The organism is Cupriavidus sp. CPT47-8839-RL05A, assembly GCF_058792255.1.
The window spans coordinates 1-226,250 of the sequence record NZ_JBYTEG010000004.1 but is presented as its reverse complement, the minus strand read 5'-3'; the positions used below and the strand labels follow the sequence as shown (position 1 = coordinate 226,250).

General features: G+C 66.6%; 198 protein-coding genes and 1 pseudogene (1 of these 199 running past the window's edge). 103 read left to right on the top strand and 96 right to left on the bottom strand.

The genetic code is table 11. From position 1 onward, the window contains the following. Both dapD and dapC read right to left on the bottom strand, forming a co-directional pair. Positions 1 to 47, bottom strand: the start of a protein-coding gene (gene dapD / locus AC3WVS_RS06285; RefSeq protein WP_492317846.1) for a 2,3,4,5-tetrahydropyridine-2,6-dicarboxylate N-succinyltransferase. It extends 781 nt beyond the left edge of the window; the window shows 47 of its 828 coding nt (coding positions 1-47); the start codon lies at positions 45 to 47; its stop codon lies off the left edge, out of view. Positions 48 to 249: 202 nt separating this feature from the next. Then, a complete protein-coding gene (gene dapC / locus AC3WVS_RS06280) occupies positions 250 to 1,449 on the bottom strand; it encodes a succinyldiaminopimelate transaminase (protein WP_492317845.1) in 1,200 nt (399 codons plus the stop codon). Positions 1,450 to 1,643: 194 nt separating this feature from the next. On the opposite strand from dapC, the gene AC3WVS_RS06275 reads away from it, so the two are divergent. Further along, on the top strand, positions 1,644 to 2,612 hold the full coding sequence (locus tag AC3WVS_RS06275) for a DMT family transporter (RefSeq protein WP_492317844.1): 969 nt from the start codon (positions 1,644 to 1,646) through the stop codon (positions 2,610 to 2,612). A gap of 17 nt (positions 2,613 to 2,629) precedes the next feature. On the opposite strand, the gene AC3WVS_RS06270 is transcribed toward AC3WVS_RS06275, so the two are convergent. After that, positions 2,630 to 3,457 carry a ferritin-like domain-containing protein gene (locus AC3WVS_RS06270; protein ID WP_492317843.1) on the bottom strand — a complete coding sequence of 276 codons (828 nt, stop codon included), beginning with the start codon at positions 3,455 to 3,457 and terminating at the stop codon, positions 2,630 to 2,632. Positions 3,458 to 3,889: 432 nt separating this feature from the next. Here AC3WVS_RS06270 and smc point away from each other — a divergent pair, with 432 nt between their 5' ends. From smc to def, 4 genes are read left to right on the top strand one after another with little or no spacing between them, the layout of a single operon-like run. Further along, complete coding sequence (gene smc / locus AC3WVS_RS06265) at positions 3,890 to 7,405, top strand: chromosome segregation protein SMC (protein ID WP_492317842.1); 3,516 nt, start codon at positions 3,890 to 3,892, stop codon at positions 7,403 to 7,405. Beyond that, positions 7,402 to 8,736 carry a cell division protein ZipA C-terminal FtsZ-binding domain-containing protein gene (locus AC3WVS_RS06260; RefSeq protein WP_492317841.1) on the top strand — a complete coding sequence of 445 codons (1,335 nt, stop codon included), beginning with the start codon at positions 7,402 to 7,404 and terminating at the stop codon, positions 8,734 to 8,736. The genes smc and AC3WVS_RS06260 overlap by 4 nt, the downstream gene beginning before the upstream one ends. Positions 8,737 to 8,748: 12 nt before the next feature. Further along, positions 8,749 to 10,878 carry an NAD-dependent DNA ligase LigA gene (ligA, locus tag AC3WVS_RS06255; RefSeq protein ID WP_492317840.1) on the top strand — a complete coding sequence of 710 codons (2,130 nt, stop codon included), beginning with the start codon at positions 8,749 to 8,751 and terminating at the stop codon, positions 10,876 to 10,878. A 14-nt stretch (positions 10,879 to 10,892) separates the two neighbouring features. Then, positions 10,893 to 11,426, top strand: a complete 534-nt coding sequence (gene def, locus AC3WVS_RS06250) for a peptide deformylase (protein ID WP_492317839.1) — start codon at positions 10,893 to 10,895, stop codon at positions 11,424 to 11,426. A gap of 89 nt (positions 11,427 to 11,515) precedes the next feature. On the opposite strand, the gene AC3WVS_RS06245 is transcribed toward def, so the two are convergent. The 3 genes from AC3WVS_RS06245 to map form a co-directional block, all read right to left on the bottom strand. Further along, positions 11,516 to 13,231, bottom strand: a complete 1,716-nt coding sequence (locus tag AC3WVS_RS06245) for a pseudouridine synthase (RefSeq protein WP_492317838.1) — start codon at positions 13,229 to 13,231, stop codon at positions 11,516 to 11,518. 22 nt (positions 13,232 to 13,253) lie between these two features. Continuing rightward, entirely contained in the window at positions 13,254 to 15,836 is a 2,583-nt protein-coding gene (locus tag AC3WVS_RS06240; protein ID WP_492317945.1) for a [protein-PII] uridylyltransferase, read from the bottom strand. Between the two features lie 87 nt (positions 15,837 to 15,923). Next, positions 15,924 to 16,742: a type I methionyl aminopeptidase gene (map, locus tag AC3WVS_RS06235; protein ID WP_013956962.1), complete on the bottom strand. Its 819-nt coding sequence runs from the start codon at positions 16,740 to 16,742 to the stop codon at positions 15,924 to 15,926. Positions 16,743 to 17,077: 335 nt separating this feature from the next. Here map and rpsB point away from each other — a divergent pair, with 335 nt between their 5' ends. The 16 genes from rpsB (at position 17,078) to AC3WVS_RS06155 (ending at position 33,322) form a co-directional block, all read left to right on the top strand. Continuing rightward, positions 17,078 to 17,824, top strand: a complete 747-nt coding sequence (gene rpsB / locus AC3WVS_RS06230; protein WP_492317837.1) for a 30S ribosomal protein S2 — start codon at positions 17,078 to 17,080, stop codon at positions 17,822 to 17,824. Between the two features lie 296 nt (positions 17,825 to 18,120). Then, complete coding sequence (tsf, locus tag AC3WVS_RS06225) at positions 18,121 to 18,999, top strand: translation elongation factor Ts (RefSeq protein ID WP_010809600.1); 879 nt, start codon at positions 18,121 to 18,123, stop codon at positions 18,997 to 18,999. A gap of 271 nt (positions 19,000 to 19,270) precedes the next feature. Then, entirely contained in the window at positions 19,271 to 19,981 is a 711-nt protein-coding gene (pyrH, locus tag AC3WVS_RS06220; protein ID WP_010809599.1) for a UMP kinase, read from the top strand. Positions 19,982 to 20,091: 110 nt separating this feature from the next. Continuing rightward, positions 20,092 to 20,652, top strand: coding sequence for a ribosome recycling factor (gene frr / locus AC3WVS_RS06215; RefSeq protein WP_010809598.1), 561 nt, complete (start codon positions 20,092 to 20,094; stop codon positions 20,650 to 20,652). 44 nt (positions 20,653 to 20,696) lie between these two features. Further along, positions 20,697 to 21,467 carry a polyprenyl diphosphate synthase gene (uppS, locus tag AC3WVS_RS06210; RefSeq protein WP_035815510.1) on the top strand — a complete coding sequence of 257 codons (771 nt, stop codon included), beginning with the start codon at positions 20,697 to 20,699 and terminating at the stop codon, positions 21,465 to 21,467. Between the two features lie 36 nt (positions 21,468 to 21,503). Beyond that, a complete protein-coding gene (locus tag AC3WVS_RS06205; RefSeq protein WP_492317836.1) occupies positions 21,504 to 22,325 on the top strand; it encodes a phosphatidate cytidylyltransferase in 822 nt (273 codons plus the stop codon). 11 nt (positions 22,326 to 22,336) lie between these two features. After that, positions 22,337 to 23,518, top strand: coding sequence for a 1-deoxy-D-xylulose-5-phosphate reductoisomerase (gene ispC / locus AC3WVS_RS06200; RefSeq protein WP_492317835.1), 1,182 nt, complete (start codon positions 22,337 to 22,339; stop codon positions 23,516 to 23,518). 107 nt (positions 23,519 to 23,625) lie between these two features. After that, complete coding sequence (gene rseP / locus AC3WVS_RS06195; RefSeq protein ID WP_010809594.1) at positions 23,626 to 25,029, top strand: RIP metalloprotease RseP; 1,404 nt, start codon at positions 23,626 to 23,628, stop codon at positions 25,027 to 25,029. A 100-nt stretch (positions 25,030 to 25,129) separates the two neighbouring features. After that, positions 25,130 to 27,463 (top strand): outer membrane protein assembly factor BamA, encoded by a 2,334-nt coding sequence (gene bamA / locus AC3WVS_RS06190; protein ID WP_231881344.1) that lies wholly within the window; start codon positions 25,130 to 25,132, stop codon positions 27,461 to 27,463. Positions 27,464 to 27,486: 23 nt separating this feature from the next. Next, entirely contained in the window at positions 27,487 to 28,014 is a 528-nt protein-coding gene (locus tag AC3WVS_RS06185) for an OmpH/Skp family outer membrane protein (protein WP_492317834.1), read from the top strand. 53 nt (positions 28,015 to 28,067) lie between these two features. Beyond that, entirely contained in the window at positions 28,068 to 29,159 is a 1,092-nt protein-coding gene (gene lpxD, locus AC3WVS_RS06180; protein WP_492317833.1) for a UDP-3-O-(3-hydroxymyristoyl)glucosamine N-acyltransferase, read from the top strand. A gap of 12 nt (positions 29,160 to 29,171) precedes the next feature. Then, positions 29,172 to 29,621, top strand: a complete 450-nt coding sequence (fabZ, locus tag AC3WVS_RS06175; RefSeq protein WP_010809590.1) for a 3-hydroxyacyl-ACP dehydratase FabZ — start codon at positions 29,172 to 29,174, stop codon at positions 29,619 to 29,621. 134 nt (positions 29,622 to 29,755) lie between these two features. Then, positions 29,756 to 30,559 (top strand): acyl-ACP--UDP-N-acetylglucosamine O-acyltransferase, encoded by an 804-nt coding sequence (gene lpxA, locus AC3WVS_RS06170; RefSeq protein WP_340530707.1) that lies wholly within the window; start codon positions 29,756 to 29,758, stop codon positions 30,557 to 30,559. Positions 30,560 to 30,646: 87 nt separating this feature from the next. Beyond that, positions 30,647 to 31,780 carry a lipid-A-disaccharide synthase gene (gene lpxB / locus AC3WVS_RS06165; protein WP_492317944.1) on the top strand — a complete coding sequence of 378 codons (1,134 nt, stop codon included), beginning with the start codon at positions 30,647 to 30,649 and terminating at the stop codon, positions 31,778 to 31,780. Next, the gene (gene rnhB, locus AC3WVS_RS06160; RefSeq protein ID WP_492317832.1) at positions 31,780 to 32,505 is read left to right on the top strand and encodes a ribonuclease HII; all 726 of its coding nucleotides are present in this window, start codon (positions 31,780 to 31,782) and stop codon (positions 32,503 to 32,505) included. The genes lpxB and rnhB overlap by 1 nt, the downstream gene beginning before the upstream one ends. Positions 32,506 to 32,539: 34 nt before the next feature. Then, entirely contained in the window at positions 32,540 to 33,322 is a 783-nt protein-coding gene (locus AC3WVS_RS06155; RefSeq protein WP_492317831.1) for a TrmH family RNA methyltransferase, read from the top strand. 48 nt (positions 33,323 to 33,370) lie between these two features. Here the strand turns inward: AC3WVS_RS06155 and ppsR are convergent, their stop codons facing one another. Next, the gene (gene ppsR, locus AC3WVS_RS06150) at positions 33,371 to 34,174 is read right to left on the bottom strand and encodes a posphoenolpyruvate synthetase regulatory kinase/phosphorylase PpsR (protein ID WP_010809585.1); all 804 of its coding nucleotides are present in this window, start codon (positions 34,172 to 34,174) and stop codon (positions 33,371 to 33,373) included. Between the two features lie 397 nt (positions 34,175 to 34,571). On the opposite strand from ppsR, the gene ppsA reads away from it, so the two are divergent. From ppsA to AC3WVS_RS06135, 3 genes are all read left to right on the top strand, one after another. After that, positions 34,572 to 36,956 (top strand): phosphoenolpyruvate synthase, encoded by a 2,385-nt coding sequence (gene ppsA, locus AC3WVS_RS06145; protein WP_492317830.1) that lies wholly within the window; start codon positions 34,572 to 34,574, stop codon positions 36,954 to 36,956. A 152-nt stretch (positions 36,957 to 37,108) separates the two neighbouring features. Next, a complete protein-coding gene (locus AC3WVS_RS06140; protein ID WP_010809583.1) occupies positions 37,109 to 37,531 on the top strand; it encodes an NfeD family protein in 423 nt (140 codons plus the stop codon). Positions 37,532 to 37,631: 100 nt separating this feature from the next. Further along, positions 37,632 to 38,564, top strand: coding sequence for an SPFH domain-containing protein (locus tag AC3WVS_RS06135; RefSeq protein WP_010809582.1), 933 nt, complete (start codon positions 37,632 to 37,634; stop codon positions 38,562 to 38,564). A 40-nt stretch (positions 38,565 to 38,604) separates the two neighbouring features. Here the strand turns inward: AC3WVS_RS06135 and smpB are convergent, their stop codons facing one another. Then, positions 38,605 to 39,057: an SsrA-binding protein SmpB gene (gene smpB, locus AC3WVS_RS06130; protein ID WP_013956942.1), complete on the bottom strand. Its 453-nt coding sequence runs from the start codon at positions 39,055 to 39,057 to the stop codon at positions 38,605 to 38,607. Between the two features lie 177 nt (positions 39,058 to 39,234). Here smpB and AC3WVS_RS06125 point away from each other — a divergent pair, with 177 nt between their 5' ends. Both AC3WVS_RS06125 and AC3WVS_RS06120 read left to right on the top strand, forming a co-directional pair. Next, complete coding sequence (locus tag AC3WVS_RS06125; protein ID WP_010809580.1) at positions 39,235 to 39,672, top strand: type II toxin-antitoxin system RatA family toxin; 438 nt, start codon at positions 39,235 to 39,237, stop codon at positions 39,670 to 39,672. After that, complete coding sequence (locus tag AC3WVS_RS06120) at positions 39,659 to 40,006, top strand: RnfH family protein (protein WP_492317829.1); 348 nt, start codon at positions 39,659 to 39,661, stop codon at positions 40,004 to 40,006. The genes AC3WVS_RS06125 and AC3WVS_RS06120 overlap by 14 nt, the downstream gene beginning before the upstream one ends. A gap of 54 nt (positions 40,007 to 40,060) precedes the next feature. Here the strand turns inward: AC3WVS_RS06120 and AC3WVS_RS06115 are convergent, their stop codons facing one another. Together AC3WVS_RS06115 and AC3WVS_RS06110 are read right to left on the bottom strand one after the other, a co-directional pair. Next, on the bottom strand, positions 40,061 to 40,570 hold the full coding sequence (locus tag AC3WVS_RS06115; protein WP_492317828.1) for a DUF4124 domain-containing protein: 510 nt from the start codon (positions 40,568 to 40,570) through the stop codon (positions 40,061 to 40,063). Between the two features lie 203 nt (positions 40,571 to 40,773). Continuing rightward, positions 40,774 to 41,733 (bottom strand): DMT family transporter, encoded by a 960-nt coding sequence (locus AC3WVS_RS06110; RefSeq protein WP_492317827.1) that lies wholly within the window; start codon positions 41,731 to 41,733, stop codon positions 40,774 to 40,776. A gap of 124 nt (positions 41,734 to 41,857) precedes the next feature. Here AC3WVS_RS06110 and guaB point away from each other — a divergent pair, with 124 nt between their 5' ends. The 3 genes from guaB to guaA all read left to right on the top strand — a co-directional run bounded on the left by guaB (position 41,858) and on the right by guaA (position 45,735). Then, positions 41,858 to 43,321 (top strand): IMP dehydrogenase, encoded by a 1,464-nt coding sequence (gene guaB / locus AC3WVS_RS06105; protein ID WP_010809576.1) that lies wholly within the window; start codon positions 41,858 to 41,860, stop codon positions 43,319 to 43,321. A 196-nt stretch (positions 43,322 to 43,517) separates the two neighbouring features. After that, positions 43,518 to 44,141, top strand: a complete 624-nt coding sequence (locus tag AC3WVS_RS06100; protein WP_010809575.1) for a membrane protein — start codon at positions 43,518 to 43,520, stop codon at positions 44,139 to 44,141. Beyond that, positions 44,116 to 45,735 (top strand): glutamine-hydrolyzing GMP synthase, encoded by a 1,620-nt coding sequence (guaA, locus tag AC3WVS_RS06095; protein ID WP_492317826.1) that lies wholly within the window; start codon positions 44,116 to 44,118, stop codon positions 45,733 to 45,735. Before AC3WVS_RS06100 ends, guaA begins: the two co-directional genes overlap by 26 nt. A 122-nt stretch (positions 45,736 to 45,857) precedes the next feature. Here the strand turns inward: guaA and AC3WVS_RS06090 are convergent, their stop codons facing one another. From AC3WVS_RS06090 to AC3WVS_RS06050, 9 genes are all read right to left on the bottom strand, one after another. Continuing rightward, on the bottom strand, positions 45,858 to 46,874 hold the full coding sequence (locus AC3WVS_RS06090; RefSeq protein ID WP_492317825.1) for a D-cysteine desulfhydrase: 1,017 nt from the start codon (positions 46,872 to 46,874) through the stop codon (positions 45,858 to 45,860). 107 nt (positions 46,875 to 46,981) lie between these two features. Then, the gene (locus AC3WVS_RS06085) at positions 46,982 to 47,707 is read right to left on the bottom strand and encodes an amino acid ABC transporter ATP-binding protein (RefSeq protein ID WP_492317824.1); all 726 of its coding nucleotides are present in this window, start codon (positions 47,705 to 47,707) and stop codon (positions 46,982 to 46,984) included. 52 nt (positions 47,708 to 47,759) lie between these two features. Continuing rightward, positions 47,760 to 48,419: an amino acid ABC transporter permease gene (locus AC3WVS_RS06080; RefSeq protein WP_492317823.1), complete on the bottom strand. Its 660-nt coding sequence runs from the start codon at positions 48,417 to 48,419 to the stop codon at positions 47,760 to 47,762. Positions 48,420 to 48,500: 81 nt separating this feature from the next. Beyond that, complete coding sequence (locus tag AC3WVS_RS06075; RefSeq protein ID WP_316149854.1) at positions 48,501 to 49,301, bottom strand: transporter substrate-binding domain-containing protein; 801 nt, start codon at positions 49,299 to 49,301, stop codon at positions 48,501 to 48,503. Between the two features lie 44 nt (positions 49,302 to 49,345). Continuing rightward, entirely contained in the window at positions 49,346 to 50,524 is a 1,179-nt protein-coding gene (gene metC, locus AC3WVS_RS06070; protein WP_492317822.1) for a cystathionine beta-lyase, read from the bottom strand. Positions 50,525 to 50,529: 5 nt separating this feature from the next. Then, positions 50,530 to 51,756: a pyridoxal phosphate-dependent aminotransferase gene (locus tag AC3WVS_RS06065; RefSeq protein WP_492317821.1), complete on the bottom strand. Its 1,227-nt coding sequence runs from the start codon at positions 51,754 to 51,756 to the stop codon at positions 50,530 to 50,532. A gap of 68 nt (positions 51,757 to 51,824) precedes the next feature. Then, positions 51,825 to 52,139, bottom strand: a complete 315-nt coding sequence (locus AC3WVS_RS06060) for a DUF6356 family protein (RefSeq protein ID WP_492317820.1) — start codon at positions 52,137 to 52,139, stop codon at positions 51,825 to 51,827. A 49-nt stretch (positions 52,140 to 52,188) separates the two neighbouring features. Next, on the bottom strand, positions 52,189 to 53,190 hold the full coding sequence (trxB, locus tag AC3WVS_RS06055) for a thioredoxin-disulfide reductase (RefSeq protein WP_492317819.1): 1,002 nt from the start codon (positions 53,188 to 53,190) through the stop codon (positions 52,189 to 52,191). Positions 53,191 to 53,384: 194 nt separating this feature from the next. After that, positions 53,385 to 53,732 (bottom strand): DUF3088 domain-containing protein, encoded by a 348-nt coding sequence (locus tag AC3WVS_RS06050; protein WP_492317943.1) that lies wholly within the window; start codon positions 53,730 to 53,732, stop codon positions 53,385 to 53,387. 244 nt (positions 53,733 to 53,976) lie between these two features. On the opposite strand from AC3WVS_RS06050, the gene ftrA reads away from it, so the two are divergent. Further along, positions 53,977 to 54,987, top strand: coding sequence for a transcriptional regulator FtrA (gene ftrA / locus AC3WVS_RS06045; protein ID WP_492317818.1), 1,011 nt, complete (start codon positions 53,977 to 53,979; stop codon positions 54,985 to 54,987). Positions 54,988 to 55,239: 252 nt separating this feature from the next. On the opposite strand, the gene AC3WVS_RS06040 is transcribed toward ftrA, so the two are convergent. The 5 genes from AC3WVS_RS06040 to AC3WVS_RS06020 all read right to left on the bottom strand — a co-directional run bounded on the left by AC3WVS_RS06040 (position 55,240) and on the right by AC3WVS_RS06020 (position 59,435). After that, positions 55,240 to 56,112 (bottom strand): 3-oxoadipate:acetyl-CoA acetyltransferase, encoded by an 873-nt coding sequence (locus tag AC3WVS_RS06040; protein WP_492317817.1) that lies wholly within the window; start codon positions 56,110 to 56,112, stop codon positions 55,240 to 55,242. Positions 56,113 to 56,138: 26 nt separating this feature from the next. Then, on the bottom strand, positions 56,139 to 56,921 hold the full coding sequence (gene pcaD / locus AC3WVS_RS06035) for a 3-oxoadipate enol-lactonase (protein ID WP_492317816.1): 783 nt from the start codon (positions 56,919 to 56,921) through the stop codon (positions 56,139 to 56,141). A 13-nt stretch (positions 56,922 to 56,934) separates the two neighbouring features. After that, entirely contained in the window at positions 56,935 to 57,213 is a 279-nt protein-coding gene (catC, locus tag AC3WVS_RS06030) for a muconolactone Delta-isomerase (RefSeq protein WP_492317815.1), read from the bottom strand. A gap of 45 nt (positions 57,214 to 57,258) precedes the next feature. Then, positions 57,259 to 58,404, bottom strand: coding sequence for a muconate/chloromuconate family cycloisomerase (locus AC3WVS_RS06025; protein ID WP_492317814.1), 1,146 nt, complete (start codon positions 58,402 to 58,404; stop codon positions 57,259 to 57,261). Between the two features lie 113 nt (positions 58,405 to 58,517). After that, positions 58,518 to 59,435: a LysR family transcriptional regulator gene (locus AC3WVS_RS06020; RefSeq protein WP_492317813.1), complete on the bottom strand. Its 918-nt coding sequence runs from the start codon at positions 59,433 to 59,435 to the stop codon at positions 58,518 to 58,520. Positions 59,436 to 59,581: 146 nt separating this feature from the next. Between AC3WVS_RS06020 and catA the strand changes: the two genes are divergently transcribed. From catA to AC3WVS_RS05990, 6 genes are all read left to right on the top strand, one after another. Then, the gene (gene catA, locus AC3WVS_RS06015; RefSeq protein ID WP_492317812.1) at positions 59,582 to 60,505 is read left to right on the top strand and encodes a catechol 1,2-dioxygenase; all 924 of its coding nucleotides are present in this window, start codon (positions 59,582 to 59,584) and stop codon (positions 60,503 to 60,505) included. A 104-nt stretch (positions 60,506 to 60,609) separates the two neighbouring features. Further along, positions 60,610 to 62,034 (top strand): benzoate 1,2-dioxygenase large subunit, encoded by a 1,425-nt coding sequence (benA, locus tag AC3WVS_RS06010; protein WP_492317811.1) that lies wholly within the window; start codon positions 60,610 to 60,612, stop codon positions 62,032 to 62,034. Further along, positions 62,031 to 62,546 (top strand): benzoate 1,2-dioxygenase small subunit, encoded by a 516-nt coding sequence (gene benB / locus AC3WVS_RS06005; RefSeq protein ID WP_492317810.1) that lies wholly within the window; start codon positions 62,031 to 62,033, stop codon positions 62,544 to 62,546. Before benA ends, benB begins: the two co-directional genes overlap by 4 nt. A 21-nt stretch (positions 62,547 to 62,567) precedes the next feature. Next, on the top strand, positions 62,568 to 63,587 hold the full coding sequence (gene benC, locus AC3WVS_RS06000) for a benzoate 1,2-dioxygenase electron transfer component BenC (RefSeq protein WP_492317809.1): 1,020 nt from the start codon (positions 62,568 to 62,570) through the stop codon (positions 63,585 to 63,587). Between the two features lie 17 nt (positions 63,588 to 63,604). Beyond that, positions 63,605 to 64,390, top strand: a complete 786-nt coding sequence (locus AC3WVS_RS05995; protein ID WP_492317808.1) for a 1,6-dihydroxycyclohexa-2,4-diene-1-carboxylate dehydrogenase — start codon at positions 63,605 to 63,607, stop codon at positions 64,388 to 64,390. A gap of 96 nt (positions 64,391 to 64,486) precedes the next feature. Continuing rightward, positions 64,487 to 65,182: an alpha/beta hydrolase gene (locus tag AC3WVS_RS05990; RefSeq protein WP_492317807.1), complete on the top strand. Its 696-nt coding sequence runs from the start codon at positions 64,487 to 64,489 to the stop codon at positions 65,180 to 65,182. 87 nt (positions 65,183 to 65,269) lie between these two features. Here AC3WVS_RS05990 and AC3WVS_RS05985 read toward each other — a convergent pair whose 3' ends face one another. Then, a complete protein-coding gene (locus AC3WVS_RS05985; protein WP_492317942.1) occupies positions 65,270 to 66,661 on the bottom strand; it encodes an aminotransferase-like domain-containing protein in 1,392 nt (463 codons plus the stop codon). Between the two features lie 415 nt (positions 66,662 to 67,076). On the opposite strand from AC3WVS_RS05985, the gene AC3WVS_RS05980 reads away from it, so the two are divergent. Genes AC3WVS_RS05980 through scpA form a run of 9 tightly spaced genes read left to right on the top strand, consistent with a single transcriptional unit; the run spans position 67,077 to position 75,877 of the window. Next, positions 67,077 to 67,559 carry an MSMEG_0572/Sll0783 family nitrogen starvation response protein gene (locus AC3WVS_RS05980; RefSeq protein WP_456806965.1) on the top strand — a complete coding sequence of 161 codons (483 nt, stop codon included), beginning with the start codon at positions 67,077 to 67,079 and terminating at the stop codon, positions 67,557 to 67,559. 20 nt (positions 67,560 to 67,579) lie between these two features. Beyond that, entirely contained in the window at positions 67,580 to 68,596 is a 1,017-nt protein-coding gene (locus AC3WVS_RS05975) for a Nit6803 family nitrilase (RefSeq protein ID WP_492317806.1), read from the top strand. Further along, the gene (locus AC3WVS_RS05970) at positions 68,589 to 69,692 is read left to right on the top strand and encodes an MSMEG_0568 family radical SAM protein (protein ID WP_492317805.1); all 1,104 of its coding nucleotides are present in this window, start codon (positions 68,589 to 68,591) and stop codon (positions 69,690 to 69,692) included. The genes AC3WVS_RS05975 and AC3WVS_RS05970 overlap by 8 nt, the downstream gene beginning before the upstream one ends. Next, entirely contained in the window at positions 69,689 to 70,243 is a 555-nt protein-coding gene (locus AC3WVS_RS05965; RefSeq protein ID WP_492317804.1) for an MSMEG_0567/Sll0786 family nitrogen starvation N-acetyltransferase, read from the top strand. The genes AC3WVS_RS05970 and AC3WVS_RS05965 overlap by 4 nt, the downstream gene beginning before the upstream one ends. Next, positions 70,240 to 71,235, top strand: coding sequence for a sll0787 family AIR synthase-like protein (locus AC3WVS_RS05960; protein WP_492317803.1), 996 nt, complete (start codon positions 70,240 to 70,242; stop codon positions 71,233 to 71,235). Before AC3WVS_RS05965 ends, AC3WVS_RS05960 begins: the two co-directional genes overlap by 4 nt. Before the next feature lie 8 nt (positions 71,236 to 71,243). Continuing rightward, a complete protein-coding gene (locus tag AC3WVS_RS05955) occupies positions 71,244 to 71,531 on the top strand; it encodes an MSMEG_0570 family nitrogen starvation response protein (RefSeq protein WP_492317802.1) in 288 nt (95 codons plus the stop codon). Positions 71,532 to 71,566: 35 nt separating this feature from the next. Beyond that, on the top strand, positions 71,567 to 72,853 hold the full coding sequence (locus tag AC3WVS_RS05950) for an MSMEG_0569 family flavin-dependent oxidoreductase (RefSeq protein ID WP_492317801.1): 1,287 nt from the start codon (positions 71,567 to 71,569) through the stop codon (positions 72,851 to 72,853). Between the two features lies 1 nt (position 72,854). Beyond that, positions 72,855 to 73,691 carry a Pnap_2097 family protein gene (locus AC3WVS_RS05945; RefSeq protein ID WP_492317800.1) on the top strand — a complete coding sequence of 279 codons (837 nt, stop codon included), beginning with the start codon at positions 72,855 to 72,857 and terminating at the stop codon, positions 73,689 to 73,691. After that, positions 73,688 to 75,877, top strand: a complete 2,190-nt coding sequence (gene scpA, locus AC3WVS_RS05940; protein WP_492317799.1) for a methylmalonyl-CoA mutase — start codon at positions 73,688 to 73,690, stop codon at positions 75,875 to 75,877. The genes AC3WVS_RS05945 and scpA overlap by 4 nt, the downstream gene beginning before the upstream one ends. A gap of 74 nt (positions 75,878 to 75,951) precedes the next feature. On the opposite strand, the gene AC3WVS_RS05935 is transcribed toward scpA, so the two are convergent. The 8 genes from AC3WVS_RS05935 to AC3WVS_RS05900 all read right to left on the bottom strand — a co-directional run bounded on the left by AC3WVS_RS05935 (position 75,952) and on the right by AC3WVS_RS05900 (position 83,406). Further along, a complete protein-coding gene (locus tag AC3WVS_RS05935) occupies positions 75,952 to 76,761 on the bottom strand; it encodes a putative hydro-lyase (protein ID WP_492317798.1) in 810 nt (269 codons plus the stop codon). Between the two features lie 27 nt (positions 76,762 to 76,788). Then, positions 76,789 to 78,132 carry an MFS transporter gene (locus tag AC3WVS_RS05930; RefSeq protein ID WP_492317797.1) on the bottom strand — a complete coding sequence of 448 codons (1,344 nt, stop codon included), beginning with the start codon at positions 78,130 to 78,132 and terminating at the stop codon, positions 76,789 to 76,791. A gap of 505 nt (positions 78,133 to 78,637) precedes the next feature. Further along, positions 78,638 to 78,877 (bottom strand): acyl-CoA carboxylase biotin carboxyl carrier protein subunit, encoded by a 240-nt coding sequence (locus AC3WVS_RS05925; RefSeq protein ID WP_492317796.1) that lies wholly within the window; start codon positions 78,875 to 78,877, stop codon positions 78,638 to 78,640. Between the two features lie 42 nt (positions 78,878 to 78,919). Continuing rightward, entirely contained in the window at positions 78,920 to 79,693 is a 774-nt protein-coding gene (locus AC3WVS_RS05920; protein ID WP_492317795.1) for a LamB/YcsF family protein, read from the bottom strand. Continuing rightward, a complete protein-coding gene (locus tag AC3WVS_RS05915) occupies positions 79,686 to 80,660 on the bottom strand; it encodes a 5-oxoprolinase subunit C family protein (RefSeq protein ID WP_492317794.1) in 975 nt (324 codons plus the stop codon). The genes AC3WVS_RS05920 and AC3WVS_RS05915 overlap by 8 nt, the downstream gene beginning before the upstream one ends. Beyond that, positions 80,657 to 81,445 carry a 5-oxoprolinase subunit PxpB gene (pxpB, locus tag AC3WVS_RS05910; RefSeq protein ID WP_492317793.1) on the bottom strand — a complete coding sequence of 263 codons (789 nt, stop codon included), beginning with the start codon at positions 81,443 to 81,445 and terminating at the stop codon, positions 80,657 to 80,659. The genes AC3WVS_RS05915 and pxpB overlap by 4 nt, the downstream gene beginning before the upstream one ends. Continuing rightward, the gene (locus AC3WVS_RS05905) at positions 81,442 to 82,863 is read right to left on the bottom strand and encodes an acetyl-CoA carboxylase biotin carboxylase subunit (protein ID WP_492317792.1); all 1,422 of its coding nucleotides are present in this window, start codon (positions 82,861 to 82,863) and stop codon (positions 81,442 to 81,444) included. Before AC3WVS_RS05905 ends, pxpB begins: the two co-directional genes overlap by 4 nt. Before the next feature lie 108 nt (positions 82,864 to 82,971). Next, a complete protein-coding gene (locus AC3WVS_RS05900) occupies positions 82,972 to 83,406 on the bottom strand; it encodes a VOC family protein (RefSeq protein ID WP_492317791.1) in 435 nt (144 codons plus the stop codon). A 147-nt stretch (positions 83,407 to 83,553) separates the two neighbouring features. On the opposite strand from AC3WVS_RS05900, the gene AC3WVS_RS05895 reads away from it, so the two are divergent. Continuing rightward, positions 83,554 to 84,453, top strand: coding sequence for a LysR family transcriptional regulator (locus AC3WVS_RS05895; RefSeq protein ID WP_492317790.1), 900 nt, complete (start codon positions 83,554 to 83,556; stop codon positions 84,451 to 84,453). Positions 84,454 to 84,569: 116 nt separating this feature from the next. Here AC3WVS_RS05895 and aspA read toward each other — a convergent pair whose 3' ends face one another. From aspA to AC3WVS_RS05850, 9 genes are all read right to left on the bottom strand, one after another. Then, positions 84,570 to 85,997, bottom strand: a complete 1,428-nt coding sequence (gene aspA, locus AC3WVS_RS05890) for an aspartate ammonia-lyase (RefSeq protein ID WP_492317941.1) — start codon at positions 85,995 to 85,997, stop codon at positions 84,570 to 84,572. A gap of 386 nt (positions 85,998 to 86,383) precedes the next feature. Continuing rightward, a complete protein-coding gene (locus AC3WVS_RS05885; RefSeq protein ID WP_492317789.1) occupies positions 86,384 to 87,439 on the bottom strand; it encodes a DUF4438 domain-containing protein in 1,056 nt (351 codons plus the stop codon). Positions 87,440 to 87,451: 12 nt separating this feature from the next. Further along, complete coding sequence (locus AC3WVS_RS05880; protein WP_492317788.1) at positions 87,452 to 88,126, bottom strand: hypothetical protein; 675 nt, start codon at positions 88,124 to 88,126, stop codon at positions 87,452 to 87,454. Next, entirely contained in the window at positions 88,123 to 88,989 is an 867-nt protein-coding gene (locus AC3WVS_RS05875; protein ID WP_492317787.1) for a hypothetical protein, read from the bottom strand. The genes AC3WVS_RS05880 and AC3WVS_RS05875 overlap by 4 nt, the downstream gene beginning before the upstream one ends. Before the next feature lie 59 nt (positions 88,990 to 89,048). Then, positions 89,049 to 90,134 (bottom strand): hypothetical protein, encoded by a 1,086-nt coding sequence (locus AC3WVS_RS05870; protein WP_010811754.1) that lies wholly within the window; start codon positions 90,132 to 90,134, stop codon positions 89,049 to 89,051. 21 nt (positions 90,135 to 90,155) lie between these two features. Beyond that, positions 90,156 to 92,234 (bottom strand): hypothetical protein, encoded by a 2,079-nt coding sequence (locus AC3WVS_RS05865; RefSeq protein WP_492317786.1) that lies wholly within the window; start codon positions 92,232 to 92,234, stop codon positions 90,156 to 90,158. A 49-nt stretch (positions 92,235 to 92,283) separates the two neighbouring features. After that, a complete protein-coding gene (locus AC3WVS_RS05860; RefSeq protein ID WP_492317785.1) occupies positions 92,284 to 93,582 on the bottom strand; it encodes a hypothetical protein in 1,299 nt (432 codons plus the stop codon). A 38-nt stretch (positions 93,583 to 93,620) separates the two neighbouring features. Further along, entirely contained in the window at positions 93,621 to 94,697 is a 1,077-nt protein-coding gene (locus AC3WVS_RS05855) for a serine/threonine-protein kinase (RefSeq protein ID WP_136227771.1), read from the bottom strand. A gap of 36 nt (positions 94,698 to 94,733) precedes the next feature. Continuing rightward, complete coding sequence (locus AC3WVS_RS05850; RefSeq protein WP_492317784.1) at positions 94,734 to 95,876, bottom strand: hypothetical protein; 1,143 nt, start codon at positions 95,874 to 95,876, stop codon at positions 94,734 to 94,736. A gap of 453 nt (positions 95,877 to 96,329) precedes the next feature. Here AC3WVS_RS05850 and AC3WVS_RS05845 point away from each other — a divergent pair, with 453 nt between their 5' ends. Further along, the gene (locus AC3WVS_RS05845) at positions 96,330 to 96,866 is read left to right on the top strand and encodes a response regulator transcription factor (RefSeq protein ID WP_492317783.1); all 537 of its coding nucleotides are present in this window, start codon (positions 96,330 to 96,332) and stop codon (positions 96,864 to 96,866) included. 79 nt (positions 96,867 to 96,945) lie between these two features. Here AC3WVS_RS05845 and AC3WVS_RS05840 read toward each other — a convergent pair whose 3' ends face one another. From AC3WVS_RS05840 to AC3WVS_RS05830, 3 genes are all read right to left on the bottom strand, one after another. Continuing rightward, a complete protein-coding gene (locus AC3WVS_RS05840) occupies positions 96,946 to 98,814 on the bottom strand; it encodes a TRAP transporter large permease (protein WP_492317782.1) in 1,869 nt (622 codons plus the stop codon). 62 nt (positions 98,815 to 98,876) lie between these two features. Further along, a complete protein-coding gene (locus AC3WVS_RS05835) occupies positions 98,877 to 99,896 on the bottom strand; it encodes a TRAP transporter substrate-binding protein (RefSeq protein ID WP_492317781.1) in 1,020 nt (339 codons plus the stop codon). A 36-nt stretch (positions 99,897 to 99,932) separates the two neighbouring features. Continuing rightward, positions 99,933 to 101,429: a mannitol dehydrogenase family protein gene (locus AC3WVS_RS05830; RefSeq protein ID WP_492317780.1), complete on the bottom strand. Its 1,497-nt coding sequence runs from the start codon at positions 101,427 to 101,429 to the stop codon at positions 99,933 to 99,935. Positions 101,430 to 101,590: 161 nt separating this feature from the next. Here AC3WVS_RS05830 and AC3WVS_RS05825 point away from each other — a divergent pair, with 161 nt between their 5' ends. The 6 genes from AC3WVS_RS05825 (at position 101,591) to AC3WVS_RS05800 (ending at position 109,233) form a co-directional block, all read left to right on the top strand. Continuing rightward, positions 101,591 to 102,355 (top strand): GntR family transcriptional regulator, encoded by a 765-nt coding sequence (locus AC3WVS_RS05825; protein ID WP_492317779.1) that lies wholly within the window; start codon positions 101,591 to 101,593, stop codon positions 102,353 to 102,355. Between the two features lie 19 nt (positions 102,356 to 102,374). Then, entirely contained in the window at positions 102,375 to 103,583 is a 1,209-nt protein-coding gene (gene manD, locus AC3WVS_RS05820) for a D-mannonate dehydratase ManD (protein ID WP_492317778.1), read from the top strand. Positions 103,584 to 103,595: 12 nt separating this feature from the next. Further along, complete coding sequence (locus AC3WVS_RS05815; RefSeq protein WP_492317777.1) at positions 103,596 to 104,630, top strand: Zn-dependent oxidoreductase; 1,035 nt, start codon at positions 103,596 to 103,598, stop codon at positions 104,628 to 104,630. A gap of 327 nt (positions 104,631 to 104,957) precedes the next feature. Beyond that, a complete protein-coding gene (locus tag AC3WVS_RS05810; RefSeq protein WP_492317940.1) occupies positions 104,958 to 106,736 on the top strand; it encodes an alkaline phosphatase D family protein in 1,779 nt (592 codons plus the stop codon). Positions 106,737 to 106,917: 181 nt separating this feature from the next. Then, positions 106,918 to 108,531 (top strand): ABC-F family ATP-binding cassette domain-containing protein, encoded by a 1,614-nt coding sequence (locus AC3WVS_RS05805; RefSeq protein WP_492317776.1) that lies wholly within the window; start codon positions 106,918 to 106,920, stop codon positions 108,529 to 108,531. Between the two features lie 81 nt (positions 108,532 to 108,612). Beyond that, complete coding sequence (locus AC3WVS_RS05800) at positions 108,613 to 109,233, top strand: DUF2239 family protein (protein ID WP_492317775.1); 621 nt, start codon at positions 108,613 to 108,615, stop codon at positions 109,231 to 109,233. Positions 109,234 to 109,251: 18 nt separating this feature from the next. On the opposite strand, the gene AC3WVS_RS05795 is transcribed toward AC3WVS_RS05800, so the two are convergent. Beyond that, complete coding sequence (locus AC3WVS_RS05795) at positions 109,252 to 109,653, bottom strand: hypothetical protein (protein ID WP_340527417.1); 402 nt, start codon at positions 109,651 to 109,653, stop codon at positions 109,252 to 109,254. Positions 109,654 to 110,159: 506 nt separating this feature from the next. Between AC3WVS_RS05795 and AC3WVS_RS05790 the strand changes: the two genes are divergently transcribed. The 6 genes from AC3WVS_RS05790 (at position 110,160) to AC3WVS_RS05765 (ending at position 115,861) form a co-directional block, all read left to right on the top strand. Next, a complete protein-coding gene (locus AC3WVS_RS05790; RefSeq protein ID WP_492317774.1) occupies positions 110,160 to 110,666 on the top strand; it encodes a DUF1993 domain-containing protein in 507 nt (168 codons plus the stop codon). Between the two features lie 495 nt (positions 110,667 to 111,161). After that, a complete protein-coding gene (queE, locus tag AC3WVS_RS05785) occupies positions 111,162 to 111,797 on the top strand; it encodes a 7-carboxy-7-deazaguanine synthase (protein ID WP_492317773.1) in 636 nt (211 codons plus the stop codon). Between the two features lie 123 nt (positions 111,798 to 111,920). Then, the gene (locus AC3WVS_RS05780) at positions 111,921 to 112,397 is read left to right on the top strand and encodes a 6-pyruvoyl trahydropterin synthase family protein (protein ID WP_010809539.1); all 477 of its coding nucleotides are present in this window, start codon (positions 111,921 to 111,923) and stop codon (positions 112,395 to 112,397) included. A 9-nt stretch (positions 112,398 to 112,406) separates the two neighbouring features. Next, complete coding sequence (gene tadA / locus AC3WVS_RS05775; RefSeq protein ID WP_010809538.1) at positions 112,407 to 113,009, top strand: tRNA adenosine(34) deaminase TadA; 603 nt, start codon at positions 112,407 to 112,409, stop codon at positions 113,007 to 113,009. After that, entirely contained in the window at positions 113,006 to 113,965 is a 960-nt protein-coding gene (gene ldcA, locus AC3WVS_RS05770; RefSeq protein WP_492317772.1) for a muramoyltetrapeptide carboxypeptidase, read from the top strand. The genes tadA and ldcA overlap by 4 nt, the downstream gene beginning before the upstream one ends. A 273-nt stretch (positions 113,966 to 114,238) precedes the next feature. Then, on the top strand, positions 114,239 to 115,861 hold the full coding sequence (locus tag AC3WVS_RS05765) for an ABC-F family ATPase (protein ID WP_010809536.1): 1,623 nt from the start codon (positions 114,239 to 114,241) through the stop codon (positions 115,859 to 115,861). Between the two features lie 68 nt (positions 115,862 to 115,929). On the opposite strand, the gene AC3WVS_RS05760 is transcribed toward AC3WVS_RS05765, so the two are convergent. Further along, a complete protein-coding gene (locus AC3WVS_RS05760) occupies positions 115,930 to 116,538 on the bottom strand; it encodes a hypothetical protein (RefSeq protein WP_492317771.1) in 609 nt (202 codons plus the stop codon). Between the two features lie 207 nt (positions 116,539 to 116,745). On the opposite strand from AC3WVS_RS05760, the gene AC3WVS_RS05755 reads away from it, so the two are divergent. From AC3WVS_RS05755 to AC3WVS_RS05740, 4 genes are all read left to right on the top strand, one after another. Continuing rightward, the gene (locus AC3WVS_RS05755; RefSeq protein ID WP_492317770.1) at positions 116,746 to 118,179 is read left to right on the top strand and encodes an aldehyde dehydrogenase family protein; all 1,434 of its coding nucleotides are present in this window, start codon (positions 116,746 to 116,748) and stop codon (positions 118,177 to 118,179) included. Between the two features lie 119 nt (positions 118,180 to 118,298). Beyond that, the gene (locus tag AC3WVS_RS05750) at positions 118,299 to 120,761 is read left to right on the top strand and encodes a penicillin acylase family protein (protein ID WP_492317769.1); all 2,463 of its coding nucleotides are present in this window, start codon (positions 118,299 to 118,301) and stop codon (positions 120,759 to 120,761) included. A gap of 121 nt (positions 120,762 to 120,882) precedes the next feature. Further along, positions 120,883 to 121,590, top strand: coding sequence for a glutamine amidotransferase (locus tag AC3WVS_RS05745; RefSeq protein ID WP_492317768.1), 708 nt, complete (start codon positions 120,883 to 120,885; stop codon positions 121,588 to 121,590). Next, a complete protein-coding gene (locus tag AC3WVS_RS05740; RefSeq protein ID WP_492317767.1) occupies positions 121,587 to 122,306 on the top strand; it encodes an MOSC domain-containing protein in 720 nt (239 codons plus the stop codon). Before AC3WVS_RS05745 ends, AC3WVS_RS05740 begins: the two co-directional genes overlap by 4 nt. An 11-nt stretch (positions 122,307 to 122,317) precedes the next feature. Here AC3WVS_RS05740 and AC3WVS_RS05735 read toward each other — a convergent pair whose 3' ends face one another. Then, positions 122,318 to 122,569: a DUF1289 domain-containing protein gene (locus AC3WVS_RS05735; protein WP_492317766.1), complete on the bottom strand. Its 252-nt coding sequence runs from the start codon at positions 122,567 to 122,569 to the stop codon at positions 122,318 to 122,320. Positions 122,570 to 122,737: 168 nt separating this feature from the next. Between AC3WVS_RS05735 and AC3WVS_RS05730 the strand changes: the two genes are divergently transcribed. Both AC3WVS_RS05730 and AC3WVS_RS05725 read left to right on the top strand, forming a co-directional pair. Further along, complete coding sequence (locus tag AC3WVS_RS05730) at positions 122,738 to 123,208, top strand: PaaI family thioesterase (RefSeq protein WP_492317765.1); 471 nt, start codon at positions 122,738 to 122,740, stop codon at positions 123,206 to 123,208. A gap of 182 nt (positions 123,209 to 123,390) precedes the next feature. Further along, a pseudogene (locus AC3WVS_RS05725) lies at positions 123,391 to 123,600 on the top strand (cation efflux transmembrane domain-containing protein); the annotation flags it as partial. A 154-nt stretch (positions 123,601 to 123,754) separates the two neighbouring features. Here the strand turns inward: AC3WVS_RS05725 and AC3WVS_RS05720 are convergent. From AC3WVS_RS05720 to prpB, 6 genes are all read right to left on the bottom strand, one after another. Further along, the gene (locus AC3WVS_RS05720; protein WP_492317764.1) at positions 123,755 to 124,879 is read right to left on the bottom strand and encodes an asparaginase; all 1,125 of its coding nucleotides are present in this window, start codon (positions 124,877 to 124,879) and stop codon (positions 123,755 to 123,757) included. Positions 124,880 to 125,106: 227 nt separating this feature from the next. Continuing rightward, entirely contained in the window at positions 125,107 to 126,561 is a 1,455-nt protein-coding gene (locus AC3WVS_RS05715; protein ID WP_492317763.1) for a bifunctional 2-methylcitrate dehydratase/aconitate hydratase, read from the bottom strand. A gap of 26 nt (positions 126,562 to 126,587) precedes the next feature. Further along, positions 126,588 to 127,778: a 2-methylaconitate cis-trans isomerase PrpF gene (prpF, locus tag AC3WVS_RS05710; protein WP_492317762.1), complete on the bottom strand. Its 1,191-nt coding sequence runs from the start codon at positions 127,776 to 127,778 to the stop codon at positions 126,588 to 126,590. Positions 127,779 to 127,872: 94 nt separating this feature from the next. After that, positions 127,873 to 130,485 carry a Fe/S-dependent 2-methylisocitrate dehydratase AcnD gene (gene acnD / locus AC3WVS_RS05705; RefSeq protein ID WP_492317761.1) on the bottom strand — a complete coding sequence of 871 codons (2,613 nt, stop codon included), beginning with the start codon at positions 130,483 to 130,485 and terminating at the stop codon, positions 127,873 to 127,875. A gap of 122 nt (positions 130,486 to 130,607) precedes the next feature. Beyond that, entirely contained in the window at positions 130,608 to 131,765 is a 1,158-nt protein-coding gene (prpC, locus tag AC3WVS_RS05700; protein WP_492317760.1) for a bifunctional 2-methylcitrate synthase/citrate synthase, read from the bottom strand. 87 nt (positions 131,766 to 131,852) lie between these two features. Next, the gene (prpB, locus tag AC3WVS_RS05695; RefSeq protein WP_035816536.1) at positions 131,853 to 132,761 is read right to left on the bottom strand and encodes a methylisocitrate lyase; all 909 of its coding nucleotides are present in this window, start codon (positions 132,759 to 132,761) and stop codon (positions 131,853 to 131,855) included. A gap of 281 nt (positions 132,762 to 133,042) precedes the next feature. Between prpB and prpR the strand changes: the two genes are divergently transcribed. Continuing rightward, positions 133,043 to 135,007, top strand: a complete 1,965-nt coding sequence (prpR, locus tag AC3WVS_RS05690) for a propionate catabolism operon regulatory protein PrpR (protein ID WP_492317759.1) — start codon at positions 133,043 to 133,045, stop codon at positions 135,005 to 135,007. A gap of 13 nt (positions 135,008 to 135,020) precedes the next feature. Here the strand turns inward: prpR and AC3WVS_RS05685 are convergent, their stop codons facing one another. Together AC3WVS_RS05685 and AC3WVS_RS05680 are read right to left on the bottom strand one after the other, a co-directional pair. Beyond that, positions 135,021 to 136,022 carry a cysteine synthase A gene (locus AC3WVS_RS05685; RefSeq protein WP_492317758.1) on the bottom strand — a complete coding sequence of 334 codons (1,002 nt, stop codon included), beginning with the start codon at positions 136,020 to 136,022 and terminating at the stop codon, positions 135,021 to 135,023. Between the two features lie 115 nt (positions 136,023 to 136,137). Further along, a complete protein-coding gene (locus AC3WVS_RS05680; protein WP_010812104.1) occupies positions 136,138 to 136,431 on the bottom strand; it encodes a putative quinol monooxygenase in 294 nt (97 codons plus the stop codon). 225 nt (positions 136,432 to 136,656) lie between these two features. Between AC3WVS_RS05680 and AC3WVS_RS05675 the strand changes: the two genes are divergently transcribed. After that, positions 136,657 to 137,874, top strand: a complete 1,218-nt coding sequence (locus tag AC3WVS_RS05675) for an HD-GYP domain-containing protein (RefSeq protein WP_492317757.1) — start codon at positions 136,657 to 136,659, stop codon at positions 137,872 to 137,874. A 15-nt stretch (positions 137,875 to 137,889) separates the two neighbouring features. Here the strand turns inward: AC3WVS_RS05675 and AC3WVS_RS05670 are convergent, their stop codons facing one another. Beyond that, positions 137,890 to 138,798, bottom strand: a complete 909-nt coding sequence (locus tag AC3WVS_RS05670) for a LysR family transcriptional regulator (protein ID WP_492317756.1) — start codon at positions 138,796 to 138,798, stop codon at positions 137,890 to 137,892. Between the two features lie 117 nt (positions 138,799 to 138,915). On the opposite strand from AC3WVS_RS05670, the gene AC3WVS_RS05665 reads away from it, so the two are divergent. Together AC3WVS_RS05665 and AC3WVS_RS05660 are read left to right on the top strand one after the other, a co-directional pair. After that, positions 138,916 to 139,233, top strand: a complete 318-nt coding sequence (locus AC3WVS_RS05665; RefSeq protein ID WP_018313582.1) for a DMT family transporter — start codon at positions 138,916 to 138,918, stop codon at positions 139,231 to 139,233. 92 nt (positions 139,234 to 139,325) lie between these two features. Next, the gene (locus AC3WVS_RS05660; RefSeq protein WP_492317755.1) at positions 139,326 to 140,657 is read left to right on the top strand and encodes a mechanosensitive ion channel family protein; all 1,332 of its coding nucleotides are present in this window, start codon (positions 139,326 to 139,328) and stop codon (positions 140,655 to 140,657) included. Between the two features lie 14 nt (positions 140,658 to 140,671). Here AC3WVS_RS05660 and purT read toward each other — a convergent pair whose 3' ends face one another. From purT to AC3WVS_RS05630, 6 genes are all read right to left on the bottom strand, one after another. Further along, positions 140,672 to 141,877, bottom strand: a complete 1,206-nt coding sequence (purT, locus tag AC3WVS_RS05655) for a formate-dependent phosphoribosylglycinamide formyltransferase (protein WP_492317754.1) — start codon at positions 141,875 to 141,877, stop codon at positions 140,672 to 140,674. Between the two features lie 262 nt (positions 141,878 to 142,139). Next, positions 142,140 to 143,384, bottom strand: coding sequence for an MFS transporter (locus AC3WVS_RS05650; RefSeq protein ID WP_492317753.1), 1,245 nt, complete (start codon positions 143,382 to 143,384; stop codon positions 142,140 to 142,142). A 181-nt stretch (positions 143,385 to 143,565) separates the two neighbouring features. Further along, entirely contained in the window at positions 143,566 to 144,558 is a 993-nt protein-coding gene (locus tag AC3WVS_RS05645; RefSeq protein ID WP_492317752.1) for a Bug family tripartite tricarboxylate transporter substrate binding protein, read from the bottom strand. Positions 144,559 to 144,676: 118 nt separating this feature from the next. Further along, positions 144,677 to 145,441: a crotonase/enoyl-CoA hydratase family protein gene (locus tag AC3WVS_RS05640; RefSeq protein WP_456807027.1), complete on the bottom strand. Its 765-nt coding sequence runs from the start codon at positions 145,439 to 145,441 to the stop codon at positions 144,677 to 144,679. A 29-nt stretch (positions 145,442 to 145,470) separates the two neighbouring features. After that, complete coding sequence (locus AC3WVS_RS05635) at positions 145,471 to 146,235, bottom strand: SDR family NAD(P)-dependent oxidoreductase (protein ID WP_492317751.1); 765 nt, start codon at positions 146,233 to 146,235, stop codon at positions 145,471 to 145,473. 39 nt (positions 146,236 to 146,274) lie between these two features. Further along, positions 146,275 to 147,453 (bottom strand): thiolase family protein, encoded by a 1,179-nt coding sequence (locus tag AC3WVS_RS05630; RefSeq protein ID WP_492317750.1) that lies wholly within the window; start codon positions 147,451 to 147,453, stop codon positions 146,275 to 146,277. Positions 147,454 to 147,669: 216 nt separating this feature from the next. Here AC3WVS_RS05630 and AC3WVS_RS05625 point away from each other — a divergent pair, with 216 nt between their 5' ends. From AC3WVS_RS05625 to AC3WVS_RS05615, 3 genes are all read left to right on the top strand, one after another. After that, positions 147,670 to 148,485, top strand: coding sequence for an IclR family transcriptional regulator (locus AC3WVS_RS05625; RefSeq protein WP_492317749.1), 816 nt, complete (start codon positions 147,670 to 147,672; stop codon positions 148,483 to 148,485). Between the two features lie 88 nt (positions 148,486 to 148,573). Beyond that, the gene (locus AC3WVS_RS05620; RefSeq protein WP_492317748.1) at positions 148,574 to 149,851 is read left to right on the top strand and encodes an MASE1 domain-containing protein; all 1,278 of its coding nucleotides are present in this window, start codon (positions 148,574 to 148,576) and stop codon (positions 149,849 to 149,851) included. Continuing rightward, positions 149,844 to 151,322: an acyl-CoA-binding protein gene (locus AC3WVS_RS05615; RefSeq protein WP_492317747.1), complete on the top strand. Its 1,479-nt coding sequence runs from the start codon at positions 149,844 to 149,846 to the stop codon at positions 151,320 to 151,322. Before AC3WVS_RS05620 ends, AC3WVS_RS05615 begins: the two co-directional genes overlap by 8 nt. Before the next feature lie 14 nt (positions 151,323 to 151,336). Here the strand turns inward: AC3WVS_RS05615 and AC3WVS_RS05610 are convergent, their stop codons facing one another. After that, entirely contained in the window at positions 151,337 to 152,134 is a 798-nt protein-coding gene (locus AC3WVS_RS05610; RefSeq protein WP_010812087.1) for a crotonase/enoyl-CoA hydratase family protein, read from the bottom strand. Between the two features lie 299 nt (positions 152,135 to 152,433). Here AC3WVS_RS05610 and AC3WVS_RS05605 point away from each other — a divergent pair, with 299 nt between their 5' ends. Continuing rightward, the gene (locus tag AC3WVS_RS05605) at positions 152,434 to 154,593 is read left to right on the top strand and encodes a PQQ-dependent dehydrogenase, methanol/ethanol family (protein WP_492317746.1); all 2,160 of its coding nucleotides are present in this window, start codon (positions 152,434 to 152,436) and stop codon (positions 154,591 to 154,593) included. Positions 154,594 to 154,613: 20 nt separating this feature from the next. On the opposite strand, the gene AC3WVS_RS05600 is transcribed toward AC3WVS_RS05605, so the two are convergent. The 3 genes from AC3WVS_RS05600 to AC3WVS_RS05590 all read right to left on the bottom strand — a co-directional run bounded on the left by AC3WVS_RS05600 (position 154,614) and on the right by AC3WVS_RS05590 (position 158,161). Next, positions 154,614 to 155,567 carry a Bug family tripartite tricarboxylate transporter substrate binding protein gene (locus AC3WVS_RS05600; protein ID WP_492317939.1) on the bottom strand — a complete coding sequence of 318 codons (954 nt, stop codon included), beginning with the start codon at positions 155,565 to 155,567 and terminating at the stop codon, positions 154,614 to 154,616. Between the two features lie 68 nt (positions 155,568 to 155,635). Then, positions 155,636 to 157,063: an amidase gene (locus AC3WVS_RS05595; RefSeq protein WP_492317745.1), complete on the bottom strand. Its 1,428-nt coding sequence runs from the start codon at positions 157,061 to 157,063 to the stop codon at positions 155,636 to 155,638. A 150-nt stretch (positions 157,064 to 157,213) separates the two neighbouring features. After that, complete coding sequence (locus tag AC3WVS_RS05590; protein WP_492317744.1) at positions 157,214 to 158,161, bottom strand: LysR family transcriptional regulator; 948 nt, start codon at positions 158,159 to 158,161, stop codon at positions 157,214 to 157,216. 148 nt (positions 158,162 to 158,309) lie between these two features. Here AC3WVS_RS05590 and AC3WVS_RS05585 point away from each other — a divergent pair, with 148 nt between their 5' ends. Genes AC3WVS_RS05585 through AC3WVS_RS05575 form a run of 3 tightly spaced genes read left to right on the top strand, consistent with a single transcriptional unit; the run spans position 158,310 to position 161,740 of the window. Beyond that, positions 158,310 to 159,539 (top strand): acyl-CoA dehydrogenase family protein, encoded by a 1,230-nt coding sequence (locus tag AC3WVS_RS05585; RefSeq protein WP_492317743.1) that lies wholly within the window; start codon positions 158,310 to 158,312, stop codon positions 159,537 to 159,539. Then, complete coding sequence (locus AC3WVS_RS05580) at positions 159,536 to 160,684, top strand: NAD(P)H-dependent flavin oxidoreductase (protein ID WP_492317742.1); 1,149 nt, start codon at positions 159,536 to 159,538, stop codon at positions 160,682 to 160,684. Before AC3WVS_RS05585 ends, AC3WVS_RS05580 begins: the two co-directional genes overlap by 4 nt. Positions 160,685 to 160,735: 51 nt before the next feature. After that, positions 160,736 to 161,740 carry a Bug family tripartite tricarboxylate transporter substrate binding protein gene (locus tag AC3WVS_RS05575; RefSeq protein ID WP_492317741.1) on the top strand — a complete coding sequence of 335 codons (1,005 nt, stop codon included), beginning with the start codon at positions 160,736 to 160,738 and terminating at the stop codon, positions 161,738 to 161,740. A gap of 21 nt (positions 161,741 to 161,761) precedes the next feature. On the opposite strand, the gene AC3WVS_RS05570 is transcribed toward AC3WVS_RS05575, so the two are convergent. Then, complete coding sequence (locus AC3WVS_RS05570) at positions 161,762 to 163,330, bottom strand: EAL domain-containing protein (protein ID WP_492317740.1); 1,569 nt, start codon at positions 163,328 to 163,330, stop codon at positions 161,762 to 161,764. Positions 163,331 to 163,646: 316 nt separating this feature from the next. On the opposite strand from AC3WVS_RS05570, the gene AC3WVS_RS05565 reads away from it, so the two are divergent. The 8 genes from AC3WVS_RS05565 (at position 163,647) to AC3WVS_RS05530 (ending at position 172,191) form a co-directional block, all read left to right on the top strand. Beyond that, the gene (locus tag AC3WVS_RS05565) at positions 163,647 to 166,451 is read left to right on the top strand and encodes a monovalent cation/H+ antiporter subunit A (protein WP_492317739.1); all 2,805 of its coding nucleotides are present in this window, start codon (positions 163,647 to 163,649) and stop codon (positions 166,449 to 166,451) included. Further along, a complete protein-coding gene (locus tag AC3WVS_RS05560; protein WP_492317738.1) occupies positions 166,451 to 166,819 on the top strand; it encodes a Na+/H+ antiporter subunit C in 369 nt (122 codons plus the stop codon). The genes AC3WVS_RS05565 and AC3WVS_RS05560 overlap by 1 nt, the downstream gene beginning before the upstream one ends. Beyond that, entirely contained in the window at positions 166,816 to 168,357 is a 1,542-nt protein-coding gene (locus tag AC3WVS_RS05555; protein WP_492317737.1) for a monovalent cation/H+ antiporter subunit D, read from the top strand. Before AC3WVS_RS05560 ends, AC3WVS_RS05555 begins: the two co-directional genes overlap by 4 nt. Before the next feature lie 3 nt (positions 168,358 to 168,360). Then, positions 168,361 to 168,864 carry a Na+/H+ antiporter subunit E gene (locus AC3WVS_RS05550; protein WP_010812079.1) on the top strand — a complete coding sequence of 168 codons (504 nt, stop codon included), beginning with the start codon at positions 168,361 to 168,363 and terminating at the stop codon, positions 168,862 to 168,864. Further along, a complete protein-coding gene (locus AC3WVS_RS05545; RefSeq protein ID WP_013956829.1) occupies positions 168,849 to 169,121 on the top strand; it encodes a K+/H+ antiporter subunit F in 273 nt (90 codons plus the stop codon). Before AC3WVS_RS05550 ends, AC3WVS_RS05545 begins: the two co-directional genes overlap by 16 nt. Positions 169,122 to 169,131: 10 nt before the next feature. Continuing rightward, entirely contained in the window at positions 169,132 to 169,476 is a 345-nt protein-coding gene (locus AC3WVS_RS05540; protein ID WP_013956828.1) for a Na+/H+ antiporter subunit G, read from the top strand. Positions 169,477 to 169,565: 89 nt separating this feature from the next. Beyond that, complete coding sequence (locus AC3WVS_RS05535; protein WP_492317736.1) at positions 169,566 to 170,393, top strand: class I SAM-dependent methyltransferase; 828 nt, start codon at positions 169,566 to 169,568, stop codon at positions 170,391 to 170,393. A gap of 154 nt (positions 170,394 to 170,547) precedes the next feature. Next, positions 170,548 to 172,191, top strand: coding sequence for a c-type cytochrome (locus AC3WVS_RS05530; RefSeq protein WP_492317735.1), 1,644 nt, complete (start codon positions 170,548 to 170,550; stop codon positions 172,189 to 172,191). A 6-nt stretch (positions 172,192 to 172,197) separates the two neighbouring features. Here AC3WVS_RS05530 and AC3WVS_RS05525 read toward each other — a convergent pair whose 3' ends face one another. From AC3WVS_RS05525 to AC3WVS_RS05505, 5 genes are read right to left on the bottom strand one after another with little or no spacing between them, the layout of a single operon-like run. Further along, the gene (locus tag AC3WVS_RS05525) at positions 172,198 to 173,205 is read right to left on the bottom strand and encodes a nitroreductase family protein (protein WP_492317734.1); all 1,008 of its coding nucleotides are present in this window, start codon (positions 173,203 to 173,205) and stop codon (positions 172,198 to 172,200) included. 4 nt (positions 173,206 to 173,209) lie between these two features. Continuing rightward, on the bottom strand, positions 173,210 to 174,319 hold the full coding sequence (locus tag AC3WVS_RS05520; RefSeq protein ID WP_492317733.1) for a GNAT family N-acetyltransferase: 1,110 nt from the start codon (positions 174,317 to 174,319) through the stop codon (positions 173,210 to 173,212). Continuing rightward, entirely contained in the window at positions 174,316 to 175,539 is a 1,224-nt protein-coding gene (locus tag AC3WVS_RS05515; protein ID WP_492317732.1) for a hypothetical protein, read from the bottom strand. The genes AC3WVS_RS05520 and AC3WVS_RS05515 overlap by 4 nt, the downstream gene beginning before the upstream one ends. A 3-nt stretch (positions 175,540 to 175,542) precedes the next feature. Continuing rightward, the gene (locus AC3WVS_RS05510; protein WP_492317731.1) at positions 175,543 to 176,427 is read right to left on the bottom strand and encodes a HesA/MoeB/ThiF family protein; all 885 of its coding nucleotides are present in this window, start codon (positions 176,425 to 176,427) and stop codon (positions 175,543 to 175,545) included. After that, a complete protein-coding gene (locus AC3WVS_RS05505) occupies positions 176,424 to 177,377 on the bottom strand; it encodes a hypothetical protein (RefSeq protein WP_492317730.1) in 954 nt (317 codons plus the stop codon). Before AC3WVS_RS05505 ends, AC3WVS_RS05510 begins: the two co-directional genes overlap by 4 nt. A gap of 403 nt (positions 177,378 to 177,780) precedes the next feature. Here AC3WVS_RS05505 and AC3WVS_RS05500 point away from each other — a divergent pair, with 403 nt between their 5' ends. Both AC3WVS_RS05500 and AC3WVS_RS05495 read left to right on the top strand, forming a co-directional pair. Continuing rightward, on the top strand, positions 177,781 to 178,446 hold the full coding sequence (locus AC3WVS_RS05500) for a helix-turn-helix transcriptional regulator (protein ID WP_492317729.1): 666 nt from the start codon (positions 177,781 to 177,783) through the stop codon (positions 178,444 to 178,446). Next, entirely contained in the window at positions 178,443 to 179,009 is a 567-nt protein-coding gene (locus AC3WVS_RS05495; protein WP_492317728.1) for a DUF6036 family nucleotidyltransferase, read from the top strand. The genes AC3WVS_RS05500 and AC3WVS_RS05495 overlap by 4 nt, the downstream gene beginning before the upstream one ends. On the opposite strand, the gene AC3WVS_RS05490 is transcribed toward AC3WVS_RS05495, so the two are convergent. Continuing rightward, positions 178,948 to 179,196, bottom strand: coding sequence for a diguanylate cyclase domain-containing protein (locus AC3WVS_RS05490; RefSeq protein WP_492317938.1), 249 nt, complete (start codon positions 179,194 to 179,196; stop codon positions 178,948 to 178,950). The two genes, AC3WVS_RS05495 and AC3WVS_RS05490, sit on opposite strands and share 62 nt — an antisense overlap. A gap of 226 nt (positions 179,197 to 179,422) precedes the next feature. On the opposite strand from AC3WVS_RS05490, the gene AC3WVS_RS05485 reads away from it, so the two are divergent. Next, the gene (locus AC3WVS_RS05485; protein WP_492317727.1) at positions 179,423 to 179,794 is read left to right on the top strand and encodes a PHA-granule associated protein 4; all 372 of its coding nucleotides are present in this window, start codon (positions 179,423 to 179,425) and stop codon (positions 179,792 to 179,794) included. A gap of 242 nt (positions 179,795 to 180,036) precedes the next feature. Continuing rightward, positions 180,037 to 180,480 (top strand): GNAT family N-acetyltransferase, encoded by a 444-nt coding sequence (locus tag AC3WVS_RS05480; protein ID WP_492317726.1) that lies wholly within the window; start codon positions 180,037 to 180,039, stop codon positions 180,478 to 180,480. A 264-nt stretch (positions 180,481 to 180,744) separates the two neighbouring features. On the opposite strand, the gene AC3WVS_RS05475 is transcribed toward AC3WVS_RS05480, so the two are convergent. Continuing rightward, entirely contained in the window at positions 180,745 to 181,740 is a 996-nt protein-coding gene (locus AC3WVS_RS05475; protein ID WP_492317725.1) for a 2-hydroxyacid dehydrogenase, read from the bottom strand. A 52-nt stretch (positions 181,741 to 181,792) separates the two neighbouring features. After that, entirely contained in the window at positions 181,793 to 183,385 is a 1,593-nt protein-coding gene (locus AC3WVS_RS05470; RefSeq protein WP_492317724.1) for an aspartate:alanine exchanger family transporter, read from the bottom strand. Between the two features lie 619 nt (positions 183,386 to 184,004). Between AC3WVS_RS05470 and AC3WVS_RS05465 the strand changes: the two genes are divergently transcribed. After that, entirely contained in the window at positions 184,005 to 185,546 is a 1,542-nt protein-coding gene (locus AC3WVS_RS05465; RefSeq protein WP_492317723.1) for a cryptochrome/photolyase family protein, read from the top strand. Between the two features lie 91 nt (positions 185,547 to 185,637). Here the strand turns inward: AC3WVS_RS05465 and AC3WVS_RS05460 are convergent, their stop codons facing one another. Beyond that, entirely contained in the window at positions 185,638 to 187,338 is a 1,701-nt protein-coding gene (locus AC3WVS_RS05460) for a site-specific integrase (RefSeq protein ID WP_492317722.1), read from the bottom strand. 118 nt (positions 187,339 to 187,456) lie between these two features. Further along, positions 187,457 to 187,687, bottom strand: a complete 231-nt coding sequence (locus AC3WVS_RS05455; RefSeq protein WP_492317721.1) for a helix-turn-helix domain-containing protein — start codon at positions 187,685 to 187,687, stop codon at positions 187,457 to 187,459. A 120-nt stretch (positions 187,688 to 187,807) separates the two neighbouring features. Between AC3WVS_RS05455 and AC3WVS_RS05450 the strand changes: the two genes are divergently transcribed. Beyond that, entirely contained in the window at positions 187,808 to 187,936 is a 129-nt protein-coding gene (locus AC3WVS_RS05450) for a hypothetical protein (RefSeq protein WP_492317720.1), read from the top strand. Between the two features lie 150 nt (positions 187,937 to 188,086). Continuing rightward, complete coding sequence (locus AC3WVS_RS05445; protein ID WP_492317719.1) at positions 188,087 to 189,049, top strand: LysR family transcriptional regulator; 963 nt, start codon at positions 188,087 to 188,089, stop codon at positions 189,047 to 189,049. A gap of 9 nt (positions 189,050 to 189,058) precedes the next feature. On the opposite strand, the gene aceE is transcribed toward AC3WVS_RS05445, so the two are convergent. From aceE to AC3WVS_RS05415, 6 genes are all read right to left on the bottom strand, one after another. Next, the gene (gene aceE, locus AC3WVS_RS05440) at positions 189,059 to 191,740 is read right to left on the bottom strand and encodes a pyruvate dehydrogenase (acetyl-transferring), homodimeric type (protein WP_492317718.1); all 2,682 of its coding nucleotides are present in this window, start codon (positions 191,738 to 191,740) and stop codon (positions 189,059 to 189,061) included. Positions 191,741 to 191,934: 194 nt separating this feature from the next. Beyond that, positions 191,935 to 192,726 (bottom strand): GntR family transcriptional regulator, encoded by a 792-nt coding sequence (locus AC3WVS_RS05435; RefSeq protein WP_235205969.1) that lies wholly within the window; start codon positions 192,724 to 192,726, stop codon positions 191,935 to 191,937. Positions 192,727 to 192,806: 80 nt separating this feature from the next. Continuing rightward, positions 192,807 to 194,585, bottom strand: a complete 1,779-nt coding sequence (locus AC3WVS_RS05430) for an FAD-dependent oxidoreductase (RefSeq protein ID WP_492317717.1) — start codon at positions 194,583 to 194,585, stop codon at positions 192,807 to 192,809. Between the two features lie 31 nt (positions 194,586 to 194,616). Continuing rightward, a complete protein-coding gene (locus AC3WVS_RS05425; protein ID WP_492317716.1) occupies positions 194,617 to 195,480 on the bottom strand; it encodes a fumarylacetoacetate hydrolase family protein in 864 nt (287 codons plus the stop codon). Between the two features lie 107 nt (positions 195,481 to 195,587). Next, positions 195,588 to 196,538, bottom strand: a complete 951-nt coding sequence (locus tag AC3WVS_RS05420; protein ID WP_492317715.1) for a VOC family protein — start codon at positions 196,536 to 196,538, stop codon at positions 195,588 to 195,590. Between the two features lie 266 nt (positions 196,539 to 196,804). Continuing rightward, entirely contained in the window at positions 196,805 to 197,764 is a 960-nt protein-coding gene (locus tag AC3WVS_RS05415; RefSeq protein ID WP_492317714.1) for a pirin family protein, read from the bottom strand. A gap of 256 nt (positions 197,765 to 198,020) precedes the next feature. On the opposite strand from AC3WVS_RS05415, the gene AC3WVS_RS05410 reads away from it, so the two are divergent. Genes AC3WVS_RS05410 through AC3WVS_RS05395 form a run of 4 tightly spaced genes read left to right on the top strand, consistent with a single transcriptional unit; the run spans position 198,021 to position 202,742 of the window. Further along, positions 198,021 to 200,156 (top strand): FUSC family protein, encoded by a 2,136-nt coding sequence (locus AC3WVS_RS05410; RefSeq protein WP_492317713.1) that lies wholly within the window; start codon positions 198,021 to 198,023, stop codon positions 200,154 to 200,156. After that, positions 200,146 to 201,618 carry an efflux transporter outer membrane subunit gene (locus tag AC3WVS_RS05405; protein WP_492317712.1) on the top strand — a complete coding sequence of 491 codons (1,473 nt, stop codon included), beginning with the start codon at positions 200,146 to 200,148 and terminating at the stop codon, positions 201,616 to 201,618. Before AC3WVS_RS05410 ends, AC3WVS_RS05405 begins: the two co-directional genes overlap by 11 nt. Positions 201,619 to 201,636: 18 nt before the next feature. Further along, the gene (locus tag AC3WVS_RS05400; RefSeq protein WP_492317711.1) at positions 201,637 to 201,837 is read left to right on the top strand and encodes a DUF1656 domain-containing protein; all 201 of its coding nucleotides are present in this window, start codon (positions 201,637 to 201,639) and stop codon (positions 201,835 to 201,837) included. Between the two features lie 29 nt (positions 201,838 to 201,866). After that, positions 201,867 to 202,742, top strand: coding sequence for an efflux RND transporter periplasmic adaptor subunit (locus AC3WVS_RS05395; RefSeq protein ID WP_492317710.1), 876 nt, complete (start codon positions 201,867 to 201,869; stop codon positions 202,740 to 202,742). 22 nt (positions 202,743 to 202,764) lie between these two features. On the opposite strand, the gene AC3WVS_RS05390 is transcribed toward AC3WVS_RS05395, so the two are convergent. Continuing rightward, positions 202,765 to 203,061 (bottom strand): putative quinol monooxygenase, encoded by a 297-nt coding sequence (locus tag AC3WVS_RS05390; RefSeq protein WP_492317709.1) that lies wholly within the window; start codon positions 203,059 to 203,061, stop codon positions 202,765 to 202,767. Positions 203,062 to 203,394: 333 nt separating this feature from the next. Between AC3WVS_RS05390 and AC3WVS_RS05385 the strand changes: the two genes are divergently transcribed. From AC3WVS_RS05385 to AC3WVS_RS05375, 3 genes are all read left to right on the top strand, one after another. Continuing rightward, positions 203,395 to 204,033 (top strand): hydrolase, encoded by a 639-nt coding sequence (locus AC3WVS_RS05385; protein WP_035827404.1) that lies wholly within the window; start codon positions 203,395 to 203,397, stop codon positions 204,031 to 204,033. A 105-nt stretch (positions 204,034 to 204,138) separates the two neighbouring features. Beyond that, complete coding sequence (locus tag AC3WVS_RS05380) at positions 204,139 to 204,528, top strand: DoxX family protein (protein ID WP_492317708.1); 390 nt, start codon at positions 204,139 to 204,141, stop codon at positions 204,526 to 204,528. Between the two features lie 155 nt (positions 204,529 to 204,683). Further along, positions 204,684 to 205,520, top strand: coding sequence for a SphA family protein (locus AC3WVS_RS05375; protein ID WP_492317707.1), 837 nt, complete (start codon positions 204,684 to 204,686; stop codon positions 205,518 to 205,520). A 64-nt stretch (positions 205,521 to 205,584) separates the two neighbouring features. Here AC3WVS_RS05375 and AC3WVS_RS05370 read toward each other — a convergent pair whose 3' ends face one another. Continuing rightward, entirely contained in the window at positions 205,585 to 206,148 is a 564-nt protein-coding gene (locus AC3WVS_RS05370; protein WP_492317706.1) for an NADPH-dependent FMN reductase, read from the bottom strand. A gap of 117 nt (positions 206,149 to 206,265) precedes the next feature. Between AC3WVS_RS05370 and AC3WVS_RS05365 the strand changes: the two genes are divergently transcribed. Beyond that, positions 206,266 to 207,090: a hypothetical protein gene (locus tag AC3WVS_RS05365; protein ID WP_492317705.1), complete on the top strand. Its 825-nt coding sequence runs from the start codon at positions 206,266 to 206,268 to the stop codon at positions 207,088 to 207,090. 222 nt (positions 207,091 to 207,312) lie between these two features. Here the strand turns inward: AC3WVS_RS05365 and AC3WVS_RS05360 are convergent, their stop codons facing one another. After that, positions 207,313 to 208,299 (bottom strand): tripartite tricarboxylate transporter substrate binding protein, encoded by a 987-nt coding sequence (locus AC3WVS_RS05360; protein WP_492317704.1) that lies wholly within the window; start codon positions 208,297 to 208,299, stop codon positions 207,313 to 207,315. Next, positions 208,296 to 208,475: a hypothetical protein gene (locus AC3WVS_RS05355; RefSeq protein WP_492317703.1), complete on the bottom strand. Its 180-nt coding sequence runs from the start codon at positions 208,473 to 208,475 to the stop codon at positions 208,296 to 208,298. The genes AC3WVS_RS05360 and AC3WVS_RS05355 overlap by 4 nt, the downstream gene beginning before the upstream one ends. A 217-nt stretch (positions 208,476 to 208,692) precedes the next feature. Here AC3WVS_RS05355 and AC3WVS_RS05350 point away from each other — a divergent pair, with 217 nt between their 5' ends. From AC3WVS_RS05350 to tolA, 3 genes are all read left to right on the top strand, one after another. Beyond that, the gene (locus tag AC3WVS_RS05350; protein WP_492317702.1) at positions 208,693 to 209,061 is read left to right on the top strand and encodes a VOC family protein; all 369 of its coding nucleotides are present in this window, start codon (positions 208,693 to 208,695) and stop codon (positions 209,059 to 209,061) included. A gap of 158 nt (positions 209,062 to 209,219) precedes the next feature. Beyond that, positions 209,220 to 209,744 (top strand): hypothetical protein, encoded by a 525-nt coding sequence (locus AC3WVS_RS05345; protein ID WP_492317701.1) that lies wholly within the window; start codon positions 209,220 to 209,222, stop codon positions 209,742 to 209,744. Between the two features lie 41 nt (positions 209,745 to 209,785). Further along, a complete protein-coding gene (gene tolA / locus AC3WVS_RS05340; protein ID WP_492317700.1) occupies positions 209,786 to 210,538 on the top strand; it encodes a cell envelope integrity protein TolA in 753 nt (250 codons plus the stop codon). Between the two features lie 30 nt (positions 210,539 to 210,568). Here the strand turns inward: tolA and AC3WVS_RS05335 are convergent, their stop codons facing one another. Together AC3WVS_RS05335 and AC3WVS_RS05330 are read right to left on the bottom strand one after the other, a co-directional pair. Then, entirely contained in the window at positions 210,569 to 216,091 is a 5,523-nt protein-coding gene (locus AC3WVS_RS05335) for an AAA domain-containing protein (RefSeq protein WP_492317699.1), read from the bottom strand. After that, the gene (locus AC3WVS_RS05330; protein WP_492317698.1) at positions 216,088 to 217,293 is read right to left on the bottom strand and encodes a M48 family metalloprotease; all 1,206 of its coding nucleotides are present in this window, start codon (positions 217,291 to 217,293) and stop codon (positions 216,088 to 216,090) included. The genes AC3WVS_RS05335 and AC3WVS_RS05330 overlap by 4 nt, the downstream gene beginning before the upstream one ends. Before the next feature lie 360 nt (positions 217,294 to 217,653). Between AC3WVS_RS05330 and AC3WVS_RS05325 the strand changes: the two genes are divergently transcribed. After that, on the top strand, positions 217,654 to 218,037 hold the full coding sequence (locus AC3WVS_RS05325; RefSeq protein ID WP_492317697.1) for a hypothetical protein: 384 nt from the start codon (positions 217,654 to 217,656) through the stop codon (positions 218,035 to 218,037). 154 nt (positions 218,038 to 218,191) lie between these two features. Here the strand turns inward: AC3WVS_RS05325 and AC3WVS_RS05320 are convergent, their stop codons facing one another. From AC3WVS_RS05320 to AC3WVS_RS05295, 6 genes are all read right to left on the bottom strand, one after another. Next, positions 218,192 to 219,301 carry an alkene reductase gene (locus tag AC3WVS_RS05320; protein ID WP_492317696.1) on the bottom strand — a complete coding sequence of 370 codons (1,110 nt, stop codon included), beginning with the start codon at positions 219,299 to 219,301 and terminating at the stop codon, positions 218,192 to 218,194. Between the two features lie 7 nt (positions 219,302 to 219,308). After that, entirely contained in the window at positions 219,309 to 219,953 is a 645-nt protein-coding gene (locus AC3WVS_RS05315) for a TetR/AcrR family transcriptional regulator (RefSeq protein WP_492317695.1), read from the bottom strand. 101 nt (positions 219,954 to 220,054) lie between these two features. Next, positions 220,055 to 220,201, bottom strand: coding sequence for a hypothetical protein (locus AC3WVS_RS05310; RefSeq protein ID WP_492317694.1), 147 nt, complete (start codon positions 220,199 to 220,201; stop codon positions 220,055 to 220,057). Continuing rightward, the gene (locus AC3WVS_RS05305; protein ID WP_492317693.1) at positions 220,198 to 221,412 is read right to left on the bottom strand and encodes a T6SS immunity protein Tli4 family protein; all 1,215 of its coding nucleotides are present in this window, start codon (positions 221,410 to 221,412) and stop codon (positions 220,198 to 220,200) included. The genes AC3WVS_RS05310 and AC3WVS_RS05305 overlap by 4 nt, the downstream gene beginning before the upstream one ends. Then, positions 221,409 to 223,235, bottom strand: coding sequence for an esterase/lipase family protein (locus AC3WVS_RS05300; protein WP_492317692.1), 1,827 nt, complete (start codon positions 223,233 to 223,235; stop codon positions 221,409 to 221,411). Before AC3WVS_RS05300 ends, AC3WVS_RS05305 begins: the two co-directional genes overlap by 4 nt. Next, positions 223,225 to 225,834: a type VI secretion system Vgr family protein gene (locus tag AC3WVS_RS05295; protein WP_492317691.1), complete on the bottom strand. Its 2,610-nt coding sequence runs from the start codon at positions 225,832 to 225,834 to the stop codon at positions 223,225 to 223,227. Before AC3WVS_RS05295 ends, AC3WVS_RS05300 begins: the two co-directional genes overlap by 11 nt. Positions 225,835 to 226,250 lie beyond the last annotated feature (416 nt).

Genomic DNA, 226,250 nt, shown 5'->3' with positions numbered 1-226,250 from the left:
CGGTCTTCCCAGGCCTGGTCGATCAGGGCTTGCAGAGCTTGCGTCATGTTTGGCTTCTCAGGGTTGATGTTGATGTTCGGTCGTCGAGTCTCAGCCTCGACCTCTTGTTTGCTCCCCTCTCCCGCTTGCGGGAGAGGGGCAGGGGGTGAGGGTGGGCGGTTCTACGGGCGTGGTGCCTTGCTAAACCACCCCTCACCCCGACCCTCTCCCCTTGAGGGGAGAGGGAGAACACAATTGGACAATCAGGCCTCAGGCCAGCGATTTGCAGAATTCCACGATCCGGCGCGCGCCTTCCAGGCATTCCTCCGGCGTCGCCACCAGCGCCATGCGCACGCGGTTCGCCCCCGGGTTGATGCCGTCGGCTTCGCGCGCCAGGTAGCTGCCGGGCAGCACGGTCACATTCTGCTCGGCCAGCAGGCGCGCGGCGAATTCGGTATCGGTGAGGCCGGTGCGCCAGACATCGGCCCACAGGTAGAAGCCGGCATCGGGCAGCGCGACGTCCAGCACCTCGGCCAGCATCGGCGTGACTTCGCTGAACTTGCGCACGTAGGCGGCGCGGTTCTCGCGCACATGCGATTCATCGTTCCAGGCGGCGATGCTGGCGCTCTGCACCGCGGGGTTCATGGCGCCGCCGTGGTAGGTACGGTATAGCAGGAATTTCTTCAGCAGCGCGGCGTCGCCGGCGACGAAGCCCGAGCGCAGGCCCGGCACGTTGGAGCGCTTGGACAGGCTCGAGAACATCACCAGCCGGTCAAGGCCGCGGCCCAGTTTGTGCGCGGCTTCCAGCGCACCCAGCGGGGCGCGCCCCTCGTCGAAATAGATTTCCGAGTAGCACTCGTCCGAGGCGATCACAAAGCCGTAGCGGTCCGACAGCGCAAACAGCTGCTTCCAGTCTTCCAGCGACAGCACCGCGCCGGTCGGGTTGCCGGGCGTGCACACAAACAGCAGTTGCACCTTCTGCCAGACCTCGCCGGCGATGCGGTCGAAGGCCGGGGCGAAGTTGCGCGCCGGGTCGCTGTTGGCGAATACCGGGGTGGCGCCGGCCAGCAGCGCCGCGCCTTCGTAGATCTGGTAGAACGGGTTGGGGCACAGCACCAGCGCGCCCGGGCGGGTGCCGTCGACCACGGTCTGGGCAAAGGCGAACAGCGCCTCGCGCGAGCCGGTCACCGGCAGCACTTCGGTGGCGGCGTTGACCTTGGGCAGGCCGTAGCGGCGTTCCAGCCAGCTGGCGATGCACTGCCGTAGTGCCTCGGAACCTGCCGTTGTGGGATAATTCGCCAGCCCCGCGAGCGACTCTGCCAGCGCTTGCTTGATGAATTCAGGCGTCGGATGCTTGGGCTCACCGATGCCAAAGCTGATGGCCGGCTTGTCGGCAGGCTTTACCTGCGCAAAGAGCACCCGCAGTTTCTCGAACGGGTAGGGCTGGAGCAGGTCGAGGCGCGGATTCACAGTGTCAGTCGGGGCCGGTTAAAACGACGCATTATAGAGGAACGGCGCGGGTTTCCGTGCGCCGGCCCGGCCCGCGCGGCCGGCCACGAGCACGGATGGCGGGCATCACGCCCTGGTGATGCCGCCGGCGCCGTCCGGACGCCGCCTGCCTGTCACCGGCCAGCGGCCCGGCTCGCCTCGCACTGATTCCCTTTATGAGCACAAATACTGTTGCGGCGCAGCATGCGCCGGCCGACCGCCATGCGGTCAAGGCATCGCTTTCCATCCTGATCGGCGCCTCGGTCTGGGGCATCGCCTGGTTCCCGTATCGCATGCTGGCGGGCTGGGGCCTGGGCGGCATGCACGCCGCGGCGCTGGTCAGCTCGGTCGCGGCGGTGCTGTCGCTGCTGGCCTTCCGCCGGCACCTGGCCGGCCTGCGCCCGCACTGGCTGTTCGTCGCGATCGGGCTGGCGGCGGGCGTGACCAACGCCGGCTTCGTCTGGGGCAGCGTCAACGGCCATGTGATGCGCGTGCTGCTGCTGTTCTACCTGACCCCGGTCTGGACCGCGCTGTTTGCCCGGCTGTTCCTGGGCGAGCGGCTGTCGGCGGCGGGGCTGTCGCTGGTGGCGCTGGCCCTGTTCGGCGCCGGGCTGATGCTGTGGACGCCCGAGGTCGGCGTGCCGCTGCCGGGTTCCGCCGCCGAATGGTCGGGCCTGATCGGCGGCATGGGCTTTGCCGTCAACAATGTGCTGTCGCGCCGCGCCGGCCAGCGCTTCCCGGACATGGACGCACGCGTGCGCACGGTGGTGGTCTACCTGGGCTGCACGGTGGTGGGCGTGCCGGCCGCGCTGCTGCTCGATGGCCCGTCGGTGACCATCGTCGCGGGCGCGCAGGTCAGCGTGGGCATGCTGGTGCTGGGCCTGGCGGCGGTGCTGGTGGTCAGCAACTCGGTGGTGCAATACGGGCTGCAGCGGCTGCCGGCCAACCGCGTGTCGCTGCTGATGCTGTTCGAAATCGTCATCGCAGCGCTGTCTTCGTGGTGGCTGGCGACCGAGGTGCTGAGCTGGAAGGAAGCGGCCGGCGGCCTCTGCATCATCGCCGCCGGCGCCTTGTCGGGACTGGTGCACCGCAGCCGCGCGCCGGCGCCGGCCGCAGCGGGCGCCGAGGCAGCGGCATGTCACTGACTGGGCCGGCGGGTGTTTCAGTGCAGCATGACCCGCGACACCACTGCCACCAATGGCGTCCGCACCGCGCGCTCCACGCCGCGATGCAGGTGCAGCGGCCGCAGCAGCATCTTCACGGTCATTTCGATGGGGAGGTTGCGCCGGATCACCCCGGACACGCGCGCATTGAGCGCGCGCACCTCGGCTTCTGACACCGCTTCCACACCGCGCTCCATGCGCAGCACATTGCGCAGCGCGATCGCGGCGTCCTCGTTCTTGATCTCCAGCAGCCGGCGCGCCAGCGCACCCAGCACGCGCAGCCGGCCCAGCCGCTCGGATGCCGCAAAGCGGTTGAAGTACTGGTAGAAGTGCTTGTAGTGCCGCACCTCGTCGTTGGAGATGCGGCGCGTCAGGTCGCGCAGCACCGGTTCGTCGCTGGCCTGTTCCAGCGCGCGGTAGTAGGCGGCGGTGCCGGTTTCCACCACGCAGCGGGCCGCCATTTCCAGGCCCTCGGTCGGCTCGAACTGGTCGATCGAGCAGGTCTTGCTGTACTCGTCGAAGAAGCGTGCATAGCCGCGCTCCCAGTCGAATTCCGGCCAGACATGCTCGACATAGCGCCGCAGCGCCAGCCCGTGCTGCAGTTCCTCGGCTTCCCAGTGCTCGGCAAGCCAGTCGGCCGCGTCGGGCACACGGGCGTAATAGGTGGCAAGGTTGCCTGCATAGGTGTCGGATCCGCTCTCGATAAACGAGGCTGACACCAGCAGGTAGAACAGATCGCGGTCGCCGCGTACGCGTTCCACGTCGATCGCCTGGTAGTTGATGTCGCTGACAGACCACGGCCGGGCGGCCGTTGACGGTTCACTCATGCTCTGTCCTCCTGGTTGGCCAAAGGCTGCGAGGGGCGTTCATGGGCGTGTGGCCCGGAGCGCATCCGGAGTCACGCCGACAGATCAGAGACTAGCATTTACCCTAATTAGTTTCCCGGCGATTGGCCGGCAACGATGGCTGACAGCGGCCCGCGGCGCCTGCCAAAGTGCTTGCGGAAACGCTTGTAAAGGGCGGAATAGCAAGGGAAATCGGCCATGGGATAGGACGCCGGGGCGACTGCCAAACGGGCCGGCGAAGGCATCTGCGATGGTATGATTAGCCCCAATTCTCGGGCCCGAGGGGTATTTTGAGGTGCTGGCGTCACGCCGCGCCGGCTCCCGCGCAGCCCGGCTTTCTGAACAGTGCAATAGCCCCGATACCAGGCCGACCCCGGGTTCCATGCCGGAGTGGCCGATACCACACGAGAAACCGTGCGACTATCCTCGATCAAGCTGGCGGGCTTCAAGTCATTTGTCGATCCCACCAATTTTCAAGTGCCCGGCCAACTGGTCGGCATCGTAGGGCCCAACGGCTGCGGCAAATCGAACATCATCGATGCGGTGCGCTGGGTGCTGGGTGAGTCACGTGCGTCAGAGCTGCGTGGCGAATCCATGCAGGACGTCATCTTCAACGGCTCGACCGCGCGCAAGCAGGCCGGCCGGGCGAGTGTCGAACTGGTGTTCGACAACGCCGAGGGCCGCGCCGCCGGCCAGTGGAGCCAGTACGCCGAAGTCGCGGTCAAGCGCGTGCTGACCCGCGACGGCACTTCGTCCTATTACATCAACAACCAGCCGGTGCGCCGGCGCGACATCCAGGACATCTTCCTGGGCACAGGCCTGGGGCCCCGCGCCTACGCCATCATCGGGCAGGGCATGATCTCGCGCATCATCGAGGCCAAGCCCGATGACATGCGCATCTTCCTGGAGGAAGCCGCGGGCGTGTCCAAGTACAAGGAACGCCGCCGCGAGACCGAAAACCGCCTGTCCGACACGCGCGAAAACCTGACCCGCGTCGAAGACATCCTGCGCGAACTCGGCAGCAACCTCGAGAAACTGGAAGGCCAGGCCGAGGTGGCGCAGCGCTTCAAGACGCTGCATGCCGATGGCGAAGAGAAGCAGCACCTGCTGTGGCTGCTGCGCAAGCGCGAGGCCCAGCAAGAGCAGGAACGCCACCAGCGCGCCATCGAGCAGGCCCAGATCGACCTGGAAGCGCAGACTGCGCAGCTGCGCCATGTCGAGGCAGAACTCGAAACCATGCGCGCCGCGCATTATGGGGCGTCCGATGGCATGCACGCCGCGCAAGGCGCGCTGTATGAGGCCAATGCCGAAGTCAGCAAGCTCGAAGCCGAGATCCGCTACGTGGTGGAATCGCGCAACCGCGTGCAGGCCCAGATCGCCGCGCTGACCGGGCAGCGCGAGCAGTGGCAGGGCAAGGCCGAGCAGGCCACCGACGAGCTGGCGCAGGCCGAGGAAAACCTGGCCGTGGCCGAAGGCCGCACGGTCGAGGCGCAGGAAGCCGTCGCCCACAAGAACGACGAACTGCCGACGCTGGAAGCGCAATGGCGCGACGCGCAGCAACTGCTCAACGAGCAGCGCGCAGGCATCATGCAGGCCGAGCAGGCCCTGAAGCTCGAAGCCGCGCAGCAGCGCAGCGCCGACCAGATGCTGCAGCAGCTGGAACAGCGCCGCGAACGCCTGTCGGCGGAAGAAAAGGGCCTGGACCGCCCCGACGAGACCCGCCTGGAGCAGGCCCGCGCCGAACTGGCCGAGCAGGAAGCGCTGGTCGAGGAAGCCCAGGCCGTGCTGGCCGATGCGGAAGAGAGCGTGCCGCGCCTGGATGAAGCGCGCCGCGCCGCGCAGGCGAGCGTGCACAGCGAAGCCTCCGCCATCGCCACGCTGGAGGCGCGCCTGTCGGCGCTGCGCCAGCTGCAGGAGAATGTGCAGACCGACGGCAAGGTGCAGCCGTGGCTGGCCAAGCATGAGCTGGCCGAGCTGCCGCGCCTGTGGAAGAAGGTCCATATCGAGCCGGGCTGGGAAAACGCGCTCGAATCCGTGCTGCGCGAGAAGCTGGCCGCGCTGGAAGTGTCGAACCTGGACTGGGTCAAGGCCTTCCTGTCCGACGCGCCGCCGGCCAAGCTGGCGTTCTACTCGCCGCCGGCCGCCGCCCGCCCGCTGGAAACGCCTGCCGGCCTGCGCCCGCTGATGTCGCTGGTGCAGATCACCGAGCCCGGCATCCGCGCCGTGATGCAGGACTGGCTCGCCGATATCTATGTCGCCACCGACATGGCGCAGGCGCTGGCCGCGCGCAACACGCTGCCTGACGGTGCGTCGCTCGTCGTGGCCGAGGGCCACCTGGTGGGCCGCAACGCCATCCAGATCTACGCCGCCGATTCCGAGCAGGCCGGCATGCTGGCGCGCGAGCAGGAAATCGAAAACCTGCAGAAGCAGGCGCGCGCGCAGCTGCTGCTGTCCGACGAAGCCAAGACCCAGGCGGTGCGTGCCGAAGCGGCCTACACCCAGGCCAGCCAGGGACTGGGCGATGCCCGCGCGCGCGCCGAGCAGGCTACCCGCCGCGTGCACGCGTTGCAGATGGACGTGCTCAAGCTGTCGCAGGCGATGGAGCGCTACTCCGCCCGCAGCGGCCAGATCCGCGAGGAGCTGGACGAAATCAACGCGCAGACCGAGGAGCAGCGCGCCATCCGCGCCGAATCCGAAGCCAGCTTCGAGCAGCACGACGCCGCGCTGGCAGAGATGCAGGCCACCCACGAAGACCAGCAGATGGCCTTCGAGGCGCTGGACAGCAAGCTCTCGGGCGCGCGCCACCAGCTGCGTGACTTCGAGCGCGCCGCGCAGGAAGCCCTCTTTGCCGAGCGCAACCTGGCCAGCCGCATCGACGAGCTGCGCCGCAATATCCAGGTGGCCGCCGACCAGGCCGAACGCATCGCCGAGTCGCTGGAAAACGCCCGCGCCGAGCTGGAAACCATCAACGAGCAGACCGCGCACACCGGCCTGCAGGAAGCGCTGGAGCGCCGCGCCGAGAAGGAAGAAAAGCTCACCATCGCGCGCACCGAACTCGATGCGCTGTCGGCACAGCTGCGCCAGCACGACGAGCAGCGCCTGGCCGCCGAGCGCAGCCTGCAGCCGCTGCGCGACCGCATCACTGAACTGCAGCTCAAGGAACAGGCCGCGCGCCTGAACCAGGAGCAGTTCAGCGAGCAACTGACCGCGGCCGAGGTGGATGAGGCCGCGCTGGCCGACAAGCTGACCGGTGACCTGAAGCCGTCGTACCTGCAGGGCGAAGTCACGCGCATCAACAACGCCATCAACGCGCTGGGCCCGGTCAACATGGCCGCGCTCGACGAACTGGCGGCGGCGCGCGAACGCAAGACCTTCCTCGATGCGCAGTCGGCCGACCTGAATGACGCCATCAATACGCTGGAAGACGCGATCGCCAAGATCGACCAGGAGACCCGCGCGCTGCTGCAGGGCACCTTCGACCAGGTCAACCATCATTTCGGCGAGCTGTTCCCGTCGCTGTTCGGTGGCGGCCAGGCGCGCCTGATCATGACCGGCGAGGAAATCCTCGACGCCGGCGTGCAGGTGATGGCGCAGCCCCCGGGCAAGAAGAACTCGACCATCCACCTGCTGTCGGGCGGCGAGAAGGCGCTGACCGCGATTGCGCTGGTGTTTGCCATGTTCCAGCTCAACCCGGCGCCGTTCTGCCTGCTGGACGAGGTGGACGCGCCGCTGGACGACGCCAACACCGAACGCTACGCCAATATGGTGGCGCGCATGTCGGACAAGACTCAATTCGTTTTCATCTCACATAACAAGATTGCCATGGAAATGGCTCATCAACTCATTGGCGTGACCATGCAGGAGCAGGGCGTTTCGCGTATCGTGGCCGTGGATATGGACGCGGCGGTTTCGATGGCGGAGGCAGCATGAAACTGAACATGGACCTGCAGACCGCGCTGATCGTCGCGGGCCTGGTTTTCGTGGTACTGGTGTTCGGCTACAACCAGTGGCAGATCCGCAAGGCGCGCCGACCGCGCGAGCTCAGCCCTGAAGACGACCTGCCGCCGATGCGCGAGCCGGTGGTCGGGCCGGGCACCGCGCCGGAAACCGCCGCGCGCCTGCACGAAGCCGCTGCCGAACAGGCACCGCGGCGTGAGCCGACGCTATCTCCGGCGCAGGCCACGGCCGGTGCCGCGGTGGCGACGGACAGCAACCATGCGGCTGCCGCCGCTGCGGCCGCCGCAAGCACCGCGGACGCCGACGAAGTCGTCGCCGAGGAAGTGTCCGTCGCGGCCGCCGCGACGCATGCCGAGGCCGCCGAGGCCGCCGAGGACGAGGCTGAAGCCGAGGCCACTCCGGCCCCGGTTCCCGCGCCTGCACCCGCCCCGGCCGCGGCTCCGGTGGCCGCCGTGCCCGATGGCCAGCCCACGCCGGCCCTGATCGATCCGCTGATCGACTGCATCGTGCCCCTGCACCTGGAGCGCAAGGCCTCCGGTGACCGCATCCTGCCGCTGACCGGCCGGCTGCGCCGCGCCGGCACCAAGCAGGTCCATATCGAGGGCCTCCGCACCGAAGCCAATGCATGGGAGCCGGTCACCGCCGGCCACCAGTACGAAGACCTGCAGGTCGGCGTGCAGCTGGCCAACCGCGGCGGCCCGCTCAACGCGCTGGAATTCTCGGAGTTCATCACCGCGGTGGAGTCGCTGGCCGAGTCGCTCGATGCTTCGGCCGACCTGCCGGACATGAGCGAGACCGTCGCCAACGCGCGCGAGCTCGACGGCTTTGCCGCCGGCTGCGACGTGCAGCTGGGCGTCAACGTGATCTCGGATGGCGCGCCGTGGTCGGCGGCGTACGTGCAGAACGTGGCCACGCAGGACGGGCTGGTGCTGTCGCGCGACGGCACGCGTTTTATCCGCTACCAGGCCAATGCCGAGGGCGTGCAGCGTCCGCTGTTCACGCTGCAGTTCGGCGACACCAACTTCCTGCGCGACGACCTGACCGTCAAGGCCGGCCGCCAGATCACGCTGCTGCTCGACGTGCCGGTGGCCGACCAGGCCGCCAAGCCGTTCAAGACCGTGTGCGAATACGGTCACACGCTGGCCCAGCGCATGGGCGCGCAGCTGGTCGACGACAATATGCGGCCGCTGACCGAGGCCTCGTTCGTCGCGATCTTCAGCCAGCTTGAAACGCTCTACAACAAGCTGGAAGCGCGCGGCATGCCGGCCGGTTCGTTGGTGGCGCAGCGCCTGTTCAGCATCTAGCCGGAGCCTGCCATGACCGCAACACACCGCGGCGCGCAGGCAGATGCCTCCGCGCCCGCCGGCCCCTTGCCGCCCGAAGCCGCCGCCAAGCGCGTGGCCTGGCTGCGCGACGAGCTGGATCGCCACAACTACCAGTACTACGTGCTGGACGCGCCTACCATTCCCGACGCCGAGTACGACGCGCTGTTCAGCGAGCTGCAGGCGCTGGAGCTTGAGCATCCCGAACTGCAGACGCCGGACTCGCCCACCCAGCGCGTGGGCGGCGAGCCGCTGTCGGCCTTCGACTCGGTGCGCCACCGCGTGCCGATGCTGTCGCTCAACAACGGCTTCGCCGACGACGACGTGCTGAACTTCGACCGCCGTTGCGCGCAGGGCCTGGGCCGCACCGCGCCCGCAGCCGGCGAGCAGGACCTGTTCAGTGCCGCCGACGCAGTCGAATACGCCTGCGAGCTGAAGTTCGACGGCCTGGCCATGTCGCTGCGCTATGAGGACGGCCGCCTGGTGCAGGCCGCCACCCGCGGCGACGGCGAGACCGGCGAAGATGTCACGGTCAACGTGCGCACCATCAAGGCGATTCCGCTGAAGCTGCGCGGCCAGGCTCCCGCCGTGCTTGAAGTGCGGGGCGAAGTCTTCATGTACCGCGGCGACTTCGACAAGCTCAACGAACGCCAGGCCGAGGCCGGCGAGAAGACCTTCGTCAACCCGCGCAACGCCGCCGCGGGCAGCCTGCGCCAGCTCGATCCGCGCATCACCGCCAAGCGGCCGCTGTCGTTCTTCGCCTACGGGCTGGGCGAGCTGCAGGGCGTGGACCGTCCGCCCACCCACAGCGCCATGCTCGACGGCTTTGCCGCGCTGGGCCTGCCGGTGTGCAAGGACCGCGCGGTGGTGAAGGGCGCGCAGGGGCTGCTGGATTTCTACCGCGATATCGGCCAGCGCCGCGACGCGCTGCCGTATGACATCGACGGCGTGGTCTACAAGGTCAACGCACTGGCCGAGCAGGAGCGCCTGGGCTTTGTCTCGCGCGCGCCGCGCTTTGCGTTGGCGCACAAGTTCCCGGCGCAGGAAATGACCACCATCGTCGAGGACATCGAAGTCCAGGTCGGCCGCACCGGCGCGATCACGCCGGTGGCGCGGCTCAAGCCCGTCTTCGTCGGCGGCGTGACCGTGACCAATGCCACGCTGCATAACGAGGACGAGATCCGCCGCAAGGATGTGCATATCGGCGACACCGTGATCGTGCGCCGCGCCGGCGACGTGATCCCGGAAGTGGTCGCCGTGGTGACCGAACGCCGCCCCGACGATGCGCGCGCGTTCGTGATGCCGACTGCCTGCCCGGTGTGCGGCTCGCATATCGAGAAGCTCGAGGACGAAGCCATCGCCCGCTGCACCGGCGGCCTGATCTGCGCCGCGCAGCGCAAGCAGGCGCTGCTGCATTTCGCGCAGCGGCGCGCCATGGATATCGAAGGCCTGGGCGACAAGCTGGTCGAGCAGCTGGTCGACCAGGGCATCGTGCGCACGCCGGCGGATCTGTTCAAGCTGGGCGTGGCCAAGCTGGCCGCGCTGGAGCGCATGGCCGACAAATCGGCGGCCAACCTGGTGGCGGCGATCGACGCGTCGCGCGAGACCACCATGAACCGCTTTATCTTCGCGCTGGGCATCCGCCATGTGGGCGAAGCGACCGCCAAGGACCTGGCCCGGCACTTCGGCAAGCTGGATGCGCTGATGGCAGCCGACGAAGCGGCGCTGCTGGAAGTGAACGATGTCGGCCCGGTGGTGGCGCAGTCGATCGCGCACTTCTTTGCCGAGCCGCACAACGTCGAGGTCATCGAACAACTGCGCGCCGCAGGCGTACACTGGGCGGAATGCGAGCCGGTGGCCAAGGCCCCGGCGCCGCTGTCGGGCAAGACCTTCGTGCTGACCGGCACGCTGCCCACCATGTCGCGCGAGGACGCCAAGGAACTGCTGGAAACCGCCGGCGCCAAGGTGGCGGGTTCGGTATCGAAGAAGACCGACTACGTGGTCGCGGGCGCCGAGGCAGGCAGCAAGCTCGACAAGGCCGAGGCGCTGGGCGTGCCGGTGCTGGACGAGGCCGGCATGCTGGCGCTGCTGGCTGAAGCCGGCGCCGCGCCGGCACAGGAATAACCGGGGAAGCAACCATGATCCGTGAGATTCTCAAGATGGGCGATCCGCGCCTGCTGCAGGTGGCGCGGCCGGTGGAGCGCTTCAATACGCCGGAGCTGCGCACGCTGATCGAAGACATGTTCGACACCATGGACCACGCCAACGGCGCCGGCCTGGCCGCGCCGCAGATCGGCGTGGACCTGCAGGTGGTGATCTTCGGCTTCGACCGCAACCCGCGCTACCCGGACGCGCCGACCGTGCCCAAGACCGTGCTGGTCAACCCGGCGCTGGAAATGGGGTCCGACGAGATGGAGGACGGCTGGGAAGGCTGCCTGTCAGTCCCCGGCCTGCGCGGCGTGGTGCCGCGCCACCTGCGGCTGAAGTACAGCGGCTACGACCTGATGGGCAACCGCATCGAGCGCGTGGCCGAAGGCTTCCATGCGCGGGTGGTGCAGCACGAGTGCGACCACCTGCAGGGCATTCTGTATCCGATGCGGATCAAGGACTTCAGGCAGTTTGGGTTTACGGAGGTGTTGTTTCCGGATCTGCCGCCAAATAGCGACGATTGACGAGCTGTGCGGCGTGGTATCGAACCCGCGCAAGGCGCAAAAAAACCGGTCCCCAAGGACCGGTTTTTTTGTGTCGGCAAATTCCGGAATCAGAACTTCTCAAACTGCCCCAGGAACCGCCACTTGCCCGGCGGCAGGTCCCCCAGCACCACGCGCCCCATGCGCACGCGCTTGAGGCCGACCACCTGCAGCCCGACCTGTTCGCACATGCGGCGGATCTGGCGCTTGCGGCCTTCGCGCAGCACGAAGCGCAGCTGCTCCTCGTTCTGCCAGCTCACCTTGGCCGGCTTGAGCGGCACGCCATCCAGCGACAGCCCGTGGCGCAGCAGTTCGAGATCATCGGCCGGGAATTCCGCGCTGATATTGCGCTCGACCACGCCCTGCGGCGAGTGCCAGACCACGCGCACCAGGTATTCCTTCTCGACGGTCGAATCCTCGCCGATCAGCGCGCGCGCGACGCGGCCGTCCTGCGTCAGCACCAGCAGGCCGGTTGAGTCGATATCGAGGCGGCCCGCCGGGGCCAGGCTCTTGCGTTGCCACGGGGCAAAGCGCTTGCGCGTGGGGTCGCCTTCCCACTGGTTCTCGGGGGTGAACAGCACCGCGGCCGGCTCGTAGCCGTCTTCGGCCTGGCCGGAGACGTAGCCCACCGGCTTGTTCAGCAGCACCGTGACGCGCTCGCCCTGTTCGGAGCGCGCTTCCTGCATGATCTCGATCTCGGCGTCGGGGCGGATGCGGCTGCCCAGTTCGGTCACGGGCTTGCCGTCGACCAGCACCCAGCCGTGCGGGATCCATTCGTCGGCTTCGCGGCGCGAGCACAGGCCCAGTTCGGACATGCGCTTGGACAGGCGCACCAGGCCGTCGTCGTGGCTGGACTCGGCGCGGGCGGGCTTTTCCTGGCGCGCGGCCGGTGCCTGCTGGCGTGCCGGGCCGGCGGTGCGGATGCGGTCGGCGGCGTCGCTGAAGCGGCGTGCCGGCGCGGTGCCTTCACGGCGGCGCTCGCCCGACGGCGCGCGACGCGGGCGCTGGTCGCCATCGCCATCGCCATAACGGCGCGGACGCGAGTCGGCGCCTTCGAAGCGGCGGGGACGGTTGTCGTCGTCGCCATAGCGGCGCGGGCGCGAGTCGGTGCCTTCGAAGCGGCGGGGACGGTTCTCGTCATCGCCAACGCGGCGCGGACGCGATTCGGCGCCTTCGAAACGGCGGGGACGGTTGTTGTCCTCGCCAGCACGGCGCGGCGGACGCGAATCACCGCCCTCGAAACGGCGCGGCGGGCGCGCTTCGCCGCCTTCGAAACGGCGCGGACGTGCCTCGCCCCGGTCATCGCCCGTGCGGCGCGGCCGGTTGTCGTCGTCGCCAAAACGGCGCGGCGGGCGCGCTTCGCCGCCTTCGAAGCGGCGCGGGCGTGCCTCACCCCGGTCATCGCCCGTGCGGCGCGGGCGATTGTCGTCGTCGCCAAAACGGCGTGGCGGGCGCGCTTCGCCGCCTTCGAAGCGGCGCGGACGCGCCTCGCCACCTTCCGGGCGGCGCGGGCGCGCCTGGCGTTCGCCGTCAGCGGGACGCGGCGCGCGGGGCGCGGCGCGCTGGGCTGCGCCGGCCTGCGCTTCGCCCTGGGCCGGACGGCCGCCGGTCTTGCCGCCGGCGCGCTCCTGGGCGCGCTTGATGCCTTCGGAGACGGCTTGCACGCGCTTGCGGTTCAGGTCGGACACGCGCACGGGGCGGGTGCCGGTCTTGCGCGCGGCCGTGCCGGTGTCGCTGGCGGCCTTGATACCTAGCGTCTTGCGCTTCGGCGAATTGCTGTCGGTCATATGTTGATGCTGCCCGCCCGCCTCAGATGGCGAGGGCGGCGAGCAAGTCCTGTTCAAGCTGAATCTGCAATCGGTTGTCGGCAGCCAGGCGGCTGCCGTCGACCAGGAACACGTCTTCGACGCGTTCGCCCAGGGTGTTGATGCGTGCCGTGTGGACGGATACGCGATGCCGTGCCAGTACGCGGGCGATGGCGTACAGCAGGCCGGTGCGGTCGTTGGCGGACAGCGACAGCAGGTAATACTGGCCGCGCTCGTCGGGGCGCAGGTCCACGCGCGGCTTGATCGGGAAGCTGCGCGACTGGCGCGACAGCCGCCCCTGCGTGGGTTCGGGCAGTGCGCCTTGCAGGCGCAGCCGCTCGCACAGTTCGTGCTCGACCAGCGCGATGATGTCGCGGTAGCTGCCGCCGTCGCCGGCCATGCCGGGGTCGGTGACCTGGAACGTGTCCAGCGCGTAGCCGTGGCGCGTGGTGTGGATCTTGGCGTCCTGGATCGAGAACGCCTTGCGCTCGAAGTAGCCGCAGATGCGCGCGAACAGGTCGGGCTGGTCCTTGACATAGACCGCCACCTGCAGGCCTTCGCCGGCGGGGGAAACGCGTGCCTTGACCACCGGCGTGGGGCTGTCCACCTTGTTGTACAGGTGGCGCGTGAGCCAGGCGATATCGTGCGAATCGTGGCGCAGGAAGAAGGCCACGTCGAGCTGCGCCCACAGGGACTTGCCCAGCGCCGGGTCGAAGGCCTTCAGGCGCAGCTCGGAGATGGTGTCCTCCTTGCGCTGCGACCACAGCGAATGCGAATCCACGCGCGCGCCGCCGAGCACGCGCAGCGTGATGTGGTACAGGTCTTCCAGCAGCTTGCCCTTCCACGCGTTCCATACCTTGGGGCTGGTGCCGCGGATGTCGGCCACGGTCAGCAGGTAGAGCGCGGTCAGGTAGCGTTCGCTGCCGACCACGCGGGCAAAGGCGTGGATCACGTCGGGATCGGTCAGATCCTGCTTCTGCGCCACGTGGCTCATGGTCAGGTGGTGCTCGACCAGCCAGCAGACCAGGTCGGCGTCTTCGCGCGCAATGCCGTGCTGCTTGCAGAAGCGGCGCGCATCCACGGTGCCAAGCTTCGAGTGGTCGCCGCCGCGGCCCTTGGCGATGTCGTGGAACAGCGCTGCGACCCACAGCACCCACGGCTTGTCGAAGCTGGCCATCAGCTGGCTGCAGAACGGGAACTCGTGGGTGTGCTCGACGATGGCGAAGCGGCGCATGTTGCGCACCACCATCAGGATGTGCTGGTCCACGGTGTAGACGTGGAACAGGTCGTGCTGCATCTGGCCGACGATGCGCCGGAAGTTGATCAGGTAACGGCCCAGCACGCTGGTCTGGTTCATCAGGCGCAGCGCATGCGTGATGCCCTGCGGCTCCTGCATGATGGCCAGGAACAGGCGGCGGTTTTCCGGATCGTTGCGCCAGCCCGCGTTCATCACGGTGCGCGCGTTGTACAGCCCGCGCAGCGTGCGCGGCGACAGGCCTTTCACGCCGGGCGTGCGCTGGTACAGCAGGAAGGTTTCCAGGATCGCGTGCGGGTCGCGTTCATAGATGTCGTCGCTGGTGATCTCCAGCATGCCCTGGCGCTCGACAAAGCGCTCGTTGAGCACGCGCGTCACCTGAGACTCGCTCGGGAACAGCATCGCCTCGATGTTCAGCAGCAGCACGCTGTTGAGCTGCGTGACCGCCTTGGCCGCCCAGTAGTAGCGGCGCATCAGTTGTTCGCTGGCGCGCTTGTTGGTGGTCTGGCGATAGCCGAAGGACTCCGCCAGCGCGGTCTGCAGGTCGAATACCAGCACGTCCTGGCGCCGGCCGGCCACCAGGTGCAGGCGCGCGCGGATGGTCTTGAGCAGGCGCTCGTTGCGCGCCAGCTCCTGCGCTTCGCGCTGCGTCAGCAGGCCGCGCTCGAACAGTTCTTTCCAGCTGTCGCCCAGGCCCGCCGCCTTGGTCATCCACAGGATCACCTGCAGGTCGCGCAGGCCGCCGGGGCTTTCCTTGCAGTTGGGCTCGAGCGAGTAGGGAGTGTCCTGGTACTTGGCGTGGCGCTGGCGCATTTCCAGCAGCTTGGCCTGGAAGAACGCGGCCGGGTCCAGGTCGGCGAGGTAGCGCGTACGCATCGACTCGAACAGCTTGCGGCTGCCGGTCAGCAGCCGCGCTTCCAGTAGCGAGGTCTGGATGGTGACGTCCTGGCGCGACTCGCGGGTGCAATCGTCCACGGTGCGCACCGAAGAGCCGATCTCCAGCCCGAGGTCCCAGCACAGGCCGATAAAGCGCTCCAGGCGCCCGGTGGTGTCCTGGTCGGGCTCGGCGGGCAGCAACAGCAGCACGTCGACGTCGGAGTACGGCAGCAGCTCGCCGCGGCCATAGCCGCCCACCGCCACCAGCGCCGCGCCCGCGGGCATCCCCAGGCCGCGCCAGGCTTCCACCAGCCCGGCGTCGACGGCGCGGCGCAGCCGCGTGATCAGCGTGCCGACATTGGCGCTGATGTTGAAGTCGGCAAACAGCGCCTGCTTGTCGGCTTTGAGCTGGTCGCGCACGCGCGCGGCAAGCAGCAGTTCCGGCGTGGTGTCCATGGTGGTGGCGGGCTCGGCGAGCGGATTGGTGGGCACGGCTGGAAAAAGAAAGGCGCCCGGTCAGGCGCCCCTGGCTTCAGTGCGACCTCAGGCCGCGACGGAATCGGTGATAAAGGCCGGCGGCGCCGGGCTCCCGGCCGATACCGTGAGGACCTCGTAGCCGGTTTCCGTGACCAGCACGGTGTGCTCCCACTGCGCCGACAGGCTGCGGTCGCGGGTCTTGACCGTCCACTGGTCGGGCATGGTGCGGATATCGCGCTTGCCGGCGTTGATCATCGGCTCAATGGTGAAGATCATGCCGGCCTTGATCTCGGCGCCGGTGCCCGGGCGGCCGTAGTGCAGGATCTGCGGGTCTTCGTGGAAGTTCTTGCCGATGCCGTGGCCGCAGTACTCGCGCACCACGCTGTAGCCGGCGGCTTCGGCGTGTACCTGGATGGCGTGGCCGATGTCGCCCAGACGGGCGCCGTGGCGAACCTGCGCGATACCCTTCCACATGCATTCATAGGTCACCTGCGACAGGCGCTTGGCCAGGATCGAGCCCTCGCCGACGATGAACATGCGGCTGTTGTCGCCGTAGTAGCCTTCCTTGGTGATGACCGTGATGTCCAGGTTGATCGCGTCACCGTTCTTCAGCACGCGGTCGCCTGGAATGCCATGGCAGATCACGTCGTTGACCGAGGTGCAGATCGCGCCGGGGAAGGGCGGATAGCCGGGGGGAGCATAGTTCAGGCACGCCGACACAGTGCCTTGCACTTCACGCATGTAGGCGTGGCACAGGCGGTCGATTTCGCCGGTGGTGATACCTGGCTGGACGAAGGGCGTGATGTAGTCGAGGACCTCGGACCCAAGGCGGCAAGCCACGCGCATCTGGGCGATGTCTTCGGCGGTGTTCAGGTGAATGCTCATGCTACGTCGCCAAAAAGTGAAGGCGAGGCCACTGGCCGCGCCGAAATCGAAAGGTCAATGTAGGATTATCGCACCATCGGGGCCAGATCGCAGCCTGTGTGCGCCCGTCCCGGGCTGAGTCCGCAGGGCGCCAGGAAGCCGGGCGGCTTGAGCGGGCCGCACTTTTGTTGCTACAATAGCGGGCTGACTTGGTTGCGGCGCAGCATTGCGTGCGCCAGGCCGGTATTTTGCAGGATTATTCCTGCTGTCGTTTGAAATCGCTGGCCCGCCTATCCGGGGTGTTCCTTTTCAGGAATGTCGGGGCGGGCTTCAGACCTAACCCTCTGGAGTTTTACATGTCCGTTACCATGCGCGAAATGCTGGAAGCTGGTTGCCACTTCGGCCACCAGACCCGCTTCTGGAACCCGAAGATGGCCCCCTTCATCTTCGGCCATCGCAACAAGATCCACATCATCAACCTCGAAAAGACGTTGCCGATGTTCCAGGACGCAATGAAGTACGTGCGTCAGCTGGCAGCCAATCGCGGCACCATCCTTTTCGTGGGCACCAAGCGCCAGTCGCGCGAAATCCTGGCTGAAGAAGCAGGCCGTGCCGGCATGCCCTACGTCGACGCCCGCTGGCTCGGCGGCATGCTGACCAACTTCAAGACGGTCAAGATCTCGATCAAGCGCCTGAAGGACATGGAAGCCGCCAAGGAAGCCGGCGCGCTGGAAACCATGAGCAAGAAGGAAGCGCTGATGTTCGAGCGCGAAATGCTCAAGCTGGAAAAGTCGATCGGCGGCATCAAGGACATGGGCGGCGTTCCGGACGCGATCTTCGTGGTCGACGTCGGCTACCACAAGATTGCCGTGACCGAAGCCAACAAGCTGGGCGTGCCCGTGATCGGCGTGGTTGATACCAACCACTCGCCGGAAGGCATCGACTACGTGATCCCGGGCAACGACGACTCGAGCAAGGCCGTGGCCCTGTACGTGCGCGGCGTGGCTGACGCGATCCTGGAAGGCCGTGCCAACGCGGTGCAGGAAGTGGTTGAAGCCGCTCGCGGCGGCGACGACGAATTCGTCGAAGTGCAGGAAGGCTGATTGCCCGCCGCCTGATTGCCGCAAAGGAACCCGCTAGCGCGCATCGTCACCGCACGACAGACAAGCAACGCTTGCCGCCCGTCACCACGGGCTGCGCGCAAGGCGAAAGCCGGGGTACGCCGGCAACCGGGCAAGAAGGGCAATAAAAAGGGGGCACATCTGGCGCCCCCTTTTTTTGAATTTGAATTGTTGTCATCCGCCGCAGGCAGTATCTGCCGCGGGTGTGCTGTAGACCCACCGACCGGGTGCCGCAGGCGACTGCCGGCAGCCGGCGTGAACCATTCAAGGAGTGACAAATGGCGGCAATTACCGCAAGCATGGTTGCAGAACTGCGCGCGAAGACCGACGCGCCGATGATGGAATGCAAGAAGGCCCTGACCGAGGCCGACGGCGACCTGGACAAGGCCGAAGAGCTGCTGCGCGTCAAGCTGGGCAACAAGGCCAGCAAGGCCGCCTCGCGCGTGACCGCCGAAGGCGTGGTCGCATCGTTCATCGACGGCACCACCGGCGTGCTGGTCGAACTGAACTGCGAGACCGATTTCGTCTCCAAGAATGACGACTTCCTGGCGTTCTCGGCCAAGGTCGCCGAACTGATCGCCAAGCAGAACCCGGCCGACGTGGCCGCCCTGTCGGCGCTGGAAATCGACGGCGTGAGCGTTGAAGCCACCCGCACGGCCCTGATCGGCAAGATCGGCGAGAACCTGACGATCCGCCGCTTTGCCCGCTACGCCAACGGCGGCAAGCTGGTTTCGTACCTGCACGGCACCCGCATCGGCGTGATGGTCGAGTTCGATGGCGACGAAGCCGCCGCCAAGGACGTGGCCATGCACGTGGCCGCCATGAAGCCGGTGTCGCTGTCGGCCGAGCAGGTCCCCGCCGACCTGATCGCCAAGGAGCGCAGCATTGCCGAGCAGAAGGCTGCCGAGTCGGGCAAGCCGGCCGAGATCGTCGCCAAGATGGTCGAGGGTTCGGTGCAGAAGTACCTGAAGGAAGTCTCGCTGTTCAACCAGCCGTTCGTGAAGAACGACAAGCAGACGGTTGAGCAGATGCTGAAGGCCGCCAACACGACCGTGAAGGGCTTCACCCTGTTCGTGGTCGGCGAAGGCATCGAGAAGAAGCAGGACGACTTCGCCGCTGAAGTGGCCGCCCAGGTGGCCGCTGCCCAGAAGGGCTGATGTCCGGGGCGCTGCGGACTGCCCGTTCGGGCTGGTCCGGGCGCCTATAATGCCGCAGGGGCGCCGTAAGGTGCCCCTCTGCATAAGTAGTGCGACGCTGCGCATGCCGCGTTGCACTGCAGCAGCCAGTTTCCGTGGTGGTCCGGCAGTCCGGGGCACCCCGAAAACCGGCTTTCTTCCGCCGGCGGCACGAGGATCCGTGCCGCCGGTGCCAAAACATACGTCTCAAGATCGTCTCAACCGAGCGATTTGCTCCTGTCCGAGGGTGAACATGCCAGCCTACAAGCGCGTCCTTCTGAAACTGTCCGGTGAAGCCCTGATGGGCGACGATGCCTTCGGCATCAACCGCTCCACCATCGAGGCGATGGTGAACGACATTGCCGAGATCGTGAAGCTCGGCGTGCAGGTCGCGGTGGTCATCGGCGGCGGCAACATCTTCCGCGGCGTCGCCGGCGGCGCCGCTGGCATGGACCGCGCCACTGCCGACTACATGGGCATGCTGGCCACCATGATGAACGCACTGGCGCTGCAGGACGCGATGCGCCACGCCAATATCGAAGGCCGCGTGCAGTCCGCGCTGCGCATGGACCAGGTGGTCGAGCCCTATATCCGCCCGCGCGCGATCCGCCAGCTGGAAGAGGGCAAGGTGGTGATCTTCGCCGCCGGCACCGGCAACCCGTTCTTCACCACCGACACCGCCGCCGCGCTGCGTGGCTCGGAAATCGGTGCCGAGGTCGTGCTCAAGGCGACCAAGGTGGACGGCGTGTACACCGCCGACCCCAAGAAGGACCCGAGCGCGACGCGCTACACCACCATCAGCTTCGACGAGGCCATCTCGCGCAATCTGCAAGTGATGGACGCCACCGCCTTCGCCCTGTGCCGCGACCAGAAGCTGCCGATCAGGGTGTTCTCGATCGTCAAGCCGGGCGCGCTCAAGCGCATCATCCTGGGCGAGGACGAAGGTACGCTGGTGCACGTCTGAGGCAGGGCGCCAGACGCCGGGCTGCTGGTATCCGGCCGGGCAAAGGGTAGAATGATTCATTTTCGATCCCCGCCAGGGGGATCATGGTTGGCTGATTTCCGGAGGTAAAAATGAGCGTCGCCGACACAAAGAAGAGCGTCGAGCAGAAAATGCAGAAGTCGATCGAAGCCTTCAAGGCCGATCTGGCGAAGATCCGCACTGGCCGTGCCCACACCGGCCTGCTCGACCACGTTCAGGTGGACTACTACGGCTCGATGGTTCCCATCAGCCAGGTCGCGGCAGTCGGCCTGGCCGATGCGCGTACCATTACGGTGCAGCCCTGGGAAAAGAAAATGGTGGGCGCGGTCGAGAAGGCCATCCGCGACTGCGACCTGGGCCTGAACCCGGCCACCATGGGTGAAGTGATCCGCGTGCCGATGCCCGCACTGACCGAAGAGCGCCGCAAGGAGCTGACCAAGGTCGTCAAGGGCGAGGCCGAGGGCGCCAAGGTTGCCGTGCGCAACCTGCGCCGCGATGCCAACGAGCAGTTCAAGAAGCTGGTCAAGGACAAGACCATCTCCGAGGACGACGAGCGCCGCGGCCAGGACGAAGTGCAGAAGCTGACCGACAAGTACGTGGCCGAGATCGACAAGATGGTCGCCGAGAAAGAGAAGGAGATCATGACGGTCTGACCCCGTCCCGGCATGGCCGGGGCAGTCAACGACCGTCTGCCATCATGCAGCACATCAGTTCAACGCTCGACGTACCCGATACCTCCTACGTCCCCCGCCACGTTGCCATCATCATGGACGGCAACGGCCGCTGGGCGACCCAGCGGCACCTGCCGCGCGTTGCCGGGCACACCCGGGGGCTGGACGCGGTGCGCGCGGTGGTGGAAGCCAGCGCCGCCCGCGGCGTGCAGTTCCTGACGCTGTTCGCCTTCAGTTCCGAGAACTGGCGGCGCCCGGCGGACGAGGTCTCGTTCCTGATGCGGCTGTTCATGATGGCCCTGCGGCGCGAAGTGGTGAAGATGCACGCCAACAACATCCGGCTGCGGGTGGTGGGCGACCTGGACCGCTTCAGCCCCCGCATCCAGCAGCTGATCCGCGATGCCGAGGCGCGCACGGCCGGCAACACCGGCCTGACCGTGACCATCGCCGCCAACTACGGCGGCCGCTGGGACCTGCTGCAGGCCATGCGCAAGATGCTGGCGCGCTCGCCCATGCTCGACCCGGCCTCGATCGACGAATCGGTGCTGGCGCCGCACCTGGCGATGGCCTATGCGCCGGAGCCGGATCTGTTCATCCGCACCGGCGGCGAACAGCGCATCAGCAACTTCCTGCTGTGGCAGCTGGCGTATTCCGAGTTGTATTTCACCGACGTTTTCTGGCCGGATTTCGACGCCGCGGAACTGGACAAGGCCTTCGCCTCGTACCGCCAGCGCGAACGCCGTTTCGGCCGCACCAGCGCACAGCTGGTCGCCCCGGGACTATCGGGTACGGCCTGAGCCTGGCTACTCCAACCTCTCACGGGACTGCAGCGCATGCTCCTCACCCGCGTCATCACCGCCCTGTGCCTGTTGCTGCTGATCCTGCCAATCCTGTTCCTGGCGCCGCCCGCGGCTCTGGCCGGGCTGGTGGCCGTGATCGTGCTGCTGGCCGGCTGGGAATTCGGCCGCCTGATCGGGCTGCGCGGGCCGTGGCCCTATGTCTATGCGCTGGCGTGCCTGATCGCGGCCATTGCCTGGCATGACCTGCCGCTGCGCCACGCCACCACCTGGCTGCTCGAAGCCGCGGTAGTCTGCTGGGGCGTTGCAGTGCTGCTGCTGGCGCGCGGTGTGCGCACCGCGACGCCGTCGTTTACCGCCCTGGGCGCGGTGCTGGGACTGGTGATGCTGCCCGCGTTCGCCCATGCCACCATGATCCTGCGCGGCGCCGGCATCGGCGTGCTGCTGACCGCGGCCGTGCTGGTGTGGGCGGCCGACATCGGCGCGTATTTCACCGGCAAGGCCATCGGCCGGCGCAAGCTGGCGCCTGGCATCAGCCCGGGCAAGTCGTGGGAGGGCGCCATCGGCGGCTGGCTGCTGGCGCTGGTGATCGGCCTGGCGCTCGCCGCCACCCATGCCTTTGCCCCGACCTGGTTCTCCGCGATGGGCGATCGCGGCGGGCTGGCCTACGTGGCGGTGCTGACCACGCTGCTGGTCGCCGCGAGCGTGGTCGGCGACCTGTTCGAATCGCTGCTCAAGCGCCAGGTCGGCAAGAAGGACAGCAGCCGGCTGCTGCCCGGCCATGGCGGCGTGCTGGACCGCATCGACGCCTTGCTGCCGGTGTTCCCGCTGGCGGCCCTGATGCTGATTTTTCTCTGAAGCCGTCTGCTATGCATCGGATTACCATCCTGGGCGCCACCGGCTCCATTGGCGAAAGCACGCTCGACGTCGTCAGGCGCCATGCCGACCGCTATGCGGTGCATGCGCTGACCGCCCACCGGCAGGTGCGCAAGCTGGCTGACCAGTGCGTTGAATTCCGCCCGGCCCGCGCCGTGGTGGGGACCGCCGAGGCAGCGCGCGAACTGGAAACCCTGCTGCGCGATGCCGGCGTGAAGACCGAGGTCAGCCACGGCGAAGCCGCGCTGGAATCCGTGGCCGCCGATGCGCAGACCGATTCGGTGATGGCCGCCATCGTCGGCGCCGCCGGCCTGCGCCCGACGCTGGCGGCAGCACGTGCCGGCAAGCGCGTGCTGCTGGCCAACAAGGAAGCGCTGGTGATGTCCGGGCGCATCTTCATGGATGCGGTGCGCGAGCACGGCGCCACCTTGCTGCCGATCGACAGCGAGCACAACGCCATCTTCCAGTGCCTGCCGGCCGACGATCCGCGCTACGGCAGGGGCGTTGCCAGGGTGCTGCTGACCGCGTCGGGCGGGCCGTTCCGCACGCGCGACCCGGCCACGCTGCACGATATCTCCCCCGACCAGGCCTGCGCCCATCCCAACTGGGTCATGGGCCGCAAGATCTCGGTCGATTCCGCCACCATGATGAACAAGGGCCTCGAAGTTATCGAGGCGCACTGGCTGTTCGGCGCCCCCGCCGAGCGCATCGAGGTACTGATCCATCCGCAGAGCATCGTGCATTCGATGGTGGCCTACACCGACGGCTCGGTGCTGGCGCAACTGGGCAACCCGGACATGCGCACGCCGATCGCCTATGGCCTGGCGTATCCGGAACGGATCGATGCGGGGGTCACGCCGCTGGACCTGACCGTGGCAGGAGGCTTGCATTTCGAGAAGCCGGACCTGGTGCGCTTCCCCTGCCTGGGTCTGGCTTTCGATGCATTGCGCGCTGGCGGTGTGGCGCCGGCGGCCCTCAATGCAGCCAACGAGGTGGCGGTCGAGGCATTCCTGGGCGGCAAAGTGCGCTTCACGGACATTGCCGATATCGTCCGGCAGGTGCTTGAAGCGACACTTCAGGGGCCTGCCGATACGCTCGAAGCGGTGCTGTCAGCCGACGCGCTGGCGCGCGAGGCGGCACGCGCGGGCGTGGCCGCCCTGGCTGCAAAGCGCTGATCCGGCGGGTCGGCTTGCCGCATCTGCGACAATAGCGGCTGCGGCGCCCCCGGATCCCCCGGGGCCCGGCGCGCCAGTCCAGCCATCGTTACCGACGTCCCGACTCCATGCAAACCGTACTCGCTTTCATCGTTGCCCTGTGCGTGCTGATCTATGTGCACGAAATGGGGCACTACCTCGCCGCGCGTGCCTGCGGCGTGAAGGTGCTGCGTTTCTCGATCGGCTTCGGGCGGCCCTTGCTGCGCTGGATTTCAAAAAGCCGCGACCGGACCGAATGGACGGTGGCGGCGATCCCGCTGGGCGGCTACGTCAAGATGCTGGACGAGCGCGAGGTCGATCCCGAGCGCGACACGCCGATCGACCCGGCCGACCTGCCGCGGGCTTTCAACCGCCAGCCGGTCGGCAAGCGCTTCGTGATCGTGGCGGCCGGCCCGCTGGCCAATTTTGCACTGGCAATCGTGCTGTATTTCGCGCTCTTTGCCGGCGGCATGCGCGAGCCCGTGCCGGTGGTGGCGGCGCCCGCGGCCGGCACCATGGCGGCGCAGGCCGGCGTGCGCGAAGGCGACCGGGTGCTGTCGCTGACCGCCAATGACCATACCGAAGCGGTGCGCTCCTGGAATGACCTGCGCATGGCCGTATTCGCCGAGGGCTTTGGCGATGCGCGCGCCGTGCTGCGCGTGCGCGGCGCCGACGGGGCCGAGCGCGACGTAACGCTGCCGCGCCTGCCCAATACCGGCGGCAATCCCGAGCAGGATCCGCTGGCCACGCTGGGCCTGAACCTGAAGGGCGGGCCGGTGACGATTACCGAGGTGCTGCCGGACTCGGCCGCAGAGCGCGCCGGACTGAAAAAGGACGACCGCATCGTTGCCTGGCAGGGCAGCCCGCTCACGCAGGCCAGCGCGCTGATCAAGGCGGTGCGCAGCCAGCCCGGCCAGACCGTGACCCTGGGCATCGAGCGCGACGGCAAGCGCCTGGACGTGCCGGTGACGCTGGACACCGCCGTGGCGCGCGATGGCGCCAAGGACGCGAGCGGCGCCACCGCGGCGCCGGCGGGCAAGCTCGGCGCGGCGCTCAGCCAGGCGGTGCAGATGGAAACCGTGCGCTACCGGCCGGACCAGGCGCTGGCGCGTGCGGCCGGCCAGGTCTGGGACACCAGCGCGCTCTCGCTCAAGCTGCTGGGCAAGATGCTGGTGGGGCAGGCTTCGCTGCAGAACCTGAGCGGCCCGCTGACCGTGGCGGACTACGCGGGGCGTGCCGCAAACCTGGGCCTGCAGGCCTTTGTCAGCTTCCTGGCACTGGTCAGCGTAAGCCTTGGTGTACTCAATTTGTTACCCATTCCGGTTCTGGATGGGGGGCATTTGCTGTATTATTGCGTGGAATTTTTGACTGGCCGGCCCGTCCCAGACCACTGGCAGGCAATGCTGCAGAAGGTTGGCATCGCCTGCATCTTGCTCCTGACTTCGCTCGCTTTGTTCAATGACGTCAGCCGAATGTTTCTGGCGAACGGCTAGAAACGTGTATCGGCAAGGGGGCGGTGGTGTCGTCGGGCACCGTCGCCAGGGACGCCATTTGCCAGGCGCAGTCCAATAAGGCATCGGAGCGCAATCCTGGATGGAATCAAAGAGGGGATCAACATTGATCAGACATAAGCGCATTTCGCTGGGCTTGCTGGCGAGTGCCGTTATTGCAGCCTGGAGCCCGGCGGGCTGGGCTGCCGATCCGTTCGTCGTCAGGGACATCCGCGTTGAGGGCCTGCAACGCGTCGAGCCGGGTACCGTGTTTGGCTACCTGCCGGTGCGCGTCGGTGAGACCTTCACCGATGACAAGGGCGCCGACGCCATCCGTGCCCTCTACAATACCGGCTTCTTCAAGGACGTGCAGATCCGCGCCGAGGAAGGCGTGCTGGTGGTCCAGGTCGAAGAGCGGCCGGCGATCTCGCAGCTCGAATTCGTCGGCATCAAGGAATTCGACAAGGACACGCTGCGCCGTTCGCTGCGTGCCGTTGGCGTGGCCGAAGCCCGTTACTACGACAAGGCACTGATCGACAAGGCCGAGCAGGAGCTCAAGCGCCAGTACGTCGCGCGCGGCTACTATGCCGCCGACGTGCAGACCACGATCACGCCGGTGGACCGCAACCGCGTCTCGGTCGTGTTCAACGTGGATGAAGGCCCGGTCGCCAAGATCCGCCAGATCAATATCGTCGGCAACAAGGCCTTCAAGGAAGGCACGCTGCGCGACGAAATGCAGCTGTCCACGCCGAACTGGCTGTCCTGGTACACCAAGAACGACCTGTATTCCAAGCAGAAGCTGACCGCCGACCTGGAAGCGCTGCGCTCGTTCTACCTGAACCGCGGCTACCTGGAGTTCGCGATCGAGTCGACCCAGGTGTCGATCACCCCGGACAAGAAGGACATCTTCCTGACGCTGAACATCAAGGAAGGCGACCAGTACAAGGTGTCCGATGTGCGCCTGGCGGGCGAGCTGCTCGGCAAGCAGGAGGAAATGGAAAAACTGCTGCAGCTGAAGAAGGGCGATATTTTCTCGTCCGAGAAGCTGACGCAGAGCACCAAGGCCATCACCGACCTGCTGGGCACCTACGGCTACGCGTTCACCACCATCAACCCGCAACCGCAGATCGACAAGGAAAAGCGTGAAGTCGCGCTGACCCTGATGGTCGACCCGGGCCGCCGCGTCTACGTGCGCCGCGTCAACGTGGTGGGCAACAGCAAGACCCGCGACGAAGTGGTGCGCCGCGAGATGCGCCAGATGGAAAGCTCGTGGTTCGACAGCGAGAAGCTCACGCAGTCGCAAGCCCGTATCAACCGTACCGGCTACTTCACCGACACCAACATCACCACCGAAGACGTGCCGGGCGCGCCCGACCAGGTCGATGTGAACGTCAACGTGACTGAAAAGCCGACCGGCCAGATCAGCCTGGGCGTGGGCTTCTCGTCCACCGACAAGCTGGTGCTGCAGGCCGGCCTGCGCCAGGACAACGTGTTCGGCTCCGGCACCAGCCTGGGCCTGGACGTGAACACCGCCAAGTCGTTCCGTACCATCGCGCTGACGCAGTACGACCCGTATTTCACGGTGGACGGCATCAGCCGCTCGACCGACATCTACTACCGTACTTCGCGCCCGCTGTACTACACCGGCGACCAGGACTACAAGATCGTGTCCGCCGGCGGTGGCTTCAAGTTCGGCGTGCCGTTCTCGGAAGTCGATACGGTGTTCTTCGGCATCGGCTATGAACGGACCCAGGTGTATACGTCGGTCAACACGCCGAGCCAGTACACCGACTGGCTGAACAAGATCGGCAAGAGCTCCGGCGACGGCATCAACAACTTCCCGTTCACCATCGGCTGGGCACGTGACCGCCGCGACAGCGCGCTGGTGCCGACCAAGGGACCGTACACCCAGGCCAACCTGGAAGTCGGGCTGCCGGGCGGCGATACGCAGTACTACCGCGCCAGCGTGCAGCAGCAGTACTTCTATCCGATCTCGAAGTCCTTCACGCTGGCACTGAACGGCGAAGTCGCTTACGGCCACGGCTACGGCAACACGCCGTTCCCGGTGTTCAAGTACTTCTACGCCGGTGGTATCGGCTCGGTGCGCGGCTACCAGACCAGCACGCTGGGCCCGAAGGACCAGAATGGCAACCCGGTGGGTGGTGCCTCGAAGATGATCGGCAACGTCGAGTTCATCTTCCCGCTGCCGGGCTCGGGCGTGGACCGCACGCTGCGCCTGTTCACGTTCTTTGACTTCGGTAATGTCTACCAGGAAGGTCAGCCGCTGAGCTTCAGCGAGCTGAAGTACTCGACCGGCTTCGGCATGTCGTGGTTGTCGCCGATTGGCCCGCTGAAGATCAGCATGGGCTTCCCGCTCAATCGCGACACCAACGACAAGGTCCAGCGCTTCCAGTTCCAGATCGGCACGGCATTCTGATTCTGATAAAGGATCTGTTTCAAATGATTACAACATCCAAGCTGGTCAAATCCCTGGGCGCCGCCGCGCTCGCCACGGCTGCCCTCTGCGCAGCGGCGCCGGCCTCGGCCCAGGAGGCGCGCATTGCGGCCGTGAACTCCGAACGCATCCTGCGCGACTCGCAGCCGGCCAAGGCTGCCCAGGTCAAGCTGGAGCAGGAATTCTCCAAGCGCGACCGCGAACTGCAGGACATGGCCCAGAAGATCAAGGGCATGGCCGACAAGCTCGACAAGGACACGGCCGTGCTGGCCGACTCCGACCGCCAGCGCCGCCAGCGCGAAGTGGCCGACCTTGACCGCGAGTTCCAGCGCAAGCAGCGCGAGTTCCGCGAGGACCTGAACCAGCGCCGCAATGAAGAGCTGGCACAGGTGCTGGAGCGCGCCAACCGCGTGATCCGCCAGCTGGCCGAGCAGCGCAAGTACGACCTGATCGTGCAGGAAGCGGTGTACGTGAACCCGCGCATCGACATCACCGACGACGTGATGAAGGCGCTGAACGCCGGCGCCCGCTAAGCCGCACCGGTTCTCACGTTCTTTCGTCTTTCGTTTTTTTAGGAAGTACCGCCATGCAGACACCCACACTGGGTCAGCTCGCCACCGAGAACGGCGCGCAGGTTGTGGGTGACCCCGACCTGGCGATCGTCGGCCTGGCCCCCCTGGACCAGGCCGGACCGGGCGAGCTCTCGTTCCTGTCCAATCCGCTCTACCTGCAGCAGGCGCTGGATTCGCAGGCCGGCGCCGTGATTGTCTCGGCAGCCGACCTCGAGCGCGTTCGCGCCGAGGGCAGGGCCGACGGCCGCAACTGGCTGGTGGCGCGCAATCCCTACGTATGCTTTGCCCGCGTGGCGCAGCGTTTTGACCGCGCCGCCAACACCGATACCCGCACCGGCATCGATCCGCGCGCGACCGTGGCGCCTGACGCGGTGGTGCCGGCTTCGTGCTACATCGGCCCCAACGTGGTGATCGAGCGCGGCGCGCGCCTGGGCGAGCGCGTGCGCATCCTGGCCAACGGCTATGTCGGCGCGCAGGCGGAGATCGGTGACGATTCGCTGCTCCATGCCAACGTTTCGGTCTACCACGGTTGCGTGGTCGGCGCCCGCGCCATCCTGCACAGCGGCGTGGTGATCGGCGCGGACGGCTTTGGCTTTGCGCCGGACATCAGTGCAACCGGCGTGGAATACGTAAAGATCCCGCAAACGGGACGCGCGGTGCTGGGCAATGACGTGGAGGTCGGCGCCAATACGGCAATCGACCGCGGCGCCATGGCCGACACCGTGATCGAGGACGGCTGCAAGATCGACAACCAGGTCCAGATCGCGCATAACGTGCGCGTCGGGGCCCATACGGTCATCGCTGGCTGCGCCGCGGTATCGGGCAGCACGCGCATCGGGCGCTTCTGCGTGATCGGCGGGGCGGCCAATTTTTCCGGCCACCTGAATATTGCCGACCGCACCACGGTGTCGGGCGGCACCTCGATCACCAAATCCATTACCAAGCCCGGGGGGCATTTCACCAGCGTCTTCCCGTTCCTGCCGCACGGCGAGTGGGAGCGCAATGCAGCCATCGTGCGCGGCCTGACCAGGCTGCGCGAACGGGTGGTGGCGCTGGAACGCCGCCTGCGCGGCCAGGCCGCCGGGTCCCAACCCTCACAAGACTAAAGAGAAATCATCATGAGCGCGGCCGAAATCGATATCCGCAAGATCCTCAAACTGCTGCCGCACCGGTACCCGTTCCTGCTGGTGGACCGCGTGCTGGAGTTCGAGGCGCAGAAGCGGATCAAGACGCTGAAGAATGTCACCATCAACGAACCGTACTTCCAGGGTCATTTCCCGGAACAGCCGGTGATGCCGGGCGTGATGATCCTGGAGGCGCTGGCGCAGTCGGCCGGCCTGCTGACCTTCGGCGCCGACATGGAGCGCAAGGAAGGCGCGCTGTACTACTTTGTCGGCATCGACGGGGCCCGCTTCAAGCAGGTGGTGTACCCGGGCGACCAGCTGCACATGAACGTGACAGTCGAACGCTATATCCGCGGCATCTGGAAGTTCAAGGCGTTCGCCACGGTGGACGACAAGGTGGCCTGCGAGGCGGAGCTGATGTGCACCGTGAAGCAGGCCGAGTGAGGCCGCCCGCGGCCGGCGGCAGCGCCGCCGGCTGACTGCCGCGCCCCCGTGCAGCGGGGGCAAGCGGCCCGGACGGGAACCATTGCCCCGCGCATTGGCCCATCCTTCACCAGACACACCAAAGGACAGGACGTATGACGCAAATCCACCCCACCGCGCTGGTCGACCCGAAAGCAGAGCTGGCATCCGACGTGACCGTCGGCCCGTTCTCCATCGTCGGCCCCAACGTGCGGATCGGCAGCGGCACCCGGGTCGGCTCGCATACGACGGTCGAGGGTTACACCACGATCGGCGAGGGCAACACGATCGGTCCTTACGCATCGGTCGGCGGCGTGCCGCAGGACATGAAGTACCGCAACGAGCCGACCCGGCTCGAGATCGGCGACCGCAACACCATCCGCGAATTCACCACGATCCACACCGGCACGGTGCAGGACCGCGGCCTGACCAGCCTCGGCAACGACAACTGGATCATGGCCTACGTGCATATCGCGCATGACTGCACGGTCGGCAACCACACCGTGTTTTCCAGCAACGCGCAGATCGCCGGCCACGTTGAAGTGGGCGACTGGGCGATCCTGGGCGGCATGAGCGGCGTGCACCAGTACGTGCGCATCGGCGCCCATGCGATGCTGGGCGGCGCCTCGGCGCTGGTGCAGGACGTGCCGCCGTTCGTGATCGCCGCCAGCGACAAGAGCGGCAACAAGGCCACGCCGCACGGCGTCAACGTCGAGGGGCTGCGCCGCCGCGGCTTCGACGCGGGCCAGATCGCCGCGCTGCGCCAGGCTTACAAGCTGCTTTACAAGTCCGACCTCAGCTTCGATGAGGCGCGCAACGAGATCACTGCCTTGCTGGGCCAGTCCGATGCCGGCACCGCGGCGCCGCTGCGCGCGTTCGTCGACTTCCTTGCCGCCACCCAGCGCGGCATCGTACGCTGAGACCGGACCGCAATGGTCGACGCCGCAATTCGGGGTGGCTTGCCCACAGGCAACGGTAGCGCTGCGGACAAGCGCGGCACCATCGCCATGGTGGCCGGCGAGGCCTCGGGCGACCTGCTGGCATCGTTGATGATGGGCGGGCTGCAGTCCCGCCTGGGCGATACGGTCGAGTACGCCGGCATCGGCGGCAAGCGCATGATGGCGCAGGGCTTCACCTCGCGCTGGCCGATGGAAACACTGTCGGTCAACGGCTATGTCGAGGTCCTGGGCTCGCTGCGCGAGATCCTGGCCACGCGGCGCGCGGTGCGCGACTGGCTGCTGGCCAATCCGCCGCAATGCTTTATCGGGGTTGACGCCCCGGACTTCAATTTCGGCCTGGAACTGCCGCTGCGCCGTGCCGGCATCCCGGTGGTGCATTTTGTCAGCCCGTCGATCTGGGCCTGGCGCGGCGGGCGCATCCGCACCATCGCGCGCGCGGTGGACCACATCCTGTGCCTGTTCCCGTTCGAGCCGGAGATCTACGCCAAGGCCGGCATCCCGGCCACCTACGTGGGCCATCCGCTGGCTGACGTGATCCCGATGGTGCCCGACGTCGCCGGCGCGCGCGCCGAACTCGGCCTGCCGGCCGGGCACCGCATCGTCGCCGTGCTGCCGGGCAGCCGCCAGTCCGAAGTGCGCAACCTCGGCGCCACCTTCTTTGCCGCCATGGCTCGCATGCAGCGCATGGACCCGAACCTGGCGTTCGTGCTGCCGGTGGCGAGCGCGCAGCTGCGCGGCATCGTCGAGGAACTGCACGCGCAGTATCCAGAACTGCGCCTGACCATCGTCGACGGCAAGTCGCACCAGGCGATGGAGGCGGCCGACGTGGTGCTGCTGGCCAGCGGCACCGCCACGCTGGAAGCGGCGCTGTACAAGAAGCCCATGGTGATCTCGTACAAGGTGCCCTGGCTGACCGCGCAGATCATGAAGCGGCAGGGTTACCTGCCGTACGTGGGATTGCCTAATATCCTTTCAGGGCGCTTCGTCGTGCCGGAACTGCTGCAGGACGATGCCACGCCCGAGGCGCTGGCCCGCGAAACGCTGCTGCAGCTCAACGACGAGGGCAACACCGCCTTCCTCTACGAGCATTTCACCCGCATGCACGAGACGCTGAAGTGCAATACCGCGCAACTGGCCGCCGATGTGGTGGTGGATCTGATGCACAGCCGGGGGACCGTCTGATGGCGCGCCGCAATGCCGCTTCTCCCCAGATGGGCCTCGATCTCGCCCCGGCCGCTGCCGCCGTGCAGCGCCTGTGCGGCGTTGACGAAGCGGGCCGCGGCCCGCTGGCCGGGCCGGTCTATGCCGCCGCGGTGATCCTGGACCCGAAGCGTCCGATTCGCGGCTTGGCCGACTCCAAGATCCTGACTGCCGCCAAGCGCGAGCAGCTCTACGAAAAGATCTGCGAACGCGCGCTGGGCTGGCATATCGCCTTTGCCACGGTCGAGGAGATCGATACGCTCAACATCCTGCACGCGAGCATGCTGGCAATGCAGCGTGCCGTGCAGGGGCTGGCCGCCAGCGGCATCGTGCCGGACCTGGTGCAGGTCGATGGCAATCGTTGCCCGCAGGTGCCGTTCCCGGTCGAAGCCATTGTCCAGGGCGATGCGCTGGTCAAGGCGATCTCGGCGGCGTCGATCCTGGCCAAGGTGGCGCGCGACCGCGAGCTGAAGGTGCTGCACGAGCGCTATCCGCAGTACGGCTTCGATTCGCACGTCGGCTACGGCACGCCGCAGCATCTGGCTGCGCTGGCCGAGTTCGGCGCCACGCCGCACCACCGCCGTTCGTTTGCGCCCGTGCGCGAGGCGCTGCAGCAGCGGCCCATGTTCACCGCGGTGGCCGAAGTTACCGAAGTCATCGAAGTCACCGGGGCCAGCGCCTCGGTATCGGTCACGGTCGCGCCCTGAGGGGCAACCGGCGTATCCCGACAATTCCCGCATCGTGAAGCACGTCACCTCGCGCGACAACGCGCTGTTCAAGCATCTGAAGGCCTTGGCCACTTCCACGCACCAGCGCCGCAAGGCAGGGCAGTCGCTGCTCGACGGCGTGCACCTGGCGCAGGCCTATGTGGCCGCGCGCGGCCAGCCCGTCACCTGCGTGGTGTCGGAACGGCACTACGACCATGCCGAGGTGGCGCCGGTGCTGGCGCTGATCGAGGCCGAGCGCGTGGTGGTGCTGGCCGATGCACTGTTCACGCAGATCAGCGGCGTGGTCAATGGCATCGATCTGATGCTGGTGATCGAGACGCCGGTCGGGCATCTGCCTGCGCGCATCGAGCAGGACTGCATCATCCTGGACGGGGTGCAGGATGCCGGCAATGTCGGCTCGATCCTGCGCAGCGCCGCCGCCGCCGGCATCCAGCATGCCTTCCTTGCCACCGGCTGTGCCTTTGCCTGGTCGGTCAAGACGCTGCGTGCCGGCATGGGTGCCAACTTTCACCTGAATATCGTCGAGCACTGCACGCTTGAGTCGCTTGCGCCGCGCCTCGCGGTGCCGCTGCTGGCGACTTCGTCGCACGCCGATGCCGCGGTATTCGAAACCGACCTGCGCGGGCCGGTGGCCTGGGTGGTCGGCAACGAGGGGGCAGGGGTCAGCGAGGCCTGGATGGCGCACGTCACGCGCAAGGTGGGAATCCCGCAACCGGGCGGGCTGGAATCGCTGAATGTGGCGGCGGCGACCGCCATCTGCCTGTTCGAGGCAGTGCGCCAGCGGCGCGCCGCCTGAGGCTGCGCCGGCAGTGCAAAAAAAGCGGCCTGAGCGGCCGCTTTTTACTTAGTAGTTGTCGCGATCGACCTTGATCTCCTGCAGGATCGTGGTCGCGATTTCCTCAATGGACTTGTGCGTCGACGACAGCCATTTGATGCCTTCGCGCCGCATCATGGCCTCGGCTTCGTTGACCTCGTAGCGGCAGTTTTCCAGCGCCGCGTACTTGCTGCCGGGGCGGCGCTCGTTGCGGATCTCGGTCAGGCGCTGCGGATCGATCGACAGGCCGAAGATCTTCGGCTTGAACGCATACAACGCCGACGGCAGCCGGCCGCGCTCGAAATCGTCGGGGATCAGCGGGTAATTGGCCGCCTTCAGCCCGTATTGCATGGCCAGGTAGAGGCTGGTCGGGGTCTTGCCGCTGCGCGACACGCCCACCAGGATCACATCGGCTTCTTCCAGGTTCTTGTGTGACTGGCCGTCATCATGCGCCAGCGAGAAGTTGATCGCCTCGATCCGGTTTTTGTAAGCCTCTGTATCAGCGTTCTGGTGGAAGCGGCCGATGGCGTGAGTCGACTTCAGCCCCAGTTCTTTCTCAAGCGGCTCGATGAAGGTCTGGAACATGTCCAGGATCATCGCCTTGGCGCGGCGCAGTGCCTTGTTCGCTTCCTGGTTGACCAGGGTGGTGAAGACGATGGGCGGCACGCCTTCGTTGTGGAATGCCTCATTGATCTTGCCGACGGCGATATGTGCCTTTTCCGGGGTATCGACGAAGGGCATGCGCACCTTGCGGAAGCGCATCTCGAACTGGGCCAGGATGGAGTGGCTGAACGTCTCCGCCGTGATGCCGGTGCCATCCGAGACGATGAACACGGTGCGGACCGCAGGGCGCTCGCTGGCCTGGGGCGCGGGAGCGGAGGGGGATTCAGGCTGCGTTCCAGGCTGGGACCCGGGCGTCGCCGTTCCGGGCGCTTCTGGCAGGGACATGGGGATGGCGCAATAAATAAATAGATTCAATCTTCCGCAGAAAAGTGCGGCGCAGCACGGTAGAATAGCGGCGATCTTTTCGCTAAGCAATTCCGCAGGGTGCCCGCCCATGGAACAATCCGGGCCCGGAATTGTCGACAATCTGCGCTACGCGATGAGAGCCGTAGCGCCAGGTCCGCAGCGCCAGTTCGGGGTTGCTTAGCCAAGCGATCAGTCCGGGAACAGAACTCCAAGAACATACCGGACATGGGCGACAAGTTTTCTACTTTGTTTTGAGGCTCTCATGACTAACCAGGCAGATAACGGCGCCTACGTGTTGCCGTTCGAGCAGTTGCGCATGGCTGACGTGGAAATCGTCGGCGGCAAGAATTCGTCGCTGGGCGAGATGATCTCCCAGCTGGCGGAGGCCGGCGTCCGGGTTCCCGGCGGCTTTGCCACCACCGCGCTGGCCTTCCGCGACTTCCTTGCCCACAACAACCTGACCGAGCGCATTTCCCAGCGCCTGAAGACCCTGAACGTCGACGACGTCAAGGCCCTGGCCGAGGCCGGTGCCGAGATCCGCGAGTGGGTCGCCTCCGCGCCGTTCCAGCCGCGCCTGGAACAGGAAATCCGTGAATCCTACGCCCGCGTGGCCGAGCGCGAAGGCGCCGAGGCCTCGTTCGCCGTGCGTTCGTCGGCCACCGCCGAAGACCTGCCCGACGCCTCGTTCGCCGGCCAGCAGGAGTCCTACCTGAACGTCAGCGGCATCGACGACGTGCTCGACAAGATCAAGCACGTGTTCGCGTCGCTGTACAACGACCGCGCCATTTCCTACCGCGTGCACAAGGGCTTTGCCCATGACGTGGTGGCACTGTCCGCCGGTATCCAGCGCATGGTCCGTTCGGACCTGGCCGCTTCGGGCGTGATGTTCACCATCGACACCGAATCCGGCTTCCCCGACGTGGTCTTCATCACCTCCAGCTACGGCCTGGGCGAAACGGTGGTGCAGGGCGCGGTCAACCCGGACGAGTTCTACGTCTTCAAGCCGACGCTGCAGGCCGGCAAGTACCCGATCATCCGCCGCTCGATCGGCTCCAAGCTGATCAAGATGGAATTCACCAAGCCGGGCGAAGCCGGCCGCGTGAAGACCGTCGACGTGCCGGGCGAACTGCGCAACCGCTACTCGATCAGCGACGAGGACGTGACCGAGCTGTCCCGCTACGCGATGATCATCGAGAAGCACTATGGCCGCCCGATGGACATCGAGTGGGGCAAGGACGGCAAGGATGGCAAGATCTACATCCTGCAGGCCCGCCCGGAAACGGTGAAGAGCCAGTCCGCCGGCAAGGCCGAGCTGCGCTTCAAGCTCAAGGGCACCGCCCCCGTGCTGACCAGCGGCCGCGCCATCGGCCAGAAGATCGGCACCGGCCCGGTGCGCGTGATCAACGACCCGTCCGAGATGGAACGCGTGCAGCCCGGCGACGTGCTGGTGGCCGACATGACCGACCCGAACTGGGAGCCGGTGATGAAGCGCGCCTCGGCCATCGTCACCAACCGTGGCGGCCGTACCTGCCACGCCGCCATCATCGCGCGTGAACTGGGCGTGCCGGCCGTGGTCGGCTGCGGCGATGCCACTGACATCCTCAAGGACGGCACGCTGGTAACCGTGTCTTGCGCCGAAGGCGACGAAGGCCGCATCTACGACGGCCTGCTGGAAACCGAAGTGACCGAAGTCCAGCGTGGCGACATGCCGGAAATCGACGTCAAGCTGATGATGAACGTGGGCAACCCGCAGCTGGCGTTCGACTTCGCGCAGATCCCGAACTGCGGCGTCGGCCTGGCCCGCCTGGAATTCATCATCAACAACAACATCGGCGTCCACCCGAAAGCCATCCTCGACTACCCGCAAGTCGATGCCGACCTGAAGAAGGCCGTGGAAAGCGTGGCGCGCGGCCATGCCAGCCCGCGCGCGTTCTACGTCGACAAGCTGGCCGAGGGCATCGCCACCATCGGCGCGGCCTTCTACCCGAAGCCCGTGATCGTGCGCCTGTCGGACTTCAAGTCCAACGAGTACAAGAAGCTGATCGGCGGTTCGCGCTACGAGCCGGACGAGGAAAACCCGATGCTGGGCTTCCGCGGCGCCTCGCGCTATATCGCCGATGACTTCGCCGAAGCGTTCGAGATGGAATGCAAGGCCATGAAGCGCGTGCGCGATGAAATGGGCCTGACCAACGTCGAGATCATGGTGCCGTTCGTGCGTACGCTGGGCCAGGCCGAGAAGGTCATCGAGCTGCTGGCCAGGCACGGCCTGAAGCGCGGCGAGAACGGCCTGCGCGTCATCATGATGTGCGAAGTGCCGTCCAACGCGATCCTGGCCGAAGAGTTCCTGCAGTACTTCGACGGCTTCTCGATCGGCTCGAACGACCTGACCCAGCTCACGCTGGGCCTGGACCGCGACTCCGGCATGGAGTTGCTGGCCAAGGACTTCGACGAGCGCGATCCGGCAGTGCGGTTCATGCTGTCGCGCGCCATCGAGGCGTGCCTCCGCCTGGACAAGTACGTCGGCATCTGCGGCCAGGGCCCTTCGGACCATCCGGACTTTGCCGAGTGGCTGACCAAGGAAGGCATCAAGTCGATCTCGCTGAATCCGGACTCGGTGGTCGAGACCTGGCAAAAGCTGGCTTCCTGAAGCATTTGACGTCACAATAACGACATTGCCGGCGCCTTCTGGCAGCCGGCAGGCACCGGCCCTGCGTCAGGTGTTGCTACTGCCCCGCAGACGCTGAAAGGCGCTGCGGGGTTTTTACTTTTCGGGATGTATCTGGACGAACGGGAGCTTGGATGGCGTACTACATCTGGTTCGTGGCAGCGGTCGCGCTGGTGATCATCGAGATGAACACCGGCACCTTCTACCTGCTGATGGTGGCGGTGGGGCTGGCCGCCGGCGGCGTGGGGGCCTTGCTGGGATTGTCGCCGGCCGCGCAGACGCTGGTGGCGGCGCTGGTCGCTGCGGTGCTGATCGCAGGCCTGCGCCGCACCCGCTTTGGCAAGCTGCGGCGCGGCAACGCCGCCGCCGATCCCAACGTCAATATCGATATCGGCCAGGAGCTGGACGTGCCCGGCTGGGACGCCAACGGGCGCGCCCGCGTGCCGTACCGCGGCGCCGACTGGACCGTGGAGCTGGCGCCCAACTGTGCCGCCGCACCAGGACGCCACCGCATCGTCGCGGTGCGCGGCAGCACCCTGGTCGTGTCTCCCCGCTGAAACCCTGTCTTAATGCGCAGCGCGGCAATTGTCGCGCTGCGATCCGCCTGCCGCCGCCTGGCGGCTCCGTACTGCTGTCTTCTGTCTGGAGGGTCGTTACATGCTCGCATTTCAGCTTGGTTTGTTGCCGCTGATCATCCTCATTGCCGTTATCGTGCTGATTGCCAAGGGCATCAAGATCGTGCCGCAGCAGCATGCCTGGGTGCTCGAGCGCCTGGGCCGCTACCACGCGACGCTGACGCCGGGGCTGTCGATCGTGGTGCCGTTCGTCGACCGCGTCGCCTACAAGCACGTGCTCAAGGAAATCCCGCTGGACGTGCCCAGCCAGGTCTGCATCACCAAGGACAACACCCAGCTGCAGGTCGATGGCGTGCTGTACTTCCAGGTCACGGACCCGATGAAGGCATCGTATGGATCGAGCAATTTCGTGGTGGCGATCACGCAGCTGTCGCAGACCACGCTGCGCTCGGTGATCGGCAAGCTGGAGCTCGACAAGACCTTCGAGGAGCGCGAGTTCATCAACCACAGCGTGGTCAACGCGCTGGACGAGGCCGCATCCAACTGGGGCGTCAAGGTGCTGCGCTACGAGATCAAGGACCTGACCCCGCCCAAGGAGATCCTGCACGCGATGCAGGCGCAGATCACCGCCGAACGTGAAAAGCGCGCGCTGATCGCGGCGTCGGAGGGCAAGCGCCAGGAGCAGATCAACCTGGCCACGGGCGCGCGCGAGGCGGCGATCCAGAAGTCAGAGGGCGAGCGGCAGGCCGCCATCAACACGGCCCAGGGCGAGGCGAGCGCGATCCTGGCGGTGGCCGAGGCCAACGCGCAGGCGATCCAGAAGATCGGCAATGCGATCCGCACCGAAGGTGGCATGGATGCGGTCAACCTGAAGGTGGCTGAGGAATACGTGGCCGCCTTCGGCAACCTGGCCAAGCAGGGCAATACGCTGATCGTGCCGGGCAATATGGGCGACATGAGCAGCATGATCGCGGCCGCCCTGCAGATCGTGAAGGGGCAGCAGAAGGCTGCCTGAAGGGGCTGACGGACACGCCGCGGCAGCGCGGCGCCGGGGCTCAGTCCTTGGCGTCGCCCTTCATGATGCGGGCCTTCTCGCGCTGCCAGTCGCGCTGTTTCTCGGTCTCGCGCTTGTCGAACTGCTTCTTGCCCTTGGCCAGGCCGATCTCGCATTTGACGCGGCCGCGCGTGTAGTGCAGGTTCAGCGGGACCAGGGTATAGCCGCGCTGCTCGACCTTGCCGATCAGCTTCTTGATCTCGTCGGCCTTGAGCAGCAGCTTGCGGGTGCGCACCGGGTCGGGATTGACGTGGGTGGAGGCGCTTTGCAGCGGGCTGATATGGGCGCCGATCAGGAACATCTCGGCATCGCGCACCACCACGTAGCCCTCCTTGATCTGCACGCGGTTGGCCCGGATCGCCTTGACTTCCCAGCCTTCCAGCACGATCCCGGCCTCATATCGCTCTTCGATGAAGTAGTCGAAAAAGGCCTTTTTGTTGTCTGCGATGGTCATGCGTGCGGGTGGGGGAACAATGAGTGGAATTCGGTCGGATCGCTGCAGTGCCGCATGGCGAGGTGCCGCCATGCGCCAGCGTCGGCTAAAATTGGCATTTTAGCAAACCAGCCCCGGTACCGGCTCATGCTGCCGCGCGTTGCGCACGGCGTGGCCGGAAGCCAGATTGCCCACTACATGGCAGACGTCCATAAATCCGTGCTGCTCGGCTACTCCGCCGCGCAGATGTACGACCTGGTCACGCGCGTGGAGGACTATCCCAAGTTCCTTCCATGGTGCGGTGGCGTGGAGGTGTTCGAGCAGACCGATACCATGCTCGACGCCAAGATCCATATCCACTTCAAGGGGATCCAGCAGTTCTTCCACACCCGCAATACGCAAGAACGCCCCACCCGCATCGACATGACCTTTGCCGACGGGCCGTTCAAGACCTTCAACGGCGCATGGCGCTTTACGCCCCTGCGCGAAGACGCCTGCAAGATCGAATTCCACCTGCACTATGAGTTTTCCAGCCTGCTGCTGGAAAAAATCATCGGCCCGGTCTTCAGCATGATTGCCAATACCTTTGTCGACGCCTTCGTCAAGCGGGCCGAGGTGGTCTATGTCGCCAACTGACGCCGGCGCGGGGGCGGTGCATATCGCGGTCTGCTATGCGCGGCCCGATAGCGTCTTCCTGAAGGAGATCGACGTGCCAGCCGGCACCACGATTGCCGCGGCCATAGTCGGCTCCGGGCTGCAGCAGGCCTGTCCGGAGGTGGACCCGTCGACCATGCGGGTGGGCATCTTCGGCAAGCTCAAGACGCCGGAGACGGTGGTGCGCGAAGGCGACCGCGTGGAGGTCTACCGGCCCTTGACCGCCGATCCCAAGCAGGCGCGCCGCAAGCGCGTGCAGAAGCAGCGCGCGGGCGGCACGCGCGAAGGCCAGAAGTGGTTGCGCGGCAGCGGTTGAGCCGAGCCTGCCAGGCATGCAAACGGGGCCGATGCGCCCCGTTTTTCTTTGGTTTCAGCTGCAGTTCTTCTCGAGGCTGGCGTTGGTCTTGAGCACCTCGGCCTGGCGCTGGTCGCTGTTCAGGTGCTGCAGCGAACCGTCCGGACCCGCCACCGCGGCGCGCATGCCTTGCTGCAGGCCGTTGGCGTAGTTGCGCAGCTGCGCGCAGCGGGCCTCGCGCTCGGCCGCCTCGCTTTCCTTGCGGGCCTCTTCGGTAGCGGCTTTCAGGCTGGCCTCGCGGCGCTTCTGGAAGGCTTCTTCGGGCGTCGGCGCCGGGGCCGCGGCGGGCTTGGCCGGAGCCGGGGCAGCAGGGGCGGGCGCCCCGGCATTGGCGGCCTCCACCGGCTGCAGCTCGCCGGCGAAGCGGCCCGGGGCGCGCAGCACCTTGGCTGCCGCCGCCGACGGCGGCACGTCGCTGTAGACCATGCGGCCGTTGGCGTCGCGCCATTGCCAGTAGGCAAGGGCCTGGACGGGAACGGCGAGAGTGGCGGCGGCAAGCAGGCACAGCGCGGACGATCGTTTCATGGCGAGGCGTCTTAAAGTGACTCGGAAGTAACTGGTGCGGCTGGAATCGTGCTGGGCCGCCGGCTGGGCGCATGGCGATGCCGCGGCAGGACAGCCGCGGCGATGGCTTGGCGCCCGCCCGGTATCAGGTGCGTAGCGCCGGTTTGACCCTGGTAAAGCTGTTGTTCGTGGCGCGTGTGACCCCCGCGCCATCGTTCGCTAGTCTACGCAGACTTGTCGGTGGCGTGCAAGCGCACCGACCAGGCCACGCCGACCATCAGCAACACAATGGCGGCGATTTCCAGCGGCCGCGGCCAGCGGTGGTCGAAGACAAAACCGTAGGCCAGCGCGAACAGCGTCTCGAACACGATCATCTGGCCCGACAGCGTCAGCGGCAGGCGCCGGCTGGCGATGTTCCACAGGTTGTTGCCGATCAGTGATGCGCCCAGCGCCACCGCGGCATTGACCATCCAGAACCACTGCCAGTCACGGCCACTGTCGCCCGCGGTCAGCGTGTCGCCCGCCAGCGCCCAGCCGATCACGGCCAGCACCGCCGACACCGCGCCGGTCGACAACCCGTACAGCGCCGACCATTCATTGCCGCTGTAGTGCGGGTTGCGCTGCAGGTAGCGTGCGTTATCGACCGCGTAGAGCGTCCAGCAGACCAGCGCGCCGGCTGCGCAGCAGACCCCGGCCAGTTTCTGCCAGACCGGCCGGACTGCCGCGCCGGCTGCCGCCGCGTGGGCGCTCTGGCCGCCGCCGAACAGGTCGATATTGATGCAGGCGATGCCGGCGGCCACCACCAGCAGCGGCCACGCCAGCCGCGACAGCGGCATGGCGCCGTGGTCGCGCCGGCCCATGATGGTGACCGAGATCGGCAGGATGCCGATGATCAGGGAGGTGGGGCCCACCCCGGCGAGCTGCACGCCGAAGGCCAGCAGCACGTAGTAGAGCAGGTTGCCGGTGAAGGCCTGGCGCAGCAGCGCCACGCAGTCCGCCCGGGTCAGCTTGCGCGCGATGCGCTTCATCAGCGGCAGCGCGGCCACGAAGGCGACCAGGCCGTAGGCCAGGTAGCGGCCGATGGCCAGCTCCCACGGCGAGAACACGGGCAGCAGCTTGGGGGCGATAAAGACCATGCCCCAGAAGGCGCCTGCCAGCAGCCCGCACAATACGCCGATTCCCATGCTTCGCGTTCGCCCGAATAAAAGGACGACGAGCATAGCAGACCGCTTCCAGGAAAGCCCATTGCAGTGCATCAGCAAAGCGCGCATTCCTGTATAATTCGGTTTTGCGCCTAGAGGATTTGCTATGCGTCTTGTCCAGAAAGCACTCACATTCGATGACGTGCTGCTCGTCCCGGCCTATTCGGCCGTCCTTCCCCGGGATGTCTCCCTCCGCACCAGCCTGACCCGCTCCATTGAACTGAACATCCCGCTGGTATCCGCGGCGATGGACACAGTGACGGAAGCCCGCCTGGCGATTTCCATGGCGCAGGCCGGCGGTATCGGCATCGTCCACAAGAACCTGAAGCCCGCCGACCAGGCCCGCGAAGTCGCGCGCGTGAAGCGCTATGAGTCGGGCGTGCTGCGTGATCCGATCACCATTTCGCCGGACATGAAGGTCCGCGATGTGATCGCGCTGTCGCAGCAACACGGCATTTCCGGCTTCCCGGTGCTGGAAGGCAAGGCCGTGGTCGGCATCATCACCAACCGCGACCTGCGCTTCGAGGAAGAGCTCGACGCCCCGGTGCGCGCCAAGATGACGCCCCGCGAAAAGCTGGTGACCGTGGCCGAAGGCGCGACGCTGGAAGAAGCCAAGCGCCTGATGAACCGCCACCGCCTTGAGCGCGTGCTGGTGGTCAACCAGGCCTTCGAGCTGCGCGGCCTGATCACGGTGAAGGACATCCAGAAGGCAGTGGACAATCCGCTCGCCAGCAAGGACGAGCGCGGCCAGCTGCGCGTAGGCGCCGCGGTCGGCGTGGGCCCGGACAACGACGAGCGCGTCGAACTGCTGGTCAAGGCCGGCGTCGATGTGATTGTGGTGGATACGGCGCACGGCCATAGCCAGGGCGTGCTGGACCGCGTGCGCTGGGTCAAGCAGAACTTCCCGCAGGTGCAGGTGGTTGGCGGCAATATCGCCACCGGCGATGCCGCGCGTGCGCTGGTCGAGCATGGCGCCGACGGCGTCAAGGTCGGCATCGGCCCGGGCTCGATCTGCACCACGCGTATCGTTGCCGGCGTGGGCGTGCCCCAGATCACGGCGGTTTCCAACGTGGCCGAGGCCCTCAAGGGCACCGGCGTGCCGCTGATCGCTGACGGCGGCGTGCGCTACTCCGGCGATGTGGCCAAGGCCCTGGCGGCCGGCGCCCACACGGTGATGATGGGCGGCATGTTCTCGGGTACCGAGGAAGCGCCGGGCGAAACCTTCCTGTTCCAGGGCCGTTCGTTCAAGAGCTACCGCGGCATGGGTTCGGTGGGTGCGATGAAGGATGGCGCGGCAGACCGCTACTTCCAGGAAGACAACACCGCCAACGTCGACAAGCTGGTGCCGGAAGGCATTGAAGGCCGCGTGCCGTACAAGGGCTCGGTGATGGCGATCATCCACCAGCTGACCGGCGGCGTGCGTGCCTCGATGGGCTATTGCGGCAGCAAGTCGATTGCCGACTGGCACGAGAGCGCCCAGTTCGTCCAGATCACGGCAGCCGGCATGCGTGAATCGCACGTGCACGACGTGCAGATCACCAAGGAAGCGCCGAACTACCATATCGACTGAGGCGCAGCGGCTGCGCCCGTCGCCTCGCGGCGGTGCGCGGCCGCAACGTCGTCGGGGCGAGGGCGCATTGCCGCGGGCGGCGCCTTCGCCTGACCGGAATGCCATCCGGCCCGGCCGCTCGCCAAGCCGGTGTTGCCTGAACGTGGGCCGCACCCGCCGGCCGCACCATCGGCCAGGCCCATGACGAGGAGCGCCAATGAAGGTATTGCTGCGAGCCGTGCTGTTTTTTGATGCCCTGGTGGATTTGATGCTGGGCATCCTGCTGTTGATGTCCCCGTTCACCACGCTGTATGCGGCGCTGCAGTTGCCGCAGCCGCAACCGGCCCTGTTCGGGCAGCTGCTGGGCGTGGCACTGGTCGGCCTGGCCGCGCTGCTGTGGCAGGCAACATTCAACGGCCAGCTGACGGTGCCAGTGGCGCGCACAGCCGGCTATGTGAACCTGGCCAGCGCAGTGCTGATCATTGCCTGGATGGTGTTCATGGAACTGCCGCTGGTCGGCGCGGGCAAGATCTGGCTGCCGGTGATGGCAGTGGTGCTGGCGTTTTTTGCGCTGGTGCAGATTCCCGCTTCCAGGCGCGTGCGCAACCGCGAAAGGCAGCTGAAGGCCGAGCGCGCGCTGCAGGAACAGGAACACAAGAAGGAAGTCCGCAAGGAACCCGGCGTCGCCCCCGCGGCGCGCCCAACGAATACCCCAGAATACCGGCGCGAGCCGGTCATCACGCCGCCGCCGGGCTATGGCCCCGGCACGGAAGTCGTGACCGAGCCCATTCCGGAAGACACGCCATCGGCCCATCATGCACGACAAAATCCTCATTCTTGATTTCGGCTCGCAGGTCACGCAGCTGATCGCCCGCCGCGTCCGCGAGGCGCACGTCTATTGCGAGATCCACCCGAACGACGTCTCCGACGACTTCGTCCGCGAGTTCGCCCCCAAGGCCATCATCCTGTCCGGCAGCCACGCCAGCACCTATGAAGACCACCAGCTGCGCGCGCCGCAAGCCGTGTGGAACCTGGGCGTGCCGGTGCTGGGCATCTGCTACGGCATGCAGACCATGGCCGTGCAGCTGGGCGGCAAGGTCGAGTGGAGCGACCAGCGCGAATTCGGCTACGCCGAGGTGCGCGCCCATGGCCACACCAACCTGCTCAAGGACATCGAGGATTTCCGCACGCCGGAAGGCCATGGCATGCTCAAGGTCTGGATGAGCCACGGCGACAAGGTTGCCGGCCTGCCGCCGGGCTTCAAGCTGATGGCCTCCACCCCCAGCTGCCCGATCGCCGGCATGGCCGACGAGGCGCGCGGCTACTACGCGGTGCAGTTCCACCCCGAGGTCACGCATACCGCCAAGGGCCGCCAGATGCTGGAGCGCTTCGTGCTCGGCATCGCCGGCTGCAAGCCTGACTGGGTCATGCGCGACCATATCGAGGAAGCAGTTGCCAAGATCCGCGAGCAGGTCGGCGATGAAGAAGTCATCCTGGGCCTGTCCGGCGGCGTCGACTCGTCGGTGGCCGCGGCGCTGATCCACCGCGCCATCGGCGATCAGCTCACCTGCGTGTTCGTCGACCACGGCCTGCTGCGCCAGGACGAAGGCAAGCTGGTGATGGAAATGTTTGTCGGCCGCCTGCACGCCAAGGTCGTGCATATCGACGCCTCCGATCAGTTCCTCGGCCATCTGGCCGGCGTGACCGATCCCGAGCAGAAGCGCAAGATCATCGGCCGCGAGTTCGTCGAAGTATTCCAGGCCGAGGCCAGGAAGCTGACCAACGCCAAGTGGCTGGCGCAGGGCACGATCTATCCGGACGTGGTGGAGTCGGGCGGCACCAAGACCAAGAAGGCCACCACCATCAAGAGCCACCACAACGTCGGCGGCCTGCCGGAAACGCTGGGCCTGAAGCTGCTGGAGCCGCTGCGCGACCTGTTCAAGGACGAAGTGCGCGAGCTGGGCGTGGCCCTGGGCCTGCCGCCGGAAATGGTCTACCGCCACCCGTTCCCGGGCCCGGGCCTGGGCGTGCGCATCCTGGGCGAAGTCAAGCGCGACTACGCCGACCTGCTGCGCCGCGCCGATGCCATCTTCATCGAAGAACTGCGCAAGACCATCGCCACCGAACAGGACGCCGCCGCGGGCGTGTGCGAGCCGGACCAGGTCGGCAAGAGCTGGTACGACCTGACCAGCCAGGCCTTCGCCGTGTTCCTGCCGGTCAAGTCCGTGGGCGTGATGGGCGACGGCCGCACCTACGACTACGTCGTGGCGCTGCGCGCGGTGCAGACCACCGATTTCATGACCGCGCACTGGGCGCACCTGCCCTATGCGCTGCTGGGCCGTTGCTCTAACCGGATCATTAACGAAGTACGTGGCCTGAACCGGGTTGTGTATGACGTGTCGGGGAAACCGCCGGCGACGATTGAGTGGGAGTAACGTGTAATCCGCTTTTAATCGAGCATACAGGGCGCCCTCGAGGCGCCTTGTCTTTTGGCTCCGCGCTTCGCGTTGCCGCGGCGGGGCTGGGCGGTGGTGTCGACTTCCCCTCCGTTCCCGCTTTAGTCCCTCGGACCTGTATTGATTGCATTGCGATACGCAAACAACGCCGGCGCACCACCGGTATGCAGGAACAACACCGGGCCATCCGAAGCAAAACGCCCGCGCGCGACGCCATCGAGCAAACCAGCCATCGCCTTCCCCGTATAGACGGGATCGAGCAACACACCTTCGGTACCTGCCAGGATGCGGATGGCCTCCAGTCCCGCCTGGTTGGGTTCACCATAGCGAGGTGCGAAGTACTCGTCCCACAACTCGACCTTCAGCCCTGCCGGCACCGCGACATCGAGCAGCGCGGCAGTCCCTTCGATCAGCCCAGCCACCTTCGGCGTTTGCGCCGCGACGCTGCGCGACACGGTAACGCCGACGACCGGTGTATCCGGCATCGCGTGTGCGAGCGCAAACGCAAGCCCGCCATGGGTTCCGGCACTGCCGGACGCCAGCACGACCGCCGAGAACGCAAGACCCATCTCCTCGGCTTGCTGCGCCAGCTCCAGGCCGGCACGTACATACCCCAATGCCCCCAGCGGATTGGACCCGCCGATTGGGATGACATACGGCTTGTGCCCCTCGCCACGCAGCCGTTCCGCAAGGGCTTGCAACTGTGCGTCGGCGTTGTCGAGACTAGTAACCGGCTCGGCCTGTGCGTCGAACAAATCGAGCAGCAGGCGGTTGCCGCTGTGCAGGTAGTCGCCGTCTGCCGTGCCGGTCGGGTTCTCCAGCAACGCGTTGCAGCGTAGCCCAAGACGGGCCGCCAGCGCCGCCGTCTGGCGGACATGATTCGACTGTATGGCTCCGGCCGTTACCAGCGTATCGGCGCCCTGGCGCAAGGCGTCAGCCGCCAGGAACTCAAGCTTGCGCAGCTTGTTTCCGCCAAACGCAAGTGGTGTGGTGTCATCCCGCTTGACGTAGATATCGCGCCCGAGCATCCCGGACAGGCGATCAAGCTTTTGCAGGGGCGTGACCGCGCCGACCAGATCGAGGCGGGAGAAAGCGGCAAGGCGATCCGAGATCTTCATGATTTCGACTTTGGGGGAGGTGGACCAGGACGGTGCGGCGGCGGGCGTTGTCAGCGGGAACCTTGATCGCCCCCGACCGCCCCCGCCTTTATGCAAGCGGGTGTGAGTCAATGCAGGATCTTTGCGAGAAACTCCTTCGCACGGGCCGACTTCGGGTCGCCGAAGAAGGCGTCCTTGCCGGTATCCTCGACGATGGCGCCGCCATCCATGAAAATTACGCGGCTGGCGACCTTCTTCGCGAACCCCATTTCATGGGTGACGCAGATCATCGTCATGCCCTCGCGTGCCAGTTCGACCATGACGTCCAGCACCTCATTGATCATTTCGGGATCGAGCGCCGATGTCGGTTCGTCGAACAGCATGGCGATCGGATCCATCGACAGCGCGCGTGCAATGGCAACGCGCTGTTGCTGCCCGCCCGAAAGCTGCCCGGGGTATTTCCGCGCATGCGCTTTCAGGCCGACGCGCTCGAGCAGGCGCATGCCGTTCTCCTGTGCTTCCTCTTTGCGGCGTTTCAACACTTTGACCTGCGCCAGGGACAGGTTGTCGAGAATGGACAGATGCGGGAACAGCTCAAAATGCTGAAACACCATGCCAACCCGCGCACGCAACTGGGCGAGCTTGATCTTCGGATCACCGACCATTACCCCGTCCACACTGATCCGGCCCTGCTGAAACGGCTCGAGGCCGTTGACCGTTTTGATCAGCGTGGATTTTCCTGATCCGGAAGGGCCGCAGATGACCACGACCTCGCCTTTTTCTACCTGGGTGCTGCACGCATCAAGCACCTTGAACTGACCGTACCACTTCGATACGCCTTCGAGCGCGATCATCGTTTTGTCTCCTACTTGCAGATTGCATTCTTCGGGTTTCCGACCCGTTAGATCAACGCGTCACAGGCAGTGTCAGACGCGCCTCGAGGCGTCGCTGTGCCCATGACAATCCGGTGCTGAACAGCCAGTAGATCGCTGCTACCGACAGATACAAGGGAAGCGGTTGGAACGTTGATGCGATGATTTCCTGGGACGACCTGAGCAACTCGGTCACGGTGATGACTGACACTAGCGACGTATCCTTGATCAGGCTGATGAGCGTGTTGCCGAGGCTTGGCACGGCGAGCCGCAGGGCCTGCGGGCAGACGATGTAACGCAGCGTCTGCAGATGGCCCAGCCCGAGGCTGTGCGCGGCGCTCCATTGCCCTCTGCCGATACCGAGAATCGCGCCGCGCATGCTTTCCGACAGGTACGCGCCGGCATTGGCCGTGAGGGTAAGAATGCCGGCGCTGGTGGGGTCCAGGGAAATGCCGAGGTCTGGCAGGCCATAGTAGACGACGAACATCTGGACCAGCAGCGGCGTCCCGCGCATGACACTGACATAGGCGCGCGCAATGCCGCCGAGGATTGGACTGGTGCTGATACCCATGATGGCGACCACGATCCCGACCAGCAGGCCGAAGACCATCGACGCCAGGGCAAATTTCACGGTGATCACTGCTCCGTGCAGGAGTACCGGCGATGCATGAATGACTAGATCAAGAGATTCCATGATTCGATCCGTAGAAGTGGCCGCGTGGCCGGCCAGGCCGAGGCCTGCAGCGATGGAAGGAGCCGGCCGGCGTGGCAGCGATTACTGGGCGACGGGTCTGCTGGCGTCGGTACCCAACCACTGGATGGACAGCTTGCGCAACGTGCCATCCTGCTGCAACGCGTTCAGTGCGTCGTCAATGGCTTTGGCAAACTTGGGATTGCCCTTGCGGAACGGGATTCCCATCTCAAGCTTCGTGCCAGCGAGCAGCGCGCCGGTGCGTAGCGGCATCTTGGAGTTCTTGATCAGGTATGGCAGCATCAGGCGGTCATTGAGGGCCGCATCGATGCGCCCGGCCGCCAGGTCACGCAGGTTTTCCGACGTACCCGGATAGGTCTGCACCAGGATACCCGGCACGGATTTCGCCAGTTCGGCATAGTTGCTGCCCAGCGTGACGCCGACGGATTTTCCCTTCAGCTCTTCAAGCGAATTGAACTCGCGCTTGTCATTGTTGCGCTGAAGTACCTGGACCGCGGAATAGACGTATGGCTGGGTAAAATCCAGAGCCTGGCGGCGCGCCGGCGTGATGCCCACCTGGTTGACGATGACGTCGAACTTGCCGGCTTGCAGGCCGGCAATGATGCCACTCCACTCGGTGGTGATGAACTGGACCTTGAGCCCCATCTTGTCGGCCACGGCTTTGGCTACGGCCACGTCAAAGCCGTCGAGCTGACCGTCGCCATTGCGATAGCCAAAGGGTGGGTAAGTGCCCTCCATGCCGACTTTCAGGACACCGCTGACTTTGACCGAATCCAGCAGATCTTCAGCGTGCACGGCGGGCGCCGTGACAATCAGGAGGGTCGCGATGCACGCGCTTTGCAACAGCAGCTTCAGGGATTTCATGTCTTGTCTCCAATGTAGGAATAGGTATTTTTTTGAGGGCACTGCTACTGCACGGCAAGTCTGCGGAACGCGGCTTCCAGGTCGGCGATCAAATCCTCCTTGGCCTCCAGGCCCACGTGCAATCGAAATGCCTGGCCGGCATACGGCCAGGCGGCTGCGGGGCGCTCCTCCCTGGGATCGAAGGGCATCACCAGACTCTCGAATCCGCCCCAGGAAAAGCCTAGGCGGAACAGCTTCAGGTCGTCGATGAAGGCACGGAACGCCTCACGCCCATATCCGGGCTTGAGCACGACGCTGAACAATCCTGAAGCCCCCGTGAAATCCCGACGCCAAAGGGCGTGGCCCGGCGCACCAGGGAGCCCGGGGTGCAATACCCGGGCCACCTCCGGGCGGCACGCCAGCCAATCGGCAATTGCCAGTCCGCTACGCTGATGCCGCTCAAGGCGCACGGCCATCGTCCGCAAGCCCCGCTGCGCGAGATAGACGTCGTCCGGGCCCGCGTGCTGGCCAGTGGCGAAGACATAGTCGCGCACCGTGTTCCATGACTCACGGTTGGTCGTGATCACACCCATCAAGGCGTCCGAATGCCCAACGATGTATTTCGTCCCCGCATGCACGGAGACGTCCACGCCGTGCTCGAATGGCTTGAAGAACAAGGGCGTGGCCCACGTGTTGTCGATGACGACGACCGCGCCATGCCGGTGTGCGACCTTCGCAATGGCAGGAATGTCCTGCATTTCGAACGTCTGCGAACCCGGTGACTCGGCGAACACGAGCGTCGTGGTCGGACGGAACAAGGCCGCGATGTCGGACCCAAGCGTGGGGTTGTAGAACGTCGCTGACACGTTGCAGCGGGCCAGTACCGTTTCGACGTAGTGGCGCGTCGGGCCATAGACGCTGTCGCTCACCAGAATGTGATCGCCGGCTTTGACGAATGCCATGATGGCGCTCGTACACGCCGCCAGGCCGGACGACACTAACAGCGAACGGTGCCCGCCTTCGAGCTGCGCGAGTGCGTTCTGCAACGCGAAGGTGGTCGGCGTGCCTTTGCGGCCGTACCACATGACATCCGTGTCGGCGCCCGACATGGCACGCCCGCGCGCTTCCATGTCGTCGAGATTGCGAAACGTCACCGTCGACGCATGGAAAACCGGCGGATTGACGACGCCGCCGAAATCGTCCGGATCGATCACGCCGTGCGAGAGGTAGGTATCGGGGGACATCCGGATTACCCTCGTCTGGCGCTGTTGACCATGTCGCCCAGGCGCTCCAGTCCCATGCGGAGATTGGGCTCGGGTGGGCCGAACGAGAAGCGCACCCAGCTTGCGTCGATGTATTCGGTGGCGCGCTGGTTGCCCGGATTGACGTCGAAGAACCTGCCGGGCACGGTCATGACCTTGCGCTTGAGACCCTCCGTAAAGAAGGTGTCCGCGGTGTTCAGCGGCGCGGGCAGCCGATGCACCCGGCCCCAGAGATAGAACGTGCCGTTGCCAGGGCATGGGATCTCGACACCCATGTCGGTCAGCGCGTCCAGCATGATGCGGCGCTTCCTGGCGAACATCTTCCGCAATGCGGACGTTTCCTGATCCGCACGGTCGCGTTGCAGCGCTTGCACGGCAAGCCGTTGCACGATCGTCGGCGGGCCGCCGTCGATGGCGCTTGCGGCACGGCTGATCATGTCGATCACCTCGGTCGGCCCCACCACCCAGCCCACGCGCAGTCCGGGGTAACGATGATTTTTCGTCAAGCCGTCGACGATGACGACCGGGTCCGTTTCCACGTCCTCGACGAACTCGGCGGCAGATACCGGCTTGTCCGCGGGGGCATGGCCATCTTCGAACACGAAGTGCGAATAGAACTCGTCGAGCAGCATCCAGCAGCCCGTGTTGCGCGCCGCCGCCACATACTGTGCCAGTGCTTCACCACGTACCACGGCCCCGGTGGGGTTGTTGGGATTGCTCCACAGCAGTGCGTCCAGCTCTTCCCTTGCGATCAGTCCCTCGAGCGCCTGCGCCGGGATGGCAAAGCCGTCTTCGGGCTCCACGGGCAGCGTGACCGGCGTGAAGCGATGGCGGTGGTAAGCGATCAGATCTTCGTAGGCGGTGTAGTCGGGCACGACGTGGCCCAGGCGAATTTCGCCCAGGGTGGCGAGCAGGCGCGACAGCGCAAGCCGCCCGCCGGACGCAATCGCAACATTGTCCTTCGTGTACTGCGATGCCTTGCCGCGACGATAGCGACGGTTGTAATCGTCCGCGACCGCCTGACGCAGGGCATCGATGCCGCCGACCGGCCCGTAGGCGCAATCGGCCACGTCGAACTGCAGTGAAGCCAACCGTTCCGGCGCGCCTGCCATGGGCCCGATTTCAGGCTGCCCCTGGCCGAGGTTGCACCAGTCGGGATGACCGTTGCGGAAGCCGAGCTTGACGGCTTCGTGAACGACGTGGATCACGCCCATATAGGGGACCGGGCGTAGCAGGGAAGACGCTAGTGAGCTTGTCATGTTGTTGTCGAAGGGGGGCTTGTTTATCGGTGACGCGACGCCACGCGGTTGCGATGGGTGACCATGCGCTCATGCAGCCGGGAGATCGTGTTGCTGCCTGTGGCGACGAAGAGAAAAGGCAGCATGCCGTGCACGAGCGCCGCGATCGATGCGAACAGCATCGACGCGCCAAATGAAAACGACGACAACATATGCTGCAGATAGCTCTCGCCAACCGATGCCGGGTGCTCTTGGAAGAGCCGGAATATTGTTCTCATGGTGGGGGCGTCATCCGGTATTGCGCATTGTCCGATCCTGGATTGGAAAGCCGGTTTCGCGCTGTTTGTGAGAGAAATCATAGTGTTCGATTTCCGCAAATTGCTTCCATAAACACCCGTAAGCTCGCTCCTAATTAGAATAATTTTCTACTGGGATGGTGCAATGTAGAACAGCAGGCTCCGGCGTACTTTCCAGGTATCGCTGCGCGTCGAGCGCGGCCATGCAGCCCGTGCCGGCGCTGGTGATCGCCTGCCGATAGATGTGGTCCTGCACGTCGCCTGCCGCGAACACGCCCGGCACACTCGTGCCCGTGGCGTTGCCCGAGAGGCCGCCGTTGGTGACGATGTAGCCGTTCGTCATCTCGAGCTGGCCTCTGAAGAGATCGGAGTTCGGCTTGTGGCCGATGGCGATGAAAACGCCTTGGAGTGCGAGTTCGGTGGTCTCGCCGGTTTGCGCATGCCTGATGCGCAGGCCGGTCACGCCAGCCCCGTCGCCATTCACTTCGTCGAGCACGTGGTTCCATTTGATCTCGACAACACCTTGCTTCGCCTTCTCGAGCAGACGGTCGACCAGGATCGGCTCGGCGCGGAACTTGTCGCGGCGGTGGATCACCGTGACCTTTTTCGCGATGCCAGCCAGATACAGCGCTTCCTCGACCGCCGTATTGCCGCCGCCAACCACGGCTACATGCTGCTGCTGGTAGAAGAAGCCGTCGCAGGTCGCGCAAGCGGACACGCCGCGGCCCATGAAGGATTCCTCGGACGGCAGGCCGAGATACTGTGCGGACGCGCCTGTCGCGATGATCAGCGCGTCGCAGGTGTACTCGCCGGATTCGCCGATCAGGCGAATCGGCTTCCCGTCGAGCTTTGCCGTGTGGATGTGGTCGAACACGATCTCGGTCTTGAAGCGCTCCGCGTGATCGAGAAAGCGCTGCATCAGCTCTGGGCCCTGCACCCCCGTTGCATCCGCCGGCCAGTTTTCGACATCGGTCGTGGTCATCAACTGGCCGCCTTGCGCCAGGCCCGTGACGAGCACCGGCGACAAGTTGGCGCGCGCTGCATAGACGGCGGCGGTATAGCCGGCAGGGCCGGAACCGAGAATCAGGACCTTGGCGTGCTTGGGCGAAGACATAGGGGAATCCATAGCTTATTCAAGAGACTTCAGGCGATTGCCTGAAGCGATACTGAGCAGGTTCGAAGTCGAGGCCCGCCACGCATGGGCATCGCCAAAGTTGCGGCAGGCGATGCCGCAAATCGCAATGGCTGCGATCGGCGCGCGGGGCTGCATGGAAGGCCTCTTCACGCATGAGCCGGGTTGGCCTGTAGTCAGGAGGCGGGATGCGCCACACCGTACTGCGACGACAGGTATCGACGGATATGGTCGGGCGAATCGATAAAACGCGTCTGGCCGCTTACGTGAATCTCCACGCCGTCATCGACCGGCGCGCGCCCGGCGCCGAGCACCAGGACGGGGGCGGACTGGTTCGCCTCGCCGATCAGTTCGACAATTGCCATGCGAGGGCGGGGCGCATCGACGTATTCGACATCAACTTCATTGCGCAACTGCGGGAAGAAGCCGAGCAGGCCTTCAACGGCAACGGAATCTCCACAATAGAACGGACCTTCCGAGCCTGAAAAAAAGCCGGGGCGAAGCATGAATAGTTTGTCTTTCACTTTCACTCTCTCTGCGGGTTGAAATTGCTGGCGGACGCGCGTCGCTTGCCGTATCGCGAACCACCGGCCACAGGATAAGCAGCGCAAATTGAACCCACCAGTGGCACGAACGACAATTTGCGTAAAGATCGTGCCAACTTGATGGGAGTGGCGGCGATCAGGATCGCAGCACACGCAACAGACATGGGGGAGAGTCTTGCGAGACGTAGAGCGGTTGGGGCAAAATCAATCGCTAGTGGCATCAATGCCAGTTTCCGTCCATATCGTGCCAAAGACCAAATCACAATCGTCTGCCAACGCAGGACTGGTTGCCGTCGTCGTGTATGACGGCCTGAGCCTCTTTGAATATGGCTGCGCCGTTGAAGTGTTCGGTCTGCCAAGACCTGAAATGGGTGACAGCTGGTATCGCTTCACGACCTGTTCCGCCGAATCGGGGAGGTTGCGCGGTTCGGGGGGCATCCAGGTACAGGCTGACGGTGGCCTCGAACTCCTGGCCAAAGCGAAGACCATCATCATTCCGGGGTGGCGCGGTATCGAAGCGGAGGTCCCGCCGGAACTTTGCCGCGCGTTGAGGAAGGCAAACAAACGCGGGGCGCGCGTCATGTCAATCTGCACCGGCGCCTTTGTCCTGGCGGCAGCGGGGTTGCTCGATGGAAAGCGTGCGACTACGCACTGGCGCCATGCCGCAGCACTCGCGGCGCGATATCCGGACGTCCACGTGGAAGCGGACGTGCTCTATGTCGATGCCGGCGATGTTCTTACGTCTGCCGGCAGTGCGGCGGGAATCGACTTGTGCCTCCACCTGATTCGCCGGGATCTTGGCCCGCGCGCTGCCAATCAGGTCGCACGCCGACTGGTCATGCCACCCCACCGCGAAGGCGGGCAGGCCCAGTATATCGACGAGCCGGTCTCAAAGCGTAGCGGCTCGTCGCTGGCACCCTTGGTGGACGCGGTGCGCGCAACATTGGACGAAGGCTGGTCGATTCTCAGAATGGCAAGGCAAACGGCGATGAGTGCCCGGACCTTTCAGCGGCACTTTGTCAGTACGATGGGGATGCCGCCAGGGGAGTGGCTGCTTACCGAGCGCCTGGGCCGGGCCAGGACGTTGCTCGAAGAGACCGATTTATCCGTGGATGAAATCGCGGTGCAAGTCGGCTTTGGTGCTGCAGCCACGTTGCGCAATCATTTCCGGACTCGGCTTGGAACCAGCCCGGGTTACTACAGGCGACGGTTCAGCGCATCCGAGGCACGCTGATTGGACTTTCTGATTGAGCAGCGCGAACAGCTTGCGCATGAGAGTCGAGGCAGCCGGACCCCTTAGCGCGATTCCGTTGGCACGTCAGCTGCCAGTATCTCGCGGGCGCGCAGAATTGCCGACATTGCGTTTGGCCATCCCGGTCGGCGGAGCGCGGACAGGGCGCTGGGCTGTCGCGGTGCCTTTCGCTGGCTATCGCCGGCCAGCGGAACAGGTTGGCGGTAGACGTGGCGGTAGAACACTGGGGCCGAATTAATGCCCTCCCGCTTTCAAGGGCAGCGAACGCCCGTCGATTTCCATTGATGGCAGCCCCAGGAGCGCGCGCGCCTGGGCCACTGTCGCCACGGGGCGCCCATATTCCTCGCACAAGGCTGCTACCTGGCTGACCAGCGCAGCGTTGGAGGGCGCCAGTGTCTGCTTGTCGAGCCGCACATTGTCTTCCAGGCCGGTGCGGCAATGGCCGCCCAGTTCGAGCGACCAGCGCGCCATCGTCAACTGGCCCCGACCGATGCCAGCGCCGGTCCAGGTCGCATCGGGTGCCAGGCGCCGCAGGGTGTGCACGTAGAAGGCGAGCACCTCGCGATCGACCGGCATCGCATTTTTGATCCCCATCACGAACTGGATATGCAGCGCGCCGCCGATCTTGCCGGCCTGTTGCATGGCCACTGCCTGGAAGATCATCGACAGGTCGAAGGCCTCTATCTCGGGCTTGACGGCGTAGGCCTTCATTTCCGCGGCGAGCCAGTCCACCAGGTCTGGCGGATTGTCATAGACGCGGGTCGGGAAATTGACCGAGCCGGTGGCAAGCGATGCCATGTCCGGCCGCAGCGACAGCATCCCCCCTCGCTCCCTTCCCGCGCCGGAGCGGCCGCCGGTGGAGACCTGCGTGATGATTCCCGGCGCATGCTTGCGGATGCCCTCCAGCACGCGGGCAAAGCGGTCGGGCTCGGAGGAGGGCGTCTCGTCGTCATTGCGCACGTGCAGGTGGACTAGCGTGGCGCCCGCCTCGAAGGCGGCCTGGGTGGATTCGATCTGCTCGCTGACCGTGATCGGCACGGCAGCGTTGTCACGCTTGCGCGGCAGCGAGCCGGTGATGGCGACGGAGATGATGCAGGGCTGGGTCATGTCGGCTCCGGTAAGGATGTATGGCGTCACGCCTGTGACAGGAAGCGGATCACCGCGTGCGAGAACGCCTCGGGCAACTCCCAGTTGGACAAATGCGCGGCATTGAGCGCGAGGTATTCGGCGTCGGCAATGCCTTGCGCCAGCTCGCGGCCCTGTTCCGGCGTAGTGGCGGCATCCTGCACGCCCGCGATCACCAGCACGCGCGAGCGGATGCCTGGCAGCAGGCCGCGCAGGTCGGCATCGCGTACGGCGGCGCAGTTGGCGATATAGCCGTCGGGATCCGTGGGGGCGAGCATGGCGAGCACGGGCGCGATGTGCGCCGGATCGCCTGCCAGCGCGGCCGGCGTGAACCAGCGGGCCAGCACACCCTCGGCAATCGCCGCCATGCCCTCGTTGCGGACGCGCTCGATGCGCGTGTTCCAGCCGGACGCCGGGCCGATCAGCGCCGCGGTATTCGCCAGCACGAAGCGGCCGAAGCGTTCGGGATGATGGCGTGCCAGCCAGATGCCGGTCATGCCCCCCATCGACAGGCCGCAGAAGTGGGCGTGCTCGACACCGGCGTGGTCCATCACCGCCAGCACGTCGGCACCAAGCTCGGCCATGCCGAACGGCGCTGTCGGCACGCCGGAGGCGCCATGGCCGCGCGTGTCGTAGCGCAGCACGCGGAAGCGCTCCAGCAGCGCCGGCATCTGCGGGTCCCACATCGACAGGGTGGTTCCCAGTGAGTTGGACAGGACCAGCACCGGCGCGCCGGCCGGACCGTGGAGTTCATAGTGAAGGCGAAGCCCGTCGCGGGTGGCAAAGCGCATGACGTGGGCTCCCTCAGCGGATCGATGAAGGATGCGGCGCCAGCGGCGTGACGGCGATCTTCATGTACGGGAACAGCGGCAGCCCCGACAGCAGCGTGTGCAGTGCCTCGTTGGACTCGACGTCGAACACGCTGTAGTTGGCATACTCGCCGACCACGCGATAGAGCTGCTGCCATTTGCCCTGGCGCTGCAGGTCCTGCGCATAGGTTTTCTCGCGCGCCTTGATGTCCTCCGCCTGCGCGGTGGGCATGTCGTGCGGCAGATTTACGTCCATTCGTACCAGATACAGCATTGGTGTCTCCTCGCCTCGATTCTGATGGGGTCTGATTGCAGGGATTCAGGCGCGGTCGCGCCGGTAGTGGGCGAGCTTGTCCTCGTCCAGGGCCATGCCCAGGCCAGGGCCCTGCGGCAGGTGCAACGCGAAGTCGCGGTAGACGGGGCGCTCGGCCACGATGTCGTCCTTCAGCAGCAGCGGGCCGAACAGTTCGGTGCCCCACGCCAGTTGCGGCAGGGTCGCAAAGCCGTGGGCGGCGGCTATGGTGCCGATGCTACCTTCGAGCATGGTGCCGCCATACAGCGCGATGCCGGCCGCATCGCCCACCGCGGCCGTGCGCAGCATGCCGAAGATGCCGCCCGACTTGGCGATCTTCAGTGCGAACACGTCGGCGCCGCCGATGCGGGCCAGTTCCATCGCATCCTCGGGCCCGCACACGGCTTCGTCGGCCATGATGGGCACGACGAAGCGCGCCGCCAGACGCGCCAGCGCGGCGCGTTGTTCGCGAGGCGTGGGCTGCTCGATCAGATCGATGCCGGCGGACTCCAGCATGGCAATGCCGGTGGCGGCATCCGCTTCGTTCCAGGCCTGGTTGACGTCCACCGTGACGCGCGCCCGCTCGCCCAGCGCGCGCTTGATCGCGGATACGTGCGCCACGTCCTCGCGCACGCTGCGCCGGCCGATCTTGAGCTTGAAGGTGTCGTGGCGGCGCTCGGCAAGCAGGCGCTCCGCCTCGTCGATGTCCCGCGCGGTGTCGCCGCTGGCCAGCGTCCACAGCACCGGCAGGGTGTCGCGTACGGCGCCGCCCAGCAGTGTCGCCAGCGGCACGCCGAGACGCTTGCCCTGCGCGTCCAGCAGCGCGGTCTCGAGCGCCGACTTGGCGAAGCGGTTACCGCGTGCGACCTTGCCGAGGCGCGCCATGGCGCCATGCACGTTGGCCGCATCCTGGCCCAGCAGCGCTGGTGCAAGGTAGCTGTCGATGGTCAGCTTGATGCCTTCGGGGCTCTCGTCGCCGTAGGAAAGACCACCGATGGTGGTCGCCTCGCCGAGGCCTTCGACGCCGTCGGCACAGCGCAGCCGGACGATCACCAGCGTCTGCCGCTGCATGGTCGCCATGGCGAGCTGGTGCGGCCGGATGGTCGGAAGATCGACCAGGATGGCCTCGATGGACTCGATGGCCGTGGTGCTTTGCTGCGTCGCCACTTTCATACCTTCCTGATGCAGTTGAACGTTGCACCGGAGTATGGAGGGCTATTTTTTGGGTGTCCAACACCGTTGGCGTCTGATTCCATACCTTCAGAGTATGGACCGCCCGTTGATCCCTAATCCTTCGGCGGCGGCAGGTAGGCCATGCCCTCATCCTCGTAGAGCTGGTAGATCATGTCCCGCAGCGAGCGCAGGTCGGCCGACTCGTCCAGCATGCGCGTGCTCATGATAATGGGCGACACCAGCTTGGGATCGTCCAGTTCCTTGTAGGTCACGTCGCCCCGCTTGAGCCCGTAGACGCTGCTCGGGACCACCGAGATGCCTTCGCCCATCGCCACCAGCCCGAGTGCGATCTGCAGCTCGCGCACCTCGTGCAGGCGGCGCGGCTTCAGGGCGCGGTCGTGGAAGGCGGCCAGCACCTGGTCGGCAAAGCTCGGGCGCGGCGCCTTGGGGAAGATGATGAGCGGCTCGCCGACCAGGTCGTGCAGCGCGAGCTCGGGCTTGGCGTCAGCCAGCGGATGGCCGACCGGAAGCGCCACGATCATGCGCTCCTCGCGCAGCACCACGCGCCGCACCGACGGGTCTTCGTGGCGAATGCGCCCGAAGCCCACGTCGATGCGCCCCTCCTTGAGCGCCTTGATCTGGTCCATGGTCGACATCTCGTGCAGGCTCAGTTCGAGATCGGCGTGCATCTGCCGGAAGCGCCGGATGATCCGCGGCAGCATCCCGTACAGCGTGGAGCCGACAAAGCCGACCGACATCTTGTGCTCGATCTTGCCGACCCGCTTGGTCATCGCCTGCAGTTCCGCGGTCTGGGCCAGCAGTTGCAGCGCGTGGGTATAGAAGAAGCGCCCGGTGTCGGTCAGTTTCAGCGGGCGCGAGTGGCGCTCGAAGAGTTGCACACCCAGGTCGTCCTCCAGTTGCTGGATCTGGCGCGACAGCGGCGGCTGTGCGATATGCAGCCGCTCGGCCGCCCGGGTGAAGTTGCGTTCCTCTGCCACGGCCACGAAGTAACGCAGGTGCCGCAATTCCACGACTATACCTCCTGAGTATCAAGCGGATACTAAATCAGTGTTGGACTGCCAAAACTGGCGTTGACTATGCTCCATCCATACCCGGAAGACAAGCTCAATACCTGCAAAGCATGGTCCGGGACCCAACCACAACTATGGAGACCCCCATGACTCACTCGGAAATCGACGCCCTGGTCCACAGCTTTATCGTCGCCACCGGCACGCAAGGCACCCCCGACCCGCGCGTGCAGCAGGTGGTAGTCCGCCTGACCGCGGACCTGTTCAAGGCAATCGAGGACCTCGACCTGAGCGCCAGCGAAGTCTGGAAGGGCATCGAGTACTTCGCCGAGGCGGGCGCCACCCAGGAGTTGGGCCTGCTCGCCGCCGGCCTGGGGCTGGAACGCTTCCTCGACGTCCGCGCCGACGAGGCCGAAGCCCGCGCCGGCCTGACCGGCGGCACGCCGCGCACCATCGAAGGCCCGCTCTACGTGGCCGGCGCCCCGGAAAGCACCGGCTTCGCCCGGCTCGACGACGGTAGCGACGACGGCAAGGGCGAGGTCCTGTTCATGCAAGGCACGGTGTTCGGCGCCGACGGCAAGCCGCTGCCCGGCGCCAGGGTCGAGGTGTGGCACGCCAACCTGATGGGCAACTATTCGTTCTTCGACAAGACCCAGTCGCACTTCAACCTGCGCCGCACCATCGTCACCGACGCCAATGGCCGCTACCAGTTCCGCAGCAACGTGCCCAACGGCTACGGCTGCCCGCCGCAAGGCACCACCCAGGGCCTGCTGGACCAGCTCGCGCGCCACGGACGGCGCCCGGCCCACATCCACTTCTTCGTGTCGGCGGACGGCCACCGCAAGCTGACCACGCAGATCAACATCGACGGCGACGAATACCTGTGGGATGACTTCGCCTTCGCCAGCCGCGAGGGGCTGGTGCCGGCGGTGACCCGCGTCACCGAAGCCGCAGCGCTCGACAAACACGGCGTGGACAAGCCGTTTGCCTCGATCGACTTCGATTTCCGGCTGCTGCCGGAGCAGGCCGGCGCCCCCGCCGCCGAGGTGGAGCGCCAGCGCGCCGCCGCCTGATTTTCCGTAGTGCCGCCCGCCGCGCGGGCCGGCAGATCCAGTCCGGGCGGCAGCGCCATGCGCAGGGCCGTCCAGCAGACAAGACATCGGCAGGAGACAACTCCATGATCCCCATCTATCCGGAGGGCAAGGCCCCCGTTCGCCCCAGCGCCGGGCGCCTCGACCTCGACGCCTTCCTGGTGGAAGACAAGGCAAGCGGCGACCACCGGCTGCACCGCGCGGCCTTCACCGACGAAGACCTGTTCGAACTCGAGATGAAGCACATCTTCGAGGGCAACTGGATCTACCTGGCGCACGAAAGCCAGATCCCGAACAACAACGATTACTACACCACCCATATTGGCCGCCAGCCGGTGGTGATCGCGCGCAACCGCCAGGGCGAAGTGAACGCTTTCATCAATGCCTGCAGCCACCGCGGCGCCATGCTGTGCCGCCACAAGCGCGGCAACAAGGCCACTTATACCTGCCCGTTCCACGGCTGGACCTTCAACAACAGCGGCAAGCTGCTGAAGGTGAAGGATCCCGAGAACGCCGGCTATCCCGACTGCTTCAACAAGGAAGGCTCGCACGACCTGAAGAAGGTGGCGCGCTTCGAGAACTACCGCGGCTTCCTGTTCGGCAGCCTGAACGCGGACGTGCCGCCGCTGCAGGACTTCCTCGGCGAAGCGGCGCGCGTCATCGACATGATCGTCGACCAGTCGGCCGACGGGCTTGAGGTGCTGCGCGGCTCGTCCACCTACACGTTCGAGGGCAACTGGAAGCTGCAGGCCGAGAACGGCGCCGATGGCTACCATGTGTCGGCGGTGCACTGGAACTACGCCGCGACCACTAGCCAGCGCAAGCAGAAGAATGCGCAGGAAGACAAGATCCGCGCCATGGACGCCGGCAAGTGGGGGCAGCAGGGCGGCGGCTTCTACGCCTTCGAGCATGGCCACATGCTGCTGTGGACGCGCTGGGCCAATCCGGAGGACCGCCCCAACTTCAGCCGCCGCGAGGAATTCGCCGAGCGCTGCGGCGCGGAGACCGCGGACTGGATGATCCAGAACTCGCGCAACCTGTGCCTCTATCCCAACGTCTACCTGATGGACCAGTTCGGCTCGCAGATCCGCCTGCTGCGTCCGCTGGCCGTCGACAAGACCGAGGTCACCATCTACTGCATCGCGCCGAAGGGCGAATCCGACGAGGCGCGCGCGCGCCGCATCCGCCAGTACGAGGACTTCTTCAACGTCAGCGGCATGGCCACCCCGGACGACCTCGAGGAATTCCGCGCCTGCCAGCAGGGCTACGCCGTGCAGGCGCTGGCCTGGAACGACATGTGCCGCGGCGCGAAACACTGGATCGACGGTGCCGACGAAGCCGCGCAGCGCATCGGACTCAAGCCCGTGATGAGCGGGGTGCGTACCGAGGACGAGGGCCTCTACACGGTGCAGCACCGCTACTGGCTGGACGTGATGAAGAAGGCCGTGGCAGAGCAATCCGCCGAAGCCGCGAATGAAGCCACCGACGCCGCCGCAGGGAGCGCAGCATGAGCGCCGCCGACACCACCCTCGACAAACCGGTCGACCTTGCCGCCATCCAGTCCTTCCTGTACCGCGAGGCACGGCTGCTGGATGACGAAGAGTGGGACGCATGGCTTGCGTGCTACCACGCCGACGCAAAGTTCTGGATGCCCTGCTGGGATGACGACGGCAAGCTGATCACCGACCCGCAGCGCGAGGTCTCGCTGATCTATTACCCGACCCGACAGGGCCTGGAGGATCGCGTGTTCCGCATCAAGACCGAGCGCTCCAGCGCCACCATTCCGGACACGCGCACCAGCCACAACCTGAGCAACGTCGAAGTGCTCGGGGTGGCGGGCGACACCTGCACCGTGCGTTTCAACTGGCACACGCTGAGCCATCGCTACCAGACCACTTACAGCTACTTCGGCATGTCGCGCTACACCCTCGACCTCTCCGGCGGGCAGCCGCGCATCCTGGACAAGTATGTCGTGCTCAAGAACGACTACATCAACCAGGTCATCGACATCTATCACATCTGATCCAGGCTGGAGGAACGCGCCATGGAACACACCATTGCCCTGCAATTCGAAGACGGCGTCACCAGGTTCATCACCTGCGGCGAGCACGAGACCTTGTCCGATGCCGCCTATCGCCAGCAGATCAATATCCCGCTGGACTGCCGCGACGGCGCCTGCGGCACCTGCCGCGGGCTGTGCGAGTCGGGCAGCTATGACCTGCCGGCGTCGAGCTATATCGAGGATGCACTGACCGCGGAGGAAGCTGCCGAGGGCTACGTGCTGGCCTGCCAGACCCGTCCGCGATCGGACTGCGTGATCCGCGTGCCCGCCTCGTCAGCCGCGTGCAAGACCGGCGTCACCACCTACCAGGGGACGCTGGCCGAGCTCGAACAGCTCTCCGATTCGACCATCGGCTTTTCCATCGACCTGGACGAGGCCGCTGGCCTGGACTTCCTGCCCGGCCAGTATGTCAATGTCGAGATCCCGGGCACCGGCCAGACGCGCTCCTATTCCTTCAGCTCCGCGCCCGGCAGCGCGCGCACCGGCTTCGTGGTGCGCAACGTGCCGGAAGGCCGGATGAGCACGTGGCTGACCAGCCGGGCCAGATCAGGCGAGCGCGTGGCGTTTTCGGGCCCCTACGGCAGCTTCTACCTGCGCGAGGTGGCGCGGCCGGTGCTGTTCCTGGCCGGCGGCACCGGCATCGCTCCCTTCCTGTCGATGCTCGATGTGCTGGCCGCCAGCGGCTGTGCGCAGCCGGTGCGCATGGTCTACGGGGTCACCAACGACATCGACCTGGTGGCGCTGTCGCGCATCAATGCGGCCCAGGGTGCCTTGCCCGGCTTCGAATACCGTACCTGCGTGGCTGACGCTGCCAGCAACCACGCCCGCAAGGGCTATGTCACAGCCCATGTGGAGCCGGAATGGCTCAACGGCGGTGATGTCGACATCTACCTGTGTGGCCCCGTGGCCATGGTGGAGGCCGTGCGCGGCTGGCTGCAGCAGAGCGGCATCACGCCCGCCGGCTTCTACTATGAGAAGTTCTCGGCCAGCAACGCGGCATGAGCGAGGAGCACGACAACATGAGAACTGCTACACGCTTTGCCGGCAAAGCCATGATCGTGACCGGGGCCGCACAAGGCATCGGCCGCGGCGTCGCACTGGCCGCCGCCGCCGAGGGCGCCTCGGTGGCGCTGGTCGACCGCTCGGCGCTGGTCGATGAAGTCGCGGCGCAGATCGTCGCCGCAGGCGGGCAGGCCATCGCAGTGCACGCCGACCTGGAGCGCTATGCCGGCGCCACGCAAATGGCGCAGGCGGCCGAAGCAGCCTTCGGCCGCATCGACATCCTCGTCAACAACGTGGGCGGCACAATCTGGGCCAAGCCCTTCCAGGCCTATGAGGAGGACCAGATCGAAGCCGAGATCCGGCGCTCGCTGTTCCCCACGCTGTGGTGCTGCCGGGCGGTGCTGCCCGGCATGGTCGCGCGCCGGCAGGGCGTCATCGTCAACGTGTCGTCGATTGCCACGCGCAGCATCCACCGTGTGCCCTACGCGGCGGCCAAGGGCGGCGTCAACGCACTGACGGCCAGCCTCGCCTTCGAGCATGCGCACGAAGGCGTGCGCGTCAACGCAGTGGCCACCGGCGGCACCGAGGCACCGCCGCGCAGGATCCCGCGCAACATGGCAGCGCAGAGCGAGCAGGAGGCCATCTGGTACCAGGCCATCGTCGACCAGACCAGGGCCTCGAGCCTGATGCACCGCTATGGCACGATCGACGAGCAGGTCCATGCCATCCTGTTTCTCGCATCGGACGAGGCTTCTTACATTACCGGCACGGTCTTGCCAGTTGGCGGCGGGGATCAGGGCTGACGGTGGCATCGATTGGAGCGCAGTCCAACCGCCGAGGGACTGCAGCGTGTTGCATTGTTCGGCTTACAGCTTACATTGGCAGATAGGAGTCAGATCATGAGCAAGCCCTCGATCATTCTGGTGCACGGCTTCTGGGGAGGTGCCGCGCATTGGGGAAAGGTCATCGTTGAACTGGCGCGAAAGGGGTATACGAACGTCCGCGCCGTTGAAATGCCGCTGACATCGCTTGCTGACGATGTCGAGCGTACCCGCAAGATGATTGCCCAGCAAAAAGGGCCAGTCCTTCTGGTGGGGCATTCGTACGGTGGTGCGGTGATTACCCAGGCGGGTGACCAGCCCAATGTGGTGGGGCTTGTGTATATCGCGGCGTTTGCGCCAGAAGCGGGGGAGAGTCCCGGTGGCATTACTCAGCAGCATCTTCCGGTTGCGGCTCCCAATCTCGAACCCGACAGCGACGGCTACTTGTGGCTCAAGTCCGATATGTTCCATGAGAGCTTCTGCCAGGATCTTTCGCCCGACGACGCGCTGGTGATGGCGGTGACGCAGAAGGCGCCGCTTGCAAGCACCTTCGGCGGCGTCATCACGGCGCCGGCCTGGAGAAAGAAGCCGTCCTGGTACCAGATTTCCAGCGAAGACAGAATGATCGCCCCCGAAAACCAGCTGAAGATGTCAGCCCGGCTCAATCCCCGGAAGGTCATGACTCTGGCGGCAAGCCATGCTTCGCTGGCTTCGAAGCCAGTCGAGGTTGCAGCGTTGATCGACGAAGCCGCGACCGACTCGGTCAAGGGATAACTCCCTGAACGCCGGCGCCCGCCGGGCCAGGCTGGGCAGTGCGCCGAACAGCGGAAAGCTGCGCGGGAATCAAGGGGAGCCCCCCGGCTACAGCATCGCTGAATGCAAATGATGCGGATTGTCGAGCGTCTCCGCGATGATCCGCAGCGACTCCTCGATCTCATCACGCTCGCCCGGGCCGCCCAGGCAGACGCGGATCGCATCGGGCGGGTTGCCGTCGGTCGAGAAAGCGGCGGCCGATACCGCGCCGATGCCGCGCGAGCGCAGGTGCAGCGCCAGTTCCGACGGGCTCCACGCTGAAGCTGCCGGGATCGGCAGCCACAGGTGAAAGCCTTCCGGGTCTGCGTCATAGGCCAGGCCCTCAAGCACATGGCGCGCAATCAACTGCCGCGCCGCGCTTTCGGCGCGGATGGCCTTGAGCATGTCGTCTACCGTTCCGTCCTTGATCCAGGATGTAGCGAGCAGTGTGTTGATGGGGCTCGCCATCACCGTCGTTGCCCGCAGGGTGCCAGCAAGGCGCTGCGCCTGCCGGGCGGTGGGGGCGTGCAGGAACGCTATGCGCAACCCGGCGCCCAGGCATTTGGACAGGCCGGTGACGTAATACGTGAGTTCCGGGGCGAGCGCGGCAAACGTCCGCGGTGCCCGCAGCGGCAGCATGCCGTAGGCATCGTCCTCGATGATCGGCACGCTGTAGCGCAGCGCGACTTCGGCGAGCTGCTCGCGGCGTGCCTGCGGCATGGTGCGCGTGCTCGGGTTCTGGATGGTCGGGTTGCAATAGAGCGCCGCCGGCTTCTGTGTCTTGCACATGGCTTCGAAGGCGTGGGCGAACGGGCCATCCTCGTCGCCGGGCAGCGCCTGTAGCTGGATATTGAGCTGCGCGGCGATGGCCTTGATGCCGGGGTAGGCCAGCGCGTCGGCACAGATGGTCTGCGCCGGGCGCGCGAGCTGCGACAGCAGTGCGACCAGCGCGCTGTGGATGCCGGGCGTGACCAGCACGGTGTCCGCGCTGCATGCCGGCACCCAGCTGCGCAGCCATTTCGCGGCGACGGAGCGATCGGCCGGGGATCCGCCAAAGTCCTGGTAGCGCAGCAGCGAGTAGGGGTCGGCGGCCTCCAGCAGTTGCGCCATGGCGTCACGAAGCCGCCCCGTCATCGCGGGCGGCTCCGGCGGCATGTTCATGGTCATCTCCGCACCCGTGCCGCCGCGCAGCGGCATCGCGGGCGCACGTCCGCGCACGTAAGTGCCACTTCCTGTCTTGGTGTCGATCAATCCCCGCTTCCTCGCTTCGCTGTAGGCGCGCGCCACGGTGGTGTAGTTCAGTTGCAGCGCTTCGGCCAGGTCGCGCAGCGCCGGCAACCGGTCGCGTGCGCGCAGCTGGCCATCGGCCAGCGCCTCCTCGATCAGGTCCGGAATCAGCAGATAGGCAGGCTTGGCACTACCGGCGATACGTTTTAACCAATGGCTGGTCAGGTTGGACACCATGGTCTCCCGCTGCGCGATGCGATGGAATTCAGTGCCCTGAGGGTAGCACTCGAATGATCGCTTACCAAGCCACGCAGGCGATCGCATCTGAAGTTCTCAATGATGGTGCGATATCAACGCTCATGCACCACGTGTGCGCACCCGGGCGGCTTGCTCCCGTTCAAAAACGTGCATTGTGGCAAAGCCGTCATGGCGTGCGCTGTGCGCCTTTGGTGGCATCCATGGCCAAAGCCGTTGCGATCATTGGGCCGATCATTTGGTCGCCATCGCTTTGATTGGAGATTGATCGCATGACTGCGGACATTGCGTGGCACATCGGTTGCGGATGTTGGCGTGTTCGGCCTGGCGCCGAACGGTCGATCGGCATGGGATCGATCGACCGCACTGCCTCATCAACGCAACGGAGAGAAGCATGCCTGCTGTCAGCAAACCGGCCCACAAGAAGGGCGATTTCCTGGTCGACTATGAAGAGAAGGTATTCGAGGACGTAAAGGCAGAAGCCGGCGAGAAGGCGCTGGTGACATTCCACACCGTCGCCTTCGAAGGCTCGATCGGCTTCGTCAACATGCTGCAAGCCACGCGGCTGCTGCGCAAGGGCTTCGAGACCTCGATTCTGCTGTATGGCCCCGGCGTCAACCTCGGCGTTCAGCGCGGCTTCCCGACGCTCGGCGATGAGGCGTTTCCGGGCCACATGAACTTCAACAAGCAGCTCACCAAGTTCATGGAAGAGGGCGGCAAGGTCTACGCCTGCCGCTTCGCCCTGCAGGCCCTGTACGGCCACGGCGAAGCCTCGCTGATCGAGGGCATTCGCCCGATCAGTCCGCTCGATGTGCTCGACCTCAAGCTGCTGCATCGCAAGGAGAACGCGCTGATCATCGACACCTGGACGGTCTGAGCAAAAGGGCAGGTGCCACCATGTCACAGAAACCCATTGTGCGCGCGGCCGCGGTTCAGATCGCGCCCGACCTCGAGAGCGGCGAAGGCACGCTGGCCAAGGTCTGCGAGGCGATCGACGAGGCCGCCGGGAAAGGCGTGCAGCTGATCGTCTTCCCGGAGACCTTCGTGCCGTACTACCCGTACTTCTCCTTCGTACGGCCGCCGGTGCACTCCGGCAGCGACCACATGCGGCTGTACGAGCAGGCCGTGGTGGTGCCCGGCCCGGTTACCGATGCCGTCGCCGGGCGCGCACGCCGGCACGGCATGGTCGTGGTGCTCGGCGTGAACGAGCGCGACCACGGCAGCCTGTACAACACGCAGCTTATCTTCGACACCGAGGGCAATCTCGCGGTCAAGCGCCGCAAGATCACGCCCACCTTCCACGAACGGATGATCTGGGGGCAGGGCGATGCGGCCGGCCTGAAGGTCGCGGACACGGCAATCGGCCGCGTCGGCGCGCTGGCGTGCTGGGAGCACTACAACCCGCTGGCCCGCTATGCGCTGATGACCCAGCACGAGGAAATCCACTGCAGCCAGTTCCCAGGCTCGCTGGTCGGGCCGATCTTTGCCGAGCAGATCGAAGTCACGATCCGGCACCACGCGCTGGAATCCGGCTGCTTCGTCGTCAACGCCACCGGCTGGCTGACCGAAGCGCAGATCGCCTCTGTGACCACCGATCCGGCGCTGCAGAAGGCGCTGCGCGGCGGCTGCAACACCGCAATCATCTCGCCGGAGGGGCAGCACCTGGCGCCGCCGTTGCGCGAGGGTGAGGGCATGGTCATTGCCGACCTTGACATGTCGCTCATCACCAAGCGCAAGCGAATGATGGATTCGGTGGGCCACTACGCGCGCCCGGAACTGCTAAGCCTGGCCATCAATGAGCGGCCGGCGGTGACGGCAGTGCCGATGGCAGGCGCCTTCTCCAACTTCCATGGGAGCATCCGCGATGACATCCAGCGCGACCGTGCCGGCTTCGAGCCGGCAATTGATGACTGAGCTGCAGTCCGTCGGGCTGCGCCTGGAAGACCCGAATGCCGGCGCGGCCAGCCGCCGCGGCGGGGCGGGTCCGTCCGACCACAAGGCGGTCACCATCGACGGCGTGACCATCATGGTGCCGGTGCATACCAGCACGGCGTGGCACTCGCCGTTCGTGGCGCAGGCGCCCGACGGAACGGGGCGCAGCGCGCTGATGCGCGGAACCATCCCGATTGCCAGCATCAGCTTTCCGAAGGCGCCGCGTTTCCATGCGCTGCAGACCCTGGAGGGCATTCCGTACTCGCATATCGCCACGCTGCATGGCGCCGACGTGCTGGCCACGACCGTCCTGCAGACCTGCATCCGGTACGAGAGCCGCAAGAAGACCTGCAAGTTCTGCTCGATCGGCCAGTCGCTGGCGGCAGGCCGTACGGTGGCGCGCAAGACGCCCGAGCAACTGGCCGAAGTGGCACGCGCCGCGGTGCTGCTCGATGGCGTCAGGCATATGGTGCTGACCACCGGCACGCCGCCGACGCCGGACCGGGGTGCGGCTATTCTTTGCGAGAGCGCCTTCGCCATCAAGGCGGCGGTCGACCTGCCGATCCAGGCGCAGTGCGAGCCGCCCGACGACGACCGCTGGTTCGAGCGCATGAAGGCCGCCGGCATCGACACGCTCGGCATGCACCTCGAGGTCGTCACGCCGGCGCTGCGCGAACGCATCATGCCGGGCAAGGCGTCGGTGCCGCTGAGCCGCTACATGGAAGCCTTCAAGGCTGCCGTTGCCGTGTTCGGCAGGGGGCAGGTCAGCACCTACATCCTCGCGGGACTCGGCGACACCGCGGAAGCCATCCTGGCGATCTCGCGCGAGCTGATCGAACTCGGGGTGTATCCGTTCGTGGTGCCTTTCGTGCCGATCTCCGGCACGCCGCTGGAGGACCACCCGGCTCCCTCGCCGGCCTTCATGCAGTCGATCCTGCAGCCGCTCGGCGCCATGTTGGGCGCCGCCGGCATGCGCTCGTCCGATATCAAGGCGGGTTGCGGCAAGTGCGGCGCGTGCTCGTCGCTGGCCACCTACGAGCGCGAGGCGGCACTGGCGAGCGACGGAGCAACATTATGAAAGGCAATCTCTGCGTCGAGGTGCCGGGCATCCCGATGTTCCGCATCCGCTGGGCGGAGCACGTCTGGGAGGCGGAGCAGGCCTATCGCTTGCGCCAGGCCGTGTTCTGCGAGGAGCAGGGCATCTTCGCCGGCGACGACCGGGACGCGGTGGACGACGTGGCGCAACTGCTGGTGGCGGTGCGCTTCGAGCCGGAGTTGCCGGGCCATCCCGGCACCGTGGTCGGCACCGTGCGCATCCATGAAAGCGAGCCGGGCGAGTGGTTCGGCTCGCGCCTGGCGGTGGATGCGGCATACCGCAGCCAGGGCAAGATCGGCGCGACGCTGATCCGCCTGGCGGTGAGCAGCGCCCACGCGATCGGATGCCGGCGCTTCCTTGCGCACGTGCAGAGTCAGAACGTGCCCTTGTTCAGGCGCTTGCATTGGCACGTCCTGGCAGAGGAGACGCTGCTCGGGCGGCCGCACCACCTGATGCAGGCAGATCTGAACCATTACCCGCCTTGCCATACCCCGCACGCGGGCCTGATTACCGAAGGCAGGGCCATGCGATGAACCTCGATGATCTCGTACACACGCTGCGCAGCAGCCGCGGCTTTGCGCATAAGACCGATATCCCGGCCATGTTGTCGCCGCTTGGCGCCGCGGCCGCCGGACGCAATGCAGCCATGGCTGTCGATGTCGGCGACGACTGCGCGGCATGGCGGGATGGCGACGGCTACCTGCTGTTCGCCATCGAAGGACTGGTCAGCGATTTCATCCGCACGATGCCGTGGTTCGCCGGCTACAGCGCGGTCATGGTGAACGTCAGCGATATCTATGCGATGGGCGGCAGGCCGACGGCCGTGGTCGATGCGCTATGGAGCCATGGCGCCGCCGACGCCGCCGAAGTGCTCAAGGGCATGGCCGCGGCGTCCGTCGCCTATGGCGTGCCGATCGTCGGCGGTCACAGCAACGCGCGCAGCGAGCAAAGCCAGCTTGCGGTGGCCATCCTCGGCCGTGCGCGCAAGCTGCTGTCGAGCTTCGCCGCGCGTCCCGGCCAGCGCCTGTTGATGGCGGTGGACCTGCGCGGCGCATTCGCGGAGCCGTATCCGTTCTGGAACGCGTCGACGGGCGCACCGGGCGAACGACTGCGCGCGGATCTCGAACTCTTGCCGGTGCTGGCCGAAGACGGCCTTTGCGCGGCGGCCAAGGACATCAGCATGGCGGGTGCGCTCGGCACCACGCTGATGCTGCTCGAATGCTCCGGGGTGGGCGCCAGCATCGCGCTGAAGCGCATTCCCAGGCCCGCTGGCGTGCCGCTGGAGCGGTGGCTGACGGCATTCCCCAGCTATGGCTTCCTGCTGGCCGTCGATGACGACGAGGCGCAGGCGGTCGAACGCCGCTTCCTCGATCGCGGCATTGCCTGCGCCCAGATCGGCGCCATCGACGATTCCCGTGTCGCCACGCTCACGCACGCAGGCGAACGGGCCACGTTGTGGGACTTCCGCGAGGCGGGGTTCATCCTGCCGACGCGCCTGGCCACGCCGATCGATTCCCCAACCTGAGACCTGCCATGCCGGTTACCCATTTCCGCATCCGCTGGCCTGACCAGACCGAGATGGCCTGCTATTCCCCATCCTCCATCGTCACGAAGCATTTTGCCGCCGGGACGGCGTATCCGCTGGACGAGTTCGTCGAGCGCGCGCGTACCGCGCTGGGCGCCGCTTCCGAGCGGGTGTGTGCCAGGTACGGCTACGCCTGCTCCTCCGCGATGGACCAGCTCCGCATCCTGGAAATCGCCGCGCAGCGGTTCCAGGGTCGGGAGGACGCCACCGTCCAGTTTCTTGGCTTTGGCAGCTAGCCGATTTCCAAATTCCTCGCCTCAAAGGATCCAACATGTCCCACGTCATCAACACCAATCCGGGCCAGGCCGCAGAGCCCAGGCACTACGGCGTCATCATTGTCGGCGGCGGCCAGGCCGGACTATCGATGAGCTACTTCCTGAAGCAGGCCGGCATCGATCATCTGCTCATCGAGAAGCACACGGTCACGCACACCTGGCGCACGCAACGCTGGGATGCGTTCTGCCTGGTGACGCCGAACTGGCAATGCGCGCTGCCGGGCTATCCCTACCAGGGTGACGAGCCGCACGGCTTCATGAAGAAGGATGAGATCGCGGCCTATCTCGATGGCTTTATCCGGACGGTCGGCGCGCCGGTGCTCGAGCATACCGAGGTGCGGCAAGTGAAGGCGCGCGCGCTGGGGGGATTTTCCGTGGTGACGAGCCAGGGCGCATTCACCGCGGACCAGGTGGTGGTGGCCTCGGGCGGTTATCACACGCCGATCGTGCCGCGCATGGCCGAGCGCTTGCCGGCGTCGATCCGGCAGCTGCAATCGTCCGAATACAGGAATCCCGAGTCGCTGCCAGACGGTGCGGTGCTCGTGGTCGGCTCTGGCCAGTCGGGCGCGCAGATTGCGGAAGACCTGCATCTGGCCGGCCGCAAGGTGTATCTCGCCGTCGGCGAGGCGCCGCGTTGCGCGCGCTTCTATCGCGGGCGGGACGTCGTGGACTGGCTCGCGGACATGAAGTACTACGATCTGCCCGTCACCGAGCATCCGCTGCGCGAGGGCGTGCGCGACAACACCAATCACTACGTCACCGGGCGCGACGGCGGCCGCGATATCGACCTGCGCAAATTCGCCACCGAGGGCATGGAGCTCTACGGCGTGCTCGACGACTACCTCGACGGCCGACTGCGTTTTGCGCCGGACCTTCGTCACAACCTGGACGACGCCGATGCGACCTACAACCGCATCAACGCGAGCATTGACAAGTTCATCGCGGAGCGGGGCATCGAGGCACCGCCGCCGAGCGTCTATGAGCCCATGTGGACGCCCCCGGCCGAGCGCACCGAACTGGATCTCCAGGCAGCCGGCATTGGTTCGATCATCTGGTGCATCGGCTTCCGACCGGATTTCAGCTGGCTCGAAGTGCCGGTGTTCAACGGCCGCGGTTATCCGGGTCACGAACGCGGCGTGACCGCACACGCCGGCCTGTACTTCCTTGGCCTGCCCTGGCTGCACACGTGGGGGTCGGGGCGATTCTCCGGCATCGCCCGCGACGCCGAGTACCTGGCCGCCCTGATCGCCGCAGGCCGGGGCGACACCGCGCTGGCCGCCTGACATGGAAGCCGTCGTCTCGCGCCATGTGGCCGGCATGCCCCAGTTGGCATATACCGGCCTGTCAGAGAACTGGCTGCTGAAGACCTGCGGCGACCTGCACTGGCGCCTGCAGGCCGCCGGCGCCGGCCTGGGGGTGCCGGACTTCAGGGATGCCGGAGGCCATCCGGTGTATGCGGCGTTCACCGCGATCCGCGTGCGCGACGCGGCGCCGCAAACGATCGGCGAGCACGCCGAGTTCAGCATCGGCTCGCGCATCGTGCCAGCGGGCGGCGTGAAGCACCTCAGCGAACATACCGTCGACATGCAGGGGGACCGCCGCGCCAGCGTGACGATGCTGTCCACCTTCATCCGCCGCACGCGTGAGCGGGACAACCGCTCGGTCGTGCGCACCATGCCGACCGTGGCCGCGCAGTGGGCCGGCGCCGGCTCGTCGGCCCAGGCGGCGGAACTGTCGCTGCTGGCACGGCGTTTTCGCTGCGGCGATTGGGGTACGCATCTCGGGCTCGATCAGGCCCGGCATCGCGTCTGCCACGCGGCCGAATACTTGCCGTGCCCCTGCAACGACTTCAACGGCGCCGACCTGCTGTACTTCGCCAGCTTCCAGGCCATGGTCGATCGCGCGGAATGGCAATGGCGCCGCGACGCGGATCCGCCCACGGTGTTCGCGCGGGACCTGTTCTTCCATGGCAACGTCAATGTCGGCGAGTCGCTGGAGCTGACCTTTTCCGCGCTGCGCGAGGACGAGGAGGGATTGACGCACTGGTGTGAGATCCGACGCAGCCGCGACGGCGAGAAGATCGCCGATGTGGTCACGCAGAAGCGCTGGAGGCAGCGATGAACGCGAAACGGGATGACCCGGCAGGCGCCCTTGAGCTGAAGCCGGTCTACGGGCCCGGCGACCTGACTGGCCTTGGCCACCTGGGCGGCATGCCCGGCGAGGCCCCGTTCGTTCGTGGCCCCTATCCCTCCATGTACCGCGGCAGGCCATGGACCATCCGCCAGTACGGGGGATACGGCGACGCCGCGACGTCGAACCTCGCCTATCGCGAGGCTTTGAAGCAGGGCGCGCAGGGCTTGTCGGTGGCCTTCGACCTGCCGACCCATCGCGGCTACGATTCCGACGATCCACTGGCGCAGGCCGATGTCGGCATGGCCGGTGTGGCCATCGACTCGGTCGACGATATGCGGCGCCTGTTCGAAGGCATTGCGCTGGACCGTGTGTCGGTATCGATGACAATGAGTGGTGCGGTGCTCCCCGTACTGGCAGCGTTCCTGGTCGCGGCCGAGGAATCGGGCGTCCCGTTCGAACAGCTGCGCGGCACCATCCAGAACGACATCCTCAAGGAGTTCATGGTCCGGAACACCTGGATCCATGCGCCGCAGCCGTCGCTGCGCATCGCCACCGACGTGGTCGAATGGCTGGCGGCGCATGCGCCGAAATTCAATGGCATGTCGATCTCGGGCTATCACTTCCAGGAAGCGGGAGCCGATCCGGTGCTGGAACTGGCGCTGACACTGGCCAATGCCAGGACCTATGTCGGCCTGCTGCGTGAGCGTGGCCTTGATGTCGACGCATTCTGCGGCGGACTAAGCTTCTTTTTCGGCGTCGGCAAGCAATTCTTCATTGAGATCGCCAAGCTGCGCGCCGCGCGGCTCCTGTGGCACGACATCGTGCGCGAACTGGGTGGCACCAGCGCGCGCGCCATGGCGATGCGCATGCATTGCCAGACTTCGGGCTGGACGCTCGCCGCGCAGCAGCCGCTCAACAATATCGCGCGCACCACGGTCGAGGCGATGGCTGCGATCTTTGGCGGTACGCAGTCGCTGCATACCAACGGCTTTGACGAGGCGCTGGCATTGCCGGGCGCGCAGGCCTCGCGGCTGGCTCGCGATACGCAACTGGTCCTCCAGCATGAATTTGGCCTGTGCGAGGTGGCGGACCCGTGGGCGGGCTCCTACCTGATCGAGTCGCTGACCGGCCGCATGGTGACGGAGGTTCGCGCGGTGCTGGCGCACATCGATGCCCAGGGTGGCACCCTGGCAGCCCTCGAATCCGGCTGGGTGCAGCGGCGCATCCACCAGGCTGCGCTGCGGACGCAGGCTCGGCTCGATGCGCAGGAAGAGGTCGTGGTGGGTGTCAACCGCTACCAGGAGCCCGACGGCAATGGCCAGGAATGCCTGGAGATCGACGGTACCCGGGTGCGCGTGCAACAGGCACGCCGCCTGGACGCGCTGCGCAGCCGCCGCGATGACGCTGCGGTCAGGCATGCGCTGGCGGCGCTGACCGAGGCCGCCAAGCGCGGCGGCCCCAACCTGCTCGCCGGTGCAATCGACGCGATGCGTTGCCGCGCCACGGTCGGGGAATGTACCCGGGCGCTGCTCCAGGTCTGGCCGCGCCATACGGTGCGGGCGTCCTACGACGCTGCGCTGTACGGCACGGCTCGCGCCGGCAACAAGGAATGGCTGGCGGCCTGCGAGTGCGTCAGTGCGCTGCGCGAGCGGCTCGGCCGCGCGCCCCGGATCTTCGTGGCCAAGCTCGGCCAGGATGGCCACGACCGCGGTGCGAAAGCGGTGGCGGCCGGGCTTGCCGATGCCGGGTTCGTGGTCGAACTGACGCCGCTGTTCCAGTCCGCCGATGCGGTTGCGTCTGCCGCCTGCGATGGAGACTTCGATGCCATCGGCATCTCCACGCTTGGCGGCGCGCATCTGGATCTGCTGCCGGCGCTGCTACACGCCTTGCGGCAGCGCGACTCCGATGTGCCGGTCTTCGTCGGCGGCATTGTTCCGGCAGGCCACAGCCGCTTGCTGCGCCAGTGCGGTGTGCAGGGGATTTTCGGACCGGGCACGCCGATGGAGATCATCGTGAGCACCATCGTGGCTGCGCTCACGTTGTCGAGGATGCTTACCGCCGTCCGCGCCTTTCCATTGACGCCTCCCGTTTGCTATCCAGACCATGACGGTAAAAATCTCCTCATTGAGCTGAGTTTCTGCAGTTTTCCCGGGACCACGCGGCGGGATGCATGATCTGCGTACTGGCGCCGATGCACTTCCTGGGATCGGTGCTGGGAGCGGCAAGCGCGAAAACGCCAACAGAAACCTCAGATAAGCGTGACGTCCTCGATCGCCACGTCGCCCACCAGCATGTAGCCGGGCGCATGCGTGATACACAGCGGCAGCCGCGTCTGCACGGCCGCGGCCTGAGGCGTCACGCCGCAGCCCCAGAATACCGGGATCTCGCCTGGCAGGATGGCGGTGGGCTCGCCTTCGTCGGGACGGTTGACGTCTGCAATGCCGATCGCTGACGGATCGCCGGCATGCACCGGTTTGCCATGCGCTGCCGGCAACGCTGCGCAGATCTCGCTGGCGCGCGCGGCCTGTGCCGGCGTATAGGGGCGCATCGACACTACCATCGGCCCGCGGAACGGCCCCACCTGCGTGGTCTTGATGCTGGTGCGGTACATCGGCACCACCTTGCCTTCATCGACATGCCGCACGGCCAGGCCGGCGCGCTGAAGCGCATCTTCGAAGGACAGCGAGCAGCCCAGCACGAAGCCGACAAAGTCGTCGCGCCACAACGCGCCGATGTCGCCGCACTCTCCGGCCAGCTTGCCATCGCGCCAGATCCGGTAGCGCGGCAGGTCGGTGCGCAGGTCGATATCTTCGCCCAGCCCCGGCACCAGCGGCGAGCCAGGCTCGGTCATGCCGATCAGCGGGCAGGGCACGGGGTTGGCACGGCAATAGCCGAGGAAATCGTCGGCCCACTGGCGTGGCAGGATCATCAGGTTGCCCTGCACGCGGCCGGGCGCCATGCCGGCAGTGTGCCCGTGCCAGGCACCGCTGCGGATGGCGGCGCGCGCGGTGGCCGGGCTGGCTGCCCAGCCGGGCAGCGCAACGGTAGCGTCATGCATGTCAGGTCGCTCCAGGCCGGTGGCGCGTTAGCGCAGCGCCTCGCGCGAGGTTTCCCTGACGCGCAGCAGCCCAAGCAATGCGATGCCCGAGCCGCCCATCAGCAGGTACGCGGGCGAGAGCAGGTTGCCGGTGGCGCCGATCAGCGCGGTAGCCACATATGGCGTCACGCCCCCGCCGAGGATGGCGCCAAGGTTGAAGCTGAAGGCCATGCCGGAATAGCGCACGCGGGTCGGGAACTGCTCGGCGTAGGTGGGATAGCCGACGGACTGCACGATCGGCATCGGCAGCGCCACGATCAGCATGGCGAGGAAGGCCAGGCCGATATTCTGCTGGTCCATCAGCGCCATCATCGGCACCACCAGCACGATGTAGCCGACAAAGCCGATGGCGAGCACCTTGCGCCGGCCCAGGCGGTCGGAAAGGGCGCCCCAGAACGGCATCAGCACCGCCATGGTGAGGCTGACGAAGGCCATGATCCAGTAGACGCTGGCCTTGTCGTACTGGAGGTAGGTGGTCATGTAGATGTTCATGAACACCAGGCCCACCCAATAGCCCACATTCTGCCCGAAGGACAACACCAGCACCTTGAGCACCGCGGGCGTGTGCTGGCTGAACACTTCCTTCAGCGGTGCCTTGGGCGGTTCGTTGTGTTGCTGGAAATGCTGGAATGCCACCGACTCTTCCACGCGCTTACGCACCAGGAACGAGATCATCACCATCGGGATGGCGCTCAGGAACGGGATGCGCCAGCCCCATGCCGTCATGGCTTCGCTGCCGAGGATGGAGGTGGTCAGCCCGCACACGGTTGCCGCCAGTGCGCCGCCGATGGCCACACCCACCGGCGTGAACGAGCCGAAGAAGCCGCGCCTGCCGGATGGTGCCGATTCGGCCACGTATGCCGCCGCGCCCGTGACTTCGCCCCCGGCGAAGAACCCTTGCACCAGCCGGATCAGCAGCAGCAACAGCGGCGCCGCAAGGCCCGCGCTCGCGGCAACGGGCAGCACGCCGATGGCGGCAGTGGCAACGCCCATGCCGATCACGGTGACCAGCAGCACGGCGCGTCGGCCGATGCGGTCGCCGAGCCGGCCCAGCACGATGCCGCCGATCGGGCGCATCAGGAAGGCGCTGCCGAAAACCGCCAGGATCGCCAGCAGCGACGCGGTGGCGTTGTCGCCCGGAAAGAACAGCGGCCCGATGGTGGCGGCCAGGTAGCCATAGATGCCGAATTCGTAGTACTCGATGGCTGTGCCGGCAGCGGCGGCCACCGCGGCCTTGCGGGCCACGGCGACATCGCCGGTGACTGGGGCCGAGATGGGGGCCGAGGCAGGGGCATCCGCCAGCGGCAGCGTGGAAGTGGGGGCGTTGGACATGATCACGTTTCCAGAAACAGGGTGAAAGAAGCCGCGCCGGCTGCCGGTGGCATCCTGCGGGTCCCGGGGTCTGAGCATGAATACCGGTACGCTGCGCCGCTGTAACCGCGGCTGCGTACCTGTTGTTAATGGACTGCCTGCTTTGTCAGGTCAGTCCTTGCTGCATTCACAGCGTTAATGCACGCATGGAAGCTCTGTTTTTTTCAGCAACAAACGTGCCAGTCAAAATCAACTGTGAAATTCCGTGGGAATAAGCGCGACTTGTCCTGGTCGGTGATGACCATCCATTTTGCTGTCTCCTTTTATTCGGTTGCGCCAGAATGAACTGGCTGGGTGCATGCCGTGTTCTCTTGCGGGGCACGGCATGCACTGCTGCCGCCGTATTACTGCCTGTTCATTGCTTCAGTACGGGCACTCATTAATGAGGTAATTCGCGTGCTCCCGTTCAGATAACGCATCAACAGCTACTGTCATTCCCGCGAAGGCGGGAATGACGGTGGTTAAATCAGCCCGCGGGAATAAACGCGCCCAATACCTGCCCTTCCTCGACTGGCTCACCCTCACCAACCAGGTACTCAGCCACATAACCGTCGGCGGGCGCTTCCACGGGAATTTCCATTTTCATGGATTCAATAATCACCAGCGTGGCATCGCGCGCTTGCGCAACATTTGGCACGGCCACGATCTTCCACAACGTACCGGTGGTCTCCGCGACGATGGGCAAGGCGTTCGGTTGGTCTGGCATGGGGGCTCTTGATTTGTTGATCCGGATTAGGGAGGGAGGCAGTCAGCGAACCGCCGTGGTACGCGGGGCGCGGACCGTGATGCCTTCGGCCTCCAGAGCGGCGCGAATATCGCGCGCGAAGCCGGCCGCGCCGGGCTGATCGCCATGGATGCACAGCGTGTCGGCGCGCACCGGCACGTCGGTGCCCTGCTGCGAGCGCACCACGCCGTCGCGGACCATGCGCAGCACCTGCGCCACCGCGGTGCCGACGTCGGTGATCATCGCGCCGGGCTGTCCGCGCGGCGTCAGCGATCCGTCCGCCTGGTAGCTGCGGTCGGCAAATACTTCCTCGGCGACCGCCAGGCCGGCCTCCCGCGCGGCGCGCACCATTGCCGAGCCGGCCAGGCCAAAGAACAGCAGGGCAGGGTTGACGTCGCGCACGGCTTCAGCAAGGGCGCGCGCCATGCCGTCGTCGCGCGCCGCCATGTTGTACAGCGCGCCGTGGGGTTTTACATGGGCGAGGCAACTGCCGGCGGCGCGGGCAAAGGCCTGCACTGCGCCGACCTGGTAGACGGTCAGGTTGTAGATCTCGCCTGCCGACAGCGTCATGGCGCGGCGGCCGAAGCCCTGCAGGTCGGCAAAGCCGGGATGCGCGCCCACCGCCACGCCCCGGGCCACCGCGGCCCGCACCGTTGCGGCGATGGTCTGCGGATCGCCGGCATGCAGGCCGCACGCGATGTTGGCGGAGCTGATATGGTGCAGCACCGCCGCGTCATCGCCAAGGCGGTAGATGCCAAAGCTTTCGCCCAGGTCGCTGTTGAAATCGATCTTAGCCATGGCCGCGCTCCAGCGCCGCGAAGGCCGCATCCTGCAACTGCGCGAGCCGTTGCGCTTCCTCCAGCTCGACCACGGTGAAGCGCACGCTCTCACCGGGCATGCGCTGCGCCAGCCGCGGCAGGTCCACGGCGCAGACATGGGCGATCTTGGGATAGCCGCCCGTGGTCTGGCGGTCTGCCATCAGCACGATCGGCTGGCCGTCGGGCGGCACCTGGATCGTGCCGAATGCCACCGCTTCGGACCACATCTCGCGCGGCGAGGACAGGGCCAGCGCCGGCCCTTCGAGGCGGTAGCCCATTCGGTCGGACTGCGCACCGATACGGAACTCCGCGCTGGTGAATGCCGCCTGCGCGGCGGCGCTGAAGTCATCCCACTCGCGCCCGCGCACCACGCGCAGCGGGGCCTCGGGCGCTGCCACGATGCCGGCGGCGAAGCGCGCCTGCGGCAGAGCCTCGGGCAGCGCGGCACGCGGGGCGCACAAGCCGATCACATCGGCCTTGCGCAGCGGCTTGCCCTGCAAGCCGCCATATCCGCCACGCACGAAGGTGCTGTGGCTGTTCATGACCGGATCCAGCGCAAAGCCGCCTGCCACTGCCAGGTAGGCGCGCAGCCCGCTCTTGCGCTTGCCGAAGCTCAGCGTCGCGCCGGCCGGCACCACGCATGCCTGCGCGGTGGGCAGTGGCGTGCCGTCGATGCTTGCGTCGAGATCGGCGCCGCAGACCCCCACGGCAGTGGCCGCGTCAAAGCGCAGCGTGGGGCCCATCAGTGTGATCTCCAGGGTCGCGGTATCCTGCGTATTGCCGACCAGCGCATTGGCCAGCCGATGCGCGCGCTCGTCCATGACGCCGTTGGCGGGCACGCCGAGCTGCTGGTAGCCGACGCGGCCGAGGTCCTGGAACGTGCTCAGCGCACCGGGCTTGATCACCTCGATGGCGGCGCCGGTTGGTTGTACCGGTGTAGTGGTCATCGAATCGCTCCATGGGCCGGTGAGGGGGTGCCTTGCGACGCGGCAATGTCGTCGAACTGTGCGGCCGAGACCGGCACGAAGCGCACCTGGTCGCCTGCATTGAGCAGACAAGGCGCATCGCGGTGCGGATCGAACAAGGCCAGTGGCGTGCGCCCGATCAGGTTCCAGCCGCCGGGCAGCACCATCGGATAGATCACGGACTGGCAGTTGGCCAGCCCGATCGAGCCGGCGGGCACGGCGGTGCGCGGCGTGGTGCGCCGTGGCGGGGCCAGGCGTGCGTCGAACTTGCCCACATACGGGTGGCCGGGCGCGAAACCCAGCATCAGCACTTCGACCGGCGCCGCACTATGCAGCGCGATCACAGCATCGGGCGCGAGCCCGCAGCTTGCGGCCACCTCCTCAAGATCAGGCCCGTGGTCGCCGCCGTAGCAGACCGGGATCTCGACCACGCGAGCGGAGGCGGTCAAGGCGCCGAGTGGCTCGGCAAGCAGCACGGACAGCGCTGCGCTCAGCGCCTGGAACGGTGCCGTGCCTGGCGCGGCGCTAACGGCGGACGGACGGTAGTGGATGCCCACGGTCGCCAGCGCGGGCACGATATCGGTCACGCCCGGCAATGCGGCGGCACCAATGCGCGCCGCCGCGGCGCAGGCTTGTCGATTGGCAGTGCTCAATGCGGTGGCATCACGGCCGGCCTCGAATGCAACCACGAGCAGGCGATCGCCCGACGGTTCGATGCGCCACGGGATGGCCGCGGCGGGTGCCATGTCGAGAGGCAGCGCGTTCATGGTTGCACCTCGGGCTGCACCTCGCTGGCGACGGCAGGCGCAGCCGCGTGCGGCGCCGCGCTCGCGCCGATCAGCCGGGCGCTCTCGCGCGTGACGAAGCCGGTATCGACCTGGCCCGCGCGGAAGTCGGGGTGCGCCAGCACGTTGCCAAGGAACTCGACGTTATGGCGAATCCCTTCGATGCGCGTCTGCGCCAGCGCGTCCAGCATCGCCTGGCGCGCAGACTCGCGCCCGGCGCCGTGCGTGATCAGCTTGGCGATCATCGGGTCGTAGTAGGGCGTGATGGTGTCGCCCGCGCGCACGCCGGTGTCGACGCGCAACGCCCGCATCGCTGGCAGCGCGAAGGCCGACAGCTTGCCCGGCGACGGCATGAAATGGCGGGCCGGGTTTTCGGCATATAGCCGGCACTCGATCGCCGCGCCCTGGCGGCGGATGTCGGCTTGCGCAACCCGCGCGAGGGTGCCGGCTGCAAGCCGGATCTGCGCCTGCACCAGGTCCCAGCCGGTGACCGCCTCGGTGACACCGTGCTCGACCTGGATGCGGGTATTCATCTCGAGGAAGAAGAACTCGCCGCTGTCGGCATCGACGATGAACTCGACCGTGCCGGCACCGCGGTAGCGTTGCGATTCGGCCAGCGCGACGGCCGCGGCAGTCATGCGTGCCAGCACCGCGGGCGGCAGGCCGGGTGCCGGGCTTTCTTCGATGATCTTCTGGAAGCGGCGCTGCACCGAGCATTCACGCTCGAACAGATGCACGGCCGTGCCGTCGCCATAGCCGAATACCTGGACTTCGATATGGCGTGCGCGCGCGACGTAGCGCTCCAGGTAAACGCTGCCGTCGCCGAAGGCCTTGAGCGCGAGCGCCTGCGTGGAGGCCGCCGTGGCTGCCAGCGTGTCGGGGCTATCGACGCGTTTCATGCCGATGCCGCCGCCACCGCCTGCGGCCTTGACCAGCAGCGGATAGCCGACTTGCGCGGCAGCGTCTTCCAGGCCAGCCAGCTCACCGGGCAGAAAGCGGATGCTGCCCGGCAGGACCGGCACCCCGCAGGCGGCTGCGATCTCGCGCGCGCGGTTCTTGTCGCCCATGTTCTCGATCGATTCGACCGAGGGCCCGATCCAGCGCATGCCGGCGGCCTCGGCGGCCTGGGCAAAGGCAGTGTTCTCGGAGAGGAAGCCGTAGCCCGGATGCACGCCGTCGGCGCCATGCGCCAGGCCGGCTGCCAGGACGGCTTCGGTATTCAGATAGCTTTGTGCCGCTGGGGCGGGGCCGATGGACATGGCCACGTCGGCCATCTGGCAATGCAGTGCACCGGCGTCGGCCTCGGAATACACGGCCACGGTCTCGATGCCAAGCGCCTGTGCGGCGCGGATGATGCGACAGGCAATCTCGCCGCGATTGGCTACCAGGATTTTTTGCATGTCAGGCTCTTGCTGCTTGGGGGCGGACACGCGGCGCTGGCTTCGGCGCCGCGTGGAGTGCCGGCCTGCGGGCCGGTCGGGGCGCGGCGTGGCCGCGCTTTTATTGACTTACTTGGCGAACAACGAGGCGATATTGGCAAACGCCTTCAGCTCCAGCGCATTGCCCGACGGATCCAGGAAGAACATGGTGGCCTGCTCGCCGACCTCGCCCTTGAAGCGGATATGCGGTTCGATGATGAATTGCATGCCGGCGCCCTTGAGCTTGTCGGCAGCCGCCTGCCAGTCGTGCATCGACAGCACCACGCCGAAGTGGCGCACCGGCACGGCATCTCCGTCCACCGCGCTGGTCTTGCGGTGGCCGCATTCTTCCGGCGCCAGGTGGGCCACGATCTGATGGCCGTAGAAATTGAAGTCGACCCAGTCTTCCGAGCTGCGGCCTTCGGGGCAGCCCAGCAGCTCGCCATAGAATTCGCGCGCGCTGGCGATGCTGTGGACCGGGAAGGCCAGGTGGAACGGGGGCAGGACTGCGGTGGATTCGCTCATGGTGTGGAGACTCTTGGCAATGGATGTGTAGTGGGGACGTGCGGCGCGTGGCAACGCACCGTCCTGGAACCAAAGTCTATGCATGGCAAAAAATTAATAAAAGCGATATATTTTTGATCTTAGCTCCACGAAAATTGATGAATCGACATGTTGCGAGAACTGCGCACCTTTATCGCCGTCGCCCGCCACGGGACCTTCGCCAACGCCGGCGCACATATTGGCCTGACACAGTCGGCCGTCAGCGCGCAGATCCAGCGGCTGGAGTCAGAGCTCGGTTTCGCGCTGTTCGACCGCACCGGCCGTTCAGCGCGCCTGAACCCCGCCGGGCGCGAAACGCTGGCGCTGGCCGAGGAGCTAGTCGTGCTTTACGAGCGGATCGGCCACCAGGGCCTCGACATCCAGGGCTCGGGCATGGTGCGCATCGGTGCCATCGCCTCGGCGCAAGCCACCTTCCTGGCCGATGCCATTGCCGCGTTCCGGGCCGAACTGCCCGGCTGCCGTGTGCGGATGGTGCCCGGCGTTTCGCTCAACCTGCTCGGCCAGGTCGACGCCGGCGAGATCGACATCGCCGTCATGATCCGGCCGCCCTATGCGTTGCCCGCCGAACTGGAATGGCGCCCGCTGCTGGAAGAGCCCTTCGAACTGCTGGCGCCCGCCGCGCGGGCCGGCATGGACTGGAGGGACGCAATTTCCACGGCGCCCTTTATCCGCTATGACCGGGCTTCGTTCGGCGGCAGGCTGGTCGACCAGTTCCTGCGCAAACAACGAATCGCGCCTCAGGAAGCCATCGAGCTCGACGAACTCGAAGGCATCGTGCAACTGGTGGCGCGCGGGCTCGGCGTGGGCCTGTTGCCTCGCATGCTTGCCGGTGGCGCGCGGCCGCCGGGCGTGACGGCACTACCGCTTGGCGACGACACGTTCTATCGCGAGGTGGGACTCGTCGAGCGCGCGCGGCACAGCCGGCAGCCAGTCGCGAGCCGCCTTGCCGACCATATCGGCAAGGCGGCGCAGGCGATGGTGGCGTCGGATCGAAGCGATCGGCCCTGACCTGCAGCGCAGGTTCCGTGTCTTCGGGCGCGGCGGGGCGATCTTCTATGGGCTGTCGGTGCTCGACATCGCCCTGTCGGACATCTCATTCTGCACGGAGAGCAAGGGAATTCTGCTCAGTGCGCCTTCCCACGAAAGTCCAGCGGCACCGGCTGGGTCAGCGTCTCGGGGCGCAGGATGCGGTCGAGTTCCTCTTTAGACAGCAAGCCCTTGCGCAAGACGATTTCATAGACGCTGCCGCCCGTGGCGTGCGCTTCCTGCGCAACGGCGGTCGCGTTCGCATAGCCGATGTAGGGGTTGAGCGCCGTCACGACGCCGATCGAGTTCTCGACCGTGGCGCGCAGCCGGTCGGCATTCGCGGTGATGCCTTTGACGCAGCGCTCGGCGAGCGTCAGGCAGCCGTTGCGCAGATGGCTGACGCTCTTGAACAGGCTGTGCGCGATGATCGGCTCGAACGCATTGAGCTGGAGCTGGCCGGCCTCGGCCGCAAAGCTGACAGTGACGTCATTGCCGATGACTTCGAAGGCGATCTGATTCACGACTTCGGGGATCACCGGATTCACCTTGCCGGGCATGATGCTCGAGCCGGCCTGCATCGGCGGCAAGTTGATCTCGCCCAGGCCAGCGCGTGGACCGCTGGATAGCAGCCGCAGGTCGTTACAGGTCTTCGACAGCTTCACGGCAACGCGCTTCAACACGCCGGAGAGCTGCACGAAGGCGCCGCAGTCCTGCGTGGCCTCGATCAGATTGGGTGCGGTCTCCAGCGGGATGCCGGTGATCTCGCGCAGGCGCCGCAGCACCACCGGCGCATACGACGGATGCGCGGTGATGCCGGTGCCGATCGCGGTGGCACCGAGGTTGATCTCGCAGATCAGCATCGCGGCTTCGCGCAGGCGCGCCTCGTCCTCTCCGAGCATCACGGCGTAGGTGCTGAATTCCTGGCCGAGCGTCATCGGCACGGCGTCCTGCAACTGAGTGCGGCCCATCTTGATGATGTGGGCGAACTCGTCGGCCTTCGCCTCGAAGGCCCGTCGCAGCACCGCCATGGCGTCCACAAGACCGGCGATACCGAACCACGTAGCGACCTTCAGCGCGCTCGGGTAGACATCGTTGGTGCTCTGGCCGATGTTGACGTGCTCGTTCGGGTGCAGGTGCTGGTACTCGCCCTTCTGATGGCCGAGCAGTTCGAGCGCGCGGTTGGCGATCACCTCATTGGCGTTCATGTTGGTCGAGGTGCCGGCGCCGCCCTGAATCACATCGACGACGAACTGGTCGTGCAGCTTCCCGGCCATCAACTCCTGGCAGGCGCCGACGATTGCGTCGCAGCGCGCCTTGTCGAGCAGGCCCAGCTCATGGTTGGCCTGCGCCGCGGCCTGCTTGATCGCCGCCAGCGCCTTGATCAGCTCCGGGTAGATGGAGATCGGGGTGCCTGTGATAGGGAAATTCTCGACGGCGCGCAACGTATGCACGCCGTAGTAGGCCTGGACCGGGACTTTACGGTCACCCAGGAGGTCATGTTCGGTTCTGAAGAGTCCGGCAGTCATGGTTACGCCCCTCGCGCAAATTGGGTTCAGCACTGTTGGCGAAGTCTATGGAATCGGCCGCGCCTGCACCACGTTCGATGCCAAGATTTCATGGGTTGTCGGGGCGCAATGCATGGTTATGCAGAAATGGCATAACCGTGGATTCGATTCTGCCGGTCGCCTTCGCACCTGCTAGGGCAATCTGATGGCAAGTTACGTAAGCGGCGTATTTTGCGTGATGACTTGGGGGAGGCCCCGAGCGGGTGCCCGGTATTGCCCGATGTTGCCGCGGCTCACCGGGGCTTTCCTACTCGTGCCGCCTGGATGGCGATGCTTCCGCTTGCTGAGATGTCCGACAACCGGGTCGCGACCTTCCCGCGTTTCGTATTTGCACCAGAACCTTCGCCCTACCGCGTGGCGAACGCCAGCCGCGGTGGCGCTTCTGGCACCGCGCAGCGAACGCGCCGGTCGCGCTCCGGCAGTGTCAGCTGGGTATGTGGCGGCGCGGCTCGCCGCACGCCGAGGATTTCCGCTACATTGGCTTGCGGGCGGAGCAGCGGCCGCAGCAGCGAGGCGGGTCCTGTGAGCAGCGGCGTCACGCCCGGGCCGTGCCCGCTGACCGTGCTGTCGCCGTGCACCACGACGCCGATGGTCACGCGGTCATTGGCGTAGCGCGGCCCCCGCCGCGTATCGGCGCCGATGATCGCCACCATATCGCCGAAGCGCAGGCTGCCCAGACGGTAGCGCTCACGTGCCTGCCGGTCCGACAGCTGGATATCGTAATCCCCGCGCCATGCATTGTTCTTTCCCAGCCCGGAGCCCATGACGCGCGCCGGCACCAGATGCGTGACCGGCGCATGGAGCTGGCCATCGCGCTCCAGCAGGCCCCATCGCGCCAGCAGGCGCGGCGAGCAGTTGAGGACTTCGATTCGGGGGTGGTCGCGGAGTCGTAATCCCAGTCCATGCGAAAGAATCTGGATGCGGTCGCCGATGCAAAGGCGCACCAGCACCTCCGTGGGAAAGTCCACCAGCACGTGGTTGACGCCGCCGTGCTTGCCCGTCACCACACCAGTCCGGCCCGCGCACGCTCCGTTGACCACACGGGCCGGATTGCCGACGCAGGCATAGGTCAGCAGGGCGCTGTTGGGTCCGTCGCGTGGGCCGACGATCTCGCGCCCGTTGTTGTGCAGGGCGACCCCCGGCTCGATATGGTCGCCCGCCAACCCGACGCAAGGATCGCCGATGCGCTTATTGACCACGATGCCGCCGGTACCTGGCAGGACGCGCGGCACGCCGTCGTAGCCAATGCGGTAGGGCGAGGCGCGCCCCACGGGATGGGCGATCTGCCCAAGGACGGACACCGCCACGAGTTCGTCGGCATTGATTCGGGGAACGGGGCGTGCACCGTCGCGGCCGGCCGGACGGGACAGGGCTTGCTGGACGAGCGGAATCGGGCGGGACATGGGAGCCATCTCCTATCGCATCCTGCGCACCACGGTGGCGGCGACCTGCGGCTGTCTCGGCGCGCGCCGGTTCTCGGCCGCGACGGTGTCGTAGACGGTGTGCGCGATATGGTGCAGCTCCGCATCGGTCACGCGTCCGCTGACCTGATAGAACAGGCGCACGCGCTGCGGCAGCCCGGGCACGGCGCTGGTCCGAGACTGGCGCATATGGCGCCGCACCTGGTCCACGTCGCGCACCACCTGTCGCGCAAGATGGCCCAGGCGTAGCCGTCCGTTGGCGTCGCGGTAATCGGTTGCGTGTAGCAGCTTGCTTTCGAGGCCGGCCGGCAGGCGCTTGGGGGCAGCCGGCATCGGCGTGAGATCGAGCACCGAGCCGCCCCTGCGCGGGCCGATGCGGAGCTGGTTGCGCACATCGAAGCCGCGCAGGCACAGGCGTTCGACCAGGATCTGCTCGGCGCAACGGCCACGCAGGTTATTGATGACGATGAGCGCCGGACGCTGCCCGCGCGGCCGGGCCTCAGCGGCGGCCAGATCACGGCATGCCAGATGCCGGGCGCGCGAGGCCGGCAGGCATTCGTTGCGGCCGACGGCAGGGTCGGCATCCCCGGCGCGTCCGCGCTCGCGCGTCCAGTGCCGAACGGCATCGTCAAGCATGGCGTCGACGAACTGGTCGATTGCTGCGCTCATGCTTCGGCTCCTTGCGGGGCCGGTGTGCCGATCGCCGGCGTGGGGCAAAGGGGATACCACCAGGCGGTGGCTTGCTGCCAGGGGTCGGCATGATGGCCGGTCCCGACCAGCGGGCCATCGACGCAAGCATGGTGCGGCGACGACGCCATCACATGCAGCGCGGCCAGCCTGGGCAGGCGTTCGGCGAGCCCGGCCACGCCTGCCGCTGCCAGTGCGTCGCGCAGCAGCGAGCGCTCGGCGCCGAACAGGGATTCGGAAGGCAGCGGGTCCAGATGCCGCACGTCGACGCCGCTTCGCCACAGGGCATCCACCGGCCACGGTGCGCCGTCACCATCAAGCGTGGTCAGCACGATGGCGGCATCGAGCGTGGCGGAGAGTGCGAGCGTGTCGAGGGCGATGGCGAGCGGATCCCACCAGGGGGAGGGCATTGGGCCGAGCGCCGGCCTTGCCCCCTCGCAGCGGCGCAGCAGGGCGTCGAGCAGGACCTCGTAGCGCTCGACCACGGCATGGTCGGCAGCGTCGCCAAGCTGGGAACCGGCCACGTTGTCTCCGACCCAGCGAAACGGCCACGACGCGGCATCGGTGCAGTCGCGCATCGCGATCCACGCAATCAGAGCGGGTTCGAGCGGCGGCGGCACGGCGCCGCCGCTGTCCAGTGCGGCGCCGTTGGCCGAGAGGCTCGGCAGTACCATCTCGCTCGCATCGATGACCTGCCAGAACGCGCGCGTGAGCCAGGGCTCCAGCACCCGCGTGAGCCGCAACGCCAGGCTCGGCCCCCAGGGCGACCCGAGCACCAGCGCGGGATCGAGGATGCAGGCGAGCTTGCGTTGCCGTACCGATACGATCATGTCCTCAGCATGCATGGCGGGGCGTCTCCGTGTCAGCCGCGGTCAGGGATGCGCAAATGTACGGCGCGCCACGGTCAGGCCGCAGCCTGCGGCACGCCGAGCACGCTGTTCAGCGCGTGTGTCACGCCGGGGAATCCTCGGCCCTCGGGCGTCATCCGGTACGCGGCGACCCACGCTTCCGCGTGCGCGCCCATGGGCCGCACCACGCTCTGGAACAGGATCGGATCGGTTGCGGTCTTGAAATCATTGTCCGCAACAAACTGCAGGATCCGCCGGCCGCTTTCGGCCATCTTGGCCCGTTGCGAGGGCTCGGCCACCCCGCCGAGATAGCGATTCGAGACGATCTCGACCACATCCCACTTGGTGTTGGCGTCAAAGGCCTTCTTGATGTCGGGCGAATCCAGCAGCTTGAGCACCTGGATCAGGTAATGCCCGGTTTCCATCGCGAGCGCGAAGATATTGCCGTAGGTGGACCGGTCCAGCGCATAGCGCAGGTCGAGTCCGATGCGCTGGATGGTGCCGACGCTGCCGAAGGGACGCTGGTCGATCAGCTGTCCGCCCCGGATGACTTCGCCGATCAGCAGATCGCGGAAGTACTGGCCCATCGCCACCATGAAGCCGACCATCTGGCGATGGAAATTGCGGTTGACCACTGCGCCGGCCGGGGCCTGCGCGGTGCCATAGTTGAAGGCGCGCCGATAGGCCACCATGCGGTCCTGCCGGGTGTAGCGCAGTGGCCGCCATTTTTCGAGCAGATAGAGTCCGCGCGCGCCGGGGCCGCGCTGGATGCGCATCTTCCCCAGGCGGAACAAGCGCAGCAGGGTCTCCACCACCTCAAAGATCTTCATGCGCTCGTGCTGATAGATAAAGTACAGCTCGGCAGCCGCATGCAACTGGCTCGGGATGATTGAATCGTCGAAGTCAGGCTGTACATAGGGATAGCCGATCTTCTCGAAGCCGACTGCCCCCTGCGGACCGAGGCCGAGCAGATCGAAGAAGCCCTCCTCCCCGCTGCCATTGGGTTTGGACAACAGTTCAGAGTAACGCTGCTCGAACTGCGACGCGAAGGCGTCGCGCTGGTCGGGCGGCAGGCTGGCCAGCTGCTCCTGCAGAAAGGTCTCCCACAGGCGCTGAATGGTTTCGGTGGTCTGGAAGTTCATGATGCGCTCCGTCGTCGGGGGTCAGGCCTTGGCAGGGCCGCCGTCGGGACCCGCAGGGCCCGCTCCGGTACCGTCGGCGCCAGTACCTTCGGCGCCGTCGAAGGCATCAGCCGCACCGGGAGTGAGAGGGGCGGGGGCAGCGGCGGGCGGCACGGCGGACGTGCCCGGCGTAAGGAGTCGCCGGCGATTCCGTTCCCCCAACTCGTGCGCGATACGATCGATCGAGCCGTCCGGATGCGGCGGAATCTGCGGGGCGTGCTCGCGATAGTCGCGGTTGCGCCGGTGCCACTCGGGCACGCGCTGCTCGATCATCATCAACGCGCCGCGCTGGTATCCCGGCAGCATTCCGATATTGCCAAAGGTCCCCATATGTGGCGGACTGTGATAGACGGGGGCGAGCGTCGCATCTGCAAGCACATCCGAGGCCGGAATGCAGCCGGATGTCATCTGTTCGACGATGGGCCGCAGTGCGCGCTCGGCCTGCAGCTGGAGCACAAGCTCGCCATGCATCAGCCAGGCGAGCGGTGTTGGTCCTGCCGGCCCTGTCAGATCGAAGTGATCAATGGTGTGCTTGTCCCATACACCCCATTGGGGCGCGGGGATGACCGGATCCTGCAGGGCGGCGAAGCTGACCCCTGCCGGGATCAGCAGTGCGGCCATTTCCGACAGCATTGCGCCCGTCGGGTTGTCGGGATTGGTGATGTCCTTCATCGGTGCAGCGGCATCGAGCCAGACATTGGGGTAACGCAGCGCCAGCGCAAAGATGGCGTGGGCGGCGGCACGCTGTTCCGGCATGCCAAACTCTTCGGTGCCCTTGGCGTAGAGATCGATTGCGCGGTCGAGATCGTGCAGGACGCGGTCAAGCAGGACCTGCAGCTTGAGCGTATCGGGGTCGCAGTCGCAACGGGTGACACAGTCGATGGTCGAAGCAAATCTGCCGCGCAGACTGACCAGATTCATCAGGCGCTGCTCGGCAAAGGTGGTGCCGCTCCCTCCGTAAAGGCCATACATCAGTACGCTGGGACGCGCAATGCGCAGGAGGCGCAGGCCGCCGGAAGCCTGGAAGCCGTCCACGAACAACTGCAGGGCGTCCTGGAACGCCAGCAGCGGTGGCGCGTCGCGGACCGGCAGGTGCAGCGTCACCTGCACGAAGCGCGAGAACCGCCCGAGCATGTTCCATGCGGTCGCGCCGACCCGGCGCAGCCCGTCGCTCGAGCCTCCCGCACACAGCTGGATCATTTCGTCCATCGCACGGGAAAGGTCGGCTTCGTGGAGCAGTGCCCGCAGGTCCGACTGGCCATGCGCTTCGAGACTGGCGTGCAGGCCGCGATAGGCGGCCAGGCCTCGCGGCATCGTGTTCTGGTCCAGCGATTCCTGGGCCACGCCCGACATATTGCGCAGGCACACCAGCACCTGGTCGCGCCGCGCCTGCAGTTCAGAGTAGGGCACGCGCAGTAATGTGCGCCCGCCCTGGAAGCCTGTATTGGCGAGCGCCTCGCCCATCAACACCAGAAGCACCGCAGCCACTTCGTCGAGGCTCTGCCCGAGATTGCGATAGCTTTCGTTCAGCTCGGTGGACAGCGCGCCCACCATCCGCGCCAGCCTGGCATATTCGCCCAGGCGCCGCCGTGCGGCGAAAGCCCGGTCGCGGCTGTAGGGGTCGAGGGACTGGCGTGCCGCCGCGACGCCATCGTCGATGGTGAGGGACAGGGTCTGATGCCACCCCTCCAGCTCTGGCCGGATGTCCTTGGTCAGGTTGCTCGCGATCAGTTGCTGCAGATCCTGCTCCACATCCGCCCGGGCCTGATCCAGATCCAGATTGGTCGCGGTCGCCTCCGGCGCAGCGATGGCCGAGGGCCGTGGAGCCGCGGTATTCAGGAACGGCAGTCCCTGAGCCTCGCCGCCGATACCCTGCGCGCGCGCGTCGGACTGGTAACGGTCCAGCAATGCTCTCGCGATCTGCTGGGCGTCGTTGGGATCTCCGATCTTCAGTTCGCGCCGCAGCAGGGTATCGAAGGCGAGTCGCTGGCTGTTTCCGATGCTCGTGGGTTTGCCGTCGGAGCCGGACGGAACCGGTTGGGGAATCGCGGGATAGGCCATGGTGATCCTCTGTTGCGTTGAACGGCGTGATGCGTGTTGTCGTGCGCGCCTACGACACCAGGTGCAATAGCGCAGGTTGCGGCTCGTACGGCGCTGCGCGCGGGCGTCGCGAGGCCATGCGCGCGCTCAGCTGGCCGATCACGCAGTGCGCGAGGCGCCTCGGCGGGATGCGCCCGTCCACTATCGCGTAGTGCGCGGCGCTCACGAGGTGGCGGGGAGGCAGTCCGGTTTCACGTTCGGACGCAAGCAGCCGCGCGCCTTCGCGAATGGCCGCCTCGTCGTCACGCGAGAAGGGAATGATGTCGGCCAGGGCGCGCTGGGCGAGGTTGCGGCGCGTCTGGAACGCAATCTCGTCGACGACGTCCGGGACGATGCGCGGCACGCTCTGCATCAGCGCGGCGGGTATGCGGTGCCCGGCGGAGGGCTGGTACAGGTTTTGCCAAACCCGTAACAGCCGTGCGGCGTCGCGCGTGAAGCCGAGCCGGCGTAGCATTTCGGCCAGCAGGTAGACACGCAGGTAGGCGGTGGGATGCGCGCCGCCGGGCCGGTAGGTCATGGTGCGCGGCTGGGGGTGCGCGAGGAAATCCGCCATGCCCCAGGCCGCCGCCGGGCCACCGAGCAGGATGGCCGCGAGGTCCGCGAAGATCTCCTTGTGCCAGCGGCCGTAGACGGTGGCGAGAAAGGGATCGCGCGTCTTGCCCATGGTGCGCCTGAGTACGGCCTGGCGGTTCTCCCTCCAGATGCCGAGGTCGGCCTGCAGGTTGTGTGCGACTTCATGCAGGAAGACCGATTGCCATGGCTGGTCTCGGTCCCAGGGTATGCGGATCAGCGGAAAGGGATTGGTCTCGCCGAGCAGCCGCGACAGCGCCACGCCACGGCGCATCGTCGCGGGAGAATAGCCGTGCTCCATGTAGCAGACCGGCTTGAGCAGCGGGCCATCGAAGACGCGCGGCGCGGCGCGTCGAACGGCGCGGTAGCAGTCTTCGGCGATGACGTCGTGCGCGGCGAGCGACGGGCCGAAGCTCGTGCCCCGCTGCGCGAACACTTCGTAGAACATGCCGAACAGCCGCCGCGCGCGGTCAAGTTCGCGCTCGACCAGCGCCACCTCGATCAACACCCGTTGCGCAGGCCTCTGCTGCCAGTCCGGCAGCATCTGATCGAAGCGCGCGCGGATGCGTTGCTCGGCCTGGGCCAGCCGCGCGTTGGCCGTGTCGAAATGTTGCTGCGAAGGCGCATGGGGCATGTCTTGCGGGCGCAGTCCGACAAAGGCGTTGTCGACCCGGGCCAGCCGCGACAGGCGCGCGGACAGGCCGCGAATCTTTGCGCTCAGGAATCGCTGCAGGTTCATGGCCGGCCCCCGTTCCGATCGGTGTCACTGGCGACGATTCATGCGCCACGGACGATGATGGTCACCGGCCCGCGCACATGCATGCGACGGCCGCCGCAGTGTGGGCAGCCGACGCCATGGCCGCCATAGTTGCGGGACTGGGCGCGCGGGCCGGTTGCCGCGACACGGCGCGCTAACGGCGCTATCGTGCGCGCGGCGGCCTGCGCGCCGCGGCCGCGCGGCGTGGCCCGGCGCGCCGCAGGCACCAGCGGCTGCGACAGCTGGCGCGCCGCCTGGGGTCGCCGTGCCACGGCTTGCGCGGTGCGGGTGGCGGTACGCACAGCGGCGCGCGGCGGCAACTGGCGCGCCTGCACTGTGCGTTGCGTGGCGCGCACCGCGCGTGCAACCGCGCGTGCCGCGGGGGCGCCGCTGGTGCGGGTGGCCGTTCGCACCGCCTGGGCCACGCCGCGCACCGCGGCGCGACGCACGGCGGGCGCGGCGCGCGCGACCGAGGGGAGGGCGCGGCGGAGCACCATGCCGGCCAGCACCGGCGCGGCGGCGTCGATCGCATCCTCGTCGAGTCCATCCACCAGTTCGTCGAAGGTCTCATACTCGTCGGCGCCGTCGGCGAGCATGCGCCCGGCCACATTGGCGATGCGCCCGATCAGCTGCGCTTGTGGAAGAGGAATCATGCTGGCGATCGGTCCCACCACACGCGCGGCCTGCCCAATGCCTTGCCCCACGCGGCGCGCGACATTGACCGCGCCGCTCGCCATGCGCCGCAGGCGGCGGAAGAACTCGTCGGCGTCACCGGCTTCCATGGCATCGGCCACGGCGTCCTCCATGCCGTCCAGTTCGTCGTAGGCGGCCTCGTATTCGTCGACGGAGTCGATGCCGTCCACGTCCTCGTAGGTATCGCCCTCGTCCTCGCCTTCGTCATACTGGGTCGCGCCGCCTGCGAGCACGCGGCCGACGAAGTTGTCCTCGCCTTCATCCCATTCGTCGTAGCTGTCGTTGCCCTCGTCGGATTCGTCGTACCCGTCGTCGTGCATCAGGTCCATCGCGCTGCCTCGAGTGGGGCCCTCGGCGGCTTCATCCATCAGCTCGTCCATTACATCGGCCTCGAATCGGTCCATGGTGTGCTCCTTGGTGTGCGGATCAAGTTGATTGGCTCAGCGGGGTGCGACCGTCAGCGTCACAGGTCCGCCGAAGTGGAAGGTCCGGGCTCTTCTCTGCCGGATGGTGCGCACGCCGCGGCCGATGCCTGTGGGGCGGGCCATCGGCGCAGGGGGAGCGGGTTGCGCCAGGCGATCGAGCATGCGGGGATTGGCGACGACGCGGCGCGCGGCCTGGGGCAGCCCACGGCGCAGCGCCCGTGCGGCCTGGTTCGGCGGTTGCTGGCGTTGGCGTGCGACGCGGGTGGCGGCGCGCGCCAGCGGTGCCAGGGCGCGTGTGGCCCCGGGTCCGCCTGCGCGCACCAGTTCGCGTGCCGCGCTGGCGACGCCGCGCACGAGTTGCCGCCGGCCCGCGGCCGATAGTTGCGCCACATTTGACAGGCCGAGTCCGCGCGCGGCGGCGCGCGTGGCGAGCGCCACCGCTGCGGGCAGGGCCTCGTCGATGCCGTCGTTGGCATAGAGATCGATCATCGCGTCCATGCCTTGGCTCGCGCTGGCCTGCGAGGCGAGCAGTTGGCTGATCTGCGCGAGCATGTCCTGCGTGCCGCCGCCAAGGGTGCCGAAGGCGCCCGCCTGCCGGCGCGCCTGGCGCGCCGCGTGGCTGACGTCCCCGGCAAGGCGGCCAGCGGTTTGCAGGCCGCGCGCAAGGTTCGGCGTGCCCAGCATGCGCGCAAGGGCGGCCGCCGCGTTGGCGGTGGGGGAAGCAGCCTGCGCCACCCGGCCCACCTGTCCCGCCACGCGGCCCGCCCTTCGTGCGACGCCCTGCATGCGTCCGGCCTGGCGGCTTATCACCCCGGCCGCGCGGCCGAGGCCGCCCAGCAGGCGGCCGAGAAATTCGTCGTCGTCGGCGGCGTCGAGGCCGTCGGCTACTTCTTCCTCGAAGGCGTTCCATACGGCCATCTGGTCGATGTGGTCGCCGATGTCGGTGTCTTGCGCGGCCGCCATATCGGCCGAATCTGTCTCGTCCGTGAAAGCATCGTCGCCCCCGTCCTGGTCAAACGGGGACGCGGTCCGCGCGAAGCCCGATTGCAGCCCGGCATGATCGGCGGCGTCGTCGGCCGTGTCGCCGTAGTCCGTGCTACTGGCGTATTCGTCCACGCCGAGGTCTTCCATCAGGTCATTGTCGAATTGGTCGCTCATCGCATGCCTCCACGCGGCCGTGTGTCATGCCGCTGTCATGGCCACTCTAGATGCGGCGAGGTGCCCGCCGCATCGCCCGATGCCTCTGGCACGGCGGGATTCGCGCGACCGGCCGGGCGCGACAGGACCGGCGCATCGGGGTACGGCACAACGGGCCCGCAAGGCGGGGCGTGCCGACTTGCCGTAGCCGGAATGGGGTAGCCTGCTTGCGCTCTCGCTTTTTCCTTGCAAAGTCACCGGCCATATGCCAAAACAAAGAAGTTTCGAGCGGCCTGTGTCAGGGAAAAGTGCAGCGGGGGCACTGCAGCATGACTCAGGGAACGCAGCTTGTCAGCGCGCATGGATACGAATGCGGACTCGAAGCCGGCAGTTGAGCTGTGCCGTCATGCGGGCATCCGGCGTGCCGTTCGCTCGTCGTCGTGTTGCCAGGCGGAACGACAAGAAGGAAAAACCATGCTTCACAGATTCCGCCGGGGCGCGCTGCTGGCACCGTACAGCGCATTAGGGGATTTGCCCACGGCCGGGTACGGGGCGGCGGCAATCCGGTCGGGCAGTTGGGGGAGAGAGGTCTGCGAGGTCGAACTGGGCGGCCGGCGATGTCGGTTGCTGCAGGTAGGCGGCCTGCGTGCGCCACGCGGGGGGGCGTACGGGGAAGGCGAGATTACCCAGTTCGAGTTCGAGGGGAACTATTACGCCCTGATCGCTGATCCGGTGGCCGTGCCGGCGGCCGCGCCGCTGCCGGCCGGCGAGCCGCGTCCCGCCGTCCCCGATGTGCGAAGCGTGTTGACCGTGCGCGAACTGCAGATCGTGCAACTCGTCTGCATGGGCTATTTGACTAAGCAGATCGCGGGCCGGCTTCATATCAGCGAATTTACCGTCCGCTCGTATCTCAAGACGATCTACTGCAAACTCGGCGTCCGTTCGCGCGCGGCGATGGTGTTCTGCTATATGCAGGCATGCGCTGGAGGCGCGGACGGCGCCCAAACCTGACAGCGGTCCGGTATCGGCTAACCGGAAGGGACGACACGAATTTTCAGGCAGACATCGAGGGGTGCACGAAAGACTGCATTCACAGGAACCCGATCGAGAACCAAGGCACCAGCGTCAGCAGCAGCAAGGCCACCAGCAGCGCCGCCATGTGCGGCCAGACCCGCGGCATGGCCACGTCAGGCGAAACCCGCCCGATGGCGCAAGCCGCGTAGAAGCCGACGCCGAACGGTGGCGCAAACAGGCCCAGGCCCATGGCGAAGATCACCACCATGGCGTAGTGGACTTCATGCACGCCGACGATCTTTGCGATCGGGAACAGCAGCGGGCCGAACAGCACGATGGCCGGGATGCCTTCAAGCAGGCTGCCGAGCAGGACGAATGCCAGCGCCGACACCAGCAGGAATCCGGTCTTGCCGCCCGGCACGGCGGACATGATCTTCACCAGGTCGTCGGCAAAGCCCGATTGCGTCAGTGCCCACGCCATGGTGGTGGCGCAGCCGACGATCAGCAGGATCGCGCCGGACAGCGCAGCGGTATCGACCAGCATCGGGTAGATGCTGCGCCAGTGGAAGCGCCGGTAGACGAAGATGCCGGCGAGCACTGCGTAGAAGATGCCGATGGTGGACACTTCGGTCGCGGTGGCCACGCCTTCCACTACCGCGGTGCGGATGATCACGGGCAAGGCCAGGGCCGGCAGGGCCACCAGCAGCGATTTCACGATCACGGCGCGCGTAGGGCGTACCACCGTGCTCATGTCTTCCTTGCGCGCCTGGAACCAGACCACGCAGGCCATCATGACCAGGCCCACCGCCGCCGGCATCAGGCCGCCGATGAAGAGCGAGGTGATCGACACGCCGGTGACCGATCCCACCGTGATCAGCACGATGCTGGGCGGGATCGTTTCGGACATCGCGCCGGACGCCGACAACAATCCGATCAGGTCGCCGTCCCTGGCGCCGCGCTGCTTCATTTCCGGGAACAGCGCGGGCGCGACCGCGGCCATGTCGGCTGCCTTTGCGCCGGAGATGCCGGACACGATATACATGGCGCCGAGCAGCACGTACTGCAGGCCGCCGCGTACATGCCCGATCAGGTTGGCGAGGAAGCTGATCATTGCGCGCGCCAGTCCGGTCATCTCGATCAACGCGCCCAGGAAGACAAAGAGCGGCACGGCGAGCAGGATCAGGTGCGACATGCCTTCCTGCATGCGGTTCGGGACGATCGACAGCGGGGTCGTGGTGGTGAAGGCCAGGTAGCACATGGTGGCCAGGCCGAAGGCAAAGGCGATCGGCACGCCAATGGCGACGCATGCCACCAGCATCAGCAGGAAGAAGATCACCAGGTTGATGTTGCCGAGTTCTGCCAGCACCGGGGACAAGGCCCACAATATTGCCCCGATCACGCCCACCGCCACGCCGCTGACGAGAACCCGCTTCCAGTCGGCCTGCGCGACCAGCCGGATGACGGCCGTCGCCAGCATCAACAGCGCGCCGGCGAGCACCGCCGCGGAGCGATAGCCTTCACTGATCTCCAGCGTTGGCGACGAGACCTCGATGTGTTCACTCAGGTGCTCGTAGGCCGGCCAGACCAGCATCAGCAGGAACGCCACTACCAGCCACATGCCGAAGGCATCGAGCCACGCGCGCCTGGCCGGTGCCAGGTCCTTGATGAAGGTGGTCAGCTGCATGTGCGCGCTGCGCTGCAGCGCAATGATGGCGCCCAGCATTGCCAGCCAGAGGAACAGCATGCTGGCCAGTTCATCGGTCCAGGGGATGGGCGCATGCAGGACATAGCGCGCGAACGCACCACCGCCCAGGATGGCGATCTCGGCAAGCACGATCAGCGCGGCCGGAATCTCCACGACCCAGCGCATGGCGCGGCCCCAGAAGGCAAGGGCGGCGCCTGGTTCCTGCGGTGCGGCAGCGAAGGTTTCGGCAGTGTGCTCCATCGTCGTGTCTCCATGCGGCACGCGCTGAGGCGCGGCTTCTCGTTCAGTGTGGTGGTATGGCGTCAGGCCAGGCGGCCCGCGTATTTCTCGAGCCTGGCCCAGGCTTCGTCGCCGTACTTCTTCTTCCACTCGGTGTAGAAGCCGGCGCTTTGCAGCAACTGGCGGAAAGGCGTGGGATCGGGCCGGTTCAGCGTGATGCCCAGCTTGCCCAGTTCCGCCTGCGCATCGACATTCAGCCTGGCGATGTCTTCACGCTGGCGCAGCGCCGCGCTGTTGAAATGGGTGGCGATGGTCGCCTGCACTTCCTTCGGCAGCGCCTGGAATTTCCTGGCGTTGCCGAAGATGAAGTGGCCATCCCAGGTATGCGCGGTGAGCGAGCAGAACTTCTGGACTTCATAGAGCTTGGCGCTGCGGATCAGGGCGAGCGGGTTTTCCTGGCCGTCCACCACTCGCGTCTGCAGCGCGGAGTAGAGCTCGCCGAACGGAATGGCGGTCGGCGAGGCGCCAAGCGCCTTGAACATCGAGATCCAGAGCGGGATGCCGGGCACGCGGATCTTGAAGCCCTTCAGGTCCGCAGGGGTCTGAACCGGCCGGCTGGCCGAGGTGATATTGCGGTAGCCGTTGTCCAGGCACTTGTCGAACACGTGCAGGTTGACCTTGCCCAGCGCTGCCCGCACGTGCGCCCCGACGTCGCCATCCATGGCCGCCCAGACCGTGGCGTAGTCCTTGAAGGCAAAGGCGACGCCGTTGATGCCGGCGGTCGGCACCAGCGTCTGCAGGTTGGTGCCGGCAGTGGACATGAAATCCATGGCTCCGGCGCGGGTCTGCGAGATCATGTCGGGCTCGCTGCCCAACTGGCTGGCGGGATACACCTGGAGATCCACCTTGCCGCTGGTGTCCTTGCGGATGGCCTCTGCCGCTTCCTTGATGCGCAGTGTGCCCGGGTGGTCCGCAGGAAACGCCGTGCCGTATTTGAGCCGGATGCTGGCGCCCTGGGCAAAGCCGTGACGTACCGGCAATGCGAGCGCGAGACTGCCGGCGGCCAAGGCGCCGAACTGGCGGCGTGTCAGGGAGAAGGTCATGGTGATGTGTGCTCCTGTATCGAAAGATCTGGCGCCTTATTGGCGCGGCGGCATGGACAGCAATGCCGCCGCGCCGCGGTTTGCCAGTACCGCCAGGTAAGCGGCAAGGCGGGCGGCAAGGGGCGCAGGCCACGGCGTGGTGCCAAAGACGGCGGCATGGCCGAGCGCCTGGCGCACGGCATCGGCGTCGCAGCCTGCGCTGCGCAGGCGCTCGGCCAATGCGGCGGCGCCGGGGTCGCTGATCGCAAGTACCTCGCCGTGGTCGCTGCGGCCGGTTCGCAGGTAATGCAGCCACATCGCCAGCGCACGCTCAAGGAATTGCCGTTCGACGCCCGCGCTGCAGCTTTCGCGCAAGGCGGGCAGCCAGCGCACGGGGATCTTCTGCGTGCCATCCGTCGCGATCTGCGCGGTCAGGTGGGCGAGGGCGGTATTCTCGAAGCGATGCAGCAGGTCGCGACAGTAGCGGTCGACGTCATAGCCTGGCGGCGCCGCAACGGTGGCGCGCAAGTCTTGCATCACGCCCCGCGCGAATGCGGCGGCAGCGGGATTCGCCATGACGTCTGCGATGCTGGCAAATCCTCCAAGCTGACCGGCATAGGCCATTGCCGAATGGGTGCCGTTGAGCAGGCGCAGCTTCATCGCCTGGTAAGGCCGGACATCGGTCGTCAGCAGCGCGCCACCGGCTTCCCATGCGGGCCGTGGCCCCGCAAAACGGTCTTCAATGACCCATTGCGTGAAGGGCTCGCACACGACGGCGGCTTCGTCGCGCACGCCGAGCAGCCGGCTGGCCAGGTCGAGCGATGCTGTGCTGGCGGCCGGCACGATCCGGTCGACCATCGAATTGGGCAGTGCGATCTCGTCCTCGATGCGCCGTGCCAGGTCTGGATCGGACAGCGCCGCGAACTGTGCAAGCAGCCGACGCAAGGTGTCGCCGTTGCCCGCCATGTTGTCGCAGCACACCACGCTGAGCGGGGCGCCGCGCGGCCGGCGGCGTATGCCCGCCGCAAGGATGCCGAGGGTGCTGCGGGGGCGCTCCGGGTTGGCCAGGTCGTGGCGGATGTCTTCATCGCCGAGGTCGAGCCCGGTCGTGGACGGATGCTGGCTGTAGCCTTTCTCGGTCACGGTGCTGGTGACGACGGTGACGGCCGGGTCAGCGATGGCGTCGATCACCTGCTGCAGGGCCTGCGGCGCATACAGCGATGCAACCACGGCACCGACGATCCGTGTGTGGCTGGCATCGCCATGGCGCTCGGTGACCGAATAGAGATGGTCCTGGGCTTGCAGCGTGTTGCCCGTGGCGGGGCTGCGCAAGCTGACGCCGATGATTCCCCACCGGGTATCGCCCTGCGCCAGGGCGGCTTCGGTGTACAGCGCCTGGTGGGCGCGGTGGAATGCACCCAGACCCAGATGCACGATGCCCCGGCCCAGGCCGGAGCGATCGTAGCGAGGACGCTCGACCCCGGCACGCACCTTGAGAAGGGCTTCTTGTGAGAGGCGCTGATGGCGTGCTGCCGTGGCGGAAATGGGCTGCATATCGACAAAGGATCACATTTCTATGTTTACTGCCATGGTAGTGCGGCGGTTTTGTGCACTGTAGCGTCGAGTAATTGGCGAATCCATGCGGGTTTACGCCGAACCATGGGGAAAACGTCGACGTGCTACCATGGCAGTAACACACAAATAACCGACCCCAAATGCGCGCCTCCCGTATCTCGCTTGTTCGCGAAAATTCCCAGGAAGCCTTCAATGCCGAAGAGGTCCTGGCCCGTGCACTGGCTGGATTCCAGCTGGAAAAGGACCGTTCCTACACCGCCCAGGTCCATGCGATGCTGCAGCGAGCCATCGTGCGCGGCACGCTGCCCCCGCGCATGGCGCTGTCGGAGGCGGCGATCTCCCAGGCGATCGAAGTCAGCCGCACGCCGGTGCGTGAAGCGCTGGCCATGCTGGCCGACGAGCAGCTGGTGCAGATCTACCGGCAGGTCGGCACCATCGTCGCGCCGGTGCGCACTTCGCTGATCGAAGAGGGGCGCTTCGTGCGCTGCACGCTGGAGTGCGCCAATCACGTGCAACTGGCGCTGTCCATCACGAGCGAGCAACTGGCGGAATTCGGCAGCATCGTCGAGCGCCAGCGCGCCGCCGTCGCCAGCAACCAGACCGATTTGTTCTCGGAGCTGGATGAACTGATGCACCGCAGGCTGTTCGAGTTTGCGGGCAGGCACAACGTGTGGGCCATGCTCGAGCCCATCAAGCGGCATTTCGACCGGGTGCGCTGGCTGCTGCTGGGCCGGGTGGCCGACCACGCCAGCCGCGCGCTGCAGGAGCACGAGCAGATGCTGGCGCAGATGGCGGCGCGCGATGTCGCGGGCCTCGGGGCCAGCGTCGCTGCGCACATCAACCACATCACCGAGCATCTCCAGGCGTTGCACAAGCAGGCGCCGGAGAGCTATTTCACTGACTGACCTCGCGGGGGAACGCGACTTGAAGATCGAATCTGTACAGACCATTGTCACCTGTCCGGGACGCAACTTTGTCACCGTCAAGGTGATGACGGATGAAGGCGTCCATGGCCTGGGCGATGCCACGCTCAACGGACGGGAACTGGCGGTCCAGGCCTATCTGGACGAGCACGTGATCCCGTGCCTGATCGGGCGCGATCCCCGCAACATCGAAGACATCTGGCAATACCTGTATCGGGGGGCCTACTGGCGCCGCGGCCCGGTCACGATGACCGCCATCGCCGCCATCGACATGGCCTTGTGGGATATCAAGGGCAAGTTGGCCGGCATGCCGGTGTACCAGTTGCTGGGCGGCAGAAGCCGGCAAGGGCTGATGGTGTATGGCCACGCCAACGGACGCGACCACGCCGAGGCCGTGGAGGCCGTGCAGCGTCATGTGGAGCAGGGCTACAAGGCCATCCGCGTGCAGTCCGGCGTGCCCGGCCTGGGCAAGGTGTATGGCGTGGGCAAGGGTGGCGGCCATTACGAGCCTGCCGAGAAAGGCCTGCCGCCGGAAGAGCCCTGGGATACATCGCTCTACCTGCGCCATACGCCCGAACTGTTCCGCAAGGTGCGCGATGCCGTGGGTTTCGGGCCCCACCTGCTGCACGACGCCCACCATCGCCTGACGCCGATCGAGGCCGCGCGGCTCGGCAAGGAACTTGAGCCCTTCAGCCTGTTCTGGCTGGAAGACGCCACGCCGGCAGAGAACCAGGAGGCGTTCCGGCTGATCCGCCAGCACACCACGACGCCGCTGGCGGTGGGGGAAGTCTTCAACTCGGTCTGGGACTGCAAGACGCTGATCAGCGAGCAACTGGTCGACTACATCCGCGCCACCATCGTGCATGCGGGCGGCATTACCCATGTGCGGCGCATCGCGGACTTCGCAGCCATGTACCAGGTGCGGACTGGGTTCCATGGGGCGACCGACCTGTCGCCGGTGTGCATGGCGGCCGCGGTCAACTTCGGCCTGTGGGCGCCCAACTTCGGCATCCAGGAGCTGATGCCGCACAGCGAACTGACTGATGCGGTCTTTCCCCACAACTACCGCTTCGAAGACGGCTACCTGGTCATGGACGAGGTGCCGGGCCTTGGTGTCGATATCGACGAAGCACTGGCCGCAAAGTATCCCTACGAACGTGCCTACCTGCCGGTTGCGCGGCTGGCGGATGGCTCGATGTGGCACTGGTAGCCGGAGTTTCCGATGCTCAGCATTGTTGTCGAAGAACCCAACAGCATGGCCGTGTGCGAGCGGCCAATGCCGGAGCCCGCTGCCGGCGAGGTGCGCGTACGCGTGCGCTATGCCGGCATCTGCGGTTCCGACCTGCATATCTTCCGCGGTCACAATCCGTTCGTGGCGTATCCGCGCGTCATCGGCCACGAGTTCGTCGGCACCATCGATGCCGTGGGTGCCGGGGTTGATGCGTCGCGCATCGGCCAGCGCGTGGTGGCGGATCCGGTCATCAGCTGCGGACAATGCCATGCATGCCGGATCGGCCGCCAGAACGTGTGTAGCCGGCTCCAGGTGATCGGGGTGCACCGCGACGGCGGCTTCAGCGAGTACGCCTGCGTGCCGGCCCGCAATGCCTATGTGATTCCGGACGGCATGCCCGAAGCCAGCGCTTCGGTGATCGAGCCGTTCGCGGTGGCGGCCAATGTCACGCACCGCACCGGCGTGCTTGCGCAGGATGTGGCATTGATCTATGGCGCGGGGCCGGTCGGCCTCAACCTGATGCAGGTCCTCAAGCGCGTCCATGGCCTCCGCGCCTACATCACGGATCACCTCGACGAGCGCCTCGCGCTCGCGCGGCAATGCGGTGCCGGAGAGGACGAGGTCATCAACACCGCGCGCGAACCCATCGAACAGGCGCTGGCGGCGCGAGGCGTGGAAGGCGGTCCGACACTGATCTTCGATGCCGTATGCCATCCGGCCATCCTGGAGGAGGCCGTGCGCATTGCGGCACCGGCCGGGCGTATCGGGGTATTGGGCTTTTCGCCGACGCCATCGGCGATCCTGCAACAGGAACTCACCAAGAAGGAATTGACGCTGTATGCCTCGCGGCTTAACTGCGCGATGTTCCCGACGGTGATTGACTGGATCGCGAAAGACCTGGTCAATCCCGGGCAAATTGTCACGCACCACGTCGATTTTCGCGATGTTGTCGGCGCCTTTGCACTGGCCGAGGGCAATCCGGGCGAATGCTGCAAGGTGCTGCTTGACTTTGGTCATGGTGGCTGACATGGCGGACTTCGGGCTCATCGGGTTTCCTCACGCAGGTGAGTTGCCGGGCGTACGGCGCAACTTGCATAACCTGGCCCAGCGCTCGGCAGCCAGGCGGCAGGCGGATCGTCGCGAGCTGGAACAGACGTTGGCGCGGCTCACAGGGCGGGGTGTCTGAAGCGCCGACCCTTGCGTAATCAGCAGGTGGCGCTTGACGCGCATTCTCTCTTCGTTCACCTTATGTCCCCGGCATGGCCGGCGTCCCATTGCCGGCGCCGGGCTTTGCGCGGCGATCGCGCCAGTGCAGCCCGCGGGCGAACAACAAAAGGTGACCAAAGGGAGACCATCGCAATGAGCAAGCTACTGCTCGGACCCGTGCTGTCGTTTCGTGGCCTCGGAACGGATGGCTCATGGAAGGTGACGGCGCTCATCGGCATCGAAGATCAAGCCAGGGTTCCTCAGGTCACCGTGGAGGGCCGCAAGGCCGGCAAGCCGGTGATCCTGCTGCAGCATGCGGGCCACACCTATCTGCGCTACGACTTGTCCTGCAAGCTGCGCAAGAACGAACGGCGGGTACCGTACAGCATCGAAGGTGTCGGGGAAGCGTGGCACTTTACCGTGCCCGGCAAGGGCTACGCGCCGCGCATGGCCTATGTTTCGTGCAACGGATTCTCCGACCCGAGCGGCATGCGCAAGCTGGTCAAGGCTGAGAATGCGGTATGGGCGGACTTGCTGTGCAACCACGACAAGGACATCCGTCCGGCAGGCTATGAGCTGGACAAGGAGCAGCTCTGGCACGAGGCGCGTACCCATGACCAGGGCAACCAGCGCTTCCATCTGATGCTGATGGGCGGCGACCAGATCTACTTCGATTCGATCTGGGAAGACCTCAAGCTGCTGAAGCGCTGGATCGGGCTGACGCGCGAGGAGCAGCTGCAGTACCCGGTGGACGCTGACCTCGAGAAGGAAATCGAGGACTACTATTTCAAGCACTACAGCGCGCGCTGGCTGCCTCATGCAAGGTCAGGATGGGGTAGCGCAGACAAGCCGCTCGATGCTGCCCAGGCCATGGCACGGATCCCCACGGTGATGATGTGGGATGACCATGACATCTTCGACGGCTGGGGTTCCTATAGCTCCGAGATGCAGCGCAGTCCGTTGTTCCAGCGGCTGTTCTTCCATGCGCGCCGGGCCTTCTGGGTCTTCCAGATGCAGCATGGTGTCGAACAGCTTCCCGACCTGGTGCCGCGCACTGACGTCAGGGTCCGGTCTGACGATCCATTGTTCGAGCCGGTCAAGTGGTCTCAGGTGCTGTCCGGCGACAAGCTTGCGCTGCCGTTGCTGGACGAGCAGCCGGGGTTCACGTTCGCGCATTCGGCTGGCCCAGTCGGCCTGATCGTTGCCGACCTGAGGACCGAACGATCCCAGGAACAGGTGCTTGGACCCGGTACCTGGGGCGCACTGCAGCGGTGGCTGTCGGGGATCGAATTGGGCCACGCCGCCAACCCTGGCGGCATCAATTGCCAGCACCTGCTGCTGATGTCTTCCGTGCCCGTGGTGCATCCCAAGCTGTCGCTGGCCGAAGCCTTCCTGGACAACTTTGGCCAGGATCATGTGCTCGACAGCAGTGCCGATGACCTCAAGGACCACTGGACCCACGACGACCACGAGGGCGAGAGGAAGCGCCTGGTGGAGACCTTGCTCAAGACCGCCAGCCAGAAGCAGCTGCGGGTCACGATCATCTCTGGCGATGTCCATGTCGCGGCCTGGGGTGTCGCCTACAGGAAAGATGTGGGGCCGAAGGACAACTGGGCGCAGATACAGCAGCTGACCAGTACTGCCGTGGTGCATCCCTCGCTGGTCGGGGTCATGGAGCGTCTGTTCTTCCATGTGCTGAACAACGTCGCTCAGTCGAAGCAGGCGCTTGATGTCAACCTGTCCGCGGAAATGATGCTCTTTCCCGGATCCAACCGGTACGTGATGCCGGCCAGGAACTGGCTTGCGATCGAGGTGGACCGGGGCACGGACAACCCGAACGGCTGCAAGCTGTGGGCGACGTGGCGGTGCGAGACCAAGGCGGCGTTCACCAATCACCTGCTGGCTACCGATCCGGTGAACTTATAATCTGGATCGAGTCAGAGAGTAGGGCGGGGCGGCGTGTTCAGGCATGCTTGCCCATGCCTCGCCGATTCAAACCCCATCCTCGGAGGATTCAAGCCATGCGCCATTGATGCCGCCGTCTGCATGACGGCCAGTCTCCACCGCCCCCAAGCAGGGGGAGTTCCTGGCATCCCTGGAATCCCGCATGTCAAATCCCAAGCTGACGCTGGAAAGCGTTTCCTACGTCCTGCCCGACGGCCGGACGCTCTTCTCTGAACTGTCCGAACAATTCGACGATCGTCCCACCGGCCTGGTCGGGCGCAACGGTATCGGCAAGTCCGTGCTGGCACGCATCCTGGGCGGGGAGCTGGAGCCCTCCGCGGGGCGTTGCGTGCGGTCGGGCAGCGTGCATTACCTGTCCCAGCAGGCCGCGCATGCCGTGCAGACGTCGGTGGCCGGGCTGGCTGGCGTGCAATCGGTGCTGGATGCGCTGCAGCGCATCGAGGCCGGCAGCACCGCGGCGCAAGACTTCGATGACGTCGGCGAGCACTGGAACATGCCGCAACGGCTGCGGCAGGAACTGGAGCGCAATGGCCTGGGCCACCTGCAGGCGGACACCCCGGCGAGCACCCTGAGCGGCGGCGAAGCCGTGCGCGTGGCACTGACCGGTGCGTTGCTGTCGGATGCCGATTTCCTGATCCTCGACGAACCCAGCAATCATCTGGACCGGCCGAACCGGCTGGCGCTGATCGCGCAACTGCAACGCTGGCAGCGCGGCCTGCTGGTGGTCAGCCATGACCGGCAGTTGCTGGAGGGCATGGCGCGCATGGTCGAGCTGTCGTCGCTCGGACTGCGCAGTTATGGCGGCGGCTATTCGTTCTATGCGCAATGCAAGGCGCAGGAGCGCGAGAACGCCCTGCAGCAGCTGGATCAGCGCAAGCTCGAACGCAAGCGGGAAGAACAGTCGCTGCGTGCGCAGCGTGAACGCCAGGAGCGGCGGCAGGCCCGTGGCAACCGGCAGGCGCGCGATGCCAACCAGGCCAGCATCCTGCTGGGCCGGCAGAAGGAGCGCAGCCAGGCCTCGGCGGGCAGGCTGCGCCTGCAGCAGGCCGCCACGCGCGAAGCGCTCGATGCGCGCGTGCACGACGCCGCGCAACAGGTGGAGGGCGATGCCGCGATCGTATTGCTCGCGTTGCCTGTCAGTCAGGCCGCGCAACGCCGCGTGGCTGAACTGGACGAGGTCGACCTGCCGTTCGTGCCGGCCGCCACGCGCCGCATCAGCCTGATGCTGACGGGCCAGCAGCGCGTGGGCGTCGTCGGCCCCAATGGCTGCGGCAAATCCACCTTGCTCAAGCTGCTGGCCGGCCAGTTGCAGCCGCTTGCCGGCCGCTGCGCGGTGCATGCCGAGCGCGCCTACCTCGACCAGCAACTGGCCGGCCTGCTGCCGCAGCGCTCAACCATCGAACAGATGCTGGCTGCCAACCACACCGCCGGGGAGGCGGCATTGCGCACGCGGCTGGCGCTGCTGGATCTCGATGCGCAGAAGGTCACCGCGCCCAGCGGCCTGCTCAGCGGCGGCGAGCGCCTGAAGGCCGCGCTGGCTTGTACCTTGTATGCCGATCCGCCGGCACAGCTGCTGTTGTTCGATGAACCCAGCAACCACCTGGACCTGCCGTCCGTGCAGGCGGTGGAGACGATGCTGCGCGGCTATCAGGGCGCACTGGTGGTGGTGTCCCACGACGATGTGTTCATGGGCAGCCTGGGGCTGACCCATCGCCTGGCGGCAACGCCGGACGGGTGGAAGCTGGAACCCTGGTAGGCGGTCTATTTATACCCGGATGATATTGACATCGGATTTTATCCGGGTAATATTCGGGAATCGTCTCCCAGGGGCATCCCCATGACCAACGCAACGCTTCACAGCTACACCACCTTCGACGGCCACCGGCGTATCGCCACTGGTTCGCTGCAAGCCAATGCGCTGGCGCTCAAGCGCGCGCTGGAAGCCGGCGCGGGCAGACCCGTGCTGGTTTTCGACGACGGCACCGGGCGCTCGATCGACCTGGATACGAGCGGGACCGAGGCCGCCGTACTTGAGCGGACGGCCGAGCGCGCCGCACAGCTCGAATCCGTGCGGCTGCCAGCCGGCGACAACGATGAAGCGGCGGACGTGGCCGAGCCCCGGGGCCGCGGGCGCCCGAAGCTTGGCGTGGTGTCGCGCGAGGTGACGCTGCTGCCGCGCCATTGGCAATGGCTGGCCGCCCAGCCAGGCGGGGCATCGGTGGCCCTGCGCAAGCTGGTCGAGCAGGCGCGCCGGGACCACGCGGACAAGGACCGCAGCCGCCGCGCCAGCGAACGGGCCTACCACTTCATGGTGGCGATGGCGGGGGATTTGCCCGGTTTCGAGGAAGCCACGCGGGCCTTGTTCGCGGGCGATGTGGCGGGCTTTGCGCAGCGGCTCGAGGCATGGCCGGTGGATATCCGCGAGCACGCGATGCGCCTTGCGGACAGCAACGCTTGAACGGCTCCGCGGGCCTGGTCAGATGCCGCCCAGCAGGTCATGCGCATCCACGATCGCATAGGCGATCTCGGGATGCTCTTCCATGCTGCGGCGGATGGCGGCTGGGATCGACTGGCGGATCTTGCGGCACAGGCCGGGCTGCTCCTGCACCTGGATGCTGATGCCGCGCACCGTGCGCACGCCGCGCGCGCTGGGGGTGATGGTCAGCACGATGCCCAGCTGGGTCTGCATCAGGCTTTCCATGCGCTGCAATTCAGCCAGGCTGGTCAGGCGCTCAAGCCGTTCGACCAGCCGCTTTTCTTCGGCCCGGGTGAGCCGCAGCACGCGCAGGTCGGCGTTGGGGTCACTCAGCAAGGCTTCGCGCCCGCAGATGCAGGCGCCGGGCGGGCATTCCGTGCGAAGAGGGAGCGGCGCGTTCATGTGGGGCGCGGCCACAAGGCCGCAAGATAGCGGGGACGATGACCGGATATGTTAATTCAGGTTGCCGGTCGCCGGTTGCCCGCTGCGGGCACGCCATCTTTCCCGCAGCCCCTCAGGTCTGCGGCCGCGGCACCTGGCCTGGCCGCGCCCTGCCGTCCCACACCTGTTCGCCATTGTGCGCGGACATGGTTCAGTCCAGCTGCTCGATATGGGCCGACGCGAGGGTGAGCCGCCGGCCATGCGCGCGGCCCTGGCGGTGCGGCCGCTGTTGCCCGCGGTCGGCCTGGAAATCTGGGCGACCCATTCCAGCCTGCGCCGCTGCCATTGGCGGGGCGCCGCTTCCTGGCCTCGGTTGGCAAGGTGCTGCGCGACATCCGGCCGCCTGCCGCGTGCGCGCAGGGGTAGTCCGGCAGCAAATGCCGATCCGGTCTATGCTCGCGGCAGCGGTGCGGCCCGACGGCCCCCGACAACAGGAATTTCCAACCTAGGCCTGCACAGGAGACCCCATGGCACTCTCGATGTACGAAGTCTCGATTCCCTTGTTCATCCGCGCGCTCGGCAACCTCGCCGCGATCCTGGACAAGGGCGCGGCCCACGCCCAGGCGCAGGGCATGGACCCGGCTGACCTGATCCAGACCCGCCTGATCGCCGACATGGATGCGCTGTCGGCACAGGTGCAGCGCGCCAGCGACGCCTCCAAGGGCTGCGCCGCGCGGCTGGCAGGCATCGAGGTGCCTTCGTTCGCCGATACCGAAACCACCTTTGCCGAACTGCAGGACCGCATCGCCCGCACCATCGGGTTCCTGGAGCAGATCACGCCTGAACAGTTGGAAGGCAGCGAGCAGCGCGAGATCGAGCTGAAGCTGCGCCAGGGGCCGATGACATTCGACGGCAAGTCCTACCTGCTGGGCTTTGCCTTGCCCAACTTCTATTTCCACGTGACCACCGCCTATGACATCCTGCGCCACAAGGGCGTGCAGATCGGCAAGCGCGACTACCTGGGGCTGAAGTAAGAAGCCGAGCGGGGCCAGTAGGAAAAAGCCGGGCGCGGATCCCGGCTTTTTCATTGTCGAACAGCCGCTTGGGCGGCCGCCGCCGGTCAGCGCGGTCAGCACCGGGGCGCCGATGGCGGCCCTTTGCAGCAAAACCGGGTGATCTGCAGAAGATATTTGCCGCGCGCCTGGCCGGCGGCCGGGACCGCATCCCGCCAGCCTCTAAGCGAAAACCCTGACCCCTCTGGTATACTTGCATTACGTCCGGACCGGCCGGACGCAGCCTGCGACAGGCCACAGGCGGTTCCTCCGGCAGTGCCCGGAGCCCTGCACGGAAAACCCGGTGCACACCGCCCGCGCTGCCAGCCATGGGGCGCCGATCTGGGAGCCCGAGCCCAGATCCGTGATACTTGTTATCCGGCCTTTGCCCAATACCTGTTGAAACCCCGGCCAGCCCAAGGGCGCGGCCGAATGCCCGTTAACGGTCGAAAAACGGTCCCAGAGAGACCCCCACGCATGACTTACGCCGTCAAGGAAATCTTCTATACGCTGCAGGGCGAAGGCGCCAACGCCGGCCGCGCCGCGGTGTTCTGCCGCTTTGCCGGCTGCAACCTGTGGAGCGGCCGCGAAGACGACCGCGCTAGCGCGGTGTGCCAGTTCTGCGATACGGATTTCGTCGGCACCGATGGCACGCGCGGCGGCAAGTACCGCACGGCCGAGGAGCTGGCCGCGGTGGTCGCGTCGGAATGGCCGCAGGGCGGCGGCGGCCAGCCGCTGGTGGTCTGTACCGGGGGCGAGCCGCTGCTGCAGCTCGACGCGCCGCTGATCGACGCGCTGCATGCGCAGGGCTTCGAGATCGCGATCGAAACCAACGGCACCATCGCCGTGCCGCCGGGCATCGACTGGGTCTGCGTCAGCCCCAAGATGGGCTCGGAACTGGTGGTCACGCGTGGTGACGAGCTCAAAGTCGTGATCCCGCAGGAGGGCCAGGACTTTGCCGCATACGAGCAGCTTGATTTCCGCCATTTCCTGGTGCAGGCCATGGATGGCCCGCTGGCGAGGGAAAATACCGCCGCCGCGGTGGCGTTCTGCCAGCGCCATCCGCGCTGGCGGCTGTCGCTGCAGACCCACAAGCTGCTGGGCATCCGCTGAGCGGCGCGGCATCCACGGTATCGACAGGTCGCCCAACGGACGGCAAAACGTACACAATACAGGCTTCGGACGCGCGCGCAGTGTCCGTTCCAACGCAGGCGGCCGGCACCGGCGCCGGTACACATGAGCAAACAAGTTTCCATTACCCGCCGGCTGGAGTTCGACTCCGGCCACCGCATCCCGAACCACTGCGGCCAGTGCCGCAATATTCACGGCCACCGCTACCGGCTGGACCTGACGCTGTCGGGCGAGGTCCTGCACCGCGAGGGCGCGTCGGATGACGGCATGATCCTGGACTTCGGCGACATCAAGGCGCTCGCCAACGAGCACCTGGTCAACAAGTGGGACCATGCCTTCCTGATCTATCGTGGCGATACCGCGCTGCTGAACTTCCTGCAATCGATGGAAGGGCACAAGACCGTGGTGCTGGACGCGATCCCGACGGTCGAGAACCTGGCCCAGGTTGCCTTCGACATCCTGGCGCCGGTGTTCAAGGACTGCTTCGGCCACCACCTGCAGCTGACCAGGCTGGTGCTGTTCGAAACGCCCAACTGCTGGGCGGAAGTGAGCGCGCCCGCGGTGCTGCCGGCGCAGGACTGAGCGGGGACGATGCCAGAGACGCCACCGCTGCCGTTGCGCGCGCTGCGCGCCCTGCCTGAAGACCCGGCCGAGGCTGCCGAGCGTGATGCGCGCTACATGCGCGCCGCGCTGGAAGAAGCCCGCCTGGCCGAAGCCGCCGGCGAGGTGCCGGTGGGCGCGGTGGTGGTCTGGAACGACACCATCATCGCGCGCGGCCACAACCTGCCGATCCGCTCGGTGGACCCGTCCGCCCATGCCGAGATGCAGGCACTGCGCGCCGCCGCCCAGGTGATCGGCAACTACCGCATGCCTGAGTGCGAGCTGTACGTGACGCTGGAACCGTGCGTCATGTGCAGCGGCGCGATCCTGCACGCGCGGCTGCGCCACGTGGTGTTCGGTGCAGCCGACCCCAAGACCGGCGCCGCCGGCAGCGTGCTCAACCTGTTCGAGCAGGCGCAGCTCAACCACCAGACCACCATTGCCGGCGGGGTGCTGGCCGACACCTGCGGCCAGATGCTGAAGGATTTCTTCGGCGCGCGCCGCCGGGCGCAGAAAGCCGCGCAGAAGGCGGCACAGCAGGACGCCGCCGCGCCTGTCACCGATCCCGACAAGAACAACGACACCGAAGCATGAGTACGCCGAACAGCAGGCCGCCGCATACCGAAGTCCGACTGATCGCCTCGTCCGGGTATCCGCACGACGTCGCCATCGCCGCACGCGGCTGTGCCTGGCTCAAGCATCATGGCTACCACATGACCAACCCCGACGTGCTGGCGCGGCGCTACCTGCGCTTTGGCGGCACGGATGCGGAGCGGCTGGCCGACCTGCACGCCATCGGCACCGGCGCGCCGCACGAGCTGACGCTGGCGGTGCGCGGCGGCTATGGCATCGCGCGGCTGCTGGCGCAAGTCGACTTTGCCCGCATCGCCGCGCAGGCCAGCGCCAGCGGCACGCCCATCGTCGGCCACAGCGACTTCACCGCGTTCCAGCTGGCCTACCTGGCGGCGACGGGTGCCGTCACCTTTGCGGGGCCGATGCTGCTGGCGGATTTTGGTGCCGAGGTGGTGGATCCCTTCATGTGGGAGCATTTTGAAGGCATCCTGCGCAACCCGGCGTACAGCGTCGATGTCGCGGCGCCGCAGTCGGGCGGCCAACCGTTCTCAGGCAGCGTGGAAGGCACGCTCTGGGGCGGCAACCTGGCCATGCTGTGCAGCCTGCTGGGCACGCCTTTCATGCCGCAGGTGGAGGGCGGGGTGCTGTTCCTGGAAGACATCAACGAGCCGCCGTACCGGGTGGAGCGCATGCTGATCCAGCTGCAGCAGGCCGGCGTGCTGGGCGCGCAGCGCGCCATCGTGCTGGGCGATTTCTCCAATTACCGCGTCACCGACTACGACAATGGCTACGACATGGACGCAGTGGTGGCCTACCTGGGCGACCAACTGCCGGTGCCGGTGCTGACCGGGCTGCCGTTCGGCCACTGCGCGCGCAAGCTGACGCTGCCGGTCGGCGCCCAGGTGCGGCTGGCCGCACGTGCGGATGGCTTCAACATGGCGTTTTCCGGCTATCCGGTGCTGGCGCCACTGGCCTGACCGGCCGCAGCGTCCGATGCCGCGCATCCGGGTGCAAGGAATGCGTCTGGATGATAGAATGTACGGTTATTTCCTGACTTCCTGCCGGGTTCTCGCATGAACCGGGCGCGGCCCGTGCCGCATCGCCAGCCATGGCCGCCGGATGACTCCGGGCCAGCGCGATGCATCTCCGGCAAGGCCCGTCCCTGAGCGGCATGGGGTGCGCCTCGTGCGCAAAACCGGCAAGCCGCGGCCAGCGCCGCGGCGCCACAATCTCCAGACAAGGTTCAAGACGTGCTTTCTACCGCAAACATCACCATGCAGTTCGGCCCCAAGCCGTTGTTCGAGAATATCTCGGTCAAATTCGGCGAGGGCAACCGCTACGGCCTGATCGGCGCGAACGGTTGCGGCAAGTCCACCTTCATGAAGATCCTGGGCGGCGACCTGGAACCGTCGTCGGGCAACGTCATGCTGGAGCCGGGCGTGCGCCTGGGCAAGCTGCGCCAGGACCAGTTCGCCTATGAAGACATGCGCGTGCTGGACGTGGTGATGATGGGCCACACCGAGATGTGGGCCGCCGCGCAGGAGCGCGACGCCATCTACGCCAACCCCGAAGCGACCGACGAAGACTACATGAAGGCCGCCGAGCTGGAGGCCAAGTACGCCGAATACGACGGCTACACCGCCGAGGCCCGCGCCGGCGAGCTGCTGCTGGGCGTGGGCATCCCCACCAGCCAGCACCAGGGCACGATGAGCGACGTCGCCCCTGGCTGGAAGCTGCGCGTGCTGCTGGCGCAGGCACTGTTCTCGAACCCGGACGTGCTGCTGCTGGACGAACCGACCAACAACCTGGACATCAACACGATCCGCTGGCTGGAGACCGTGCTCAACGAGCGCAACTCCACCATGATCATCATCTCCCACGATCGCCACTTCCTGAACTCGGTCTGCACCCACATGGCCGACATGGACTACGGCACGCTCAAGGTCTATCCGGGCAACTACGACGACTACATGGAAGCGTCGATGCAGGCCCGCGAGCGCCAGGTCGCCGCCAACGCGCGCGCCAAGGAGCGCATCAGCGAGCTGCAGGACTTCGTGCGCCGCTTCTCGGCCAACAAGTCCAAGGCCCGCCAAGCCACCTCGCGCGCCAAGCAGATCGAGAAAATCAAGGTCGACGACATCAAGCCGTCGTCGCGCCAGAACCCGTTCATCCGCTTCGAGTTCGAGAAGAAGCTGCACAACCTGGCCGTGGAAGTGGAGAACATCACCAAGACCTACGACCGCAAGATCATCGACGGCCTGTCGCTGGCGATCCAGGCCGGCGAGCGCGTGGCGATCATCGGCGAAAACGGCGCGGGCAAGACCACGCTGCTGCGCAGCCTGCTCAACGGCGCGGTGCAGACCGGCGTGCAGCGCGGCGTGGAAGTGGACCGCGGCACGGTCAAGTGGGCCGAGAACGCCAACGTCGGCTACATGCCGCAGGATACCTACGAGGAATTCCCGGACAATCGCGACGTGATGGACTGGATGAGCCAGTGGACGCAGGCCGGCGACGACGAGACCTCGCTGCGCGGCACGCTGGGCCGCCTGCTGTTCTCGGCCGACGACATCCGGAAGTCGGTCAAGGTGCTGTCCGGCGGCGAGAAGGGCCGCATGATCTGGGGCAAGTTGATGCTGGGCCGCCATAACGTGCTGGCCATGGACGAGCCGACCAACCACATGGACATGGAGTCGATCGAATCCCTGCAGATCGCGCTGGACAAGTTCACGGGCACGCTGATCTTCGTTTCGCACGACCGCGAGCTGATCAGCGGGCTGGCGACGCGCGTGATCGAAGTGCGCACCGACGGCACGCTGACGGACTACCTGGGTACGTATGACGAGTACCTGCAGTCGCAGGGTATCGACGGCTGAGCGTCGGGACGTTGACGATGAGAGAAGGCCGCCTCGGGGCGGCCTTTTTTCGTTGCTGCGCCGCAATCTCAGCCGGCGGCGATGCGATCTGTGATCTGGTCGAGCTGGCTCGTGATGGCACGCGCGGTGATGTCGCCCTTGGCCTTGAGCAGCGCCGCATGCAGCGGTTCGCGCAGCGCCAGCAGGCCGGCCAGGTCGGTGGCCCTTTCGACCTTCACCTGCAGCATGTAGCCGCGCAGGCCCAGATGCTGGCCGATCACGTCGGTATAGAAGTAATACAGGCTCTCGAAGGCCGCGATGTCGGCGGGCGTGTGGGCCGCGGTATCGGCCGGTTGCGGCGTCTCCGGCACCTCGGGGGCGGGTGCGTGCCGCATTGCATACACGGAGAACATATTGGTGTCGGCGGCAGGCGGGACCCGCGCCGGGGCCTGTGCCGCTGCCAACGCAGCGGGCGGCCGTGCCGGCTCCGGGACGGCTTCGACCAGCCCCTGTGCCACCAGTGTGTCCATGGCCTCGGGGGCCACCCCCATGCCGGCCACCTGCGCCAGCAATTCCTGCCCGCGGCGCTCGCCGTTGACCATCAGCAGCAGCGCGCGCAGCTTGTGGTCAAGCTTGCGTGCACGCGTCCGGATCTCGTCCTGTCCCGCATCCGTCTTGCGGTAGATCGGATCGACCATGTCTCACCCCTTGTTATGTCCGGCCGCCTTTGGCTAGAGTCCCTGTCAGGTGGTGCGGCCGATTATCGCCACCTTCTTGCCCGGAGCGGTAGGCGCGGCTTTCCGCGGCGCAAAAACATAGTCCCGAATCCGCTCTACAATGTGCGTGCACCATAAAAGTAACAAAAAAATTGCAATCGCCAATTCACCAAACCGAGAACTGTGGCCATGCAACAACGAGACAAACTCTTTATTAACGGCAAGTGGGTCGCTCCCCACGGCAACGGCACGATCGACGTCATCCATTCCGCCACCGAGGCGGTGATGGGCACCATCCCCGAAGGCTCGGCGCGCGACGCCGAGGATGCCATCCAGGCGGCCCGCGCGGCCTTCGACAGCTGGTCGGCCACGCCGCCGGCGGTGCGTGCCGGCTATATCGCCAAGATCGCCGAAGGCCTGAAGGCGCGCAGCGAAGAGCTGGCCCAGCTGATCGCCGGCGAAGTCGGCATGCCGATCAAGCTGGCGCGCGCGATCCAGGTGGGCGGGCCGGTCTACAACTGGGGCCAGGCCGCCAAGCTGCTGGACGGTTTCCGCTTCGAGGAAGAGGTCGGCAACTCCCTGGTGGTGCGCGAGCCCGTGGGCGTGGTGGGTGCCATCACCCCGTGGAACTACCCGCTCAACCAGATCACACTGAAAGTGGCGCCGGCCCTGGCCGCCGGCTGCACCGTGGTGCTCAAGCCCTCCGAGGTGGCGCCGCTCAATGCCTTCGTGCTGGCCGAGGTGATCGAGGCCGCCGGCCTGCCGCCGGGCGTGTTCAACCTCGTGACCGGCTATGGCCCGGTGGTGGGCGAGGTGCTGGCCAGCCATCCGGAAGTCGACATGGTGTCGTTCACGGGTTCGACCCGAGCCGGCAAGCGCGTGTCGGAACTGGCCTCGCAGACCGTCAAGCGCGTGGCGCTGGAGCTGGGCGGCAAGTCCGCTTCGGTGATCCTGGACGACGCCGACCTGCCGTCGGCGGTAAAGGGCACTATCAATGCCTGCTTCCTGAATTCCGGCCAGACCTGTTCGGCGCATACCCGCATGCTGGTGCCGCGGGCCCGTTACGATGAAGTGAAGGCGATCGCGCAGAAGGTGGTCGAGGGCTTTACCGTGGGCGATCCGCTGCAAGAAACCAGCAAGCTGGGACCGCTGATCTCCGCGGTGCAGAAGGACCGCGTGACCGGCTATATCCGCCGGGGCCTGGACGAGGGTGCCGAGCTGGTGGCTGGCGGTCCCGATACCCCGGAAGGGCTGGACAAGGGCTTCTTCGTCAAACCGACCGTGCTCGGCAACGTGGAGCCGCGCGCCACCGTGGCGCAGGAAGAGATCTTCGGGCCGGTGCTGTCGATCATCTGCTATGACACCGAGGAAGACGCGGTGCGCATCGCCAATGACAGCATCTATGGCCTGGGCGGCGGGGTCTGGTCCGGTGACGAGGCACGCGCGATCCGCGTGGCGCGCCGCATCCGCACCGGCCAGGTCGATATCAACGGCGGCCCGTTCAATATGCAGGCGCCGTTTGGCGGCTACAAGCAGTCCGGCAACGGACGAGAAGCGGGCAAGTACGGCCTGGAGGAATTCCTGGAGTACAAGTCGCTGCAGCTGAAGAAGCCGGCGGCCTGATGCGGCGCTGAGCGGCGCTGATGCAATATGGGAAATGCCCGGCTGGCCCGGGCATTTTTTCGTGCGGATAATGTGCGGAAAACACGCACAACATAACGAAAGTCATTGGGGGAGCAACGATGCGCTGGTTTGGTCGGCTGACCAGGTTTGTAGCGGGGCTGCTGGTGCTGGCGGTGGCCGGCGCTGCCGCGGCCCTGGTCTGGTATCGCCATGCGGCGCAGCCGCCTGCTTCCGGCCAGGAAGCGCTGGCGGGTTTGCGCGGCCAGGTCACGGTCGTGCGCGACGGCCATGGCGTGCCGCATATCCGCGCCGCCAGCAAGGCGGACGCCTGGTTCGCGCTGGGCTACGTCCATGCACAGGACCGGCTGTGGCAGATGCAGATGAACAAGCGCGTCGTTGCAGGTCGGCTTGCGGAGATCCTGGGACCGTCCGCGCTCGATACCGACAAGTTCCTGCGCACGCTGGGCGTGCGGCGTAATGCCGAGGCCATCCTGGCGCAGGCCTCGCCCGAGACCCGTGCCGCGCTGCAGGCCTATGCCGACGGCGTCAATGCCTGGATCGACCATCGCAAAGGCCCGTTGCCACCTGAATTCCTGCTGTTGCGCGCGCAGCCCGAGCGCTGGGAGCCGGCCGACACGCTGGGCTGGCAGACCATGATGGCCTGGGACCTGGGCGGCAACTGGACCCAGGAAACCCTGCGCATGCGGCTGGCGCAAGTGCTGCCTGTGGCCCGCATCAGCGAGTTGCTGGCGCCGTATCCGGGCGAGCAGCCGGTGCGCACCATGGATTACGGCCATCTGTACCGGCAACTGGCGCCGCTGGCGAGTGCCATGGCCAGCGTCGGCGACAAGGCGCCGCCGGGATATGTCGAGGGCATGGGCTCGAACAACTGGGTGGTGTCGGGCGCGCATACGCAATCGGGCAAGCCGATGCTGGCCAATGACCCGCACCTCGGGCTGCAGGCGCCCGCGCTGTGGTATTTCGCCAGGATGACAGCGCCCGGCCTGGACGTGGCCGGCGCCACGCTGCCCGGCATGCCGCTGGTGGTACTGGGGCACAACGACCGCATCGCCTGGGGCCTGACCAATACCGCGCCCGACGTGCAGGACCTGTATATCGAACGGCTGCGCCCCGGCAACGACACCCAGTACCAGACCCCGGACGGCTGGGCCGCATTCGAGACCCGCACCGAGACCATCCGCGTCAAGGGCGCCCCGGACGTGGTGCTGAAGGTCCGCGCCACGCGCCACGGCCCGGTGATTTCCGATTTGTCCGAGCCGCTTTCGGCTGCCGCGGGACCGCTTGGCGCACAGTATGTGGTGGCCTTCCAGTGGACCGCGCTGCGCCCGGACGACCGCACCTTCCAGGCGGGGCTGCGCATGAACGAGGCGCGCGACTGGGCCGGCTTCACCGCGGCGCTGCGCGACTTCCATTCGCCGCAGCAGAACATTGTCTATGCCGATGTCGACGGCAATATCGGCTTCTATGCGCCCGGACGCGTGCCGCTGCGCCGGGCCGACAACGACCTCAAGGGGCTGGCGCCGGCGCCCGGCTGGGATGCGCGCTACGACTGGACCGGCTTTATCCCGTTCGAGGCATTGCCGCACCGCTACAACCCGGCCGACGGCGTGATCGTGACGGCCAACCAGCGCATCGTCGCACCGGACTACCCGTACTTCATCACCAGCGAATGGACCGTGCCGTATCGCTTTGACCGGATCAAGGCGCTGCTGGCGGCCACGCCCAGGCACAGCTTCGACAGCTTTGCGGCAATCCAGAAAGACGTGGTCTCGCTGGCCGTGCGTGATGCCTTGCCGCTGCTGCTGGCCGCGCCCGTCAGCCGCGATGCGGGGCGGCCCGAGCGCGAACGCGCCTTGCTGGGAGCGCTGCGCAAGTGGGACGGAAACATGGACCCGGCGCGCGCCGAGCCGCTGGTGGTCACCGCGTGGCTGCGCGAGCTGTCGCGGCGGCTGTTCGAGGAGAAGGCGGGCGAGGCGATCTTTGTCCGCCTGTGGGACCAGCGTAACGTGCAGCAGCCCATGCTCAACATCCTGCGCGATCCGCGCACGCTGGGCGCGTTCTGGTGCGACCGGCAGCATACGCGCGCGGCCGAGACCTGCGACGACGCCATCGCAGACGCCTGGACCCGGGCCATGGCGGACCTGTCGCGCCGCTACGGCGACGACGCCGCCCGCTGGCGCTGGGGCGAGGCGCACACGGCCCGCTCCGAGCACAAGCCCTTCGGCAAGGTGGCGTACCTGTCGCCGCTGTTCAACCTGCGCGTGCCGACCGGCGGCGATACCTATACGGTCAATGTCGGTCGGCACAACCTGCGCGACGACAAGGCGCCGTTCGAGAACACCCACGCGGCCAGCGTGCGTGCGCTCTATGACCTGGCGGACCTGGAGGCGTCGCGGTTCATGGACTCCACCGGGCAGTCAGGCAACGCGCTGTTGCCGCGCTACCGCGACTGGTCCGGCAAATGGGCCGCGGTCGAGTACGTGACGATCCCGCGCGTGCCATCGCTGCCGCAGCAGGATGCGCCAGATGCGCTGATCCTGGTGCCGGTTGCGACAAAATAGCGCAGGTTACGACATGCCGTGCTGAGAATGCTCGCAAATAGGCGAGATCCTGCCATGGTCTTCGCGGGGCGCAGCAATTGACGCTACCATGGGGACCCCTTTCGACCGGCAGGAGTCCCCGATGGCAACGCGTACCACCCATGTGATCCAGCACGTCGCATTCGAGCATGCGGGCGTGATCGGCAATGCCTTGCGCGCGCGCGGGCACGCGTTGCAGGTGTTCCAGGCCGGTGTCGATGACCTGGCACCCATCGCGGACAATCCGGCCGACCTGCTGCTGATCCTGGGCGGCCCCATCGGTGTCTATGAAACCGATGCCTATCCCTGGCTGGAGGCCGAGATCGCCCTGATCCGCCAACGCCTGGCGGCTGGCGGCAAGATGATCGGGGTTTGCCTGGGCGCGCAGCTGATCGCGCGTGCTGCCGGCGCGCGCGTCTACGCGGGCACGCGCGAGATCGGCTGGGCGCCGATTGCGCCTACGCCAGCGGGGCAGGATTCCGCGCTGGCAGAACTGGCCGCCGCCCACTGGGAGGTGCTGCACTGGCATGGCGATACCTTCGACCTTCCGCCCGGCGCGCAACTGCTGGCATCCACCGCCGCGGTACAGAACCAGGCCTATGCCATCGGCAACCAGGTGCTGGCAATGCAATTCCACCCCGAGGTCATGCCGCGCGATATCGAGGCCTGGCTGATCGGCCATACCGTCGAGCTGGCCAAGGCCGGCATCGATCCGCGCACCATCCGCGCGCCTACTGCGGAAGTCGGTGCCACGGTGGCGGCCGCGGGCGAGCGCATGTTCGCGCGCTGGCTGGAGGAAGCCGGGCTATGAGCCAGCCGGCATCGTCCGTGCGCGCGGTGATCAGCGCCGTATTGACGGGGCAGGCGCGCCCGTTTGGACCCAACGGCGTGCCCAGCGGCATCGCCAAGACCGCGGCTGGCGAGCGGATTCGCGTGACCGCGCTTGGGCTCGAAGGCGACGGGCAGGGCGATCCGCGCCATCACGGTGGTCCGGAAAAGGCGTTGCACCACTACGCCTTCGATCATTACCCGGCGTGGCGCGAGGAACTGGCTGCGCAGGGCGCGCAAGGCAACGGTGTGCTCGACGTTGCGGGCGCCTTCGGCGAAAACCTGAGCACCACCGGGCTGACCGAGGCCGCCGTCTGCATCGGCGACCGCTTCCGTCTGGGCACGGCGCTGGTGGAGGTATCGCAGGCACGCCAGCCGTGCTGGAAGCTCAATCATCGATTCGGCTATGCAGGCATGTCGCGCGCCGTGCAGCAAAGCCTGCGCACCGGCTGGTACTACCGTGTACTGGAGACTGGCGACGTGGCGGCGGGCGATGCGCTGGAACTGGTGGCGCGCCCCTGTCCGCGATGGTCGCTGCAGCGCCTGCTGCAGGTGCTGTATGTCGACCGGCTGGACTATGCCGCGCTCGCGGAAATGTCAGAGCTGGCACCGCTGGCCGGGAACTGGCGCAAGCTTGCGCGGCAGCGCGTGGAACGCCGCGAAATCGAAGATATGGAGCGGCGGCTGGCGGGCGGCTGAGCGCCGCCGCCTCAGCCCTGGCGGAACCGCTTCCCTGTACCTTCGCGCGTAATGCGCTCCCAGACCACCTGCTTTTCCTCTTCGCTGAAGAACACCCAGTTGCTGACCTCGGCCGCGGTGCGGCCGCAGCCCTGGCAGATCTCGTCGAACAGTGTCGAGCAAATGCCGATGCAGGGGCTGTCCGGGCGCTCGGACAGCGTGGAATCCGTGGTGCCGTGGTCCGGTTCGAGGCGGAGCGGGGCGGATTCTGAGGGCGACGGCATGATGGCTGGAGGGATTGGGGTGAAACGGCCAGCCATTATATCGGGTACGAATGACAGGCAGTCGGAATGCCGGGCTGGGCCGGCGAGGATTACGTCTGACGTAATTGAGCAGCGTAGGCCATGCCCTTACGCTGCTGGCAGGACGTAAGCCGTTCACAGGAGCCCAGCATGTCCCAAGCCCTTGCCACCTTGCCCCGCCAACACGATCGCCACGCCGCAGTCGACCCCCGCATGCGCATTATGGTCGACAACGTCCTGATCGGCTCCCCGGTGGCGCGCGCCCTAGGCGTGCGGCTGGCCAGCCTGGCGCCCGATCATGTCGAGCTGGCGATGCCATTCCTGCCGACCAACGTGACCCACGGCAGCATCGTCCATGGCGGCGTCATTGCCACGCTGATCGATATTGCCGGCGCCGCGGCGGCAGCTTCTGGCGCCAGTGCCGACAATGTGAAGGGTGGGGCGACCAGTTCGCTTTCTATCCAGTACCTGGCCCCGGCACAGGGTGCGGCGCTGCGCGCGGTGGCGATGGTGGTGCGGCGTGGGCGCCGGCAGGTGGTCACCGACGTGTCGGTCTATGCAGAAGCGCCGGACGAGGGCGTACTGGTGGCCAAGGCTTTGATGAGCAGTGCCATGTTCTGAATCCGGAGCGGACGCATCGCGCGTCCGTTTTCTCAAATCTATAAAACGCAATTAACCGCAGTATTTTTACCTTCACACCCAAACGCGCCAGTACACTGGCGCGAACTGCTTCCAATGCAAAGGGCGCAGCCTCGTGGAGGAAAGCGATGCAGCATGGGCCTGAAACTGCGCAGCAGGGCGGGATGTCAGCGTCCCCGGCGCCTGCCGCATCCCAGACGCTCCCGGCAAGCCCAGCGCCTTCGGGGTCGCGTATCGCTGTCTACGGTGCGATTGCCGCCAACGTGGCGATCGCTGCGACCAAGTTTGTCGTCGCCGCCGTGACCGGCAGCTCGGCCATGCTGTCCGAGGCCATCCATTCCACCGTCGACACCGGCAATGAGCTGTTGCTGCTGGAACGGGAGGAAGAGGGAAAGGAAGGGGAGACGGCCGGGAAATTGCTGCCGGCCGATGCAGCCGCCGGTTTGCTCCCCTCTCCCGCGCGCGGGAGAGGGGCCGGGGAAGAGGGCAGGAGCGTCTAGCGGCGATACCGCCTGCTCCACGATCTCATCAGTACTTCCAGAAGACCTGCTGCAGCGCCTTGGAGTCGTTGGTCTGCGTCAGCGCCAGCGCCATCAGGATGCGTGCCTTCTGCGGCAGCTGGTCGTCGGTGACGATCCAGTCGTACTTGTCATCCGGCTGCTCTGCATTGCGCACCACCACGCCGCTGCCGGTGCGCGAGGCGCGCACGATCTGCACGCCCTTGGCGCGCGCGGCCTTGAGCGAGTCGACCATGTAGTCGCCGACGCTGCCGTTGCCGGTGGCAGCATAGATGATGGCCTTGGCACCGCTCTTCACCGCGGCGTCGACCGCGGCCGGATTGGCGTTGCCGTAGGCGTAGACCACTGCCACTTCAGGCAGCTTGTCGATCTTGTCGATGTCCCACTGCGTCTGCAGCGTGTGCGGACGCGCCGGCAGGCGGTAGAACAGCGTGCGGCCTTCGACCACGTAGCCCAGCGGGCCGAACGGCGAGCGGAAGGTCTCGGTCTTGAAGGTGTTGCTCTTGGTGACGTCGCGGCCGGTGTGGATCTCGTCGTTCAGCACGGCCAGCGTGCCCTTGCCCTTGGAGGCAGGGTTGGAGGCGACCAGCACGGCGTCGTACAGGTTGAGCGCGCCATCGGCGCCGAGCGCGGTGCCCGGGCGCATCGAGCCCACCACCACCACCGGCTTGTCGCTCTTGAGCGTCAGGTTCAGGAAGTAAGCGGTTTCCTCGATGGTGTCGGTGCCGTGCGTAATGACGATGCCGTCCACGTCCGGCTGCTTGAGCAGTTCCGATACGCGCTTGGCCAGCTTCAGCAGGCGTTCGTTGTTGAAGCTCTCCGAACCGATCTGGAAGATCTGCTCGCCCTTGACGTTGGCGACCTTGGAGATCTCGGGCACCGAGGCGATGATCTTGTCGACCGGCACCACGGCGGACTGGTAGGCCGCGGTGTTGGTCGCCGAGGCGCCGGCGCCGGCAATGGTGCCGCCGGTGCCGATGATGACGATATTGGCCTTGCGGGCTTCGGCCTGGGCCGTGGCGGGTGCGGCGGCGGATTGTGCGGCGGGGGCGAGCTGCGCGTGGGCAGTGCCGGTGATCAGGCTCGCCGACAGCAGGGCAGCGGCCAGCGTGGTGACGCGGGCGAAGTGTTTCATGTTTCTCCTCGGTATCTATACGAACGTGTGGCCCGTACTGGAATCGGCACGACATACCTTATGGGTGGAATGGCGCCGTCCGTGTTCAGTCGGTGGCTGCCGGCAACGGGGCCTGTGGTGCAGGGCCCGTTCAGGCAGCGGCAGTGACTATACGTGAGGAGAATTTGGCGCGGGAGGGGCGCTGCAAGGGTTATGCCGATTCGGCATGAAGGTGCCTGGGCGATAACTCAAATCGCATACATATCGAGGTACTCATTGACCGGGATGGCCTCCAGCCGCGCCTGGTCCAGCGATGCGGCCAGGATGGCCTGCTGCTGTTTCGGCGGGAAGCGGCGGGCGAGGTTGGTGCGGAATTTCTCCACCAGCAGCGGGATGCCCTCGGCGCGGCGGCGCTTGTGGCCGAGCGGGTATTCGACCAGCACCTCGTCCAGCACGGTGCCGTCCGCCAGCGTCACGGTCAGCGCATTGGCGATCGAGCGCTTGCCGGGGTCGTGGTAGTCGCGCGTCAGCGCGGGGTCTTCCACGCAGGTGATCTTGCCGCGCAGCGCGTCGATGCGCGGGTCGGCGGCAACCTTGTCTTCGTAGTCAGCGGCGGTCAGGCGGCCGAACAGCAGCGGCACGGCCACCATGTACTGGATGCAGTGGTCGCGATCCGCCGGATTGCTGAGCGGACCCTGCTTGTCGATGATGCGCAGGCAGGCCTCGTGGGTGCGGATGGTGATGGCGGCGATATCCGCCGCGCTGCGCCCCGCGAGCGCCAGCGCGCCGTGCAGCCGCATCGCTGCCTCCACCGCGGTCTGCGCGTGGAATTCAGCCGGGTACGAGATTTTGAACAGGATGTTCTCCATCACGTACGACCCGTACGGCCGCTGGAAGCGGAACGGCTGCCCCTTGAACAGCACGTCGTAGAAGCCCCAGGTCTTTGCCGTCAGCACCGACGGGTAGCCCATCTCGCCGGTGCGGGCGATCAGCGCCAGCCGCACCGCGCGGCTGGTGGCGTCGCCGGCGGCCCAGCTCTTGCGGCTGCCGGCGTTGGGGGCGTGGCGGTAGGTGCGCAGGCTCTGGCCGTCGACCCAGGCCAGCGACACGGCATTGAGGATCTCGTCGCGCGTGAGGCCTAGCATCTGCGCGACCACGGCAGTGGAGGCCACCTTGACCAGCACCACGTGGTCCAGCCCGACCTGGTTGAACGAATTCTCCAGCGCGATGCAGCCCTGGATCTCGTGCGCCTTGATCATCGCCGCCAGCACTGCCTTCATCGTCAGCGGCTTGCGCCCGGCGGCGATGTGGTTGCGCGAGATCCAGTCAGCGGTGGCCAGGATGCCGCCGAGGTTATCCGACGGATGACCCCATTCGGCCGCGAGCCAGGTGTCGTTGAAGTCCAGCCAGCGGATCATCGCGCCGATATTGAACGCGGCCTGGACCGGATCGAGCTGGAACTGGGTGCCCGGCACGCGCGCGCCGTTGGGCACGATCGTGCCCGGAACGATGGGACCCAGCAGCTTGGTGCAGGCCGGGTAGGAGAGGGCCTCGAGCCCGCAACCGAGCGTGTCGATCAGGCAGTTGCGGGCGGTGTCATAGGCGAGGCCGCTCTTGATCTCGTACCGGGTGACATAGTCGACGATGTCGACCAGCACCTGGTCCGGATCGGGGCGTTGCGCGGACGGCGTGTCGGTGGACATGAACGACCTCGCGGGTGCTGCTCAGCTCAGAACGCGTCGCCGGGCACGCGCACCCAGCCTTCCATCAGCACGCGCGCGCTGCGGCTCATGATGGCCTTCCTGACCGCCCATTCGCCATCGACCTGCTGCGCCTCGGCGCCCACGCGCAGCGTGCCGGACGGATGCCCGAAACGCACCGCGTTGCGCTCGCCGCCGCCGGCGGCCAGGTTGACTAGCGTGCCGGGGATGGCGGCGGCGGTGCCGATCGCCACCGCCGCCGTGCCCATCATGGCGTGGTGCAGCTTGCCCATCGACAGCGCGCGCACCAGCAGGTCCACATCGGCCGCGGCCACCTTCTTGCCGCTGGAGGCGACGTAGTCGACCGGCCTGGCGACAAAGGCCACCTTGGGCGTGTGCTGGCGCTTGGCGGCCTCGTCCACGTTCTTGATCAGGCCCATGCGCAGCGCGCCGTAGGCACGGATGGTCTCGAACATCGCCAGCGCCTTGGTGTCGCTGTTGATGGCGTCCTGCAGCTCGGTGCCGGTGTAGCCGATGCTCTCCGCGTTGACGAAGATGGTCGGGATGCCGGCGTTGATCATGGTGGCCTTGAGCGTGCCCACGCCCGGCACTTCCAGGTCGTCGACCACGTTGCCGGTCGGGAACATCGCGCCGCCGGCGCCTTCTTCCTCGGCGGCCGGGTCCATGAACTCAAGCTGCACTTCGGCGGCCGGGAAGGTCACGCCGTCCAGCTCGAAATCGCCGGTTTCCTGCACTTGACCGTTGGTGACGGGCACATGGCCGATGATGGTCTTGCCGATATTGGCCTGCCAGATGCGCACCACGGCAACGCCGTTGTGCGGGATGCGGCTGGCATCGACCAGGCCGGCGCTGATGGCAAAGGGACCGACCGCTGCCGACAGGTTGCCGCAGTTGCCGCTCCAGTCGACAAAGGGCTGGTCGATCGAGACCTGGCCGAACAGATAGTCGACATCGTGGTCGGGCCGCGTGCTCTTGGACAGGATGACGGTCTTGCTGGTGCTGGAGGTGGCGGCACCCATGCCGTCGATCTGCTTGCCATAGGGGTCGGGGCTGCCGATCACGCGCATCAGCAGCGCGTCGCGAGCCGGGCCGGGCACTTGTGCCGTTTCCGGCAAATCCTGCAGGCGGAAGAACACGCCTTTGCTGGTGCCGCCACGGATATAGGTGGCGGGAATCTTGATCTGGGGTACGTGAGCCATGGAAATCTTTGTCCTGGTTGGCCCGGGGGGGCTGGATGTCGCCCTGGCCCCCCTCCCCCCCCCCCCCCCCCCCCCCCCGGGCCCATGTCACAGCTTATGCAGCCGAACGGGTCGACTCAAGGAAGTCCTGCGCGAAGCGCTGCAGCACGCCGCCGGCCTCGTAGATCGACACTTCCTCGTCGCTGTCGAGGCGGCAGGTCACCGGCACCTCGACGCGCTCGCCGTTCTTGCGGTTCACCACCAGCGTCAGCGTGGCGCGCGGCTGGCGCTCGCCGATCACGTCATAGGTCTCGGTGCCGTCCAGGCCCAGCGTCAGGCGGTTCACGCCCGGCTTGAACTCCAGCGGCAGCACGCCCATGCCGATCAGGTTGGTGCGGTGGATGCGCTCGAAGCCCTCGGCGACGATGACTTCCACGCCGGCCAGGCGCACGCCCTTGGCGGCCCAGTCACGCGACGAGCCCTGGCCATAGTCCGCGCCGGCGATGATGATCAGCGGCTGCTTGCGATCCATGTAGGTCTCGATCGCTTCCCACATGCGCACGACCTTGCCTTCGGGTTCGATGCGCGCCAGCGAACCCTTTTTGACCTGGCCATCGACCACGGCCATTTCATTGATCAGGGTCGGGTTGGCAAAGGTGGCGCGCTGCGCGGTCAGGTGGTCGCCGCGGTGGGTGGCGTACGAGTTGAAGTCCTCTTCCGGCAAGCCCATCCTGGCCAGGTATTCACCCGCGGCGCTGTTGAGCATGATGGCGTTGGACGGCGACAGGTGGTCGGTGGTGATGTTGTCGCCCAGCACCGCCAGCGGACGCAGCGCCTCGAGCATGCGTTCGCCGGCCAGCGCGCCTTCCCAGTAGGGCGGGCGGCGGATGTAGGTGCTCTGCGGGCGCCAGTCGTACAGCGGGCTGACGGACTCGCCGCTGGCCGCGGTAATGGCGAACATCGGCTCGTAGACTTTGCGGAACTGCTCGGGCTTGACGCTCTTCGCCACGATCGCGTCGATTTCTTCGTCGCTCGGCCAGATGTCCTTCAGGTAGACCGGCTTGCCGTCCTGGTCGGCGCCCAGCACGTCCTTTTCGATATCGAAGCGGATGGTGCCAGCGATGGCGTAGGCCACCACCAGCGGCGGCGAGGCCAGGAAGGCCTGCTTGGCGTACGGGTGGATGCGGCCATCGAAGTTGCGGTTGCCGGACAGCACTGCCGTCGCGTACAGGTCGCGGTCGATGATCTCTTGCTGGATCTTCGGGTCCAGCGCTCCGGACATGCCGTTGCAGGTGGTGCAGGCAAAGGCGACGATGCCGAAGCCGAGCTTCTCGAGGTCGGGCAGCAGATTCGCTTCTTCCAGGTACAGTTCGACTGCCTTGGATCCCGGGGCCAGCGACGACTTGACCCACGGCTTGCGCGCCAGGCCGCGCGCATTGGCGTTGCGCGCCAGCAGCGCGGCGGCGATCACGTTGCGCGGGTTGCTGGTGTTGGTGCAGCTGGTGATGGCGGCGATGATGACCGCGCCGTCCGGCATCAGGCCTTCGGCTTCCTGCGCGCGGGCCTTGTCCAGGTCCACGGCGATGCCGCGCTCGGCCAGCGCGGAGGTCGGCAGGCGCTTGTGCGGGTTGGACGGGCCGGCCATGTTGCGCACCACGCTCGACAGGTCGAACTTCAGCACGCGCTCGTACTCGGCGTTCTTCAGCGATTCCGCCCACAGGCCGGCGGTCTTGGCGTACGTCTCGACCAGCTTGAGCTGCTCGTCGGTTCGGCCGGTCAGGCGCAGGTAGTCAATGGTCTGCTCGTCGATGAAGAACATCGCCGCGGTGGCGCCGTATTCCGGCGCCATGTTGGAGATGGTGGCGCGGTCGCCGAGCGTCAGGCTCGAGGCGCCTTCGCCGCGGAACTCCAGGTAGGCGCCGACCACCTTTTCCTTGCGCAGGAACTCGGTCAGTGCCAGCACGATGTCGGTGGCGGTGATGCCGGGCTGGCGCTTGCCGGTCAGCTCCACGCCGATGATGTCCGGCAAGCGCATCCACGAGGCGCGGCCGAGCATCACGTTCTCGGCTTCCAGGCCGCCCACGCCGATGGCGATCACGCCGAGCGCATCCACGTGCGGGGTGTGGCTGTCGGTGCCGACGCAGGTATCGGGGTAGGCCACGCCGTTGTCGGCGTGGATCACCGGGGACATCTTTTCCAGGTTGATCTGGTGCATGATGCCGTTGCCCGGCGGGATCACGTCGACGTTCTTGAACGCCTGCTTGGTCCAGTCGATGAAATGGAAGCGGTCTTCGTTGCGGCGGTCTTCGATGGCGCGGTTCTTGGCGAAGGCATCGGGGTCGAAGCCGCCGCACTCCACTGCCAGCGAGTGATCGACGATCAGCTGCACCGGCACCACCGGATTGACCTTGGCGGGGTCGCCGCCCTGGTCGGCGATGGCGTCGCGCAGGCCGGCCAGGTCCACCAGCGCGGTCTGGCCCAGGATGTCATGGCACACCACGCGCGCCGGGAACCACGGGAAATCGAGGTCGCGCTTGCGCCCGATCAGCTGCTTGAGCGAATCCGCCAGCGTGGCGGGATCGCAGCGGCGCACCAGGTTTTCTGCCAGCACGCGCGACGTGTACGGCAGCTTGTCGTAGGCACCCGGCTGGATTGCCTCGACCGCGGCGCGCGCGTCAAAGTAATCCAGCTTGGTGCCCGGTAGCGGTTTGCGGTTTGCAGAATTCATGGTGTAGGGAAATCAATATAGGTATGAAAAAGGGGTAGTGGTCCCATGTCAGCGACCAACTACCCCCTTGCCCGCAGGCCCGGATCAATGCAACCCGACGCGGAGCAAACCGGCAGCCGGTCTTACTTGCGATCCTTCAGCGGCACGAACTTCAGGTTTTCCGGGCCGGTATAGTTGGCGCTCGGGCGGATGATCTTGTTGTCGATGCGCTGCTCGATAATGTGCGCGGCCCAGCCGGAGGTACGCGCGATCACAAACAGCGGCGTGAACATCGCCGTCGGCACGCCCATCATGTGGTAGCTCACCGCGCTGAACCAGTCCAGGTTCGGGAACATCTTCTTGATGTCCCACATCACCGTTTCCAGGCGCTCGGCGATGTCGAACATCTTCATCGAGCCGGCATCCTTCGACAGCTTCTTCGCCACTTCCTTGATCACCTGGTTGCGCGGGTCGCCGGTGGTGTACACCGGGTGGCCGAAGCCGATCACGACTTCCTTGTTCTCGACGCGGCGGGTGATGTCGGCCTGGGCCTCGTCCGGGTTGTCGTAGCGCTTCTGGATCTCGAACGCGACTTCATTGGCGCCGCCGTGCTTGGGGCCGCGCAGCGCGCCGATGGCGCCACTGATCGACGAGAACATGTCCGAGCCCGTGCCGGCGATCACGCGGGCGGCGAAGGTCGAGGCGTTGAATTCGTGCTCGGCGTACAGGTTGAGCGAGGTGTTCATGGCGCGCTCCCACAGTGCCGACGGCTTCTCGCCGTGCAGCAGGTGCAGGAAGTGGCCGCCGATGGAGTCATCGTCGGTTTCGACTTCGATGCGGCGGCCGTTGTGGCTGTAGTGATACCAGTACAGCAGCATCGAGCCGAGGCTGGCCATCAGGCGGTCGGCGATGTCGCGCGCGCCCGGGGTGTTGTGGTCTTCCTTCTCCGGCAGCACGGTGCCCAGCACCGACACGCCGGTGCGCATCACGTCCATCGGGTGGGCGCTGGCGGGCACCCATTCCAACGCGGCCTTCACATTGGCGGGCAGCCCGCGCAGGCTCTTGAGCTTGGCCTTGTAGGCAGCCAGTTCGGATTTGGTCGGCAGCTTGCCGTGCACCAGCAGGTGGGCGATTTCCTCGAACTCGCAGGTCTCGGCGATGTCGAGGATGTCGTAGCCGCGGTAGTGCAGGTCGTTGCCGGTGCGGCCGACGGTGCACAGCGCGGTATTGCCGGCGGTCACGCCCGACAGGGCGACGGATTTCTTGGGCTTGGGAGTGACGAGCGGTTGCGCTTCGGACATCTGGGTCTCCTTTGTGTGATGCCTGGTATTGCCTGTCTGTTGTCGTGCAAGCGGCCGGGACAAAGCCCGGCCGCGCGTGAGTCTTGCTTACTTGCCCTTGCCTTGTGCGAAGAGCGCGTCAAGCTTCTGCTCGAAGTCATGGTAGCCGATGCTCTCGTAGAGCTCGGCGCGGGTCTGCATGGTATCGACCACGTTCTTCTGCGTGCCGTCGCGGCGGATGGCCGCGTAGACGTTCTCCGCCGCCTTGTTCATGGCACGGAAGGCCGACAGCGGGTACAGCACCATCGACACGCCGGCGCCGCCGAGTTCCTCGGTGGTAAACAGCGGCGTGGCGCCGAATTCGGTGATGTTGGCCAGCACCGGCACCTTCACCGCATCGACAAACTTGCGGTACATGGCCAGGTCGGTCATGGCTTCCGGGAAGATGGCGTCGGCGCCGGCTTCCACGCACGCGACGGCGCGCTCGATGGCCTTGTCCAGGCCTTCGACGGCGAGCGCGTCGGTGCGGGCCATGATCACGAAGTTCTCGTCGGTGCGGGCGTCGACGGCGGCCCTGATGCGGTCGACCATTTCACCTTGCGAGACGATTTCCTTGTTGGGGCGGTGGCCGCAGCGCTTGGCGCCGACCTGGTCTTCGATGTGCATGGCCGCCGCGCCGAACTTGATCAGCGACTTGGTGGTGCGGGCCACGTTGAAGGCCGAGGCGCCGAAGCCGGTGTCGACGTCCACCAGCAGCGGCGTGTCGCACACGTCGGTGATGCGGCGGATATCGGTCAGCACGTCGTCCAGGTTCGAGATGCCCAGGTCCGGCAGGCCCAGCGAGCCGGCCGCAACGCCGCCGCCCGACAGGTAGATGGCCCGGTAGCCGGCGCGCTTGGCCAGCAGGGCATGGTTGGCATTGATGGTGCCGACTACCTGCAGCGGATGCTCGTCGGCAAGCGCCTGGCGGAAGCGGGCGCCAGCGGAGCGCGCGAGGTCGGAAGCGGAGTAGGTCATGGCGTATGCGTTGGTGAACGGGACGGGCCTAATACTGCAAGCGGTGTGCCAGGCCTTTGCCTGGCCACACGGAATATCCGCCAGCCCTTGCCAGCGCTGGGCTGGCGGGCAGGGCGGCTGGCCTGGCCACCGATTTCATGTCATCCTTTCAACACAATTGAATTCCAAAATCACAAGTTTGGAATTCAAAGTTGAAATCCCAGGCTGCGTGGCGGACAATGTGCCAGCACTGTACGCCTGTTCGTCCCGGGTTTCACCACGCATTCCTTCCGCATTGCACCATGGCTCCTCCCGTTTCCACGCAAGCCCGTCCGCGCATCTGGGCCATCGGCATCAGCCGCCTGGCGCGCGCCTTTGCCGACCTGATTCCGGCCTACGCCGACCGGGCCGAATTCCGCATCGTCGGCAAGGGTTTCGAGGCCGCCGCCAGCGCCGTGGCGCGCGAGGCGCGCGAGGGCCGGCTCGACGTGGTGGTGGCGGGCGGCTCCAACGGCGCCTACCTGCGCCAGCACGTGGATGTGCCGGTGGTGCTGGTCAAGGTCACGGGCTTCGACGTGATGAGCGCGCTGGCCACCGCGCGGCGCATCTCGCCGCGGGTGGCGCTGGTCACGCACGCGTCGACGTATGCCGAGGTGGATGAATTCGTGCGCGCGTTCTCGCTGTCGGTCCCGGCCTATACCTACCTGACCGAGGACGACGCCGTGGCGCGCGTGAAGGCGCTCAAGCAGGAAGGCATCCAGGTCGTGGTCGGCCCCGGCCTGGTGACCGACCTGGCCGACCGCTATGGCCTGACCGGCGTGTTCCTGTACTCCGGCAACTCGGTGCGCATGGCGCTCGAAGACGCGATCGAGGCCGCGCGCCTGCGCCGCATCGAGGCCACCCGGCGCGACTACGTCAACACCATCCTGGCGCACCTGAACGAGGGCGTGGCGGCGGTGGATGCCGAAGGGCGCATCCAGTCGTTCAACCCGGCGATGGAGCGTTTTCTCGGCACTTCCGTTGCTGCCGCGGTCGGGCGCAAGCTGCAGACGCTGGCGCCAAACCTGGCGCTCGAAGGCGTGATGCAGAGCGGCGACAAGGAACTGGAAGCGATCCACAAGCTCGGCGACAAGATGGTGGTGGTCAACCGCATCCCCATCATCGGCGAGGCCGGCACCGCCGGCGCGGTGCTGACCATCCAGGACGCCAGCGCGATCCAGCGCGTGGACCGCAACCTGCGCTCGCGCGCCCGCACGCGGCCGGCCGGGGTGCGCTACAGCCTGGACGACCTGGCCGGCACCTCCGCGGCCATGACCGAGCTGCGCGAGCTGGCGCGGCGCTACGCGGCAGTCGATTCCACCGTGCTGATCGGCGGCGAAAGCGGCACCGGCAAGGAGGTGCTGGCACAGGGCATGCATGACGCCAGCCCGCGCCGCGCCTTCCCGTTCGTGGCGGTCAATTGCGCGGCCTTCCCCGAGGCGCTGCTGGAGAGCGAGCTGTTCGGCTATGAGGAGGGCGCCTTCACCGGCGCGCGCCGCGGCGGCAAGGCCGGCCTGTTCGAGTCGGCCCACAACGGCACGCTGTTCCTCGACGAGGTGGGCGACATGCCGTCCGCGCTGCAGACGCGCCTGCTGCGCGTGCTGCAGGAAAAGCAGGTGCTGCCGATCGGCGGGCTCGACGCCGTGCCGGTCAACGTGCGCGTGATCGGCGCCACCCACCGCGACCTGGCCGCGATGGTGCGCGATGGCTCATTCCGGCAGGACCTTTACTACCGCCTCAATATCCTGCGCATCGAGATGCCGCCGCTGCGCGACCGCTCCGAAGACCTGCAGGAGCTGGCCGAGCTGCTGTACCGGCGCGCCCAGGAGCGCCTGGGCATGGACCGGCCGCAGCGCCTGCCCGCCGCGGCCCGCGCGCGGCTGGCGCGCTACCGCTGGCCGGGCAATATCCGCGAGCTGGAAAACGTGACCGAACGGATCGCCGTGCTGGTGGCCGGGCGCCGGCTGGACAGCGACGCGCTGCAGCGCGAGCTGCAGGCAGCCGTGCCGGAGCTGTTCGGCGATGGCATGCTGGCGCCGGCCGAGGCCGACGCTGAGCCCGCCGCGCCGGCAACACGCCCGCGCCGTTCACTGGCCGGCGTGAAGCAGTCCAGCGAAGTCGAGCATATCCGGCGCGTGCTGGCCGAGTGCGGCGGCGACCGCGCCGCGGCCTGCCATGTCCTCGGCATCAGCCCGACCACGCTGTGGCGGCGGCTAAAGGCGGCGTGAGCCGCGCAGGCATTTACCCGGCGGGGCCGGCACGCCGGAACGGAATCGGCTGCAGCCCCTTGCCCTCCAGCCAGGCCTCATTGAACAGCCGTGCCATGTACAGGTCACCGCGGTCACATAGCAGCGTGACGATGGTATGGCCCGGCCCCATCTCGCGCGCCAGCGCCACCGCGGCGCCGACGTTGATTCCCGACGACCCGCCCAGGAACAACCCTTCCTCGCGCAGCAGGCGGTAGACCATGTCCACGCAGGTCTGGTCGTCGATGCGCACCGCGTCGTCGATGGGCGTGTCCTGCAGGTTGGCGGTGACGCGGCTGGTGCCGATGCCCTCGGTGATCGAACTGCCCTCGGACTTGAGCTCGCGGTGTTTGACGAAGTTATAGAGGGCGCTGCCGTGCGGGTCGGCCAGCACGATGCGCACGCCGGGCTTGTGCTCTTTCAGGCAGCGCGCGATGCCGGCCAGCGAGCCGCCGGTGCCGGTGGAGCAGGTGAAGGCATCGATATGCCCGCCGGTGGCGTGCCAGATCTCGGGGCCGGTGGTCTCGTAGTGGGCCTGGCGGTTGGCCAGGTTGTCGAACTGGTTGGCCCAGATCGCGTTGTCGGTCTCGTCGGCCAGCCGGCCGGCAATCTTCTGGTAGTTGTCCGGATCGGCGTAAGGCTTGGCGGGCACCGCGCGAACTTCGGCGCCGAGCATGCGCAGCCGCTCCATTTTCTCGGGCGACTGCGTATCGGGTATCACGACGATGCAGCGGTAGCCGCGCGCCGCGCACAGGTGGGCCAGGCCGATGCCGGTATTGCCGGCGGTGCCTTCGATGACCGTGCCGCCGGGCGTCAGCAGCCCGCGCCGTTCGGCGTCACGGATGATGTAGAGTGCCGCGCGGTCCTTGACCGAGCCGCCAGGATTGAGGAATTCCGCCTTGCCGTAGATATCGCAGCCGGTCTCGGCGCTCAGGCCGGCCAGCCGGATCAGCGGGGTGTGGCCGATGGTGCCGGCAAATCCATCCCTGACTTCCATGGTGCACTCCTGCCGTGCCCGCTGCGGGCGTCACATTGAGTGATAGATCGGTGCGGCGGGAATGACAAGCAGGGGGATGGCAGAAAGTGATCGGGATTGCCCGTGGCCGGGCGGATCAGGCGGCGTTGAGCCAGCGGAAACTGAAATCGCCTTCGACGAAATCCGCGCGCGAGGCGTGGAAATCGCGCATATAGGGCCGGTTCAGGTGCGATTCGAGCGCGCGCTTGGAGTCCCAGACCATGTAGATCACGAATACCCGCGCATCTTCGGCGTCTTGCCCGACGTGGTAGTCCAGGCAGCCGGGCTCGGTCAGCCCGCGCGAGCGCAGCGTGGTGAGCTGGGATACCAGCGCCTCGCGGCGGTGGGTCTTGGCACGGGCGATGCCGACTAGCGTGTACGTTCCGGACATGGGTGAACGGGGGCGACTGGCTGGCGTCTGTGAGCACTGGGCAGGCCATTGTAGCGCCGGCGGCACCGCCCCCGGCAATGCCCGAGGACGCCGTCCGGGCATTCGGGCGGCGCTTGACAAGGGCGGGCGGCACGGTTCTTCCCCCGCAATGGGGGCTAAAGTCCTGCCGGCGGCTGCCGATAACCGGATCGACAACAAGAAAACCATCATCCGAGGGGGTAACGCATGTTGAGACGCATCCGGTCGGAGCAACTGCAGGTCGGGATGTTTGTCGCCAGGCTTGGCGGCCCGTGGATCAACCATCCGTTCTGGCGCGCAAAGTTCCTGGTCGCCAATGAGGACCAGGTGCGGCAGATACAGTCGGCAGGGGTGCAGGAGGTCTGGATCGACATCCTGAAGGGCCGCAACGTAGCAGCGCCGGACACGCCGGAAATACCCGGACCGGTCCCGGAGTCCGCGCCCGACGCCATGGACCCGGCCACCGCGCCGCCACCCGCGGCCGCCCTTGATGCCGAGATTGTCCGCGCGCGCGAGCTGCTGCAATCCGGCAAGGCCGTGATCGGCTCGATGTTCGCCGACATCCGCATGGGCCGGGCGCTGGAGGTCAACGGCGCGCTGCTGCTGGTCGATTCCGCCTCACGCTCCCTGTCGCGCCATGGGCAGGCGTTGCTGGCGCTGGCGCGGCTCAAGGCGCGTGGCGACGAAAACTACATGCACGCCTTCGCCGTCTGCGCGCTGATGATCGCAGTCGGCCGCACGCTGGGCCTGCCCGACGACGAGGTGCGCGAGCTCGGCCTGGCCGGCCTGGTCCACGACATCGGCAAGCTGACGCTGCCCGATACCCCCATGCACAAGGCCAGCGAACGCACGCCCGAGGAAGAGGAGATCTACCGCCGGCATCCTTCGGCTGGCTACCGCATCCTGAACGAGGCCCGGCTCTATTCGAACATCCCGCTCGATGTCTGCGTCCACCATCACGAACGCGTGGACGGGCGTGGCTTTCCCTACGGCCTGGCGGGGAGCGAACTGAGCGTGCACGCCAAGATCGGCGCAATCTGCGATGCCTATGACTCGCTCACTTCCAGCCGCCCGGGCCACCAGCCGTGGTCGCCGGCCCGCGCCATGGAATACATGGCCGTGCGTGTCGACACGCTGTTCGACCGGCGCGTGTTCAAGGCCTTCACCCGCACCGTCGGCATCTACCCGCTCGGCACCGTGCTGCGGCTGCGTTCGAACCGGCTGGCCGTGGTCTGTGCGCAGAACGAGGCCGACCCGCTGCGGCCGAAGGTGATGGCGTTCTATTCCGTGTCGCAGTCAAGGCCCGTCCCAACCGAACTGATCGACCTGCGCCATAGCGACGAAACGGTGGTGGCGTTTGAGAACGCGGCCGACTGGGGGTACACAGATGAGCAGTTGATGGAGATGTATGCGGCGGCGGCCTGAACCGGGGGCAAGTCTTCATCCCGCCACCCATTCTCCTTGCCTCAGCCGCTCATACAGGAAATCGCCCAGCACCCGCACGCGCGCGCTGTGCCTGAGATCCGGATGCGTCAGCACCCATAAATCGGTATCCATGGCTTCATCGACTGGCGCCAGCCGCACCAGGTCTGGGTCGGCCCCGGCCAGCAGGCACAGCAGCATGCCGGCGCCCATGCCGTGCCGCACGGCATCCGCCATCGCCACCAGGCTGTCGGCACTGACGGCGCGGCGGGGTTCGGGCACGTGGTCGCGTATCCAGCGCGCCTGGGCAAGGTGTGACAGCGCTTCGTCCGGCACGACCCAGTCATAGGCCGCCCAGTCCGCCAGCCGCGGATGGTCGGCTTCCGTTGGCAGGCCGAGTTGCTGCAGGTAGCGCCGCGCCGCGTATGGTGCCGTCTGCAGCCGCCCGATACGACGGCCCACCAGGTACTCCGGCGGCGCATTCGCCGGCCGGATCGCCACATCGGCCTCGCGCCGGCTCAGGCTCAGGAAGCTGTTATTGATGACGATCTGCAGCTGGATGCGCGGGTGCATCGACCGGAATTCCGCAAACAGGGGCATCAGCAGGCCACCCAGCAGCGTGTCGGTCGTGGTCACGCGCAACGGGCCGCTCAACTGGCTGTCGAGGCCGGACAACTGGCGCTGGGCCGCATCGATCTGCTCGCCGACGCCGGCCAGACGGTGCGCCAGGGCCTCGCCGGCAGCGGTCATGGCGTAGCCGGTGGCATGGCGTTCAAAGAGCAGGGTGCCCAGGGTCTCTTCCAGCCGCGCCAGCCGGCGCAGGACCGTGGAATGGTTGACGTGCAGGGCGCGCGCGGCGCCAGCGAGCGAGCCGGACTGGCCCACGGCAAGGAAGTACTTCAGGTCGTCCCAGTCTGCTTCCTGCATGTTTGCATAGCCCCTTTGCAGAATTCGCCAGTTTTCGTGCTGATCTGCACAGCCTACAGTGGCGTGGCGTGCCCGGCAATGGGTGTCGGGCGGCACACCTGGATGAAAGACATGGCGATGGCGTGGATGCTGCTGGTGCTGGCAGGCCTGATCGAGATCGTGATGGCGCTGGCGCTCAAACATACCGACGGCTGGACGCGGCCCGGGCCGACGGCACTGGGCATCGGGGCGGCGCTGGCCAGTATCTTCCTGCTCAGCGCGGCGCTGCGGCATCTGCCGGTCGGGACGGCATACGCAATCTGGACCGGGATCGGGGCGATCGGGGTGACGGTGATCGGCATCCTGTTCCTGGGCGAAAGCGCCGCGCCGATGCGGCTGGTGCTGATCGGGCTGATCTTCGTGGGGATTGGCGGATTGAAGCTGCTGCCGGCGTAGGACCTTGGGGGGAATCCGTTACGGATTCGGGGTGTGGCGGGCACGTTCTGTACACTATCTGGCCAACTCCCAGGCTATAAAGTCGCCCCTCCATGAGTTTCGATGCCCTGCTGGAGCTGTTCCAGCAACGTATTCCGGCCCATCCGTGGGCCCAGATTGCCTTGTACCTGCTGGTGCTGGTGCTGATCGCCGTGGTCGCGCAGTGGCTGTTCGGCCATGTGATGTCGCGCATCGCCCATCGCTTGCTGACGGTATGGGGCAAGGCGCCCTGGAGCAAGGCGCTGACGCGATATCGTGCCTATCGGCGCTTCGGCTATGCGGTCGGGTTCGGGGTGATCACCGTCGGCATTGGCGAAGTGCCGCACATGGGCCGCTATGCGCTGGCCATCGAGCGCCTGGCCCATGCCGGCCTGTGGATCTGCTTCTTCCTGATGCTTGGCGGCGTGCTGAGCGCCTGGCAGGACGTATACGCCAGCAGCCGCCAGGCGCAGACGCGCTCGATCAAGGGCTATATCCAGGTGGGGCGCCTCGGGCTGGGGCTGGTGTGCTCGGTGCTGGTGCTGTCGATCCTGATCAACCGCTCGCCACTGTGGATGCTGTCTGGCCTGGGCGCGCTGTCGGCGGTGCTGCTGCTGGTGTTCAAGGACACGCTGCTGTCGCTGGTGGCCAGTACCCAGCTGACCTCCAACGACATGCTGCGCATCGGCGACTGGATCGAGATGCCCCAGTGCAATGCCGACGGCTACGTCAAGGACATCGCGCTGCATACCGTCAAGGTGCAGAACTGGGACAACACCGTGACCACGGTGCCGACCTACAAGCTGTTCTCCGAGAGCTACCGCAACTACCGGCAGATGTTCGAATCGGGCGCGCGGCGCATCAAGCGCACGTTGCGGCTGGATGCGGGCAGCGTGCGCTTCCTGGAGGACCGGGAAGTGCAGGCGCTGATGCGCTTCCGGCTGCTGCACGACTACCTGGAAGAGAAGCAGGCCGAGGTCGACGAGGCCAACCGCCTGCTGATTGCCGCCGGCAATGACCCGGTCAACCGGCGCCGGCTGACCAATGTCGGCACCTTCCGCGCCTATGGCATTGCCTACCTGAAGGCGCACCCGGAGATCCACCACGACCTGCTGCTGAACGTGCGCATGATGGAGCCCGATTCGCAGGGCATCCCGGTAGAGATCTACTGCTTTACCGCGCTGACCGCGTGGATGGACTATGAGCGCATCCAGGGCGATGTCTTCGACCACCTGCTGGCGATCCTGCCCGAACTGGGCCTGCGCCTGTACCAGGCGCCGTCAGGCGCGGACCTGACCGGCGTGCGCATCTCGCCGGTGCTGGCCGCGGCGCAGGTGGCGGCGGCACAGGCCGCCGTCCATCATGCGCCTGCCCACGGCGCCGCCGCGAGCAGCCATCCGATCTGAGCTGCGCCTGACGCTCAGCCGACCGCGCGCGGACGCACGCGGCTGGCAGCTTCCTTGGCGCGGGTGCGGGCGGTGTCGACATCGTCGGCGTACGCCAGCGCCACGCCCATGCGGCGCTTGACGAAGCTCTCGGGCTTGCCGAACAGGCGCACCTCGGTCTGCGGCACGCTCAGTGCCTGGTCCACGCCATCGAAGACCACGCCCTGGGCATCCACGCCACCGTAGATCACGGCGCTGGCGCCGGGGCTGCGCAGCGCGGTGTCGACCGGCAGGCCCAGGATGGCGCGGGCATGCAGCTCGAACTCGTTCTGCCATTGCGTGGCCATGGTGACCATGCCGGTGTCGTGCGGGCGCGGGCTGACTTCGCTGAACCAGACCTGCTCGTCCTTGATGAACAGCTCCACGCCGAACAGGCCCATGCCGCCCAGGTCTGCCGTGACCGCCTGCGCGATGCGCTGGGCGGTTTCCAGCGCGGCGGGGTGCATCGGCTGCGGCTGCCAGCTTTCGACGTAGTCGCCGCTGACCTGGACGTGGCCGATCGGGGCGCAGAACTGCGTTTCCACCTGGCCGCTGGCGCCCATGGCGCGCACGGTCAGCAGCGTGATCTCGTAGTCGAAATCGATAAAGCCTTCCACGATCACGCGGCCGTGGCTGACGCGGCCGCCGGCCATGGCGTAGTCCCAGGCCGCCTTGACGCCCTCGGGGCCGTCGATCTTGCTCTGGCCCTTGCCGGAACTGCTCATCACCGGCTTGACCACGCACGGGTAGCCGATGCCGCCGTCGATGGCAGCCTGCAGTTCATCCAGCGAATCGCAGAACTTGTACGGGCTGGTGGGCAGGCCGAGCGATTCGGCGGCCAGGCGGCGGATGCCTTCGCGGTCCATGGTCAGGCGCGCGGCGCGGGCGGTGGGGATCACGCGCACGGTGCCGGCGGCTTCCAGGGTTTCCAGCATGGGCGTGGCGATGGCCTCGATCTCGGGCACGACCAGGTGCGGCTTTTCCGCCTCGATCAGCGCCTTGAGCTGGTCCGGGTCGCTCATGGCGATGGTGCGCGCGTGGTGGGCTACCTGCTGGCCGGGGGCATTGTCATAGCGGTCGACGGCGATGGTTTCCACGCCCAGGCGCTGCAATGCAATCAGCACTTCCTTGCCCAGCTCGCCGGAGCCGAGCAGCATCACTTTGGTGGCAGAGGGGGAGAGGGGCGTTCCGAGTGTGGTCATGGCAGCGGGTGGGACGGGAAGGAAAGCCGAGATTGTACGTGCTGGGGGCTGTCTGCGGCGCCGAAGGGGGGCGCATATTGGTATGGGCCAGGGAAGGGCGCCTGGCGCGCGTGCCACCCAATTCAGCGACGAACCATAAAAAAACCCGCGCGGGGGCGGGCTTGAAAAGGCCTGAGGATCCAAGACCGGACCGCTCAGTGTTCATGCTAGGTGCTAAGCGCGCCCTCCGCATCCCCCGTTCGGGGCGGCCCGGCACAGTGTTTCAGGAAGTGGCCATCAGCGGTGGCTGCCGCCGCGTGGCCACGGCAAATGCAATTTGCGCCAGACCCGCGGCCAGCCCCAGCGTCACGCCGACCTGCCACGCCACGGTGTAGGAACCCAGCGCGTCGTAGACCAGCCCACCGCCGAAGGCGCCGAAAAAGCTGCCGATCTGGTGGCTGAAGAACGCCACGCCGCCCAGCATGGCCTGCCAGCGCAGGCCGAAGGTCTCGGCGATCCAGCCCGATACCAGCGGCGCCACGCCCAGCCACAGAAAGCCCATCACCGCGGCGAACACCAGCGTGCTCTGCGGCGAGGGCGCCGACGTGAAGTACCAGGTCAGCGCCAGCGAGCGAATCGTATAGATGCCGCCCAGCAGCATCAGCTTGTTGAAGCGGCCGCCGGCCCAGCCGAAGAAGATGCTGCCCAGCACGTTGAAGCCGCCGATCACGCCCAGCGCCTGCGCGCTCAGCATCGGGTCCATGCCGCATACGTCCAGATACGACGGCAGGTGCGTGGTCAGGAAGACCAGCTGCATGCCGCAGACGAAATACGCCAGCGCCATCACCACGAACGGCGCGTGCCGCAGCGCGGTGCCCAGCGCTTCACGCGCGCTGTCCTGGCCGCGCCCTGCGGGCGACACCAGCGGCAGCCGGTCCACGCGCCCGGCAAACCACGCCGCGGGCAGCATCACCAGCGCCAGCAGCACGAACGCTGCCAGCCCGGCGCGCCAGCCGTAGGCCTGCGTCACCATCTGCCCGATCGGCGCCGCCAGCAGCGCGCCCAGCGAGCCCGCGCCAGACACCAGCCCCAGCACCGTGCTGCGCAGTGCCGCCGACACCGGCCGCGCCGCCACCGCCATCGCCAGGGCGCTGCCGGTGCAGGCCATCGACGCGCCAATGGCCACGCCCGCGCCCAGCGTGACGCCGACCATGCTGTGCGCGGTCGCCAGCAGCACCAGTCCGGTCACATAGAGCAGCGAGCCGGCCAGCATCAGCGGCCGGAAGCCGATCCGCGTGGCCCAGGCCCCGGCCAGCGGCTGCAGCAGGCCCCACGCCAGGTTCTGTACCGCGATGGCGATGGTGAAATCCGATACCGAGATGCCGATGTCCCGCGTCAGCGGCGGCATGAAGATGCCAAGGCTCTGGCGCAGGCCCATGGCCAGGCTGAGCATCACGGAGGCGCCGATCAGGATCGGCAATGCCGGGCGCAGGGCTTCATAGCGGGAAGGCGCGGTGGGGGTAGGCACGGTGTGGTCTCGTCGCTTGTCGTTATCGTTGTGAGCCCCGGGGCGCTTTCCATGTCTTTACATTTAAGCGTGCGCTGAATATACCGCAGGGTAGGGTGAGGGTATGCCCCAGGCCCAACCGTGTCAATTTGGCTTTGGGCGGGTCCGCCTTCCGCTTTGCCAAAGGCGGCCCCACACCTCGCTAGTCCAGACTGACCTTGGATGCCCGGATGGTCTCGCCCCAGCGCTTGATGTCGCCGCTGACCAGCGCGGCGAACTTCGGCTGCGGTTCGCCGCCCGGGATGCCGCCCATGTCGCGGAACCTGGCCACCACCTCGGGGTCGCGCATGGCCTTGCCCAGCGCTTCCTGCAGCGTGGCGGCTATGGCCGGCGGGGTCTTGGCCGGCGCAAAGAAGCCCAGCCAGCCCATCACCACGAAATCCTTCACGCCGGCCTGCGCCATCGTCGGCACGTCCGGCAGGGCCGGCAGGCGCTCGGCGCTGGTCACCGCGAGCGCGCGCAGCTTGCCGGCGCGGATCTGCGGCAGCGCCTGCGTCAGGTTGTCGAACATGAAGGTGGTTTCGCCCGCCAGCACCGAGGTGGTGGCTGGTGTCGACCCCTTGTACGGCACGTGAATCACTTCGGTGCCAGTGCGCAGCCGGAACAGTTCCGCCGTCAGGTGCGTGGTCTGCCCGATGCCGGCCGACGCGTAGGAATACTTGCCCGGGGACTGCTTGAGCTGCGCCACCAGCTCGGCCACGCTGCGCGCCGGCGCCTGCGCGCCGACCACCAGCACGTTGGCGAACGAGATCAGGTCCGTCAGCGGCATGAAGTCCTGCGGCTGGTAGGACAACTGCTTGTAGGCGCTGTAGTTGATCGCGTGCGAGCCGGTATTGCCGACCAGCAGCGTGTAGCCATCCGGCGCCGCGCGCGTGAAGGCCTGCGTGCCGATGATGCCGCCGCTGCCGGGCTTGTTGTCGACCACCACCGGCTGGCCCAGGATGGCCGATAGCTTCTGCGCCACCAGGCGCGTCGGGATGTCCGTGGTGCCGCCCGGCGCGCCGGGCACGATGATGGTGATGGGGCGCTCAGGCCAGGCCGCGGCGCTGGCGGGCAGCGGCAGCGTGGCGGCGGCGGACGCCAGCAGCAGGGCCGCGGACGTGTTGAACAGCGATTCTGGCAGCTTGTGTTTCATGGGTCTCCTCCATGTTCTGGTCTGTGTGCTGCTTGGAATGTGCGAACGGCCGGCTTGCGGCCGGCCGTTCTCTAGCCCAGGGCGGATGACATCGATGCCCTCGGTCTGGCGTGGGCCATCACTTGCCCGTCCACACCGGCTTGCGCTTCTCGGCGAATGCGGCGGCACCCTCGCGGGCATCGGCCGAGGTGAACACCGGCGCCAGCAGCGGGCGCTGGCGCTCGAACATCTCCTCGGCGCTCCAGTCTGCGGACTCGGCCACGATCTGCTTGCTGACCGCTACTGCCAGCGGGCCGTTGGCGCCGATCTCGTCGGCCAGCGCCAGCGCGCCAGCCAGCGCCTGGCCCGGTTCGGTCAGGCGGTTGATCAGGCCATAGGCGTGGGCCTGCTCGGCGCCCAGCATATTGCCGGTCAGCGCGTATTCCATGGCGATGTGGTACGGCACCCGGCGCGGCAGGCGCATCAGGCCGCCGGCGCCGGCCACCAGCCCGCGCTTGACTTCAGGCAGGCCGAACTTGGCCGCCTTCGACGACACGATCAGGTCGCATGCCAGCGCCAGCTCGAAGCCGCCGGCCAGCGCATAGCCTTCCACCGCGGCGATCAGCACCTTGCGCGGCGGCTTCTCGGTCAGCCCGCCAAAGCCGCGGCCAGGCAGGCTGGGACGCTTGCCTTCCAGGAAGCCCTTCAGGTCCATGCCCGAGCAGAAGGTGCCGCCCGCGCCGGTCAGGATGGCCACGCTCAGGTCGTCGCGGCTTTCCAGCTGGTCGATGGCGGCGGCCAGCGCGGTCGCGGTCTCGAAGTCCATGGCGTTTTTCGCCTGGGGCCGGTTCATGGTGATCAGCAGCGTATTGCCGCGGGTTTCCAGTTGCAGCGTGTCGCTCATGGGTTCTCCAGTTTTTGTCCTTATCCGGCTCAGCGCGGTGCCATGCGAATGGCGCCGTCCAGGCGGATGGTTTCGCCGTTGAGCATGGGGTTCTCCAGGATGTGCAGCGCGGTGGACGCGTATTCATCCGGTGCGCCCAGGCGGGGCGGGTGCGGCACCATGGCGCCGAGCGAGGCGCGCACGTTCTCCGGCAGCTTGGCCAGCAGCGGGGTGTCGAACAGCCCCGGGGCGATGGTGCAGACGCGGATCGCGCGCTGCGCCAGGTCGCGCGCGGCCACCAGGGTCATGCCGACGATGCCGGCCTTGGCCGAGGCATAGGGAATCTGGCCGATCTGGCCTTCGTAGGCGGCCACCGACGCGGTCAGCACGCACGCGCCGCGCTCGCCGTCGATCGGTTCGTTCTTGGCCATGCGCGCGGCCCCCAGGCGCAGCGCGTTGAAGGTGCCGATCAGGTTGATGCGCACGATCGACTCGTACTTTTCCAGCGAACCCGGCGAGCCGTCCTTCTCGACCACGCGCACCGGGCCGCCCAGGCCGGCGCAATGGATCAGCGCGCGCAGCGGGGCAATGGCTTCGGCGGCGTCGTAGACGGCGTTCATCTGGTCGGTGTCGGTTACGTCGGCCTTGAGGAAGCGGACCTTGCCGCCGAATTCGTCGACCGCGGCATTGCCGCGCTCTTCCGACAGGTCGGCGATCACGACGTCGACGCCGCGTTCCACCAGGCGCCGCACGCAGGCCAGGCCCAGGCCGGAAGCGCCGCCGGTCACGACGGCGGACATATTGGTCAGTTTCATGCTGTGTCTCCTTGACTGGATGTCTGGTTCAGGCGCCGCTTACAGGCGCTCGATGATGGTGGCGTTGGCCATGCCGCCGGCTTCGCACATCGACTGCAGGCCATAGCGCTGGCCGCTGTCTTCCAGCGCATGCAGCATGGTGGTCATCAGCCGCACGCCGGAGGCGCCCAGCGGATGGCCGAGCGCAATGGCGCCGCCGCGCGGGTTCAGGCGTGCCGGGTCGGCGCCGAGCGCGCGCTGCCAGGCCAGCGGCACGCAGGCAAAGGCTTCGTTGATCTCGTAGTGGTCGATCTGGTCCAGCTTCAGGCCGCTCCTCCTGATCGCGCGCTGGCTGGCGGGGATCGGGGCGGTCAGCATCATGACCGGATCGTCGCCGCACACGTCGAACGCCACGAAGCGAGCGCGCGGCTTCAGGCCCAGGCGCTGCGCCATCGATTCGCTCATCAGCAGCATGGCGGAGGCGCCGTCACTGATCTGCGAGGCATTGCCCGCGGTCACGTTCCAGCCGATCTGCGGGAAGCGCGCGCTGAGTTCGTCATTGCGGAACGAGGCCTGCAGCGTGCCCAGCTTTTCCACCGAGGTGCCCGGGCGGATGGTTTCATCCTGCTCGACCAGCCCGTTGGGCGTGCTGATGCCGAGGATCTCGCGGCGGAAGGCGCCGCTTTCGCGCGCGGCGGCGGCCAGCTCGTGCGAGCGGGCCGAATAGCTGTCCATGTCGTGGCGCGACAGTTCGTACTTGGCGGCAACCAGCTCGGCCGCGACGCCTTGCGACACCAGCCCCGGCGCGTAGCGCGCTTCCATCGACGGGCCGTACGGGTTCTGCCCGATGCGGGCCGAGCCCATCGGCACGCGGCTCATCGACTCGATGCCGCAGGCGATGACGATGTCATAGGCGCCGGCCATGATGCCCTGCGCGGCGAAATGCACCGCCTGCTGGCTGGAGCCGCACTTGCGGTCGATGGTGGTGGCCGGCACGTGGTCAGGAAAGCCTGCCGCCAGCCACGCCACGCGGCCCGGGCCGGCGGATTGCTCGCCCGCCTGGGTCACGCAGCCGGTGATGACGTCGTCGACCAAACCCGGGTCCAGCTGGTTGCGCTCGACCAGGCCCTTGAGGACCTGGGCCAGCAACTCGGTGGCATGGAGTTCGGTGAAGGCCGAGCCGGGCTTGGAGCGGCCCATCGGGCTGCGGATGGCGTCGACGATGACGGCTTGTTGCATGCGGTGTCTCCTGAAAAGGCTGAGCGTTGCGAGTCGTGGCTGGGATATTGAGACGTTTGTACCGAAATTTGATCGTCCAATACGATGAATTGGGATTCTGGCTTCGGAAAAGCGTCCTGTAAACTCAAAAACCACGGTTTGACTTTGGAAAAGGCGAAGGGCAACATCCGGGTTTTGAGACTCGCGTATCAAAAAACCTTGAATCAAGGCAATAACATGACGAATGCACCACAAGCCTCCCTGGCCCCGCCGCCCGCCGATGCCGACGGCGAGGCGCGCCTTGTCAGCGCGCTGGCGCGGGGCATTTCGATCCTCAACTGCTTTTCGCCGACAGTGCAGGAGCTCAGCAGCCGCGAACTGATGGAACGCACCGGCCTGGCCAAGCCGACCCTGTTCCGGCTGCTCGACACCTTGTGCGAGCTGGGCCTGCTGCACTATTCGGAGCGCTTGTCGCGCTACGTGCCCGGGGTCGGGCTGATCAACCTGGCCGCGCCCGCGCTGGCACGCATGACGACCCGCCAGCTGGCGCGCCCGGCCATGCAGGAGCTGGCCGACCATATTGCCGGACAGGTCGAGCTGATCGTCGGCAGCGGCAATGCGCTGACCTACGTCGAAATCGCCCAGGGCGTGGGCAGCCATGTGTTCCGGCCCGAGGTCGGCACGCGCGTGTCGGTCTCGCGCACGGGTTCCGGACGCGGCTACCTGATGCTGTTGACCGAGGCCGAGCGCGAGGTGTATCTCGCCCAGCTCCGCGCCGCCGATCCCCAGCGCGCCGACTGGCTGCAGGAACGCCTGGCCGATGCCGCCCGCGACCTGCAAGACCACGGCTTCTGCCGCGGCCACCGCGACCTGCACCGCGAGGTCGAATCGGTTGCCGTGCCGATGCGCACCCGCCGCGACGGCGAGGCGTGGATCTTTGCCGCCTCGGTGCCGGTGTTCAGCCAGCAGAGCAAGCAGATGGAGGAAGACATCGGCCCGCGCCTGGTGAGCCTGGTGCGCAATGTAGAGGGGGCGCTGGGCGTGGCCGGATAGTCGCCACGGCTTGCTCCGAGTGACTTAACTTGCCCCTGCCATGCCCTGCGACTATTCTGAGTCGCATGTGCCACGGGAGGGGAATCCGATGCAGCAGATCCGCTTGGCGGTAACGGTTGGCGTGCTGGTGCTGCTGGCGGCGTGCGTGTCGCGCACGCTCGGGCAAGCGGCAACCGAGGCCGTACCGGTGTGGCTGGGCAGCGGCGTCACCTTTGCCGCGCTGCTGGTGTGCGCGCGCTGGTCGTGGCCGGCGGTGCTGGCTGGTGCCGGCATCGCGCTGGCGGGGTGGGGCACGGTGATCCATGGCCTGCCGCTGCCCGGCGCGGCGGCATTCGGGCTGATCGAGGTGGTCAGCCTGGGCACGGCGGGCTGGATTGCCACCTGTGGCCGCCGGCGCGATCCGCAAAGCCCGCTCGGTGCCACGCTGCTGATCGCTGGCGCGCTGGCGGGCGCCGCGCTGGGGGCTACGCTGGCGGTCGAGTTGTGGCGCTGGCAGCGGCCCGGGCTGGATTTGCCGATCGAGTGGCGCGCCTGGTTCTTCTCCACGGCCGCGGGGCTGCTGCTGGTGGCCCCCGTGGTGGTAGCGTTCCGCGGCTTTCGCGTGCGCCGCTCGGGCGGGATGCCGATGCAGCAGTTCGCCGCCGGCGGACTCGCCTTCATCATCTTCGTGCTGGCGGTGCTGGTGGTGTTCTCGGCCAATGCCACGCAACGCTTCGGCGGCCTGGCCTCCACGCTGGCCTATGTGCCGATGCCATTCCTGCTGGCCACGGCGCTGCTGTGGGGGCCGCGCGGCGGCGCCGTCGCCACGCTTGTCGGCTGCCTGCTGATCATCTACCGCACCGCGGGCGGCGCGGGTCCGTTCAATGTCATCGAAGGCTTTCCCGGCGAGGCCGTGGTCGAGGTGCAGGGCTTTGTCATCGTCTGGGCACTGGTGATGCTGCTTGGCCGCGCACTGTCCGAAGGGCGCCGCTCGGCGCTGGAAGATGCCCGCGCCTGGCGCCTGCGCTACGCGCGCACGCTGCAGGCAGTGGGCGTGGCCAGTGTCGAATATGACGCCGTCACCGGCCGCGCCACCTGGAGCGAAGGCGCTGCCGAACTGCTGGGCGGCACCATCCGCCAGGTCAACAGCGTCGATGAATGGCTGGACCGCGTCGATGCCGCCGAGCGCGGGCTGGTGCAGGCCAACTGGTCGGCCGTGGCGCGCGGCGACGCGCCCGACAGCGTGCAGGAATACGCGGTGACGCTGCCAGACAGCGGCAAGGTGCGCATCCATGAGCGCCTGGCCGGCATCCGCGGCGCCGACGGCCAGGTGGAGCAGGTTGCCGCCTTGCTGCGCCGGGCCACGCCGGAGCCGGCCCATGGCTGAGCCCGGGGTGTTCCTGATCCACGGCCTGGGCGGCACGCAGTATGACCTGGGCTCGATGCACAAGCGCCTCAAGCGCGCGGGCTTCGTCACCCATTCGCTAACGCTGCCCGGCCACGGCTCGCGTCCCGAGGATCTGTGCGGCGTGCGCGCCGAAGACTGGCTGGAGGCGGTGCGCGTCAAATACCGCGAGATCGTCGACCAGCATGACACGCTGCACGTGATGGGCATGTGCATGGGCGCGCTGCTGGCGGTGGAAACGGTCAAGCGCGAGCAGCACACCAAGGGCCGCCTGGTGGCGCTGGCGCCGCCGGTCTATATCGACGGCTGGGCCACGCCCTGGTACCGCGCGCTGCGCACCGTGCTCTACCGCGTTCCCGGCGTGGCGGACCGCATGAAGGTCGAAGAGGAAGAGCCTTACGGCATCAAGAACGAGCAGCTGCGCGAGATCGTCAAGGCCAAGTTCGCGCGCGGCGAGAACTTCCACTACCGCTGGGTGCCGCTGGCCTGCCTCCGCGAGGTGGACCGCCTGCGCGGCTTCGTGCGCCAGGGGCTGCAGCGCATCGCCTGCCCGACGCTGGTGGTCCATGCGCGCCTGGACGAGCTGACCAGCCTGCGCTCGGCCAACTACCTGGTCGAGCAGATCGGGCACGGCAAGCGTGCCGGCCAGGCGCGCATGCTGGTGCTGGAAGACAGCTACCACATGGTCTGCGTCGACAACGACCGCGAACTGGTAGCGAGAAGCGTGCTGGAGTTCTTCGAGGCCAGCGTCCCCACCTCGCTCGGCATGCCCAGCGACGACGCCCGCATGACCCCGGCGCAGATGACCGAGCTGCTTGCCGCCGCGCGCGCCGACCTGGAGCGCGGCGATTTTGCCGCGCTGTATGCACGCGGCAAGGGCGATTTTGCGTGGTTCCAGCCCGGCAGCAACCGCGCCAGCGGCGTCTACCGGGGCGAGCGTGCGCTGCCGCGGCTGCGCGCGTGGGCGGATGCGGGAGCGGCGTTTACCGCGTTCGGCGCGCCGGTGCTCAATGCCGGCATGGCGGTGGTGCCGGCCACGCTGCGCAGCGGCTCGCTGGCCTCGCAAGGCGTGCTGGCGTTTGCGCTGCGCGACGGCAGGCTGCTGGAGGGGCGCTGGTTCCCGGACGAGATCGCGCTGGAAGACGCGCACTTCGGCGGCGCGCCGGCGGCGCACGGGCCAAGCCCCGCCGAGCAAGCCTTCGAAGCCGCGGCAGCCTTGTCGAAGACCCTGCGCCACGCACCCGGCAACGACACGCTGCTGGACCTGTACGCGCTCTACAAGCAGGGCAGCGTGGGCGATGTCAGCGGCGAGCGGCCGGGCCTGATGGACATGGTCGGCCGCGCCAAGTACGACGCCTGGGCCGCGCGCCGCGGGCTGGCACGCGAGCAGGCCATGCGCGACTACGTGACGCTGGTCAACCAGCTGAAGTCGGCGGAAACGCAGTCCGCCTGAACCACAGTTGCCCCTCAGTTGCCGGTAAACACCGGGGTGCGCTTATCCAGAAACGCCTGCACTGCCTCACGGTGGTCGGCGGTCTGGTGCGACAGCGCCTGGAAGCCGGCGGACAGTTCCAGCAGCGTATCCAGGCGGGTATGCATGGCCTCGCGCATCAGGCGCTTGGCCAGGCGCACCGCGTGCGGCGGGTTGGCGGCGATGCGGCCGGCCAGTTCATAGGCCGTGGGCAGCAGCGCCTCGGGCGCGACCACGCGCGACACCAGGTTCCATTCCAGCGCCAGCCTGGCATCGATCGGCTGGCCGGTGAAGGTCATTTCCGCCGCCCGCGACAGGCCGATCACGCGCGGCAGCAGCCACGCGCCGCCGTCGCCGGGGATGATGCCGAGCTTGACGAAGGACTCGGCAAACTGCGCCCGCTCCGAGGCAATGCGGATGTCGCACATGCACGCCAGGTCCAGCCCCGCGCCCATGGCCGCGCCATTGACCGCGGCGATGACCGGCACTTCCAGGTTGAACAGCGCCAGCGGCAGCCGCTGGATGCCGCAGCGGTAGTCCTGCCGGATTTCCATGCCCGGCACTGCGCCGGAGGCCTGGCGTTCCATGTCCTTGATATTGCCGCCAGACGAGAACGCCGTGCCCGCGCCGGTAATGACCACCGCGCGCACGCTGCGGTCGCCGTGGATGCGGTCGATCGCGGCCAGGAACTCCGCCACGGCGGTATTGCCGGTCAGCGGGTTGCGGCGCTCGGGCTCGTTCATCGTCAGCGTGACGATATGATCCTGCTGCTCGTAGAGAAGGAAGTTGCTCATGGTGATGTCTCCGGATACGGCGATGCGGGCTGGTTGCCTGCCTTGGCGCCAAGGCTAAGCCACCGGCGCCTGCACCGTCCAATATTCATTTCTTCATCAGCAATATCCGACACATATCGCTCGGCAGGCTCGGGACGCCAGCCGCCTTGCGCCGGCTGCACGACTTTCTGCGGGTAATCCCTGTACCCATAATCGAATTGCTCACCGATTATCTATAGGCCCCGGCCACCGCCCGGCATCGCGCAGTTCCGTAATCCTGCAGTCCCGAATTCCAACAAGAATGCCCTACAGGAGACGATATGAGCCATGCGTTGACGCAGGCGACGGACCCCGTTGCCCCCGATGTTGCAATGCACACCCACCGCGCCATGAGGCGCGCCACAGGCTTCCTGGCAGTGGCCCTGGCGCTGGTGATGCAGGTCTTGCCCGCCGGCGCCGCGGCGCCGCGCAATGCGGCAGCCAAGGTTGACGGCGCCTTTATCAGTGCCAACGCCAGCACCGCCCGCGACTGGCCCAGCCACGGCCTGGACTATGCCGAGACCCGCTTCAGCCGGCTCAGGCAGATCGATGCGGCCAACGTGCGCGACCTGGGACTGGTGTGGACCTACAACCTGGAGTCGACCCGCGGCGTGGAGGCAACCCCGCTGGTGGTGGACGGCGTGATGTACGTCACCGCGTCATGGAGTGTGGTGCATGCGGTCGATGCGCGCACCGGCAAGCGGCTCTGGACCTTCGATCCCAAGGTGGACCGTTCGCTCGGCTATCGCGGCTGCTGCGACGTGGTCAACCGCGGCGTGGCGCTGTACCAGGGCAAGGTGTTCGTGGCTGCCTACGATGGCCGGCTGATCGCGCTGGATGCGGCGAGCGGCCGCAAGCTGTGGGAGAAGGACACCATCATCGACCGCAAGTACTCGTACACCATCACCGGCGCGCCGCGCGTGTTCAAGGGCAAGGTCATCATCGGCAACGGCGGCGCCGAATATGGCGTGCGCGGCTACATCACCGCCTATGACGCCGGCAGCGGCGAGCAGAAGTGGCGCTGGTTCACGGTGCCGGGCGACCCTTCCAAGCCGTTCGAGGATGAGTCGATGGCTGCGGCGGCCAAGACCTGGGACCCCAGCGGCAAATACTGGGAGGCGGGCGGCGGCGGCACGGCCTGGGACACGCTGGCCTTCGACCCCGAGCTGAACCTGATGTACGTGGGCACCGGCAACGGCGCGCCGTGGTCGCACAGCAAGCGCAGCCCGGCCGGGGGCGACAACCTCTACCTGGCGTCGATCGTCGCGCTCGATCCCGACACCGGCAAATATGTCTGGCACTACCAGGAGACCCCGGGCGACAACTGGGACTACACCTCGACCCAGCCGATGATCCTGGCCGACCTGAAGCTCGATGGCCAGATGCGCAAGGTCATCCTGCACGCGCCCAAGAACGGCTTCTTCTTCGTCATCGACCGCACCAACGGCAAGTTCATCTCGGCAAAGAACTTCGTCGACGTGAACTGGGCCACCGGCTATGACGCCAATGGCCGCCCCATCGAGCGGCCCGAGGCACGCGCGACCGACAAGCCTTATGACTCGGTCCCCGGTCCGTACGGCGCGCACAACTGGCATCCGATGTCGTTCAACCCGCAGACCGGGCTGGTCTACCTGCCGGCGCAGAACGTGCCGATCAACCTGATGGACGACAAGGCCTGGAACTTCAATGAAGGCAAGCCCGGCACGCCGCATGGCAACGTGGGCTGGAACACCGCCAAGTTCCTGAACGCCGAGCCGCCCAAGGGCAAGCCCTTCGGCCGGCTGATTGCCTGGGACCCGGTGCAGCAGAAGGCCGCGTGGACGCAGGAACATGTGTCGCCGTGGAACGGCGGCACGCTGACCACGGCCGGCAGCCTGGTGTTCCAGGGCACCGCCGACGGCCGCTTTGTCGCCTATGACGCGCGCAGCGGCGACAAGCTGTGGGAGTCGCCCACCGGCACGGGCGTGGTGGCGGCGCCGGTCAGCTTCGAGTTGAACGGCACGCAGTATGTGTCGGTGGCAGTGGGTTGGGGCGGGGTCTACGGACAGGCCCAGCGCGCCACCAACCGGCAGGGGCCGGGCACAGTCTACACCTTCGCCCTCGGCGGCAAGGCACCGCTGCCGGCCTTTGCCGAGTACCGCACCGCCAAGCTGCTGCAGGGCGTGAAATATGACCCGGCGCAGGTCAAGGCGGGCACCGGCCTGTACGTCAGCAACTGCGTCCTGTGCCACGGCGTTCCCGGCGTGGACCGCGGCGGCAATATCCCCAACCTGGGCTATATCGATGCCGCCTATATCGAGAACCTGGACAAGGTGGTCTTCAAGGGGCCGGCGATGGCGCGCGGCATGCCGGACTTCACCGGCAAGCTGACGCCGGACGATGTCGAGAAGATCAAGGCCTTCATCCAGGGGACCGCTGACGCGGTGCGGCCCAAGCCCTGAGGGCTGGGCCGGCCCGAGCCTCAGTCCTCGGCCTGGAAGCCGGTCGCCTCCACGATCGGCTTCCAGGCGGCGCGTTCCAGCTGGATGCGGCGGCGGCCCTCCTGGCCGGGGCGGGCCACCACTTCCAGGCCCAGCGCTTCCAGCTTGGCCGCAGTGGCGGCGTTGGCCGAGGCGGCGAGGAACATCTTTTCCACCTGCGCCACCACGTCAGGCTGGGTGCCTGCGGGCACGAACACGCCGTACCAGCTGGTGGCGTGGTCGTACTGGCTGAAGCCCTGTTCCTTCATGGTGGGCACTTCGGGCAGCGCCTTGGCGCGGCGCGTGCCGCTCACCCCAAGGAAGCGCAGCTTGCCGCCCTTGTACAGCGGCATCATGCTGGCCACGGCATCCCAGCCGATCGACACATTGCCGCTGACCACATCCACCAGCATTGGCGACGCGCCGCGATACGCCGCGGGCGTGATGGCGATGCCTTCGGCCTTGCCCAGCGCCACCGTGCCCAGGTGGCCGGCGCTGCCGATGGTGGCCAGGCCCAGGCTGGCGCCGCCCGGGTTGCGCCTGGCCCAGCTCACGTATTCCTTCATGTTCTGGTAAGGCTGCTGCACGCCGGTCGCGACCGCGGTCGGCACATCGGTCAGCACCGCCGCGGGCACAAGGTCCTTGTCGGCGTCGTAAGACAGCTTCTTGTAGGTCAGAGGAAAGATCGTGAACAGGGGCGAGGGGCCAATGAACACGGTCTTGCCATCGGGCCTGGCACGCTTGACGTAGTCGAGCGCAAGGCGCGCCGACGCGCCGGGGCGGTTTTCGACCACCACCGTGCCGTGGCCGTCCTGGCGCAGCTGCTCGGCATACAGGCGCGCCAGGCTGTCGGCGGCGCCGCCGGGGGCGTAGCCGACGATGATATGCATCGGCTCGGCATCGGCCGCGCTAACCGGAGCGGTCATGGCGAAGGTGGCGGCAGCGACGGCGGTCATGGCCAGCAGCCGGCGCGTCAATCGGACTTGATCAGTCATGGCAGTCAGGGAACGATGTTGAGAGGGTGTCAGGGCAGGGTGGGCCACTGGCCCGTGAGGTCATGGATCGATTCATACAAGGCCGCCGCACGCAGCAGCGGCGCGTCGCCGCGGAAGCGCCCGACCAGCTGCAGCCCGATCGGCAGCCCGTCGCCGCCAAAGCCGCAGGGCAGGCTGATGGCCGGATGCCCGGTCATGTTGAACGGCATGGTCCACGGGAACCAGTTCGCGCGCACATCGGGATAGTCCTGGCCGTCGATTTCGATCTGGCCGAACAGGTCTTGCTCCAGCGGCAGCGCGGTGCGTGTGATGGTGGGCATGGCGAGCAGGTCGGCGCGTCCCAGCAGCGCCTGCACGCGCAGGAACAGTTGCGAGCGCTCGAACATCGCCTGCTGGTATTCCACTGCGGTGAATGCGGCGGCGGATTCCACCTGGCGCACGAAGGTCGGGCTCAGCGCCTCGCGGTGCTGGGCCAGGATCGGCGCAAAGCGCGTGCGCCACACCGTGTGGTTGATGGCACGCCAGACGGGCTCGACGTCGAACCCTTCGCCGCCGAAGGGCTCCAGTTCGGCGCCCAGCGCGCGCAGTTTGTCCAGGCTGGCCTCGAATGCGCGTGCCACGTCCGCCGACAGCGGACGGCCCGGCGGCGCCAGGCAATACAGGATGCGCCGGCCACGCAGGTCGCCCTGCGGTTGCGCTGCGGCCACGTAGTCGGCGGCGGGCACGCCGATCGACCACGGGTCGCACGCATGCTCGCCGGCCATGGCCTGCAGCATCAGGCCGGTGTCGGCCACCGTGCGCGTGGTCGGCGTCACGTAGGTCTGGTTGCCGAACAGGTCCTGCGCCTGGCTGTGCGGAATCACCCCCTGGCTCTGCTTGATGCCCACCACGCCATTGCAGGCGGCGGGAATGCGCGTGGAGCCGCCGCCATCGGTCGCCACCGCCAGCGGCGCGATGCCGCTGGCCACTGCCACCGCGGCGCCGCCGCTGGAGCCGCCACTGGTGCGCTCGGCGTGCCAGGCATTGCGGGTGCGCCCGAACAGCGGCGAATCGGTCAGGCATTTGGAGCCGAATTCCGGCGTGGTGGTCTTGCCGACCAGGATCGCGCCCTGCGCGCGCAACCGCGCCACCGCCACGGCGTCGTCGGCCGGCACGTAGTCGCGCATCGGCACGGCGCCAAAGGTAGTGCGCACGCCGCGCGTGTTGACGATGTCCTTGGCGGTGAACGGAATGCCGTGCAGCGGAGGCAGCGGCCGGCCGGACATCACTGCCGCTTCCGCCGCGCGCGCCGCGGCCATGGCCTCGTCCGCGCACAGCGTGATAAAGCAGTTCAGCACCGGCTGCAGCCGCTCGGCGCGCGCCAGCACCGCAGCGGTCAGTTCCACCGGCGAGATTTCCTTGCGCCGGATGCGCTGCTGCAGTTCGGCGGCGCTGGCAAGACAAAGCGCTTCGCTCATTGGACGGGCGTCTCCTGAAGATGGCCGCGCGTGCCGGTATCGGCGCGCGCAGGCGTGATGGCGATAAGCCAGGGCCTGTTCACATATAAAACGTTTTATATGTGAACAGGCCCTGGAACAGCCATCTTACAACCGGCCCGCACGCGGGGACTATCGCCGCCAGGTGCCATCGGCGAGGAAGCGTTCGGCAAGCTCCGGGATGCACTGCGCCACCGTGCGCGCAGCCTGCGTGAACGGACGCAGGCTGCTGGCCGCCAGCACCACCGACTGGCGCATGGCGCGCTCGCCCAGCGGCAGGGCATCCATCAGGCCGCTGGCCAGTTCTTCCGCCACGGCGTGGTAAGGCAGCACGCTGAAGGCCATGTGATCGGCCATGATCCGCTTGATCACGGCGGAGGAGCCGGCCTCCATCACCACCGCCAGGCTGAATTTCTGCCGCGTGGCGAGGTCGTCGAGGAGCGTGCGGATGGCATTGGGCGGCACCGGCAGCACCAGTGGGAAACGCGCCAGCTGCCGCGTGGCCAGCGGACCTGGCCCGATGCCCAGCTCGCGGCACCGTTCGGCCAGCCGCTCGCGGTGCCCGACCAGCATCAGCGGGGTCTCGAACAGGCGCCGGTAGCTGTTGCGCCCGGCGGCGCGGTAGCGGTTGACCACGCCGAGATCGATCTCGCCCTGCGACAGGCGCGTTTCGATATCGCCGCTATATCCCTCCACGATGCGCAGACGCACACCGGGATAGCGCGTGCCGATCTCGGCCAGCAGTGCACTGGACAGCGCCGGCGACACCGCTGGCACCAGGCCGATGGTGACCACGCCGCTGACATGGCCGGCGTGGCCGCGCGCGGTGTCCAGCAGCTCGGTCGCGCCGTCCAGCAGCGGCACGGCCTGCGCCAGCAACTGGCCGGCGAGCGAAGTCAGCGCCACGCCGCGCCCGTTGCGATAAAAGAGGGCGCCACCGATCAGGCGCTCCAGCGCCGCGACTTGCCGGCTGACCACCGACTGCGCCAGCCCCAGCCGTGCCGCGGCGCTGGTGACGCTGCCGGTGCGGGCCACCTCCACAAAGATGCCAAGTGCCTTCAGGGTAAGTTCGTCTTGCATGTTGCAGCGTTTTCGAGGTCAGCCTGGATTTGCTGTTAGTGGAATTCTGCTATGCATTGTAGACATTGATCGATGCCATCGGAGGCGTCTATCGTCCCCTCTACGCCATGGCCGTGCCCGATGGCCAGACCAAAAGGAGACATGCAGCATGCCAATCCACGCCGAACATCATCCGCTTATCTCACTGGAAGCCCCGGAAGCCGACATGCTGGCGCGGGTCCAGGCCCTGGTCCGGGAGCAGATCGGGCCGCAGGCCGAGCAGGTCGGGCGCGAGGACGTTTTTGCCTGGGACACGTTCCGGCTGCTGGCGGCCGAGGGCGTCATCGCCACCGCCTTTCCGCGCAGCCTGGGCGGCACCGGGGCTTCGATGCTGCTGCGCGTGCGCATCATCGAGGAACTGGCGCGGGCATGCAGCACGGCCGCGTCGCTGGTCACCGGCACGGACCTGTCGTCGCGGCCGATCGTCGCCGGTGGCTCGGATGCGCTGTGCAGTGCCATGGTACCGAAACTGGCATCGGGCGAGTTGCAGGCGGCCTTTGCGCTGACCGAGCCGGGTGCCGGGTCGGACCTGGCCGGGCTGCAGGCCACGGTCCGACGCGATGGCGGCCACTATGTACTGAACGGCACCAAGAAGTTCATCACCCGCGCGGGCGTGGCCGACATGTACGTGGTGGTGGCGCGCCTGGCGGACGGCCCGGCCGGCAGCAAGGGGCTGAGCGCCTTCCTGGTGCCGCGCGCCAGCGCCGGGATCTCGGTGTCGCCGACCATCCCCAAGATGGGCTGGAACGGTGTGCCGATCGCCGAGGTGTATTTCGATGAGGTAGCCGTGCCGGTCGGGAACCGCCTGGGCGAAGAAGGGCAGGGGATGGCGCTGGCGCAGGATACGCTGGTGCGGGCGCGCATCGGGCACGCCGCCATCGCGCTGGGCCGCATGAGCGGGGCGCTGCAGATCGCGGCCCAGTACGCGGATGTGCGGCAGGTATTCGGGCGCACGGAGGGAGAGCACCAGGGCATCCAGTGGATGCTGGCGGACATGGGCGCACGCATCGAGGCCGCCCGCTGCCTGGTCTATGCCTGCGCGCAGCGCTACGACCGGCAGGATCCCGATACCTCGATCCATGCCTCGATCGCCAAGATGCACAGCACTGACCTGTGCATGAAGGTGGTGGTGGACTGCCTGCAATTGCTCGGCGGCAACGGCTACCTGAAGGCCTATCCGCTGGAGCGCTTCATGCGCGACGCCAAGATGAACCAGATCGGCGAGGGGACCAGCGAGGTGCACAAGAACCTGATCGGGCGCTACCTGATGAAGACCGCGGCGGCAATGCCATGCCACCCGTGCCTGGACCTGGCACCCGACCTGTTCGGAGCCGCATGATGACGCACACGCCTGAGCAAGCGCGGCAGCAGGACGCCGGCCATGATCCGCTCACCAATCCCCTGTGCCGGCGGCTGGGCATCCGCTGGCCCGTGTATGGGCTGGCACACAGCATCGAAGTGGCCGCCGCCATCTCCAATGCGGGCGGGCTTGGCGTCTACGCGGCCGCGCGCGACGGCCCCGACGAACTGGCCGGCAAGCTGCGCGACCTGCGCCGCCTGTGCCCGGATCGCCCGGTCGGCGTGGACCTGCTGTTGCCCACCGCCTTGCCGGGCGCGGTGGATGCGGACACCGTCGCCGCGGCGGTGCCCGAAGGGCACAAGGCATTCATCGACACCCTGTTTGCGCGCTTCGCGGTGCCGCCAGCCACGCAGGGCAACTTCTTCTCGCAGTATGTCCGCTCGCAGGCGCTCTTCGAAGAGCAGGTCGAGGCCGTGGCGCAGAGCGACATCGAAGTCTTTGCCGCCGGCGTGGGGACGCCGGCCGGCACGCTGGCGCGCGTGCGCAAGGCCGGCAGGACCACTATGGCGCTGGTCGGCTCGGCGCGGCATGCGCACAAGGCCATCGAGGCCGGCGTCGATATCCTGGTGGCACAGGGCTATGACGCCGGGGGCCATACCGGCCCGATCGGCACCTTCACCCTGGTGCCGCAGATCATTGCCGCGGCGCAGGGGCGGCCGGTGCTGGCCGCCGGCGGGGTCGGCACCGGAGCGCAGATTGCCGCGGCGCTGGCAATGGGTGCGCAAGGCGCATGGCTGGGCACGCTGTGGCTGGGCACCAGCGAGCAACAGCTGGCCGGCCCGCTGGCCGACAAGCTGATCGCCGCCGGCAGCGAAGACACCGTCATCACGCGCGCACATAGCGGCAAGCCTTGCCGCGTGGTGCGCAGCGCCTTCTCGGACGCGTGGGAGGAACCGGGCGCGCCTGCCCCGCTGGAGATGCCATACCAGCAGGCGCTCACCGGGCGGCTGCTGGCAGCCGTTGAACAGCATGCCGTGGCGCCGCTGATGTACGAAGCAGCCGGCCAGAGCGTGGCCTGGGTCCGCCAGGTCGAACCGGTGGCAACCGTGATGCACCGCCTGGTGCAGCAGACGCGCGAGGCACTGGCGGCGCTGCGGCCTTACCTGGAGGCCCGCAGCGCCTGACGTCCCGCAGACCCTCAAACGGCAAAGACCGTGACACGCATGGAGACCCGCATGAACCGCAGACAATTCACCATTTCGACAATGCAGGCGGCACTGGGACTGTCCGTGCCGGCATGGCTGCCAGCCGCGGCGCGCGCGTCCGCGCCGCCCCCGCCGGCTGGCTACCCGGGCCGCGTGGTGCACGCCGTGGTGCCATATCCGGCCGGCGGCGTGGTCGATATCACCATCCGCACCGCCACGGACCGCATGTCGCTGGCCATGCCGCAGCGCATCCTGGTGGAAAACCGGCCAGGCGCCGATGGCAAGATCGGCGTTGAGGCCGTGTCGCGCGCCGAGCCGGACGGCTACACCTTGCTGGCGGCCACGCCGGTACTGTCGGTGAGCGAGAGCCTGTATTCGCAGACATCGATCCGGGTCAGGGACTTCCGTGCCATCGGCGCCGTGGCCGCGGTGCCGGCCATATTCGTGGTGGCGGACTCGGTGCCTGCCAGGACGCTGGCGGAGTTTGTCGCCTGGGCCCGCGAACGGCCCGGCCGCATCAACGTGCCCAATCCCGGCACCGGCAGCTCCATCCACCTGGGGCAGGAGCTGTTCTTCGAGGCCACCGGCATCAAGGCCGTCAATATCGGCTACAAGGGGCAGCCGCCGTCCGTTCCGGACCTGGGCCAGGGGCAGCTGCATTTCGCGCTGTTGTCGCAGTCGATTGCCTTGCCGCTGATCAAGGCCGGGCGCGTGCGCGCGCTGGCCGCCAACGCCGGGCAGCGCACCCAGTCGCTGCCCGAGGTGCCAACCATTGCCGAGGCCGGCTACCCCGGCGTGCTGGTGCGCTCCTGGTATGGCCTGGCTGCGCCGGCGCGCACCCCGGACAAGGTGATCGCCTACCTGAGCGGGGTGCTGCAGCAGGCCATGGGAACGGCCGACGTGCGCACCAAGCTGGCCGGACTCGATGCGGAGATCCTGGCGCTAGACGCGCCGGCCTTCGACCGGCTGATCGCGGCGGAGCAGGTCCGCTGGGCCGCGCTGATCAAGGCCCGCAATATCCAGGCAAGTGCCTAGTGTCTCGCGGCGCGTCACAACTCAGGGACGCGCCGGGGATGCCAGGTACGCCTGAAGGCCGTCTGCCGGCAAGGCGCGTGAAAACAGCCACCCCTGGCCGAACTGCGCACCGCGCTCGCGCAGGAAGCGCGCCTGCTCCTCATGCTCGATGCCCTCGGCCACGACCTCGAAGCCCAGCGCCTCGGCCATGGCGATGATGTGCGGCGCCACCGAGCTGGAAGCCGCCTCGCGGCCGATGGTGTCGATGAACGACTTGTCGATTTTCAGCACATCGACCTTGAATACCTGCAGGTAAGACAGGCTGGAGTAGCCGGTGCCGAAGTCGTCGATGTAGATCGGGTGCCCGGCATCGCGGAAGGCCTGGATCACTTCGAGCGCGGTCTCGGCGTGCAGGAAGCTGCGTTCGGTGATCTCGATGCGGATCTGCCGGGGCGCGATCCCGGTGCCCCTCAGGCGCGCGGTAAGTACGTCGAGAAAACGCGGCGAACTGACGTCATCCGCGCAAACATTGATTGACACATAGAAGCCGGGCCTGGCGCGCAGCAGCGGACCCAGTTCGGCGATGGTGCGGTCGAGCACGAGGTCGGTGATCTGCGGCATCAGCCCGGCCTGCTCGGCCAGCGTGATCAGCAGGTCGGGCGGCACCGGCTGGCCGTCGCGCCTCCAGCGCAGCAGTGCCTCCGCGCCCACGCAGCGGCCGTCTTGCAGCGCGACGATCGGCTGGTAATGCACCTCCAGCCGGCGGCGGCGCACGGCATTGCGCAGCGCGCCCTCCATGGTCACGCGGCGCGACATGGCGCGAAACACCAGCGCGGCCAGCAGCACGCCGATCGCCAGCCCGGCCACGACGAAGGAGCCTACCAGCATTGGCCAGGTGGCCAGCAGCGCGGTGGGCGGCGCCAGAACCACGGCCGCGAACGGAATCCGGGTGGAACGGCGCACGGAACTGCCGGGATTGTCGAGTTCGTCGGCGCCGTTGGCGTTGCGCCGGTATTCCCGCTCCATCTGCGCCACGTCGGAGCCGGTGGTGGTGGCGATGAAGACGCCCGTGGCGGTATTGACTGCACCGATGTGCCGGCCATCGAGCTCAACGATGTCGACGAATGACTTGGGGTCGATCGATACGTAGTGGCCGTGGCGCCCTACCAGCATGGCGGGGCCGGGCGCGCCAAACGGGTTGTCGAGGTCGAACCAGTATTCAAAGCCCTGGGTGTCGCGCCAGTCTGGCTCTGGCAATGTCATATGCCGCCGGAAGACGTCGCCCAGCAGTGCCGAGCACAAGCGGTAATTGCCGGCATAGCGCCCGGCATCGCGCAGGTGGTGGAAGGTGAAGGTGATTCGCCTCAGGCTGGCCAGGTTGCCGTCTGAGCAAGGCGCGTCGGGCAGGTCTTCCATTTCATGCAGCGCGCCGGTGGCGTCTGCCATGACCATCCCCATGCGGGCGACGGCAGCATTGGCAAGCATCTGCAGTTCCGCCACCTCGCGCCGTGCGACCTCCTCTTCGGCCACGCGCATGCTGGCCGCAATCGGCAACACGGCCGCGGCAAACGCCAGTATCACTGCCATCGCAAGGAACAAAGGCCGCTTCATTGTTGTCCTGTCAGCCATGCGTTGTCGAAGGGTACTACGCGCCGTCGCTGCTGCGCAGCATGCGCCATCGTCGCGCGTATTCAGATTCTTTTTGCAAAGCGATGAATTTTTTCGTGCGCCGCGCAATAAGGCAAGCATGACTTGCGCAATGCCGGGAGAATCCGGAAAGTAGGGGGCACGAATGCCCGCATAGAGGACTTGGCCCATGACCACCGCCCCATTTGCAAGACAATTACCATCGGCCCGGCTTGCCGCCCGGCGCGTCGGCGGCCGGCACGCGCCGGCCGTGCCCCCGGGCAACGGCTGAGGGGGGCGCATGGCGCTGTTGCTGCTGATCGCGCTGCCCCTGCTGGCCGCGGCGCTGACGTGGTTGATCGGCATGCGCGCCGCGCGCATGCTGGCGCCTGTCGTCATCGGCTTGCCGCTGGCCGCGCTGGTGCTGCTGCTGAGCCTGCGCGGCGCGGTCTTCGAGCAGCCGGGGCATGCGCTGGGCTGGCGCGTGGCGTGGCTGCCGCAGCTCGGGCTGGACCTGTCGCTGCGGCTGGACGGCCTGTCGTACCTGTTTGCGCTGCTGGTGCTCGGCGTGGGCCTGCTGGTGATCCTGTACGCGCGCTACTACCTCGCGCGCAATGAATCCGCGGTGCGCTTCTTCTGCCTGCTGCTGCTGTTCATGGCGGCCATGCTGGGCGTGGTGCTGGCAGGCAACCTGCTGCTGCTGGTGGTGTTCTGGGAGCTGACCAGCATCCTGTCGTTCCTGCTGATCGGCTTCTGGTCATGGCGCACCGATGCGCGCCAGGGCGCGCGCATGGCGCTGGCGGTCACGGGCGGCGGCGGGCTGGCGCTGCTGGCCGGGGTGCTGCTGCTGGGCCATATCTGCGGCAGCTTCGAGCTGTCCGTGGTGCTGGCGCAGGCCGGCAAGGTGCAGCACCACCCGCTGTACCTGCCGATGCTGGTGCTGGTCCTGCTGGCGGTCTTCACCAAGTCAGCGCAGTTCCCGTTCAGCTTCTGGCTGCCGCATGCCATGGCCGCGCCCACGCCGGTCTCGGCCTACCTGCACTCGGCCACCATGGTCAAGGCCGGCGTGTTCCTGCTGGCGCGGCTCTATCCGGTGCTGGACGGCACCAACGGCTGGTTCTACCTGGTCAGCATGACCGGGCTGGCCACGCTCATCGTGGGCGCCGGCCTGGCGCTGCTGCAGCGGGACCTGAAAGGGCTGCTGGCTTATTCCACCATCAGCCACCTGGGCCTGATCACGCTGCTGTTCGGGCTCGATACCCAGCTCAGCACGGTGGCGGCCATCTTCCATATCATCAACCACGCGGTGTTCAAGGCGTCGCTGTTCATGGCGGCAGGCATCATCGACCATGAAACCGGCACGCGCGACCTGGACCGCCTGCACGGGCTGGCGCGCTACATGCCGCACACCGCGGTGCTGGCCATCGTGGCATCGCTGTCGATGGCGGGGGTGCCGTTGTTCAACGGCTTCCTCAGCAAGGAAATGTTCTTCGGCGAGACCCTGGCGCAGGGCCTGCTGGGCGACTTCAACTGGGTGATCCCGACCGCGGCGACGCTGGCGGGGGCGCTGACGATGGCCTATTCGCTGCGCTTTATCTACGGGGTGTTCTTCGGCGCCCGGCAGCCCGACGTGCCCAACTACCCGCCGCACGAGCCGCCGCGCTTCATGAAGGTGCCGGTGGAGTTCCTGGTGGTGATCTGCCTGGTGGTCGGACTGGTGCCGGCCTATACCGTGGGCGACCTGCTGGCGGCGGCTTCGCTGGCCACGCTGCGCGCGCCCCTGCCGGAGTACAGCCTGAACCTGTGGCACGGGGTCAACCTGCCGCTGCTGATGAGCCTGGTGTCGATGGCCGGCGGCGCGGCGCTGTTCTTCCTGCGCCGCGACGCGCTGCGGCGCCTGCAGCAGGCGATCGACCACCTGAGCGCGCGCCAGTCGTTCGAGCATGGCATGCATGCGCTGGAACGCTTTGCCGCGGCCGTCACGCGCTGGCTCGAGAACGGCTCGCTGCAGACCTATGTCGCCTGGATGCTGCTGGCGCTGCTGGCCGTGCCGGCATACTTCCTGGCCGACCTGGAATGGCTCGGCGGCAGCGTGCCGGCGGGCGCCATCGACCTGATCGGGGCCGCCACGCTGGCGCTGCTCGGGCTGTTCGGGGTAGGCGTGGTGGTGACGCACCGCCAGCGGCTGCTCGCGCTGGTGCTGCTGGGCGGCTGCGGGTTGATGGTGTCGATGGCGTTCCTGCGGTTCTCCGCGCCGGACCTGGCGCTGACGCAGATCTCGGTTGAGGTGGTGACGATCCTGCTGCTGGTGCTGGCGCTGTTCTACCTGCCGCGCGAGACGCCGGAGCACGCCGGGGCTGCGCGCCGCGGGCGGGATGCGGTGCTGGCGCTCGGCGGCGGCACTTTGCTGGCAGTGGCGGCCTACGCGGTGATGACACGGCCTTATGACCCGGTGTCTGCCTTCTACATCGACCAGTCCGTGCCCGGCGGCGGCGGGCACAACGTGGTCAACGTGCTGCTGGTGGATTTCCGGGGCTTCGACACCATGGGCGAGATCTGCGTGCTGCTGATCGCAGGGCTGGCGGTGCAGGCGCTGCTCAAGGGCATGCGGCTGGACACGCCGTCGGCAGCGCCCGATGGCCTGCCGTGGAGCAGCCAGGCGCATCCGCTGCTGCTGGCCATGCTGGCGCGGCTGATGCTGCCGCTGACGCTGCTGGTGGCGGTCTTTATCCTGCTGCGCGGGCACAACCTGCCGGGCGGCGGCTTTGTCGCGGCGCTGATCACATCGGTGGCGCTGCTGCTGCAGTACGTTGCCAGCGGCGTGCGCTGGACCGAAGCGCGCATTGCGCCGGACTATCGCGCTATTGCCGGCGGGGGCATCCTGCTGGCGGGCCTGACCGGACTGGGCAGCCTGGCCTTCGGCTATCCGTTCCTGACCACCGCCTTCGGGCATTTCCACATACCGGGCATCGGCGAGGTGGAACTGGCCACGGCGATGCTCTTTGACCTGGGAGTCTTCTGCACCGTGACCGGAACCACGCTGGTGATCGTATCGCACCTGGGCGTGCGCAACCTGCCGCCGGCACAGGCCGCGGAGGACGCCTGATGGCCGCGCTCTACGCCATCACCGTCGGCATCCTGGCCGCGGGCGGCATCTACCTGCTGCTGCGCGAGCGCGTCTTCACCGTGGTGCTGGGGCTGACGCTGCTGTCGTATGCGGTCAGCCTGTTCCTGCTGGGCATGGGCCGCCTGTCGATCGGGCGGCCGCCGGTGATCGTGGCGGGCGCCAGCTATGCCGATCCGCTGCCCCAGGCGCTGGTGCTGACCGCGATCGTGATCGCGTTCGGCATGACGGCGTTCGCGGTGGTGCTGGCGCTGCGCTCGCTGGGGCTTACCGGCAGCGACCACGTCGACGCCGCCGGCCAGCCCGAGGGGCGCGCCGCCGATGGCGGTAAGCAGGGGCCGCGGCCATGAACCACGCCGTGCTGCTGCCCATCCTGATCCCCATGTTTGCCGGTGCGCTGCTGACCGCGATGCCGGCCCAGCGGCTGCGCGCGCAGCGCATCGTCTGCGCCGTGGCCACGCTGATGCTGGCACCAGTGGCGGTGCACCTGCTGCGCCAGGCGGCTGGCGGCGAGATTGCGGTCTATGCGGTGGGCAACTGGTCCGCCCCGTTCGGCATCGTGCTGCAACTGGACCGCACCGGCGCGATGATGCTAGCCCTGACCGTGGTGCTGGCCGTGGCAGCGCTGGCGGCGGCGGGAGAGGGCACGGCCCGGCAGGGCCGGCATTTCCATGCGCTGTTCCAGTTCCAGGTGATGGGCCTGAACGGCGCCTTCCTGGCGGGCGACCTGTTCAACCTGTTCGTCTTCTTCGAGATCCTGCTGATCGCGTCCTATGCCCTGCTGGTGCATGGGGCAGGGCGGGCGCGGGTCGGCGCCGGGCTGCACTACGTGATCCTGAACCTGGTGGCGTCGTCGTTCTTCCTGGTGGCGGTCGGCGTGCTGTACGGGCTGTCGGGCACGCTGAACATGGCGCACCTGGGCCTGCGCCTGGCCGGCCTGCCGGCCCAGGACCTGCCGCTGGCGGTGGCCGCCGGCGCCATGCTGATGCTGGTCTTTGCGCTGAAGGCGGCGTTGTTTCCGCTGTATTTCTGGCTGCCGCGCGCCTACGCCAGCGCCACCGGCCCGGTCGCGGCGCTGTTTGCCATCATGACCAAGGTCGGCATCTACGCGATGCTGCGTTGCGATGCGCTGATCTTCGGCGGCCCGCAGGGGCTGTTGGGGCCGTTCCTGCATGACTGGGTGTTCGTGCTGGCGCTGGTCACGCTGGCGGTCGGCGCACTGGGCGCGGTCGCCGCCGGCACGCTGCGCGCGATGACCAGCTACCTGGTGGTGGCATCGGTCGGATTGCTGGCCGCCTGCGTATCGATGCAGACGCAAGCCGGCTGGGCCGCGGCGATGTTCTACCTGCTCAGCACCACGCTGTGCACCGCCGCGCTGTTCCTGCTGGCCGACGCGCTGGAGCCGGAGCCTGGGCGCGAGGACGGGGCCCCGGTCAGTGCCTCGCGGCTGGCCGGGCTGCTGTACCTGGTGGGCGTGGTGGCAGCGGTGGGGCTGCCGCCGCTGTCGGGCTTCCTCGGCAAGGCCATGGTGCTGCGCGCGACCCCGCCGCCGTGGGTGCCTGCGCTGTGGTCCGCGGTGCTGGTGTCGGGCCTGCTGCTGCTGATTGCCGTGTCCCGCACCGGCACGCGGCTGCTGTGGCGGCTGCCGCATGAGGCGGAGCGCGTGCCGGAAGGGGATGAATACCTCGACGAAGACCATCCCGGCGCGGCACGCGTGCGCGTGCGGCCCGACGCGCGCAAGCTGGCCTGCTGCGCACTGCTGCTGGCGGGCAATGTCGCGCTGACGGTATGCGCGCGGCCGGTCAGCGACTATGTGGCCGACGCGGCGGCGCAGTTGCTGGACCGCGCCGCCTATCTCCGGGCAGTGCTGCCCGGGCAGCCGGGGTAGGCCATGCTGCAGCGCCTGCTTCCCCATCCCTGGCTGAGCCTGATCCTGATGATCATGTGGCTGCTGCTGACCAACAGCCTGGCCCCCGGGCACTGGCTGCTGGGGGCACTGCTGGGCTGGGCCATCGGCCGGCTGGCCGACCGCTGGCTGGTGCTGGGCGCCTTCCGCTTGTCGCGGCCGGACCTGATCCTGCGGCTCAGCATCCATGTGCTGTTCGATATCGTGAAAGCCAACGTGGAAGTGGCCATCATGGTGCTGGGCCCCACCGCGCGCCTGCGCCCCGCCTTTATCGTGGTGCCGCTCGATGTCGAGCACGAACTCGCCACCACCGCACTGATCAGCATCGTCTCGCTCAGCCCCGGCACGCTGTGCGCAGAACTGAGCGACGACCGCCGCGCCTTGCTCGTGCACGTGCTGGATCTGGAGGAAGAAGCCGCGCTGGTCGAGCTGATCAAGTCGCGCTATGAAACCCCGCTCAAGGAGATCTTCCAATGCTTGCCATCGTGATACCGGTCTGCCTGGTGATCCTGGGCCTGGCCTTCCTGCTGACCCTGGCGCGGCTGCTGCGCGGACCCAGCCTGCCGGACCGCATCGTGGCGCTGGACACGCTGAATATCAACGCCATCGCGCTGATCGTGGTGCTAGGCATCAGCCTGGATTCGGCACTGTTCTTCGAGGCCGCGCTGCTGATCGCGGTGATGGGCTTCGTCGGCACCGTGGCGCTGTCCAAGTACCTGCAGCGCGGCGACATCATCGAATACTAGGGAATGTCAGATGCTGCATCCTGTTGCGGAATTTATTGTGTGCGCGCTGCTGCTGGTGGGCAGCGTGTTCATGCTGGTCGGGGCGATCGGGCTGTTCCGGCTGCCGGACTTCTTCATGCGGCTGCATGGGCCGACCAAGTCGACCACGCTGGGCGTGGGCGGGGTGGTGCTGGCCTCGGTGGCGTACTTCAGCTTCCGGGGCGATGCCAGCCTGCATGAACTGCTGGTGACCGCCTTCCTGTTCCTGACCGCGCCGATCAGTGCCCACATGCTGGCCAAGGCCGCGCTGCAGCGCCAGCTGCCGGTGGATCCGCGCACGCGCGGCAGCGGCTGGATGCCGCGCATCCGCGATTAGGAATGGCCGCCACGGTTTACTTTCGCTCCAATGTGTCCTACACCCAGTCAGGCGATGCCGGCATCTTCCACGCCAGGGCAGGGGGTTTCATGGACTTGCAACACTCGGACAAAGTCTTCGCGGGCGCGATTCCGGAAGTCTATGAGGCCCTGATGGTGCCGATGATCTTTGCGCCATACGCTGCCGACATGGCTGCCCGCATCGCCGCGCTGCAGCCGCGCCGGGTGCTGGAACTGGCCGCCGGCACCGGCGTGCTGACCCGGGAAATCGCCGGGCGGCTGCCGGCCGATACCCTGATCGTTGCCACCGACCTCAACGCGCCGATGCTGGCGCGGGCGGAGCAGGCCGGCACCAGCCGTCCGGTGCACTGGCGCGAGGCCGACGCCATGGCGCTGCCGTTCGCTGATGGCAGCTTCGACATGGTCGCCTGCCAGTTTGGCGTGATGTTCTTCCCCGACAAGGGCCGCGCCTTCGCCGAAGCCCGCCGTGTGCTGGTGCCGGGCGGCACGCTGATCTTCAATGTCTGGGACCAGCTGGAGTTCAACGCATTTGCCCGCGATGTCACCGCGGCGCTCGCCACGCTGTTTCCCGACTCACCGCCCGAGTTCATGGCCCGCGTTCCGCATGGCTACCACAGCCAGGCCGCCATCGAGCAGGACCTGCGCCTGGGCGGCTTCCAGTCATCCCCGGTCTTTGAAACCGTCGCGGCAACCAGCCGCGCCAGCGCCGCCCGCATCCCGGCGGTCGCATTCTGCCAGGGCACGCCGTTGCGCGCCGACCTGGAGCGGCGCGGGCCGGATGCGCTCGGCCGGGCAACCGACCACTGCGAACAGGCACTCCTGAAGGCTTACGGCGCGGGTCCACTGGCTGTGCCGATGCAGGCGCACGTGGTGATGGTAACGGCGCCCGCCGGGTAAAGCTGCCTCGGCAGTTCGTCGCGGCGCCACCTGGGCAGTGGCCTGGCTGCAGCGGCTGGCTGCAGCGGCTGGCTTGAGACAGCACGGATCGTCGGCTACCATCAGCGCGGCGCGGTCCGGATTCCCTGGCGCGCACTGTCGGACGTTGACTACGATGCCCCTTGTACGCGTGCTCGCGATCGGTCTGTCCCTGGCTTCGCTGTCGGGATGCGATTTCCTGCGCGGCTATGCTGAAGGCGAATCCGCGGTCATGCGGGACTTCCGGGCCGGGGATCGTGCCGATGACCTCGGGGCGGCGCGCTTTGTCTTCGATGACTTCGGCGGCCTGAGCACCGATACCCTTGAGACCAATGCACTGCCGTGGAAGCTGGCGACGACGGCGCTGCTGCTGGCCGGCGGCCCCGGCGTTCCGGTCACCCAGGATGCCTTGCGCCGGGCCCTGCGCGAGTTCGGCTTCATCTATCCCGATGCGGTCCGCAACTGGCCGCGCCAGCAACAGCCCAGGTTCGACAAGCCCCTGGGCGTGGTCAGCGGAATGATCGGCCGGGACCTCCCGAAGATCCGCCTGGAAGTGTCCAACCTGGGATGCGCATCGTGCCATGCGGGCATCACCTACGGCAAGGACGGGCGTCCCACCAACGATGTCTGGCTGGGCCTGCCGAATACCTCCCTCAACCTCGACGCCTTCGTCGCCGCGGTCTATCAGGCGGTGAAGCGGGTGAAATCCGATCCGGAAAAGCTCCTCTCGGCCATCCACCAGCTTTACCCCGAAACCAGCAAGGAGGAACTGGATACCATCCGGAAATTCGTCTGGCCGCGGCTGGTAAAACGGGTGGCGGAACTCGAAGCCAGCGGTGACGAGCCGCTGCCGTTCAGCAACGGCGCGGCCGGCAGCACCAATGGGGTCGCGGCACTCAAGTTCCAGTTTCATCTGCTCTCGGCGGGCACGGCCGCCAGTGGTTCCACCTCGATTCCGGAACTGGGCTACCGCAGCCTGCGCTCATCGCTGCTCTACGACGGCATCTATACCAGCAAAGGCACGCCGCGCTTTGCGCCGGTGGCACCCGGTGCCGCCAGCGATGCCGGGAGGCTGGCGCATATCGTGGCCTTCTTTACCGTGCCGACCATGGGCATGCCACCGGATCGCGCCGGCCGCGCGATTCCGCAGGTGGAAGACGTCATGCGGTTCATGGCGGGCTACACCCCGCCGCCGTTTCCGGGGCCGGTTGACCGCTCCCGCGCCGCGCGCGGCCGCGCCGTCTTTGATGCCAACTGCGCCCAGTGCCATGGCAGCTACAGCCAGGACCCAGAGCGCCCGCGCCTTGTCAGCTTCCCCAACCGGCTGGTGGCACAGGCGGATATCGGGACTGACCCGACGCGCTGGCAAGCAATCGATCCCGGCCTGCTGCAAGCCATCTCGCGCTCCGAGCTGGGCAGGCATATCGACGCGGCAAACACCGGTGGCTATGTCGCGCCCATTCTCTCCGGCGTATGGGCGACGGCACCATACCTTCATAACGGCTCCGTGCCCACGCTCTGGCATCTCATGCATCCGCAGGCGCGGCCCAGGCGCTTCTGGGTTGGCGGTCATGCACTGGACTACGGCAAGCTGGGCATCGCCGGCAGGCTTGATGCCGACGGTACCTGGGCCTATCCGGCCAGCTACCGGCCGTGGTCGAAACCCGTGCTCTACGACACGGCGACAGCGGGGCGCGACAACCGCGGCCATGAGAAGGAATTCTCTACCCTTGCCGAAAGCGACAAGGATGCGCTGCTGGAATTCCTGAAATTGCTCTAGCTGCCGTCAGAAATCCTGCAGCAGTTCCGCGACTGGGAGCCGGGCGCTTTGCGCAATGCCACGATCCGGCACCGGCCCGAAGCGCATCACATTGACGAGCCGATTCCCCCGCGGCAAGCGCTGGCTTTCGGCAAGCATGGCGGCATGGCCAGGTGAATCGGCCAGCGCCGACATCGGCACGCCGGCAAAGCCCCTGGCAGTCATGGCCAGCCAGAACCGGTACCAGCGGCGCCCGATGTCAAAGCTCGTGACCTCGGGTGCGGCATGGATCAGGACGATCCGCGCCGCGCTTTTCACTTTTGCGCTTTCCGATGTCAGCAGGCCGCTTAGCGAAAGCGCCGAGAGCAGCCGGAGCACACGAGGTCTCAGCGCAATCGACGCGCCCCAGGCTTCCCACCGCGACAGTGCCATGCATTCGGCCGAAAGCCCGTCGCGCGGCCAGCCTGGATCGTGCGGTGACAAGCGCAGCCAGTGGCAGAGCTCCTCGGCAAACCGTGGGTCATTCAATCCCGCAGCCGCGGCGTCGTCATACCATCTGGCGATTTGCGCCGTGCTGTTCTCGCTGGCCAGCGTGACGAACTCCGCGTGGGCTGCAGCGCATTCGCCCAACGACTTGATCTGTGCCGGGGTCGCACGGAGAAACTTGCCTCGATAGGCGCGGCGCGCGTCCACGAAGGCGGCTAGGGGATCCGGGCCCGCACCTGATGTGATCAGGCCGGATGCGGCCGCGCGCAAGCCCGGGGTAGCGGGCGGGTAGGGCAGGCCGGAGACCGCAGGCTGCGTGAGCCCCAACCCGAGCGTCGACAACGCCATGGCCATGCCTTCCCAGGCCATGCCCAGGGCGATCTGGTTGTCCCGCCCGGTGGGGTCGCCCACGGACAGCCATCGCGCAGGCTCTTCAAACAGTTCAACCTTGTCGCCGGCAAAGCGCCAGCGCGCGGGCTGGATATTGTGCGCGCTGGGAGCGCGGCCAGCCTGGGCAACCAGGGTGAGATGCTGATCGAGCGTGAGCATGTCGCTAGATGGCCTTTTTGAAGAGATGCAGCCGATGCAGTGGCCTGGCGCACATCTTCTCCATTTGCTTCTGGCTGGCGCCATTCGAATCCGACACCCAGCTGATGCCCAGGTGCGAGTACCCGGCACCGCGCATCGCCGTGAGCAGATGGTGCAGCATGACGCCGTTGACGCCGCGGCTGTGGTAGTCCCTGCGCACGGAAAAGAAGATGATCGCCGCACGCTTGCGGCTGGCGCGGAACCTGATCAGATGCCAGAGCGTGGACAGCTTCAGGCGGAAGCCGGTGGCGCGCAGAAACGGGTTGAGATCCGGCACGCACAGCAGCACCCCGATCGGCTCCCCGTTGAAATAAGCGGTACAGGACAGCCGCTCGTCGATGATCCACATCATGCCGGCGCAGGGAAACAGGAATTCCTCCGCCGTCAGCGGCACGAACATCGGGTTGCCGGAGAAACCATCGTTCAGGACAGTGCATGCCTCCAGCAGGCGCCGGTCAAAGCCGCGCCGCCGGATCGGCTTGAATTGCCAGGCGGGATCATCCAGCAGCGCGCGTTGCTTGTTGCCGATCAACTGCTGCGGATCGTAGCTGCGCACGTCGAGCTCGAACGTGCGCATCGGAAAGAACGGCTCGAAGCCGCATGCCTGGAGCAGCCTGGCAATATGCGGCGGTGTGTATTCCTGGTAGGTGTATGGCGGATGCTCGAAGCCCTCGGTGACGATGCCGATCATCTGCGTGATCGTCAGGTTGAAGCTGCCAGCCAGTTCGTCACAGCCGTTGCGCTTCACCCAGGCCGCCGCCGCGTCGAGCAGCGCTTGCGCGACCTCCACGTCATCGACGCAGTCGAACATGCCGAAGCAGCCGCGCTTCTGGCCGTATTGATGATTGGATGCATCGTGGATATGGGCCAGGATACGGCCCACGATCCGTCCGTCCCGATGGGCGGTGAACCAGGTGCGGCGCGCAAACTGCCGGAACAGCGGGTTCTTCGCCGGATCCAGTGCGCGCGCAAGATCCCCCTTCATCGGCGAGACAAAATGGGTATCACGGCCATAGCAGGCGAAGGGCGCCTCAAAGAACGCGTCGAAATCGCCTTCACGCAGCACGGTTGTCATGCGGCCTCCCGCTGCCCGAGATGGCGCGCCAGCCGCAGGATCACCGCCGCGCGCAGCTCGCCGATCGCCGCGTTGGCGCCTTGCGGCAGGTTCAGCAGCACCACCTGCGCGGGCTGGCGCGCGATCAGCAGGGCATGGGTCATTTCATGGCGCTCGAGCAGGTCTACCAGCTGTTCCGCAGCCTCGACCCCATCGCCTTCCCGGATCCTGGCCCAGGCCCTGGCGTCGCCGATCGAGACGGGCTCACGCCGCCTTCCTGCCAGGTCGAACAACGCGTCCAGCGCGTAGCCCGCAAGCTCCGCGTTGCCGAGCACCACATGGTCGGTGGTCTGCGGCAGGCGCCTGAGCGAATGCAGGAAACCCTCTGGCGTATCCAGCCGGGCGTGGAGCAGCCAGCGCAGGAACGCGTTGCCATCACCAGCCAGCGAAACGGCGCGAATGCGGACAAAAATGGCCGTCAGCAGCACCCATGCAATGGCAACGGGCATGCCGCGCAGGCCGGCCTCTGCAAAGCCCGGGCCGGGCCCGCGCGAAGCCAGCGCCATCACGCTGGCCAGCACGACGGCGAAGAGCAGGGCGGCTGCGATATGCACCAGCAGCCCGCGCACGACCCGCTGCGATTCCGACAGGTTCAGGAACACATAGACAAATGCCAGCGCCCCGAGCGCCCCCAGGCGAACCGGCACATGGCCGAGCTCCTCGCGGAAGTCGGTGGCCGCGAGCGGGACGGCCAGGGCCACGACCACCACTACCGCCCGGGCCAGGCGTTCCTCGTTGTCGGACAGTTCGGCATCGCGCAGCCACAGCAGGAACCAGCCATTGCTTGCGGTCACCACGGCGAAGCAGCCAAGGAACATCAGCAGCAGCGGCGTATTGCCCGGCAGATCGGTAAAGAGATTGATGACGAAGAACACCACCGACACGCCCAGCGCCAGCAGCTTCAGCCACAACGGGTGGTGGCGCCGCACCAGGTGCTCGGCAAACAGGGTCATGGCAATGGGCAGCAGGGTTGCCGCCGCAAACACCAGCTGAGCCAGCACCGTGCCGCCAAGCAGCCAGGAAAAGCCCCGCACTGCCAGCAGCGCCGTCAGCACCCCGAACAGGAACAGGCCCGTGCCGGCCCCGGCCTCGCGCCGGGACCAAAGGAAATGCAGGCAGAGCCCACAGCCCACCGCGCCGAGCCAGGTAACGGCCACATCGCTTGCCAGGGCGTCAATCACGCGTCAACCCTCATCTCGCATCAACCTCGCCATGAAGCGCCGTACCAGCGCGCGCACCGCCCATGCCGTCAGCGCATTGCGCGGCGTCTCGACACGCATGGTCCAGGGATTGAAGAAATAGCCGCGCACACCGGCCAGCCGCGGCCGGCCGAGCACCAGCTTGATCACCTCGAACGCCATCAGGTTGCCGGTGGTGATCACCATCGGCGCAAACGACATGCGCTTGCGCTTGCCGGTCAGCAGGTCCTTGGCGATGCCTAGCTCCACATGCCGGACCGAACTCGAGTTGACCATCACGTATTCCAGTTCCTTGCCCAGGCATTCCTGCCTGAGCTCCGGCGTCAGGGACTTCCAGTCCATGCCGGCCGTGGGATAGGAAAGACGCTCCTCGGGCCGGGGATCTTGCGGACGGACAACCGTGACGGAGGGCAGGGGAGCGGTATAGGCGTCGATGACGGTCGCACCATGCTCCCGCGCCTTGCGATAGAGCGCGAGGCCCGCGGCCATGTCATCCATGCCGTTGACCACGATCTTGTAACGGCCCAGCAGGTCATCGAGCCTGTCGGTCCACTCGGCGCCGAAGGTCTCGATGGCAAGTTCCGGGTTGATGCGCCGGATCTGCGCCACGGTGGCCTCGACCTTGTTCACGCCAACGGTATCCAGGCTGGCAAACACCTGGCGGTTCAGGTTCGACACGTCGAACGCATCGAAGTCCGCCAGCGCAAAGCCGCCAATGCCCACCCGTGCCAGCGCCTGCAGGCAGGCGCCGCCCATGCCGCCGACGCCACAGATCAGCACCCGTGCATTGCGCAATTGCTGCTGTTCCGCGTCGGTCACGAAACCGATGTTGCGGGTCGTGAATTCCTCGTAGGAGAAGGGTGGAATCATTGACTCTTCCTGGCGCGCAGGTCTCCCAGCGGCTCGCGCGGATTCAGCCAGTGGAACAATGGCAGGACGATCCGACCGACAGCCAGGAACGCAATCTGATAAAGGATGGCGGGCAACGAGTCCCGAGGCACTTCCCGCAACAGGTATTTCCGCGCGCTGGCCAGGTCCAGGCAGGCGACCTGCAGGAAATCGTCGCCGCGCTGGTAATCGAGTTCCCGCCGGCAGAGTTCGTTGGCGCGCTCGTCCCGATGCTTCGGCGCCTGCTCGAACGTCTTCTTGAGATTGTCCGAGCCGCCGGTATAGGCATCGGTAATCACGAACCGCGCCTCGTCAAATCCCGCCGCCCCGTCAACGCCAAAGACATGCCGATGCGATTTCATGATCTCGCGGGCCACGCTCAGGTGTTCAAAGCTGCGCCGCGACGGCTCAAAGGGATTGGGATAGGCCGTGACAAAGACCTCGGCGACCTTGCCGATAATGGCCGGCACCTGGGTCACATTGCTGATCCAGATCGGGCGCAGGCCGCGGCGGAAGAAAAGCAGGATGCAGGTCAGCCCGTACAGCACCCAGGACAGTCCTTGCGTGCGATAGCCCGGATCGACCATCACCAGCCCAAGGTGAATCGCCTCGACCGGACGGCCCTTGACCTCGATCGGCATGCCCGACAGCGCATTGAACGCAATCGGCTGGCCGCTGTCCCGGTCATAAAGCAGCGTGATCACGGCCCGCCGCAGCCTTTCAGGGTCGCCGGAAAGCACCCCGTAATCGAGATCCTTGCCGATTCCCCGCTGCACGATGCCGCGCATCTCGGCCAGCATGGCTTCAAGCTGCCGGGCATCCATCCACAAGCCAGGCCGTTCGACGACGCGGATCCGGACGGACCGGCTGGCCTTCAGGCTCAGGTCCAGGTAGCGCAGCCGCTGTCGAAAATACCCGATGAATTTGAACATGCAGGTTTGGCTGATGCCTTGTTCTTGTGTGGACCGACTGGAAGGCAAGTGTGGCTTGGAGCATATAACAGCCAGTCTGTGGTGTCACGGGCTTAGCCACGGGAAGAAAGCCGACAGCAGGTCAGTTTTGGCGAGGGTATGACATGCTGTTTGGCCAAGTACGCCAATACTAATTGGCCCATATCTCGATACTCGCATAATGTATATTATGTTAAATTGTGATTCGATCGTTAGCGATGGCCTGGGTGGCAGTTTCAGGGTCTTCTGCCTTAGCGGCCCGATGGAGCGAAACTCTATGTGTCCACAATGCGCATTCGGATCAAAGGTTACTGCATGAGCCAAACGCCATAATTTGTTCAGTAAACTAGTCTAATCTGCAGATTTTGCCTAAAATACTGGACATATGCCAGCCTTCACTGATACCACCTCAGTCCTCGAGCGTCACTTGCTGCTGCAACTAGGCGACCGCATCAAACGCCTGCGGAAGGCCAAAGGGCTTGGCACGGTCGAGATGTCCAAGCGCGTTGGCATCTCCCGGACGACTCTCGCTGCCGTTGAGGCAGGCGACCCCGCGCCGACCATGGGCACATACCTGCGCGTCATGTCCGTCCTGGGAGTTGCCGGTGACCTTGCCCTGTTAGTCAGCGATACTTTCCAACCGGCGCCGGCGAACTCTGCTGCCGCCTCATCCAAGCGGGCCATACCGCAGGTTCAGGTTCGGGTCAGGACTGATCCCAGCCGCCATGAAGTTCAGGACTTGCAGAGCATGGCGCTTCACAAGGAAGCGATCCGCCTGATTCAGGATGACCCCGCGCTACTGGCCCGGGCCCAAGAGGTCCTCAGACGATGGCGCGCGCAGGGAGACTCACGGTCCGATTCGCTCTGGTCCGAGTGGGAAACGATTCTTGCGAACCGGTCGTGGCGCAAAGCGCTCGGCCGGACTCGGCGTGCTCAAGAGCTTCGCCAGGCCTCTCCCCTGCCCACAGTTCTACCAGATGCCCTTCGGCAGGATGTGCTCGCACAGGTCCAAGCGTTGAAGACAGGCGTTGTCCTGGGAGACCAGGAATGAACCGGGAAAATCTGGAACACATCATTCGGGCTGCAGCCGACATCACAGACGAATATGAGTTCGTTGTCGTTGGCAGCCAATCAATCCTGGGGCCGATCCCTAATCCCCCGGCGGTCTTCACGATGTCCGCGGAGGCCGACATCTACCCGCTCAATGCCACCCACAAGGCGGATGCGATTGATGCGGCGATCGGCGAAGGCTCGCGCTTTCACGAGACATACGGTTACTACGCGCAGGGCGTCGGGCCAGAGACAGCGTGTCTTCCAGCCGGGTGGCAACGCCGCTTGCAGCGTATCCAGACCGTGGGCACGAACGGGCGGGTTGGCTATTGCCTGGACGTCGTTGATCTCTTTATGGCCAAGGCGGCAGCGGATCGCGACAAAGATCGTGTCTTCTGTATGGCCCTGATGCAGCACGGCTACGTCTTGCCCGGCACAGCGATCAGCCGCGTCAATGACATGCCGATAGAAAGAGCTGCACAGGGACGACTGCGTGCACGTATCAAGCGCTGGACAAAGGCCTTGCGGGATCAAGGTCATGCGGTTCCCGCAGACGAAGCCTAGCTCTGCTTTCAGCAAACGCCTCAACTCTCGCCGTGACACTTTCGGCCTTGTCGTGCCGTCGTCCAGGGGCCTGCCAGCGCCGGCAAGGCGGCGCCCGGCCCACGGTTTGTGCGAAACGAGCAAGTACGCGGTCACCCACCAGGTGTCCGTGCTGATCATTGATGCGCTTGACGTGGTGGATATCCATCAGCAGCAACGAGGTGGCTGGTCGCTGCTACGCCGGTTATGTGGATATTCATCAGCGTCTGCCGGGCTTCCTCGCGGATGCCCCCGGCGCAATCAGAATCGGCCATCTTCAGATGCCCACGATATCTGATGCGTTCGGGCTGCGGCTGGAGCCTGCGTCGGGTTGCCCAGCCCCCTATTTCGGAATATATTCCTCTCCACAAGGACCCCATCGGGGAGACTCCCCTATGAGCGTATACGTCGCACGTGATCGAGCAAGCGCGCTTGAGCACATCAGTTCGCGCATAGATAGTACTGTCGATCTAGACTATGAAACCGCGTGGGAAGACGCGCTCGAACTCGGACGACTTGGGCAACAGCGCGGCATCGTCGTACAGTTCCGAACCATCGAACATGTCTGTGTGGAGTCTGCAGATGCGCTAGCCAGAGGGCTCCGCGGAGAAAAACTCACATTCCGACAGCGACACCTCTACTGCCGGTTCGACATGACGGCATTGTCCGAGGACTGTCTGTGCGAACTCGAGGCACTCGCTATCGAGCACGGCGACTACATCCTGCCTGGTCACTTGCTGCAAGAAGCCACGCTCATCTGGAACTAGCCAGTTCATGCTGTCCCAACAGCGATACGTTGGGCGGCATCTCGCATGTCGGGCCACCGGCTGACGCAGGCAAGGGACTTCGCGCTCGCATGCCATCGCAAAAGAACTCCGCTGAAGAGCAAGAATGTTGTCTGCCCGCCATGCCAGCCAGACTGCTTCCGGGAGATAGCAAATCTACTTAAGAAGAATCCCTACGGGCGGAAGCATCCCGGCAAAAGTAGGATGACGGGGACGAACTTTGCATGAAGGAATATGTCATGCGTCCCCGCTATGCGACTGAGAAGGATTGGCCTGAGGTTGAGGCCCTCCTGCGTGCTTCCTCACTTTGCGTCGAGGGGGTACGCGAACATATCACCCATTTCATCATGGTCCGCGACAATGCCGGGCTTCTCGGATGTGCCGGCGTGGAGCGCTATGGGGAAACAGGACTTCTTCGAGGACTGGCTGTTGCGCAGCGCGCAAGGTCTGCAGGTCTCGGCGAGCTTCTGCTTTCCGCAATCGTGGCAGACGTCCGGCTGCAAGGGATCGCATCAATAGTGTTGCAGACCAAGACCGCATCCGGCTATTTCGCGCGCCTCGGCTTCGCGCCAATCAACCTTTCTGACCTGCCGCCTGCCGTAATGCACTCGCAGGAACTCAACTGTCCCCCAGCCGATGTCGGGACGCTGATGCAAATTGCCTTATAGTAGCTCGCTCGCAAGTTCATTCGCCGAGCGGGCAGCCAGGCGCGTTGCGGAGCCACGGAGGATGGCCCACAAGGTTGAAGTCGATGCAAGAATTTCCACCACGCCAGGCTCATCGCGGCTTTGGCTTGTTGACCTTGCAGCCCTATTCCCTTCGAGCGGCTTGATTTCCCGCAGTCTTCTTCATGCGCCCTTCTCCCGACCGTGGGCTTTTCGGGGAGCGGTTTAAGCCATTAGCGGGGCACGATTTGAGGCCGACAGCCGTGTTCAACCGGCACCGACTTCGTTCGTGAGCGGCTTGCCGCTTTCGAACTCCGTCACGCTGCGCAAGGTTGTTTCGCAAATGGTCGTCACGGCCTCGCGCGTGAGGAAGGCTTGGTGCCCGGTCACGATCACGTTAGGAAACGTGATTAGCTGCTGCAGCACGGAGTCGTCGACGATGGTGCCGGACAGGTCGCGGAAGAACAGGCCCGCCTCCTGCTCGTACACGTCGATCGCCAGCCCGCCGAGTTGCCCGCTCCGGAGCGCTTCGATGACTGCTTCCGTGTCGATCAGCCCGCCGCGGCTAGTGTTGATGAGCAAGGCCCCCGGCTTGGCACGCGACAGCGTTTCGGCATTGATGATGTGATGGGTCTCGGGCGTGAGCGGGCAATGCAGCGAGATGCAGTCCGCGCTTGCGCCGATTTCTCCCTCGTCCGCGTAGCGTCCACCAAGGGCCTCGAATTCCGGGGACGGGTACTTGTCGTAGCCGATCACGTTGCAACCGAACCCGACCATGATTTTCGCAAACACGCGCCCGATCTTGCCGGTGCCGATCACGGCCACGGTCTTGCCGCACAGGTCGAAGCCCATCAGGCCTTCGAGCGAGAAATTGAAGTCCCGCGTGCGGTTGTAGGCCCGGTGAATCTTGCGGTTGACCGCCATCAGCAGGGCCGCCGCGTGCTCGGCGACCGCGTTGGGCGAGTAGTCGACAACGCGCACTACCTTGATCCCGAGCGCCTGCGCGGCTTTCAGGTCGACGTTGTTGAACCCCGTGCAGCGCAGCGCGACCAGCTTGGTGCCGCCGCGTCCGAGCGCTTCCAGCACGGTCGCATCGGTCCGGTCATTGACGAAGATGCACACTGCGCCGTGGCCCGCGGCGAGGCCCACCGTCTCATTGTCCAAGGGAACTTCGAAGTACTTGAGCTGATGGCCTTCGGCCGCATTCGCGGCATCGAGATGTTGACGATCGTAGGACTTTGCGCTGAAGACGGCGATTTCCATGATGTGTCTCCGCGGCGAGTCGCATGGCGCGCTTCGCCCAGGTTGCCCTGCACTATCCGCCAGCCAGTGTGGCGGCGACCTGTACGAACAGGATTTTCACGATGGTCATTGACGGGAAGATCATCGAGTAGCCGAGGTCGGGTCGGTCGGTGGGCGCGACGCGGTTGGCAAAGGCAAGGATGGCGGGATTGCCGGTCGCGCCGCAGATCACGCCCACCGCCAGGTCGAACGGCAGCCTGAAGACCCAGAGGCAGAAAATCGCAGTAATCAGCAGCAGGGCAAGCAGAATCACCACGCCATAGATCAGGAAGGACACCCCGGTCACGCCGATGGTGGCGAAGAACTTCGGCCCGGATGCAATGCCCACCTGTGCGAGAAAGATGGTCAGCCCGAAGTTGCGCAGCACCAGGTTGGCCGACAGCGGCATGGTCCAGACGAACGGCCCGAGACGGCGCACCCGGCCGAGCACGAGGGCGACCAGCAGCAGCGCCGCTAGCCCCAGCGCCAGCGTGCCGACGCCGGGAATCGGCACCGGGATCAGCCCCACCAGCAGCCCGAGGGCCGCGCCGATGCCGATCGAGATAAAGCTCAGCTCGGCGGTGCCCTTGATGGAGTCGCCGAACAGCGCGCGAATCGGCTTCATGTGGGCGCGATTGACCAGCAGGCCGACGCGGTCACCGAACTCGAGGGTGAGGTCATCGCGGGGCATCAGGTCCGCATCACCGCGCCGCACATGGGCGATCGAGCAGACCATGCCTTCGGGAAAACGGATATCGCGCAGCGTGTGCCCGACCACGAGCCGGCTTGAGGCGAACACGCGCATATAGTCCAGGTCTTCGCGATGGCTTGTCATGCGGCCCGGCTGCAGTTCCCCGCACAGCGAGGTGGCTTCACGCAGCACGGCCGGGTCGGTGGCGGTCGCGAGCAGCACGTCGTTGGCCTGCAGGACCAGGTCGTCGGCGGAGGGGTGGTTGTGGTGGGCGCGACGCACGGCGGCAATCGCCACCCCGTCCGGTAGGCGCGCTACCACCTCCGACAGCCGCGCGCCGATAAACGCCGGGTTCGTCAGCGCAATCTCGGCGGTCTCGATCAGCTTTGGCGGCGGCCGCACGATATTCGGCTTGAGCAGCGCGGTGAGGGCATACAGAAACAGGATCGGCCCTGCCACGCCGACTGGGTATGCGACGCTGTAGCCCACCGCGGCGCCGTCGCTCTTCATCGCCGCCATCGCGGCCTGCAGGCTTGCCGTGCTGGTGCCCGCGCCGGCGAACATGCCTAGCGACTCGTCTAGCTTCACGCCGACCAGCGGCACCAACGCAACCGCGAGCAGTCCGGAGCCAACCACGCCAAGGACCGCAGCGGCGTTGGCCTTGATGCCATCGGGGCTGGTCAGACCCTTAAAAAACTGCTCCCCGTACTGGATCCCAATGCCATAGAGAAAGAGCAGCAGCCCTAGGGTGCCAAGGATGGCAGGCGGCGCGGACTTCGGCGCGAACCCGCCGATCGCCAGCCCCACGAACAGCACCGCGCCCGAACCGAGCGACACGCCCTTGATATTGATCTCGCCGAAGACATAGCCCAGTGCAACCGTGAGGAACAGCGTGAGCAGCGGCTGGGTTTCGAGCAATGTCCGGACTGCATCCATGGCAGCTCCTTTCTGATGGGCAGGAGCAAGGGGGCAGCGATACGCAACTGCGCAGGGTCACGCGCGCACTGCGCGGACGGGGTTGACAACCGTTGTTCCGGGCATGCGTTATCGAGTGCGGCTTGTATGAACCCGATCATCGTGACAGGCACCGGCCGGCACGGCGGCAACCACCGGAATGCCCCTCGAAAATATACGATGCGCCGCACAAGTTCAAGAATTGAAGCGGCGCGCGGTCAAGCAGCCGGTTGGCACCTCCAGACTTCAAGCCCTATCTCCACCTTACGGTAGCGCCGGCCTTACTTTCCCCCCACATGCTGCGGCCAACCGCGCGCTAACCAATCGAGGCGATCATCGCGTCGGCGAGATCTTCGCAGCGCATCCAAAGCCGCCGGAAATCCACCAATCTGCTGGCATCCGGTATGTCGGGTGGGAACGGGCACGAATCCGTGCGGAATATGCAGGCTATCGCCGGTCAATTCAACGTACGGCTCAGCTTCCAGGATTCATCAGAAGACAGCCCGGTTTCTGGCGTCACGCTGATCCTGCCAGGCTGCGGTGCAGGCAATACCCGCAAATCGGGCTGTGCGACAACGCTACATGGGACTAAATTACGGCAATGCCGAATCCCCTTACTCCTGCTCCCGAAACAGCCGCCACCGGACGCCTGCCATACCGAATCGACCTGGAGTTCGCGGGTGGCCTGGTCTGGTTCCGGCGCGACCTGCGCGCCGATGACCATGCAGCGCTGCACTATGCCCTCAAGCACTGCCGCCAAGTGTGGTGCGTGTTTGTCTTCGATCGCGAAATCCTTGACCCGCTGATTGCACGCGGACGCAAGGTCGATCGACGTGTAGAGTTCATCCTGAGGTCGTTAGAGCCGTTACGCAGGACGCTGACCGACGCGGGCGGCGGCCTGATTGTGCTTGACGATATCGCGCGCGATGCCATTCCCAGGCTGGCGGCCGAACTCGATGCCGAAGCCGTCTTCACGAACCACGACTACGAACCTGCCGCGAAGCGGCGTGACACGGCCGTGCGTCAGGCACTGGCTTCCGACTCCCGGGTGCTGTTCACATTCAAGGACCAGGTTATCTTCGAGGCTGACGAGCTCTTGACCGGCCAAGGCCAGCCGTTCAGCGTCTTCACGCCGTACAAGAACGCGTGGTTACGCGCAGTGCAGCCGTTCGACCTTCGACCGTATCCAGTCGACAAGTATCTGGGCGCCCTGGCACCGGCGCCCCGCCAGTATCCAAAGGCTTCGCCAATGCTGCACGATCTCGGCTTCGCTGTCAGCAATCTTGCCGAGATTGCAATGCCCACCGGCAGTGATGGCGCCCATGCACTGTTCGATGAATTCATCGACCGCATCGGCGATTATGGCTACCGGCGGGATTTCCCCTCGCTGCGCGGCCCGAGCTACCTGTCGGTACACCTGCGCTTCGGCACGATCTCGATCCGCACGCTGGCGCGAGCCGCGCTTGACGCCGTACTGCGCGGCGGCAGCGAAAGCGCCGGCGCGGCCGTCTGGCTATCCGAACTGATCTGGCGCGACTTCTATTTCATGATCCTCCACCACCATCCCCGCGTGGCCGACGGCAAGTCTTTCCGCCCCGAATACGATGCGCTGCAGTGGGTCGACTCTGTCACGGGCGACAGGTACTTTCAGGCATGGTGCGACGCGCAGACCGGCTATCCGCTGGTCGACGCCGCGATGCTGCAGATCCGCCAGAGCGGCTACATGCATAATCGTCTACGGATGGTGACTGCGAGCTTTCTCGTCAAGGATCTCGGCGTCGACTGGCGACGCGGCGAGCAATATTTCGCCGACCAGCTCAATGATTTCGATTTCTCGGCCAACAACGGCGGGTGGCAGTGGGCTGCGTCAACGGGCTGCGATGCACAGCCGTACTTCCGTATCTTCAATCCGGTCAAGCAATCGGAGACATTTGATCCACAGGGGCGATTTATCCGCAAGTACTTGCCGGTGCTGACACAGATGCCAGACAAGTACATCCATGCGCCATGGACGGCGCCTGTGAATGTACTGGCTACAGCGGGGGTGAAGCTTGGGGAGAACTATCCACCCCCGATCGTGCAGCACGAAGTTGCGCGGAAAGAGACCCTTGAAAGGTATGCGGCGATAAAGAAATCGATATAGCCGTTGCAGACCGCGATTCCGGCTAATGGCGTTCGACCGGCTCGAGCGCCCTCCACTCCCCGGCTGTTCTCCGGGCCATCGCACCAAGCCACTAGGGCGCGGAAAACGCCGCGCCGATTTGCCGGGCCCGTTTCATCTCGTCGCCGTGCAGGTAGATCGAGGTGGTCGAGATCGAGGCGTGGCGCAGGTTGTCCCTCACTGTCGTCAATTCCGCGCCGCGCGCTAGTGCATGAGTCGCATGGGTGTGCCGCATCCAGTGCGGGCTCGCCTGCCGCAGCTTGTCGGCGGCGGAAGGGTGATCCGCCTGGATCAAGTCCGCCACTTGCCTGAAGAAGCGCCGCAACACGCCCCACAGGCGCGTGCCGGTGATGCCACTGGCCGGATCCTGGCCAAGGCCGCCGATCAGCGGGGTATGCGGATCCCATCGCGCCGGCGTGACTGGCAGGCCTCGTTCCACCAGATAGCTGTCGAGCGCCAGGCGCGCCAACGGTGGCAGTGCCACCTTGCCAGCCTTGGCTCCTTTGCCAACCAGCTTGAGCCAATGGTCGCCATGGGGATCGCTTTCAACGTCCCCGAGCGTCGCACCGACGAGCTCGCTGGCGCGCAGTCCGGTGGCGTAGCCGAAGTCCAGCACAAAGCGCAGGCGCTGGGCCGCCGGGCCGTCCCAGCCATAGGACCATTCGAGGCCGTCAGCAATGGTGCGGATCAGCAGCCATTCGCCTTCCGTGAACGCGTGCGAGCTGTCCAGCGCCGCCGACCGCCCTCCTCCGCGCACCTTGATCCCGGCGAACGGATTGGCCAGCACATAGCGCTGCTGGATCAGCCAGCGGAACATCGCCCCCAGTATGGACAAGGCATGGGCGGTGGAGCGCGCCGAGAGGCTGCCGGTGAACGGACGCCAGTCGGGCGAGGTACGTGGTCTCGCTGGCCCTACCCAGCGTTCCCGGGGCGCCGGCCGCCGCAGGAAGCTGCGATAGGCCGTCGCATCCTCAGTGGTCAGCGACGACAACGGCCGTTCGCGCTCGACAATCGCCCACAGGATCAGCCGCTCGGCCTCTTTGCGATAGGTGCGCTGCGTCGCTGGCGACTCATGCAAGGCCAGCCACGCCTGGATCGCCGCGTAATCGTTGTCCGCATTGAGGGCGCAGGTCGCACGCGGCGCGCGGAACTTCCCCTGCGACCCATCCACGTCATGCGGCAGCCGCAGTTGCTCCCATGGCACGACCATGCCCCGCGGCGCCTGCGCGAGCAGCGCCCGGGCGCGTTCGGTCAGTTGCGGGTGCCGGGCAAAGAAGGCTTCGACCTGCCGGGCCCCGGCCGCGCCCAGGCCCGGGATCGCGGCCCACCAGCGGCGCCGGCGCGGCACCCGAACGGTCAGTGCCGCCAGCGTGTCGATGCCCTGCGCCCGCAATGCAGCGACCGTGCGCGGCGCCAGCCACAAGCCGATGTCGTCACTGATGGCCGGTGCCGGCGGCGGCAGCGTGCGCAGCGTCTCGATGGCATGGTCCCCTGCCCTGCCCTTCTCCGCCCGCTCGGCCGCGGAAATTTCAAACAGCGCAGCCAGGTCCTCGCGCTGGCGGCTGCGGGCGTATGCCGCAAGCTGGCGGCGGATGCGCCCGAGGATGCCGCGCGACGACTGGCCCTGCGCCCGCTCCTCGCCCAGATATCGTGCGACGGCTTCGCGCGTCGTCAGCCCGGCATGCCAGGCGCGCAGCGCGGCGAGTGAGGTGGCATCGGGGAAGCCGGATGGCGGGGTCGGTTCCGGGGCGGTCAGGGTCAAGCGAGTTTTCATATACGCCAGTTTAGCGCATCGATGTTGCTATTACGATAAGGATACTTATCGTAATAGCTGGATTGGTAGCTTGTAGCGCAAGGGCTGATGCCGGATCGCTGCGCCATGCGCGCAACGGTCAGGGCCGTCGACGTTCCGATGGTGTTGCAGCGATCCCGGGGACTTGCCGTTGGTAATCGGAAGGCGCCATACCCTCCCAGCGCCTGAAGGCGCGCCTGAAATTCGCCAGGTCGCTGAAGCCGAGCGTGAATGCGATCTCCTGGATGGTCAGGCGATTCGCCTTCAGGTGCTCTATTGCCAGCCGGCGGCGGATATCGTCCAGTATCGGCGCTCTCGTGCACCAACTCATCGGCTACGACGCACTCGCCGCGCGAGCTGCCACTTTGGTCCGGGCCGCCACTACAATTCCGGCAGCATCTTTCTCTACTTCTCCGATCCGGATGGGCTGACTGCGGAGTACAGCTATGGCATGGAAGAGTTCCCGGAAGCCACCGCGCGTGAAGCGCGCATGATGGAGCGCGGCAAGGACGCAGCCGATCTCTGGGGCGGCTCGCCGAGCCCGGCGTTTGGTGCAAAGGGCAGTATCGAGCAAGCGTAGCGGGCGCGCCGCGAGAAGAACGAAGTCGTCAGGGCCGCTGGGGCGACGCGGCCAGCACCGCGATTTCCTGCACGGTGCAATACCTCATTGCAGGGACACAGTACCGTTCAGTATCCTGTCGTACCAGGGAATCAAAGCGCAAAGGCCAACATGCAAATCAGGACCGAGGACATCGAAGCGTACCTCCTGGTCGTCGAAATGGGCAGCGTCAGCGGCGCAGCGCGTCACATGGGGCTGTCGAAATCCGTCGTCAGCAAGCGCATCAGCGACCTGGAGCGCAGCCTGAGCGTCACCTTGCTGCAGCGCTCCACACGCCGGGTGCAGCCGACGGAAAGCGGCCGCCACTTCTACGAGCAGGCCCGCGCCGCGATGGCGCAGCTGACCCATGCCGCCGAGAGCATTTCGGAAACCTCAGGCGACCTGTGCGGTGAATTACGTATCCTGGCGCCAATGAGCTTCGGCACACTGTGGCTGTCGCCGCTGATCGCGGAGTTCGCGAAGCAGCATCCGCGCCTGCACGTCGTCATGGAACTGGACGACCGCCTCGTCGATACCGGGTACGAGCGCTACGACGTGGCGATCCGCATTACGCGCCTGGCCGACAGCGCGCTGATCGCGCGCAAGCTGGCGGTCAGCCGGCGCATCGTATGCTGCAGCCCCGACTATGCACAACGGGCCGGCGTGCCGGAGAGCCTTGACGACATTGCCCGGCACGCGTGCCTGTCATACAGCAATTCACCGCCGGGCCAGATCTGGGCGTTCCGCGGCACCACGCCGCAAGCCGCGCCCAGGATCATCACGCCGCGCGGCGTATTCACCGCAAACAACGGCGAAGTCCTGCGCGATGCGGCGCTGGCCGGGCACGGCATCGCGGTGCTGCCGCTGTTCATTGTCGCGGCAGCGCTGGCGGCGGGCAGCCTGGTTCAGGTGCTGCCGGACGAGGCCCCGCTCGACGACGGGGTGTTCGCGGTCTATCCGCGCTCCGAGTTTCCCTCGCAGAAGCTGCGCACCCTGATCCAGTTCCTGCAGCAGTCTCTGTCGCCACCGCCGTGGGAGGCGCTGGCCGCGCGCTTCGCCAGGGTGCCTGCGGTCACCCGCGTCCTCCCGGGCTGATCCGCCCGCTCAGGCGCGCAGCGGATATGGCTTGTCGGCATCGAGGCTGTATTTCCGCAGCGCCTGCTGCACCACCGCCGCGCCGATCGCACCCTCGTCCGCCAGCGCTTTCAGCGCTGTGACCGTAATCCAGTAGCGGTCGACCTCAAAGAAATGCCGCAGCTGCTCACGCGTATCGGAACGGCCATAGCCGTCGGTGCCCAGCACCGCATACCGGCGCGGCACGAAGGTACGGATCTGGTCGGCCAGCGCGCGCACGTAGTCGGTAGCCGCAATCACGGGTCCTTGCGTCGGCGCCAGGCATTGCTCCACGTGGGAAAGGCGAGGCGTCTCGCCCGGATGCAGCAGGTTCCAGCGCGCCGCGGCATTGCCCTCGCGCGCCAGTTCGGTGAAGCTGGGGCAGCCCCACAGGTCGGCCTGCACGCCCCAGTCCTGCTCCAGCAATGCCGCCGCGGCGATCACTTCGCGGAAGATGGTGCCGGCGCCGAGCAGCTGCACGCGGGGCTGCCCGTCACCGCCCTCCTTGCCGCGGCGGAACAGGTACATCCCTTTCAGGATGTCGCCCTCGGCGCCTTCGGGCATGGCCGGGTGCTCGTAGTTCTCGTTCATCACGGTGATGTAGTAGTAAACATCCTCCTGCTCCTGCACCATGCGGCGCAGGCCGTCCTGGATGATCACCGCCAGTTCATAGGCAAAGGTAGGGTCGTAGCTGATGCAGTTGGGGATGGTGCCGCCCCACACCAGGCTGTGTCCGTCCTCGTGCTGCAGCCCTTCGCCATTCAGGGTGGTGCGCCCGGCGGTGCCGCCCAGCAGGAAGCCGCGCGCACGCTGATCGCCGGCGGCCCAGGCCAGGTCGCCGAAGCGCTGGAAGCCGAAGATCGAATAGAAGATAAAGAACGGGATCATTGGCTCGCCGTGCGTCGAGTATGACGTGGCGGCGGCAATCCAGTCAGCCATGGCGCCGGCCTCGTTGATCCCTTCCTGCAGGATCTGCCCGTCCTTGGATTCCTTGTAGAAGCTCAGCTGCGTAGCGTCTTGCGGCGTATAGGTCTGCCCCTGTTGCGACCAGATGCCGATCTGCCGGAACAGCCCTTCCATGCCGAAGGTGCGCGACTCGTCCGAGACGATGGGCACGATGCGCCGGCCCAGCGCCTGGTCGCGCAGCAGCGTGTTGAGGATGCGCACGAAGCTCATCGCGGTGGAGAACTCGCGCCCCTCGCCACTGGCCTTGAGCTGCGCCTCGAACGCCGACAGCGCCGGCACCGGCAGCGACGGCCCGCGCCGGCGCCGCGCCGGCAGGTAGCCGCCCAGCGCCTGGCGCCGTTCATGCAGGTAGCTGTGTTCGCGCGAGCCTTCCTCGAAGCTGAGGTAGGGCAGCTCGTCCAGCTGCTGGTCGGACAGCGGCAGCCGGAAGCGGTCGCGGAACTGCATCAGCGCTTCCACCCGCATGCTCTTCTGCTGGTGCGTGATGTTCTGCGCCTCGCCGGCCTCGCCCATGCCGTAGCCCTTGATGGTCTTGGCCAGGATCACGGTCGGCTGGCCGCGGTGCTGGCTGGCCGCCTGGTAGGCGGCGTAGACCTTGTGCGGATCGTGCCCGCCGCGGTTCAGCGCCCAGATGTCGTCGTCGGACCAGTCCGCGACCAGGGCCTTCAGCTCGGGAGTGTTGAAGAAATGCTCGCGCACGTAGGCGCCGTCCTTCGACTTGAAGGTCTGGTAGTCGCCGTCGACGCATTCCATCATCCGCTGCGCCAGGATGCCGGCCTTGTCGCGCGCCAGCAGCGCATCCCATTTGCTGCCCCAGACCACCTTGACCACGTTCCAGCCCGCGCCGCGGAACTCCGATTCCAGCTCCTGGATGATCTTGCCGTTGCCGCGCACCGGCCCGTCCAGCCGCTGCAGGTTGCAGTTGATGACGAAGACCAGGTTGTCCAGCTGCTCGCGCCCGGCCATGCCCAGCGCGCCGCGCGATTCGGGCTCGTCCATCTCGCCGTCGCCGCAGAAGACCCACACCTTGCGGCCCTCATGCTGGCCAAAGCCGCGGTCCTGCAGGTACTTCATGAAGCGGGCCTGATAGATGCCCATGATCGGCGCCAGCCCCATCGACACCGTGGGGAACTGCCAGAAGTCCGGCATCAGCCATGGGTGCGGGTAGGACGAGATGCCCTTGCCGTCCACCTCCTGGCGGAAGTTGTCCATCTGTTCGGCCGTCAGCCGGCCCTCCAGGAACGCGCGCGCATAGAAGCCTGGCGCCGAGTGTCCCTGGAAGAAGACCAGGTCGCCGCCATGCTGCGGCGAGGGCGCGTGCCAGAAGTGGTTGAAGCCGATCTCATACAGCGTCGCCGCCGAGGCAAAGCTGGCAATATGGCCGCCGACATTGGTGTCGCGCGCCGCGCGCAATACCAGCGCGATCGCATTCCAGCGGACATAGGAGCGGATGCGGTGCTCGAGCTCATGGTCGCCCGGGCTGCGCGCCTGCGCATCGAGCGGGAGGGTGTTGAGGTAGGCGGTGTTGGCGCTGAACGGCAGGTAGATGCCGGCGCCATGGGCGCGCTCGATCAGCCGCTCGATCAGGTAATGTGCGCGCTCCGGCCCCTCGTGCGCGATCACCGCCTCAAGCGCCTCCAGCCATTCGGCGGTTTCCTGGGCGTCGGGGTCATCGTTGCGGGAACTGGCTGGGAGAGCTTGCGCCATGGGGGAACTCCTGGGTATCGGCAGAATGCCCCGCGGTCCGTCTCGCGGTACCGCGGGAAAGGGACTCAAGGCTAGCATTCGCCACGCATCACCGTAAGGCAAGGAATGGCGAACACGGTGTTTCCGCAGGAGAAACACCGCATACCCCGCAGCGCGCGCTTGGTAACTGCTGTCGGGGCAGCCGCCCGCCTACCTCAGGTAGCCAGCTCAGTGGGCACTGCCGCCCTGCGCGATGGCCTTGCCTTCACCTTCTGCTGCTCCAGGTACTTCAACACCAGGTCTGTGGTCGCCTGGAAATGCTCTGACAGCAGCCGGCACGCTTCACGCGCATTGCGCGCGACGATGGCGTTGACGATGGCTTCATGCTCGGCCGCGACGTCGCGCGCCCGCGCAGCCTTGGGCACGGCGAGGGACAAGAAGCGATAGCGGGCGGTCTGGTCGCGCAGCACCACTGAGAAGCGCCGCAGCCATGCCGAGCGGCAGCCGGCCACCAGCACTTCGTGGAAGGCGGCGTGCGCCTCTTCCCATTCAGGATTGAGCGCCCCGTCCTTGCCGCGCAGCACCATCGGGATCCGCGTCAGCCGGTGATGCATCGCGACCACTTGCGCTTCCCATGCGATATCGCCGGCCTCGATCGCGTCGCGCAGCGCGCTGGTATCGATCTGCTGGCGCACGCGGGTGATGTCCAGCAGTTCTTCCGCCGACAGCGGCGCCACCCGGAATCCCTTCTGGTCGATGGCCAGCACGAAGCCCGTGGTACACAGCCGCGACAGGGCTTCGCGCAGCGGAATCACGCCGGCCTGGTAGCGCTCGGCCAGATCCTTCAGGCGCAGCTTGCTGCCGGCGGGCAGTTTGCCGTTGATGATGTCCTCGCGCACGGATTGCTCCAGCACGGAAGCCCAGGTGCGCCCGCCCAGGTCCGGGGCTTCCGGCAAAGCCGTTGCGGCCTCGTCGGAAACAGCCTTCGCTGACTTTGTTCTCGCCACGGCTTGGTCTCGCAGATGATAGATAGTGTCAAACATTATATATTTTGCGAGACGCATGGGCGGGCACCTTGTGCTTTTCGCTACGCCGCCTGGCGCCGCCCGCCCGCCAGCGCCGCCCGGCCAAGCATGTTGCGCATCGCGTGTTCCAGGCCCTGCGCTGCGCACGCATCGAGCTGCGCATGCCGCCAGCCGACGATCCGGTCCGGCCGCACCAGGACGGCCCCGGAATCCGAGATGCTGCGCAGTTCGCTCCAGGTGCCATAGACGTCGTGGGCATCGCAGTTCGGCCCGCCGATGCTGACGACTTCGAGCTCAATCTCTAGCGCGGCTGACACGTCTGCGGCAATGCGGCGCCAGTCATCGCCACCGATACCGGTAAGCAGCGTAAAGCGGCCGTGCCCCACCAGGTCCAGGGTGGAGACCCGCTCCTTGCTACGCTCCAGCCATGCGTGAGGCACAACACCGCCCGGCGCAGTGTCCGGGTGATAGTAGAGATCCGGATCCCGCGTGCAGGGGGCCCGGCTCCGGCCATCGGACACCACCGCATCCGAAGCATAGACCTGCCCCATTTCCACGCCGTGGCAGTTGAACTGGTAATTCTGCAGCCTGACGGCCTCCTGCAAGGCGTGGCGCCGCTCGCGGCCCCGCTCCGTATCGCCGAAGAGTTCGTCAACGTTCTGCCAGCCCTGCGCTTCACTCTGGCCGGGCTCGAACCCCAGCGCCTTGGCAATCGGCAGCATATTGCGGACCGACTGCATCGCCCGGTCAACCACGCGCCGGGCCACCGGCTGCCGCTCGGCGGAGTAGGTGTCAAGCAGGCTGTCGTCGGCGTTGCCGCGGATCACGTGGGCAAGCTTCCAGGCCAGGTTGAACGCGTCCTGAATTGACGTATTGGTACCGAGCCCGTTGGCGGGCGGATGCCTGTGAGCCGCGTCGCCGGCGATGAATACCCGGCCCTTGCGCATGTCCTTCGCCGCAACATGATTGATCTGCCATTTGCTGACCGCCTTTACCCGGATGGGCAGCGAGTCGTCGCCAATGGTTGCCCGCGCGCGGCGGATCACAGCCTCTTCGCTGAGATCGGGCTCGCCCTGCGCCGGGTCGTACATGAAGAGCAGCACCCATTCGTTCCACGGCCGCACGCAGATGTACGTACCGCTACCCACCCAGTAGTCGTTGCCCGGCTGGGTCATCCAGTAAAGTACGCCGGGACGATGCTCGCAGTATCTGGCGAGGTCCACCTCCAGCCAGCAGTTGACCGCGGCCCCGAGCCCCATCTGGCCTTCCATCTCGAAGCCGCACTGCGGCACCACCGTGCTGGCGCCACCGTCCGCGCCCACCACATAGCGCGCCTTCACCTGCGTGGTTTCACCGGTGATGCGGTCCCTCAGCACGGCGGTGACCGCATCCGCCGTCTGCGAGATCTCCGTCAGCTCGGTATTGAAAAGGAACTGCGCGCCGCGCTCGCGCGCGCAATCCAGCAGCACGGGCTCAAGCAGGTGCTGCGGCGCGTTGCACATCGGCGAGGGGCTGGCCATCGCATAGTCGGCCTTGCGCTGCTCGGAACTGCCCCAGGTCTGCAGCCGCGCGATCTCGGTGCCGGCGAAGCTGGTGGCCCACACGTTGTTGCTCATCAACGCGTTGGGCGTGGCCAGCGCCAGCACGCGATCCTCGATGGCGAGATCGCGGAACACCTCCATGGTGCGCTGGTTGGTGATGTGAGCCCGCGGCGAGTTGGCCGTGCCCGCGTACTTGGTGATCGTCAGCGCTGGTACGCCGTAAGTTGCCAGCAGCGCGGTCGTGGCCAGGCCGGCCGGCCCGGCGCCCACCACCAGCACAGGTACTTCAATGGTCTTCATGGGTTGTCTCCTCGGATCTCAGGTGTCGGGCTTATCGCGCCGCCCGCCCCGGCTCATCCACGATCGGGTTCGACAGCGTGCCGATGCCCTCGATCGATACCTCGCACACGTCGCCGTGGCGCATCAGCAGCTGCGGCTTGCGTGCCCAGCCAATGCCGGACGGCGTGCCGGCCACGATGACGTCGCCCGGCTCGAGCGTGATTGCCTCGCTGATGATCGAGATGAGTGAGGCCACGTCGTACAGCATGTCCGAGGTGCTGGCCGACTGCACCACCTGCCCGTTGAGGCGCGTTTCCAGCTGCAGGCCCGCCGCGCCCGGCGGCAGCTCGTCGGCGGTGACCACCACCGGGCCGAAGCCGCCGGTGGCATCGAAGTTCTTGCCCACGGTCCATTGCGGCGACTTGAACTGGTATTCGCGCACCGAACCGTCGTTGAAGATCGAGTAGCCGAACACGTGGCCCAGCGCCTCATCCCTGGCGATATGCCGGCCGCCCTTGCCGATGATCACGGCCAGCTCGCCTTCGTAGTCGAGAGAATCGCTAACCAGCGGCCGCACGATCGCGCCGTTGTGGCCCACCAGGCTGGTCGCCACGCGCAGGAACAGGGTCGGATAGTCCGGTTGATCGTAGGGCGATTCCTTGGTGTGGTCGGCATAGTTCAGCCCGACGCACAGAATCTTGGGCGGACGGCCCACGGGTGGCAGCCAGGTCAGGCTGTCAGCATCGGCCACCGGCGTGGCCTGTGCGTACAGGGCGCGCCAACGCTCGCTGTCCGTGCCAACGGCCACCAGCGCGCCGACATCGTTGCCCGCCGCCTCGGGCAGGGCCAGTACACCATCGGCGGACACTACGCCAACGCGCGCGCGCCCATCCAGCAAAAAGGTTGCAAGTTTCATGCTTCAAGCTCCGGGGAATGATCGCGGCCCATCGGCCTACGATATAAATATCAACTGAAAATATATTTTCAGAAAAAAGACGCAAAGCGCCACTGCGCAGCCGGCGTTCAGGCTTCCGTATTGCGGATGAAGTAGTCGGGCATGTCGGGCCCCCACTGGTACAGGGAGTCTTCCGGCGCAAAGTCGCCGGTGGGCCATTCGCAGCCGGCGGGGATGTAGTCGATATCCGCCGAGAACTCGCAGAACGAGCCCCAGGGATCCAGCACATAGAAAAAGTAGTTCGAACCCAGTACGTGGCGCCCGGTGCCCCAGCCACGGGAGTAGCCGGCATTGGCCATCTGGGCCGCGCCCTGCCCCACCTCGTTGACGCTGGCCACGTCCCAGGCGGCATGGTGCCAGCCCTTGGCGGAACTCTTCACCAATGCCAGCAGGTGATGATCGCTGCCGTGCGGGGCGTGGGTGAAGGCGATGATATCGGCCGAACTGTCAGACAGGCGCAGCCCCAGCGCGTCGCGATAGAACCCAACCAGGTTCGGCACGTTGGGCGAGAACAGCAGCACATGCGAGAGCCGGCGCGGACGCACTTTCTGCACCTGGCTGCGTACCACGGCGCCGCGCTGGCCGGCCGGCACGCTTTCCAGCCCGGCCTTGAGCTTGGCATCGGGCGATGTCTTCGGGCCGGCCTTGACCTGCACGAGATTCCCGTCGTGATCGAAGAACCAGATGCCTCCGGCCTGTCCATGCGGTGCGTCATTGACGAATGCCGCGCCGGCATCGGCCAGCTGCTGGCGGATGCCGGCCAGGTCTTCGGCATAGCAATTGAAGCTCAGGTAGGCCAGGCGCTTGTGCTCGCCTTCACGGAAGCGCGCCCAGCAATGCCCGTCCGCGGCATAGGCTTCGAGCCAGCCCGTGTTGTGGCGCAGCGTCAGCCCGAAGGCATCGAGGAAGTGCTCTGCCACGGACAGGTCCGGCACTTCGAGTGCATAGTGGTCGATTGAATGGACCGCGTACTTCGGACCGGCTGCAGCAGCGGCTGGCTGTGCTCCGTTCGTATTCATCCTTGTCTCCTGTCGTTCTTATGACTTGCCGCGCCGTGCCTGCTCTTCCCTGCACTCACGTCTGGCTTCGGCCTGGTGGCTATACTATTCAATAAAATATATAAAAACAAGTTTTGCATATCTATTGAACAATGCGCACGGACCGGCATCCGAATCCGTAAGGCATGGCAACGGGACATCCGGCCCTGATGGCTAGAGAGGTTGATGCAACCTGAAGATCACCGGCCCGACACTGGCAGGCCGTGCCGGTACGCGGCGACCTGGCTTCAGCGTCGCTGCGGTTTGAGGTGCATGCCGGTCACGTCAGGCGCAACCAGGCGTGCACCGACATCCCCGGCAACTTCGCCAAAGCGGCTGGCGCCGCTGTTCCAGTCATTCGTGGCGGCCTCGATCTCGGCCGCGTTGCGCGCAACGAAGTTCCACCACAACACGATCCCCTCTTCAAACGGGGCCCCGCCGATCAGCAGCAACTCGGCCGGCCCGTCGCTGCGCACGGCGATCTGCTGTCGTCCGGTGCCGAGGTAGAGCAGCGTGTCAGGGCCCAGCACCTCGCCCTCCACGACCGCTTCGCCGCTCAACGTGAGCGCCGCGTATTCGAAGGCAGGATCGGCCGCAACATCCGTGCTGGCGGCCTGCCTGGTCGCGAGGTCCATACCGACCAGCGGTGAGTGCACCGCCACCGGAGAGGTCCGGCCGAACGCTGTTCCTGCCAGCACCGTGATGTCAAACCCGCCCGACACCACGCGCGGCAGGTCCGGATAGTTCTGGAATGCCGGCGCCATATGCCGCCTGTCTTCGGGAAGTGCAATCCAGAGCTGGGCGGCGTGCAAGCGGCCGCCGGTGGCTACCGAATGCTCTGCGTGGGCAATGCCGTTGCCCGCCGTCATCAGGTTGACCTGCCCCGGCCTGACCAGTTGCTCGTAACCGAGGCTGTCGCGGTGCAGCACCTCACCCTCGATCATCCAGGTAAAGGTTTGCAGACCGATATGTGGATGCGGCCCGACGTTCAGCCCGTGGCCGTCGGGAAAGTCGATCGGACCCGCATGGTCGAGAAAGCACCAGGCGCCGACCATGCGCCGCTGCCGGTTGGGCAAGGCACGGTGGATGACCAGGCCTTCTCCGACCTCCGCCGGCCGCGTCTGGATACGCTCCAGGACCGGCTGGCCGGGGCACGGCGCGCAGTCGCGCGACAGCGAAGCCGTGGATTGTGCCGTGGTGTTGCTCATGGTGGACTCCTTGCCGCCGACGCGGCGCGGTGATTGCCAGGCTGACCAGCCTACAGGCGGCCCGGCGCAGCCGGTAGGCGTACAAGATCGAACACCATGTTCGCGCTGTGCGAACGCTCCCAAGCGCCTTCTTGAACTATGATCACGCCGTGACAGAAGCCACAGAAGTCCACACTTCCATGACCGAGACCATGCCGCGCCATTCCACCGCGCACCTGTTGCGCACCGCCCCCTGGCGCGCCCCGCGCTTGCACGCGTGAGCGCCGCAGCCTATGCCAGCGCAGGGCTGGCCGGCACGGCCCGGGCCTGGTGGCAAGCCGACCGCGGCCGCCTGCTCCATGCGACAAAGACCGTCATTGCCGTGCTGATGGCAACGTGGCTGTCGATGCGGCTGGAACTGGCCTCGCCGCGCACGGCAATGGTGTCGGTGGTCATCCTGATGATGCACCAGCACAGCGGCATGGTGCTGGCGAGGGGCTTCTACCGCGCCGTCGGCATGATGGTAGGCAGCGTGGCCGCGCTGCTGTTGTTCTTTGCGTTCCCGCAGGAGCGCATGCTGTTCCTGCTGGCCCTGGCCGTGTGGATCGGCCTGTGCGTGGGCGGCGCGGCATATTTCCGCAACTACCAGTCGTACGGGTTCGTGCTGTCGGGCTATGCCACCTGCATTGCCGCAGTGCCGTCGATCTCCAACCCTTACGCCATCTTCGACAACGTCGTGATCAGCATGAGCGAGGTCTCGGTCGGCATTGCCTGCGCCGGCATGGTGAGCGGCCTGCTGTTTCCGCAGCGCGTGGCATCGATGCTGCTGGCCGCCGGGCAACAGCATATCGCCACCTTCGCCGGCTTCATCCGCAGCGCGCTGCAGGGCAGTGAGACCACCGCGCGACTTGGCACGCTGCACCTGCGCCTGGCCGGCGAGCGCGCACAGCTGGAAAGCCTGCGCAGCGCAGCGGTGTTCGAGGATCCGGAAATGCGCGCGAACAACGCGCTGATGCTGCGCCTGAACCACGATTTCCTCGAGGCACTGGCACGCTTCCATACCATCCACCAGCTCAGGGCCCGCCTGGCCAAGGCTGCCGACCACCGTGCGGGCGATGCACTGGACGCCCTGTTCGGGCGCCTTGCCGCGGTGCTGCCCGCCACAGCGGGGCGTACGCGACTGGAACTGGAGGAAATCGCCACACTGCACCGGGGCCTTCTCAGCCTCGATGCGGCACTGCCCGCTTACATCGCTGCGGCAAGGGCAACCCTGGCCGATGCGCCGCTGCTGGCAGCCGACCGCTTTGCCGCCGGCGCCACGGCGCTGCGCGAAGCCGTGTCCGACTTGCTGTCATATACCGACAATTTCCTGGCGCTGCGGGCCCCTGGCATCGCTGCGTCGCCGGCGCCACGCGAGCGGCCGCGCGGGCGTGCCAACCCGGCCAACCGGGCCTTCGCCCTCGCCTCGGGCATGCGCGCCACGGTGGCGGTACTGGTCAGCGCGTGGCTGTGGATCGTCTCGGGGTGGGCCGGCGGTAACTCCGGCGTGATCGCGGCAACCATCGCCATCTCGCTGTACTCGATCATGCCCCAGCCCATCGCCATTGCCCGCCAGATGCTGATCGGGTGCGCCCTGGCGTGGGTGGCGGGCCTCTTTTTCAATTTTTTCCTGCTGCCGCATCTCGACGGCTTCCTGCTGCTGGCCGTGGCGCTGGCGCCGTTCATTGCGATCGGCAGCTACGTCGGGACCTTCCCGCCGACTGCGGCGATCGGACTGGGCTTCGGCATCTATTTCTGCTTTCTCGGCAACCTCGGCAATCCGATGGTTTTCAACCCGGCCGGCTACCTCGACGCAGGCATCGCCACACTGATGGGTATCGCCATCGCCTCGCTGGCGTTCGCCACCATCGTGCCGCAGGGCGGCCACTGGCTGGCCGAGCAGTACCTGAAGCAGCTGCGCCAGCTGGTCGCGGCCGACATCTGCCGCTCCCCGCTCGCAGGACTGCGCCTTCACTTCGAAACCCATATCCGCGACTTCATCCAGTTTGCCGGCTCGCGCCCGCCAGCCGGGCGAGCCGGCCAGGCCGAGTTGCTGGGCTGGGCCTTTGCCGCGCTCGAGATCGGGTTGGGCACGATCGCCCTGCGCGAGATCACGGCCCGCGGCGTGCTGCCCGTGACCTGGGAGCGCCGCCAGGCGGACCTGCTGGCGGCCCTTTCCGCGCTGTTCCGCGCACCGTTGCCGGCCACTTTCGGGGCGGCCGTCCTGGTCCTGGAGCAAACCATCGCGTGGACCGGCCGCAACGCGTCGCCGGCTGCCGGCGAGGCGCGCGCCACCCTGCATGCGATGCGACTGTCGCTGCTTGACGATGCCTTGCCGCTGGTCGGCGTTGCCCAGGGACCAGATGCGCGCTGAGGCAACGCCGGCAAAGGCGGCACTACGGATGCTCGCGCTCGCCGGCGCCTGCATCGCCATGCTTGCAGCCTGTGCCAACACCGGCGGAATCGAACCCGCGGCCACGCCGCTGGACGCTGCCGCGGTCGACCCCGGCGCTGCGCTGCGCGCCACGCAGCAAGATGCCGGCTGGCCCCAGCGGGCATGGTGGTCGCAACTCGGCGACCCAAACCTGGATGCTCTGGTGGCGCACGCGGTCGCCGGCTCGCCCGACATGCGCATCGCGCAGGCGCGCAGCGAACTGGCGTTGGCGCAGGCAAGGATCGCCGGCGCTGCCATCGAGCCCAACGTGCTTGCGGGAGGTGCCTTCGGTCGTACGCGCTTTCCGCGGCTGTCTTCGCCACAGCCCATCGGCGGGCATACCACCTGGAACAACCATCTCGCCGCCGATCTCTCCTACGACCTGGACCTTTGGGGACGCAACCGCGCAGCCCTGCAAGGCGCGTTGGACAACGTGCAAGCAGCGGCGGCCGATGCGCGCATGGCGCAGCTGAGCCTGGAGACAACCGTAGTGCGCGCCTATATCGACCTGGCACTGCAGTACGCGCTGCGCGACGTCAGCCAGGCCAACCTTGCGCGCCAGACCCGCATCCACGAGATCATTCGCAAGCGCAACAGCCGCGGCCTGGCCAGTGAACTGGAGTTGAGCGAGGCGGGCACACCGATCCCGGCACTGCAGGCGCAGGTACAGCAGGCAGACCGCGCCATCGCGCTGGTGAAGAACCAGCTCGCGGTGCTCAGTGGCGACGGCCCCGGCGCGGGCGACAAGCTGGCGCGCCCCGCCCTGGTCCTGGCGGCGCCGATCGCGGTGCCTGCGTCGCTGCCGGCGGAACTGGTCGGGCACCGCCCGGACGTGGTGGCGCAACGCTGGCGCGTCGAGTCAGCCGCGCAGGGCATCAAGGTCACCAGGGCGGATTTCTACCCGAATATCAACCTGGTGGCGAGCATTGGCCTGGCATCGGCAGCCTTCGGCAACTTCTTCACCTTTGTCGACCGCGATGCGATCGGGCACAACGTGGGCGCGGCAATCTCGCTGCCAATCTTCGACGGCGGCCGCAGGCAGGGCAACCACGGTGTGGCCACGCGCAGTTACGACATCGCAGTCGAGAGCTACAACAAGGCCGTGCTGGCAGCCTTCCGGGGCGTGGCCGACGCGGTAATCTCGCTGCAATCGCTGACACGCCAGCAGGCTGGCATCGAACAGGCGCTGCGCGCGGCCCGGCAAACCTATGCACTGGCCGAGCGCGGCTACCGCAGCGGCTTTACCGACTACCTCAACGTCCTCGCCGCCGAGACCGAGTTGCGGCGCCAGGAACAGGGCCTGGCGCTGGTGCGCGCGGCCCGCCTGGACGCATGGGCGAGCCTGATGCAGGCGCTGGGCGGCGGCTTCGACGCTGCCGCGGTCGCCAGCGAGCCGACATGATGCACGCAGACGCCCACCATGCCACGTGAGATCGCACTGGCTTCCATCCTGATGCCGTCGCTGCTGCCGATATTTGTCGGCTGCCTGCTGCTGTACCTGCTGGTGGACCGCCTGCTTGTGCGCCTGGGCGTCTACCGGCGGGTGTGGCATCCGCCGCTGTTCCGGGTGTCGCTGTTCATATCGATCTTCAGTGGCATCGGGCTGGCGCTGTGGCGCTGAGTGCCGCGCAAGAAAAACGGACCTGAAACATGAAACTGAACGGACCTGCCGTGACGCGTGTGCTGGCCACGGGCCTGCTGCTCACTGCCGCGATCGCGCTGGGCTACAGCCTCTGGCAGCACTACATGTATTCACCCTGGACCCGGGACGGCCGCGTGCGGGCGGACGTGATCAACATCGCCGCCGATGTCTCCGGTCCGGTGTCCCGAATGCTGGTGCGGGACAACCAGGAAGTCCGCAAGGGCGAGTTGCTGTTCACGATCGACCCGGAGCGATTCCGGCAGGCGGTGGCACAGGCCGAGGCGCAGGCGCGCGCGCGCAAGGCCGAGCTGGACTTGCGCCACCAGCAGGCGTCGCGGCGCAAGGGCCTGGACAGCACCGTGGTCTCGGTCGAAAGCCGCGAAGACATCGGCGCGCAGGAGAAGCAGGCGAGGGCCAACTACGAAGCCAGCCTGGCCGCGCTGGACACGGCGCGGCTGAACCTGAGCCGCAGCGAAGTGCGCGCGCCGGTGGACGGCTACGTCACCAACCTCAACCTGCACGCCGGCGACTTCGTGAGTGCAGGCGCCGCGCGCATGGCAATGATCGACAAGCACTCCTATTGGATTTACGGATACTTCGAGGAAACCAAGCTGCCAAACGTGCACGTCGGCGCCAGGGCGGAGGTCAGGCTACTTTCGGGCGGCAAGCCACTGCGAGGACGCGTGGAAAGCATCGCGCGCGGCATCGCCGATCGCGACAATCCGACCAGCGCCAACCTGCTGGCGGACGTGAACCCGGTCTTCACCTGGATTCGGCTGGCGCAACGCATTCCCGTGCGCATCCGGCTGGACGCGCTGCCCGACGGCCTGCTGCTGGCCATGGGCACCACGTGCACCATCACCATCCTGCCGGAGCAGAAATAGCGCAGCTTCCGGCTGTCGCCATTCACGCCACAAGCTTCATCCGGTAGAACAGCTCCATGCTTTCCACCGCATCGCTGCCCTCCTCCTGGAAGCGGCGGATGTGGTCGGTCTGCGTATGGTGCGCCTCCTGCGCGGCAGGGCTCTCCCAATGCTCGACAAAGATGAACCGGCGCGGATCATCCTGATGCTCGAACATCTCATAGCGCAGGTTGCCTGCATCGCGGCGGGAAGGCTCCACCACGGCGCGTAGCTTTTCCCGCAGTTCTGTCGCGCGCCCCGGCTTGGCATACAGGACCACCAACACATAGAAATCGCTCATCGTTCGTGTCCATCCGCGCATGTCGTGTCAGCACAGCCTAGTCAAATGCCGGAGTGCGGGCAAGCAGAATCGGGATGTCCTATGCATTGTTCTGCCAACGAGAACAGCATGTTTGGCATACGGCTATCACGCTTGTTCCGATGCATGACTTATGCTGCAAGGGCTCCACGCGACGATCGATTGCAGCGCACTTGCAGGCATATCCCCCTTGCAGGGTCCGCGATGTCAGCGCCCGTTGCCGAAGAGCGGGGCACACGTCGCGCACGGTACATGCAACGCCTGCCCTGAAGCGCCGAGTAGCAGAAATCCCATCCCTTTGATCTGGAGATAACCATGGCCAGCGAACCCATTCGCGATCCCGCAAAAGACCACCTGCTGACTCCGCAGAACGCTGCCTTCGTGATCATCGATTACCAACCGGTCCAGGTGAACTCGATCGCCTCGATGGATCGACAGCTGCTGGTCAATAACATCGTTGGCGCCTCGCGTGCCGCCGTGGCGTACAAGCTGCCGATCGTGCACTCCACCGTCAATGTGAAGACCGGCCTGAACAAGCCGCCGATCCCGCAGTTGCAGAAGGTGCTGGGCGATTTCCCCACCTACGACCGCACCACCATCAACTCCTGGGAAGACGTCGAGTTCCGCGAGGCAGTGAAGGCAACAGGCCGCAAGAAGCTGATCATGACCGCGCTGTGGACGGAAGCCTGCCTTACCTTCCCGGCGCTGGACGCGCTCAAGGAAGGCTATGAAGTCTATGTCGTGGCCGATGCAGTGGGCGGCACTTCCGTGGCCGCGCACGAGGCTGCGCTGCGCCGCATCGAACAGGCCGGCGGCAAGATGATCAGCGTGCCGCAGCTGTTCTGCGAACTGCAGCGCGACTGGTCGCGCAGCGAGACCGTCCCGGCGTTCATGGATCTCTTTATCCAGACCGGCGGCACCGCGGGCATCCAGTTCTCCTACGATCGCACCTGACGTGCAGGCGGGCCGGCATGCCGGCCCGTTCCATCATGCGCCTCGCGCTGCGCGGGGCGCCATCCCTCTTCCTTCTCACCCAACACCGTTCAGACGGGAGCCGGCATGGCCGACTACTATCTCCTTTCGGGCCGCTTGTTCATTGCCTTCATGTTCGTGCTGAGCGGCGCAAACAAGCTGATCTTCTTCAGCCACGGCCTGGACGAAGTGCGCTCGCGCAACTTGCCGTTCCCGCGCCTGGTGCTGTCGCTGACCATCCTCGTGCAGCTGACATGTGGCCTGGCCATCGTGGCCGGCTACCAGACCGGGATTGCCGCCCTCCTGCTGGCGGCCTTCACGCTGGCGACTGCAGTGGTCTTCTATGACTTCTGGAACCAGAAAGGCGCACAGCGCACGCTGCTGTTCACGGGATTTCTCGAGCACATCAGCATCATCGGGGGCTTTGTCATCCTGATGGCGGCGGGGCCCGGAAACCTCGTACTGCCCTTGCGTTGACCGTTCGCGACGGTCCCACCGCCGTGTTCCGAAGCCGCTGCGCAGCGGGACCCGACCAAGCTCACCCCATGAAATCTGCATTACCCACCCTGGCCGCGGCCTGCAGCGCACTGATGGTATCCGTCGCGCATGCGGACGTGGTCGGGCTCCCGCCGATGAACCTCGGCAATACCAGTTTCCTGGATGGCGTCGCCGGACCGGGCTTCCTGTTCGAGCTGGCCACCAGCTACTACCGTGCCACGCGCATCCGCGACGACGCCGGCAATGCCGTCCCCGGCAATCCACGCATCGAGACAGCAGCCATCGTGCCGCATATCGCCTATATATCGCCCGATGTCACGCTGCTCGGCGGCAACGTCGGCGCCGAGGTGCTGCTGCCGTTGGTGTACGCAAATATCCGCCCGGCCCCCGGTACAGGCGATCACAACTTCGCTGCCGGCGATATCCAGTTCAGCCCGTTCATTGTCCAGTGGTCCGGCCAGGCGCTGTTCGGCATGCCGTTCTTCCAGCGCATCGATCTGCTCTTTTCGGCCCCGACCGGGCAGTATGACCACAACCGCCTCGCCAATGCTGGCAGCAACGTCTGGACGGTGACGCCCCACTATGCCTTCACCCTCATGCCGACCGGCAAGCTGGAGGTGAGCGGCAGGCTCAACTACCAGTGGAGCGGCAAGAACACGCAGCCGCCGGCCTCACTGAACGCCGGCTCGGTCCAGCCAGGCGACGCGTTGTCGCTGAACCTCTCCGCTTCCTATGCGATCACCAAGCAGTTGCGGGTAGGTGTGGCGAGCTACATGCTGACGCAGCTCGGCGAGGACCGCATCGACGGCATCCGTCAGGCAAATTCGCGCGAGCGCGTCTTCGGCGCGGGGCCCGGACTGCTGGTGCAAGGGGATGGCTGGCAGGTCTTGCTGAACGCATACAAGGAATGGGGTGCAAGAAATCGCCCGGAAGGGAGCAAGATCGTCCTGCGGGTGCTGGCGCCACTTTGAGTTTGGGGCCGCGCGCGAAGCGCGAATCATGGCGCGCGGCAAGGATGCGCCGGCCCGATTGTGCTCAGCCCGCGCGCGGGCCCTCCACGAACGCGGCGAAGCCGGCAACGAACTCCCTGAGCCGCGCACGCATGCCGGCATCGGTGAGTTCGCCCTGCGCGTCGAATACCTGGCCGGCGCGCGCAACCAGCAGCCGGTTGCCGGTATAGTGCCGCGTGCCCAGCGTCTTGAGCACCGGCAGCCAGTCGTTCTGTGCCAGCACCGTGCCGAAGCCCCCGGCCGAGGCACCGAGGACCGCAACCGGGCGATTGCCGAAGACCACGGGAATATCCCCGGCCGGCCGCGAGAGCCAGTCGATAGCGTTCTTGAAGACGCCGGGGATGCCATTGTTGTATTCAGGCGTGGCCAGTATCAGGCCATCGCTCGCCATGACCTGGTCGCGCAATGCCACCACGGCGGCGGGCAAGCCCTCACGCGCCTCCAGATCCGCATCGTAAAGCGGAATGCCATGGAGGGTGGCGATATCAAGCCGGACCTGCGTGCCCGCCTCAGCCTGCGCCGCCCGCAGCAGTGCGGTGTTGTACGACTGTGCCCGCAGGCTGCCGGAAATTCCCAGGATCTGGATCATTTGTCACACCTCTTTTCATGAAGATGAAGGATACGGCTTTGCTCATTATCCAGCATGATAGAGCCTTGCCGGCGCGGAATGACTCCACCGCGCCTACACACTTGAACTCCCACTCGAATGCTGAAACGAACCGTGATGAAGATACGAGCGGTCCCAGTCTGGCGTTCGCTTGCCGCGGCCTGGCTCGCCGCAGGCGGTCTGCTCGGGACCGCGTCGCACCGCGTGCACGCCGGACAGATATGCGATGCGCCCTATGTCCATGACGGCGGACAGATCCGCTTCGAAGCGGACGGATTGACGCCGATGACAACCATTGCCTTCTTCCGCAACGTCAACGACCTCGAGCGCGACCTTTGTTCGTTCGATCTGGACATCTATTCCAAGTCCGCCCTCCGGCGCTTGATGGGGCCGCCCGTCGAGACCGTGCAGCGTCACCGGCTCGTGATCGACGAACGCTCGGGACAGCCTGTCGTGCGCAGTCTGAATGCACGCGTTCAGGCCCACGGCCAGTACACCGAACTGGTCGGGGAAATGAGTACCAACTCGAACGGACTGCTGCTGTATCCGCCGGCGCTGACAGAGGGCCAGGTACTCCCCGCGGAAACGTTCGCGTCCCGCTACGACTTTCGTATTGTGGATCGCCGCACCGGCACCACTGTCTCTGATTTCGTTGGTTCCAATGTTCGCCTGACCTTGTCTGAGCGGACGGTGGGTCCGCTGCAGCGCCTGAAGCTTGCCACCGGCACACTGCTCTGCTGGCCGATCCGATATACCAAGTTCGTGGATCCTGGCCGCTTTCGGCTGGTCGATACCGATATCGAACTGGAGCCAACGGTGCTCGACATGACTGACTGGTATTGTCCCGCCCGGCGATTCGTCATGCGCCAGGAAGTTCGCTACAAAAATCAGCACCAGGTTGTCGATGTGGTGGAAATTGAATAGGGCAGCCGCTGAAGGGTTTCGCCATTGGAACACCGGCATTGCATAGCGCCAATCTGTGGCGGAAAAAAGCGCCCGATCAACGGGCGCAAACGGAGACGACCACGGAGGTAAAGCAGGCCCGGCTCCAGAATGAATGTCGCAGCAAACGGCTGCAGGGATAGCAAGGCGGGCCGACATGCCGTCCGGCCCGATGGACACGCCGGCTGTCTCGCCCCCCGTCACTCAATCGACCTGTGCTCCCGAGTCCTTGACGACCTTCGCCCATTTCACCAGATCGTCCTTGATCAGAGCGCGGAACTGCTCTGGCGTATTGGACGCGGCCTCGGCCCCTTGCGCGGCCAGCTTGTCCTGCACGTCCTTGCTATTCAGGACTTTGGTGGCCTCCGCATGAAGCTGGGCAAGAATTTCCTTTGGCGTACCGGCTGGCGCAAGCAACCCATACCAGGAGACCGCGCTGTACCCGGGAATGGCCTCCCCTATCGCTGGCACCTCGGGAATCAGTCTTGACCGCTTCTCTGTGGCCACGCCAAGTACGCGGAGTTGCCCTGCTTTCACGAACGGCATCACACCCGGCAAGCTGCCGAACGTTATGGGAACCTGGCCGGCAACCACGTCAGTAGCCGCTGCAGCCGCGCTCTTGTACGGAACGTGAGTAATATCGATGCCAGCCTTTGCCTTCAGCATTTCCCCGAGCAGATGATTCAGCGTGCCATTGCCCGCGGAGGCATAGTCCAGTTTTCCTGGTTTCGACCTGGCCAGGCCAATCAGATCCTGAACAGACCTGGCCTGGATTGCCGGGTTCGTGACCAGCAGGTACGGCGCCGTCGCCACCAGCGTAATCGGCTCGAAGTCCTTGAGCGGATCAAACGGAATCTTCCGGTATAGCGACGGGTTGATGGTGAACGAACTGCCGACTGTCAGCAGTAGCGTGTAGCCGTCGCGCGGTGCCTTCGCAGCGACCTGGATGCCGATATTCCCACCGGCGCCGGGCCGGTTGTCGACGACAATTGGCTGGCCCAGCACCGCACCGAGTCTTTGCGCCACGATTCTCGCCACGGCATCGTTGGCACCACCAGGCGCTTGTGGAACGATCAGTGTCACCGGCTTCACCGGATACCCAGTCGCCCAGCCTGAGCCGCTTATCAGTAGCGCGGGAACCCAGCCTCCAGTACGGAGAAGACGCAATGCCTTCCCTTTGATACCTTTCAATTCATGTCTCCTTTGAAGCGGCATGCCACCACTTGTGAAGCATAAGCAGCAAGCCGTGATTCGATGAGGATGAAAGAGGTGAAGGGTGTCGTAAAGCAATAAATGGCGAGCGTGCCATCGCGTTTGGTGATGGCCGAATGGTGGCTACGGGGCGGATGGGTGGGAAGTGAAGCCATGCAGGATGCATCTGACCCGGCCGGACTTTCAGGCGCTAACGCCACGGCTGAAGGGAAGCGCCAGCCAAGCCTGGCCTGCAAGGCAAGGTTGCCGTCATTGCCCGCGCTGGCTACGCTGCAAGCGTGGCGCACGCCAGCTTCTGCGTGACGGCCGGCTGGCCGTCCCCGGCCGGCTTGCTCGCCGTTCCTTGCACATATCCTTCCCGGAGATTGCGGCATGGCCATCCAGCTCAACCACACCATCGTCTTTTCTCACGACAAGAAGGTCTCCGCCGACTTCCTCTGCGAGATCCTCGGACGTCCCCCGGCCGAGCCGTTCGGGCCGTTTCTCGGCGTACGGCTGGACAATGACGTGACCCTGGACTTCATGGACGCGGAGGGCGATGTTGCTCTGCAGCACTATGCCTTCCTGGTCAGCGACGCCGAATTCGATCAGGGCTTTGCCCGCGTCCGCGCGCGCAACCTGACCTACTGGGCGGACCCGTACCGCCGCCGCCCGGGCGAGGTCAACACCGACGATGGCGGCCGCCGGATCTACTTCGAGGATCCGAGCAAGCACTTTCTGGAGATCTTTACGATGGGCTAGTGTCCTGCCATGAGCCTTTGACGAGACACTGGCGCCCTGCCACGCCAGCTCGATGCTTTGCAGCGTTGACTGCGCTTGGTTGATGCGGTTGCACCCCATAGAATGAAGTTGCGCCTTGGAAAGCGGCTCTGGTTTCTGCCGCATCAAAGGAGGATGTCATGGAACTTCATATGCAATCGCATCGCTACGCGCACCGGTGGCCGGACTGGCGTGCGGCGGCGCTGGCGGGCCTCGTCGCCGGGGTGGTATTCCTGGTGCTCGACTTGCTGGCGGCCATGCTGATGGGGGCCGGCGTGTGGAAGCCGCTGACCATGATCGCGGCCATCATGCTGGGCCCTGATGTGCTGGCGCAAGCCGCCACCTTCCAGATGAGCGTGCTGGTAGCGGCCGTGGTGGTCCACTTCGTGCTCTCTGTCGTGTTCGCGGTGATCCTGGCAGCGATCATGGCGCCGTTCCGTTTCGATTCGAGCGTCGGCATGGCCTCGGTGGTGGGAGCGCTGTTCGGCCTGGTCCTGTACCTGGTCAATTTTCACGGCATGACTGCCGTCTTCCCATGGTTTGCCGAAGCGCGAGGCTGGGTGACCGCCATTGCCCACATCGTGTTCGGCCTGGTCGCGGCTGACTCGTACCTGAAACTGGAGCGGCACGTGGATGCGTCCGCCGGCGGCACTGGCGGTACATAGGAGAGCAAGCGCAAAACGAGCAGCGGCAAGGCGCGCGATCCATGCAGGCCGTCGCCTATCCCTATCAGCCAGTGCCTGAACGGGGCACCCTGAGGTGCTTCCTGCTGGCCTTGTTCATGCACCTGCTGCTGGGTGCCCTGCTCTACTACGGCGTGCGCTGGCGCAGCGCGGCGCCTGAAGGTGTCGCGGCCGAACTGTGGGAGGCGATCCCGGAAGCCGCAACGCCAGCGCCTGCAATCACGCCGGTGCCAAGCCCGAAGCCGGTCGAAGAGGAAGACGCCGACATCTCGCTGCAGGAAAAGCAGCGCAAGGCCGAGCAAGCCGCGCGCGACCAGGCACAAGCACGGCAGCGCGAGAACCAGGCCCGTGCCGAAGCGGCCCGCAAGGAGGCGCAACGCAAGGCGACGGAAGCGCAGCGCCAGGCCGACAATGCCCAGCGCCAGGGCGAACTGGCGCGCTTGCGGTCGCAGGCGGGCAATTCGGGAACACGGGTCGGCTCCGGCTCCGGCACCAAGCCTTCGTCCGGTTATGCCGAGCGGGTCCGGCAGCGGGTCAAGCCGAACATCATCTTCAATGAAGACGTCAGCGGCAACCCGGCGGCGGTGGTGGCCGTGGGCATGGCGCCGGATGGCTCGGTGCTGTCGACGCGGCTCGCCAAGTCAAGCGGCAATGCGGCCTGGGACAACGCCGTGCTGCGCGCGGTGCAGCGCTCCGACCCGCTGCCGCGCGACGAGAACGGCGTTGCGCCCTCCAATATCCTCATTACCTTCTGGCCCAGGGACGAAGGCGGCTAGTAGTGCCGCCTCCTGTGCCCTGTCCAGGCGCTACGCCTCCATGTAGCCCTTGCGCAGCTTCTCCGCCACCAGCTTGTCCGCCTCGCGCCGTGCCCGCTCGGCGCTGTCGAACGTCTTCACGCTGGTCTGCCCTGTGCTGCCGATGCGGCCATAGGTGACGGAGAGCTCCGCCCCGCGTACGCTGGCGCGCCAGAACTTGCGCGAAGTGCCCTGCTCGAAGCGAAGCGTCCGCACCAGTTCCGCTTGCGCAGCCGATGCCATCGCCGCGTCCGTCCGGGCCTCGCCCGTTGACGCCGCATCCTGCACCGCGGCCGGCTTCGCCAACGGCACCGGGATCTCGACCTCCACGTCCAGCGCGCGATCCTCGCCATCGGCCAGCATGGCCTCGATGCGGGCCAGCACCGCGTCCCAATCGTCGAGCCAGTCCTTGCCGGGGATGTCCAGCACGCGCCAGCCGAAGCTGCGCAGGATGCCGGGGCGGAACACATAGCGCTCGGCGGTGTCCGTTACCGCCTCCGACGGCGCATCGAGCAGGATCGCCAGCGCGTAGCCTTGTCCCGACGCAGCGGCGATGGCCAGGTCGCAGCGGAATTGCGAGCGGCCGACGTTGGCGTGCACCTGGTGGCCGCGCGCACGCAGCGCCTCGGCCAGTGCGTCGCGGACGCTGTCTGGCGTGGGCTCGCGCGTAAAGGCGTCGCGCGCGCCGGGGTTCAGCGCGCCGAGCACCGACTGGGCGCGTTCGAACTGTCCGCGCGCGCTGGCCTGCGCGAACTGCAGGAACGCACGCAGCGCGGCAGCGCCATCGTTGTGCACGTTGGTGATGGCCTCGGCCTGGATCGTCGACACCACCGCCATCCGATGGCGCGCGCGGCTGAAGATCACGTTCAGGCGCTTCTCGCCGCCGCGCTGGTTGATCGGGCCGAAGTTCATCAGCATCTTGCCGTCCGGCCCAGGCGCGTAGCAGATGCTCAGGATGATCACGTCGCGCTCGTCGCCTTGCACGTTCTCCAGGTTCTTGACGAACAGTCCGTTGAACTGGTCGTCATCCTCGCGCACGTACTCGCGCTCGAGGCGCATCGCGAAGTCCGCGTCCTCGGCTGCCAGCGCCTCGAGCGCGGACTCGATGGCGCCCTGCTGCGCCTCGGAAAACGCCACGATGCCCAGGCTCAGCCCGGTCTCGCGGCGCAACAGCTCGCGCACGGTCCGGGCGATGTAGCCCGCCTCGGGCGCATTGCGGCGGTCGGCGTAGACGCCGTCGGCCAGCCGGTGGAAGCTGACCGGCCGCGCCAGCAGCGCGTCGGCGCCCGCGATGCCGGCATCCTCCTGGTCCGAGCGCAGCGCAGGCGCCTCGTCCTCGGCCTGCTCCAGCAAACGGTCGGGGATGGTGACGAGGCGCCCGTCGTAGAACGCCGCGTTGGAAAAGCTGATCAGCGATTCGTGACGGCTGCGGTAGTGCCACGCCAGCAGCGTGGCAGGCAGGTTGCGCGCGGCCTGGTTCAGCAGGCTGTCCGAATCGAGGTTGATGGCGATGCGTTCGCCCTCCTCTTCCACGACGATCTCGTCGTCGCCCTCGGCGCCGCCGGCCGTGAAGAAGCTCGTCGGCGGCAGCTGCATCTCGTCGCCGACCACCACCACCTGGCTTGCGCGGCTCAGCGCGGGCACCGCCTCCTCGGTCGGAATCTGGCTGGCCTCGTCGAAGATCACCACGTCGAACAGGTCCGGCGACAACGGCAGTGTATCGGACACCGACAGCGGGCTCATCAGCCAGATCGGCTTCAGGTCGTTGATGACGATGCCGGTCTCGTCGTCGGAGAGATCGCGGATGGAGCGGTGGCGCATGCTCTTGCCGAACTCGTGCTCCAGTTCGCGGCGACCCGTGGCGTATCGTTTCTTGAACGCCTTGCCGTCGGCGTCCAGCATCGTGGCCGACAGCGAGGACACGCGCACATGCTCGGCGAACTGCTTGTGGCGCGTGGCGCGCACCACCTGGGCGTTCAGCGCGAGCAGCTCGCGCTGACTCTGCGCCACGGCGCGCGCAGCCTGCGCCAGCGCCGCGCCGCCAAAGCGCGCCAGCACCGGGTTCTCGCGCGCGAGACGGCGCAGTGCCTCGTCGGCGACCAGCGCCTCGAGCTGCACCGGTGCGTGATCGAGCCACTGCAGCGTGGCGGCGCAGGCGGGGTCGCCCGCATGCACCGCGCGCAAGAGCGGCAACAGGTCGGGCAGGTCGTCGAGCGCCTCGCGCAGGTCGCGCAGCAGTTCGGCGATGTCGCCGAGGCGCGCGTCGTCGGCCAGCACCAGCCCGTCGCGCACGCGCTGCGCGAGCTTCTCCAGCGCCTCGCGCGCACCGGCCTCGGCGCGCGCCGCTGCGACCGGGTCGACGGCCTGGCGCAGGTGCGCGACCAGTTCGCGCGGGCCTGCGCCTGACTGCAGGCGCTGCTCGAGTTCGCCGAGCGCGCGCAGGAAGGCCTGCATCTCGCTGACGCCGTAGCGCCGGCGGCTGTCGGCATCGGCCGCGGCCAGCGCGGCGCTCGCGGCATGCTCGGCGGCCAGCGCTTCCAGCACCTTGCCGTAGCCCGGATGGACGGCGTGCTTGCCGAAGTCATAGCGGCGCTTCAGTTCGCCGCGCAGCCGCCACCATGCGGGCTGCAGCCAGCGCGCGAACGACGGCTCCAGCCGCCGCGCGAGCGCCAGCGCCGATTCGGTATCGCCGGGGCTCAGCTTGTCCTGCCAGTTCGACGTTGCGGCTTGCGCGTCGGCGAGTGCCTGCGCGCGCCGCTCCAGGTCCGCCCGGATCTCGCGCAGCGCGCCTTGCGCCGGCGAAGCCGGATCGAGCAGGTCCAGATGCGCGGCCAGGCCCGTGTCGAGCAGCCACTGGCTGTCGGCGGCAATTGCGCGTGCCTGTTCCAGCGCGGTGTCCTGGCCGGTCAGGCTGGCGGTACTGTCGAGCAGCGGGTCGAGCGCATCGAACAGCGCCTCGGCGTCATGGCACAGCTGCTCGGCGCGGCCATAGGCGCGCTCGTCGGCCAGCAGTTGCGGCGACAGGCGCGCGAACGGATGCGCGGCCAGGCTGTCGACACCGAAGCGCTCGCGCATCGCGCGGTGCACGCGGTGCGCGAGATCGCGCTGGCGGTCCCAGGCGGCCAGCGCCGGCAGGCGTTCGCGCAGCGCAGGCCCCGCCTCGGGCACAGCGGGCAACGCGGCCACGCGGCGCAGCAGCGCACGCACGCTGTCGCCGAGTGCCTCGGGCGCGCTGGCCATCGCCGACTCGAATGCGTCGATGCGCTGCTGGAATGCGTCCAGCGCCTCGGCGACCTGCGTGCGGCGGGCCGCCAGCGTGTCGCCATCGTGCGGCTGCGCGATCCACTGCTCGTAGCAGGCACGCAGGTCGGCAATGAATGCCTTCTTGTCGGTCTGCGAGTCGTGGATCAGGCAGCACAGCGAATCCAGTCCGCTTTGCTTGAGCCGGTGGAACACCACGTCGAGCGCGGCGCGCTTCTCGCAGACGAACAGCACGCGCTTGCCGCGTCCGGCGTAGTCGGCGATCAGGTTGGTGATGGTCTGCGACTTGCCCGTTCCCGGCGGGCCCTGGATGATGAAGCTGCGCTGGCTGCGCGCGAGGCCGACCGCGGCGTTCTGCGTCGCATCGGCCGCCACCACGTTCCACTGCTCGGCCGGTGCGAGCGGCGCGGGCGCTTGCGTCTCCACGTCGCGCGGATCGATCGAGAACACGCGGTCGAACGCCGGATTGGCGCCGGGCTCGTCCAGCAACTGCGTGTAGTCGCGCACCAGTGACATCTTGCGGTAGTTGAAGTTGGCGAGCGTCACCTGCGTCAGGTCCAGGTCCCAGGCATAACGGTGGCCTTCGGACTCCTCGAGCACGTAGCCCTGGCGCTCGTCGCTTTCAGCGGCGGCGGGGCCGCTCATGTGCGGCTGGCGCGGACCGGCTCCCGGTGTGGCGCCCGCCTCGAAGCGCTGTGGCAGCTCACTCGGCCGCACCCAATGCTCGAACAGAGCGCGTCCCAGCGGCCGGTAGTCGTCCTGCGCATAGCTGTACGGCGGCAGCCAGCCACCGGTGCGCGCGGCGGCGGGGCCCGGCTTGCGGCGCTGGAACTGCTGCATCCGCTGCAGCGCCTTCTGCCGCACAAGCCGCACCGCGGCCTTGTCGACCAGGCGCAGCTCCACCGAGGGCTCCGAGCGGCGAATCTGCGCAAGGATGCCGGCATGGATCTCCTCGAGCGAGGTCTTACCGAGATCCACCGTCTCATCCAGCCGGATGTCGTACAGCTGGCTCAGGTAGTGGCGCAGCACCGGGTTGAACTCGGCCTCGCCGCCCGCGCACTGGATCACGTACTGGTCGCGCACGCCCTTGCGTTTGACCAGCTCCACCGGCAGCCACAGCAGCGGCGTCACGATGCGCTCGTCCGGCGCCTCCTTCAGGTTGTGCCAGCGCAGGAACGCCACCACCAGGCGCAGGTTGCTGAAGCCGTACTCGGCGCGGTCGCGGCGGGTCTCGGCAATCAGGCGGTCCAGCGACGCCGGCAGGTATGGCTGGTCGTCGAAGCGCAGCCAGCGCTGCAGCGACACCGGCTTGCCCGCTACCAGGTCGGCGGCGAACGGTCCGCCCCAGGTGCAGATATGCTCGGGCCGCACGCTTTCGATCTGCAGCATCAGCGGCACGCTGGCCACGGTCACGTTGACGGTGGCCGCGGTCGGACGGAAGTGCAGCAGGCGATTGCGCCGCGACAGATCGAACAGGCGGTCGCGCAGGTGCGTGAGCACGGCGGCGCGGCGCGGCGTGGCACCGTTCGTGCCGGCCAGCGCGCGTTCGACGTCCAGTCCCAGCGGCTGCTCGCGCCACGTGCGCAGCCGGGTCGCCAGCGCGGCGACATCGGTGGCGCGGTCGTGGCGGTTGATCTCGGTCATCTCGACGATCACCGCGGCGACGATCGGATGCAAGCGCTCGTGCAGCAGGAACAGGTTGCGGCGATGCGCCACGAAACTGCGCAGGTCGTCCTCGTCGGCGAAGTCCAGGCCGCAGGCCAGGCTGGCGAGCACCATGCCGAGCAGGAAGACGTCGCCGATCTCGTCATGGTGGCCAAGCAGGCGTTCCCAGCTGGCCGGGCCGCGTAGATAGACCGGACGTTCGACCGGCGCCGTAGCGTCAAGCTGCAGCACCAGGTCGGTCTGGTCGCGCTGCCCGTCGTCGGCGTGGCCGAGCTGCAGCGCGCCGACGATGTTCAGGCCCGAGGCCGGATGCGGCTGCACGCGATGCACGGCGCCGATGTCCATGACCGGTGCCTCACCATCGGGCCGGCGCAGGCGCAGCGCGCCTTCCTCGTCCACCAGGATGCTGTCGGGATCGAGCGCGGCCACCCTGCCCTGCGCGTGCAGCGCGGCAACCTGCGCGAACAGGGGCAGCACCAGCACCAGGACGTCGTCGGTGGGCAACGCCGCGCCAGCCTGCGCGTCGACCAGGGCGCGCAGCGTGCGCGGCTCGCTGCTGCCGGCCATATCCGGAATGGTGTTGGTGCCGTGGGTCGTGCTGTCAGTCATGCCCGGCCCTCCCTGGCCAGTTCGCGGTGGAGTTGGCGCTGGTAGCGGTCCAGCTCGCGCTTGCCGAAGCCGGCGTTGCGGCGCAGGTTGCCTTGCAGCGCTTCCAGGCTGCCGAGCGCCTGCGCCACCTGGCCGGCGCGCAGCAGCGCCGCGTCCTGCTGGTCGGGGTCGGCGAGCGCCAGATCCATCATCAGCGCGTTGAGGTAGCCGCGCACGCTGTCGTCGGCCACGTCCGGCCCCAACCCCTCGGGGCCGATCGCCGGTTCGTCGTCGCGCCAGTCGGGGAACATCATGCGCACCTGCGCGAGCACTGCCTCGCTCGCCAGCGGCGTGCCGGCGAGGAAGTGGGCGAGGAAGCCGCGCGTCAGCGCCTGCAGCCGGATCTGTCCCGGCAGGTCCAGCTTCTCCAGCGCCAGCGGGCCGTGCAGGCGGGTTTCGATCCACGGATCGAGACCGGCCGCGCCCTCCCACCACAGCGCCAGCGCGCGCGCCCGGATAAAGGTCTCGGGATGGCTGTGGGCGGCGCTCGCGCCCGCTTCGTGGGCTTCGATCTCGGCCGCCTGGCGCAGGTAGGCGGCCGCGTCCACGCTGCCTATGCCGGTCTGCACCTTGACCAGCGTCGATACGGCCGGCGCCACCGCACGGGCGGCCACGGCGCCGCCGCGGTCGGCGAACAGCTCGGTGTGCAGCGCGTATCGGCGCCAGGTCTCGCGATGGCTGGCGCTGGCGCCGGGCGCGGCCAGCGCATCGTTCAGGATGCGGTCGGCCACCAGGAACTGGCCGTCGTCTCGCGACCACAGCAGGTAGTGGGCCAGTTCATGGCCGAACACCGCCAGCAGCTCCGGCGGCGACAGCCGTTCCAGCAGCGGCCCCTGCAGGACGATGTGGACCTCCGCGGGCACGTAGACCAGCGAGGCGTTCATGTCCAGGCCCGGGGACTGGTAGAGCGTGGCGGGCGCGTCGATGCCGAGCCGCGCCATCGCCTCGGCCAGCGCCGCGTGCACGTCGGCGTGCGCGTCCGCCTCGATGCGGTAGGTGTCGCGCAGCAGCATCGAGCGCAGTGCCTCGCGGTGATCGGCGCCGGTTGCACGGGCGCCGGCCCAGCGCCAGACCTCGGGCTCATGGCGACGCAGGTAGTCGACCACCGTTGCGTGATAGGCCGGCGGCACCAGCGCGCCGCGATCCGGGGCGTGAGAGTCCATGCGGGACGTTCCAGGGTTGCGTGGAAGCCGATTCTACAGGGGGAGCATGGCGTTGGCGCCATCCATCAGCGCGGGCCATGCCCGTATGGGCATGGCCAGCTTGACGCTGTCGGGGGTAGTCGGAGACGGGAATGCCGGCGCGGGAAGTGGCTGACGGCTGAAGCTGTTGGTTTGGGTGGGCGGCTGATACGCCGCAAGTCTGTTTCTGCCCAACATTTGCTCCGCCAATCGGGCGGAATTCGCTGATGACGGGGCTGCCGCTCCATTTTTGTCGGTCCGCATCCGGTGGCACAGCTTCTGCGTATAAGCGAGAGGACGCCGCCGCGTTCTGCCCTTCTTACCGCAAATCGGAGTACCGCCATGATCCGCCAGCTCGCCAACACGATCTTCGCCACCGCCGCGATTGCAGTCGCCTGCACTGCCGGCATTGCCCATGCCGCCGCCCGCGACAGCGCTGCTGCCGGCGACAAGTCCGGCTGCACCTTCCGCGTCGACATGCGCGACGTCTATAGCAACAGTGCGCGGGCCGGCCGCTTCGACGTCTTCATCGACGGCACCCGCGTCGAGGCTTCACCCGTCAAGGAGCACTCGGTTTCTGGCCTGGACCGTAGTGGCGTGTCGGCCGATCCTGCCCGCAAATTCGACATCTACACTGACGGCGCCCTGGCCGGCATGGACCGCAGCGGTCCTTCAGCCGATCCCGCGCGCAAGTTCGACGTCTATACCGACGGCGCCCTGGCATAGCCCACGCTCAGTGAGCCTGCCCCAGGCAGGCAGCCATCGTCAAACGCGCTTGTGCGCCCTTTGGAACGTATTTCTCCCGGCTCCAAAGGGCGCTTTTTTGCTGGCACGACGCCGGCAGTGCGGCGCGCCGCCGGCGTCCGGGCCGGAGCCCGCGTCAGCCCAGCGCCGGGTAGTCGACGTAACCGTGCGCACCATTGCCGCCGTACAGTGAAGCGTCCTCAAAGGGGCGGTTCAGCGGCTTGTTTTCGCGGAAGCGGCGCGGCAGGTCGGGGTTGGTGATCATCTTGCGGCCGAACGAGACCATGTCGGCACTGCCGCTGCGAATCGCCTCTTCGGCCATCTCCCTGGAGTAGCCGTTGTTGACCATCCATACGCCGGTGTACAGGCGGTGCAGCGCTTCATAATCGAAAGGCGCGTTGTCGCGCGGGCCGCCGGTGTGGCCTTCTACGACGTGGATATACACCGGATGCAGCTTCTCCAGTTCACGCACGACATGTTCGAACAGTGGCTGTGGGTTGCTCTCCAGCGCGTCGTTGACGGGCGAAACCGGTGCCAAGCGAATGCCGACCCGGTCGGCACCGATCTCATTGACCACGGCAGCCATGACTTCGAGCAGGAAGCGCGCGCGGTTTTCGATGCTGCCGCCATACGCGTCGGTGCGATTGTTCGTGCCATCGCGCAGGAAGGCGTCAAGCAGGTAGCCGTGCGCGCCATGGACTTCGACCCCGTCGAAGCCGGCCTGGATGGCATTGGCTGCAGCGGTGCGGAAGTCATCGACAATACCAGCGATCTCGGCCGTCTCGAGCGCGCGCGGGACCGAGCATTCGACGTAGCCTTTGCCGTTGATATAGGTCTTGGCATTGGCAGCGATGGCCGACGGTGCGACCGGGGCCTGGTTGTCCGGCTGGAAGTGCGTGTGGGACATGCGGCCGGTGTGCCAGATCTGCAGGAAGATCCTGCCGCCCTGCGCGTGGACCGCGTCGGTCACCTTCGTCCAGGCGGCGATCTGCTCGGGGGTATAGATGCCCGGCGTATTGGTGTAGCCCTGGGCTGTGGTCGAGACCTGCGTGGCTTCAGCGATGATCAGGCCGACGCTGGCGCGCTGGCTGTAGTACTCGACCACCATGTCGGTCGGCACCAGGTTGTCGTCGGCGCGGCTGCGCGTGAGCGGCGCCATGGCCATGCGGTTGGCAAGTTCGAGCTTGCCCAGCCTGATCGGCTGGAACAAAGCATCCGCGAGAAAGGCTTCTTTCTGTGCGCCCATGAATGGCTTACTCCGTGGTTGGTCTATGGCTTGCAGCGGCCACAACGTTGGTAGCGGCCGGCTGGAACAGGTGGTCGAACATCAGGTCGACGCTGCGGCGCAGCGGCTCGACCGAGCGTTCGAGCTTCATGCGCAGCAAGGCGCCCTCCCAGGCATCCCAGACCAGCCCGGAGAGGTCGGCAGGCGCAATGTCCGTACGGATTGCGCCGTGCGCCTGGGCCTCGCTGATCATGCCGGCCAGGCGTTCGCGCCAGGCCATCTGGGCTGCCTGCAGGGCGGTCCGGCAGGTGTCGCTCGACAAGGCAATCTCCGCCGCAAAGTTGCCGATCAGGCACCCTGCCTGCACCGTCCTGGACAGGTGGTAGGCAATCATCTGGGTGAAGACGTAGCGGATTGCCGCCATCGGCTCTGGCGGCGCGGCCTCCATCATGACTTCCCACGACCGCTGCAGGTAGTCCGCGTACTGCGCGACGATGACCGCGGCAAACGTTTCCTTGCTTTCGAAATGGTTGTAGAACGAGCCTTTGGGCACGCCGGCGTGGTCGGTGATCTGCTGGATGCCGGTGGCGTTGTAGCCGTGGCGCGAAAACAGTTCGCGCCCTGCCTTCGTCAGGCGGTCAGGGATGTCGGTCTTGTCTGCGGTGCGTGCCATGGCTAAATAATATGACCAGTCGTCTTAAAAAGTCAAACGATCCTGGTCATCGCGGCTATCTTTACGGTATGCAGTTGCGGGCACCCAGAATTGGGTGCGGGCTACTTGTGGCGTGGGCGTATTCTGGGGCAATCCACCTCGTCATGCGGCCGCGCCACGGCGCGCCCCTGGAGCTGGTATTTGGAAAAACCCGTGCCCACCACGCCATGGTCGGTCATATCGTCAACCGCGATGATGCGTCGGCTCATGTGCTGGCCTCGCCCATCCACGTCCAGACAACCAGCGCTTCATCAGATGGCGAAAGCCCGAAGCGGATCATCGGCATCCCTTTTTGCCGCAGGATGCCGGACTTGCTGGCCACCCAATCCGCCTGAGGGTGTCCGGTCGGAAGCGAGGCGCGCCAGATGCCGGACAGAGGTGTGGTTTCGCCTGGGCGCACCGTGACCGGATCGCCGGTCTGCGTCGGCGGTGCGTTCACGCGGAAGCGCACACCATCCAGCAGCCTGTCCCAGAGGGCCACGGCTTCCTCGTCCGTCAGCGAGGCCTGATCCGCAGCGCCGATGCGATTGGCCGCCACCTTGGTGTACATCTTGGCGCCGATCACCGCTGGATGCAGCGTCGTTCGCTCCCTGCCAACAGCTTCCCACTCGAAGTCATGCGTGCCATCCGCACGGCGGACCAGCGATTCTTCCCCTTGCCAGACGCCGACCGTGCGCTTGCCCTCGCGCAGGGTCGTCAATTTCGGGTAGCGGCTACCCAGGTACTTCCTTTGCTCGGCAATCGAAGTCAGCAGACCAGGTTCGCCGTCCACGCTGGCCAGCTTGTTGGAGTCCACCGAAAAGCTGACATCGGGCAGGCTGGGCAGCCGAATGCCTGCGCCAAAGATCTCCTGATAGCTGCCGGACGCGTCCGCGACGAAGCCGTGGTCGATGCAGACGCCGGGGGCCGTGGGGATGTCTGCGTTGTCGCGTGCCCGGATACCACGCACTAAGGGGGCGAGCTTATCGCCACCAGTAAACCACTCGAACAGATTCGAACCAGATGCTACGAAGGTATGCTTCATTTCCACCCCGTAGTCGATCGAGAGCTGGTCTTCAAAATATCGAATTTCCCAGCTTCGCGAAGTCGCCGCCTGACCAAAATAGCTAATCTTGGCAGTTCGATCCTTACTAAGAATCTCGCGGCGAAATGACTCCGCTCGTTCTTTCAAGCGCTCCGCTTGTCCGACGTGCGTAATAATCTTGCCGGGAAACTCCCGGAATCCCCACAGCATCTCGGCTTCGACCGGGACTTCCATCACATAGCGGCCAAAGCACACCGGTTTGGTCTTGGCGAAAAGGGTCTGCAGGCGCGGCGACAGCGCAACGGGTTCCGACATCTTGTTCTCCGGATACGCAAACGATTGGCAGCCCGCGAGCAGCAGGCCAGCCAAGACCTTGGTGAAGCCGCGGCGGGTCATTGGCCCCACCATGTCGCAGTGTTGGCAATCCTGATGATCGAATACAGCGCGCTCGCCAGCACCTGGTCATTCTGATAGCTGCCCTGATGCTCGTAGCCAGTTTGCCGGAATAGCGTACCGCGCACGGCTTCGGCGGACGCCTTGGCAGGCACCGTCTGGTCACCTGCGTCAATCGGTGGCTCCAGGCAAAGTGTCAGCGGCTGTCTGCTCTTGGTGCGCACCACGATGCGGCCCTCGGCATCCTCGCTCTCGATGGTCCACGTGAGTGGGTCGCCATGTGGCGCCAGATCGGCCGTCTCCGCCCGCCAGGTCACGCTGCCGTAGGACTTCTGCGAACTGTCTTCGCCGTAGCTGGCATAGGTCGTGGGGTGGTACAGGTCCTTGATGTTCTTGTGGAAAAGCTGCGCGGCGGCAATCCGCTTCTTCGCAAGTGCGTACGGCTCCGCCCCTCTAAGATCCTTATCTGCCGGATTAATCCATTCCGGATTCAGCAGCCGCCACCATGCCTGAGGATTGCGCGTGTAGATATCGTAGACCGGATCGCCCACCGCCATCGGCGGCGCAGGCTTGTCCACGCCCAGCTTCTGATGCAAGTCCAGATCGCTCAGATACGCCTTCAACGGTGCATCCGAGGTAATCGGCAGCGCCATGGCCTGCCGGTAGTCGCCGGTCTGCAGACGCAACCATCCTCGCGGATAGGAGGCGGTCGGCAGCAGCTCCAGCGGCCCCGAGGCATTGGCAAATACCGCCGTCACTTCCTTGCCCGTTCTGCCCATGACATTGCGGGCAATGTTCCCAACCAGATTGTCCTGCACGTCGGACCCTGTGCGCACGCGCTTGTAGGCCGCCCCAGCCCCGAGCGCAGGCTGGACGCTATGGTAGACGCCGAGAATCTTGTCCTGCGCGTTGCCGTAGTCCGGATGCAGCAGTGCGCGAGCCACCAGGCCACCCATCGAGTGCGTGACCACGATCACCTTTTTGCACTGCCGCCCGTTGGCCGTGTACATCCCGATGATTTCGTCGATGCGCCTGGCCAGCTTCTTTGCGGACGTGCCATTGCTTTCCAGCCAGTTGTAGCCCATCGCGTAGACCGGATACCAGCAGTTCGCCACGCGCAGGACATCGGCCTCGGTCAGCGTATCGCCGGCGCCGCCCCAATAGGCGGGGGTGACGCCCAGCACTTCCACCTTCCTGCCCTCCTTCCAGGTCGGCGAGAGATCCCTGGCCACCAGCATGTCATTCAGGTGAGCCTCCATGAGCTTGATCACCTCGCCGTAGGTCTCGAACATGACTTCGCTCCAGCCGCGCCAGCGGGCCTTCTGCGCGGCGGTGGCCTCGTGCTTGCCGCGCCTGGCCTTCCACTGCTCGGCGGCAGGCGGCAGTGGCGCGCTCATCAGCAAGCCGATATCGGGCAGCCCATCGGGGACGTTGCCGTGCCGCTTGTCGGAATTGACCGTCTCTTTGCCGGTCATGTCGAACCTTCCGGCGTCCTCGGTGATCTCGTAACGGTCCACTTCGGTTTCGTCGGGATCGAAGTTCATTTGCCGCCGGCCCGGAGAGTCGTTGCGGCGGGCAAGCGTGTCCCCAGTGTCATCCGGCCGCCAGGCAATGTTGTCATCGCGCTTGAGATCCTCCTGCCGCTTCCGGCTCATGCGAAGGTGGCTCCCCATGATGCCCGGCAGGAAGATGACCGGAATCACCTTGTCAGGCGGCACCGGCAGACTGACGCGGCGCGTGTCGGTCGAAGGTGTGAGTGCAACGACGGCTCCGGCGTGCCCGCCAATTTCTTCGCCGGTTTTCAGATGGATGCGATCAGCGGCCACTTGCGGACTCCAGAATCTGAATCATGATGTTTTCGGCGCCCTGGCTTTGCTGGAGCTTGGTCAGCCCATCGGGGCCGGTGACGCCCTCGATCACGCTGCCGTCGGATTGCGTCAGGCGGAATTTCCGGTTCCTGGCGGGCGAGCCGTCGGGCAGATGCAAGTACACTTCCTGATCGAAATCGCTCTGCGGTAGCGCCAGGGCGCTGGGGTTCATGCCATCCGGGCCATCGACACTGAAATCGGTCGCGTGAATCTGCCTTACCCCGCTCATGCCCTCGACGATCTGCGAGGGAGTCACGCGCATATAGGTCTGTCCGACCTTCAACAGAATGCCCTGGTCGGCCTCGAGAACGATGTCGCCAAGCGCGCGGAAATGAATGTTGCGTTTGGCGGTGCCCTTGATGTCGCCATCCTGCGCTTCGAGCGCAATGTGGTCCGTGGCGGCCACCAGCCGTATGCCGAGGCTGTGCGCGAACAGCGCAATCCGTCGCGCCGCGCTGGCAAAGATGCCGCCGCTGCTGACGATGGATGCGTGCTTGCCAGTCGTGACAGCCAGATGCTCGCCGCTGTGCAATTGGGTGGATTTGGCGGTCGTCGCGGCCAATCCTGCTGCCGACGCAAGGACGAGATGAGGCGCGGTCAACTCGCCATTGACCTCGCCCGAACCGCGGATTTCTTCATCCTGGGCCTTGAGCGCCTTGGCGACGTCCTGCTGTTCCTCATCCTGCGCGTGATGGTGCTGCGCGAGCTGGCCCATGATGTCGTGGGCATGCTGGGCCTGCTGCAGCCGGTCAACCGTCTCGCCCATGTCCTTGTGGTGCGCCCTGGCATCGGGCCGGGCCTCGGTGCTGATCAGCAGGCCATCGCCGCCGCGCACGGCACCGTGCCCATCGGTGCGCAATTCGAAGCCGTTGCCCCGATGATCCTGGCGACCCCGGTGGTCCTCGATGCGGCTCAGGTAGCCCAGGCTCAGTTGCGAGCGCTGGTAGTCCGAAGACAGCTGGGACTGGATTTGCCCCTTGGTATCGTCGAACACCAGATGACCGCTGCTGGAGCCATCATGCTCACGGCTGCGGATGCCGGTCAGCGCATGCTGATGCGGTAGCTGCCACGGCGGCATGTTGAGGCTGTTCGGCACCGCGCCCATCACGATGGGCTTGTCCGGATCACCGCCGTCCAGGAACATCACCAGCACTTCGCTGCCGATGCGCGGGATGCTGACCTGGCCGTACTGCGAACCCGCCCATGGCGTCGCCACGCGCACCCAGCAGGACATCTTGTTGAAGCGGTCCCACGGAAACTGCACGCGCACGCGCCCGAAGCGGTCGGGCCATACGGTATGGCCTTCGGGGCCAACTACCGTCGCGCTTTGCGGGCCAGTGACCACTGGCCACGGGATGCTCAGTGCCGGGCGGAAGACCTCATGGGTGGGGTGACACTCGAATTCGACGCGGCATTGCCACCGCTGGCCTTCACCCGAGGCTTCGGCCACGTCTTCCAGCCTGAGGTTGGCGCCAAGCACCACGTACTCGCGGTTGGCCGCCTGCTGGGGGTGTCCCTTCACGTGCATGGTGCAGCCGGGCACCACCGCGCGCAGGTTGCCGGTGCCAAAGCAGCGCAGGCCGCGCGAACGGATCTCCTCCATGCGGATGCGCGCGATCATGTCGCCTTCGTCCCACGGGCGGTTGTCCGTGGCCGGCTGGGCATGCTCGCTAGGGAAGTCGTACACTTCCTGGTGCAGCGCGCCAGTGTTCAGGCCCGTGTCTCGCGGGTCCGAACTGCAGGCGGTCAGGTTGCCGCGCGGCTGGGTGAAGCTGTAGGCATTGGTCGTGTACTTGCCTGCGACCACGGCATCGACGACCGAAAAAGCATCGAGGTGTTCCTGATCGACCCTGACGCCAGGCGGAAGGATTTCCAGCACCTGATACGCCTCGCTCTGCATGCTGAAATAACCACCGACGTGATCGACCAGAACCAGGCGGTGCTTGCCGTCAGAATGTTCGAAGAACCACGATATTCCCCAGTGCTGCATGAGGCGGGCGATGAAGGTGTAGTCGCTCTCGTCGCACTGGGTGCGGTAGACCCGTCTGGGGTATTTCGCCACGTCGAGCCTGCGCTCAACCGGAAAGGAGTACGCAGACAGGACCTCTTCGATGATCTCGATATCGGTGCGGTTCTCGAAGACGCGGCTGTTCCTGTTCTGGGAGGCGATCCAGAGCCAGGGACGCAGCGTCAGTCCGTAGACGAAGTGCCGCCCTTCGGCGCGCAGGTAGCGGGCACGATCGACAATGCCGCTGATCTCGCGCGTGCCTGCGCCAATGTGTCCCGCCAACCCCGTACCCATGCCGTCGAGTTCGATATGCACGGTCAGCTCGCGCCCGTTCATCTCGCGCAAGTCGAAGTTGCCTTCCGGGCCGTGGAAGTTGTAGGCCTTGTCTGGCGTTTTCAGTTCGATGTCGTATTCGAACAGGCCGCAGACGCCTTCCTTGCCCTCCAGGCGTACGAAGGTGAAGGGGGATTGCCCGAGAATTTCCGGCAAGGCGGGGCCGGAGACCGTGACGGTGCGGGCGGGAAAAGGCAGATTGTCGCGGATACCCATGCGAGCGGCCTCCTGAGAGAGGATTACCGCATGGCACCCGTGTTACGCGCGAAGCACCATCTGCGGAGCGCAGGCGATGTTATCCGCAAAACGGACGTTACACGTGTCAAAGATTGCAACGTTTATCCAAGCCACAGCAAATTAAGACGATTCCTAGCCATCATGCAGCATTTTCCGCTGCTGCCAGCAGTGCCGCCCAGCCCCGATGATCGGAAGCCCGATCAAGGGCGGCTCTCTCGCCGGGTAGCCAGCGCACATTTTGTCGAAAGTTGCCAGAACGTTTTCCGGACCACCAAAGACAAAACCCCTCGCAGCACACGCTGTCGAGGGGTTTTGGGAATAAGAGCCTGGCGATGACCTACTTTCACACGGGAATCCGCACTATCATCGGCGCGGAGCTGTTTCACGGACCTGTT

Excerpts from the sequence above, each read along its gene's own strand:
- AC3WVS_RS06275 (WP_492317844.1), top strand. The coding sequence starts at position 1,644 with ATGAGCACAAATACTGTTGCGGCGCAGCATGCGCCGGCCGACCGCCAT.
- AC3WVS_RS06270 (WP_492317843.1), bottom strand. The coding sequence starts at position 3,457 with ATGAGTGAACCGTCAACGGCCGCCCGGCCGTGGTCTGTCAGCGACATC.
- AC3WVS_RS06260 (WP_492317841.1), top strand. The coding sequence starts at position 7,402 with ATGAAACTGAACATGGACCTGCAGACCGCGCTGATCGTCGCGGGCCTG.
- ligA (WP_492317840.1), top strand. The coding sequence starts at position 8,749 with ATGACCGCAACACACCGCGGCGCGCAGGCAGATGCCTCCGCGCCCGCC.
- def (WP_492317839.1), top strand. The coding sequence starts at position 10,893 with ATGATCCGTGAGATTCTCAAGATGGGCGATCCGCGCCTGCTGCAGGTG.
- AC3WVS_RS06245 (WP_492317838.1), bottom strand. The coding sequence starts at position 13,231 with ATGACCGACAGCAATTCGCCGAAGCGCAAGACGCTAGGTATCAAGGCC.
- AC3WVS_RS06240 (WP_492317945.1), bottom strand. The coding sequence starts at position 15,836 with ATGGACACCACGCCGGAACTGCTGCTTGCCGCGCGCGTGCGCGACCAG.
- map (WP_013956962.1), bottom strand. The coding sequence starts at position 16,742 with ATGAGCATTCACCTGAACACCGCCGAAGACATCGCCCAGATGCGCGTG.
- rpsB (WP_492317837.1), top strand. The coding sequence starts at position 17,078 with ATGTCCGTTACCATGCGCGAAATGCTGGAAGCTGGTTGCCACTTCGGC.
- tsf (WP_010809600.1), top strand. The coding sequence starts at position 18,121 with ATGGCGGCAATTACCGCAAGCATGGTTGCAGAACTGCGCGCGAAGACC.
- pyrH (WP_010809599.1), top strand. The coding sequence starts at position 19,271 with ATGCCAGCCTACAAGCGCGTCCTTCTGAAACTGTCCGGTGAAGCCCTG.
- frr (WP_010809598.1), top strand. The coding sequence starts at position 20,092 with ATGAGCGTCGCCGACACAAAGAAGAGCGTCGAGCAGAAAATGCAGAAG.
- uppS (WP_035815510.1), top strand. The coding sequence starts at position 20,697 with ATGCAGCACATCAGTTCAACGCTCGACGTACCCGATACCTCCTACGTC.
- AC3WVS_RS06205 (WP_492317836.1), top strand. The coding sequence starts at position 21,504 with ATGCTCCTCACCCGCGTCATCACCGCCCTGTGCCTGTTGCTGCTGATC.
- ispC (WP_492317835.1), top strand. The coding sequence starts at position 22,337 with ATGCATCGGATTACCATCCTGGGCGCCACCGGCTCCATTGGCGAAAGC.
- rseP (WP_010809594.1), top strand. The coding sequence starts at position 23,626 with ATGCAAACCGTACTCGCTTTCATCGTTGCCCTGTGCGTGCTGATCTAT.
- bamA (WP_231881344.1), top strand. The coding sequence starts at position 25,130 with ATGGAATCAAAGAGGGGATCAACATTGATCAGACATAAGCGCATTTCG.
- AC3WVS_RS06185 (WP_492317834.1), top strand. The coding sequence starts at position 27,487 with ATGATTACAACATCCAAGCTGGTCAAATCCCTGGGCGCCGCCGCGCTC.
- lpxD (WP_492317833.1), top strand. The coding sequence starts at position 28,068 with ATGCAGACACCCACACTGGGTCAGCTCGCCACCGAGAACGGCGCGCAG.
- fabZ (WP_010809590.1), top strand. The coding sequence starts at position 29,172 with ATGAGCGCGGCCGAAATCGATATCCGCAAGATCCTCAAACTGCTGCCG.
- lpxA (WP_340530707.1), top strand. The coding sequence starts at position 29,756 with ATGACGCAAATCCACCCCACCGCGCTGGTCGACCCGAAAGCAGAGCTG.
- lpxB (WP_492317944.1), top strand. The coding sequence starts at position 30,647 with ATGGTGGCCGGCGAGGCCTCGGGCGACCTGCTGGCATCGTTGATGATG.
- rnhB (WP_492317832.1), top strand. The coding sequence starts at position 31,780 with ATGGCGCGCCGCAATGCCGCTTCTCCCCAGATGGGCCTCGATCTCGCC.
- ppsA (WP_492317830.1), top strand. The coding sequence starts at position 34,572 with ATGACTAACCAGGCAGATAACGGCGCCTACGTGTTGCCGTTCGAGCAG.
- AC3WVS_RS06140 (WP_010809583.1), top strand. The coding sequence starts at position 37,109 with ATGGCGTACTACATCTGGTTCGTGGCAGCGGTCGCGCTGGTGATCATC.
- AC3WVS_RS06135 (WP_010809582.1), top strand. The coding sequence starts at position 37,632 with ATGCTCGCATTTCAGCTTGGTTTGTTGCCGCTGATCATCCTCATTGCC.
- smpB (WP_013956942.1), bottom strand. The coding sequence starts at position 39,057 with ATGACCATCGCAGACAACAAAAAGGCCTTTTTCGACTACTTCATCGAA.
- AC3WVS_RS06125 (WP_010809580.1), top strand. The coding sequence starts at position 39,235 with ATGGCAGACGTCCATAAATCCGTGCTGCTCGGCTACTCCGCCGCGCAG.
- AC3WVS_RS06120 (WP_492317829.1), top strand. The coding sequence starts at position 39,659 with ATGTCGCCAACTGACGCCGGCGCGGGGGCGGTGCATATCGCGGTCTGC.
- AC3WVS_RS06115 (WP_492317828.1), bottom strand. The coding sequence starts at position 40,570 with ATGAAACGATCGTCCGCGCTGTGCCTGCTTGCCGCCGCCACTCTCGCC.
- AC3WVS_RS06110 (WP_492317827.1), bottom strand. The coding sequence starts at position 41,733 with ATGGGAATCGGCGTATTGTGCGGGCTGCTGGCAGGCGCCTTCTGGGGC.
- guaB (WP_010809576.1), top strand. The coding sequence starts at position 41,858 with ATGCGTCTTGTCCAGAAAGCACTCACATTCGATGACGTGCTGCTCGTC.
- AC3WVS_RS06100 (WP_010809575.1), top strand. The coding sequence starts at position 43,518 with ATGAAGGTATTGCTGCGAGCCGTGCTGTTTTTTGATGCCCTGGTGGAT.
- guaA (WP_492317826.1), top strand. The coding sequence starts at position 44,116 with ATGCACGACAAAATCCTCATTCTTGATTTCGGCTCGCAGGTCACGCAG.
- AC3WVS_RS06090 (WP_492317825.1), bottom strand. The coding sequence starts at position 46,874 with ATGAAGATCTCGGATCGCCTTGCCGCTTTCTCCCGCCTCGATCTGGTC.
- AC3WVS_RS06085 (WP_492317824.1), bottom strand. The coding sequence starts at position 47,707 with ATGATCGCGCTCGAAGGCGTATCGAAGTGGTACGGTCAGTTCAAGGTG.
- AC3WVS_RS06080 (WP_492317823.1), bottom strand. The coding sequence starts at position 48,419 with ATGGAATCTCTTGATCTAGTCATTCATGCATCGCCGGTACTCCTGCAC.
- AC3WVS_RS06075 (WP_316149854.1), bottom strand. The coding sequence starts at position 49,301 with ATGAAATCCCTGAAGCTGCTGTTGCAAAGCGCGTGCATCGCGACCCTC.
- metC (WP_492317822.1), bottom strand. The coding sequence starts at position 50,524 with ATGTCCCCCGATACCTACCTCTCGCACGGCGTGATCGATCCGGACGAT.
- AC3WVS_RS06065 (WP_492317821.1), bottom strand. The coding sequence starts at position 51,756 with ATGGGCGTGATCCACGTCGTTCACGAAGCCGTCAAGCTCGGCTTCCGC.
- AC3WVS_RS06060 (WP_492317820.1), bottom strand. The coding sequence starts at position 52,139 with ATGATTTCTCTCACAAACAGCGCGAAACCGGCTTTCCAATCCAGGATC.
- trxB (WP_492317819.1), bottom strand. The coding sequence starts at position 53,190 with ATGTCTTCGCCCAAGCACGCCAAGGTCCTGATTCTCGGTTCCGGCCCT.
- ftrA (WP_492317818.1), top strand. The coding sequence starts at position 53,977 with ATGCCAGTTTCCGTCCATATCGTGCCAAAGACCAAATCACAATCGTCT.
- AC3WVS_RS06040 (WP_492317817.1), bottom strand. The coding sequence starts at position 56,112 with ATGACCCAGCCCTGCATCATCTCCGTCGCCATCACCGGCTCGCTGCCG.
- pcaD (WP_492317816.1), bottom strand. The coding sequence starts at position 56,921 with ATGCGCTTTGCCACCCGCGACGGGCTTCGCCTTCACTATGAACTCCAC.
- catC (WP_492317815.1), bottom strand. The coding sequence starts at position 57,213 with ATGCTGTATCTGGTACGAATGGACGTAAATCTGCCGCACGACATGCCC.
- AC3WVS_RS06025 (WP_492317814.1), bottom strand. The coding sequence starts at position 58,404 with ATGAAAGTGGCGACGCAGCAAAGCACCACGGCCATCGAGTCCATCGAG.
- catA (WP_492317812.1), top strand. The coding sequence starts at position 59,582 with ATGACTCACTCGGAAATCGACGCCCTGGTCCACAGCTTTATCGTCGCC.
- benA (WP_492317811.1), top strand. The coding sequence starts at position 60,610 with ATGATCCCCATCTATCCGGAGGGCAAGGCCCCCGTTCGCCCCAGCGCC.
- benB (WP_492317810.1), top strand. The coding sequence starts at position 62,031 with ATGAGCGCCGCCGACACCACCCTCGACAAACCGGTCGACCTTGCCGCC.
- benC (WP_492317809.1), top strand. The coding sequence starts at position 62,568 with ATGGAACACACCATTGCCCTGCAATTCGAAGACGGCGTCACCAGGTTC.
- AC3WVS_RS05995 (WP_492317808.1), top strand. The coding sequence starts at position 63,605 with ATGAGAACTGCTACACGCTTTGCCGGCAAAGCCATGATCGTGACCGGG.
- AC3WVS_RS05990 (WP_492317807.1), top strand. The coding sequence starts at position 64,487 with ATGAGCAAGCCCTCGATCATTCTGGTGCACGGCTTCTGGGGAGGTGCC.
- AC3WVS_RS05980 (WP_456806965.1), top strand. The coding sequence starts at position 67,077 with ATGCCTGCTGTCAGCAAACCGGCCCACAAGAAGGGCGATTTCCTGGTC.
- AC3WVS_RS05975 (WP_492317806.1), top strand. The coding sequence starts at position 67,580 with ATGTCACAGAAACCCATTGTGCGCGCGGCCGCGGTTCAGATCGCGCCC.
- AC3WVS_RS05970 (WP_492317805.1), top strand. The coding sequence starts at position 68,589 with ATGACTGAGCTGCAGTCCGTCGGGCTGCGCCTGGAAGACCCGAATGCC.
- AC3WVS_RS05965 (WP_492317804.1), top strand. The coding sequence starts at position 69,689 with ATGAAAGGCAATCTCTGCGTCGAGGTGCCGGGCATCCCGATGTTCCGC.
- AC3WVS_RS05960 (WP_492317803.1), top strand. The coding sequence starts at position 70,240 with ATGAACCTCGATGATCTCGTACACACGCTGCGCAGCAGCCGCGGCTTT.
- AC3WVS_RS05955 (WP_492317802.1), top strand. The coding sequence starts at position 71,244 with ATGCCGGTTACCCATTTCCGCATCCGCTGGCCTGACCAGACCGAGATG.
- AC3WVS_RS05950 (WP_492317801.1), top strand. The coding sequence starts at position 71,567 with ATGTCCCACGTCATCAACACCAATCCGGGCCAGGCCGCAGAGCCCAGG.
- AC3WVS_RS05945 (WP_492317800.1), top strand. The coding sequence starts at position 72,855 with ATGGAAGCCGTCGTCTCGCGCCATGTGGCCGGCATGCCCCAGTTGGCA.
- scpA (WP_492317799.1), top strand. The coding sequence starts at position 73,688 with ATGAACGCGAAACGGGATGACCCGGCAGGCGCCCTTGAGCTGAAGCCG.
- AC3WVS_RS05935 (WP_492317798.1), bottom strand. The coding sequence starts at position 76,761 with ATGCATGACGCTACCGTTGCGCTGCCCGGCTGGGCAGCCAGCCCGGCC.
- AC3WVS_RS05930 (WP_492317797.1), bottom strand. The coding sequence starts at position 78,132 with ATGTCCAACGCCCCCACTTCCACGCTGCCGCTGGCGGATGCCCCTGCC.
- AC3WVS_RS05925 (WP_492317796.1), bottom strand. The coding sequence starts at position 78,877 with ATGCCAGACCAACCGAACGCCTTGCCCATCGTCGCGGAGACCACCGGT.
- AC3WVS_RS05920 (WP_492317795.1), bottom strand. The coding sequence starts at position 79,693 with ATGGCTAAGATCGATTTCAACAGCGACCTGGGCGAAAGCTTTGGCATC.
- AC3WVS_RS05915 (WP_492317794.1), bottom strand. The coding sequence starts at position 80,660 with ATGACCACTACACCGGTACAACCAACCGGCGCCGCCATCGAGGTGATC.
- pxpB (WP_492317793.1), bottom strand. The coding sequence starts at position 81,445 with ATGAACGCGCTGCCTCTCGACATGGCACCCGCCGCGGCCATCCCGTGG.
- AC3WVS_RS05905 (WP_492317792.1), bottom strand. The coding sequence starts at position 82,863 with ATGCAAAAAATCCTGGTAGCCAATCGCGGCGAGATTGCCTGTCGCATC.
- AC3WVS_RS05900 (WP_492317791.1), bottom strand. The coding sequence starts at position 83,406 with ATGAGCGAATCCACCGCAGTCCTGCCCCCGTTCCACCTGGCCTTCCCG.
- AC3WVS_RS05895 (WP_492317790.1), top strand. The coding sequence starts at position 83,554 with ATGTTGCGAGAACTGCGCACCTTTATCGCCGTCGCCCGCCACGGGACC.
- aspA (WP_492317941.1), bottom strand. The coding sequence starts at position 85,997 with ATGACTGCCGGACTCTTCAGAACCGAACATGACCTCCTGGGTGACCGT.
- AC3WVS_RS05885 (WP_492317789.1), bottom strand. The coding sequence starts at position 87,439 with ATGTCCCGCCCGATTCCGCTCGTCCAGCAAGCCCTGTCCCGTCCGGCC.
- AC3WVS_RS05880 (WP_492317788.1), bottom strand. The coding sequence starts at position 88,126 with ATGAGCGCAGCAATCGACCAGTTCGTCGACGCCATGCTTGACGATGCC.
- AC3WVS_RS05875 (WP_492317787.1), bottom strand. The coding sequence starts at position 88,989 with ATGCATGCTGAGGACATGATCGTATCGGTACGGCAACGCAAGCTCGCC.
- AC3WVS_RS05870 (WP_010811754.1), bottom strand. The coding sequence starts at position 90,134 with ATGAACTTCCAGACCACCGAAACCATTCAGCGCCTGTGGGAGACCTTT.
- AC3WVS_RS05865 (WP_492317786.1), bottom strand. The coding sequence starts at position 92,234 with ATGGCCTATCCCGCGATTCCCCAACCGGTTCCGTCCGGCTCCGACGGC.
- AC3WVS_RS05860 (WP_492317785.1), bottom strand. The coding sequence starts at position 93,582 with ATGAACCTGCAGCGATTCCTGAGCGCAAAGATTCGCGGCCTGTCCGCG.
- AC3WVS_RS05855 (WP_136227771.1), bottom strand. The coding sequence starts at position 94,697 with ATGGACCGATTCGAGGCCGATGTAATGGACGAGCTGATGGATGAAGCC.
- AC3WVS_RS05850 (WP_492317784.1), bottom strand. The coding sequence starts at position 95,876 with ATGAGCGACCAATTCGACAATGACCTGATGGAAGACCTCGGCGTGGAC.
- AC3WVS_RS05845 (WP_492317783.1), top strand. The coding sequence starts at position 96,330 with ATGCTTCACAGATTCCGCCGGGGCGCGCTGCTGGCACCGTACAGCGCA.
- AC3WVS_RS05840 (WP_492317782.1), bottom strand. The coding sequence starts at position 98,814 with ATGGAGCACACTGCCGAAACCTTCGCTGCCGCACCGCAGGAACCAGGC.
- AC3WVS_RS05835 (WP_492317781.1), bottom strand. The coding sequence starts at position 99,896 with ATGACCTTCTCCCTGACACGCCGCCAGTTCGGCGCCTTGGCCGCCGGC.
- AC3WVS_RS05830 (WP_492317780.1), bottom strand. The coding sequence starts at position 101,429 with ATGCAGCCCATTTCCGCCACGGCAGCACGCCATCAGCGCCTCTCACAA.
- AC3WVS_RS05825 (WP_492317779.1), top strand. The coding sequence starts at position 101,591 with ATGCGCGCCTCCCGTATCTCGCTTGTTCGCGAAAATTCCCAGGAAGCC.
- AC3WVS_RS05815 (WP_492317777.1), top strand. The coding sequence starts at position 103,596 with ATGCTCAGCATTGTTGTCGAAGAACCCAACAGCATGGCCGTGTGCGAG.
- AC3WVS_RS05805 (WP_492317776.1), top strand. The coding sequence starts at position 106,918 with ATGTCAAATCCCAAGCTGACGCTGGAAAGCGTTTCCTACGTCCTGCCC.
- AC3WVS_RS05800 (WP_492317775.1), top strand. The coding sequence starts at position 108,613 with ATGACCAACGCAACGCTTCACAGCTACACCACCTTCGACGGCCACCGG.
- AC3WVS_RS05795 (WP_340527417.1), bottom strand. The coding sequence starts at position 109,653 with ATGAACGCGCCGCTCCCTCTTCGCACGGAATGCCCGCCCGGCGCCTGC.
- AC3WVS_RS05790 (WP_492317774.1), top strand. The coding sequence starts at position 110,160 with ATGGCACTCTCGATGTACGAAGTCTCGATTCCCTTGTTCATCCGCGCG.
- queE (WP_492317773.1), top strand. The coding sequence starts at position 111,162 with ATGACTTACGCCGTCAAGGAAATCTTCTATACGCTGCAGGGCGAAGGC.
- AC3WVS_RS05780 (WP_010809539.1), top strand. The coding sequence starts at position 111,921 with ATGAGCAAACAAGTTTCCATTACCCGCCGGCTGGAGTTCGACTCCGGC.
- tadA (WP_010809538.1), top strand. The coding sequence starts at position 112,407 with ATGCCAGAGACGCCACCGCTGCCGTTGCGCGCGCTGCGCGCCCTGCCT.
- ldcA (WP_492317772.1), top strand. The coding sequence starts at position 113,006 with ATGAGTACGCCGAACAGCAGGCCGCCGCATACCGAAGTCCGACTGATC.
- AC3WVS_RS05760 (WP_492317771.1), bottom strand. The coding sequence starts at position 116,538 with ATGGTCGATCCGATCTACCGCAAGACGGATGCGGGACAGGACGAGATC.
- AC3WVS_RS05755 (WP_492317770.1), top strand. The coding sequence starts at position 116,746 with ATGCAACAACGAGACAAACTCTTTATTAACGGCAAGTGGGTCGCTCCC.
- AC3WVS_RS05750 (WP_492317769.1), top strand. The coding sequence starts at position 118,299 with ATGCGCTGGTTTGGTCGGCTGACCAGGTTTGTAGCGGGGCTGCTGGTG.
- AC3WVS_RS05745 (WP_492317768.1), top strand. The coding sequence starts at position 120,883 with ATGGCAACGCGTACCACCCATGTGATCCAGCACGTCGCATTCGAGCAT.
- AC3WVS_RS05740 (WP_492317767.1), top strand. The coding sequence starts at position 121,587 with ATGAGCCAGCCGGCATCGTCCGTGCGCGCGGTGATCAGCGCCGTATTG.
- AC3WVS_RS05735 (WP_492317766.1), bottom strand. The coding sequence starts at position 122,569 with ATGCCGTCGCCCTCAGAATCCGCCCCGCTCCGCCTCGAACCGGACCAC.
- AC3WVS_RS05730 (WP_492317765.1), top strand. The coding sequence starts at position 122,738 with ATGTCCCAAGCCCTTGCCACCTTGCCCCGCCAACACGATCGCCACGCC.
- AC3WVS_RS05720 (WP_492317764.1), bottom strand. The coding sequence starts at position 124,879 with ATGAAACACTTCGCCCGCGTCACCACGCTGGCCGCTGCCCTGCTGTCG.
- AC3WVS_RS05715 (WP_492317763.1), bottom strand. The coding sequence starts at position 126,561 with ATGTCCACCGACACGCCGTCCGCGCAACGCCCCGATCCGGACCAGGTG.
- prpF (WP_492317762.1), bottom strand. The coding sequence starts at position 127,778 with ATGGCTCACGTACCCCAGATCAAGATTCCCGCCACCTATATCCGTGGC.
- acnD (WP_492317761.1), bottom strand. The coding sequence starts at position 130,485 with ATGAATTCTGCAAACCGCAAACCGCTACCGGGCACCAAGCTGGATTAC.
- prpC (WP_492317760.1), bottom strand. The coding sequence starts at position 131,765 with ATGTCCGAAGCGCAACCGCTCGTCACTCCCAAGCCCAAGAAATCCGTC.
- prpB (WP_035816536.1), bottom strand. The coding sequence starts at position 132,761 with ATGACCTACTCCGCTTCCGACCTCGCGCGCTCCGCTGGCGCCCGCTTC.
- prpR (WP_492317759.1), top strand. The coding sequence starts at position 133,043 with ATGGCTCCTCCCGTTTCCACGCAAGCCCGTCCGCGCATCTGGGCCATC.
- AC3WVS_RS05685 (WP_492317758.1), bottom strand. The coding sequence starts at position 136,022 with ATGGAAGTCAGGGATGGATTTGCCGGCACCATCGGCCACACCCCGCTG.
- AC3WVS_RS05680 (WP_010812104.1), bottom strand. The coding sequence starts at position 136,431 with ATGTCCGGAACGTACACGCTAGTCGGCATCGCCCGTGCCAAGACCCAC.
- AC3WVS_RS05675 (WP_492317757.1), top strand. The coding sequence starts at position 136,657 with ATGTTGAGACGCATCCGGTCGGAGCAACTGCAGGTCGGGATGTTTGTC.
- AC3WVS_RS05670 (WP_492317756.1), bottom strand. The coding sequence starts at position 138,798 with ATGCAGGAAGCAGACTGGGACGACCTGAAGTACTTCCTTGCCGTGGGC.
- AC3WVS_RS05665 (WP_018313582.1), top strand. The coding sequence starts at position 138,916 with ATGGCGTGGATGCTGCTGGTGCTGGCAGGCCTGATCGAGATCGTGATG.
- AC3WVS_RS05660 (WP_492317755.1), top strand. The coding sequence starts at position 139,326 with ATGAGTTTCGATGCCCTGCTGGAGCTGTTCCAGCAACGTATTCCGGCC.
- purT (WP_492317754.1), bottom strand. The coding sequence starts at position 141,877 with ATGACCACACTCGGAACGCCCCTCTCCCCCTCTGCCACCAAAGTGATG.
- AC3WVS_RS05645 (WP_492317752.1), bottom strand. The coding sequence starts at position 144,558 with ATGAAACACAAGCTGCCAGAATCGCTGTTCAACACGTCCGCGGCCCTG.
- AC3WVS_RS05640 (WP_456807027.1), bottom strand. The coding sequence starts at position 145,441 with ATGAGCGACACGCTGCAACTGGAAACCCGCGGCAATACGCTGCTGATC.
- AC3WVS_RS05635 (WP_492317751.1), bottom strand. The coding sequence starts at position 146,235 with ATGAAACTGACCAATATGTCCGCCGTCGTGACCGGCGGCGCTTCCGGC.
- AC3WVS_RS05630 (WP_492317750.1), bottom strand. The coding sequence starts at position 147,453 with ATGCAACAAGCCGTCATCGTCGACGCCATCCGCAGCCCGATGGGCCGC.
- AC3WVS_RS05625 (WP_492317749.1), top strand. The coding sequence starts at position 147,670 with ATGACGAATGCACCACAAGCCTCCCTGGCCCCGCCGCCCGCCGATGCC.
- AC3WVS_RS05620 (WP_492317748.1), top strand. The coding sequence starts at position 148,574 with ATGCAGCAGATCCGCTTGGCGGTAACGGTTGGCGTGCTGGTGCTGCTG.
- AC3WVS_RS05615 (WP_492317747.1), top strand. The coding sequence starts at position 149,844 with ATGGCTGAGCCCGGGGTGTTCCTGATCCACGGCCTGGGCGGCACGCAG.
- AC3WVS_RS05610 (WP_010812087.1), bottom strand. The coding sequence starts at position 152,134 with ATGAGCAACTTCCTTCTCTACGAGCAGCAGGATCATATCGTCACGCTG.
- AC3WVS_RS05605 (WP_492317746.1), top strand. The coding sequence starts at position 152,434 with ATGAGCCATGCGTTGACGCAGGCGACGGACCCCGTTGCCCCCGATGTT.
- AC3WVS_RS05600 (WP_492317939.1), bottom strand. The coding sequence starts at position 155,567 with ATGACCGCCGTCGCTGCCGCCACCTTCGCCATGACCGCTCCGGTTAGC.
- AC3WVS_RS05595 (WP_492317745.1), bottom strand. The coding sequence starts at position 157,063 with ATGAGCGAAGCGCTTTGTCTTGCCAGCGCCGCCGAACTGCAGCAGCGC.
- AC3WVS_RS05590 (WP_492317744.1), bottom strand. The coding sequence starts at position 158,161 with ATGCAAGACGAACTTACCCTGAAGGCACTTGGCATCTTTGTGGAGGTG.
- AC3WVS_RS05585 (WP_492317743.1), top strand. The coding sequence starts at position 158,310 with ATGCCAATCCACGCCGAACATCATCCGCTTATCTCACTGGAAGCCCCG.
- AC3WVS_RS05580 (WP_492317742.1), top strand. The coding sequence starts at position 159,536 with ATGATGACGCACACGCCTGAGCAAGCGCGGCAGCAGGACGCCGGCCAT.
- AC3WVS_RS05575 (WP_492317741.1), top strand. The coding sequence starts at position 160,736 with ATGAACCGCAGACAATTCACCATTTCGACAATGCAGGCGGCACTGGGA.
- AC3WVS_RS05570 (WP_492317740.1), bottom strand. The coding sequence starts at position 163,330 with ATGAAGCGGCCTTTGTTCCTTGCGATGGCAGTGATACTGGCGTTTGCC.
- AC3WVS_RS05565 (WP_492317739.1), top strand. The coding sequence starts at position 163,647 with ATGGCGCTGTTGCTGCTGATCGCGCTGCCCCTGCTGGCCGCGGCGCTG.
- AC3WVS_RS05560 (WP_492317738.1), top strand. The coding sequence starts at position 166,451 with ATGGCCGCGCTCTACGCCATCACCGTCGGCATCCTGGCCGCGGGCGGC.
- AC3WVS_RS05555 (WP_492317737.1), top strand. The coding sequence starts at position 166,816 with ATGAACCACGCCGTGCTGCTGCCCATCCTGATCCCCATGTTTGCCGGT.
- AC3WVS_RS05550 (WP_010812079.1), top strand. The coding sequence starts at position 168,361 with ATGCTGCAGCGCCTGCTTCCCCATCCCTGGCTGAGCCTGATCCTGATG.
- AC3WVS_RS05545 (WP_013956829.1), top strand. The coding sequence starts at position 168,849 with ATGCTTGCCATCGTGATACCGGTCTGCCTGGTGATCCTGGGCCTGGCC.
- AC3WVS_RS05540 (WP_013956828.1), top strand. The coding sequence starts at position 169,132 with ATGCTGCATCCTGTTGCGGAATTTATTGTGTGCGCGCTGCTGCTGGTG.
- AC3WVS_RS05535 (WP_492317736.1), top strand. The coding sequence starts at position 169,566 with ATGGACTTGCAACACTCGGACAAAGTCTTCGCGGGCGCGATTCCGGAA.
- AC3WVS_RS05530 (WP_492317735.1), top strand. The coding sequence starts at position 170,548 with ATGCCCCTTGTACGCGTGCTCGCGATCGGTCTGTCCCTGGCTTCGCTG.
- AC3WVS_RS05525 (WP_492317734.1), bottom strand. The coding sequence starts at position 173,205 with ATGCTCACGCTCGATCAGCATCTCACCCTGGTTGCCCAGGCTGGCCGC.
- AC3WVS_RS05520 (WP_492317733.1), bottom strand. The coding sequence starts at position 174,319 with ATGACAACCGTGCTGCGTGAAGGCGATTTCGACGCGTTCTTTGAGGCG.
- AC3WVS_RS05510 (WP_492317731.1), bottom strand. The coding sequence starts at position 176,427 with ATGATTCCACCCTTCTCCTACGAGGAATTCACGACCCGCAACATCGGT.
- AC3WVS_RS05505 (WP_492317730.1), bottom strand. The coding sequence starts at position 177,377 with ATGTTCAAATTCATCGGGTATTTTCGACAGCGGCTGCGCTACCTGGAC.
- AC3WVS_RS05500 (WP_492317729.1), top strand. The coding sequence starts at position 177,781 with ATGCCAGCCTTCACTGATACCACCTCAGTCCTCGAGCGTCACTTGCTG.
- AC3WVS_RS05495 (WP_492317728.1), top strand. The coding sequence starts at position 178,443 with ATGAACCGGGAAAATCTGGAACACATCATTCGGGCTGCAGCCGACATC.
- AC3WVS_RS05490 (WP_492317938.1), bottom strand. The coding sequence starts at position 179,196 with ATGGATATCCACCACGTCAAGCGCATCAATGATCAGCACGGACACCTG.
- AC3WVS_RS05485 (WP_492317727.1), top strand. The coding sequence starts at position 179,423 with ATGAGCGTATACGTCGCACGTGATCGAGCAAGCGCGCTTGAGCACATC.
- AC3WVS_RS05480 (WP_492317726.1), top strand. The coding sequence starts at position 180,037 with ATGAAGGAATATGTCATGCGTCCCCGCTATGCGACTGAGAAGGATTGG.
- AC3WVS_RS05475 (WP_492317725.1), bottom strand. The coding sequence starts at position 181,740 with ATGGAAATCGCCGTCTTCAGCGCAAAGTCCTACGATCGTCAACATCTC.
- AC3WVS_RS05470 (WP_492317724.1), bottom strand. The coding sequence starts at position 183,385 with ATGGATGCAGTCCGGACATTGCTCGAAACCCAGCCGCTGCTCACGCTG.
- AC3WVS_RS05465 (WP_492317723.1), top strand. The coding sequence starts at position 184,005 with ATGCCGAATCCCCTTACTCCTGCTCCCGAAACAGCCGCCACCGGACGC.
- AC3WVS_RS05460 (WP_492317722.1), bottom strand. The coding sequence starts at position 187,338 with ATGAAAACTCGCTTGACCCTGACCGCCCCGGAACCGACCCCGCCATCC.
- AC3WVS_RS05455 (WP_492317721.1), bottom strand. The coding sequence starts at position 187,687 with ATGAGTTGGTGCACGAGAGCGCCGATACTGGACGATATCCGCCGCCGG.
- AC3WVS_RS05450 (WP_492317720.1), top strand. The coding sequence starts at position 187,808 with ATGGAAGAGTTCCCGGAAGCCACCGCGCGTGAAGCGCGCATGATGGAG.
- AC3WVS_RS05445 (WP_492317719.1), top strand. The coding sequence starts at position 188,087 with ATGCAAATCAGGACCGAGGACATCGAAGCGTACCTCCTGGTCGTCGAA.
- aceE (WP_492317718.1), bottom strand. The coding sequence starts at position 191,740 with ATGGCGCAAGCTCTCCCAGCCAGTTCCCGCAACGATGACCCCGACGCC.
- AC3WVS_RS05430 (WP_492317717.1), bottom strand. The coding sequence starts at position 194,585 with ATGAAGACCATTGAAGTACCTGTGCTGGTGGTGGGCGCCGGGCCGGCC.
- AC3WVS_RS05425 (WP_492317716.1), bottom strand. The coding sequence starts at position 195,480 with ATGAAACTTGCAACCTTTTTGCTGGATGGGCGCGCGCGCGTTGGCGTA.
- AC3WVS_RS05420 (WP_492317715.1), bottom strand. The coding sequence starts at position 196,538 with ATGAATACGAACGGAGCACAGCCAGCCGCTGCTGCAGCCGGTCCGAAG.
- AC3WVS_RS05415 (WP_492317714.1), bottom strand. The coding sequence starts at position 197,764 with ATGAGCAACACCACGGCACAATCCACGGCTTCGCTGTCGCGCGACTGC.
- AC3WVS_RS05405 (WP_492317712.1), top strand. The coding sequence starts at position 200,146 with ATGCGCGCTGAGGCAACGCCGGCAAAGGCGGCACTACGGATGCTCGCG.
- AC3WVS_RS05400 (WP_492317711.1), top strand. The coding sequence starts at position 201,637 with ATGCCACGTGAGATCGCACTGGCTTCCATCCTGATGCCGTCGCTGCTG.
- AC3WVS_RS05395 (WP_492317710.1), top strand. The coding sequence starts at position 201,867 with ATGAAACTGAACGGACCTGCCGTGACGCGTGTGCTGGCCACGGGCCTG.
- AC3WVS_RS05390 (WP_492317709.1), bottom strand. The coding sequence starts at position 203,061 with ATGAGCGATTTCTATGTGTTGGTGGTCCTGTATGCCAAGCCGGGGCGC.
- AC3WVS_RS05385 (WP_035827404.1), top strand. The coding sequence starts at position 203,395 with ATGGCCAGCGAACCCATTCGCGATCCCGCAAAAGACCACCTGCTGACT.
- AC3WVS_RS05380 (WP_492317708.1), top strand. The coding sequence starts at position 204,139 with ATGGCCGACTACTATCTCCTTTCGGGCCGCTTGTTCATTGCCTTCATG.
- AC3WVS_RS05375 (WP_492317707.1), top strand. The coding sequence starts at position 204,684 with ATGAACCTCGGCAATACCAGTTTCCTGGATGGCGTCGCCGGACCGGGC.
- AC3WVS_RS05370 (WP_492317706.1), bottom strand. The coding sequence starts at position 206,148 with ATGATCCAGATCCTGGGAATTTCCGGCAGCCTGCGGGCACAGTCGTAC.
- AC3WVS_RS05365 (WP_492317705.1), top strand. The coding sequence starts at position 206,266 with ATGCTGAAACGAACCGTGATGAAGATACGAGCGGTCCCAGTCTGGCGT.
- AC3WVS_RS05355 (WP_492317703.1), bottom strand. The coding sequence starts at position 208,475 with ATGGCTTCACTTCCCACCCATCCGCCCCGTAGCCACCATTCGGCCATC.
- AC3WVS_RS05350 (WP_492317702.1), top strand. The coding sequence starts at position 208,693 with ATGGCCATCCAGCTCAACCACACCATCGTCTTTTCTCACGACAAGAAG.
- AC3WVS_RS05345 (WP_492317701.1), top strand. The coding sequence starts at position 209,220 with ATGGAACTTCATATGCAATCGCATCGCTACGCGCACCGGTGGCCGGAC.
- tolA (WP_492317700.1), top strand. The coding sequence starts at position 209,786 with ATGCAGGCCGTCGCCTATCCCTATCAGCCAGTGCCTGAACGGGGCACC.
- AC3WVS_RS05335 (WP_492317699.1), bottom strand. The coding sequence starts at position 216,091 with ATGACTGACAGCACGACCCACGGCACCAACACCATTCCGGATATGGCC.
- AC3WVS_RS05330 (WP_492317698.1), bottom strand. The coding sequence starts at position 217,293 with ATGGACTCTCACGCCCCGGATCGCGGCGCGCTGGTGCCGCCGGCCTAT.
- AC3WVS_RS05325 (WP_492317697.1), top strand. The coding sequence starts at position 217,654 with ATGATCCGCCAGCTCGCCAACACGATCTTCGCCACCGCCGCGATTGCA.
- AC3WVS_RS05320 (WP_492317696.1), bottom strand. The coding sequence starts at position 219,301 with ATGGGCGCACAGAAAGAAGCCTTTCTCGCGGATGCTTTGTTCCAGCCG.
- AC3WVS_RS05315 (WP_492317695.1), bottom strand. The coding sequence starts at position 219,953 with ATGGCACGCACCGCAGACAAGACCGACATCCCTGACCGCCTGACGAAG.
- AC3WVS_RS05310 (WP_492317694.1), bottom strand. The coding sequence starts at position 220,201 with ATGAGCCGACGCATCATCGCGGTTGACGATATGACCGACCATGGCGTG.
- AC3WVS_RS05305 (WP_492317693.1), bottom strand. The coding sequence starts at position 221,412 with ATGACCCGCCGCGGCTTCACCAAGGTCTTGGCTGGCCTGCTGCTCGCG.
- AC3WVS_RS05295 (WP_492317691.1), bottom strand. The coding sequence starts at position 225,834 with ATGGGTATCCGCGACAATCTGCCTTTTCCCGCCCGCACCGTCACGGTC.